This is a genomic window from Streptomyces sp. NRRL S-1813 (assembly GCF_000719605.1).
Taxonomy (GTDB): domain Bacteria; phylum Actinomycetota; class Actinomycetes; order Streptomycetales; family Streptomycetaceae; genus Streptomyces; species Streptomyces decoyicus.
Window position 1 is genome coordinate 1 of record NZ_JOHB01000009.1, and the last position, 226,954, is coordinate 226,954.

At 69.8% G+C, this 226,954-nt stretch carries 218 protein-coding genes, 4 tRNA genes and 3 pseudogenes (1 of these 225 cut by a window edge); 158 read left to right on the forward strand and 67 right to left on the reverse strand.

Going from position 1 to position 226,954, the window contains the following annotated elements:
* Positions 1-120 precede the first annotated feature (120 nt).
* The 8 genes from IF67_RS0115020 to IF67_RS0115055 all read left to right on the forward strand — a co-directional run bounded on the left by IF67_RS0115020 (position 121) and on the right by IF67_RS0115055 (position 7,152).
* Complete coding sequence (locus tag IF67_RS0115020; RefSeq protein WP_030985873.1) at positions 121-795, forward strand: HAD family hydrolase; 675 nt, start codon at positions 121-123, stop codon at positions 793-795.
* Positions 796-879: 84 nt separating this feature from the next.
* Positions 880-2,118 (forward strand): MFS transporter, encoded by a 1,239-nt coding sequence (locus IF67_RS0115025; protein ID WP_030985875.1) that lies wholly within the window; start codon positions 880-882, stop codon positions 2,116-2,118.
* A complete protein-coding gene (locus IF67_RS0115030) occupies positions 2,087-3,262 on the forward strand; it encodes an acetoin utilization protein AcuC (RefSeq protein ID WP_030985877.1) in 1,176 nt (391 codons plus the stop codon). Before IF67_RS0115025 ends, IF67_RS0115030 begins: the two co-directional genes overlap by 32 nt.
* A 264-nt stretch (positions 3,263-3,526) precedes the next feature.
* On the forward strand, positions 3,527-4,342 hold the full coding sequence (locus IF67_RS0115035; protein WP_030985879.1) for a phosphatase: 816 nt from the start codon (positions 3,527-3,529) through the stop codon (positions 4,340-4,342).
* A gap of 128 nt (positions 4,343-4,470) precedes the next feature.
* The gene (locus IF67_RS0115040) at positions 4,471-4,680 is read left to right on the forward strand and encodes a helix-turn-helix domain-containing protein (protein WP_030985880.1); all 210 of its coding nucleotides are present in this window, start codon (positions 4,471-4,473) and stop codon (positions 4,678-4,680) included.
* A gap of 119 nt (positions 4,681-4,799) precedes the next feature.
* Positions 4,800-4,898 carry a 30S ribosomal protein bS22 gene (locus tag IF67_RS41520; RefSeq protein ID WP_003948845.1) on the forward strand — a complete coding sequence of 33 codons (99 nt, stop codon included), beginning with the start codon at positions 4,800-4,802 and terminating at the stop codon, positions 4,896-4,898.
* 197 nt (positions 4,899-5,095) lie between these two features.
* Complete coding sequence (locus IF67_RS0115050) at positions 5,096-6,145, forward strand: NAD-dependent epimerase/dehydratase family protein (RefSeq protein WP_030985881.1); 1,050 nt, start codon at positions 5,096-5,098, stop codon at positions 6,143-6,145.
* A 14-nt stretch (positions 6,146-6,159) separates the two neighbouring features.
* On the forward strand, positions 6,160-7,152 hold the full coding sequence (locus IF67_RS0115055; RefSeq protein ID WP_030985882.1) for a lysophospholipid acyltransferase family protein: 993 nt from the start codon (positions 6,160-6,162) through the stop codon (positions 7,150-7,152).
* Positions 7,153-7,195: 43 nt separating this feature from the next.
* Here IF67_RS0115055 and IF67_RS0115060 read toward each other — a convergent pair whose 3' ends face one another.
* From IF67_RS0115060 to IF67_RS0115075, 4 genes are all read right to left on the reverse strand, one after another.
* Positions 7,196-8,407: a DUF5667 domain-containing protein gene (locus IF67_RS0115060; protein ID WP_030985884.1), complete on the reverse strand. Its 1,212-nt coding sequence runs from the start codon at positions 8,405-8,407 to the stop codon at positions 7,196-7,198.
* A gap of 276 nt (positions 8,408-8,683) precedes the next feature.
* Complete coding sequence (locus IF67_RS0115065) at positions 8,684-9,469, reverse strand: ECF subfamily RNA polymerase sigma factor, BldN family (RefSeq protein WP_006604745.1); 786 nt, start codon at positions 9,467-9,469, stop codon at positions 8,684-8,686.
* Between the two features lie 330 nt (positions 9,470-9,799).
* Positions 9,800-10,783 (reverse strand): HAD family hydrolase, encoded by a 984-nt coding sequence (locus IF67_RS0115070; protein ID WP_051818082.1) that lies wholly within the window; start codon positions 10,781-10,783, stop codon positions 9,800-9,802.
* Between the two features lie 155 nt (positions 10,784-10,938).
* Positions 10,939-11,217 (reverse strand): glutaredoxin family protein, encoded by a 279-nt coding sequence (locus tag IF67_RS0115075; RefSeq protein WP_030985889.1) that lies wholly within the window; start codon positions 11,215-11,217, stop codon positions 10,939-10,941.
* A gap of 430 nt (positions 11,218-11,647) precedes the next feature.
* Here IF67_RS0115075 and IF67_RS0115080 point away from each other — a divergent pair, with 430 nt between their 5' ends.
* The 4 genes from IF67_RS0115080 to IF67_RS0115095 are packed head-to-tail and all read left to right on the forward strand — an operon-like array spanning position 11,648 to position 16,456.
* Complete coding sequence (locus tag IF67_RS0115080) at positions 11,648-12,421, forward strand: redox-sensing transcriptional repressor Rex (protein ID WP_030985891.1); 774 nt, start codon at positions 11,648-11,650, stop codon at positions 12,419-12,421.
* Positions 12,418-13,785: a glutamyl-tRNA reductase gene (locus IF67_RS0115085; protein WP_030985893.1), complete on the forward strand. Its 1,368-nt coding sequence runs from the start codon at positions 12,418-12,420 to the stop codon at positions 13,783-13,785. Before IF67_RS0115080 ends, IF67_RS0115085 begins: the two co-directional genes overlap by 4 nt.
* Positions 13,782-14,810, forward strand: a complete 1,029-nt coding sequence (gene hemC, locus IF67_RS0115090; protein WP_030985895.1) for a hydroxymethylbilane synthase — start codon at positions 13,782-13,784, stop codon at positions 14,808-14,810. The genes IF67_RS0115085 and hemC overlap by 4 nt, the downstream gene beginning before the upstream one ends.
* Positions 14,807-16,456: a uroporphyrinogen-III synthase gene (locus IF67_RS0115095; RefSeq protein ID WP_030985897.1), complete on the forward strand. Its 1,650-nt coding sequence runs from the start codon at positions 14,807-14,809 to the stop codon at positions 16,454-16,456. The genes hemC and IF67_RS0115095 overlap by 4 nt, the downstream gene beginning before the upstream one ends.
* Positions 16,457-16,507: 51 nt before the next feature.
* Here the strand turns inward: IF67_RS0115095 and IF67_RS0115100 are convergent, their stop codons facing one another.
* Complete coding sequence (locus IF67_RS0115100) at positions 16,508-16,717, reverse strand: DUF397 domain-containing protein (protein ID WP_030985898.1); 210 nt, start codon at positions 16,715-16,717, stop codon at positions 16,508-16,510.
* The gene (locus tag IF67_RS0115105) at positions 16,714-17,547 is read right to left on the reverse strand and encodes a helix-turn-helix domain-containing protein (protein WP_030985901.1); all 834 of its coding nucleotides are present in this window, start codon (positions 17,545-17,547) and stop codon (positions 16,714-16,716) included. The genes IF67_RS0115100 and IF67_RS0115105 overlap by 4 nt, the downstream gene beginning before the upstream one ends.
* Positions 17,548-17,705: 158 nt before the next feature.
* Between IF67_RS0115105 and IF67_RS0115110 the strand changes: the two genes are divergently transcribed.
* The 4 genes from IF67_RS0115110 (at position 17,706) to IF67_RS0115125 (ending at position 20,771) form a co-directional block, all read left to right on the forward strand.
* Positions 17,706-18,167 (forward strand): ATP-binding protein, encoded by a 462-nt coding sequence (locus tag IF67_RS0115110; protein WP_078889454.1) that lies wholly within the window; start codon positions 17,706-17,708, stop codon positions 18,165-18,167.
* 342 nt (positions 18,168-18,509) lie between these two features.
* Positions 18,510-19,367, forward strand: a complete 858-nt coding sequence (locus tag IF67_RS0115115; protein ID WP_324608880.1) for a helix-turn-helix domain-containing protein — start codon at positions 18,510-18,512, stop codon at positions 19,365-19,367.
* A gap of 77 nt (positions 19,368-19,444) precedes the next feature.
* Positions 19,445-20,434 (forward strand): porphobilinogen synthase, encoded by a 990-nt coding sequence (gene hemB / locus IF67_RS0115120; protein WP_030985907.1) that lies wholly within the window; start codon positions 19,445-19,447, stop codon positions 20,432-20,434.
* A gap of 151 nt (positions 20,435-20,585) precedes the next feature.
* Positions 20,586-20,771 carry a CsbD family protein gene (locus IF67_RS0115125; protein ID WP_030985908.1) on the forward strand — a complete coding sequence of 62 codons (186 nt, stop codon included), beginning with the start codon at positions 20,586-20,588 and terminating at the stop codon, positions 20,769-20,771.
* A gap of 106 nt (positions 20,772-20,877) precedes the next feature.
* Here IF67_RS0115125 and bla read toward each other — a convergent pair whose 3' ends face one another.
* Together bla and argS are read right to left on the reverse strand one after the other, a co-directional pair.
* Positions 20,878-21,816 carry a class A beta-lactamase gene (gene bla, locus IF67_RS0115130; RefSeq protein ID WP_030985910.1) on the reverse strand — a complete coding sequence of 313 codons (939 nt, stop codon included), beginning with the start codon at positions 21,814-21,816 and terminating at the stop codon, positions 20,878-20,880.
* Positions 21,817-21,934: 118 nt separating this feature from the next.
* A complete protein-coding gene (argS, locus tag IF67_RS0115135; RefSeq protein WP_030985912.1) occupies positions 21,935-23,710 on the reverse strand; it encodes an arginine--tRNA ligase in 1,776 nt (591 codons plus the stop codon).
* A 160-nt stretch (positions 23,711-23,870) separates the two neighbouring features.
* Between argS and lysS the strand changes: the two genes are divergently transcribed.
* Complete coding sequence (gene lysS / locus IF67_RS0115140; protein WP_030985913.1) at positions 23,871-25,592, forward strand: lysine--tRNA ligase; 1,722 nt, start codon at positions 23,871-23,873, stop codon at positions 25,590-25,592.
* A 138-nt stretch (positions 25,593-25,730) separates the two neighbouring features.
* Positions 25,731-25,955 carry a hypothetical protein gene (locus IF67_RS0115145; RefSeq protein ID WP_030985915.1) on the forward strand — a complete coding sequence of 75 codons (225 nt, stop codon included), beginning with the start codon at positions 25,731-25,733 and terminating at the stop codon, positions 25,953-25,955.
* Between the two features lie 31 nt (positions 25,956-25,986).
* Here the strand turns inward: IF67_RS0115145 and IF67_RS0115150 are convergent, their stop codons facing one another.
* From IF67_RS0115150 to IF67_RS0115160, 3 genes are all read right to left on the reverse strand, one after another.
* A complete protein-coding gene (locus IF67_RS0115150) occupies positions 25,987-27,330 on the reverse strand; it encodes a DUF2637 domain-containing protein (RefSeq protein WP_030985916.1) in 1,344 nt (447 codons plus the stop codon).
* A 148-nt stretch (positions 27,331-27,478) separates the two neighbouring features.
* Positions 27,479-28,186: a DUF3558 family protein gene (locus tag IF67_RS0115155; protein WP_030985919.1), complete on the reverse strand. Its 708-nt coding sequence runs from the start codon at positions 28,184-28,186 to the stop codon at positions 27,479-27,481.
* A gap of 203 nt (positions 28,187-28,389) precedes the next feature.
* Positions 28,390-29,322 carry a hypothetical protein gene (locus IF67_RS0115160; protein WP_030985921.1) on the reverse strand — a complete coding sequence of 311 codons (933 nt, stop codon included), beginning with the start codon at positions 29,320-29,322 and terminating at the stop codon, positions 28,390-28,392.
* A 162-nt stretch (positions 29,323-29,484) separates the two neighbouring features.
* On the opposite strand from IF67_RS0115160, the gene IF67_RS0115165 reads away from it, so the two are divergent.
* The gene (locus IF67_RS0115165) at positions 29,485-30,678 is read left to right on the forward strand and encodes an RtcB family protein (RefSeq protein ID WP_030985922.1); all 1,194 of its coding nucleotides are present in this window, start codon (positions 29,485-29,487) and stop codon (positions 30,676-30,678) included.
* Positions 30,679-30,879: 201 nt separating this feature from the next.
* Here IF67_RS0115165 and IF67_RS40315 read toward each other — a convergent pair whose 3' ends face one another.
* Complete coding sequence (locus IF67_RS40315; RefSeq protein WP_158713098.1) at positions 30,880-31,860, reverse strand: hypothetical protein; 981 nt, start codon at positions 31,858-31,860, stop codon at positions 30,880-30,882.
* 202 nt (positions 31,861-32,062) lie between these two features.
* Between IF67_RS40315 and IF67_RS40320 the strand changes: the two genes are divergently transcribed.
* The gene (locus tag IF67_RS40320; RefSeq protein WP_158713099.1) at positions 32,063-34,480 is read left to right on the forward strand and encodes a hypothetical protein; all 2,418 of its coding nucleotides are present in this window, start codon (positions 32,063-32,065) and stop codon (positions 34,478-34,480) included.
* 201 nt (positions 34,481-34,681) lie between these two features.
* On the opposite strand, the gene IF67_RS0115180 is transcribed toward IF67_RS40320, so the two are convergent.
* Positions 34,682-35,440, reverse strand: a complete 759-nt coding sequence (locus IF67_RS0115180; RefSeq protein ID WP_030985927.1) for an SDR family oxidoreductase — start codon at positions 35,438-35,440, stop codon at positions 34,682-34,684.
* 83 nt (positions 35,441-35,523) lie between these two features.
* The gene (locus IF67_RS0115185) at positions 35,524-35,859 is read right to left on the reverse strand and encodes a YnfA family protein (protein WP_030074549.1); all 336 of its coding nucleotides are present in this window, start codon (positions 35,857-35,859) and stop codon (positions 35,524-35,526) included.
* A 178-nt stretch (positions 35,860-36,037) separates the two neighbouring features.
* On the opposite strand from IF67_RS0115185, the gene IF67_RS0115190 reads away from it, so the two are divergent.
* Positions 36,038-36,778, forward strand: coding sequence for an AAA family ATPase (locus tag IF67_RS0115190; protein ID WP_030985930.1), 741 nt, complete (start codon positions 36,038-36,040; stop codon positions 36,776-36,778).
* Here the strand turns inward: IF67_RS0115190 and IF67_RS0115195 are convergent.
* Positions 36,735-38,363, reverse strand: coding sequence for an FAD-dependent monooxygenase (locus tag IF67_RS0115195; RefSeq protein ID WP_030985932.1), 1,629 nt, complete (start codon positions 38,361-38,363; stop codon positions 36,735-36,737). The genes IF67_RS0115190 and IF67_RS0115195 overlap by 44 nt on opposite strands.
* 151 nt (positions 38,364-38,514) lie before the next feature.
* On the opposite strand from IF67_RS0115195, the gene IF67_RS0115200 reads away from it, so the two are divergent.
* Entirely contained in the window at positions 38,515-39,165 is a 651-nt protein-coding gene (locus tag IF67_RS0115200; RefSeq protein ID WP_030985933.1) for a TetR family transcriptional regulator, read from the forward strand.
* An 18-nt stretch (positions 39,166-39,183) separates the two neighbouring features.
* Here IF67_RS0115200 and IF67_RS0115205 read toward each other — a convergent pair whose 3' ends face one another.
* Positions 39,184-39,990: a helix-turn-helix domain-containing protein gene (locus IF67_RS0115205; protein WP_030985935.1), complete on the reverse strand. Its 807-nt coding sequence runs from the start codon at positions 39,988-39,990 to the stop codon at positions 39,184-39,186.
* A 123-nt stretch (positions 39,991-40,113) separates the two neighbouring features.
* On the opposite strand from IF67_RS0115205, the gene IF67_RS0115210 reads away from it, so the two are divergent.
* The 3 genes from IF67_RS0115210 to IF67_RS0115220 all read left to right on the forward strand — a co-directional run bounded on the left by IF67_RS0115210 (position 40,114) and on the right by IF67_RS0115220 (position 42,228).
* Positions 40,114-40,773, forward strand: coding sequence for a TIGR03086 family metal-binding protein (locus IF67_RS0115210; RefSeq protein WP_078889455.1), 660 nt, complete (start codon positions 40,114-40,116; stop codon positions 40,771-40,773).
* Positions 40,774-40,891: 118 nt separating this feature from the next.
* Positions 40,892-41,434, forward strand: coding sequence for a cupin domain-containing protein (locus IF67_RS0115215; RefSeq protein ID WP_030985939.1), 543 nt, complete (start codon positions 40,892-40,894; stop codon positions 41,432-41,434).
* A complete protein-coding gene (locus IF67_RS0115220) occupies positions 41,431-42,228 on the forward strand; it encodes an SDR family NAD(P)-dependent oxidoreductase (RefSeq protein ID WP_030985941.1) in 798 nt (265 codons plus the stop codon). Before IF67_RS0115215 ends, IF67_RS0115220 begins: the two co-directional genes overlap by 4 nt.
* A gap of 95 nt (positions 42,229-42,323) precedes the next feature.
* Here IF67_RS0115220 and IF67_RS0115225 read toward each other — a convergent pair whose 3' ends face one another.
* Positions 42,324-42,911, reverse strand: coding sequence for a hypothetical protein (locus IF67_RS0115225; protein WP_078889456.1), 588 nt, complete (start codon positions 42,909-42,911; stop codon positions 42,324-42,326).
* Positions 42,912-43,216: 305 nt separating this feature from the next.
* On the opposite strand from IF67_RS0115225, the gene hemL reads away from it, so the two are divergent.
* From hemL to ccsB, 7 genes are all read left to right on the forward strand, one after another.
* Positions 43,217-44,542, forward strand: a complete 1,326-nt coding sequence (gene hemL, locus IF67_RS0115230; protein ID WP_078889457.1) for a glutamate-1-semialdehyde 2,1-aminomutase — start codon at positions 43,217-43,219, stop codon at positions 44,540-44,542.
* Positions 44,543-44,611: 69 nt separating this feature from the next.
* Complete coding sequence (locus tag IF67_RS0115235; RefSeq protein ID WP_037839410.1) at positions 44,612-45,292, forward strand: histidine phosphatase family protein; 681 nt, start codon at positions 44,612-44,614, stop codon at positions 45,290-45,292.
* Positions 45,293-45,438: 146 nt separating this feature from the next.
* On the forward strand, positions 45,439-46,662 hold the full coding sequence (locus tag IF67_RS0115240) for a hypothetical protein (RefSeq protein WP_030985948.1): 1,224 nt from the start codon (positions 45,439-45,441) through the stop codon (positions 46,660-46,662).
* A 77-nt stretch (positions 46,663-46,739) separates the two neighbouring features.
* Positions 46,740-47,354 (forward strand): TlpA family protein disulfide reductase, encoded by a 615-nt coding sequence (locus tag IF67_RS0115245; protein ID WP_030985950.1) that lies wholly within the window; start codon positions 46,740-46,742, stop codon positions 47,352-47,354.
* A 4-nt stretch (positions 47,355-47,358) separates the two neighbouring features.
* Positions 47,359-48,120, forward strand: a complete 762-nt coding sequence (locus IF67_RS0115250) for a cytochrome c biogenesis CcdA family protein (RefSeq protein WP_030985952.1) — start codon at positions 47,359-47,361, stop codon at positions 48,118-48,120.
* A 3-nt stretch (positions 48,121-48,123) separates the two neighbouring features.
* Positions 48,124-49,986: a cytochrome c biogenesis protein ResB gene (gene resB / locus IF67_RS0115255; RefSeq protein WP_030985954.1), complete on the forward strand. Its 1,863-nt coding sequence runs from the start codon at positions 48,124-48,126 to the stop codon at positions 49,984-49,986.
* Positions 49,983-51,071: a c-type cytochrome biogenesis protein CcsB gene (gene ccsB, locus IF67_RS0115260; protein WP_030985956.1), complete on the forward strand. Its 1,089-nt coding sequence runs from the start codon at positions 49,983-49,985 to the stop codon at positions 51,069-51,071. The genes resB and ccsB overlap by 4 nt, the downstream gene beginning before the upstream one ends.
* Positions 51,072-51,206: 135 nt before the next feature.
* Here the strand turns inward: ccsB and IF67_RS0115265 are convergent, their stop codons facing one another.
* From IF67_RS0115265 to IF67_RS0115280, 4 genes are all read right to left on the reverse strand, one after another.
* On the reverse strand, positions 51,207-52,634 hold the full coding sequence (locus IF67_RS0115265) for an alkaline phosphatase family protein (RefSeq protein ID WP_030985957.1): 1,428 nt from the start codon (positions 52,632-52,634) through the stop codon (positions 51,207-51,209).
* A gap of 214 nt (positions 52,635-52,848) precedes the next feature.
* Positions 52,849-53,499, reverse strand: a complete 651-nt coding sequence (locus IF67_RS0115270) for a DUF4291 domain-containing protein (RefSeq protein WP_030985959.1) — start codon at positions 53,497-53,499, stop codon at positions 52,849-52,851.
* Between the two features lie 128 nt (positions 53,500-53,627).
* Complete coding sequence (locus IF67_RS0115275; protein ID WP_324608881.1) at positions 53,628-54,173, reverse strand: nucleoside deaminase; 546 nt, start codon at positions 54,171-54,173, stop codon at positions 53,628-53,630.
* Between the two features lie 134 nt (positions 54,174-54,307).
* Positions 54,308-54,745, reverse strand: coding sequence for a PLD nuclease N-terminal domain-containing protein (locus tag IF67_RS0115280; RefSeq protein WP_030985963.1), 438 nt, complete (start codon positions 54,743-54,745; stop codon positions 54,308-54,310).
* 88 nt (positions 54,746-54,833) lie between these two features.
* Here IF67_RS0115280 and IF67_RS0115285 point away from each other — a divergent pair, with 88 nt between their 5' ends.
* Both IF67_RS0115285 and mqnP read left to right on the forward strand, forming a co-directional pair.
* Entirely contained in the window at positions 54,834-56,288 is a 1,455-nt protein-coding gene (locus IF67_RS0115285; RefSeq protein WP_030985964.1) for a menaquinone biosynthesis decarboxylase, read from the forward strand.
* On the forward strand, positions 56,285-57,187 hold the full coding sequence (gene mqnP / locus IF67_RS0115290; protein ID WP_030985966.1) for a menaquinone biosynthesis prenyltransferase MqnP: 903 nt from the start codon (positions 56,285-56,287) through the stop codon (positions 57,185-57,187). Before IF67_RS0115285 ends, mqnP begins: the two co-directional genes overlap by 4 nt.
* Before the next feature lie 447 nt (positions 57,188-57,634).
* Here the strand turns inward: mqnP and IF67_RS0115295 are convergent, their stop codons facing one another.
* Together IF67_RS0115295 and IF67_RS0115300 are read right to left on the reverse strand one after the other, a co-directional pair.
* Positions 57,635-58,252: a DUF4870 domain-containing protein gene (locus IF67_RS0115295; protein WP_030985968.1), complete on the reverse strand. Its 618-nt coding sequence runs from the start codon at positions 58,250-58,252 to the stop codon at positions 57,635-57,637.
* A 109-nt stretch (positions 58,253-58,361) separates the two neighbouring features.
* Positions 58,362-58,955 carry a rhomboid family intramembrane serine protease gene (locus IF67_RS0115300; RefSeq protein ID WP_030985970.1) on the reverse strand — a complete coding sequence of 198 codons (594 nt, stop codon included), beginning with the start codon at positions 58,953-58,955 and terminating at the stop codon, positions 58,362-58,364.
* Positions 58,956-59,072: 117 nt separating this feature from the next.
* On the opposite strand from IF67_RS0115300, the gene IF67_RS0115305 reads away from it, so the two are divergent.
* Positions 59,073-59,807 (forward strand): UbiX family flavin prenyltransferase, encoded by a 735-nt coding sequence (locus IF67_RS0115305; RefSeq protein ID WP_030985972.1) that lies wholly within the window; start codon positions 59,073-59,075, stop codon positions 59,805-59,807.
* On the opposite strand, the gene IF67_RS45740 is transcribed toward IF67_RS0115305, so the two are convergent.
* Positions 59,804-59,938: a hypothetical protein gene (locus IF67_RS45740; protein WP_260639410.1), complete on the reverse strand. Its 135-nt coding sequence runs from the start codon at positions 59,936-59,938 to the stop codon at positions 59,804-59,806. The genes IF67_RS0115305 and IF67_RS45740 overlap by 4 nt on opposite strands.
* A 119-nt stretch (positions 59,939-60,057) precedes the next feature.
* Here IF67_RS45740 and IF67_RS0115315 point away from each other — a divergent pair, with 119 nt between their 5' ends.
* From IF67_RS0115315 to IF67_RS0115335, 5 genes are all read left to right on the forward strand, one after another.
* A complete protein-coding gene (locus tag IF67_RS0115315; protein WP_030074599.1) occupies positions 60,058-60,516 on the forward strand; it encodes an Lrp/AsnC family transcriptional regulator in 459 nt (152 codons plus the stop codon).
* A 157-nt stretch (positions 60,517-60,673) separates the two neighbouring features.
* Entirely contained in the window at positions 60,674-61,837 is a 1,164-nt protein-coding gene (gene mqnE / locus IF67_RS0115320; protein ID WP_030985973.1) for an aminofutalosine synthase MqnE, read from the forward strand.
* Positions 61,838-61,891: 54 nt separating this feature from the next.
* The gene (locus tag IF67_RS0115325; protein ID WP_030985975.1) at positions 61,892-62,416 is read left to right on the forward strand and encodes a GNAT family N-acetyltransferase; all 525 of its coding nucleotides are present in this window, start codon (positions 61,892-61,894) and stop codon (positions 62,414-62,416) included.
* A gap of 196 nt (positions 62,417-62,612) precedes the next feature.
* Complete coding sequence (locus IF67_RS0115330) at positions 62,613-62,903, forward strand: DUF4229 domain-containing protein (RefSeq protein ID WP_030985976.1); 291 nt, start codon at positions 62,613-62,615, stop codon at positions 62,901-62,903.
* 474 nt (positions 62,904-63,377) lie between these two features.
* A complete protein-coding gene (locus tag IF67_RS0115335; protein ID WP_030985978.1) occupies positions 63,378-64,733 on the forward strand; it encodes a dicarboxylate/amino acid:cation symporter in 1,356 nt (451 codons plus the stop codon).
* A gap of 217 nt (positions 64,734-64,950) precedes the next feature.
* On the opposite strand, the gene IF67_RS39190 is transcribed toward IF67_RS0115335, so the two are convergent.
* The 3 genes from IF67_RS39190 to IF67_RS0115350 form a co-directional block, all read right to left on the reverse strand.
* The gene (locus tag IF67_RS39190; protein WP_051818090.1) at positions 64,951-67,146 is read right to left on the reverse strand and encodes an IPT/TIG domain-containing protein; all 2,196 of its coding nucleotides are present in this window, start codon (positions 67,144-67,146) and stop codon (positions 64,951-64,953) included.
* A 273-nt stretch (positions 67,147-67,419) separates the two neighbouring features.
* Entirely contained in the window at positions 67,420-67,602 is a 183-nt protein-coding gene (locus IF67_RS0115345) for a hypothetical protein (protein WP_030985981.1), read from the reverse strand.
* Positions 67,603-67,632: 30 nt separating this feature from the next.
* Positions 67,633-68,511: an alpha/beta fold hydrolase gene (locus tag IF67_RS0115350; protein ID WP_030985983.1), complete on the reverse strand. Its 879-nt coding sequence runs from the start codon at positions 68,509-68,511 to the stop codon at positions 67,633-67,635.
* A gap of 194 nt (positions 68,512-68,705) precedes the next feature.
* Between IF67_RS0115350 and IF67_RS0115355 the strand changes: the two genes are divergently transcribed.
* Together IF67_RS0115355 and IF67_RS0115360 are read left to right on the forward strand one after the other, a co-directional pair.
* Positions 68,706-69,413 (forward strand): TetR/AcrR family transcriptional regulator, encoded by a 708-nt coding sequence (locus IF67_RS0115355; protein ID WP_030985985.1) that lies wholly within the window; start codon positions 68,706-68,708, stop codon positions 69,411-69,413.
* Positions 69,414-70,464: 1,051 nt separating this feature from the next.
* Positions 70,465-72,420 carry an AMP-dependent synthetase/ligase gene (locus tag IF67_RS0115360; protein WP_030985987.1) on the forward strand — a complete coding sequence of 652 codons (1,956 nt, stop codon included), beginning with the start codon at positions 70,465-70,467 and terminating at the stop codon, positions 72,418-72,420.
* A 125-nt stretch (positions 72,421-72,545) separates the two neighbouring features.
* On the opposite strand, the gene IF67_RS0115365 is transcribed toward IF67_RS0115360, so the two are convergent.
* On the reverse strand, positions 72,546-72,926 hold the full coding sequence (locus IF67_RS0115365; RefSeq protein ID WP_030985989.1) for an ATP-binding protein: 381 nt from the start codon (positions 72,924-72,926) through the stop codon (positions 72,546-72,548).
* Positions 72,923-73,135, reverse strand: a complete 213-nt coding sequence (locus IF67_RS0115370; protein WP_030985990.1) for a hypothetical protein — start codon at positions 73,133-73,135, stop codon at positions 72,923-72,925. Before IF67_RS0115370 ends, IF67_RS0115365 begins: the two co-directional genes overlap by 4 nt.
* A gap of 112 nt (positions 73,136-73,247) precedes the next feature.
* On the opposite strand from IF67_RS0115370, the gene IF67_RS0115375 reads away from it, so the two are divergent.
* The gene (locus tag IF67_RS0115375; protein WP_030985992.1) at positions 73,248-74,105 is read left to right on the forward strand and encodes a helix-turn-helix domain-containing protein; all 858 of its coding nucleotides are present in this window, start codon (positions 73,248-73,250) and stop codon (positions 74,103-74,105) included.
* Positions 74,086-74,301 (forward strand): DUF397 domain-containing protein, encoded by a 216-nt coding sequence (locus IF67_RS0115380; RefSeq protein WP_030985994.1) that lies wholly within the window; start codon positions 74,086-74,088, stop codon positions 74,299-74,301. Before IF67_RS0115375 ends, IF67_RS0115380 begins: the two co-directional genes overlap by 20 nt.
* A 377-nt stretch (positions 74,302-74,678) precedes the next feature.
* Here IF67_RS0115380 and IF67_RS43740 read toward each other — a convergent pair whose 3' ends face one another.
* From IF67_RS43740 to eccD (IF67_RS0115435), 12 genes are all read right to left on the reverse strand, one after another.
* Positions 74,679-74,816, reverse strand: a complete 138-nt coding sequence (locus tag IF67_RS43740) for a hypothetical protein (RefSeq protein ID WP_158713100.1) — start codon at positions 74,814-74,816, stop codon at positions 74,679-74,681.
* A 248-nt stretch (positions 74,817-75,064) separates the two neighbouring features.
* Positions 75,065-75,235, reverse strand: coding sequence for a hypothetical protein (locus tag IF67_RS43745; RefSeq protein WP_158713101.1), 171 nt, complete (start codon positions 75,233-75,235; stop codon positions 75,065-75,067).
* A 110-nt stretch (positions 75,236-75,345) separates the two neighbouring features.
* Entirely contained in the window at positions 75,346-75,870 is a 525-nt protein-coding gene (locus IF67_RS39195) for a hypothetical protein (RefSeq protein ID WP_158713102.1), read from the reverse strand.
* Positions 75,867-77,768 carry an alpha/beta hydrolase gene (locus tag IF67_RS0115400; RefSeq protein WP_030985997.1) on the reverse strand — a complete coding sequence of 634 codons (1,902 nt, stop codon included), beginning with the start codon at positions 77,766-77,768 and terminating at the stop codon, positions 75,867-75,869. The genes IF67_RS39195 and IF67_RS0115400 overlap by 4 nt, the downstream gene beginning before the upstream one ends.
* A gap of 708 nt (positions 77,769-78,476) precedes the next feature.
* Positions 78,477-78,773, reverse strand: coding sequence for a WXG100 family type VII secretion target (locus tag IF67_RS0115405; protein WP_030986000.1), 297 nt, complete (start codon positions 78,771-78,773; stop codon positions 78,477-78,479).
* Positions 78,774-78,844: 71 nt separating this feature from the next.
* Complete coding sequence (locus tag IF67_RS0115410; RefSeq protein WP_037839414.1) at positions 78,845-79,207, reverse strand: WXG100 family type VII secretion target; 363 nt, start codon at positions 79,205-79,207, stop codon at positions 78,845-78,847.
* 166 nt (positions 79,208-79,373) lie between these two features.
* A complete protein-coding gene (locus IF67_RS40785) occupies positions 79,374-80,561 on the reverse strand; it encodes a S8 family serine peptidase (RefSeq protein WP_234341110.1) in 1,188 nt (395 codons plus the stop codon).
* Positions 80,562-80,602: 41 nt separating this feature from the next.
* Positions 80,603-82,279: a hypothetical protein gene (locus IF67_RS43750; protein WP_158713103.1), complete on the reverse strand. Its 1,677-nt coding sequence runs from the start codon at positions 82,277-82,279 to the stop codon at positions 80,603-80,605.
* Between the two features lie 17 nt (positions 82,280-82,296).
* Complete coding sequence (locus IF67_RS40330) at positions 82,297-82,779, reverse strand: hypothetical protein (RefSeq protein ID WP_158713104.1); 483 nt, start codon at positions 82,777-82,779, stop codon at positions 82,297-82,299.
* Between the two features lie 190 nt (positions 82,780-82,969).
* Positions 82,970-84,124, reverse strand: a complete 1,155-nt coding sequence (gene mycP / locus IF67_RS0115425; protein ID WP_107050237.1) for a type VII secretion-associated serine protease mycosin — start codon at positions 84,122-84,124, stop codon at positions 82,970-82,972.
* A 148-nt stretch (positions 84,125-84,272) separates the two neighbouring features.
* Positions 84,273-85,835: a type VII secretion protein EccB gene (eccB, locus tag IF67_RS0115430; RefSeq protein ID WP_030986010.1), complete on the reverse strand. Its 1,563-nt coding sequence runs from the start codon at positions 85,833-85,835 to the stop codon at positions 84,273-84,275.
* An 84-nt stretch (positions 85,836-85,919) separates the two neighbouring features.
* A complete protein-coding gene (gene eccD / locus IF67_RS0115435) occupies positions 85,920-87,455 on the reverse strand; it encodes a type VII secretion integral membrane protein EccD (protein ID WP_420708668.1) in 1,536 nt (511 codons plus the stop codon).
* A 117-nt stretch (positions 87,456-87,572) separates the two neighbouring features.
* On the opposite strand from eccD (IF67_RS0115435), the gene IF67_RS0115440 reads away from it, so the two are divergent.
* The gene (locus IF67_RS0115440) at positions 87,573-91,529 is read left to right on the forward strand and encodes a type VII secretion protein EccC (RefSeq protein ID WP_030986013.1); all 3,957 of its coding nucleotides are present in this window, start codon (positions 87,573-87,575) and stop codon (positions 91,527-91,529) included.
* A gap of 283 nt (positions 91,530-91,812) precedes the next feature.
* Here IF67_RS0115440 and IF67_RS0115445 read toward each other — a convergent pair whose 3' ends face one another.
* On the reverse strand, positions 91,813-92,016 hold the full coding sequence (locus tag IF67_RS0115445; RefSeq protein ID WP_003984261.1) for a cold-shock protein: 204 nt from the start codon (positions 92,014-92,016) through the stop codon (positions 91,813-91,815).
* A 249-nt stretch (positions 92,017-92,265) separates the two neighbouring features.
* On the opposite strand from IF67_RS0115445, the gene IF67_RS0115450 reads away from it, so the two are divergent.
* The 5 genes from IF67_RS0115450 (at position 92,266) to IF67_RS0115470 (ending at position 98,117) form a co-directional block, all read left to right on the forward strand.
* Positions 92,266-93,165: a menaquinone biosynthetic enzyme MqnA/MqnD family protein gene (locus IF67_RS0115450; protein WP_051818100.1), complete on the forward strand. Its 900-nt coding sequence runs from the start codon at positions 92,266-92,268 to the stop codon at positions 93,163-93,165.
* Positions 93,166-93,364: 199 nt separating this feature from the next.
* Positions 93,365-95,335, forward strand: coding sequence for a serine/threonine-protein kinase (locus tag IF67_RS0115455; RefSeq protein WP_030986017.1), 1,971 nt, complete (start codon positions 93,365-93,367; stop codon positions 95,333-95,335).
* A gap of 238 nt (positions 95,336-95,573) precedes the next feature.
* Positions 95,574-96,773, forward strand: a complete 1,200-nt coding sequence (mqnC, locus tag IF67_RS0115460) for a cyclic dehypoxanthinyl futalosine synthase (protein ID WP_030986018.1) — start codon at positions 95,574-95,576, stop codon at positions 96,771-96,773.
* 7 nt (positions 96,774-96,780) lie between these two features.
* Positions 96,781-97,347, forward strand: a complete 567-nt coding sequence (locus IF67_RS0115465; RefSeq protein WP_030986021.1) for a hypothetical protein — start codon at positions 96,781-96,783, stop codon at positions 97,345-97,347.
* A gap of 68 nt (positions 97,348-97,415) precedes the next feature.
* Complete coding sequence (locus IF67_RS0115470; RefSeq protein WP_030986022.1) at positions 97,416-98,117, forward strand: demethylmenaquinone methyltransferase; 702 nt, start codon at positions 97,416-97,418, stop codon at positions 98,115-98,117.
* 51 nt (positions 98,118-98,168) lie between these two features.
* Here IF67_RS0115470 and IF67_RS0115475 read toward each other — a convergent pair whose 3' ends face one another.
* Positions 98,169-98,702, reverse strand: coding sequence for a GNAT family N-acetyltransferase (locus IF67_RS0115475; protein ID WP_030986024.1), 534 nt, complete (start codon positions 98,700-98,702; stop codon positions 98,169-98,171).
* Positions 98,703-98,742: 40 nt separating this feature from the next.
* Here IF67_RS0115475 and IF67_RS0115480 point away from each other — a divergent pair.
* Positions 98,743-100,119: pseudogene (locus tag IF67_RS0115480) on the forward strand (geranylgeranyl reductase family protein); the annotation flags it as partial.
* 318 nt (positions 100,120-100,437) lie between these two features.
* Here IF67_RS0115480 and IF67_RS0115485 read toward each other — a convergent pair.
* Together IF67_RS0115485 and IF67_RS0115490 are read right to left on the reverse strand one after the other, a co-directional pair.
* Entirely contained in the window at positions 100,438-101,274 is an 837-nt protein-coding gene (locus IF67_RS0115485) for an ATP nucleotide 3'-pyrophosphokinase (protein WP_030986027.1), read from the reverse strand.
* Positions 101,275-101,543: 269 nt separating this feature from the next.
* Positions 101,544-102,344, reverse strand: a complete 801-nt coding sequence (locus IF67_RS0115490; RefSeq protein WP_030986028.1) for a C40 family peptidase — start codon at positions 102,342-102,344, stop codon at positions 101,544-101,546.
* A gap of 725 nt (positions 102,345-103,069) precedes the next feature.
* On the opposite strand from IF67_RS0115490, the gene IF67_RS0115495 reads away from it, so the two are divergent.
* The 14 genes from IF67_RS0115495 to nuoN are packed head-to-tail and all read left to right on the forward strand — an operon-like array spanning position 103,070 to position 119,268.
* A complete protein-coding gene (locus IF67_RS0115495) occupies positions 103,070-103,429 on the forward strand; it encodes an NADH-quinone oxidoreductase subunit A (protein WP_006604811.1) in 360 nt (119 codons plus the stop codon).
* Between the two features lie 9 nt (positions 103,430-103,438).
* Positions 103,439-103,993 (forward strand): NuoB/complex I 20 kDa subunit family protein, encoded by a 555-nt coding sequence (locus IF67_RS0115500; RefSeq protein WP_030986030.1) that lies wholly within the window; start codon positions 103,439-103,441, stop codon positions 103,991-103,993.
* Positions 103,990-104,766 (forward strand): NADH-quinone oxidoreductase subunit C, encoded by a 777-nt coding sequence (locus IF67_RS0115505; RefSeq protein ID WP_030986032.1) that lies wholly within the window; start codon positions 103,990-103,992, stop codon positions 104,764-104,766. The genes IF67_RS0115500 and IF67_RS0115505 overlap by 4 nt, the downstream gene beginning before the upstream one ends.
* A complete protein-coding gene (locus IF67_RS0115510) occupies positions 104,766-106,142 on the forward strand; it encodes an NADH-quinone oxidoreductase subunit D (protein ID WP_051818102.1) in 1,377 nt (458 codons plus the stop codon). The genes IF67_RS0115505 and IF67_RS0115510 overlap by 1 nt, the downstream gene beginning before the upstream one ends.
* Before the next feature lie 35 nt (positions 106,143-106,177).
* The gene (nuoE, locus tag IF67_RS0115515; RefSeq protein ID WP_030986036.1) at positions 106,178-107,041 is read left to right on the forward strand and encodes an NADH-quinone oxidoreductase subunit NuoE; all 864 of its coding nucleotides are present in this window, start codon (positions 106,178-106,180) and stop codon (positions 107,039-107,041) included.
* Positions 107,041-108,423, forward strand: a complete 1,383-nt coding sequence (nuoF, locus tag IF67_RS0115520; RefSeq protein WP_030986038.1) for an NADH-quinone oxidoreductase subunit NuoF — start codon at positions 107,041-107,043, stop codon at positions 108,421-108,423. The genes nuoE and nuoF overlap by 1 nt, the downstream gene beginning before the upstream one ends.
* Positions 108,420-110,927, forward strand: coding sequence for an NADH-quinone oxidoreductase subunit G (locus IF67_RS0115525; protein WP_030986040.1), 2,508 nt, complete (start codon positions 108,420-108,422; stop codon positions 110,925-110,927). The genes nuoF and IF67_RS0115525 overlap by 4 nt, the downstream gene beginning before the upstream one ends.
* Positions 110,927-112,315, forward strand: a complete 1,389-nt coding sequence (gene nuoH / locus IF67_RS0115530; protein WP_030986042.1) for an NADH-quinone oxidoreductase subunit NuoH — start codon at positions 110,927-110,929, stop codon at positions 112,313-112,315. The genes IF67_RS0115525 and nuoH overlap by 1 nt, the downstream gene beginning before the upstream one ends.
* Positions 112,308-112,898 carry an NADH-quinone oxidoreductase subunit NuoI gene (gene nuoI, locus IF67_RS0115535; RefSeq protein WP_037839419.1) on the forward strand — a complete coding sequence of 197 codons (591 nt, stop codon included), beginning with the start codon at positions 112,308-112,310 and terminating at the stop codon, positions 112,896-112,898. Before nuoH ends, nuoI begins: the two co-directional genes overlap by 8 nt.
* Positions 112,895-113,764 carry an NADH-quinone oxidoreductase subunit J gene (locus IF67_RS0115540; protein ID WP_030986047.1) on the forward strand — a complete coding sequence of 290 codons (870 nt, stop codon included), beginning with the start codon at positions 112,895-112,897 and terminating at the stop codon, positions 113,762-113,764. The genes nuoI and IF67_RS0115540 overlap by 4 nt, the downstream gene beginning before the upstream one ends.
* On the forward strand, positions 113,761-114,060 hold the full coding sequence (gene nuoK / locus IF67_RS0115545) for an NADH-quinone oxidoreductase subunit NuoK (protein WP_018090964.1): 300 nt from the start codon (positions 113,761-113,763) through the stop codon (positions 114,058-114,060). The genes IF67_RS0115540 and nuoK (IF67_RS0115545) overlap by 4 nt, the downstream gene beginning before the upstream one ends.
* A gap of 13 nt (positions 114,061-114,073) precedes the next feature.
* Entirely contained in the window at positions 114,074-115,957 is a 1,884-nt protein-coding gene (gene nuoL / locus IF67_RS0115550; RefSeq protein WP_030986049.1) for an NADH-quinone oxidoreductase subunit L, read from the forward strand.
* Positions 115,958-115,960: 3 nt separating this feature from the next.
* Positions 115,961-117,619: an NADH-quinone oxidoreductase subunit M gene (locus IF67_RS0115555; protein WP_030986051.1), complete on the forward strand. Its 1,659-nt coding sequence runs from the start codon at positions 115,961-115,963 to the stop codon at positions 117,617-117,619.
* Positions 117,616-119,268 (forward strand): NADH-quinone oxidoreductase subunit NuoN, encoded by a 1,653-nt coding sequence (gene nuoN, locus IF67_RS0115560; protein ID WP_030986053.1) that lies wholly within the window; start codon positions 117,616-117,618, stop codon positions 119,266-119,268. The genes IF67_RS0115555 and nuoN overlap by 4 nt, the downstream gene beginning before the upstream one ends.
* A gap of 92 nt (positions 119,269-119,360) precedes the next feature.
* On the opposite strand, the gene IF67_RS0115565 is transcribed toward nuoN, so the two are convergent.
* The 3 genes and pseudogenes from IF67_RS0115565 to fahA all read right to left on the reverse strand — a co-directional run bounded on the left by IF67_RS0115565 (position 119,361) and on the right by fahA (position 121,669).
* Entirely contained in the window at positions 119,361-119,846 is a 486-nt protein-coding gene (locus IF67_RS0115565; RefSeq protein WP_030986056.1) for a hypothetical protein, read from the reverse strand.
* Positions 119,847-120,018: 172 nt separating this feature from the next.
* Positions 120,019-120,414, reverse strand: a pseudogene (locus IF67_RS0115570) (GOLPH3/VPS74 family protein); the annotation flags it as partial.
* Between the two features lie 52 nt (positions 120,415-120,466).
* Positions 120,467-121,669, reverse strand: coding sequence for a fumarylacetoacetase (gene fahA, locus IF67_RS0115575; RefSeq protein ID WP_030986060.1), 1,203 nt, complete (start codon positions 121,667-121,669; stop codon positions 120,467-120,469).
* 283 nt (positions 121,670-121,952) lie between these two features.
* Here fahA and IF67_RS0115580 point away from each other — a divergent pair, with 283 nt between their 5' ends.
* The 6 genes from IF67_RS0115580 (at position 121,953) to IF67_RS0115605 (ending at position 129,524) form a co-directional block, all read left to right on the forward strand.
* Positions 121,953-123,233, forward strand: a complete 1,281-nt coding sequence (locus tag IF67_RS0115580) for a D-aspartate ligase (RefSeq protein WP_037839421.1) — start codon at positions 121,953-121,955, stop codon at positions 123,231-123,233.
* A complete protein-coding gene (locus IF67_RS0115585) occupies positions 123,230-124,432 on the forward strand; it encodes an FAD-dependent oxidoreductase (RefSeq protein ID WP_030986063.1) in 1,203 nt (400 codons plus the stop codon). Before IF67_RS0115580 ends, IF67_RS0115585 begins: the two co-directional genes overlap by 4 nt.
* A 501-nt stretch (positions 124,433-124,933) precedes the next feature.
* Complete coding sequence (locus tag IF67_RS0115590; RefSeq protein WP_030986065.1) at positions 124,934-125,947, forward strand: polyprenyl synthetase family protein; 1,014 nt, start codon at positions 124,934-124,936, stop codon at positions 125,945-125,947.
* Between the two features lie 296 nt (positions 125,948-126,243).
* The gene (locus tag IF67_RS0115595) at positions 126,244-127,509 is read left to right on the forward strand and encodes a LolA family protein (RefSeq protein WP_030986066.1); all 1,266 of its coding nucleotides are present in this window, start codon (positions 126,244-126,246) and stop codon (positions 127,507-127,509) included.
* A 94-nt stretch (positions 127,510-127,603) separates the two neighbouring features.
* Positions 127,604-128,662, forward strand: a complete 1,059-nt coding sequence (locus tag IF67_RS0115600; protein ID WP_030986067.1) for an ABC transporter ATP-binding protein — start codon at positions 127,604-127,606, stop codon at positions 128,660-128,662.
* Entirely contained in the window at positions 128,649-129,524 is an 876-nt protein-coding gene (locus IF67_RS0115605; RefSeq protein ID WP_030986068.1) for an ABC transporter permease, read from the forward strand. The genes IF67_RS0115600 and IF67_RS0115605 overlap by 14 nt, the downstream gene beginning before the upstream one ends.
* Here the strand turns inward: IF67_RS0115605 and rarD are convergent.
* The 7 genes from rarD to IF67_RS0115640 form a co-directional block, all read right to left on the reverse strand.
* Positions 129,514-130,533 carry an EamA family transporter RarD gene (gene rarD / locus IF67_RS0115610; RefSeq protein ID WP_030986069.1) on the reverse strand — a complete coding sequence of 340 codons (1,020 nt, stop codon included), beginning with the start codon at positions 130,531-130,533 and terminating at the stop codon, positions 129,514-129,516. The two genes, IF67_RS0115605 and rarD, sit on opposite strands and share 11 nt — an antisense overlap.
* Before the next feature lie 187 nt (positions 130,534-130,720).
* Positions 130,721-131,587 carry an SDR family oxidoreductase gene (locus tag IF67_RS0115615; protein ID WP_030986070.1) on the reverse strand — a complete coding sequence of 289 codons (867 nt, stop codon included), beginning with the start codon at positions 131,585-131,587 and terminating at the stop codon, positions 130,721-130,723.
* A gap of 250 nt (positions 131,588-131,837) precedes the next feature.
* Entirely contained in the window at positions 131,838-132,932 is a 1,095-nt protein-coding gene (locus tag IF67_RS0115620; RefSeq protein ID WP_030074686.1) for a 2-oxoacid:ferredoxin oxidoreductase subunit beta, read from the reverse strand.
* On the reverse strand, positions 132,925-134,868 hold the full coding sequence (locus IF67_RS0115625; protein WP_030986071.1) for a 2-oxoacid:acceptor oxidoreductase subunit alpha: 1,944 nt from the start codon (positions 134,866-134,868) through the stop codon (positions 132,925-132,927). The genes IF67_RS0115620 and IF67_RS0115625 overlap by 8 nt, the downstream gene beginning before the upstream one ends.
* A 295-nt stretch (positions 134,869-135,163) precedes the next feature.
* Entirely contained in the window at positions 135,164-135,823 is a 660-nt protein-coding gene (locus IF67_RS0115630) for a response regulator transcription factor (protein WP_030986072.1), read from the reverse strand.
* 160 nt (positions 135,824-135,983) lie between these two features.
* On the reverse strand, positions 135,984-137,297 hold the full coding sequence (locus tag IF67_RS0115635; protein WP_030986073.1) for a sensor histidine kinase: 1,314 nt from the start codon (positions 137,295-137,297) through the stop codon (positions 135,984-135,986).
* Positions 137,298-137,609: 312 nt separating this feature from the next.
* The gene (locus tag IF67_RS0115640; RefSeq protein ID WP_030986075.1) at positions 137,610-138,923 is read right to left on the reverse strand and encodes a sensor histidine kinase; all 1,314 of its coding nucleotides are present in this window, start codon (positions 138,921-138,923) and stop codon (positions 137,610-137,612) included.
* Between the two features lie 290 nt (positions 138,924-139,213).
* On the opposite strand from IF67_RS0115640, the gene eccD (IF67_RS0115645) reads away from it, so the two are divergent.
* The 14 genes from eccD (IF67_RS0115645) (at position 139,214) to IF67_RS0115710 (ending at position 154,454) form a co-directional block, all read left to right on the forward strand.
* A complete protein-coding gene (eccD, locus tag IF67_RS0115645; RefSeq protein WP_234341111.1) occupies positions 139,214-140,563 on the forward strand; it encodes a type VII secretion integral membrane protein EccD in 1,350 nt (449 codons plus the stop codon).
* Positions 140,564-141,345: 782 nt separating this feature from the next.
* The gene (locus IF67_RS0115650; protein WP_234341112.1) at positions 141,346-142,335 is read left to right on the forward strand and encodes a hypothetical protein; all 990 of its coding nucleotides are present in this window, start codon (positions 141,346-141,348) and stop codon (positions 142,333-142,335) included.
* A 253-nt stretch (positions 142,336-142,588) separates the two neighbouring features.
* A complete protein-coding gene (locus IF67_RS0115655; protein ID WP_030074701.1) occupies positions 142,589-142,990 on the forward strand; it encodes an NADH-quinone oxidoreductase subunit A in 402 nt (133 codons plus the stop codon).
* Positions 142,981-143,661 carry an NADH-quinone oxidoreductase subunit B gene (locus IF67_RS0115660; protein ID WP_030986082.1) on the forward strand — a complete coding sequence of 227 codons (681 nt, stop codon included), beginning with the start codon at positions 142,981-142,983 and terminating at the stop codon, positions 143,659-143,661. Before IF67_RS0115655 ends, IF67_RS0115660 begins: the two co-directional genes overlap by 10 nt.
* Positions 143,658-144,983, forward strand: a complete 1,326-nt coding sequence (locus IF67_RS0115665; RefSeq protein ID WP_030986085.1) for an NADH-quinone oxidoreductase subunit C — start codon at positions 143,658-143,660, stop codon at positions 144,981-144,983. The genes IF67_RS0115660 and IF67_RS0115665 overlap by 4 nt, the downstream gene beginning before the upstream one ends.
* Positions 144,980-145,948: a complex I subunit 1/NuoH family protein gene (locus IF67_RS0115670; RefSeq protein ID WP_030986087.1), complete on the forward strand. Its 969-nt coding sequence runs from the start codon at positions 144,980-144,982 to the stop codon at positions 145,946-145,948. The genes IF67_RS0115665 and IF67_RS0115670 overlap by 4 nt, the downstream gene beginning before the upstream one ends.
* Positions 145,945-146,550, forward strand: coding sequence for a NuoI/complex I 23 kDa subunit family protein (locus tag IF67_RS0115675; RefSeq protein ID WP_030986088.1), 606 nt, complete (start codon positions 145,945-145,947; stop codon positions 146,548-146,550). The genes IF67_RS0115670 and IF67_RS0115675 overlap by 4 nt, the downstream gene beginning before the upstream one ends.
* Complete coding sequence (locus IF67_RS0115680; RefSeq protein ID WP_037839422.1) at positions 146,547-147,170, forward strand: NADH-quinone oxidoreductase subunit J; 624 nt, start codon at positions 146,547-146,549, stop codon at positions 147,168-147,170. Before IF67_RS0115675 ends, IF67_RS0115680 begins: the two co-directional genes overlap by 4 nt.
* The gene (gene nuoK, locus IF67_RS0115685; protein ID WP_030986092.1) at positions 147,170-147,532 is read left to right on the forward strand and encodes an NADH-quinone oxidoreductase subunit NuoK; all 363 of its coding nucleotides are present in this window, start codon (positions 147,170-147,172) and stop codon (positions 147,530-147,532) included. The genes IF67_RS0115680 and nuoK (IF67_RS0115685) overlap by 1 nt, the downstream gene beginning before the upstream one ends.
* Positions 147,529-149,526: an NADH-quinone oxidoreductase subunit L gene (locus tag IF67_RS0115690; protein WP_030986095.1), complete on the forward strand. Its 1,998-nt coding sequence runs from the start codon at positions 147,529-147,531 to the stop codon at positions 149,524-149,526. Before nuoK (IF67_RS0115685) ends, IF67_RS0115690 begins: the two co-directional genes overlap by 4 nt.
* 99 nt (positions 149,527-149,625) lie before the next feature.
* On the forward strand, positions 149,626-151,269 hold the full coding sequence (locus IF67_RS0115695) for a complex I subunit 4 family protein (RefSeq protein ID WP_030986097.1): 1,644 nt from the start codon (positions 149,626-149,628) through the stop codon (positions 151,267-151,269).
* Positions 151,269-152,825, forward strand: coding sequence for an NADH-quinone oxidoreductase subunit N (locus tag IF67_RS0115700; protein ID WP_030986099.1), 1,557 nt, complete (start codon positions 151,269-151,271; stop codon positions 152,823-152,825). Before IF67_RS0115695 ends, IF67_RS0115700 begins: the two co-directional genes overlap by 1 nt.
* Before the next feature lie 240 nt (positions 152,826-153,065).
* On the forward strand, positions 153,066-153,929 hold the full coding sequence (htpX, locus tag IF67_RS0115705; protein ID WP_030986100.1) for a zinc metalloprotease HtpX: 864 nt from the start codon (positions 153,066-153,068) through the stop codon (positions 153,927-153,929).
* Positions 153,930-154,061: 132 nt separating this feature from the next.
* Entirely contained in the window at positions 154,062-154,454 is a 393-nt protein-coding gene (locus IF67_RS0115710; RefSeq protein ID WP_030986101.1) for a YccF domain-containing protein, read from the forward strand.
* A 59-nt stretch (positions 154,455-154,513) separates the two neighbouring features.
* On the opposite strand, the gene IF67_RS39205 is transcribed toward IF67_RS0115710, so the two are convergent.
* Together IF67_RS39205 and IF67_RS0115720 are read right to left on the reverse strand one after the other, a co-directional pair.
* Positions 154,514-155,251, reverse strand: coding sequence for an antibiotic biosynthesis monooxygenase (locus tag IF67_RS39205; RefSeq protein ID WP_107050239.1), 738 nt, complete (start codon positions 155,249-155,251; stop codon positions 154,514-154,516).
* Positions 155,252-155,416: 165 nt separating this feature from the next.
* A complete protein-coding gene (locus IF67_RS0115720; protein WP_030986105.1) occupies positions 155,417-155,905 on the reverse strand; it encodes a YajQ family cyclic di-GMP-binding protein in 489 nt (162 codons plus the stop codon).
* A gap of 188 nt (positions 155,906-156,093) precedes the next feature.
* On the opposite strand from IF67_RS0115720, the gene IF67_RS0115725 reads away from it, so the two are divergent.
* Positions 156,094-156,175, forward strand: a tRNA-Tyr gene (locus tag IF67_RS0115725).
* 907 nt (positions 156,176-157,082) lie between these two features.
* On the opposite strand, the gene IF67_RS0115735 is transcribed toward IF67_RS0115725, so the two are convergent.
* Complete coding sequence (locus IF67_RS0115735) at positions 157,083-157,745, reverse strand: SDR family oxidoreductase (RefSeq protein ID WP_030986106.1); 663 nt, start codon at positions 157,743-157,745, stop codon at positions 157,083-157,085.
* A 76-nt stretch (positions 157,746-157,821) separates the two neighbouring features.
* On the reverse strand, positions 157,822-159,084 hold the full coding sequence (locus IF67_RS0115740; protein ID WP_030986109.1) for an amidohydrolase family protein: 1,263 nt from the start codon (positions 159,082-159,084) through the stop codon (positions 157,822-157,824).
* A gap of 182 nt (positions 159,085-159,266) precedes the next feature.
* On the opposite strand from IF67_RS0115740, the gene IF67_RS0115745 reads away from it, so the two are divergent.
* From IF67_RS0115745 to IF67_RS0115770, 6 genes are all read left to right on the forward strand, one after another.
* Positions 159,267-159,339: transfer RNA gene (locus IF67_RS0115745), tRNA-Thr, on the forward strand.
* Positions 159,340-159,386: 47 nt separating this feature from the next.
* Positions 159,387-159,459 (forward strand) — tRNA-Met (locus IF67_RS0115750).
* An 89-nt stretch (positions 159,460-159,548) separates the two neighbouring features.
* Positions 159,549-159,713 carry a 50S ribosomal protein L33 gene (gene rpmG, locus IF67_RS0115755; RefSeq protein ID WP_030986111.1) on the forward strand — a complete coding sequence of 55 codons (165 nt, stop codon included), beginning with the start codon at positions 159,549-159,551 and terminating at the stop codon, positions 159,711-159,713.
* Between the two features lie 83 nt (positions 159,714-159,796).
* Positions 159,797-160,249, forward strand: a complete 453-nt coding sequence (locus tag IF67_RS0115760; protein WP_030986112.1) for a MaoC family dehydratase N-terminal domain-containing protein — start codon at positions 159,797-159,799, stop codon at positions 160,247-160,249.
* A 1-nt stretch (position 160,250) separates the two neighbouring features.
* Entirely contained in the window at positions 160,251-160,685 is a 435-nt protein-coding gene (locus tag IF67_RS0115765) for a MaoC family dehydratase (RefSeq protein WP_030986114.1), read from the forward strand.
* A 61-nt stretch (positions 160,686-160,746) separates the two neighbouring features.
* Positions 160,747-161,802, forward strand: coding sequence for a UDP-N-acetylmuramate dehydrogenase (locus IF67_RS0115770; RefSeq protein ID WP_030986115.1), 1,056 nt, complete (start codon positions 160,747-160,749; stop codon positions 161,800-161,802).
* Between the two features lie 40 nt (positions 161,803-161,842).
* Here IF67_RS0115770 and IF67_RS0115775 read toward each other — a convergent pair whose 3' ends face one another.
* The gene (locus IF67_RS0115775; protein ID WP_030986117.1) at positions 161,843-162,886 is read right to left on the reverse strand and encodes an adenosine deaminase; all 1,044 of its coding nucleotides are present in this window, start codon (positions 162,884-162,886) and stop codon (positions 161,843-161,845) included.
* A gap of 139 nt (positions 162,887-163,025) precedes the next feature.
* The gene (locus IF67_RS0115780) at positions 163,026-164,261 is read right to left on the reverse strand and encodes a pyridoxal phosphate-dependent aminotransferase (RefSeq protein ID WP_030986118.1); all 1,236 of its coding nucleotides are present in this window, start codon (positions 164,259-164,261) and stop codon (positions 163,026-163,028) included.
* Between the two features lie 183 nt (positions 164,262-164,444).
* Here IF67_RS0115780 and IF67_RS0115785 point away from each other — a divergent pair.
* The 47 genes and pseudogenes from IF67_RS0115785 (at position 164,445) to truA (ending at position 201,423) form a co-directional block, all read left to right on the forward strand.
* A tRNA-Trp gene (locus IF67_RS0115785) sits at positions 164,445-164,517 on the forward strand.
* Between the two features lie 107 nt (positions 164,518-164,624).
* On the forward strand, positions 164,625-164,921 hold the full coding sequence (gene secE, locus IF67_RS0115790; protein WP_030986119.1) for a preprotein translocase subunit SecE: 297 nt from the start codon (positions 164,625-164,627) through the stop codon (positions 164,919-164,921).
* 73 nt (positions 164,922-164,994) lie between these two features.
* The gene (gene nusG / locus IF67_RS0115795; RefSeq protein WP_030986121.1) at positions 164,995-165,861 is read left to right on the forward strand and encodes a transcription termination/antitermination protein NusG; all 867 of its coding nucleotides are present in this window, start codon (positions 164,995-164,997) and stop codon (positions 165,859-165,861) included.
* 168 nt (positions 165,862-166,029) lie between these two features.
* Positions 166,030-166,464 carry a 50S ribosomal protein L11 gene (rplK, locus tag IF67_RS0115800; protein WP_030074757.1) on the forward strand — a complete coding sequence of 145 codons (435 nt, stop codon included), beginning with the start codon at positions 166,030-166,032 and terminating at the stop codon, positions 166,462-166,464.
* Between the two features lie 82 nt (positions 166,465-166,546).
* Positions 166,547-167,263 (forward strand): 50S ribosomal protein L1, encoded by a 717-nt coding sequence (gene rplA, locus IF67_RS0115805; protein ID WP_030074759.1) that lies wholly within the window; start codon positions 166,547-166,549, stop codon positions 167,261-167,263.
* Between the two features lie 149 nt (positions 167,264-167,412).
* On the forward strand, positions 167,413-168,258 hold the full coding sequence (locus tag IF67_RS0115810; RefSeq protein ID WP_063754354.1) for a hypothetical protein: 846 nt from the start codon (positions 167,413-167,415) through the stop codon (positions 168,256-168,258).
* A gap of 312 nt (positions 168,259-168,570) precedes the next feature.
* Positions 168,571-169,122: a 50S ribosomal protein L10 gene (gene rplJ / locus IF67_RS0115815; RefSeq protein ID WP_030986126.1), complete on the forward strand. Its 552-nt coding sequence runs from the start codon at positions 168,571-168,573 to the stop codon at positions 169,120-169,122.
* A gap of 84 nt (positions 169,123-169,206) precedes the next feature.
* Positions 169,207-169,590 (forward strand): 50S ribosomal protein L7/L12, encoded by a 384-nt coding sequence (gene rplL / locus IF67_RS0115820; RefSeq protein ID WP_030986128.1) that lies wholly within the window; start codon positions 169,207-169,209, stop codon positions 169,588-169,590.
* Between the two features lie 619 nt (positions 169,591-170,209).
* Positions 170,210-173,695, forward strand: coding sequence for a DNA-directed RNA polymerase subunit beta (gene rpoB, locus IF67_RS0115825; RefSeq protein WP_030074767.1), 3,486 nt, complete (start codon positions 170,210-170,212; stop codon positions 173,693-173,695).
* A 96-nt stretch (positions 173,696-173,791) separates the two neighbouring features.
* Positions 173,792-177,691 (forward strand): DNA-directed RNA polymerase subunit beta', encoded by a 3,900-nt coding sequence (locus tag IF67_RS0115830; protein ID WP_030986131.1) that lies wholly within the window; start codon positions 173,792-173,794, stop codon positions 177,689-177,691.
* Positions 177,692-177,924: 233 nt separating this feature from the next.
* Positions 177,925-178,404 carry a DUF1707 and DUF4190 domain-containing protein gene (locus IF67_RS0115835; protein ID WP_030986133.1) on the forward strand — a complete coding sequence of 160 codons (480 nt, stop codon included), beginning with the start codon at positions 177,925-177,927 and terminating at the stop codon, positions 178,402-178,404.
* A 380-nt stretch (positions 178,405-178,784) separates the two neighbouring features.
* The gene (rpsL, locus tag IF67_RS0115840) at positions 178,785-179,156 is read left to right on the forward strand and encodes a 30S ribosomal protein S12 (protein WP_003948652.1); all 372 of its coding nucleotides are present in this window, start codon (positions 178,785-178,787) and stop codon (positions 179,154-179,156) included.
* 2 nt (positions 179,157-179,158) lie between these two features.
* Positions 179,159-179,629, forward strand: coding sequence for a 30S ribosomal protein S7 (gene rpsG / locus IF67_RS0115845; protein ID WP_030986135.1), 471 nt, complete (start codon positions 179,159-179,161; stop codon positions 179,627-179,629).
* 39 nt (positions 179,630-179,668) lie between these two features.
* Entirely contained in the window at positions 179,669-181,789 is a 2,121-nt protein-coding gene (fusA, locus tag IF67_RS0115850; RefSeq protein WP_030986137.1) for an elongation factor G, read from the forward strand.
* Between the two features lie 154 nt (positions 181,790-181,943).
* On the forward strand, positions 181,944-183,137 hold the full coding sequence (tuf, locus tag IF67_RS0115855; RefSeq protein WP_006604872.1) for an elongation factor Tu: 1,194 nt from the start codon (positions 181,944-181,946) through the stop codon (positions 183,135-183,137).
* 479 nt (positions 183,138-183,616) lie between these two features.
* Positions 183,617-183,925, forward strand: a complete 309-nt coding sequence (rpsJ, locus tag IF67_RS0115860) for a 30S ribosomal protein S10 (protein WP_014054162.1) — start codon at positions 183,617-183,619, stop codon at positions 183,923-183,925.
* Between the two features lie 14 nt (positions 183,926-183,939).
* Complete coding sequence (gene rplC, locus IF67_RS0115865; protein WP_030986140.1) at positions 183,940-184,584, forward strand: 50S ribosomal protein L3; 645 nt, start codon at positions 183,940-183,942, stop codon at positions 184,582-184,584.
* 8 nt (positions 184,585-184,592) lie between these two features.
* A complete protein-coding gene (rplD, locus tag IF67_RS0115870; protein WP_030986142.1) occupies positions 184,593-185,246 on the forward strand; it encodes a 50S ribosomal protein L4 in 654 nt (217 codons plus the stop codon).
* On the forward strand, positions 185,246-185,569 hold the full coding sequence (gene rplW, locus IF67_RS0115875; protein ID WP_030986144.1) for a 50S ribosomal protein L23: 324 nt from the start codon (positions 185,246-185,248) through the stop codon (positions 185,567-185,569). Before rplD ends, rplW begins: the two co-directional genes overlap by 1 nt.
* 39 nt (positions 185,570-185,608) lie before the next feature.
* Entirely contained in the window at positions 185,609-186,445 is an 837-nt protein-coding gene (gene rplB / locus IF67_RS0115880; protein WP_030074780.1) for a 50S ribosomal protein L2, read from the forward strand.
* 12 nt (positions 186,446-186,457) lie between these two features.
* Entirely contained in the window at positions 186,458-186,739 is a 282-nt protein-coding gene (gene rpsS, locus IF67_RS0115885) for a 30S ribosomal protein S19 (RefSeq protein ID WP_030986146.1), read from the forward strand.
* Between the two features lie 43 nt (positions 186,740-186,782).
* A complete protein-coding gene (gene rplV, locus IF67_RS0115890) occupies positions 186,783-187,130 on the forward strand; it encodes a 50S ribosomal protein L22 (protein WP_037839423.1) in 348 nt (115 codons plus the stop codon).
* A complete protein-coding gene (gene rpsC, locus IF67_RS0115895; RefSeq protein WP_030986147.1) occupies positions 187,130-187,957 on the forward strand; it encodes a 30S ribosomal protein S3 in 828 nt (275 codons plus the stop codon). The genes rplV and rpsC overlap by 1 nt, the downstream gene beginning before the upstream one ends.
* A gap of 5 nt (positions 187,958-187,962) precedes the next feature.
* On the forward strand, positions 187,963-188,382 hold the full coding sequence (gene rplP / locus IF67_RS0115900; protein ID WP_006604880.1) for a 50S ribosomal protein L16: 420 nt from the start codon (positions 187,963-187,965) through the stop codon (positions 188,380-188,382).
* Complete coding sequence (gene rpmC / locus IF67_RS0115905; protein WP_030074787.1) at positions 188,382-188,606, forward strand: 50S ribosomal protein L29; 225 nt, start codon at positions 188,382-188,384, stop codon at positions 188,604-188,606. The genes rplP and rpmC overlap by 1 nt, the downstream gene beginning before the upstream one ends.
* Positions 188,606-188,887, forward strand: a complete 282-nt coding sequence (rpsQ, locus tag IF67_RS0115910; protein WP_006604882.1) for a 30S ribosomal protein S17 — start codon at positions 188,606-188,608, stop codon at positions 188,885-188,887. Before rpmC ends, rpsQ begins: the two co-directional genes overlap by 1 nt.
* 107 nt (positions 188,888-188,994) lie before the next feature.
* The gene (gene rplN / locus IF67_RS0115915) at positions 188,995-189,363 is read left to right on the forward strand and encodes a 50S ribosomal protein L14 (RefSeq protein WP_003992364.1); all 369 of its coding nucleotides are present in this window, start codon (positions 188,995-188,997) and stop codon (positions 189,361-189,363) included.
* 3 nt (positions 189,364-189,366) lie between these two features.
* Positions 189,367-189,690 (forward strand): 50S ribosomal protein L24, encoded by a 324-nt coding sequence (gene rplX / locus IF67_RS0115920; RefSeq protein WP_006604883.1) that lies wholly within the window; start codon positions 189,367-189,369, stop codon positions 189,688-189,690.
* On the forward strand, positions 189,690-190,250 hold the full coding sequence (gene rplE / locus IF67_RS0115925; protein ID WP_030074789.1) for a 50S ribosomal protein L5: 561 nt from the start codon (positions 189,690-189,692) through the stop codon (positions 190,248-190,250). The genes rplX and rplE overlap by 1 nt, the downstream gene beginning before the upstream one ends.
* Positions 190,251-190,252: 2 nt before the next feature.
* Positions 190,253-190,438, forward strand: a complete 186-nt coding sequence (locus IF67_RS0115930; protein WP_004571834.1) for a type Z 30S ribosomal protein S14 — start codon at positions 190,253-190,255, stop codon at positions 190,436-190,438.
* Positions 190,439-190,677: 239 nt separating this feature from the next.
* Entirely contained in the window at positions 190,678-191,076 is a 399-nt protein-coding gene (gene rpsH, locus IF67_RS0115935) for a 30S ribosomal protein S8 (protein WP_030986149.1), read from the forward strand.
* A gap of 22 nt (positions 191,077-191,098) precedes the next feature.
* A complete protein-coding gene (rplF, locus tag IF67_RS0115940; protein WP_030986151.1) occupies positions 191,099-191,638 on the forward strand; it encodes a 50S ribosomal protein L6 in 540 nt (179 codons plus the stop codon).
* 3 nt (positions 191,639-191,641) lie between these two features.
* Complete coding sequence (gene rplR, locus IF67_RS0115945) at positions 191,642-192,025, forward strand: 50S ribosomal protein L18 (protein WP_030074793.1); 384 nt, start codon at positions 191,642-191,644, stop codon at positions 192,023-192,025.
* Positions 192,026-192,071: 46 nt separating this feature from the next.
* Positions 192,072-192,674 (forward strand): 30S ribosomal protein S5, encoded by a 603-nt coding sequence (gene rpsE / locus IF67_RS0115950; protein WP_030986153.1) that lies wholly within the window; start codon positions 192,072-192,074, stop codon positions 192,672-192,674.
* Positions 192,674-192,856, forward strand: a complete 183-nt coding sequence (gene rpmD / locus IF67_RS0115955; protein WP_030074796.1) for a 50S ribosomal protein L30 — start codon at positions 192,674-192,676, stop codon at positions 192,854-192,856. The genes rpsE and rpmD overlap by 1 nt, the downstream gene beginning before the upstream one ends.
* Position 192,857: 1 nt before the next feature.
* Positions 192,858-193,313, forward strand: a complete 456-nt coding sequence (gene rplO / locus IF67_RS0115960; protein WP_030986154.1) for a 50S ribosomal protein L15 — start codon at positions 192,858-192,860, stop codon at positions 193,311-193,313.
* Between the two features lie 227 nt (positions 193,314-193,540).
* Positions 193,541-194,780, forward strand: a pseudogene (gene secY, locus IF67_RS39210) (preprotein translocase subunit SecY).
* Entirely contained in the window at positions 194,780-195,361 is a 582-nt protein-coding gene (locus IF67_RS0115970; protein ID WP_420708671.1) for an adenylate kinase, read from the forward strand. Before secY ends, IF67_RS0115970 begins: the two are co-directional and overlap by 1 nt.
* 123 nt (positions 195,362-195,484) lie before the next feature.
* Positions 195,485-196,327: a type I methionyl aminopeptidase gene (map, locus tag IF67_RS0115975; RefSeq protein ID WP_030986158.1), complete on the forward strand. Its 843-nt coding sequence runs from the start codon at positions 195,485-195,487 to the stop codon at positions 196,325-196,327.
* A gap of 211 nt (positions 196,328-196,538) precedes the next feature.
* Positions 196,539-196,760 (forward strand): translation initiation factor IF-1, encoded by a 222-nt coding sequence (infA, locus tag IF67_RS0115980; protein WP_003956442.1) that lies wholly within the window; start codon positions 196,539-196,541, stop codon positions 196,758-196,760.
* A gap of 59 nt (positions 196,761-196,819) precedes the next feature.
* Complete coding sequence (rpmJ, locus tag IF67_RS0115985) at positions 196,820-196,933, forward strand: 50S ribosomal protein L36 (RefSeq protein WP_003956441.1); 114 nt, start codon at positions 196,820-196,822, stop codon at positions 196,931-196,933.
* Positions 196,934-197,130: 197 nt separating this feature from the next.
* Positions 197,131-197,511, forward strand: coding sequence for a 30S ribosomal protein S13 (rpsM, locus tag IF67_RS0115990; RefSeq protein ID WP_030986160.1), 381 nt, complete (start codon positions 197,131-197,133; stop codon positions 197,509-197,511).
* A 96-nt stretch (positions 197,512-197,607) separates the two neighbouring features.
* The gene (gene rpsK, locus IF67_RS0115995; RefSeq protein ID WP_004571845.1) at positions 197,608-198,012 is read left to right on the forward strand and encodes a 30S ribosomal protein S11; all 405 of its coding nucleotides are present in this window, start codon (positions 197,608-197,610) and stop codon (positions 198,010-198,012) included.
* Between the two features lie 26 nt (positions 198,013-198,038).
* Positions 198,039-198,665, forward strand: coding sequence for a 30S ribosomal protein S4 (gene rpsD / locus IF67_RS0116000; RefSeq protein WP_030074811.1), 627 nt, complete (start codon positions 198,039-198,041; stop codon positions 198,663-198,665).
* 109 nt (positions 198,666-198,774) lie between these two features.
* Positions 198,775-199,797, forward strand: coding sequence for a DNA-directed RNA polymerase subunit alpha (locus tag IF67_RS0116005; RefSeq protein ID WP_003956430.1), 1,023 nt, complete (start codon positions 198,775-198,777; stop codon positions 199,795-199,797).
* Positions 199,798-199,933: 136 nt separating this feature from the next.
* Positions 199,934-200,401 carry a 50S ribosomal protein L17 gene (rplQ, locus tag IF67_RS0116010; RefSeq protein WP_030074813.1) on the forward strand — a complete coding sequence of 156 codons (468 nt, stop codon included), beginning with the start codon at positions 199,934-199,936 and terminating at the stop codon, positions 200,399-200,401.
* 161 nt (positions 200,402-200,562) lie between these two features.
* Complete coding sequence (truA, locus tag IF67_RS0116015; RefSeq protein ID WP_030986161.1) at positions 200,563-201,423, forward strand: tRNA pseudouridine(38-40) synthase TruA; 861 nt, start codon at positions 200,563-200,565, stop codon at positions 201,421-201,423.
* Between the two features lie 61 nt (positions 201,424-201,484).
* On the opposite strand, the gene IF67_RS0116020 is transcribed toward truA, so the two are convergent.
* Complete coding sequence (locus IF67_RS0116020; RefSeq protein ID WP_030986164.1) at positions 201,485-202,357, reverse strand: hypothetical protein; 873 nt, start codon at positions 202,355-202,357, stop codon at positions 201,485-201,487.
* A 56-nt stretch (positions 202,358-202,413) separates the two neighbouring features.
* On the opposite strand from IF67_RS0116020, the gene IF67_RS0116025 reads away from it, so the two are divergent.
* From IF67_RS0116025 to glmM, 4 genes are all read left to right on the forward strand, one after another.
* Positions 202,414-204,048, forward strand: coding sequence for an ABC-F family ATP-binding cassette domain-containing protein (locus IF67_RS0116025; RefSeq protein WP_030986167.1), 1,635 nt, complete (start codon positions 202,414-202,416; stop codon positions 204,046-204,048).
* A 344-nt stretch (positions 204,049-204,392) separates the two neighbouring features.
* Positions 204,393-204,836, forward strand: coding sequence for a 50S ribosomal protein L13 (gene rplM / locus IF67_RS0116030; protein WP_006604900.1), 444 nt, complete (start codon positions 204,393-204,395; stop codon positions 204,834-204,836).
* Between the two features lie 43 nt (positions 204,837-204,879).
* On the forward strand, positions 204,880-205,392 hold the full coding sequence (gene rpsI / locus IF67_RS39215; protein ID WP_018090882.1) for a 30S ribosomal protein S9: 513 nt from the start codon (positions 204,880-204,882) through the stop codon (positions 205,390-205,392).
* A gap of 143 nt (positions 205,393-205,535) precedes the next feature.
* Positions 205,536-206,894, forward strand: coding sequence for a phosphoglucosamine mutase (gene glmM / locus IF67_RS0116040; protein WP_030986176.1), 1,359 nt, complete (start codon positions 205,536-205,538; stop codon positions 206,892-206,894).
* Positions 206,895-206,939: 45 nt separating this feature from the next.
* Here the strand turns inward: glmM and IF67_RS0116045 are convergent, their stop codons facing one another.
* Positions 206,940-207,878 carry a DUF389 domain-containing protein gene (locus IF67_RS0116045; RefSeq protein WP_030986178.1) on the reverse strand — a complete coding sequence of 313 codons (939 nt, stop codon included), beginning with the start codon at positions 207,876-207,878 and terminating at the stop codon, positions 206,940-206,942.
* Positions 207,879-207,892: 14 nt separating this feature from the next.
* Positions 207,893-208,876: a type I pantothenate kinase gene (gene coaA, locus IF67_RS0116050; protein ID WP_037839425.1), complete on the reverse strand. Its 984-nt coding sequence runs from the start codon at positions 208,874-208,876 to the stop codon at positions 207,893-207,895.
* 251 nt (positions 208,877-209,127) lie between these two features.
* Between coaA and IF67_RS0116055 the strand changes: the two genes are divergently transcribed.
* The 9 genes from IF67_RS0116055 to IF67_RS44950 all read left to right on the forward strand — a co-directional run bounded on the left by IF67_RS0116055 (position 209,128) and on the right by IF67_RS44950 (position 217,914).
* A complete protein-coding gene (locus tag IF67_RS0116055) occupies positions 209,128-209,346 on the forward strand; it encodes a hypothetical protein (RefSeq protein WP_234341113.1) in 219 nt (72 codons plus the stop codon).
* Positions 209,347-209,371: 25 nt separating this feature from the next.
* On the forward strand, positions 209,372-211,219 hold the full coding sequence (gene glmS, locus IF67_RS0116060; protein WP_030986180.1) for a glutamine--fructose-6-phosphate transaminase (isomerizing): 1,848 nt from the start codon (positions 209,372-209,374) through the stop codon (positions 211,217-211,219).
* Positions 211,216-211,584, forward strand: coding sequence for a holo-ACP synthase (locus tag IF67_RS0116065; RefSeq protein ID WP_030986181.1), 369 nt, complete (start codon positions 211,216-211,218; stop codon positions 211,582-211,584). Before glmS ends, IF67_RS0116065 begins: the two co-directional genes overlap by 4 nt.
* A 115-nt stretch (positions 211,585-211,699) precedes the next feature.
* The gene (locus IF67_RS0116070; RefSeq protein ID WP_030986182.1) at positions 211,700-213,124 is read left to right on the forward strand and encodes a bifunctional ADP-dependent NAD(P)H-hydrate dehydratase/NAD(P)H-hydrate epimerase; all 1,425 of its coding nucleotides are present in this window, start codon (positions 211,700-211,702) and stop codon (positions 213,122-213,124) included.
* Positions 213,125-213,232: 108 nt separating this feature from the next.
* On the forward strand, positions 213,233-214,087 hold the full coding sequence (locus IF67_RS0116075; protein WP_037839427.1) for a L,D-transpeptidase family protein: 855 nt from the start codon (positions 213,233-213,235) through the stop codon (positions 214,085-214,087).
* A gap of 59 nt (positions 214,088-214,146) precedes the next feature.
* Complete coding sequence (alr, locus tag IF67_RS0116080; protein ID WP_030986184.1) at positions 214,147-215,334, forward strand: alanine racemase; 1,188 nt, start codon at positions 214,147-214,149, stop codon at positions 215,332-215,334.
* Positions 215,331-216,689 carry an alpha/beta fold hydrolase gene (locus IF67_RS0116085; RefSeq protein ID WP_030986185.1) on the forward strand — a complete coding sequence of 453 codons (1,359 nt, stop codon included), beginning with the start codon at positions 215,331-215,333 and terminating at the stop codon, positions 216,687-216,689. The genes alr and IF67_RS0116085 overlap by 4 nt, the downstream gene beginning before the upstream one ends.
* Before the next feature lie 179 nt (positions 216,690-216,868).
* Positions 216,869-217,405: a tRNA (adenosine(37)-N6)-threonylcarbamoyltransferase complex ATPase subunit type 1 TsaE gene (gene tsaE / locus IF67_RS0116090; RefSeq protein ID WP_030986187.1), complete on the forward strand. Its 537-nt coding sequence runs from the start codon at positions 216,869-216,871 to the stop codon at positions 217,403-217,405.
* Between the two features lie 341 nt (positions 217,406-217,746).
* Positions 217,747-217,914: a hypothetical protein gene (locus IF67_RS44950; protein ID WP_234341114.1), complete on the forward strand. Its 168-nt coding sequence runs from the start codon at positions 217,747-217,749 to the stop codon at positions 217,912-217,914.
* 40 nt (positions 217,915-217,954) lie between these two features.
* On the opposite strand, the gene IF67_RS0116100 is transcribed toward IF67_RS44950, so the two are convergent.
* Positions 217,955-218,524 (reverse strand): L,D-transpeptidase, encoded by a 570-nt coding sequence (locus IF67_RS0116100; RefSeq protein WP_030986191.1) that lies wholly within the window; start codon positions 218,522-218,524, stop codon positions 217,955-217,957.
* A 139-nt stretch (positions 218,525-218,663) separates the two neighbouring features.
* Here IF67_RS0116100 and tsaB point away from each other — a divergent pair, with 139 nt between their 5' ends.
* The 4 genes from tsaB (at position 218,664) to IF67_RS0116120 (ending at position 221,662) form a co-directional block, all read left to right on the forward strand.
* Positions 218,664-219,353 carry a tRNA (adenosine(37)-N6)-threonylcarbamoyltransferase complex dimerization subunit type 1 TsaB gene (gene tsaB / locus IF67_RS0116105; RefSeq protein WP_030986194.1) on the forward strand — a complete coding sequence of 230 codons (690 nt, stop codon included), beginning with the start codon at positions 218,664-218,666 and terminating at the stop codon, positions 219,351-219,353.
* Positions 219,350-220,021 carry a GNAT family N-acetyltransferase gene (locus tag IF67_RS0116110; protein WP_030986196.1) on the forward strand — a complete coding sequence of 224 codons (672 nt, stop codon included), beginning with the start codon at positions 219,350-219,352 and terminating at the stop codon, positions 220,019-220,021. The genes tsaB and IF67_RS0116110 overlap by 4 nt, the downstream gene beginning before the upstream one ends.
* A 5-nt stretch (positions 220,022-220,026) precedes the next feature.
* Complete coding sequence (tsaD, locus tag IF67_RS0116115) at positions 220,027-221,178, forward strand: tRNA (adenosine(37)-N6)-threonylcarbamoyltransferase complex transferase subunit TsaD (protein WP_030986198.1); 1,152 nt, start codon at positions 220,027-220,029, stop codon at positions 221,176-221,178.
* A 118-nt stretch (positions 221,179-221,296) separates the two neighbouring features.
* Positions 221,297-221,662: a hypothetical protein gene (locus IF67_RS0116120; RefSeq protein ID WP_030986200.1), complete on the forward strand. Its 366-nt coding sequence runs from the start codon at positions 221,297-221,299 to the stop codon at positions 221,660-221,662.
* Between the two features lie 7 nt (positions 221,663-221,669).
* Here the strand turns inward: IF67_RS0116120 and IF67_RS0116125 are convergent, their stop codons facing one another.
* Entirely contained in the window at positions 221,670-222,881 is a 1,212-nt protein-coding gene (locus IF67_RS0116125) for a THUMP-like domain-containing protein (RefSeq protein ID WP_030986202.1), read from the reverse strand.
* A 530-nt stretch (positions 222,882-223,411) separates the two neighbouring features.
* Complete coding sequence (locus tag IF67_RS0116130; RefSeq protein ID WP_030986204.1) at positions 223,412-224,770, reverse strand: FtsW/RodA/SpoVE family cell cycle protein; 1,359 nt, start codon at positions 224,768-224,770, stop codon at positions 223,412-223,414.
* A gap of 525 nt (positions 224,771-225,295) precedes the next feature.
* Between IF67_RS0116130 and groES the strand changes: the two genes are divergently transcribed.
* Both groES and groL read left to right on the forward strand, forming a co-directional pair.
* Complete coding sequence (gene groES, locus IF67_RS0116135; RefSeq protein ID WP_030089482.1) at positions 225,296-225,604, forward strand: co-chaperone GroES; 309 nt, start codon at positions 225,296-225,298, stop codon at positions 225,602-225,604.
* A 135-nt stretch (positions 225,605-225,739) separates the two neighbouring features.
* On the forward strand, positions 225,740-226,954 hold the 5' portion of the coding sequence (gene groL / locus IF67_RS0116140; protein WP_030986207.1) for a chaperonin GroEL. 411 nt of this gene lie beyond the right edge of the window; 1,215 of the gene's 1,626 nt are visible here — the first part of the coding sequence; it begins with the start codon at positions 225,740-225,742; its stop codon lies off the right edge, out of view.

The following is a 226,954-nucleotide window of genomic DNA, read 5'->3' on the forward strand; positions in this document are numbered from 1 at the left end:
GGTACTGCAGGGGGGACCCTGTGGGAGAGTAGGACGCCGCCGAACAATCTTTGTGGGAAGCCCCGCACCTTATGGTGCGGGGCTTTTCTGCGTTCCGGGCCGGTAGCTACGCTCGTGGGCATGCGCTATGACCTGGTTATTTTCGATAACGACGGCGTTCTGGTGGACAGCGAACCGATCTCCAATCGGCTCCTTGCCGCCCACCTCACCGAATTGGGGCATCCGACCACCTATGAGGAGTCGCTGCGCGACTACATGGGCGGCGCGATGCACCGTATTCATGAAGTGGTGCTGGAGCGGTCGGGAAAGCGGCTGCCGGCAACGTTCGACGAGGACTTTCATGCGCGGGTCTTCGAGGAATTCCGCAGGCGGCTGGAGCCCGTGGCGGGTGTGGTCGAGGTGCTGGAGAAGCTGGCCGCGGACGGGGTGCCGTACTGCGTCGGGTCGTCGGGGAGCCATGAGCGCATTCGGGTGGCGTTGACGAAGACGGGGCTGTTCGAGCGGTTCGCCGAGGGGCGGGCCGGGGAGGGTGCCGCGGAGCGGATCTTCTCCTCGCAGGATGTGGGGCGGGGGAAGCCGGCGCCGGATCTCTTTCTGCATGCGGCACGGGAGATGGGTGTCGCGCCCGAGCGGTGTGCGGTGGTCGAGGACAGCCCGCTGGGGGTGCGGGCCGCGGTGGCCGCGGGGATGGACGTCTACGGCTTCACGGCGATGACGCCGGCGGCGAAGCTGACGGAGGCCGGGTCCACCGCGCTGTTCGCCCATATGGCGGAGCTGCCGGCGCTGTTGCAGTAGCGGCCTCGCCGGTCGGACGTGCGTCGGAATTGGCGAAGTGATCCATCTACCCAGTAGTAGTGCGGAGTCCTAGGCTGAGCGGCCATGACGGTCCCTCGGGTACCAGGAGCGCGGTTGCGGCACGGCCGGGTCTCGCTCGCTCTCAGCTTCTTCGTCCAGGGTGCGGTCTTCGCCCTCCTCGTGACCCGAATACCCGCGATCCAGGACCGCTACGGGATATCTGATGCCCTGTTGCCGGCCTTCCTCGCCGCGGTACCCGTCCTTGCGGGGGTGGGCAGCGTCGGCACCGAGCAGCTGGTGAAGCGGGTGCGGCCCAGCTGGGTCCTGCGGTGTGCGCAGCCGGTGGTGTGTCTGGCGCTGCTGGCGGTCGGGGCGGTCGGGTCGATGGCGCAGGTCGCGGTGGCGCTGGCGGTGTTCGGGCTGTCGGTGGGGGCCCTGGATGCCTCGATGAACATGCTCGGGGTGAGCCTCCAGCGGACGTACGGGCGGAGCATCATGCTCGGGTTCCACGCCGCGTACAGCCTGGGCGGGATCGTGGGCGCCTCGCTGGCCTGGGCGGGGGCGCACTGGCAGCTGTCGCTTGCGCTGCTGTACGGGCCGGTGGTGGCGGTTCTGGTGCCGCTGGCGCTGATCGTGGGCCGCTGGTTCGTGGACCGGGACCGGCCGGATGCGGCGGGGGGCCAGGAGGGTGCCGTGGCGGCCGTTGCGCCGCTCGCGATGCGGCTGTTGTTGCCGCTGTGTCTGGTGATGGCGTTCGCGTATATCGGGGACTCGACCGTCTCCAACTGGAGCGCCAAGTATTTGCAGGACGTCCTGGGGAGTTCGGAGCAGCTCGCCACCGTCCCGTACAACGTCTATATGGTCACCACGCTGCTCGGGCGGGCGGTCGGGGATCTGGGGGTGCGGCGTTTCGGGGCGGTCGCGGTGGTGCGGACCGGGACGGTGGTCGCGGCGGGCGGCTTCGCGGTGGTGGCGGCCGCTCCGGGGGCCTGGGCCGGAATGGCGGGGTTCACGCTGCTGGGGCTCGGGCTGTGTGTGATCGTTCCCCAGACGTTCGCGGCGGCGGGGCGGTACGCCTTCGAGCGCCATGGCCCCGGGGCCTCCGACATGGCCGTCGCGCGCCTGAACATTTTCAACTATGTGGGCTTTTTGATCGGCTCTCCGCTGGTCGGCGCGCTCGGTGACGCCTGGAGTTATCGGGGGGCGATGCTGCTGCCGATGGTCCTGGTGCTGGTGACGCTCGTGTATGCCCGCTCGTTCGGGGCGCCGGACGCCCGATACGGTGACGGATATGAGCGGCCGCGCACAGCTGATGTGGGATGAGGCAGTAACGGGCTACGACTTCGGGTCCGGGCATCCGATGGACCCGGTCCGGCTCGCGCTGACCATGCGTTTGGTGGAGGCGTTCGAGCTGGATCGCGGGCCGCTGGAGGTGGTCGCGGCCAAGCCTGCCGGAGATTCCACCCTTCGGCTGGTGCATCGCGAAGACTTCATCAGCGCGGTCCGCAGGGCCTCGGCGGACCCTGCCGCCGCGGACCTCTCGTACGGGCTGGGGACGGCGGACGACCCGGCATTCGTGGGGATGCACGAGGCGTCCGCGCTGATCGCCGGTCAGTCCGTGGGTGCCGCGGAGGCCGTCTGGCGCGGCGATGCGGTGCATGCGGTGAACTTCGCCGGCGGGCTGCACCATGCGATGCCGGGCGGGGCGGCCGGTTTCTGTATCTACAACGACGCGTCGCTGGCGGTCGCCCGGCTGCTGGAGCTGGGTGCCGAGCGGGTCGCGTACGTCGATGTGGATGTGCACCACGGGGACGGGGTGCAGGCGGCGTTCTGGGAGGACCCGCGGGTACTGACCATCTCGCTCCACGAGCATCCGCGGACGCTCTTCCCGCAGACCGGCTGGCCGGAGGAGACCGGTGGCGAGGGCGCGGAGGGCACCGCGGCGAATGTGGCGCTGCCGGCCGGGACCGGGGACGAGGGCTGGCTGCGGGCCTTTCATGCGGTGGTGCCGGAGCTGCTGGGGGCCTTCCGGCCGCAGGTGATCGTGACGCAGCACGGTGCGGACACCCACTTCGAGGATCCGCTGGCGCATCTCGCGGTGAGCCTGGACGCCCAGCGTGCGGTGGCGGAGGCCTGCCACGACCTGGCGCACGAGCACGCGGACGGCCGCTGGGTCGCGCTCGGCGGGGGCGGCTATGCGGTGGTGGACGTGGTGCCGCGCAGCTGGACGCATCTGACCGCGATCGCGGCGGGCCGGCCGATCGACCCGGCTTCCATGGTGCCGGAGGCCTGGCGGCACGAAGTGTTCCGCAGGACGCGGCAGTTGGCGCCGCTGCGGATGACGGACGGGCGGACGCCGCACTGGCGGGACTTCGTCGCCGACGGCTATGACCCGGCCGACCGGCTGGACCAGGCGGTGCTGGCCACCCGCCGGGCAGTGTTCCCGGCGCATGGGCTGCTGCCGTAGCTCCCGTGGGGCAGGAGCCCGCGGCGCCGGCCGGCATGCAGTTGCGGCGCTCCAGGGTGGGCGGCCCCTGGGCGAGGCGCGCCGATCCGCTGCCATACCCGTGTAGTGCCGTCCGCTGTGCCCGTACGGCCGTATCTGCCGCCGTGCCCGTGTAGTACCGTCCGCCGATCCCGTATGGCCGTATCCGTCGCCGCGCTCCCCGAAGGTGTGACTACCCGTCGGTCAGGGCACCCGTAGGCCGACCAACCGGACAGTATGGGCCGCGTGTTGGGTACCGGTGCGCTGCGGGCGCATCTGATCGAGGCGCGGCTCGCGGGGACGATCGCGACCACGCGGGAGAAGAGTCTGGCGCGCTACCGGCTCTTCGCGGCGCGTGATCCCCGTGCGCTGCTGGGGCTGGATCCCGAGCGGGACTGGCCGGTCGGTGAACTACTGCGACTGATGGGGCAGAAGTGTGGGGTTTCGGCCGATCCCACACATACTTCCGGCCTGGATGTCATCGATCCCGACCGCACCATCGCGGCACTGGACCGGTTCGCCGAACGGCTCGGAGAGGCGGCCGGCCGCCGGGCGCCGGTGCTCATCGGCACCGGCCATCCGCACCGGCTGCTGGAGTTCTACGCCGCCCTCGCAGACGCTCTCTCGTCGGCGGGATGCCCCGTTCTCACCCCGGCGTATGGCGCGCGTGTCGACATAGCGACCCGGTTCGGGGTACGTCCCTGCACCCTCGACTACGTACGGGGAGTCGCGCTGATGCGAGAAACCGGCGTGCGGGGCGCGCCCGGGGCGGGGGGCGTGCACACCCATTCGCCGCTCCCGGTACGCACCGCTCTCGCGGCCGTGGGGGACGTAGCCGGGCCCCTGCCGGGGCTGGCGATCGGGGACCACGGCTGGGTCTGCGGGGCAGGTCAGCTGGGCATCGAGGCGATCGGGCTGGCGGACACGGACGACCCGGCGCTGTTCGTCGGCCAGGCGGAGGGGCGGGTGTCCGTGGCGGTGCCGCTCGACGATGCCGTGCCGAGTGCGTGCTACCGGCCGCTGGCGCGCTATGTACTCAATCGCGCGTGTCTGTCCCGATAGGAGGCTGTTCGCTGCTCCTCTTCCCCACTCGCATCACCCGCCCCTAATCTGGGGAGTGAGCGCATAGCGACGAAGAGTCACCGGAGGGGAAGCCGGTGTCCGTCTTATGCGGAAGGTGCAGGTGTGGCATGGCTGGAGACCAGAGGCCTCTGAACGAGGTCGTGTTCCTGACAGTGGCGGAGGTCGCCACGGTGATGCGGGTGTCGAAGATGACCGTGTACCGCTTGGTGCACAGTGGTCATCTGCCCGCGATTCGGGTGGGGAGGTCTTTCCGGGTTCCGGAGCAAGCGGTTCACGACTATCTCCGTGAGTCCTTTGTGGGGGTGGAATCAGCCTGACGGCGCTTCGCCGAACCTCGGATTACGCCGTTCGCCCGTCGCCGGGTAGGCTGGCCCGATGTAGGTAGTGTGGGCTCGGACGCCCCGCACCGAGTGATTCGAAGTGAGCGAGGGTAGTCGTGGGCTCTGTTATCAAGAAGCGGCGCAAGCGGATGGCGAAGAAGAAGCACCGCAAGCTGCTCAAGCGCACCCGTGTTCAGCGTCGTAACAAGAAGTAAGCGACGCTGATCGCGAATTCGCAGCCCTCCATCGCCTTGTGCGATGGGGGGCTGCGGTGCGTTGTGGGCCGTATGGACGGTGGTCGGACGGAAATGTGGCCACGGGCATCCTGCGGTCATCACAGCGCAACACCTACCCGATAGCGTGGCCCGGACAGCTCGGCCACGGCGGTCGCGGCGGGAAGGAAGGGCTGATCTTGGGCAAGGTCGTGCTCGTCACGGGAGTCGCACGGCAGCTGGGCGGCCGGTTCGTCCGCCGCATCCAGCGCGATCCCGACGTCGACCGGGTGATCGGGGTCGACGCCGTGGCACCGGAACACCATCTGGGCGGCGCCGAATTCCTCAAGGCCGATATCCGGCATCCGGCCATTGCCAGGGTCCTGGCCGAGACGGGCGTCGACACCGTCATCCATATGGACATCAACGGCACGCCGTTGGGCAAGCGCGGCGGCCGCGCCTCGGTGAAGGAAACCAATGTCATCGGGACGATGCAGCTGCTCGGCGCCTGCCAGAAGGCCCCGAACGTGCAGCGCCTGGTCATCAAGTCCAGCACCAGCGTCTATGGCTCCGCGCCCCGGGACCCCGCGGTCTTCACCGAGACCACCACGCCGAAGTCGCTGCCCAGTGGCGGCTTCGCCAAGGACGTCGTCGAGGTCGAGGGGTATGTACGCGGCTTCGCCCGGCGCCGGCCCGACGTGGCGGTGTGCGTGCTGCGCTTCGCCAACATCCTCGGGCCGTGTGCGGATTCCCCGCTCGCCGAGTACTTCTCGCTGCCCGTGCTGCCGACCGTCCTCGGCTACGACCCGCGGCTCCAGTTCGTCCACGAGGGCGACGCCATCGAGGTACTGCGGATCGCCGCCGCCGCGCCGCGCCGCGGCACGCTCAACAGCGGCACGTTCAATATCGCCGGCGACGGTGTACTGCTGCTGTCGCAGACCTCCCGGAGGCTGGGGCGGCCCACCGTGCCGCTCCTGCTGCCGACCGTGACCTGGGCCGGTACGGCGCTGCGGTCCATCGGCATCACGGACTTCTCGCCGGAACAGATCCGGCTGCTCACGCACGGCAGGGTCGTGGAAACGACACAGATGCGCGAGACACTGGGGTTCCATCCGAAGTACACGACGGCGGAGACCTTCGCGGAATTCGCCCGAAGCCGCGGACCCGGGCTGCTGCCGCCCGAGTCCGTCGCCCGCACCGTCGACCGGCTCGCCGGCGTGCTGCCCGCACGCAGCGGCCCGACCCAGTGAGGAGTTCACCCACGATGGCGGACGCCAAGGTCATCCCCTTCGGCGAGGAGCCCCGGGCGCGCAGGAAGGCCCGGCGGACCGGGCGCTCGGGGCGCGGTACGGCGCTGGCGCCGGTACCCGAGGCACGGACCGAGCACCCGCCGGCGGCACCCCCGCCGCCGAGCCCTCGCTCCCTGGACGAACGCATCGCGGGCGGGCTGGCCTTTCTGCGCCGGCGGATCACCGGGGACTACGAGGTCGACGACTTCGGGTACGACGAGGAGCTGACCGACCAGGTCCTGATGTCGATGCTGCGGCCCCTCTACGAGAAGTACTTCCGGGTCGAGGTGAAGGGTGTCGAGAACATCCCCTCGGACGGCGGGGCGCTGATCGTCGCCAACCACTCCGGGACGCTTCCGCTGGACGGCCTGATGCTCCAGGTCGGGGTGCACGACAACCATCCGGCGCAGCGTCACCTGCGGCTGCTGGCGGCCGATCTGGTGTTCGTCCTGCCAGTGATAAACGAGCTGGCGCGCAAGGCGGGCCACACCCTCGCCTGTGCGGAGGACGCCCAGCGGCTGCTGGAGCGCGGCGAGATCGTCGGGGTGATGCCGGAGGGCTTCAAGGGCATCGGCAAGCCCTTCGCGGACCGTTACAAGCTCCAGCGGTTCGGACGGGGCGGTTTTGTCTCGACGGCGCTGAAGGCCGGGGCGCCGATCGTGCCGTGCTCGATCGTGGGCGCGGAGGAGATCTACCCGATGATCGGGAACGCCAAGACGCTGGCGCGGGTGCTGGGACTGCCGTATTTCCCGGTCACGCCGACCTTCCCGTGGCTGGGGCCGCTCGGGGCGGTGCCGCTGCCGACGAAGTGGACGATCCAGTTCGGCGAGCCGATCCAGACGGCCGGCTATCCGCCGGAGGCGGCGGACGATCCGATGCTGATGTTCAACCTGACCGATCAGGTACGGGAAACGATTCAGCACACCCTCTACAAGCTGCTCGTGCAGCGGCGCTCGGTGTTCTTCTGAGGGAAGAACCAGAAGAACACCGAGCGCCGGAGGGACCGCTTCGCTACTTCGGGAGATCCTCGCCGTCGATGCCCAGACCGGGAAGCAGCCCCGGGATCAGCGGCGGGAGGGTGACGTCGGGCTGACCACCGGTGTCCCGGCCACCGTGGTGGTGGCCCCGGTCGTGCGGGGACGGGCTGCCCTTGGACGGCGGGTCCAGCAGGCCGCCCGTATTGCCGCCGAGCAGGCCGTCCTCCTGGGACGGTGAGGCCGACGGGCGGGGGGCGTGCGAGCCGCCGGCGTGTTTGCCGGAGGAGGACTTGCTGCCGGACGGCGCCGGGCGCCCGTCGGAGCCGGAGCCGGTGCCCGCGGAGCCGGGCGTGTTGCGGTGGTGGCTACGGCCGTCCCGGGTGGGCGGCAGCAGCGGGCGGAGCGGACCGACCTCTTTGTCTATGGCGTCGAAGACCGAACTGACCTGGTCACGGACGTCCGTGAGCTGCGCGGGGAGCCGGTCGCGCAACTGCGACCAGGTGCTGCGGTGGGACTTGGTGAAGGAGTTCAGCGCCTGGATGGGGCCGAGCGAACCATCACGTTCGTACGCCTGGTGCAGCAGGCGGTGGCCCTCGCCCGCGTCGTGGGTGACGCCGGCGAGCGCCTTGCGGACCTCGCTGAGCGCTTCGTGGTCGAGGTCGGCGACACGGGCGCGCTCCATCAGCCGACGGGCCTCCATCATGCGGATGGCGGCTTGGTCCAGATAGACCAGGCCGCGGTCGGAGTCGTCGTCGGCCATGTTGAGCTTGAGATCCTCCATGCCGCGCTTGAGGCCGTAGAGGGAGTCGCCGGGGAGGGCGTCGGAGCTGGCCGCGGCGACGCCGGTGAAGGCGCCGGCGGCGACGCCGACCGTTAGCCCGCCCGCCGCCAGTCCCTTGGAGAGGCGGGAGCGCGGACGCAGCCTGCCCATCGATTTCGTGGCGCGGTGCGCGCCCCTGTGTTCGCGCTGCTCGGGCACCCTGGCACCGTCGGACGGAGCGCCTTCGGCGAAGGCGGACTCCATCGCGGCGATGAGCTGGGCACGCTGGACAGTCTTGACCTCGGCTGCCATCTCCGGCCTCGGGAGTTTCCCGAGGCCGTCGGCGACCGCCAACATCCGTGCTTCGCCCGGCGCTTGCGCCGGATTGTCGACCTGGTCCTCGGCCGCCGTGCCCTCGAGGACCTGCTCCTCAAAGGCCTGGGCGAAGGCGTTGGCCCGCCGGTGCACCGAGACATTCGCGATCACGGGCGGCACCTCCTCTCGTCATCCCGCTCGACTCCCCGGACTGGCTTTGACTGTCCAGACGGACCGGACGGTTGCAAGCCTTGTCCGCGACCACTCGATCGAGTGAGAGGCGGCGGGCAAGGCATGACCGCATGGAGCCTGCATCCCGCACAACGAGCGGCGCGGCACTCGGGTTACGCACTCACGATGATCTGACCGACCGGGTATGGAAGGTCACGAAGAGTGAGCAGTCGGGGCATGGGGCTGGTGGTCGGCATTTGTGGATAGGGGGTGGGATCAGCGGGCGTCTTCGGGGAGCAGCCGGGCCAGGGTGCGGACGGCGCGGTACTGGAGGGTCTTGATCGCGCCCTCGTTCTTGCCCATGACGCGGGCGGTCTCGGCGACCGAGAGGCCCTGGAGGAAGCGCAGCGTGACGCACTCCTGCTGCTGCGGGTTGAGCTTGCGGACCGCCTCCAGCAGGGCGGCGTTGGAGAGGGATTCGAGGACCGAGTCCTCGGGGCTGCGCTCGACCTCGTTGGCGTCGAGCATCTCTCCGGTGGTGACTTCCAGGCGGAAGCGTGAGGACTTGAAGTGGTCGGCGACGAGGTTGCGGGCGATGGTCACCAGCCAGGCGCCGAAGTCACGGCCCTGCCAGGTGAAGGTGCCGATGCGGCGCAGGGCGCGCAGAAAGGTCTCGCTGGTGAGGTCCTCGGCCGTGGCGCGGCCGCCGACGCGGTAGTAGATGTAGCGGTAGACCGTGTCGGCGTACTGGTCGTAGAGGCGGCCGAAGGCTTCGGCCTCGCCCGCCTGGGCTCGTTCGACGAGGTCCATCATGCGACGACTGTCGCTGTCGGCGGGACGACGGGCGGTGGTCGTGCCGGTGCCGGAGCGGCGGGTTCTGCCGGCGGCCTTTCCGACCGCAGCACTCCCGTCGGCCAGGGCATAGCAGGGTCCGGCGGCGGGGACGGCTGAGGCGAATGCGGGGACGGCGTACGCGGTGGGGACAAAACTGCGCAGGTGGTCGACGAGTGTCGTACGCAGCGTAGCCAGGCCCGAGGCGTCAACCCCGACGTGTGGGTACACGGGACTCCCAGAGGCAGAGCTTCCATCACGTGCAGTGCGGGACCGTTCACTCGTCGTAGGGACGCGTGGGTTCCGGATTGCGTCTGAGGAGAATAACGCTTCGTACAGGCAGCGCTACACCCAGTTGCTCAAATCATCGATTACTTACGGTCCGTGCCGGGTTGGTGGCAGATCAAGTATCGAATACTGAGCAACTTTTGATCGGAAGGGAACGCAATCTGCCTGGTTGGAAGGCGTGTTGTGCTTAACCGGCAGCAACGGGACTGGGGGAGCGGCGGAGGGGGTAGGCAGAGGGGATGGCCCGCCGTGTCGTGAGGCGATCAGGCCTGGTCAGCGGCGTCGGCGCTGGAGCGCGACCGCGGCCGCGGCGCCGCCTGCGAGGGCGCCCACCCCGGCTGCCGCGGGGATGCCGATCTTGGCGGCTTTGCGGCCGGTCCGGTAGTCGCGCAGCCGCCACCCCTGCTCCCGGGCGTGCTTGCGCAGCCGGCTGTCAGGATTGATCGCATAGGGGTGCCCGACGAGCGAGAGCATCGGGATGTCGTTGGCGGAGTCGCTGTAGGCGGCGCAGTGCGAGAGGTCCAGGCCCTCGGCGGACGCCAGGGCGCGGACCGCCTCGGCCTTGGCGGGGCCGTGCAGCGGCTCGCCGACCAGCTTGCCCGTGTAGACGCCGCCGACGGACTCGGCGACGGTGCCCAGCGCGCCGGTCAGGCCGAGCCTGCGGGCGATGATCGTTGCGGTCTCGACGGGGGCCGCGGTCACCAGCCAGACCTTCTGGCCTGCGTCGAGGTGGGCCTGGGCCAGGGCGCGGGTGCCGGGCCAGACCCGCTCGGCCATGTACTCGTCGTAGATCTCCTCGCCGATGGACATCAGCTCGGCGACGCGGTGGCCCTGGACGATGGACAGCGCGCTGTTGCGGACGTCCGCCATGTGCTCGGGGTTCTCCGAGCCGGCCAGCCGGAAATAGATCTGCTGCCAGGCGAAGCGGGCCAGATCGCGCTTGTGGAAGAAGCGCCGCTTGTACAGGCCGCGGCCGAAGTGGAACAGCGCGGCGCCCTGCATGACGGTGTTGTCCAGGTCGAAGAAGGCGGCGGCCGCCGTGTCCCCGACGACCGGGAAATCGGGTTCCGCCGCGGTCTCGGTCTCCTCGGCGGGCGGCGCTTCCTGGGAGGACTTGCGGGCGGCTTCCGCCGCGGCCTCGCCGGCCAGCACACTGCGGGCCGTGGCGGGTCGTCTGCGGCGGGTGAACCAGCCCAGGGAGAAGAGTGCCGCGGGGGCACTCCAGCGGGGGCGGTGAGCGGGCGACGGGCGGGCCATGGCGCTAGCGTAGCCAGTTTGTTCGGTGCAACTGGTTACGGGCGCGTGTCAGGAAGGCCTGCGGCGGCGGACAGTTGCGTTACGGCCATCCGCGGCGCGGTCCGCAGCGCCGTCCGCGAGGGCGTCCCCCGCGGGCCCCGCGGGAGGGGTGCGGCTCAGGCGCCCAGGGCCGTACGCAGGCGTTTCGGGTCGACTCGCCAGAAGTCGTGCTGGGCGCCGTCGACGAGGATGACCGGAATCTGCTCCCAGTACTTGCGGTGCAGCTCGGCGTCCTCGGTGATGTCTTTCTTCTCCCAGGACGCGCCGGTCTCCGCGCAGATTTTCTCGATCACGGCCTGGGCGTCGTCGCAGAGGTGGCAGCCCGGCTTGCCGACGAGGGTGACCATCCGGTCGGCGGGGTTCTTGCGGGGGCTGCGGCTGAACAAAGGGGCCATGGGGCCATTGTGCCGGGCCGGGGCGGCGGGAGGGCATGCCGTGGCGGCCGGGACGGGCCGTGACGCCGGGAGGGTGTGCCGTACGGCCGGGCCGGGCCGCACTGCCGGGCCGGTCGTCGCGGCGCGCCCGCGGCTGTCCGGGTCGATTACCATCGGTGGGCGATTTGTAGGTTTCCGGGGGTATAGCGGTGAGGAGTGAGGGCCCGTGCTCCCGTGGGTGCTGCCGTGTTTCGCGGGCGGCGCGAGTGAACGGTGTGATGTGGGAGTTGGTTCCGCGGCGGCTTGTAATCGCCGCGTGACCCCGGTCACTTTGGGCGGACAAACCGGACACCATCTTTGTGCACGCGTTCACAAAGACATAGCCTGCACAAGACAGGGCGGTCGGGTTTCATGCGGTCGCCCGAAGCCCCGCTCTACCCGCAGGAGCACCGTGGCAACTGGCCGAACTCACCGACCGGCGACCCGCAGCCGAGGCATTCCCGAGGCCACGGTCGCCCGGCTTCCGCTGTATCTGCGTGCACTGACCGCGCTCTCCGAGCGTTCGGTCCCCACGGTCTCCTCCGAGGAACTCGCAGCCGCGGCCGGGGTCAACTCCGCCAAGCTGCGCAAGGACTTCTCCTACCTCGGCTCCTACGGGACCCGCGGGGTCGGCTACGACGTGGAGTACCTCGTCTACCAGATCTCGCGTGAGCTGGGGCTGACGCAGGACTGGCCGGTTGTCATCGTCGGTATCGGTAATCTCGGCGCCGCGCTCGCCAACTACGGCGGCTTCGCCTCCCGTGGCTTCCGCGTCGCCGCGCTGATCGACGCGGACCCGGCCATGGCCGGCAAGCCCGTCGCGGGCATCGGCGTCCAGCACACCGACGAGCTGGAGCACATCATCGAGAGCGACGGCGTCTCGATCGGCGTCATCGCCACGCCGGCCGGGGCCGCCCAGCAGGTCTGCGACCGGCTGGTCGCCGCCGGTGTCACCTCGATCCTCAACTTTGCGCCGACCGTGCTGACCGTCCCCGACGGGGTGGACGTCCGCAAGGTCGACCTGTCGATAGAACTCCAGATCCTCGCCTTCCACGAGCAGCGCAAGGCGGGCGAGGAGGGCGGGCCCGACAGCGGCGCACCGGCCCCGGCCGCCCGTGCTGCCGCCGCCGCGGCGGGCGACCGTAAGGGACCTGACGGGGACATGCCCGCCGTGATGCCGGCATGACCCTCCTGGTCGTCGGACTGAGCCATCGCAGCGCGCCGGTGAGCGTGCTGGAGCGGGCCGCGCTCGCCCCCGAGGCGCGCGGCAAGCTGCTTCAGGACGCGGTGTCGGCCGAACCGGTCACCGAGTCCGCGGTGCTCTCCACCTGCAACCGCATCGAGCTCTACGCCGACGTGGACAAGTTCCACGCCGGTGTCGCCGAGCTCTCCACCCTCCTGGCCCGCCACAGCGGCGCCGGCCTGGAGGAGCTCACCCCTTATCTCTACGTCCACTACGAGGACCGCGCGGTCCACCACCTCTTCTCGGTGGCCTGCGGCCTGGACTCGATGGTCGTCGGCGAGGGCCAGATCCTCGGGCAGATCAAGGACGCGCTGGCCGTCGCCCAGGAACTGCACACCGCGGGACGGCTGCTGAACGACCTGTTCCAGCAGGCCCTGCGGGTCGGCAAGCGCGCCCACAGCGAGACCGGCATCGACAAGGCCGGCCAGTCGCTGGTCACCTTCGGGCTGGAGCAGCTCGCGGACGGCCGGGACGTCGAGACCTGGGCACACGGCAAGCGGGCGCTGGTCATCGGCGCCGGATCGATGTCGTCGCTGGCCGCCACCACCCTCGTACGGGCCGGTATCGGTGAACTGATCGTCGCCAACCGCACCGTCGAGCGTGCCGACCGGCTCGTCCAGATCCTCACCGAGGCGGGCAGCCCCGGAGCCGCGAAAGCGCTGACCGCCCGTGCGGCCGCCATGACCTCCGTCCCGGACGAGCTGGCGCTCGCCGACATCGTGGTCTCCTGTACCGGCGCCACCGGCCTGGTCCTGGCCGGTGAGATGGTCGCCGCCGCACGCGAGGGGAACACGGCGCCGCTGGCGCTGCTGGACCTCGCGATGCCGCGGGACATAGATGCCGCGGTGCACCGGGTCGAGGGCGCGCATCTCGTCGACATCGAGTCGCTGGCCGACGCGTCCGCGGACGCGCCGATGGCGGCCGACGTGGACAAGGTGCGCGGCATCGTCTCCGATGAGGTCGCCGCGTTCGGCGCGGCCCAGCGGGCCGCGCACATCACCCCCACCGTGGTCGCCCTGCGCACCATGGCAGCGGATGTCGTCGCCGGTGAGATCACCCGGCTCGACGGCCGCCTTCCCGACCTGGACGACAAGCAGCGCGCGGAGATCACCCAGACCGTGCGCCGCGTCGTCGACAAGCTCCTGCACGCGCCCACCGTCCGGGTCAAGCAGCTCGCCAGCGAGCCCGGCGGAGCCGGGTATGCGGACGCCCTGCGGGAACTCTTCGATCTCGACCCCCAGACGGTCGCCGCCGTCAGCCGGGCCGACACGCGCGCCGACAGGCACGATGTACGGGAGCGGGCATGACCGACAGCACTACGAGAGCACTGCGGCTGGGCACGCGGCGCAGCAAGCTCGCCATGGCCCAGTCCGGACAGGTCGCCGAGGCGGTACGCGAGCTGACGGGCCGTCCCGTCGAGCTGGTGGAGATCACCACCTACGGCGACACCTCCCGGGAGCACCTCGCGCAGATCGGCGGCAGCGGCGTCTTCGTCTCCGCGCTGCGCGACGCGTTGCTCGCCGGGGAGATCGACTTCGCCGTCCACTCCCTCAAGGACCTGCCCACCGCGCAGCCCGAGACCCTCACCCTGGCCGCGATTCCCGTACGGGAAGACCCCCGTGACGCGCTGATCGCCAGGGACGGGCTGACGTTCGAGCAGCTGACCGCCGACGAGGACCGGGTGGCCCGTATCGGCACCGGCTCGCCCCGGCGGATGGCGCAGCTCAACGCCTGGGCCAGGTCGCTGGGCCGGCGTGTGGAGACCGTGCCGATACGCGGGAACATCGACACCCGCATCGGTTTCGTCGAGAAGGGTGAACTGGACGCGGTCGTACTGGCCGCCGCCGGGCTCACCCGTATCGGCCGGATCGACGAGGCGACACAGCTGCTGTCGCCCGACGTGATTTTGCCCGCCCCCGGCCAGGGGGCACTGGCGATCGAGTGCGCTGCGGTCAACGTGGATCTCATCGCCCGGCTCGCCGAGCTCGACGACCCGGACACCCGGGCCGCCGTGACCGCCGAGCGTTCCCTGCTCGCCGCCCTGGAGGCCGGCTGTTCCGCACCCGTCGGAGCACTGGCCGACCTTTCCCCAACCTCTCGACTTCGCTCGAGCAGGGGAGGCCCCAAGGCTGATGAGCAGGCTGTCACCGAATTGCATCTGCGTGGTGTCGTCGGCACGACCGACGGCAGCACGCTGGTGCAACTGTCCACCACCGGGCACGTACCCGCCTCTCCCGACGACGTGTCGACCCCGCTGAACATGGGTCATGAACTCGCCGCCGAGATGCTCGCCAAGGGTGCGGCCGGTCTTATGGGGGAGCGAGCACTTTGAACCCCACCGCCCCAAACCACTCCGCCTCCGGTCAGGTCACCTTCCTGGGTGCCGGGCCGGGAGACCCGGGTCTGCTGACGCTGCGTGCCGTGGAGGCGCTGGCCTCCGCGGACGTACTCATCGCCGACCCGCAGGTGCTGGACGTCGTGCGCGTGCATGCCCGCGCACAAGTGGACACACCACTCCAGGCATCAGCTGACGAGGCGTCAATCCCCGCCGACATCCCTACCCTTAGGGACACAGCCAATCTTGTCATGGCGGCCGCCCGTGCGGGCAAGCGGGTCGTACGTGCCGTCACCGGAGACCCCGGACTCGACGGTTATGTCGCCGAGGAGATGCTGGCGTGCGCCGCCGAGGGCATCGTCTTCGAGGTGGTGCCCGGCATCGCCGCGGCCGTCGGCGTGCCCGCGTACGCCGGTGTCCCGCTACGCGACGCCCAGGGCACCGACGTGCGCTTCATCGACGCCCGCAGCGCCGACGCGCGCTGTTGGTCCGAGGTGGGTGCCAGTGACGCCACCGCCGTCGTCTCCACCACTCTCGACTCGGTGGCCGCGGCCGCCGGTGAGCTGGTGTCCGGGGGCCGCAAGCCCGACACCCCGCTGACCGTCACCGTCGCCGGCACCACCACCCGCCAGCGCACCTGGACCGCCACCCTCGGGTCGGTCGCCCAGGTGCTCAAGGCCGCCAAGGTGCTGCCCTCGGCGGACGGCGGCCAGCCGGTCATAGCCGTGGTCGGTGAGCGCAGTGCGGCGGCCCAGCGCGACCGCCTGTCGTGGTTCGAGTCCAAGCCGCTCTTCGGCTGGCGGGTGCTCGTGCCGCGGACGAAGGAGCAGGCCGCTTCGCTCTCCGACCAGCTCGTTTCGTACGGCGCGGTGCCGCACGAGGTCCCGACGATCGCCGTCGAGCCGCCGCGCACCCCGCAGCAGATGGAGCGCGCGGTCAAGGGTCTGGTCACCGGCCGCTACGAGTGGATCGCCTTCACCTCGGTCAACGCCGTCAAGGCGGTCCGGGAGAAGTTCGAGGAGTACGGCCTGGACGCCCGCGCCTTCGCCGGGATCAAGGTCGCCGCGGTCGGCGAACAGACCGCCAAGGCGCTGGTCGCCTTCGGTGTGAAGCCCGACCTGGTGCCGAGCGGCGAGCAGTCGGCCGCCGGTCTCCTGGAGGACTGGCCGCCCTACGACGCGGTCTTCGACCCGATCGACCGCGTCTTCCTGCCGCGCGCCGACATCGCCACCGAGACCCTGGTCGCCGGGCTGATCGAGCTGGGCTGGGAGGTCGACGACGTCACCGCCTACCGGACGGTGCGCGCCTCGCCGCCGCCGGCCGAGACCCGGGAAGCGATCAAGGGCGGCGGTTTTGACGCCGTGCTCTTCACGTCCTCGTCGACCGTGCGGAACCTGGTCGGTATCGCGGGCAAGCCGCACAACGTGACGGTCATTGCCTGTATCGGCCCGGCCACCGCCAAGACGGCCGAGGAGCACGGGCTGCGGGTGGACGTCATGTCGCCCGAGCCGTCGGTGCACAAGCTGGCCGAGGCGCTCGCGGACTTCGGCGCGGCGCGGCGCGATGCCGCGATCGAGGCCGGGGACCCGGTCACCCGGCCCAGCGAGCGGCGGCCCGGGTCGCGCAGACGCGCTCGTAGCTGAGCGGTAGCAGGATTGCTTTGAAGGGCGCCTCTTTTGGGGCGCCCTTCTGCGTTACTGCCGTTCGGTGGCGTACGGCAGGAAGTCGGCCCAGGTGGTGGGGGTGAAGGTGAGGCGGGGGCCGTCGGGGTTCTTGGAGTCGCGGATGAGGATGGTGCCGGGGGTGGTGGCGACCTCAACGCACTGGGCTCCCTCGTCGGTGCTGTAGCTGCTCTTCGCCCAGTTCGGTTCGCGCTCGGTTCCGGAGGAAGGCTTGAGGGTCATGTCTCTTCCCGCGCTTTCTCGATAAAGGCCAGTGACTCACGTGGTGTGAGAGCTTGCGCCCGGATGTTGCCATAACGCATGTCGAGCATCTGTACCTGTGGGGGGTCGGAGATCACCCGGCTGAGGTGCTGGACCTCGGCGAGTGCCACCGTATCGCCGTTCTTCAGCCGGAGCAGGCTGAATGAACCGCTGAGGCCTGGGTTCACTTCCTGTCCCAGCGGGAGCACTTGGAGGTCCACGTTCCGGAACTGGCCTACTTCCAGCAACCGTTCGAGCTGCCTGCGCAGCACCACTCTGCCCCCGATGGGGCGGCGCAGCGTCGACTCGCACTGAACAAAGCTGAAGATGGGCGGAGTCGCTGAGCTGTCCAGGATCTCCTGGCGGGCCATGCGGGCCGCCACCCGCTTCTCGATTTCGCGTGGCGGGAAGAGCGGGCGGCGGTTGCCGATGAGTGCCTGTGCGTACTCCTCAGTCTGTAGCAGGCCGTTGAGGACGGAATTTTCGTAGTGGCACAGCTCAACCGCCGCTGCCTCCAGCTTCTTCAGGTCCCGTACCTTCTTCGGGTAGCGGACGAGTGCCACGTCCTCCTTCAACGCAGCGAGCCGGCCACCGGCTCCCAGCACGTCGTCCGCTTGGTCCAGGTACTCCGGCCGGGGAACCCGGCGTCCGCGCTCCACAGAGGACACCGACTCCTCGCCGTACCCGATCGCCGTCCCGAACTCGGCCTGGGTGAGCCCGGCCGACTCGCGCCACAGCTTGAGCTGCCGCCCGACGATTTTCATCACGGCCCCGGCTTCCTCGTCCTCCGGACCCGTGTCCCATTCGCTCATGTCCGCCGTCCCTCCGCCACGGTGACCCTGTTCAACGCCCATCGTCCGGGACCGCTACGCCGCACGGCCCGGACAAGAGCCGTACCGCCCCGGACAGTTGCCGCCTGCCCGGTCTCCGGCCCTTCTCAGGCTAGATACGCGCGACCACGCTGTGTGACGTGAATCAGCGAATCGCCCGAATCAGCAGTTCCGTTACCGGTCTCGCGGCGGACCCCGCCCCGGTGCTCCGGTTCTCCGTACCGCTCTCCGCCACCTGCCGTGGAGCCCGGCTGGCGCGGCTACTGGCCACCGAGCAACTGCGCTCGTGGGGGCTGCCGTTCGACCCGGCGAGGTTGATCGTTGCCGAGCTGGCGGCGAACGCCGTGCTGCACGGGCGGGTCCCCGGGCGGAGCTTCCGCCTGGTCCTCGCCGTCACGCGGCCCGGCACGCTCCGTATCGAAGTGACCGACACTCGCGGTGACCGGCTGCCCGTCCGTACGCCGGGCGTCGGTGGTCCCCTGGCCGAGTCCGGGCACGGCCTGCTGCTCGTCGCTGAGTCGGCGGACCGCTGGGGTGTCGAGGAGGGGCCGATGCTGTGCAAGACCGTATGGGCGGAGATCGACCTCGATGGCGGTTGCTGAACACCGGCCGGCGCCCGGAAACGCGGGACCCGGTGGGCCGGGCGGCGGTGTGGCGGGCGGTCAAGAGCAAAGAACCCCTGGAGAGAACCCTCCAAACCCACCAAACCCCGCGTACGTCACTCGTGGGGGTGAATCGGCTCAACTCGGCTGGCGTGCGGGCGACTTGGTGGGCAGGCTCGGGCCTGACCACCGCAGACATGTGACGGCCCCCGCCGGGACGGCAATCCCAGTGCGAGGGCCTGACCACCAGAGGAAGAGCAGACCTTCCCGATGGCTGAGCTGAAGCCTAGCGGCGCCGTGCGCCCGTATACCCGTGTTCGTCGAAGTGCCACCCATAGCGGGGTGATCCATATCCGGCAGTACCAGCCGGACCGGTACACGATCATCGGCAATCACCTCGCCCAGCACCGCGAACTCTCGCTGACCGCGATCGGGGTGGGCACCCACATCCTGTCGCTGCCCGAGGGTGCCTCCGTCGATATCCGCACCCTCACCGCCCGCTTTCCCGAGGGGCGCGACCGGATCGCCTTCGCGCTGCGGGAACTGGAGGCCCACGGGTATGTCGAGCGGGTGCGGGAGCGCACGTCCGACGGCCGAGTGATCACCCGTACTTACGCCCACAATGCTCCGGGTGCCCATGCGGAGGCCCCCGCCGCCGAGGCCCCGGAGACGGGGGGCGAGGCTCCGCCACCGTCCGTCCCGGCCGCGCCATCAGTCCCGGCCGGGCCACCCGCCCCAGCCGCGCCGCAGGCACCGGACCCCGCCGCGGAAGCGCCCGCCAGTGAGCACCACGCCGCTGCCGTCGCCCTGCTCGCGGCGCTGCGCCGTACCGACGACCGGCTCACGCTCTCCCAGCGGGACGTACGCCGCCTCGCCGCCGCCGTCGCCGCGTGGTTCGAGAACGGTGCGACCGTCGCGGCCGTGCACCGGACCCTGACCGCGGACCTCCCGTGCGACCTGAAGAACCCGGCCGGGCTGCTCGCCCACCGTCTGCGGGAGCTGTTGCCGCCGCAGCTTCCGGCGGGCCGCGAAGGCCCGCCGGGACTCGGTGCGGACGACCGTCACCGGCCCCCGCCGGATCCGTTCCAGACCTGCGACGGCTGCGAGCGCGCGTTCCGTGCCCGGCGGCCGGGGCGCTGCCGGGACTGCCGCGGCGAGCCGGCGCCGGGTGTTCTCGCTGGTCCCGCTTTCGCGGCCTGAGCGGGCGGCAATTGCGGCCGCGACTGCCGACGACACGTCGGCAAAGGCAGGGGCAAAGCGGGCGTAGCGTGGGCGGTATGACGAAGTACGGAAGCTTCCCCGGTGCGCGGCCCCGGCGGCTGCGTACCACCCCCGCCATGCGGCGGATGGTGGCCGAACACCGGCTGCACCCCGCTGACCTGATTCTTCCCGCGTTCGTACGGGAGGGTATCGGCGAGCCGGTGCCGATCTCCGCGATGCCGGGCGTCGTCCAGCACACCCGCGACACGCTGCGGAAGGCCGCCGTCGAGGCGGTCGACGCAGGGGTCGCCGGGATCATGCTGTTCGGGGTGCCCGAGGACGCGAAGAAGGACGGCGCCGGTACGGCGGGCACCGACCCCGACGGGATCTTGCAGGTCGCCATCCGGGACGTCCGGGCCGAGGTCGGCGACGACCTCGTCATCATGTCGGACCTGTGCCTGGACGAGTACACCGATCACGGCCACTGCGGCGTCCTGGACGCCGAGGGGCGGGTCGACAACGACGCGACGCTGGAGCGCTACGCCGAGATGGCGCAGGTGCAGGCCGACGCGGGCGTCCATGTCGTGGCCCCCAGCGGCATGATGGACGGCCAGGTCGGCGTCACCCGTGACGCGCTCGACCAGACCGGCCACGAGGACGTCTCGATCCTCGCCTACACGGCGAAGTACTCCTCGGCCTTCTACGGGCCCTTCCGGGAGGCCGTCGGCTCGTCGCTCAAGGGCGACCGCAAGACCTACCAGCAGGACCCGGCCAACCTCCGTGAGTCGATGCGCGAGCTGGCGCTCGACCTGGAGGAGGGCGCCGACATGGTGATGGTCAAGCCGGCGCTGCCGTACCTCGACGTGCTGGCGAAGGTCGCGGACGCGGTGGACGTACCCGTCGCCGCGTACCAGATCTCCGGTGAGTACGCGATGATCGAGGCGGCCGCCGAGAAGGGCTGGATCGACCGGGACAAGGCGATCCTGGAGGCGCTGACCGGCATCAAGCGGGCCGGTGCCGACATGATCCTCACGTACTGGGCGACGGAGGCCGCGCGGGGGCTGTGACCGCCCGCCCGGCCGACTGTGTCGTGCCGAAGCTCCCGTCCCCGGGTTCCGGGGACGGGAGCTTCGTTGTGGGCGCGATGTTTTGTCCGGCGCCTGCCGGGCACGCGCCGAGTGTCAAGGAAGGCCCCGACCGACCGAGGAGCGGGTAACCATGACTGCCAAGCGCAAGATGCAGGCCAAGGGCGCGCAGGCCATCGGCGCCATGAAGGAAGTCGTCGGCCGGGCCACGCACAACCGCAAGCTGGAGGCCGAGGGCAAGGCCGAGAAGACCGCGGGGCACGGGCTGGACGCGAGCGAGAAGGTCAAGGACGCGGTACGCAAGCCCTGGCAGCACTGACGGCGACGCACAGGGCCGGGTGCTCCCCGTGGGCTGAAGTCCCGCCTCCTGAACCCCGCGGCTGAACCCCGCGGCCTGAACTCCGCCGCCCGCACCCCGCGGCCGTTCAGCCCGCCACGGCCCGGGCGAGCACCTTCGTCACGTCCACGATCAGCGGATTGTCGTAGGCCGCGGCCTGCTCCGGCTTGCCCGTCAGCACGGCCAGCACGATCGGGATGCCGTCCGGGGTCCAGGCCACGCCCACGTCGTTGCCGGTGCCGTACGAGCCGGAGCCCGTCTTGTCGGCGATGGCCCAGTCCTTGCCCAGGGCGGCGCGGAAGCGTTCCGTGTTGGTTTCGTTGGTCTTCATCCATGCGGTCAGCAGGCCCCGGTCGGACGGCGAGAGCGCGTCGCCCACCAGCAGCCGGGCATAGGTGCGGCCGATGGCGGCGGGGCTGGTGGTGTCCGTCCTGCGCCAGGGCTCGGCCGAGTTCAGTTCCGGCTCCCAGCGGTCGAGGCGGGTGGTGCGGTCGCCGAGGGAGCGGGCGAAGGCGGTGACGGCGGTCGGGCCGCCGAGTTCGCGCAGCAGGAGGTTGCCGGCCGTGTTGTCGCTGCGCCGGACGGCGGCGGCGCACAGTTCGGCGATCGTCATGCCGGTGGCGACGTGCTTCTCGGTGGCGGGCGAGTTCTCGACGAGGTCGGCGTCGGTGTAGTGGACGCGGCGGGCCAGCGTCTCCCCGTTGCGGTCGAGGTCGCGCAGCACCGCCGCGACGGCGAGGGGCTTGAAGACCGAGCAGAGCGGGACGGGGGTGTGGGCGCGGTAGGCGACCGTCGCGCCGGTGGCGGTGTTGTGGGCGAAGGCGCCGACCCGCGCCCGGTGGGTGTGCTCCAGCCGGCGCAGGGCCTCGTACGGATCACCGGTAGGGGCCTGTGCGGCCGCGGATGTGGTGGCGGACGCCAGGAAACCTGCCGCCAGCAGCCCGGCTCCGGTGCCCAGCGCGGCGCGCCGGGTCGGACCGGCGGTGTGCGTGGTGTGCTCGCTGCTCCGGTGTGGTGCTGGGTGCATCGCTGCCCCTCCCCTTGAGACCTGAGCGGCCCCGTACAACACCTGTGTTGTACGGGGCCGTTGTGGCAGGAGAGTAAGCGACGACAGGCCCCGCGGGGGGCCGGACGACGCGCCGGGCTCAGAGCCGCTCGGGCGTACGGATGCCGAGCAGGGCCATGCCCTGGTGGAGGGTGCGGGCGGTCAGACCGCAGAGGAACAGCCGGTTGGCAAGCTGGTCCGGGCCGCCCTCGGCCTTCAGGACCGGGCACTGGTCGTAGAAGGTCGTGAACAGCGAGGCGAGGCCGTAGAGGTACGCGGCGACCTTGTGCGGCTCGTACGACGCGGCGGCCTCGGCGAGCACCTCGCCGAACTGGTCGAGATGCAGGCCCAGCGCCCGCTCCGCCGGGGCCAGCGACAGCTCCGGGTGCGCCGCGGGGGCCGCGTCACCGGCCTTGCGGAAGATCGACTGGATACGGGCGTAGGCGTACTGGAGGTACACCGACGTGTCGCCGTTCAGCGACACCATCTGGTCCAGGTCGAACTTGTAGTCGCGGCCGGCCGACGTCGACAGGTCTGCGTACTTCACGGCGCCGATGCCGACCTGCGCGCCGTTGCCCGTGATCTCCTCCTCGGTCAGGCCGATCGGCTCGCCCTTCTCCCGGACCACCGCGGTCGCCCGGTCGATCGCCTCGTCGAGCAGGTCGACCAGCCGCACCGTCTCGCCCTCACGGGTCTTGAACGGCTTGCCGTCCTTGCCCAGGACCGTGCCGAAGGCCAGCTGGACGGCGTGCGTCTTGTCGTTCAGCCAGCCGGCCCGGCGGGCGGTCTCGAAGACCATCTTGAAGTGCAGGGACTGCCGGGCGTCGACGACGTACAGCAGGGTGTCGGCGGAGAGGTTCTGGACCCGGTCGCGGATGGCGGAGAGGTCGGTGGCGGCATAGCCGTAGCCGCCGTTGGTCTTCTTGACGATCAGCGGGACGGGGTTGCCGTCGGGGCCCTTGACGTCGTCGAAGAACACGCAGAGGGCGCCCTCGGAGCGCACCGCGACGCCGGACTCCTCCAGCAGCCGGCAGGTCTCCTCCAGCATGTCGTTGTAGCCGGACTCGCCGACGACATCGGGGTCCTGGATGTCCATGTCCAGCTTGTTGAAGACCGAGTAGAAGTAGATCTTCGACTCGTCGACGAACCGCCGCCACAGGGCGAGCGTCTCCTCGTCGCCGGCCTGGAGGTCGACGACCCGGCGCCGGGCCCGCTCCTTGAACTCCTCGTCGGAGTCGAAGAACGCGCGCGAGGCCTTGTACAGCCGGTTGAGGTTCGACATGGCCTCCTCGCCGGAGACCTCGCCGCTCTTGTGGTCCAGCTCGTGCGGGTGCTCGATGAGGTACTGGATGAGCATGCCGAACTGGGTGCCCCAGTCGCCGATGTGGTGCCTGCGGATCACCTTCTCGCCGGTGAACTCCAGGATCTCGACCATCGCCGCGCCGATCACCGCGGACCGCAGATGGCCGACGTGCATCTCCTTCGCCACGTTCGGCTGGGCGTAGTCGATGACGGTCGTACCGGCACCGTCGGCGTACGGCACGCCCAGGCGGTCGTCGGCGGCGCGCTCGGCGAGGGTCTTGATGATCGCCTCGTCGGCGACGGTGATGTTGAGGAAGCCGGGTCCTGAGACCTCGATCTCCTTGATCACCGTGCCGCTGTCACCCGTGGGGATACCCGCGACGACCTGTGCGGCCAGCTCCCGCGGATTGCCCTTGAGCTTCTTGGCCAGCGCCAGCATGCCGTTGGCCTGGAAGTCCGCCCGGTCGCTTCGGCGCAGCAGCGGGTCGGCGGCGCCGGCCTCCGGCAGGGCTGCCGAGAGGGCGTCCGCGACGCGCTGGTTGACCGAAGCTGCGAGGGAAGTGACCGAGGCCATGGAAAGAGCCGTTCCGTCGGAGTGGAAAGGGTTTGCCAATGAGTATCCCACGGCACTACCACTGATTTTTCGTCTGGGACAATGGGCACCGTCAGGCATTTGTGCGTCGCACGCGCAAGACGGCGCAATCAGGAAGCACCAGGAAGAGGAAGGGCCGATCGTGGCTCAGCAGAGCACCGAGACCGACTGGGTCTCCAGGTTCGCGGACGAGGTCATTGCCGAGGCGGAGCGTCGCGCCCCCGGCAAACCGATCGTCTGCGCCTCGGGCCTGAGTCCGTCCGGCCCGATCCACCTCGGCAACCTCCGCGAGGTCATGACCCCGCACCTCGTCGCCGACGAGATCCGCCGCCGCGGCTATGAGGTCCGGCACCTCATCTCCTGGGACGACTACGACCGCTACCGCAAGGTGCCGGAAGTGCCGGGCGTCGACAAGTCCTGGGCCGAGCACATCGGCAAGCCGCTGACCTCGGTGCCGGCCCCGGCCGGCTCGGCGTACCCGAACTGGGCGGAGCACTTCAAGGCCGCCATGTGCGAGGCGCTCGCCGAGATGGGCGTCGAGTACGACGGCATCAGCCAGACCGAGCAGTACACCGCCGGTGTCTACCGCGACCAGGTGCTGCACGCGATGAAGCACCGCGCGGACATCGACGCGATCCTCGGCCAGTACCGCACGAAGAAGGCCCCGGCCAAGAAGTCGCAGAAGCCCGTCGACGAGGCCGAGCTGGAGGCCGCCGAGGGCTCGGGCGCGGCCGCCGAGGACGACGGCAGCGGCGGCTCGGCCGGCTACTTCCCGTACAAGCCCTACTGCGGGCAGTGCGAGAAGGACCTCACCACGGTCACCTCGTACGACGACGAGACCACGGAGCTGGCCTACACCTGCACGGAGTGCGGTTTCGGCGAGACGGTCCGGCTGAACGAGTTCAACCGCGGCAAGCTGGTCTGGAAGGTCGACTGGCCGATGCGCTGGGCCTACGAGGGCGTGATCTTCGAGCCGTCCGGTGTCGACCACTCCTCGCCGGGCTCGTCCTTCGTCGTCGGCGGCCAGATCGTCCGCCAGATCTTCGACGGTGCGCAGCCCATCGGCCCCATGTACGCCTTCGTGGGCATCAGCGGCATGGCCAAGATGTCGTCGTCGCGCGGCGGGGTGCCCACCCCGGGCGACGCGCTGAAGATCATGGAGGCGCCGCTGCTGCGCTGGCTGTACGCGCGCCGCAAGCCCAACCAGTCCTTCAAGATCGCCTTCGACCAGGAGATCCAGCGGCTCTACGACGAGTGGGACAAGCTGGAGTCCAAGGTGGCGGACGGCAGCGCGCTGCCGGCGGACGCCGCCGCGTACTCCCGCGCGGCCCGCACCGCCGCCGGCGAGCTGCCGCGTACGCCGCGCCCGCTGCCGTACCGCACGCTCGCCTCGGTCGCGGACATCACCGCCGGCCATGACGAGCAGACGCTCCGGATCCTGAGCGAACTGGACCCGGACCGCCCCGTCACCTCGCTGGACGAGACCCGGCCGCGGCTGGACAAGGCCGAGTACTGGATCAACACCCAGGTCCCGGCCGAGCAGCGCACCATCGTCCGCGACCAGCCCGACGAGGAGCTGCTCGGCACCCTCGACGAGCAGTCCCGCGGCTCGCTGCGGCTGCTGCTCGAAGGTCTCGACGAGCACTGGTCGCTGGACGGCCTGACCACCCTGGTCTACGGCGTCCCGAAGATCCAGGCGGGCCTGGAGCCGGACGCCAAGCCGACCCCGGAGCTGAAGGTCGCCCAGCGGGCCTTCTTCGCCCTGCTCTACCAGCTGCTGGTCGGCCGGGACACCGGGCCGCGGCTGCCCACCCTGCTGCTGGCCGTGGGCGCCGACCGGGTGCGCAAGCTGCTCGGCGGCTGACGGGCCGTCGGAGAGCTGTTGCCGTTGAGCCGCTGCCGTTGAGTCGTAGACGCGCCTGCGTGGTCTCCGACTGGGGGATGAGAAGGGTTCGGCCCCGGGGACGAGGATCCCCGGGGCCGGACCCTTCACGCTGGAGCCATGAGAGGTTTAATCGGCTTCATCGTCATGATTCAGGGCGTCATGGGATTCATCGGGCAGGTCTTCTTCGATCATGCCTGGGGGCTGCTGCCCCACTGGTTCGATCTGCCGTCCGCCGCCTACGTCGGCCTCTTCGCGGCCGGTGCGGCGCTGGCCGTCTGGGGGGACGCGGCAAAGAAGCGCAAGGAGAAGCAGGCGCGGCAGACGGGCGCCGGGGCGGTGTAGGGGACCTACGGGACGACACCCGGCGGGTGCGTTACGCGATGTGCTCGTCCATCAGCTCCGCGTTGAGGCGGTCGCTGAACTGGTCCATGTAGCGGTTCAGGTCCCGCGACCGCAGGCGGATGCCGTACTGCGCCTCCAGGTTCGCCGCGAACGCGCCCGGGGTCGGCATGCCTTCGCCCTCTATCGAGTGCCGGAACACCTGGTACAGGTCCTCGTCGGTGGGGGCCGCGGCCGGTGCCTGAGCAGGCTGGGGGCCCGCCTCCGGGGTGCCCTGGCCGAGTGGACGCGTCCCACCCGCACCGTTCGGCACCGGGACCTGTGGCTGGGGCTCCGGCGCGCGCGGCGCAGGTACGGGGACCTGCTCGTACGTCGGCGCCTGTTCGCGGGTCGGCACCTGCTGGTGCGTCGGCGGCTGCTCGTACGTCGGCGCCTGCTGGTGCGTTGGCCCCTGCTGGTGGGTCGGCGGCTGCTCGTATGTCGGCGCCTGCGGGTGCTCGTCGTACGAGGGCTGTCGCTCCTGCCCAGGGACGAACGCCGGGTTGTAGTCACCCTGATACGTCACCTGCTGCGGCGCCGCGAACCACTGGCTCGGCATCTCCTCGGCCGCGGCCGGCTCCTGGGCCGGTTCCTGGGCCTTCGGCTCCCGAGCGGGCGTCAGGGACTGCTGTGGCGCCGGCAGCAGCTGCGGTTCGATGCCCGCGGCGGCGAGCCCCGCGGGAGCGGTCTGGGACAGCGGCACCCCGAACCGGGCGAGCCGCAGGGGCATCAGGGACTCCACGGGAGCCTTACGGCGCCAGCTCCGCCCGAAGCGCGAACGCAGGCGTGCCTGGTACACGAGCCGTTCCTGCTCCAGCTTGATCACCGCGTCGTACGACCGCAGCTCCCACAGCTTCATCCGCCGCCACAACAGGAACGTCGGGACGGGCGCCAGCAGCCAGCGCGTGATGCGCACACCCTCCATGTGCTTGTCCGCCGTGATGTCGGCGATCCGCCCGACGGCGTGCCGGGCGGCCTCGACGGTGACGACGAACAGCACCGGGATGACGGCATGCATGCCCATGCCCAGAGGATCGGACGACGCCGCGGCATTGAATGCCACCGTCGCGACCGTCAGCAGCCACGCCGTCTGCCGCAACAGCGGGAAGGGCATGCGGATCCAGGTCAGCAGCAGATCCAGCGCCAGCAGGACGCAGATGCCCGCGTCGATGCCGATGGGGAAGAAGTAGGCGAAGCTGCCGAAGCCCTTCTTGAGGGCCAGTTCACGCACGGCCGCGTAGGAGCCGGCGAAGCCGATACCGGCGATGACCACCGCGCCGGCGATGACCACCCCGATGAGTATCCGGTGCGTGCGTGTCAGCTTCAGTGGCGCGGCCACCCGAGGACCCCTCCCAGTCGGTCTGTTGCGAGCGACAGCCTGGCACATGGCTACGGGAGGGCGTGTGCCGGTACGGGCGGAGCCGGGTGAAGGTCTGCGAGGTGACCCGGCGCCCGGGCCGGAGAGGGCCCGGGCGGTGGCGGTGCGGTCAGCTGTTGGCCTTGGCGGCGGCGGCGACCGCCTCCTTGGCGGCGGCCTGGTTGTGCTTGAGCAGGTCGGCAACCTTGGGGGCGTCCGCGCCCGCCAGGCCCGCGCCGTTGTAGTTGATCGTCACGACGATGTTGGAGGTGCGGGCGACGATGGTGGTGTTCTTGAAGTTGGTGCCGTCCCGCTTCACGTCGTAGGTGATCGCGGTCGCCTCGTCACCGGTACCGGAGGTCTTCACGGTCTCCAGCTTCTTGGCGCCCTTGGTGGCCTTCGCCTCGGAGACCTGCTTGGCGTAGAAGTCCGTGGCGCGCTTCTCGCCGCTGCCGACGCCCGGGTCGGATTCGTAGCGCTGGAAGCCGATGTCCAGCCAGCGCCACTGGGTGCCGTCGACGCCCTTCTCGTCCGAGCTGGTCCACGAGCAGGTGCCGTGGGCGGCGTTGTCCGTGGACTTGCCCTGCTCCCCGGAGGCGTCCTTCGCCTTGGGCAGCATCTTCTTGATGGTGTCCTTGGAGAACGCCGAGCACGGGTTCGGCAGCTTCTTGAACTTGGCGGGCGCGACGGTCGGCGAGGGCTTGGCCGCGCTGCTGGAGGCGGAGGAGGAGGCGTCACCGGAGCTGTCGCTGTCCGAGCCGGAGCAGCCGGCGACGAGCAGCACCGGTACTGCTGCGCAGGTGAGAAGGCTGGCGAGTCGCTTGGCTGAACGGTGCATGGTTCCTTCGCTGTTCGTCGTCGTCGGGTCGGCACGGCCGTGGCGGTGGCCGTGGGGCCTGCCCGGCCGCGTACGGGGCAGGGCTAGACGGCACGGTACGCGGCGTGGCGAGGTGGGTGACCGATTCATGTCGATGAGCGCAACGCTCAAATCGGGCTATTCGGGTTCTTGTCCGTCGACTCGGTCAATGCACCTGATCCGAACTATTCGCTGAGGCTGTCGGACAGCTCGGTGGCCAGCGAACGGGCCTTGTCCTGCAATTCCTGGCTGTCCGGCAGCATCGTCTTGTCCGTGGACCACTGGTCGTAGGTGATCTTCACGATGACGTTCGACGTGCGAAAGACCACAGTGACATCGCGGTGTACGCCGGAGTCCGCTGTGACCAATTTGTCATTGAGGAAGGCCGCGTCCCCGAGGTCGTCCAGGACGCGGGGGGCGGTGGAGCCGCTCGGGTCCGCGCTCGGGTCCGTGCTCGGGTCCGTGCTCTGGCCGGACTTCTGCGAGGGGCTCCCGGACGGGGTCTTCCCCTTCGCGTCCGCCGAGCTCTTGCCCGCTGCGCTCTTGTCCGTCGCGCTCTTGTCCGTCGCGTCGTTCGTGACGACTCCTTCGCCCTTGTCCTTGTCCTTCGAGGCGGAGGGGGACGGGGCGGCGGGCGAGGGGGAGCCGGCGCCGCCGGGCGGTATCTCTGCGGCCAGCTCCTTCTTGCCGTAGATCGCCTGCGCCTTGTCGTCATCGCTGACGGCGGAGTCGTACGAGACCACGCGCTGGATGTCCAGGCCCAGATGGCGGGTGCCCGCGGTGGTCTCACGGGTCCAGCGGCAGCCGACGCGGCGGTCGGTGTCGTAGGTGATGTCGGCCTGGCCGCCGTAGACCTTCTGTGCCTCGGTGCCCGACAGGGGCTGGTCGTCGCCGGGCAGCATGCGGCGGATGACGCCGCGCGAGGGCAGCCCGCAGGCTTCCGGGAGGGTCTGGTAGCGGCCCGGCTCGGCGGCCGGGCTCGATGTGGCGGCGCCGCCGCTCTTGGCGTCGGCGGCGTCGCCGTCGGGGCTGGAGCTGCCGGTGCAGCCGGTGAGACCGGCGGCCAGCGCCGCGGCCACCACCACTGCGGCACCGGGTACGAACGGCTTCCGTGGCATCGTTCGCGGCTCCTTCCCCTACGAAATGCGGTTGCCGCCGGTCGGCGGCCGATGGACACAATGTCTATCGCACGTCTTGCCGCAAACGCTGGTCCGCCGTCCAAGATCGGATAAATTGTCCGGCTTTTGCGTTATTCATAAATTCGGGGGAATGGGGAAGTTATGTCGTACGTCGAGGTGCCCGGCGCCCAGGTACCGATCCGGATGTGGACGGACCCGGCCGCGGTCGAGGACGTCGCGATGCAGCAGCTGCGCAATGTCGCCACCCTGCCGTGGATCAAGGGCCTGGCCGTGATGCCGGATGTGCACTACGGCAAGGGAGCGACGGTCGGCTCGGTGATCGCCATGCGCGGCGCGGTCTGTCCGGCGGCGGTCGGTGTCGACATCGGCTGCGGGATGAGCGCGGTGAAGACCTCGCTCACCGCCAATGACCTGCCCGGCGATCTCTCCCGGCTCCGCTCGAAGATCGAGCAGGCGATTCCGGTGGGGCGCGGGATGCACGACGCTCCGGTCGACCCCGGGCGGCTGCACGGCTACCCGACGGCGGGCTGGGGGGACTTCTGGTCGCGGTTCGACGGGGTGGCCGAAGCGGTCAAGTTCCGTCAGGAGCGCGCGACGAAGCAGATGGGCTCGCTGGGAAGCGGCAACCACTTCATCGAGTTCTGCCTCGATGACACCGGCGCGGTGTGGCTGATGCTGCACTCCGGCTCCCGGAACATCGGCAAGGAACTGGCCGAGTTCCATATGGGGCAGGCGCAGAAGCTGCCGCACAACCAGGGGCTGGTCGACCGCGATCTCGCCGTCTTCATCGCGGACACTCCGCAGATGGCGGCGTACCGCAACGATCTGTTCTGGGCGCAGGAGTACGCCAAGCACAACCGGGCCGTGATGATGGCGCTCTTCCAGGACGTCGTCCGCAAGGAGTTCAAGAAGGCCAAGCCGACGTTCGAGCCGGTGATCTCCTGCCACCACAACTATGTGGCGGAGGAGCAGTACGACGGCATGGACCTGCTGGTGACCCGTAAGGGCGCGATCCGGGCGGGCAGCGGCGAGTACGGCATCATCCCGGGCTCGATGGGCACGGGGTCGTACATCGTCAAGGGACTGGGCAATGCCGCGTCCTTCAACTCCGCCTCCCACGGCGCCGGCCGCAAGATGAGCCGGAACGCCGCGAAGAAGCGGTTCTCCACCCGGGACCTGGAGGAGCAGACGCGGGGTGTGGAGTGCCGTAAGGACTCCGGCGTCGTGGACGAGATCCCGGGCGCGTACAAGCCGATCGAGAAGGTGATGGAGCAGCAGCGGGACCTGGTGCAGGTGGTCGCGAAGCTCAAGCAGGTCATCTGCGTGAAGGGCTGAGGAACAGGACACCACCTCATCGACGGGTCCCGGGCTGAAGACGGCCCGGGACCTGTTGCTGTCAGCGGTCACTCCGCGCGCGGTCCCCTCGGACGAGGCTGGCCTTCATGGCCCCACCGGATGACCGATCCGGCGGGGCCCTCTGTGCCACGGGGAGGAGCTGACTGCAACAAGCTGGATCGCGGCCTTCAGCGTGATCCGCTATCCGGCCCGGTAGATGACCGGGCCGTCTGGTGCCGGGTCCTTCAGGCGGGCAAGGTACAGGGCCAGTAGCGTTTCGTCGTCCTCCCGTACGGAGTGTTTGAGCTGGTATATGGGGACGCCGTTGCCGCCTTTGCGGATGGAGGGCTGGTTGATGAAGGGGTGCTCCAAGTACATGTTCTTCTCGACCTCTTCCCGCGGGACTCCGTCGGGAGCGTCGCGGTAGTGCCAGGAGCCATTCTTGTGGCGCACGGCGACCTCGCCGATATACCAGATCGCTCCCTGGATGAAGGAAGTTCCCTCATCAGCGCTGACGTTGTCCTCGGTCTTGTAACGGTCGAGGACCAGGCGTCCCAGGATGTCCAGTGAGGCGGGGGAGAAGTCCCACACGCCCGCACCCTGCCCGGTCTTTTCCACCCACGCCGCAAAGTCGTCCTGACGCAGGGTGAGCCACTGGGCAAGCCAAGGGTGCTTCTCGCTGGGCGTCCACGGGTCCAGTCCCGGGGTGGGCTCCTTGACCGGCTTCCAGCCCGCATGCTGCCCCTGGTAGGCATCGACGGTCGCACGCAGACGCTGCGCGGCCTGTGCGAACTGGGCGAAGTCGCCCACCTCTTGCGCGGCAGTGATCAACTTGAGGGGGTCCAGCGGCTCCAGCCGCAGATGTGGGTCAGGACAGACGACGGGGTGACCGAAAAGGCTCCAGCCCCACCGGCCGCCACCGATGTGCATCAGGGCTTCACCGAGGTAGGCCATGGCGCCCTGGAGGAAGTCTTGGGAGTCGTCAGTGCCTTCCGGCTCGTAGGTGAGCACGATGGCCTCCTCCAGCACGTCGAGCGATTCCACCGTCATGTCGGGGCGGAAATGCTCGGGGGTGTGCCAGGTCTCCAGACGCATCACCAGCGGTTGGACATCGCCCACCCATGCGGCCAACTCTCCGCCGGCCGATTCGCCGCCTATCGGGCCCGTTTCGCGATCAGACATGCCGCCCACCCTAGGCCGCCTACTCGCGGGCGGGGCGAAACCGCCTATGGGGATGGCGAGTTGCGCTCCGGCGACACTGGCCTAATTGTTCGTGTCCTGTCACTGGCTCCTTCTAAGGTTGATCGCGGGAGGTCACTTCACGGGGGCGTGACCTTGCCGAAGCTGTCATGGCCCGTGCCCCCTGACCACGGGACACAACATCTTGAAAATCGCGATACCACGGAGCTCATCCAAGCTCGGCCGTCTGGCGGCCCTGGCGATGAGCGTGGGCATCCTCACCGGTGGACTGCCGGTCCTGGACTACGTTCAGGAAGCCGAAGCCGCCACCAAGCGATGCATGGACGAGTACCCCGGGGTGCCCAAGCGGGCCCCCCGCATCCAAGGGAACCTCCCTGGCTACAAGGCGCCGGGCCCCTACCAGTGGCGCACCAAGGGCGACACCAAGCGCACCTACACCTACGACAACCCGCGCAAGGCACTGTCCGACCTGAAACTGCCCAGTCAGCAAGTTCTCGACGACCTCAAAGCCCACCCGGAAAAGCATCCGAACATCAAAATCAACGCGACGCCCGAGCACGCATGGGCGAAGTGGCTGGAGAACCAGGGCAGCGACAACCCCTTCCCGGGGGGGTTCAACCGCTACGTCAACACCCTCTACGTCAACGGCGAGGCCAACCAGGCCCGCGGCTACGCCTACGAGCGGGAGAACGCCGAGTACTTCAAGCTCGGCGGCCGGGGCTGGTACTGCCAGTACTCCTTGAAGGAGCAGATGCCCGAGACGTACAAGCAGATCCGCCAGGAGCTGATCAAGGATCTCGGCAAGACGGAAGCCGAGAAGGTCCTCAAGGAGGACCGCCGCTTCGACGCGATCAAGCCGAAAGGCCGCGACAGGATCATCTACGAGTTCAAGTCCGGCCGCGATGTCTCCCGCGCCCAGATCCTCATTGACCAGAAGCTCGCCGCCAAGGGCTTCAAGGTCGTGTACGTCTTCGGCGCCCCGCCCACCCCGGGAACGCAGAAGGCGTTGAAGAATGCCGGGTTGAACTGGTATCAGCACCGCGCCACAGAGAAGGGCGCGTTCACCCCGGGCCCCCACACCCGGCAGGATCCGGCCTTCTCCACCGGCTGCGCCCCCACCACCAGTGGGACGACCACGATGAATCTGGCCGCCGCCGCAGGACGGGGCCGCTGTTCCAGCGGGCCGGCCAACGACCAGGCCCGCAACTCCGGGAAGAACAAGGCCGAGGCCCGGCGCATCGCCGACGCCTACCGCCGCGCGCCCGGCGCGATCAACCGGGTCCGCGGCCCCGGCGGCATCGACTTCTCCTCGATGCAGTTGCGCTACGTCACTGAGCCCGTCAAGGGCAAGGGTATGGACTACGGCTTCAAGGCCAAGCTGAACCCGGATGAGGACACCAACCCCTCCTACGGCGGGGGCGCGAAGCTCGACCTGTCCTCGGATGCAATGTTCACCTGGCTCGCGCTGGACCCGCGCCGGTTCTGGGTGAACCTCAACCCAGACCAGCCAGACCAGGTCGTTGACGACAAGCTCGCCGAGACCGACGCCGGGCGGGTGCTGCTGACCGCCGACCTCCAGATGAAGCATGACCTGGCCAAGGTCATGGTCCCCGAGAACCCCACCGGCAAGCGCCTGTGGGACTCATTCCAGCACGCCAACGGCGCCCCCTGCTGGAAGACCTACCGGTACTTCATCGAGCCGGCCCCCGCCAAGGTGCGCGAGGAGAACGGCCGCCTCTACATCCTCGATGCCCCCATGGACGTCAAGGCCGCGAAGATTGACTTCAAGGAGGGCTACAAGTGCAAGCAGCCCGAAGCGGTCCAGGAGTACAACTTCCGGCAGATCCAGCGGATTGCGATCCCCGAGCTGGAGAAGATCGTCAACAGCTCCCCGGCGTATGCGGACCTGCGCAGCGTCTACACCTCCCGCATCGCCGCCGAGTGGATCAAGCAGCGTGACGCCGTCAAGCCGGGCGACTTCCACCAGATCATCGGCTCCGACTCCGCCGCCAAGTGGCCCTCACGGGTCAAGTGGTCGCGGGAGAAGGTCTACGCCGACTACCTGAAGTCGTTCCGTAATGGAGACTTCCACTTCAAGCGCAAGTACCCGCAGGACGGATCGGTCCTGGAGTTCTCCTTCTACCTCGGCGGCGTCGACTTCTCCAAGCAGCCCAAGCGCAACATCTCCCGGGCCCGCTTCCAGGCCGAGAACCCGGAGATGCCCGACACCGTCCAGGCCGCGCAGAACTCCACCGTCCAGTACGGCGACACCGACACCGGCTACCTCGGTGGCAACACCACCGGCAAGGGTGCGGGCGGCGGCCAGAACCCCACGCCGACCCCGAAGCCGACCGACAAGCCGACCCCGCCACATGACCCGTCCACGCCTCCGGCCACCCACACCCCGGAGCCTGGCACGAGCACCCCGGCCGGCGGTGGCGGGGCGAGCCACCCGCCCACCAACGATGACCAGGGCGGCGACCTCGCCCACACTGGATCCGACACCCCCATCGGCCTCATCACCGGTGTAGCCGCGGCCCTGGCCACCGCAGGCGTGGCCCTGGTGTGGTGGATGCGCCGCCGCAAGACGGCCGCCGAGTAGCACCACCCCTCACAGCACAGCGGCCCCGCCCGGATCTCCCGGGCGGGGCCGCTTTCGCTGTTCGCACGGTCAGGAGTCCTCGCGATGAACGCGCCTGCGGTGCGACGGAGGCGGGGGCGGGCCGGCGCGGTGTGCGCCGGGCCGCCCCCTCTTTCGTCCGTCGGCTGGCCGCTTTCCCGGCCGGGGGCCGCGGCAGGCGGCTCAAGTGGTGCGGTGGACCTTGGAGTTGGAGGCCTGGGCGCGGGGGCGGACCACCAGGAGATCGACATTGACGTGGGCGGGCCGGGTGATCGCCCAGGTGATGGTGTCGGCGACATCCTCCGCGCTCAGCGGCTGGTCGACGCCCTCGTAGACCTTGGCGGCCTTGTCGGAGTCGCCACGGAAGCGGGTGGTGGCGAACTCGTCGGTCTTGACCATGCCCGGGGCGACCTCGATGACGCGCACCGGCTCACCGCACAGCTCCAGGCGGAGCGTCTCGGCGATGACATGCGCGCCGTGCTTGGCGGCGACGTACCCGCCGCCGCCCTCGTAGGTGCCATGGCCCGCGGTGGAGGAGAGCACGACGACGGTGCCCTCGCCGGAGGCGGTGAGCGTGGGCAGCAGCGCCTGGGTCATGTGGAGCACGCCCAGCACATTGACCTCGTACATGGCGCGCCAGTCGGCGGGGTCACCGGTGGCGACCGGTTCCGCGCCGTAGGCGCCGCCGGCGTTGTTGACCAGGACGTCGACGGAGGGATAGCGGTCGAGAGCGGCCGCGAAGGCGTCGACGGCGGCGCGGTCGGTGACGTCGAGTGCGTAGGCCTCGGCGTTCGGCAGTTCGGCGGCGAGCGCCTCGATGCGGTCCTTGCGGCGGGCGGTGAGCACCACGTGGTAGCCGGCCGCGGCCAGCGCTCGCGCGGTGGCGGCGCCGATTCCGCTGCTCGCTCCGGTGACGACGGCGGTACGGGCCTCGGCGGTCATGGCACTCTCCTCGCGGCGATGGGGTCCCCCTGCTTCGCGAAGCCTGGGGGAGGGTGGTCCGCGGCCAGGATATGCAGGCGAGGTCAGCGGCTCCTCGGGGCGTACATGATCACGGCCATTCCGGCCAGACAGATCAGTGCGCCGGTCACGTCCCAGCGGTCGGGGCGGTAGCCGTCGGCGATCGCGCCCCACGCCAGCGATCCGGCGACGAAGACACCGCCGTACGCGGCGAGGATCCGGCCGAATTCGGCATCCGGCTGGAGGGTGGCGACCCAGCCGTACACCCCGAGCGCGATCACTCCGGCACCGATCCAGACCCAGCCCTTGTGTTCGCGGACGCCCTGCCAGACAAGCCAGGCGCCGCCGATCTCGAAGAGGCCGGCGAGGACGAAGAGGGCGGCGGAGCGGGCGAACAGCATGCGTCCAGCGTACGGACCACGGGCCCGGTCCTGCCGTGAGTGGGGATCGTCGGGCGACGCATGACTGAGGCATGGCTGGGAACGTCGGGCGACGCACGAGCGTCAGCGGGGGACTGGTGAACGTCGGCTGGGGTCTGTCGGCGGGGGGCTGTCAGTGGGGTGTGAGAGCTTCGGGGGCATGCTGATCGAACGGGCTTACGTGGACGTTCCGGAGGGGGAGGGGACGGCTGAGAACGGCTGGCCCTGGACGGTGCCGTGTGTGCGCCAGCTGGCCGAGGAAGGGCTGGCCTTCCGCGCTCCGGTGACCTTTCTAGTGGGGGAGAACGGTTCGGGCAAGTCGACGCTGGCCGAGGCGCTGGCGGAGGGCTTCGGGCTGGATTCGTACGGCGGCTCGGCGGGATACAAGTACGCGAGTTCGCGGGAGGCATCGCTGCTCGGCAGCCGGATGCGGTTCGATCCGACGCGGGAGGGGCGGCAGATGGTGCGCGGGCCGCGGGTCCGCCGGCGGGGGTTCTTCCTGCGGGCCGAGACGGCGCTGGAGGCGTTGAACGGGGAGCGGAGGTCGAACCGGCTGTCCCGCTCCCCGGACGAGATGAGCCACGGGGAAGGCTTTCTGATGGCCTTCCGGGAGCGGTTCGCACAGCGGGGCCTGTATGTCATGGACGAGCCCGAGGCGGCCCTGTCGTTCTCCTCCTGTCTTGAACTGATCGGGCTGATGGGTGAGTTGGGGAGCGGTGGTGCCCAGATCATCTGCGCCACCCACTCCCCGCTGCTGACGGCGCTGCCCGGCGCCGCGATCGTCGAGGTCGGCGAGCACGGGATGCGGAGCGTGGAGTGGGCGGAGCTGGGGCTCGTCGACCACTGGCGGCGCTATCTCAACGACCCCCGGGCCTATCTGCGGCATGTGCTGGAGGGGTGAGGGCGGCGGGCCGGGCGGTGCCTATGGATCCGCCGTCCTCGGGCGCGGCGCCGGTCCAGTGCAGCAGGGCGGACCGTAGCGCGCGGGCGCGCTCGGCGGGGGCCGTGGCATCGGTGGCCCAGGCGATATAGCCGTCAGGGCGCACCAGAAGCGCCGTACGGCGGCCGCTTTGCCAGGAGGCGGTCAGGAAGCGGTCCTCGGCGGGGTGAGGGCGGTCCTCCTTGCTCGTCAGGGCTCGGGGGACGCCGGGCTCGTCGGCGGGGGTGAGAAGCACGAACCGGCCCTGGCGGAGGAGTTCGTAGAGGCGGCTGCCGTCGGCCAGGCGGATGTCGGGGGCGCGACGGCCGGTGAGGGGGTGGGCGCCGGGCCCGGCACCGTAGGCGATGCCGATGCCGGAGATGGTGCGGACCGCGCGGCCGGACAGCGGCCGCAGACGGTTGAAGACCCGGGCGGCGAGGGTGCGCACGGCGCGGCCGGGGGCGCCGTGCAGCAGGGCGAGCCGGATGAGGGCACCGCTGCTGCGCAGCACCTGCTTGCCCACCGGGTGGCGCTCGGTCTGATAGCTGTCCAGGAGGCTGTCGGGGGAGTGGCCCCGGAGCACCGCGGCCAGTTTCCAGCTGAGGTTGGCGGCGTCCTGGAGGCCGGTGTTCATGCCCTGGCCGCCGGCGGGGGAGTGCACATGGGCGGCGTCGCCCGCCAGGAAGACGCGGCCGACGCGGTACTCGGGGACCTGGCGCTCGTCGCTGTGGAAACGGGAGACCCACCGGGCGTCATGCATGCCGTAATCACTGCCGAGGGCGAGCCGGGTGATCTCGCGGACCTCGTCGAGATCGGTGGGCGCGTCGTCGTCGGCCTGGTAGCGGCGGCTCCAGCAGATGACGCGGTACCAGCCGTCGCCGAACGAGCCGATCAGGGCGAAGGCCTCGTCGTTGGCGTTGACGGTGAAGGGGGAATCGGGCTTCTGGGCCAGCTGGACATCGGCGAGCACCAGGGAGCGGATCACGGACTTGCCGGGGAACGGCTGGCCGATGGCCTCGCGGATGGAGCTGCGGACGCCGTCGGCGCCGACAACGTAGGCGGCGCGGAGGCTGCCGATGCCCTCGGCGTTACGGAAGCGCACCGTCACACCGTCGGCGTCCTGATCGAGGCCGAGTACCTCGGAGTCGTGACGGAAATCGACACCGGCGCGGCGGGCGCGCCGCTCCAGCAGCCGCTCGACCTCGAACTGCGGAGTGATCAGCACCATGGGGAAGCGGGAGCGGAGCCGGGTCGCGTCGATGGTGGCCTCTCCGAAGAGGCGGAGGGTGGAGAGCCGATGTCCGCCGGCGATCAGCTCGTCGGCGAGGCCGCGGGCGTCCAGCTGCTCCAGGGTGCGGGCATGGACGGCCAGGGCGCGGGTGAGGTTGCTGAGGGTGGCGGGGCGGCGCTCCAGGAGGGTGACGCCCAGGCCTGCCTCGGCGAGGTCTCCGGCGAGCAGCAGGCCGGTCGGTCCTGCGCCCACGACGATGACGTCCGTATCGCGGGCCGCACGCACCTCGTCGGTCTCAGGGCCGCTGCCGGCGGGCTTGTGGTTCATGGCATCCATGGCTTCCGCCTCCTGTGGCTGTGCCTACGACTGTGTCTATGCCTGTGCCTGTGCCTGCAATGCATGCCAACGCATGTTGGTCAACGCTTGTTGGCAAGCGTAGGGCGGCCGGGCCTGGCGTGTCAACAGGTGTTGGCCTACAGTTGTTGGCATGGCCGAACATGCACCCTCCGCCGCTGATCCCGCGCCTGCTGCGTCAGATGCCGCGCCCGCCGACGCCGCGTCCGGCGGGGCGGCGGACCCCGCCCGCCCCCGGCGCTCCGCCGCCACGCGTGCCGCGATCCTGGCCGCCGCCCGGGACCGCTTCGCCGCGGACGGCTACGAGCGCGCCACCATCCGCGCCATCGCCAGGGACGCGGACATCGACCCGTCGATGGTGATGCGCTACTACGGCAACAAGGCCGGTCTCTTCGCCGCCGCCTCCGAGATCGAGGTGCACGCCCCGGACCTCACCCACGTACCGCGCGACGAGGCCGGCGCCCGGCTCGTACGGCACTTCCTGGAGCGCTGGGAGTGCGACGAGACACTGACCGGCATGATGCGCGTCGGCGTCACCAACGAGGCGGGCGCACAGCGGATGCGCGGCGTGTTCGCCGAACAGATCAAGCCCGTCCTGGCCGCGGTCTGTCCGGTGCCCGAGGAGGCGCCGACCCGCGCCGCGCTGATCGCCTCCCAGATACTCGGCATGGCGCTGTGCCGCTATGTCCTGCACATCCCCCCGGCTGTGGACCTCGGTCACGACGAGGTCATCGCCTGGCTGGCCCCCACCGTCCAGCGCTATCTGACGGCCGAACACCCCTGAGGCCCGGCGCGGGCGGACTCAGCGCACGTACGCGGTCGGCGGGACCCCGACGGTGGCGGTGACATCGCGGACCAGATGCGCCTGGTCGCTGTAGCCCAGCTCGGCGGCGAGCGCGGCCCAGTCGACCTCCGCCGCGGACGCGGCGCGCTCCAGTGCCTCGTGCACCCGGTAGCGCAGCAGCACCCACTTGGGACTGACCCCGACATAGCCGGCGAACAGCCGCTGGAGGGCCCTCACGGACAGGCCCTCGGCCCGCGCGAAATCCGCGACCCGGCGGATCGTACGGTCCGTGCGAATCCGGCCGGCCAGCCCCACGGCGAGGTCGGCCTGGGCGAGGATCCGCGGCCCGGCCCGCAGGCGAGGGGTCAGAAAGGCGTCGAGCGCGGCCACCCGGGCGTCCTCGTCGTCCGGGTCCAGTACGGGCCCCGCGGCGTCCGTGGCCCCGAAGGCCGTCGCCAGCGGCAGCCGGCGGCCCGTCCAGTCCGTCGCGGGCCGCTCCGGGGCGAACGGCCGGAACCCGCCCGGCCGGAACTGCACCCCGCACACCCGCCCGCGCCCTGCCAGCTTCTGCGCGAACAGCTCCAGCCCGACGCCCGCGACCTCCCCGAAGCCGGGGCGGTCGGCGTACCGCTGGAAGACGAGGTTCACGCACGGGTGCGGAACGACATGCGTGGCATACGGCTCGGACAGATCCCAGTCGATCAGCCAGTAGTGCTCGACATACGGGCGCAGCGGTGCGGCGGGGGTGCGGCGGCGGAACTGCACCCGCGTGAAGAGACCGGGGGCGTCGACGATGCCCCGGGTGTCGCGCCGTGGAGCGGCCATGCCGGGATTTTAGGCGGTGCCCGTACGGTCCCGCCCGGCCCGCAAGGACGGGCCGCGCCGGTCGCGCGGCGCCTGTCGCGTTTTTTCAAGCCGCCCCCGGCGGCGGTCCGTAGCGTCATCACTATGACCGACATGCAAGACATTCCGGATGAAACGCCCGTGAGCCGGCAAGCCGACCCGACCGCACCTGCCCCCACGGCCCCCACACCCCCACCGATCAGCGCGCTGCTCGACGCGGCGGCCCAGGCGGCGCTCCCCGTACTGCGCGGGGTGCGCGACGACCAGCTGGGACTGCCGACGCCCTGCGCCGAGTACGACGTACGGGCGCTGCTCAACCACCTCTTCCAGGTGGTCCTCGCTTTCCAGACCCTGGCCGCGAAGAAGGACGTGGACTTCAGCACCACCCCCGACCGGCTCGGTGAATACCGGGCGCAGTGGCCCGACCGGTTCGCCGAGGAGGCGGCGCGCCTGGTCGAGGCGTGGGCGGTGCCGGGCGCGGAGGACGGTCTGACCGGCGGGATGAAGCTGCCGGCGCGGACCGTCGGCGCGATGGTGCTGCTGGATCTGACGGTGCACGCCTGGGACGTGGCACGGGCGGCCGGCCTGCCGTACACGCCCGCCCCCGGGTGCGTGGCCGAGCTGCGCACACTGGTCGCACAGATGGCCCCGACGGCCCGGAAGATGAACGTCTTCGCCGCGCCGCTCCCCGTCCCGCCCGGCGCCTCCGCCCTCGATGCGCTGCTGGCCGAGACGGGCCGCGACCCGCACTGGACGACCGGCTGACGGATGTGGACGGCCGTCCAGCGCCGGGACGCGGTATGCCGGGCGGGACACCGGGCACACTCCCTAGGCTGGATCATCACCACCGGCAGTCGGCGGACGAGTGGGAGGCGGCCCGCGGATGGACGAGCAGCGCAGGTCCCACGAGCGGCTCCCCGAGGCGCTGATCGACTTCTACGGGCTGGCGCCGCTGCCCCGTGAGGGCGGACGGTTCCGGCGTACGTGGGCGGGGCCCGAGCGCCCCGACGGGCGGCCCGAGGGCTCGGCGATCGTGATGCTGCTGACCGACGAGCCGGGCGACTTCTCCGCCCTGCACCGGCTGCCCACCGACGAGACCTGGCACTTCTACCGGGGCGATCCGCTCACCCTCTTCCTCCTCCCGGAAGGCGGCGCCGCGGAGGGCGGCGGCCTCCCGGAGGGCGGTGGCACGGCCCGTACGGTCGTGCTCGGTCCTGACGTCCTGGCCGGGCAGCACGTCCAGTTCACGGTGCCGGCCGGTACGTGGATGGCCGCCGAGGTCGCCGACGGCGGTTCCTGGTCGCTCTTCGGCTGCACGATGGCGCCCGGTTTCACCTTCGAGGACTACGAGCACGGGGACGCCGCCGAACTGGCCGCGCGCTTCCCCCAGGAGGCGGCGCGGATCACCGCGTTGAGCAGGCCATGACCGAGACCGGACCGGACGCCACCAACCGCCCCCAACTGCCCGATCTGCGCGGCCAGGTCGCCCTCGTCACCGGTGCCGCCGGGGGCATCGGCCGCGGTATCGCGCTGCGGTTCGCCGCGGCGGGCGCGGCCGTCGTGGCGCATTACCGTACGGGCGCCGAGGCGGCCCGGGCCCTGGTCGGGCGGATCGAGGCGGACGGCGGAAGCGCGCTGGCGCTGCGCGCCGACCTGGCCGTCGAGGAGGAGTGCCACCGTCTGGTGAACGAGGCGGCCGGCTGGCGCGGCCGGCTGACCGCGCTGGTGAACAACGCGGGGGTGCAGCCGACGCAGGAGCTGGCGGCGATGTCGCTCGCCGACTGGCGGGCGGTGGCGGATCCGAACGTGCACAGCGTCTTCGCCTGCACCCAGGCCGCGGCGGCCGTGATGCGGGCGTCCGGCGGTGGTTCGGTGACCCATATCGCCTCGATCGAGGCGGACCGTCCGGCGCCGCAGCATGCCCACTACTGCGCGTCCAAGGCGGCGGTGGTGATGCATGCGCGCGCGGCGGCGCTGGAGTACGGGGCGTGCGGCATCCGCGTCAACAGCGTCTCGCCCGGCCTGATCGACCGTCCCGGCCTGGCGGAGGACTGGCCCGAGGGGGTGCGCCGCTGGCAAGCCGCGGCGCCCGCCGGACGGTTGGGCACGCCGGAGGACGTGGGCGATGCCTGTGTGTTCCTCGCCTCACCGATGGCGTCCTGGATCACCGGGCACGATCTGGTCGTGGACGGCGGGGTGTCGGCCCGCCCCACGTGGTGACCGGCGCGGCCCCCGTGCGGAGAGCGCCCCGGCCGGGCGCGGCGCGCCGCGCCCGGGGCCGTCGCGCCCGTGGCCGCCGCGCCCGCGCTGAACCGTTACGGCCAGACCAGGCAGTACGCCTGGTGCCCCGCCTCATGCAGCCGGTGGCTGAAGTCCTGCCACTCGTGCAGCAGCTGGTAGACGGTGAAGGCGTCGCGCGGGCCCCCGCGGTCGGGGACGGTGGACCAGATGAAGGCGGCCGCGCCGACCGTCTCCTCACCGACGCCGCGCAGCGGGTCGACCACGGTCATGGGGAGCTTGACGACGGCGTAGTCGGGGTGGAGGACGACAAGTTCGAGCGGCGGAACCTTATGGAGGGGTATGCCCTCTATACCGGTGAGGACCATGGCGGCCATCGTCTCCGGCTTGATCTTGCTGAACATGCCGCCCATGCCGAGCTCGTCACCGCCGAGCTCCTCGGGACGCATGGAGACCGGGACGCGGGCCGCGGTCGCACCATTGGGCGCGCCGAAGTACCTGTAGGTCACCCCCATGCGGCCGCCTCTGATCTCCCCGCCCGTGGTCTCGCCCGTGGTGTCCTCACGGGTCTCGCCCGTGGTGTCCTCGCGCCGGTGACGGCCGCGCTGGGCGCGCTCGGGACCCCGGTCATTGGTTCCCTCGCCCAGTTCGCCACCGCGATGCATATCTCCACCCGACCACTCGCAGCCCCAGCCGCGCAACCCGATCATCGTCTCAGAGACCTCCCCCGTCACCGGCGCGTGAAACGCCCGGCCGCACGCCCCCGTGCGCCTCTGAGACCATTGCTTGCGTGACTTACTCGTACGTCGGCCCAGTTTCGCAGACGAGTGGGGGCTGACGCCCGGTCGAGCGAGAGGAATCAAAAAAGGAGCGAGAGTGAACCCAGCGGCGCCCGCAGGCGTATCGCGAGGGAGATTCCCGCACCCGTTGTCAGCCGGGCCGCGTCCGTGCGCCGCCCCTCCCGCCGTTTATGCAGGTCAGGATCACAGTGTCTTTTCCGTATGAAGCCCCTGTTTCGCAGTCGCTGTTCGACCGTGCGTCCGCTGTGACGCCGGGCGGCGTCAATTCTCCGGTGCGGGCCTTCCGGGCCGTGGGCGGTACGCCCCGGTTCATGGTGTCCGGCACCGGTCCGTACCTCACGGACGCCGACGGCCGTGAGTATGTCGACCTCGTGTGCTCATGGGGGCCGATGATCCTCGGCCACTCGCACCCCGAGGTGATCGCCGCGGTCCAGGACGCGGTCGCCCGAGGTACGTCCTTCGGCACGCCCGGCGCGGGCGAGGTCGAGCTGGCCGAGGAGATCGTGGCCCGGATCGAGCCGGTCGAGCAGGTGCGCCTGGTCTCCAGCGGCACCGAGGCGACGATGTCGGCGATCCGGCTGGCGCGCGGCTTCACCGGCCGGCCGAAGGTGATCAAGTTCGCGGGCTGCTACCACGGGCATGTGGACGCGCTGCTGGCCGCGGCCGGTTCGGGCGTGGCGACCTTCGGGCTGCCCGACACGCCGGGTGTGACGGGTGCGCAGGCCGGCGACACGATCGTGCTGCCGTACAACGACATCGAGGCGGTACGGGCCGCGTTCGCCGCGCACCCGGGCGAGATCGCCTGTGTGATCACGGAGGCGTCGCCGGGCAACATGGGCGTGGTGCCGCCGCTGCCGGGCTTCAACCAGGGCCTGAAGGATCTGTGCGCGGGCAACGGGGCGCTCTACATCTCCGACGAGGTGATGACCGGCTTCCGCGTCAGCAAGGCCGGTTGGTACGGAATTGATGGCGTACGTCCGGATTTGATGACCTTCGGGAAGGTCATGGGCGGCGGCTTCCCGGCTGCGGCCTTCGGCGGCCGCGCGGACGTCATGGCGCATCTCGCCCCGGCCGGCCCGGTCTACCAGGCGGGCACCCTGTCCGGGAACCCGATCGCCACCGCCGCGGGCGTCGCGCAGCTGCGGCTGCTGGACGATGCCGCCTACGGGAAGGTCGACGCGGTCTCGGCGGAGGTGCGGGGTCTGGTCACCGCCGCGCTGGCGAAGGAGGGCGTGGCGCACCAACTCCAGGTCGCGGGGAACATGTTCTCGGTCTTCTTCACCGATGCCGAGGTGACCGACTACGACGCCGCCAAGGCGCAGGAGTCGTTCCGCTTCACCGCCTTCTTCCACTCGATGCTGTCGCAGGGCGTCTACCTCCCGCCGTCCGCCTTCGAGTCGTGGTTCCTCTCGACCGCGCACGACACGGCGGCCGTCGAGCGGATCGCCGCCGCACTGCCGGCCGCTGCGCGGGCCGCGGCCGGGGCGACGGCCTGACGACGGCCTGACGACGGTTGCGGCGCACGGGCCGGCGACTGCTTGCTGACGACTGAATGAATGGGTGACATGAGCAGCGAAGACATCACCGTCGTGCATCTGATGCGGCACGGCGAGGTGCACAACCCCGATGGCGTGCTCTACGGGCGCCGGCCCGGCTACCACCTCTCCGAGCTGGGGCGGAAGATGGCCGACCGGGTGGCGGAGCACCTCGCGGAGCGGGACATCACACATGTCGTCGCCTCGCCGCTGGAGCGTGCGCAGGAGACCGCGGTGCCGGTCGCCGGTGCGCATGGTCTGGATCTGGCCACCGACGAGCGGCTGATCGAGGCGGCCAACGTCTTCGAGGGGAAGACCTTCGGGGTCGGCGACGGTGCGCTGAAGAAGCCGGGGAACTGGAAGTACCTGACGAACCCGTTCCGGCCGTCCTGGGGCGAGCCGTACCTCGAGCAGGTCGTCCGCATGATGGCGGCGCTGGGTGCGGCGCGGGACGCGGCGCGCGGGCACGAGGCGGTGGCGGTCAGTCATCAGCTGCCGATCTGGATCGTGCGCAGCTTCGCGGAGCGGCGGCGGCTGTGGCACGACCCGCGCAAGCGGCAGTGCACGCTGGCCTCGCTGACGTCGTTCACCTTCCACGGCGACAAGATCATTTCGGTGGGGTACAGCGAGCCTGCGCGCGACCTGGTTCCCTCCCATCTTCTGGCGGGCGCCAAACCCGTGAAGGGAAAGGCCAAGGCTTTCGGGGCCTGACGGTGCATCACTTGGTGGAACGTCAAGTCCAGGCAAAATGAGATATCTGCGCGAATAACCCGGAACCCCGACGCTCGACATGCCCTCTTCTCCATTGTCCGTTTATATGGATATTGAGTTCGGCGAGCACGGATGGGGACGAGGGTATGCGCGCGATCAGTCGGCGAAACCTGCTGGGTATGGGAGTTGGTGCAGCCGCGGCGCTGGGCGTCGCCGGCTGCTCTTCGCCGGACTCGGGCGCAGGGGCCGACAAAGCGCGTGTGAAGAACTCGGTACAGGCTCGCCCCAAGCTCATCGGCGACGGCTCGACAGCGAATTACGGCTCGCAGCCCCATCAGCCGAAAGCACCCGAACGGCTGGAGCCCGGACAGACCCCGCCGCAGTTCGTCATCTTCTCCTGGGACGGCGCGGGAGAGGTCGGCAACGGCCTCTTCCCCCGCTTTCTCAAGCTCGCCAGGGACCATGGCGCCGCCATGACCTTCTTCCTGTCCGGGCTCTACCTCCTGCCCGAATCCCAAAAGCACCTCTACGAGCCGCCGAACAACCGGCGGGGCGCCTCCGACATCGGCTACCTCAGCGACGAGCACATCAGGGAGACGCTGAAGTACGTGCGGGAGGCCTGGCTGGACGGCCACGAGATCGGCACCCACTTCAACGGGCACTTCTGCACCGGCGCCGGCACCGTCAAACGCTGGACGCCGCAACAGTGGCAGTCCGAGATCGACCAGGCGATGGATTTCGTCACCAAGTGGCGTACCAACACCGGCTTCACGGATCTGGATCCGCTGCCCTTCGACTACCGAAAGGAATTGGTCGGAAGCCGTACGCCATGCCTGCTGGGGCAGGAAAATCTGCTGCCCACCGCCAAGGAACTCGGCTGGCGCTATGACGCCAGCTCGCCCGGCGGTCTCCAGATGTGGCCGAAGAAAAAGATGGACCTCTGGGACTTCCCGCTCCAGCAGGTTCCCTTTCCGGGGCACTCTTTCGAGGTGCTCTCGATGGACTACAACATCCTCGCCAATCAGTCCAAGAACTCGACGAAGGCCCCGCCGGTCAACTACCCGGGCTGGCGGCGCCAGGCCACCGACGCATATATCTCCGGATTCCGCCGGGCCTACGAGACCAACCGGGCTCCCTTCTTCATCGGCAACCACTTCGAGGAGTGGAACGGCGGTATCTATATGGACGCCGTCGAGGACGCGCTCAAACACATTGCCAATGAGCAGAGCCGGGATGTCCATCTGGTGTCGTTCCGGCAGTTCACCGACTGGATGGACGCCCAGGACCCGGAGGTGCTGCGCAAGCTCCAGGAGCTCCCCGTCGGGCAGCAGCCCTCCGGTGGCTGGAAGTCGTATCTCTCGGCGGCCTGACATGCCCCTTTGATCGGGGACCGGTCCGGCGAGGGGGGCGCGGAAGATCCGCAAATGGCCCATGCGAAACTTTTCACATGAGTGCTTGCCGCGCCCCACGCCGCCTCACGAGCCGCCGCCGCATCACCCTGCTCGCCGCAGGGGCGGCGGCCGCGTCGCTGACGCTCAGCGCCTGCGGCGACGGCGCCTCCGGCGGCTCGTCCCAGACCCGGTTCGTCCAGGGCAAGAACGGCATCGACACCGTCAAGGAGAACGAGCGGCAGCCGGCGCCCGATCTTGCCGGTGAGACCACCACCGGCAAGAAGCTGGACGTGGCCGACTACAAGGGCAAGGTCGTCGTCCTCAATGTCTGGGGATCATGGTGCGGCCCCTGTATCGCCGAGGCGCCGAACTTCGCCAAGGTCGCGAACGAGACCAAGAGCAAGGGCGTCCAGTTCATCGGGATCAACACCCGCGACTCCGAGAAGTCGCAGGCCACCAGCTTCGAGGAAGAGCACAAGGTGCCCTACCCGAGCCTGTTCGACCCGACCGGCCGGCTGATGCTGCGCTTCCCCAAGGGCAGCCTCAACCCGCAGTCCATCCCCTCCACGATCGCCATCGACAAGCAGGGCAAGATCGCCGCCCGCTCGATCGGCCCGCTCGCCGAGGACGAACTGCGCAAGATGATCGCCCCGCTGATCGCCGAGAAGTGATCACGTGATCGCGCTCGCCGCCGCCGCGGAAAACCAGACCGTCCTCAGCGGCACCCTCCTCGCCGCCGTCCCCATCGCGCTCTTCGCCGGCCTCGTCTCGTTCTTCTCGCCCTGCGTCCTGCCGCTGGTGCCGGGCTATATGTCGTACGTCACCGGCGTCACGGGCACCGACCTCGGCGAGGCCCGGCGCGGCCGGATGCTGGCCGGCGCCACGCTCTTCGTCCTCGGCTTCACCGCCGTCTTCGTCTCCGGCGGCGCGCTCTTCGGGTTCTTCGGCCAGAGCCTCCAGGAGTACAAGGACGTCATCTCGCGGGTCCTCGGCGTGCTGATGATCCTGCTCGGGCTGGCGTTCGCCGGTGTCCTCAAGCGTTTCGGACAGCGCGAACTGCGCTTCCACATGAAGCCCGCCATGGGGCTGGCCGGCGCACCGGTGCTCGGGGTGCTCTTCGGCGTCGGCTGGACGCCGTGCCTCGGCCCCACCTTCGCCGCCGTCAGCACCCTCGCGTACTCCGGCGCCAGCGCAGGCCGCGGCGCCCTGCTCACCGTCGCGTACTGCCTGGGCCTCGGCCTGCCGTTCATCGGCGTCGCGCTGGCCTTCCGCCGGGCGCTCGGCGCGTTCGGCTGGGTCAAACGGCACTATCTGTGGGTGATGCGGATCGGCGGCGGCATGATGGTCGCGCTCGGCATCCTCCTCGTCACCGGCATCTGGGACAGCCTGATGTCCGAGCTCCAGAGCTGGACGCAAAGCTCCACCGTTGGGATCTGATTGATGTCCACCAAGACCGACACCCCCCGCGAACCGGGCCCCGAGGCCGACGCGGGCAGCGATCTCGGCACGGCCGGATCCCAGCTCTCGACCGCGCCGACGGAAGACGTCGGCTTCCCCTCGCTGGGCCCCCTCGGCTGGGTGCGCTGGTTCTGGCGGCAGCTGACCTCGATGCGGGTGGCGCTGCTGCTGCTCTTCCTGCTGTCGATCGGTGCGATCCCGGGCTCGCTGATCCCGCAGACCAGCGTCGACCCGACCAAGGTCGACCAGTTCAAGGCCGATCACAGCACGCTTGCGGGCATCTACGACAAGCTCGGGATGTTCCACGTCTACAGCTCGGTGTGGTTCTCGGCGATCTATCTGCTGCTGTTCATCTCGCTGATCGGCTGCATCGTGCCGCGCAGCTGGCAGTTCGTCGGACAGCTCCGCCGCCGCCCGCCGGCCGCCCCGCGCCGGCTGACCCGGCTGCCCGCGTACACCACCTGGCGCACGGACGCGGCGCCCGACGAGATCCTCGGTGCGGCCCAGCGGCTGCTGAAGAAGCGGCGCTTCCGCGCCCACCGGGCCGGCTCCGCCGTCGCCGCCGAGAAGGGCTATCTGCGCGAGGTCGGCAACCTCGTCTTCCATGTCGCGCTGATCGTGATGCTGGTGGCGTTCGCCGTCGGCGGCCTGTGGAAGTCCGAGGGCAACAAGCTGGTCACCGAGGGCGACGGCTTCTCCAACAGCCTCACCCAGTACGACGAGTTCAAGTCGGGACCGTTCTACGACACCGACGACATGGAGCCGTTCGGCTTCAAGCTCCACCGCTTCGACGCGACGTACGAGCGGACCGGGCCCCAGCGGGGCACCCCGCGCACCTACCGGGCGCAGATCTCCTACTTCCTGGGCGCGGACGGCAAGCAGCACCACAGCGCCATCGAGGTCAACACACCCCTCGACATCGCCGGCAACAAGGTCTTCCTGCTCTCGCACGGCTACTCGCCCGTCGTCACCGTCAAGGACGGCCGCGGCAAGACCGTCTTCCACGGCGCGACGGCCTTCCTGCCCGCGGACCCCAAGAACCTCACCTCGACCGGTGTGGTGAAGGTGCCCGGCGCGCAGACCAAGGACGGCAAGCGCAACCAGCTCGGCTTCCAGGCCATGTTCGTCCCGACGTTCGGCGGCCGCGGCACCGGCTCGATGTTCTCGCAGTTCCCCGCGCTGGACTTCCCCGTGCTGTCGGTGAACGCGTACCACGGCGACCTGGGCCTGGACTCCGGTCTGCCGCAGAGCGTCTACAAGCTCGACACCAAGCGCCTCAAGAAGTACCAGGACGGCAAGGGCGGCATCCTGAAGAAGATGCTGCTGCCCAAGGACCGCGTGGAGCGGCACGCCGGCTCCAAGAACAAGGCGGCCGTACGCGCTGCCGAAGAACAGACCACGATGAAGCTGCCCAACGGCGAGGGCTCCATCACCTTCGAGGGCGTCAAGAGCTGGGCCAGCTTCAAGGTCTCCCACCAGCCCGGCAACGGCCTGGCGCTGACCGGCGCGGTCGCCGCTCTGCTGGGCCTGGCCGGATCGCTGTTCATCCAGCGCCGCCGGGTGTGGGTCCGGGCGGAGAAGGGCGCCGACGGCGTCACCGTCGTCGAGATGGCCGGTCTCGGCCGCAGCGAGTCGGCCCGGCTGCCGGAGGAACTCGCCGGTCTCGCCGGAGCACTGTTCCCCGATGCCCCGCCCGCTCCGGACGCCGAACCCGGCACGGGACCCGGCACGGAGGCCGGCGCCCCGCCCGCTCCGGACGCCGGGCCCGCCCCCGACACCGAAGACCCCGCGGAGCCCACTGACTCTGACGGACCTGCTGACCCCTCTGAAGGAGCGCGCGCGTGAACATCGCGGCCGCAGCCAACGAGACACTGGCGCACAACAGCAACCTGCTGGTCTATTCGGCGATGGCGGTCTATACGCTCGCCTTCCTCGCGCACATGGCCGAGTGGGTGTTCGGCAGCCGCAGCAAGGTCGGCCGCACCGCCGCAGCCCTGACCGCACAGGCCAAGGCGACCGCGACGGTCTCCGTGCACACAGCCCGGCAGCAGGGGGGGACGGCCGTCCTGGAACGGCCCGAGGTCATCACCAAGCCCGTTGCCGGCAGCCGTGACGTCCCCGACGGGCCGGGCGCCGCGGGCGACACCGAGAAGGGCGACCTCTACGGGCGGATCGCCATCTCGCTGACCGTCCTGGCCTGGGCGCTGCACGTGGCCGGCGTCGTCACCCGCGCCCTGTCCGTGGAACGTGCCCCCTGGGGCAACATGTACGAGTTCTCCACGACCTTCGCCTCGGTCGCGGTCGGCCTCTACCTGCTGCTGCTCGCGCTCAAGAAGAACGTCCGCTGGATCGGGCTGCCCCTGGTCACCACCGTCCTGCTCGACCTCGGGCTGGCCGTCACGGTGCTCTACACCGCCAGCGACCAGCTGGTGCCCGCGCTGCACTCGTACTGGCTGTGGATCCACGTCAGCTGCGCGATCATCTCCGGCGCGGCGCTCTACCTCGGTGCGGTCTCCGCGCTGCTCTTCCTCTTCCGCGACTCCTACGAGGCCAAGCTCGCCGAGCCGAAGGGCAAGCAGCCCGGCGCCTTCGCCTCGTCCGTGCTGGAGCGGCTGCCCTCGGCCGCCTCGCTGGACAAGTTCTCCTACCGCGTCAACGCCACCATCTTCCCGCTGTGGACGTTCACCATCATCGCGGGCTCCATCTGGGCCGAGGCCGCCTGGGGCCGCTACTGGGGCTGGGACCCCAAGGAGGTCTGGGCCTTCATCACCTGGGTCGCCTACGCCACCTATCTGCACGCCCGCGCCACGGCCGGCTGGAAGGGCCGCAGGGCCGCCTGGCTGGGCCTGATCGGGTTCGTCTGCTACCTGATCAACTACTACGGCGTGAACATCTTCGTGACGGGGCTGCACTCCTACGCCGGAGTCTGATCGCCGGAGTCCGGTCCGCACACCCCGCGGTGCCGTACGGGACGCCTCCTCGCGAGGCCGGCCCGTACGGCACCGTCGTTTTACGGGAGAGGGAGAGATGCCCGTGCCCGCCCTGGGGCCCTGGGGGACTGCCGCCTAGCGCCGCCTGCGCCGGCCGCGCTCCTGGCGTGGCGGCCGCTGTCCCGCGCCCGGCAGCGTCGGCTTCGGCAGATGCGCCACCTCCCACTGCGCCTCGACCAGCTGCTCGGCGGTGTCGCGGGGCAGCCGCGGCGGGCGGCGCGCACCGTGGCGGAAGCCGAACGCGGACGTCAGATCGCCGAAGGCCGCCCGCCGCCAGTCGCTGATGTTCGGTTCCTCCACGCCCGTCCAGCGCTCCAGGAACTGGAGCACCGAGGTGTGGTCGAAGGGGTCGCCGGCGGCCCAGCCGCCCACCGTCCACGGCGAGATGATCAGACACGGCACGCGGAAGCCGCCGCCGATCGGCAGGCCCCGGACGAACTCGTCCTTCGTCCCCGGGGGCGGCACCGGCGGCGGCACATGGTCGAAGAGGCCGTCGTTCTCGTCGTAATTGAGGATGAAGACGGTCTTGGCCCACACCCTCGGGTTGGACGCGATCGCCTCGATCTTCTTTGCGACGTAGTCGGCGCCGGCGGCCGGCAGATAGTCCGGGTGCTCGGACTGGTGGCTGGTGGGGATCAGCCAGGAGACGGCCGGCAGCCGGTCATGGCGGGCGTCGTCCTCGAAGGTGCCGGCCGGCTGCGGCACCATCCCGCGCTCATGGAGCGGATCGCCCGGCTTGGCGTCCCGGAACGTCTGGAACTGCTCCAGGAGGTTGCAGCCGTAGTCGTCCTCCTCCTGGTACACCCGCCAGCTGATGCCGGCCGCCTCCAGCCGCTCGGCGTAGGTCGTCCAGCGGTACGGCTTGGGCGCGGTGTTGTTCAGCACCGGGCCGCCCCGTGTGCCGCCCGGGTCGAGGGTGCCGGTCATCCAGTACAGCCGGTTCGGCCAGGTCGGCCCGAAGACCGAGCAGAAGTAGTTGTCGCACAGCGTGAACGCCTCGGCGAGGGCGAACTGGAACGGGATGTCGTCCCGCGTGTGATAGCCCATCACATACGGACCATTGACGCCGTCGGCCTTGCGGTGCGCGGGCAGCCAGCGGTCCATCCTCCCGCCGTTCCACGCCTCGTGCTGCACGGACCAGGCATGGCTGGTGGAGGGGATGGCCTGGGCGCTGGTGGTGTGCGTGTCGAGGCGGAACGGCAGCAGATAACCGTCCGGGTTCTGCGCGTCCGGCTGGTGGAAGACCGACCGGCCGTCCGGCAGCGTCAGCGCGTCCGGGTCGGCGAAGCCGCGGACGCCGCGCAGGGTGCCGAAGTAGTGGTCGAACGAGCGGTTCTCCTGCATCAGCATCACCACGTGCTCGATGTCGTGCAGCGAGCCGTGACGTGCGGGTCCGGCGGCGACGGCCTTTTGCACGCTGGGCGGCAGCAGCGACAGCGCGGCGGCGCCGCCGACCACGCCGGCCGTGGAGCCGAGGAGTCTTCGTCGGGTCATGTCGGGCATATGTGCCACTCTCCCTGAGTCGCGTGAGCCCTCAGTGGGCCGACATGACTGTGGCGGTGCCCGAGTTTCCCGGGCAGGGGGAGGTGGCTGAACGGTGCATCAATTGGCTGTGAACGGCCCTCAGTTGGCCGGACACCCCTACGTCCCGTACGTCACGCGAAGCAGTGCGCCGCGGACCCCGCGGTGGCCGGATTTACGTGTTTGCGGCGGTGCGTCAGGACACGCGGCCGAGGCCCGGAGTTCCCTCGGGTGCCGGGTAGGGACGCTCCTCGGGCAGCAGCGCCGCGGCCGCCGCGGTGTCCCCGGAACGCACCAGCGCATGGATCTCGCGGGCGAGCGGGGTGACGTCCGTGATGGCCACCGTCCACTCGTCTGCGTACCGGCGCGACGCCTCCCCCGCCAGCCCCAGCTGGAGCGACCGGTACGGCAGCGCCTGAAGCCGCAGATCGCGCTCCGGGTCCCACTGCACCCGCGCCGGCGCCCCCTTCAACTGCCGCTGCCAGGCCCCGCGGTCGGGGTGCTCAGCCGAGTCGTAGTGCGACAGACAGGCGTTCCGCAGCGCCCAGTCGAAGCCGCCCCGGTCGATCTCGACGGCGAGCACGGTCTCCTGGTCGGCCTTGGCGCCCCAGCCGCAGCGGTACATCATCCACAGGAACGACGGCTTGATCCACGTCATCCGCTCCCGCTTCCAGGCCACCGGGAACCGCCCGTCCCGCGCGGCCGGGAGGCCCAGCGCGGGGGAGTACGCCTGATAGACGGTGACGGTCTCGTCGGTGTGCAGGGCGCGGATACGGCGGTGCGGTTCGGCGGGGTGTACGGGGGTGTCCGCGGCCTGTACGGGGAGGACGTCCGGGCGGGTGCTCATGGCTGGCCATCCTGGTGGATGGCGGGGGTGGGGGCCAGCGAATTGTGCGGCGGGCGGGAGGCGGTGGGCCGGGCGGAAGGAGGCGGGCCGGCGCGGGCGGGGCCCCGCTGGACCGGTCGGCCTGTTACCTACCCGCCCCCGATGTCCTCCTGCCACAGCTCCGGCCGCGCCCCGATGAAGTCCCGCATCAGCGCTGCGCACTCGGGGTCGTCCAGCAGCACGATCCGTACGCCGTGCCGGGCCAGCCAGTCGTGACCGCCGTGGAAGGTCCGCGCCTCGCCGATCACGACCCGCGAGATGCCGAACTGGCGGACCAGGCCGCTGCAATACCAGCAGGGGGAGAGGGTGGTGACCATGGTGGTGCCGCGGTAGCTGCGCTGGCGGCCGGCAGCGCGGAAGGCCGCGGTCTCGGCGTGCATGGTGGGGTCGTCGTCCTGGACGCGGCGGTTGTGGCCGCGGCCGAGGAGGGCGCCGTCGGGGCCGTAGAGGGCCGCGCCGATCGGGATGCCGCCCTCGGCGAGTCCGGTGCGCGCCTCGGCGATCGCTGTCGCCAGCATGGCGCGGGCCTGTTCCTGCACATGGTCGGGGTGGCCGACCGGGTCGCTGTGGCCGTCGACGTGGCCGTGCAGCCGGAGCTCGTCGCGGTCCTGCCCCCAGTCCTGCGTACGGTCCATGCGCTCACCGTACGCCGGGGCGGCCGCCGCCGCGGGTTCCGACGGACCGACGTCGTCGGGACCGGTCGCCGTCGTGACGGCCGCCGTCGTGACGGTCGGCGTCGCGGCCGTCTACGACGCGACGGGAGGAACTTCTAGCCCTTGGCGGGCGGCTGGGGGTCGTCCGGGCCGTTCGTCTCGTCCTTCGTGCCCTCGGTGCGCCGCAGCTCCTCCTCGCGGCGGCGCAGGTCCGCCTCCCAGTCCTTGAGCAGCGCCTCGTCCTTGTTGTTCCCGCTGTTCTCGCTCTTGAGGGACGCGAGGAACTCGGGATTGTCGTCGGGCGCGACGAACTTCGTACGGTGGTTGCGGTGCCATTGCGAGGGCGTGGAGCCGTCTCCCGTCACCGGCCGGCGCTGCTTGCCCGCGACCAGCCAGGCGACCGGGCCGACCAGCACCTCGCCGAAGAGCAGGATGATGATCACCCAGATCACCTTGGGCAGTCCCCGCACCTGTGATTCGGGGGTGTTCAGGCAGTCGATGAACGCATAGATCCACAGTGCCAGCACCAAGAGGAACGGCAGATACCTGAGCATTGCGGAACGAGCCCCCTGCACACGGCGGCGGGCCCTCGCCGGGGCCCGGTGACCCGTCCAGGGTAGTGCGTACCCGATACTGGAAGGCATGGCTTACGACGATCTTCGCTCGTTCCTGCGTGCACTGGAGCGGGAAGGCGACCTCAAGCGCATCAAGGCCGAGGTCGATCCGTATCTGGAAGTCGGCGAGATCGTGGACCGGGTGCAGAAGTCCGGTGGCCCGGCGCTGCTCTTCGAGAACGTCAAGGGCTCGGCGATGCCGCTCGCCATGAACGTCTACGGCACCGACCGCCGGCTGCTGAAGGCGCTGGGCCTCAAGGCGTACGAGGACATCAGCGGGAAGATCGGCGGACTGCTCAAGCCGGAGCTGCCGCAGGGCTTCGTCGGCGTACGCGAGGCGTTCGGGAAGCTCGCGGGCATGGCGCACGTCCCGCCCAAGAAGGTCAAGGAAGCCCCCGTCCAGGAGGTCGTGCTCCAGGGCGACGACGTCGATCTCGACCAGCTCCCCGCGCTGTTCACCTGGCCCGAGGACGGCGGCTCCTTCTTCAACCTGGGCCTGACGCACACCAAGCACCCCGAATCCGGCGTGCGCAACCTGGGCCTCTACCGCCTCCAGCGCCACGACAAGCGCACCATCGGCATGCACTGGCAGATCCACAAGGACAGCCGCAACCACTACCAGGTCGCCGCCAAGCGCGGGGAGCGGCTGCCGGTCGCCATCGCCTTCGGCTGCCCGCCGGCCGTGACGTACGCGTCGACCGCGCCGCTGCCCGGTGACATCGACGAGTACCTCTTCGCGGGCTTCCTCCAGGGCAAGCGGATCGAGATGGTCGACTGCAAGACCGTCCCGCTCCAGGTCCCGGCGCACACCGAGGTCGTCATCGAGGGCTGGCTGGAGCCCGGCGAGATGCTGCCCGAGGGCCCGTTCGGCGACCACACCGGCTTCTACACGCCGCAGGAGCCGTTCCCGGCGCTGACCATCGACTGTGTGACGATGCGTAAGCGGCCGCTGCTCCAGTCGATCGTCGTCGGTCGCCCGCCGACCGAGGACGGCCCGCTGGGCCGCGCGACGGAGCGGTTCTTCCTCCCGCTGCTCAAGATCATCGTTCCGGACATCGTGGACTACCACCTCCCCGAGTCCGGCGGCTTCCACAACTGCGCGATCGTCTCGATCGACAAGAAGTACCCCAAACACGCACAAAAGGTTATGCACGCCATCTGGGGCGCACACATGATGTCGCTGACCAAGCTGATCGTGGTCGTGGACGCGGACTGCGATGTGCACAACCTCCACGAGGTCTCCTGGCGGGCGCTGGGCAACACCGACTACGCCCGTGACCTCACCGTCGTCGAAGGCCCCGTCGACCATCTCGACCACGCCTCCTACCAGCAGTTCTGGGGCGGCAAGGCGGGCATCGACGCGACGGAGAAGTGGCCCGAGGAGGGCTATACGCGCGACGGTGGCTGGCCCCACATGGTCGAGTCCGACCCGCGGACGGCGGCGATGGTCGACCGTCGCTGGAAGGAGTACGGACTCTCGTGAGCAGCGCATCCGCAGCGGTCCCGCAGCCGGGCCGCACCAAGGCCTTTCTGCGCCTCGTGATGATCGAGCACTCGGTCTTCGCGCTGCCCTTCGCCTACATCGCCTCCCTGACCGCGATGTACCAGTGGGACCGGCACATTCACTGGGGCCGGCTGCTCCTCGTCACCATCGCCATGGTCGGCCTGCGCACCTTCGCGATGGCCGCGAACCGGATCATCGACCGTGAGATCGATGCCCGTAACCCGCGCACCGCGCACCGGGAGCTGGTCACCGGCGCGGTCTCGGTGAAGTCGGCGTGGACGGGCGCGCTGATCGCGCTCGTCGTCTTCCTGGGCGCGGCAGCGCTGCTGAACCCCCTGTGCCTGGCGCTCGCGCCCCTCGCGGTGGTGCCGATGGTGGTCTATCCGTACGGCAAGCGGTTCACGAACTTCCCGCAGGCGATCCTCGGCCTCGCCCAGGCGATGGGCCCGGTCGGCGCCTGGCTCGCGATCACCGGCTCCTGGTCCTGGGAGGCGGCGATCCTCGGCCTCGCGGTCGGCATCTGGATCGGCGGCTTCGACCTGATCTACGCCTGCCAGGACGTGGAGACGGACCGTGAGGTCGGCGTGAAGTCGGTGCCGGCCCGGTTCGGCATCCCGGCCGCGATCTGGGGCGCCCGCGGCTGTCACCTCGTCACGACGGCGCTCTTCGTCTGGTACGCGCTCGCGACCGGCGCGGGCGTGTTCTTCTGGCTGGGCCTGGCGATCGTGGCGGTGGCTTTCCTGTACGAGCACACGATCGTGAAGCCGCACGACCTGACCCGGCTGAACCGGGCGTTCTTCCAGGTCAACGGGTTCATCGGGATCGCGCTCTTCGTCTGCGCGCTACTGGATCTGCTGGTGCGCGGGCTGACGGTCTGACGGCTTACGGGGCTTACGGGGCTGACGGTCTGCCGGGTCTGCTGGGTCTTAGGGGTCTGGCGGTTCCGGTGCGCGGGCTGACGGGCTGACGGGCTGACGGGCTGACGGGCTGATCGGCTGCGCGGGCCGGCGGTTGCGGTGTGGCCCTGTCGGCCGTTGCGGCGGGTCGTGCGGCGGGGGCTTGCGGGCTGGTGGCCGGGCGGGCCTTGCGATCCGTCGGCCGTGCGGCTGCGCGGCCGGGCGGGTCTGCGGGCGAGCGCCCTGGGGTCCTACGGCCCCTACGGCCCTACGGCACTACGGGTCTCGCGGGCTATCGGTCGTACGGCTGCGGAGGCTTTGGGGCGGAGGCTTTGGGCTGTCGGTTGTACGGGTGTGTGAGGCCTTGTGTGCTGCCTCCTTCTTTTACGATTACGGAGAGTAATCAGTTCCTGGCGGGCTGTGGTGATGTCAGCCCTTGCTGAGGGGCCAGGCGATCAGTCGCGGGTAGGTCCACAGCTCGCCGCGGGTCGCCTTGACCGTGCCGATGACCGCGCAGATCACGCCGGACAGGGCGTAGCTGCCGAAGATGCCGATCACGGTCAGCAGTGGGACCGCCAGGCCGGAGCTGTTGCGCTGGGCGTCCGTCGTGGCGGCCGCGGCGAAGGTGAAGGCGCTGGCGACGTACAGCACCACCCCGAGGGCCGCCATGATCGCCTGGGTGATGCCGAAGTTCACGGCCTGGGTGGCGTGGTGGCGGATGTACGGGTCGTGTCTGTGGCGGTCGTTGCCGCGGAGGGACAGCGGGAAGATCCAGCCGAGGAAGGCGCCGAGGCCGCAGCACATCATCGTGCCCGCGGTCATGGTCAGCAGGGCGCCGAGGTGGGCCCACATCGCGGGGCCTGTCGGGGGCGCGGGCGGCTGGGCGCCGTAACCGGGGCCGGGCGGCTGCACGCCGGGGTAGCCGTAGCCGCCGCCGGGCGTGCCGCCGGCCCAGCCCTGCTGCGGAGTCCCGTGCTGCGGCGCCCCGTACGGCTGCTGTGGTCCGCCGGCCGGAGGGCCGTAACCGGGCTGGTGGTAGTCGGACATGCTCTGCTCACCCCGTATGTACTGCGCACCATGTACTGCGCACTGTGCCCGTCGCCGCGCGCGCTGCGAGGCAGTGCGCGCGATCCCGCGGCTCCCGTTCGCCCTGAGGTTACGTGACGGGTCCGACACCGGCGCCGGTCAGGGCGCTGCGCGGGCGCTCCCGGAAGGCGAAGGCCGCCAGCACCCCGCCTGTCAGCCCGAACAGATGCCCCTGCCAGCTGATCCCGCTGTCGGTCGGCAGCGCGCCCCACAGGATCGAGCCGTAGAGCACGCCGACGACCAGGCCGATGCCGATGTCGAGGAGCTTGCGTTCGATGAAGCCGCGCACCAGCAGATAGCCGAAGAGGCCGAAGACGACACCGGAGGCGCCCGCGGTGTTGCTGTCCGGCGCGGCCGTGAACCATACGCCCAGCCCGCTGGTGAGGATGATCAGCAGGGCGACGGCGAGCAGCCGGTGCACCCCGCTGCGCAGCGCGGCCACGAAGCCGAGCAGCAGCAACGGGAGGGTGTTCGCGACGAGATGGCCGAAGCCGAAGTGCAGGAAGGCGGCGGGCACCACGTCGAGCAGCTCGGCGGGCTCGCGCGGCTGGATGCCGAAGGTGTCCAGCGAGCCGCCGGTGGCGACGTCGACGCCCTCCAGCAGCCAGAGCAGTGCGACCCAGCCCAGCATCAGGCAGATCGCGGGCTTCGCGCGTGATGTCATCTGCGGCTGTCCCTTTCTCGTCCCCCGGTGGGGCGGCCCTCGGCGGTGCTCCGCGAGGGGCGCACAGGTAAGAACGGCCGTGATGGGGTCCGTGGTTCCGCCGGATAGGCTCGATGCGTGGAGCCGCCGCACAACGACACCAGTAAGCAGGGCCCCGGCCGACGCCGTCCGTGGGTCGTGGGGATCTCCGGCGCGTCCGGGACGCCGTACGCCGCGTCCGTATTGCGCGGGCTGCTCGCCGCCGGGGAGGCGGTGGATCTGATCGTCAGCCGGGCGTCGCGGCTGACCCTGCTGGACGAGACCGGCATTGCGTTCCGGGATGCCCATTGGCGCGCTGACCTGCGGGAATGGCTGGCGCGCGGAGCCGATGGCAAGCCGTCGACGTTTCCGGTGACGGAGGCGGACCTGGCGGATGTGCGGCACTGGCCGGCGGGGGATCTGGCGGCCGGGCCCTCGTCGGGCTCGTATCCGGTGAAGGGGATGCTGATCGTCCCGGCGAGCACGGCGTGTGTGGCCGGGGTGGCGCTCGGGCTCTCGAAGGACCTGCTCCAGCGGGTGGCGAGCGTGACGCTCAAGGAGCGGCGGCGGCTGGTGGTCACGGTCCGCGAGACCCCGTTGAACGGGCCGACGCTGAAGCATCTGGTGACGCTGGACGAGGCGGGCGCCGTGGTGCTGCCCGCCTCACCGGCGTTCTATGCGGGGGCGACGCACATCCAGGATCTGGTGGACTTCGTCGCCGGCCGGGTGCTCGATGCGGCCGAGGTGCCGCACGGGCTGTACCGGCGCTGGGAGGGGGAGCTGCGGGGCGGCTCCAGGGAAAAGGAAGCGGAGGAGGCCCCGGACGCTCGCTAGCGCTTCTTCGCTGCGGCGGCGCGGCCGAAGAGACGGCGGGTCCGCGGTGCCGCAGCCCGGTGGGCACGTGAACGATTGGCCTGGTCCTGAAGCTCGCGCATGCGGGCGTAGGCCATCTCGATCGAGTACACGGTGACAACTCCTGAGATCGTCTTTGATCGTCTGAAAGATTCGCAGGGAACAGACCCTGCGTGCCTTAGATTCTACATGCAGAACCCGAAAATGCGTAAAGATTGGAAGGCTTGAGGGCATGGACGCGGTGGATAGGCAGCTCATCCAGGCACTTCGCGAGAACGGCCGGGCCTCGTACGCGGAGCTCGGGCGGCTCGTCGGCCTCTCCGGGCCCAGCGTCACGGACCGGATCAACCGCCTCGAAGCGGCCGGTGTGATCACCGGGTACCGCGCGACGGTCGACGCCGCCTCGCTCGGTCTCGGCGTCACCGCACTGGTCGGCATCTCCCTGTCGGACGCGGCCGACCACGAGGACGTCGCGCGCCGGCTGCGCGACCTCGCCGAGATCGAGGACGCCTGGTTCATCGCCGGCGACGACTCGTACATGCTCAAGGTGCGGGTGGGTGACGTGGACGGGCTGGAGCGCACCATCCGGCGGCTGTCCGGCACCAAGGGCGTCTCCCGTACACGCACCACGATCGTGCTCTCCACCAAGTGGGAGAACCGCGTCGGCGAGCTGCCCGAGGAGGCCGAGTAGGCCCTCGGCAGCGGCGGGACACACCGGAGCGGACGGGCGCACCAAGGGGCCCCCGTCCGCCCCTTTTACGGGGGAGTACGCTCGACGAAGCCCGTTTCCCGCACCAGAAACGGCACCGATAAGGCAGAGACTGGGAGGCGACCGGATGGCTGCGTCGATGGATGTGGGCCTCAAGCGTGAGCTGGAGGCGAAGGTCCACGCCGGGGAGCGGCTGACCCGCGAGGACGGTATCGCCCTCTACGAGTCCGACGACCTGGCATGGCTGGGCGGTCTCGCCCATGAGGTGCGCACGCGCAAGAACGGCGACGTCGTCCACTTCAACGTCAACCGTCACCTCAACATGACGAATGTGTGCACCGCGTCGTGCGCCTACTGCTCGTTCCAGCGCAAGCCGGGCGAGAAGGACGCGTACACGATGCGCATCGAGGAGGCCGTCCGCCTCGCCAAGGCGATGGAGAACGACAACCTCACCGAGCTGCACATCGTCAACGGCCTGCACCCGACCCTGCCGTGGCGCTACTACCCGCGCTCCCTCAAGGCCCTCAAGGAAGCCCTCCCGGAGGTCTCCCTCAAGGCCTTCACCGCCACCGAGATCCACCACTTCGAGACCATCTCGGGCCTGTCCGCCTCCGAGATCCTCGACGAGCTGATCGACGCCGGCCTGGAGTCGCTGACCGGCGGCGGCGCCGAGATCTTCGACTGGGAGGTCCGGCAGCACATCGTCGACCACGCCACCCACTGGGAGGACTGGTCGCGGATCCACCGCCTCGCCCACGAGAAGGGCCTCAAGACCCCCTCGACGATGCTCTACGGGCACATCGAGGAGCCCCGCCACCGCGTCGACCACGTCCTGCGGCTGCGTGAGCTCCAGGACGAGACCGGGGGCTTCCAGGTCTTCATCCCGCTGCGCTACCAGCACGACTTCGTGGACATGCAGGACGGCAAGGTCCGCAACAAGCTCCAGGCGCGCACGACGATGGCGACCGGCGCCGAGGCCCTGAAGACCTTCGCGGTCTCCCGCCTCCTCTTCGACAACGTCCCGCATGTCAAGTGCTTCTGGGTCATGCACGGTCTCCAGACCACCCAGCTCGCCCTCCAGCACGGCGCGGACGACATGGACGGCTCGGTCGTCGAGTACAAGATCACGCACGATGCGGACAACTACGGCACGCCCAACAAGCTGACCCGTGAGGACCTGCTCGACCTGATCCGCGACGCCGGCTTCCGCCCCGTCGAGCGCAACACCCGCTACGAGGCCATCCGCGAGTACCCGGGCCCCGACCCGGAGCGCCGCGAATCGCCCCAGCCGATGCGCGTCTGACCTGGTCAGCGGCGCTTTCGGCGGGGAGAGACGGGGAGAGTTAGGGTCCGGGTCATGGACGTGCATTTCGACCCGGCCCCTTCTGTCACTCCTGAACTCCGCGATGGGATATGCGCGTTGTGGGCCGATGTGTCCAATGCCGGCGGCGCGGTCGGCTTCCTCCCGCCGGTGGCGCCCGAGCAGGTCCGCCCCGACCTGCTGAGGCATCTGACCGCCATGGCCGAGGGCCGCGCGCGCCTGGTGGTCGGCCGTGACGGGGACGGCCGGGTCGTGGCGACGGCGTTCCTCACCCTCAACGGCCACCGCCTGATGACGCACTGGCTGTGGGTCTACACCGTCATGGTCCACCCCTCCTTCCAGGGCCGGGGCGCCGGCCGGCGGCTGATGGCCGCGGTCGCCGGGGCCGCCCGCACCGTCGAGGGGATCACCGCCCTCCGCCTCACCTGCCGCGGCGGCTCCGGTGCCCGCCCCTTCTACGAGGCCTGCGGCTACAAGGAGGTCGGCCGCGTGCCCGGCGCGATACGGCTGGCCGAGGACGATTACCGCGACGACATCACCATGTGGCTGGAGCTGAGCTGAGCTGAGCGGGCTGAGCTGGGCTGACGGGCGCGGCCCGCGGGCAGGGGGCGCGGGGCAGGGGCCGTCGCGGTGGGGCGATGCGGTGGGCCGATGTGCCATGGGCGGGGCCGCGGCGGGGGCCGCGAAGATCGCCCGAAGCGCTGTGCTTGACTGGATGCAGACCCTTTAGGTTGCCGTTGAGGAGAAGGTCCCATCCGTGAGTAGCCACAACTTCGCCACGCTCCGCTACACCGCCCTTCGCATCGGCCTCTTCGTCGCCTCGTTCGCCGTGGTGTGGGTGCTGGCGTACTTCCACGTCATCCCGCTGGCCATCGGCGCCTCCAACACCGTCTGGATGCTGCTGCTCGCCATCGTGATCTCCGCGCCGCTCAGCTTTGTGCTGCTGCGCAAGCAGCGGGACGCGATGTCCGAGCAGATCGTCACCAAGGTCGACCGCCAGCGCGAGCGCCTCATGGCCAACGCCGGCCAGGAGGACGGGCTGAAGTAAGCCCTGGACTGAAGGCCTGGACGCCACAGAAGTCCTGGGCCTGAAGGCCTGGACCTTTATGTAAGACGCCTCACAGCCTCTTCTCCACCACAGGCGCCCGCCGCCATGGATTCCGCTCCATGGCCGGGCGCCTGTCGCGTTGTTGACGGGTGGTCCGCCGCACAGGCCTCCCCGGAACTCAAAGATTTTCTTTGGGTTCCTCAAAGTTCAAGTGTTAACGTTCTTGTCATGAAGACAGCAGCCGCGCCTCCGTCCCCCAGGAGCACTCCGCTCGTGGCGCGCCTGCACGTCGATCTCTGCCGCTGTATGTCCGCGGCCTGTTGCCGCCGCTGACCTCTCTCCTCAGCGGCCGGAGATCTTCTCCCTCACCCTCCGGGCGGGAGAGGCCCCCTTCGCGTCTGCCCCGCAGTCGCTCACCTTCCTGGCGCTTCTTTTCGCCGTCCCGACGCCTTACCTGTCCCCGGAGTGTGTCCGTTGTCCACGTCTGCCGAGACCACCGAGTCTTCACAGGCCCCCCGGTCCCCCAAGTCCTCCCGCATAGCCAAGATCCCGTTCTGGGTGCAGATCCTGGCCGGCCTCGCCCTGGGCGTGCTGCTCGGCGGGATCGCCAAGAGCGGTGACATCGGCTGGCTCACCACCACGCTCCAGCACATCGGCGACCTCTTCGTCCAGCTGCTGAAGCTCGCCGTGGCCCCGCTGGTCTTCTTCGCGATCCTGGTCTCGATCACCAATCTGCGGCAGGTCAACAACGCCGCCCGGCTCGCCACCCGCACCCTGCTGTGGTTCATGGTCACCTCGCTGATCGCGGTCGCGATCGGCCTGGCGATCGGCCTGCTCACCCACCCGGGCGCGGGCACCGGCCTGACCCCCAAGGACGGCAAGCTCCCCGACCACGCGGGCTCCTGGATCGACTTCCTGACCGGCATCGTCCCCACCGACATCATCACGCCGTTCACCGAGCTCAACGTCCTCCAGATCGTCTTCATGGCGGCCGTCGCGGGCATCGCGGCCCTCCAGCTCGGCGAGAAGGCCGAGCCCGTCCTCACGATCAGCCGCTCGGTCCTCGAACTGCTCCAGAAGGCCCTGTGGTGGGTCATCCGTCTCGCCCCGCTCGGCACCGTAGGCCTCATCGGCAACGCCATCGCGACGTACGGCTGGAACCTGATCGGCAAGTACGCGACCTTCACCGTCGACATCTACGTCGGCTGCGCCCTGGTGCTGTTCGGCGTCTACCCGCTGCTGTTGGCGACCGTCGCCAAGGTCAACCCGCTCCAGTTCTTCCGCGGCGCCTGGCCCGCCATCCAGCTGGCCTTCGTCTCCCGCTCCTCGGTCGGCACCATGCCGGTCACCCAGAAGGTCACCGAGCGTCTCGGGGTGCCGCGCGAGTACGCCTCCTTCGCGGTGCCGTTCGGCTCGACGACCAAGATGGACGGCTGCGCCTCGATCTACCCGGCGATCGCCGCGATCTTCATCGCCCAGATCTTCGACGTCCACCTCGGCATCGGCGACTACCTCCTGATCGCCTTCGTCTCCGTCATCGGCTCCGCCGCCACCGCCGGCCTGACCGGCGCGACGGTCATGCTGACGCTGACCCTCTCCACGCTGGGCCTGCCCCTGGAGGGCGTCGGCCTGCTGATGGCCATCGACCCGATCCTGGACATGATGCGTACGGCCACCAACGTCGCGGGCCAGTCGGTCATCCCGATCCTGGTCTCCGCCAGGGAGAAGATCCTGGACCGCGACGCGTACAACAGCGCCGAGAGCATCAGCCTGAACACGGCCGCTGCGGATGACGCGGAGGCGAAGATCTCCGTGCCGGCCGCCGCATGACCTGAGCTCTCCTCTGGCTGCGCCCTCGGGGAGGGTGCGCGAACGCGATCCGTGTCCACGGTCGCCCGATGTGGGCGGCCGGGGACACGGATCGCGTTCTTCGTGCACGGTGAGGCCTGGTGTGTCGTGCCGGCCGGTCCTTCTCACCGCGGGCCCATGGCCGTTGACCCCGGCTGTGGGGGGTGGGCTCTGCGCAGACGGGTCGTCGGGAGCAGTGTCAGAGGGCGAGGAAGGGGGCGTGGGCGGTGGACGGCTGGAGGGTGGGGGTGCCGGCGAAGGTGGCGTCGTAACCGCCGTTGAGGATGATCAGCGGGAGGCTGAGGATCTCGACGAGGCTTGCGGTGCCGTTGGCGTCGGTGATGGCGGTGCCCAGGAAGTGTCCGCCGGAGCTGAAGGTGATGATCTGGCCGGGGACGGGCAGTCCGGTGACCGTGTCGGTCAGCGTGGCGGTCAGGAACGGGAAGTGGAGTTGGAGGGGGAAGAGCTGGATGAGGGCGGGGGTGGCGGTGAGGCTGGTGGCGTGCGGGGTGACCACGGCTTGGTAGGTGAAGCAGCAGGCCAGGGTGGCGATGCCGCCGGGGGTGGTGACGGTGACGGCGGCGGTGCCGGGGCTGCCGGGCGGGGTGGTGGCAGTGATCTGGGTGCCGGCGGGGTTGACGGAGACCGCGGTGGCGGGGACGCCGTTGAAGGTGACGGTCGCACCGGTCAGCCCGGTGCCGGTGATGGTGACCACGGTGCCGCCGGCCGCGGGGCCCTGTCCGGGGGTGATGCAGGTCAGCACCGGGACGGCGAGGTAGGTGAAGCCGCCTGGCACGGTGCTGGTGCCGCTCGGGGTGGTGACGACCACGGGGCAGGTGCCGGGGGTTCCGGGCGGGGTGATGGCGGTGATCTGGGTGCCGGCGGGGTTGACGATGACGTTGGAGGCCGGGCGGCCGCAGAGGGTGACGGTGGCGCCGATCAGGTCGGTGCCGGTGATGGTGATGAACGTGCCGCCGGCGACCGGCCCTTGGGCGGGGGTGATGCCGGATGTGGTGGGGGCGGCGACGTAGGTGAATGCGCCGGGCAGGGTGACGGTGCCGACAGTGGTGGTCACCACCACGGTCGCCGGGCCGGGAACGCCGGCCGGGGTGGTCGCGATGATCTGCGTACCCGCGGCGTTGTAGAACAGGTTGGTTGCCGCATTGCCGTTGAACGTCACCGTGGCACCGGACAGATTCGTGCCGGTGATCGTCACCACTGTGCCACCCGTGACCGGCCCCTGCGCCGGGCTGATCGAGGTCACCGTGGGGGCAAGCAGGATGACGCTGACAGTGTTCGAACCGGTGTTGGTGACGTAGACGTTGCCGCTGGGCGCGACCGTCAGCGCTTCCGGGTCGGTGCCGACAGGGACCGTGTCGGTGACGGTGTTGGTGGCGCTGTTGATCACCGACACAGTGGCCGAACCCGCGTTGGCGACGAAGACGTTGCCGCTGGGCGCGACCGCCACCGCGCCGGGGAAGTTGCCGGTGGGCACGGTGGCGATGACGGTGTTGGTGGCGCTGTTGATGACCGTTACGTTGGCCGAACCCGCGTTGCCGACGTAGACGTTGCCGTTGGGGGCCACCGCCACCTTGAACGGGTTGGCGCCGGTGGGGAGGGTGGTGGTGACGGTGTTGGTGGCGCTGTTGATGACCGTCACGCTGTTCGAATTGGTGTTGCCGACGTAGACGTTGCCGTTGGGGGCCGCTGCCACCGACTGCGGGCTGGTGCCGACAGGGACCGTGGCGATGACGGTGTTGGTGGCGCTGTTGATCACCGTCACGCTGTTCGAACCCTGGTTGGCGACGTAGACGTTGCCGTTGGGGGCCACCGCCACCGCGTCCGGACCGGCGCCGGTGGGCACGGTGGCGATGACGGTGTTGGTGGCGCTGTTGATGACCGTCACGTTGGCCGAAATGACGTTGGTGACGTAGACGTTGCCGTTGGGGGCCACCGCCACCGCGAACGGGTTGGTGCCGGTGGGCACGGTGGCGATGACGGTGTTGGTGGCGCTGTTGATCACCGTCACGCTGTTCGAACCCTGGTTGGCGACGTAGACGTTGCCGTTGGGGGCCACCGCCACAGAGGACGGGCTGTTGCCGGTGGGCACGGTGGCGATGACGGTGTTGGTGGCACTGTTGATCACCGACACATTGGCCGAACTGAAGTTGATGACGTAGAGGTTGCCGTTGGACGCCGCCGCCACCCCGACCGGGGTCGTGCCGACGGGGATGGTGAGGGTCGCCAGGAGAAGAGTGAGCGACGCCTGGAGCGCCGAGACCCCCTCGGCACGGTGTGCCACGGTCGCGGCTGTGGGAAGCCCGTCCGGCGGGGCGCCCTGGGCGAGTGCGGCAGGAATCCGCGGCGTCAGCCACGGCTGAATGGTCGTGCTCATGAGGAGCCCTCTCTTCGCGATGAAGGGGGCTGCCCTTGATCTTCGCCTGGGCCCTGTGCGGCACCGGGCATCGCGGCCCTCACGCCGAAGGTGCACCCTCCTGGCATGTGGTCACACAGGCATGGACTGCTCATCCCCCGGGGAGGGATGGGCAGCCCACCGGTTTGCCCCAAGTAACCCATCGGAGTGACGGCTTGGCAATGTCCTTGACGGGAGCTCACCCGGATGGCCGTGCCTGCCAGGCGGCCGGGCCGTGCTCCGCCATCAGCTCCGTCACCAGACGTCCGTGATCTTCGCGGCCGAAAGGCTCAAGTGCAGGCTGTGCGCATGGTCCTCCAGCTCATCCGTCATGCCGGCGTGCTCGCTGCCGTGCCGCGGAGGTGTGCGTGCGGCAGATGCGGCGGACGCCGAGACCGTCAGAAGCGGGGACACGGCTGCGGCGCCGGTGCCGGCCATCCACAGCCTCCCCGGCCGCAGGCTTCGGCCTCAGTCCGCCGCCGCTCCCGTATGGGCCAGGATCGCCGTGGCGAGCGGCCCCAGTACGGCGGGCGGCAGCGCATGCCCCATCCCCGGGATCTCGACGACGGACGCGCCACGGACGCACTGCGCGAGGTGCTGGGGGTGCGGCGGCGGGAAGACCGGTTCGGCGGGCGCGCAGACCACGAGCGTCGGCACCTCGTTCGCGGCGAGCCGGTCCGTGCGGAGCATGCCCTCGTGCTCCGCACGGCCGTGCGCGGTGCTGGTCCGGTGATGCCCCGTGTGCTCGATGACGCGGTGCTCAAGGGCGCGGAAATACCCGGCGTCGAAAGGAAGTTGGTCACCGGCGAGTACCCGCCAGTGTTCGATCCGGCGCTCCGCCTCGGCCGCCGGACCATGATCCTCGACCGGACGGGCCCATAGCTCCAGGACCTCGGGTGCGATGCCCGGCAGCTCGTCGACCGGCACCGTGCTGCCGTCGGGGCGGGTGTACGGGGTGCTGCTGAGGGCGCTGGTGCCGATGAGAGTGGCGCTGAGCAGTCGGTCGGGGTGGTCGGCGAGCACCATCTGGGCCAGCATGCCGCCCAATGACATGCCGACGACATGCGCCCGGCCGACTCCCAGTCCGTCCAGTACCGCGATCACGTCCTCGGCGAGGTCGGCGATCCGGTACGGCCGTTCCTCGAAGGGCCAGGTGGAACGTCCGGTGTCGCGGTGGTCGTACCGGATGACCCGGTGGTGCTCGGCAAGCGCGTCGACCAGTGGCTCCGGCCAGCCGACGCCGGTCGCCTGGGCACCCATGATCAGCAGCAAGGGGGCCGTATCGGCGGCGCCGCGCTGTTCGGTCCACAGGCGGACGCCGGGGGCGGCGTCGATGAACTGCTGCATGGGGCTGTCCTCCAGGGGGAGTGGGTGCGCGGGCATCGCGTCCGTGTGCGGCGCCGCATAGCGCAGCACACACCCCGTCGCGTAACGAGACGTATCGTCTCGCTGTGCGGGGAACGTGTCAAGGGAGAGAGGCCTGGAGGCGAAGATCGTAAACTTACTTTGCAGTAAAGGGGCGGGATGGAGGGACATTCAGGGTGGGAGCTGTGAAGAGCAAGCGGGTGCCGCGCGCGGTCCGGGAGCGGCAGATGCTGGACGCCGCGGTGCTGACGTTCGCACGGCGTGGTTATCGGGCGGCCTCGATGGATGAGATCGCCGAGGTGGCCGGGGTCTCGAAACCGCTGGTCTATCTCTACCTGAATTCGAAGGAAGACCTGTTCAGTACGGTGATCCGGCGGGAGTCGGAGGCGCTGGTGGCGGCCGTGACGGCGGCCGTCGAGCCAGGGGGGACGGCCGACCGGCAGCTGTGGAGCGGCCTGAAGGGCTTCTTCGCGCACACCGCCGAGCATCCGGATGGCTGGGCCGTGCTCCATCAGCAGGCGCGGACCCACGGTGAGCCGTTCGCGCACCAAGTGGCCGCGATGCGGACGGAAATCGTCGCCTTCGTCACGGAGTTGCTCGGTGCGGCCGCAAAGGAAGCGGGCTGCGTCGGTGAATTGGCCGAACGGGAGGTCGCCGGGCTCGCCCATGCCCTGGTCGGCGCGGCCGAGTCACTCGCCGAGTGGGCCAATGTCCGTACGGACGAAGGGGCTTCGGGCGGGCACGAGCATCCGTCGGCGAAGGACACGGCGGCCACGATGATGAACTTCGCCTGGACGGGCCTCGGCCGGCTCACGGGGGGCGAGCGCTGGGCGCCCGGCGGACTCGTCGTCGACCAGGAGGGGCGGTCTGCCGCCAGGGGGTGACGGGGCGGGCGGCTTTTGGGCGACGCCTTGAGGGAATGGGGCGTCGGGCCGTCCGGGCGTGGGCTTCGAGGGCTTCGGCGGGCTTCGGGGGGCGGTGGGCTTCGGGGGGCGGTGGGCGCCCGGCGGGCTCGGGGTTCGGCTCGCTCGGGCTTGGGTGGGGTCGGGGTCGCTCCGTGCTGCGGCCCGCGCCGGGGCTCCGTGTTCGCGCTCGGGATCAGCATCCGGCGGGGGTGGGCTCCCCGTACTCGGCCGGTCGCGTGGGCAGCGGCAGAACGGGACGGTGGGGGAGGAGACGGACGAAGGGGCGGCGAAGAGGCTGACGGCGGGGCGGCCGGGCCCGGAATTGCCGAGACGAAGGGAGTGACGGGCATTGGCCAACTCCCGCTCCTCGCGTAGCTTTACCTCGAAGTAAGGTTACTGTCGGGTCAGAAACTGGGTCGAGGATGTGTGCCACGGATTCCCCCGCCGGGGGCGAGCCCTCCGCCAACGGTCGTTATCGCCGCCCCCGCGCTGCGGTAACTCGCCTGGCGCCAACGGTTGTTCGCAACTGGCGCGCCCGCGCCCGCGGCCGCGTACGTGGCCGCGGCTGAGTCCCATTCCGACTGCGACTGCGACTGTGACTGCGACTGTGACTCCGAGTCCGACGCCGAGTCCGACGCCGACGTCACGATGACGGCTGTCGGCAGTCCGACGCCAGGGAGAGGCCGGCACGGGCTTCGTCCGCCGCTGCCCGGTGGGGCGGCCCCCGCGCCCTCCCTTGCCCGCCGACCCCATGCGCGGTACGGGCGGCCCTCAGCCACGGAGGCCCCCGCCTTCAACTCCGGCCCTGCGGACGGCCCCCGTACGTCCCCACCGGCCTGCACGAGCACCGTCAACAGCCCGTAAACAGCCGTCAGCAGCCGTCATAGCCGCCAGTAGCCGTCAGCGGCCCGCCGGCGACACCGCATCCGGCACCACCGCATCCGGCCCCCACATCCGCAACCCCGTCCCGCCCCCTCTCCGCCCGCTCCCTCCCCTCCCCGCACTCCACAGGAGAAACGAGGACCCGCTCGTGTTCAACCAGGAAAGTGCAGCCACCGGATCACCCACAGGCCCAGCCGACGCCCCCGCCACCTCCCCCTCGCACCCCGCCCCCGTCCTCGTAGAGCCGGAAAAGACTCTGGTCGGCGGCACGGTCCGCGAGGTCTACGTCCCCCCGCTGGCCCCGCCCGTACACAGCGGCTCGCTCGGCGACATCCCCTTCACCAACGCCATCGAGGCCCCCGCCGAGATCGTCCTGTCCCGCAAGCAGCCCAGCGGGAACTGGCACGACCTCACCGCGGCGGAATTCGCCGTCCAGGTGCGCGCGGTGGCGAAGGGCCTGATCGCGTACGGCCTGCACCCCGGCGAGCGGGTCGCGATCATGGCCCGTACGACCTACGAGTGGACCCTCATCGACTTCGCCGCCTGGGCGGCCGGCCTGGTCACCGTCCCGATCTACCCCACGTCCTCGGCCCGCCAGGTGCAGTGGATCCTGGACGACTCCGGTGCCCGCGCCTGCGTCGTGGAGAACGTCGACGAGACCCGCCTGATCAGCGGTCTGCGCACCCAGCTCTCCGGCCTCGACCACCTCTGGCAGTTCAACACCGGCGCCGTCACGCAACTCGTCGCCGCGGGACGTGAGGTGCCGGACACCGCAGTGGATGAGCGCCGCGCCGCCACCGGCCCGTACGACCTCGCCACCCTCATCTACACCTCCGGCACCACCGGCCGCCCCAAGGGCTGCGCCCTCACCCACGCCAACTTCTTCGCCGAGGTCGACAACGCCGTCGAACTCCTCCATCCCGTCTTCAAGTCGGTCAGCGAGGAGCCCGCCTCCACCCTCCTCTTCCTGCCCCTCTCGCACGTCTTCGGCCGGATGGTCGCGGTCGGCTGTCTGCGCGCCCGGGTCCGCCTCGGACACGCCCCCAGCATCCAGACCGACGACCTGCTGGCCGACCTGGCAGGCTTCCGGCCGACCTTCCTCCTCGCCATCCCGTACGTCCTGGAGAAGGTCTACAACACCGGCCGTGCCACCGCGGAGAAGATGGGCCGTGCCTCCTCCTTCGACCGCGCGGCCCGTATCGCCCGCTCCTACGGCGAGGCCATCGAGGCCAAGGAACACGGGACGGGGGCCGGTCCCGGCGTCGCCCTCAAAGCCGCCCGCAAGTTCTACGACCCGCTCGTCTACCGCCGTATCCGCGCCGCCCTCGGCGGCAAGGTCCGCCACGTACTCTCCGGCGGCTCCCCCCTCGGCCACCGCCTCGCCGCCTTCTACACGGGCGCCGGCATCGAGATCTTCGAGGGCTACGGCCTGACGGAATCCACCGCGGCCGCCACGGTCACCCCACCCCTCCGCCCCCGTATCGGCACGGTCGGCTGGCCCCTCCCCGGCAGCGCCGTACGCATCGCCGACGACGGCGAGATCCTGCTCTACGGCGGCCACATCTTCTCCGGCTACTGGGACGCGGCCCTCGGCGCGGCCCGCCCCGTCACCGACCAGGGCTGGCTCGCCACCGGTGACCTCGGATCCCTCGACGCCGACGGCTACCTCACGATCACCGGCCGCAAGAAAGAGATCATCGTGACCACGGGCGGCAAGAACGTCGCCCCCGCTCCCCTGGAGGACCGCCTCCGCTCCCACCCCCTCGTCGGCCAGTGCATGGTGATCGGCGACAACCGCCCGTACATCACCGCACTGATCACCCTGGAGCCGGACGGCCTCGCCCACTGGCGCCAGATGCACAAGAAGCAGGACCTCCTGCCCCAGCAACTGGTCCACGACGAACTCCTGCTCGCCGACCTCCAGCGCGCCGTCGACGACGCCAACGAACTGGTCTCCCGCGCCGAATCCATCCGTCGTTTCGCCATCCTCCCGGCGGACTTCAGCGTGGAAACCGGGCATCTCACCCCGTCCCTGAAACTCCGCCGCGCCGCCGTCGCCCGGGACTTCTCCGAAGACATAGCGGGCCTTTACGAAAGCAGGTGACCCCGGCTCTGGAGCCACGGCCCTCGGCGCGTCAAACTGGAACCCCGTGTCACCTCTGTGGGGGAGGTGGCACGGGGTCTGACGTGCCCTGTCGCGGTGCCGTGCCGCCACGCTGTAACGCATTGCTACGTTGTGCCGAGCTCGCACCAGACGGTCTTGCGGTCGATCTCTTGGCGCACTCCCCACCGCAGCGAGACGGCCTCCAGCAGCGCCAGGCCGCGTCCGCGCTCGTCGTCGCCGGTTGCCCGCAGCAGTACGGGGAGGGCCCGCGGGTCGGGGTCGCTGACCTCTACCCGGGTACGACCACCGGCCATGCCGCTGATGTGGACGACGACCGGGGTGCCCTCCCCGACATGCCGGATCACATTGCCGAGTATTTCGCTGACACAGAGCTGGACCTCGGCGCACGGGCCGCCCAGGTGCTCGCGCACGGTGCGCCGGAGCACGGGCACTTCCTTGGGTAAGGCAAACAGCTCCAGCGTGAGCGGCTCGGAAGACGTGCTCACCGCGCGGCCGCCTTACGGAGCGCTTCGGCAAGCTTGCGGGCAGTGGCCGTATTGCAGTTACCGAGCGCAACGAGCGGAACCGCATAACTGCCGGCAAACCCCGGCAGGTCGACCCCGAGGGACGGCAGCGTGATCCCGTTGTCCTTGAGCGCGGTACGCAGCAGCTCGGTGCACTCGTGCACCTCGTGGTGGTGGATGGGGCTGGGCATGGGGCGTACGCCTTCCTGTGCGCATGGTGACGAAGTGCTCACAGCGTGGCGTCACTCGGCGTAGCGTGGAAGGGGTTTGGACCCCACTGCGCGAACCGTGGAACGGTGAACCATGCCTGCACGCAAAGATGTTGACGGATCGGCGAGCGTCCCCGCCTTTTACGGCGCCGAGCTGCGCTGGAAGCGGGAGGCAGCGGGCCGCACCCTTCAGGAAACCGCCAACGGCAGCTTCTTCGGGCCGAGTTATCTGAGCGAGATCGAGCGCGCTACGCGGCGGATGCCGCAGGATCTGGCCCGGCATGTGGACCGGGTGCTGGAGACCGATGGGTTCTTCGAGCGGAGATGTGAGGACGTACGGAAGGCGAGGCAGGGTGCGCACGCCGCGTACTTCGCTCCGATCGCGGAGGCGGAGACGCGGGCTCGGGCCATTGCACGGTGGAGCAATGCGCTCATCCCCGGCCTGCTGCAGACCGGGGCGTACGCGCGGGCGGTCATCCACTCCACGCACCCCCTCGACCTGCCGGAGGAGGTCGAAGTGAAGGTCCGAGCTCGGTTGCAGCGGGCCAAACTCTTCGAGGCTCCGAAGAAGCTGGAGTATTGGGTCATCCTGCACGAGTCTCTGGTGCGAGGCCCGGACCCGCTTCTGCCGCCTTGGGAGATGGCCGCACAGCTCGATCAGATCGCCGGCTTGGTGCGGCGTCGGCGTGTCTTTCCACAGATCCTGCCGTGTAATGCCCCGACTCGTCCTTTCATGGAACTGTCGCTCATGTTCATGGAGTTCGATGATGAGCCGCCGCTGATGTACACGGAGGGGCCCTACCACGGCCAGACCATCGACGATCCGGCCCTCGTGCAGCTGTACCGCAAGGCATACGATCGGCTCAGGGCCGCCGCACTGCCACCGGAGGCGTCCCTCGCCATCATCGAAGAAGCGGCTGAGGATTATCGAAATGGCCAGCAGAGCCCTTGACTTGAGTACCGCATATTGGCGGAAGAGCAGCCACAGCAATGGAGACGGCGGCGAATGCCTGGAGGTCGCCGACGACTTCCCCGGCTTCGTCCCCGTCCGGGACTCCAAGGTGTCCGAAGGCCCGGCCCTCGTCATCCCCGCCGCCGTCTGGAGCCGCTTCGTCACGGCCGTCAAAGCCGATTCGCTCGGCATCTGAGGGCGCGCCCGGCAAAATCGCCTTGCCCTCACCCGCACGGGCCCCGCTCTTATGTCGGGGGCAGAGCAACAGCCGTCTGCATCTCACACGAGTTGCACCAGAACGCCCAGCCGTTGGCGTCCACGGACCGGGACCCGCACGCGAGGCAGGGGTCGCCCACAAAGCTGGCCGCCACCCATGCGCCGGCCGTCGCCGCGCGACGCCCCGCGGTCGTGCATTCATCGGCGTAGCAAGGGATGCACAACCCGCCCTGCTGGCCGGGCAGTTTCATCGACCGTATCCCGCAGGTCGCGCACGGAAGTCTGCCGACGTACTGCGCGTCCAGGCCGACTGGCTTCCCGTTCCTGCTGAAGGCTGTCATGCCGCCTCCGCCTCCTCTACGCCAGGACGGTTCCGGTGCCACCGCAACCGGAACACTGCGTGGTGACGCGGTCGCCGGTCGGCGTCTCCCAGTCCACGGTGCCTCGGCCGGCGCAGTCGGGGCAGGGCTTCTGTGGGGGCATGTCCTCGCTCATCTTGCCCAAGATAGGCCGCTCCATGTTGTCATGTGAGCACTTTCGGTGATCACTTCGCCCATGGGCGCCGCCCGGGGCGGCCGATCTCGCGTCGACGCTCGACCGCTGGCCGGCACTTTCACGGGGCATCGCCGATGCGCGGCCGCCCAGGGGGAGAAGCCGTACCCAGGCAGGGGTGCTCAGGACGGCACCCGCAGCACCTCCTGTCCCGCTACCTCGGCGGCAGCGTCCCAGTGCCCAGAGGCTAATCAGGCTTCTTGGTCTTCGGCTTCGTGCGCAACCTGTTGGCTGTCGCGTTTCTCGGGCTCGTACTCAAGGCCGCTGGCATCGCTTTTCATCGTGGAACACCCAACCGTCAGTATCTGAGAGGCAAGGCAAACGGAGATCCCTCTGAATGCCTTGCCTTTCATGTCAGCCATTAATGCGCCTTAGCGTGTCGTAGCTGCGACTGGAATGAGCTAGGACCTGGTGCTCGGAACGTCATTGTGGGCGAGTTGCAGCGCGATGGAGTCGCGTGGGACATTCGGGATCACTCGGGCAAGAAGCATGGTGAAGTTACCGTGATGGCAGCCAGTCCTTCGCCCTTCTGGCGGTCCATGACACCGGTGACGGCGCCCATCCAGAAGTCGTCCGGCTCGGTACGCATGTCGACGGAAGGGAAAGGATCGGACCAGTCCCCATCGGCGTCCGCCGACTGGAATTTGTAACCGTGCTTAGCCCAGGCGTCCCGTGCCTGCCGTACAAGCTTCTTCGCGTCGGCACCCGGCACACCCGTTAGCTGGTAAGAGCGGGTGACCTGCACGCGGTCGTCGGGCCCGTGGTCCTCGCGCGCCAAGCATGAATGCGTCCAATTTCTCACAGGCTTGAGGGTCGGCTGGGGGGACATCCGATCCACTGCCTGGTGGATGATTTGCTCGGCACGCTCGATTGCCTGTTTCTCATTCATCTTTGATGGCTCCGCTGCCGTCTCGCCGTCCTTCTGCACGCCACAGGAAGTCGCCGCCATTGCCGCAGCGATCAGCGCGCCGGATGATATCAATCTGCGCAGATTCATGGGTGTCCTCTAGTGACAACGCTCGTCATGTGTCTCAGGGACTTGCCCTCCCAGTACTGCGAGTGGGCAGGCATATCGCCGTTCCATTTGGGGGGATCGCCATCAGCGACCGCGAAAGTTTTCCCGCCGAAGTCTTCTGTAGTGGGATCGCACCCGTAGAGGATCGAATGGTCGTCAAAGAGTTTCGTGTTATCCAGGATCGGCAACTCTCCCACCAGTGGTGGGGCAAGATTGATAGGATCGTTCTTCGCCGTCGCCGACCATACGTGGTCGGCTGGGATGTTCAGATCCTTCGCGTGGTCCACCCCTACGCCGGGGCTTCCCACAAAAATGGCGTTGTCCACGGGAAGGTCCGGGTGGGTCCGCATTGTTTTCCCTGCGACGAGGGTTCCATAGCTATGCCCCAGCAACGTCGAGTTCACGTTTCCGCCGTGGGCCGTATCGATTCCCGTCAAAAAATCCCTCAAGGGCACCCCGGCCGCATCGGCATACTTCGCATGCCTGGCATCGGTGAAGACGTCTTGAGGGGCGTCGTAACCGAGCCAGAGGACCGATGCCGTCTTGCGATGCGAATCGGCAGTCTTTGCCGTGTCGTACAGCATATCGGCCCTGTCGAGATCGGCTTTGATCGAACTCAGCTTAGCTCCCGTACCCGGTACGTAAGTCGCCACATTGTCAGCAGTGTCGGGGTTGCCGATGGACACAATGGCGTGGCCAAGATTCTGGTTGTCAAAGCCGAGCAGATACGCCGGCGGGCTGCCATTTATCGCTGAATCGTTGCAGCGCGACTGGATTTTACTCATGCCATCGAGGCGACCTTCCAACTCCTCCTTATTTTCGTTCCATTTCCGCCATTCTGGATTTTCTACTCGCGCTCCTTCTATCTCGCGTCCAGTAAATTGGCTGATGTAGGGAAGGTAGCGATCGGGCTCCTTATTCAACCAGTCCTTCAACTGCAACTGAGCTGTTCCATGTGTCTCAGCGAGTACGACGCGGTTTGCGTCGTCGCGGGTCGTGGTGGGCAGACCGTCCAAGGCTCCGATGCGTGCAGGGTAGAGAGCGGCGTACTCGTCTTGTTGCTCCTGGGTAAGGCTCTCCCACCACTTCTTGTTGTCGACAGGTGACTTGCCCTTGGGGATGTCACCCTCTTTGATAAATTCCCCTGCTGCCTTACGAACGAATTTGAGGTCCTGTGCTGCATCCGCCCACGTCGCGTCGTCAACCTTAAGGCTTCGACTAGTCTTGAGCTTTCCCAGAACCGACCGATAGCGCGCGTCCACCTCGGCCGCGTCGCGCACTGCGGAGGCTATGCGGCTGGCTATGTCCTCGGCTTTGACCTTGTTGGGGTTGGCGGTCCCCGGAGTTTTATCCGGGAGGAAGAGGGCTGGGGGGCCAGAGTTGGCGGTTCCCTGAGTGTTGTTCGGCAGGAGAAGGGCCGGGGGGCCAGCGTGGGCGGTTTCCTGAGTGTTGTTCGGGAGGAGGAGGGCAGGGGAATCGGGGGTAGGGGTGGCGGTTCCCTGTTCGAGGCCAAGAGATACCGAGGCCGGGTACTGGACCGAGCCGTCCGGCTTCACTGTGAAACCGAGTTGATGTGCCTCCTCCAAGGCATGCTTGAGCTTTCGCTGAGGGGCGGCGATTCCCGAGGCGAAGCTGTTCAGCGCTGCGCGGATCAGACCGCACTCCGCGTGAACGTACTGGAAGTTGCGACTGAGCTGGTTCAAAGCCGCAAGGGCCTCTTTGGCCGTGGTGCCGGTCTGGGTGTCGCGCAGCTTCGCGAGCATCTCTTGCTCGACCCTGTCCTTGGCAGCCCTGGCACGGTTGCTGACCTCGCCCCAGCCGTCGGCCGCGCCCTGGTATGGCTCAGCCTTGAAGTTCTGCAGATCCCGCCAGGTGATCACTGGGCCGTCACCTCCCTGGCCGGGAGTTGCCGTGCCCGCGGTGCTGGAAGGACTGAGCGACCCTGGAGTCGACCTCCCCGAAGGCACTGCCTGCCTTCTTGAGCGCACTCTCGAGGCGGAGGCACTCAGCTTTGATGGCCCCGAGGCGCTCATCCCAGGAAGCGCGTACCCCTTCGAGGGCTGCTGGTGTCATAAACCCTTCAAGCCCCCAGGTGACACCTTCGTGAGCGGCTTTGAGCCTCGATGCCGCTGAGCCCGTGCTTGCCTGCAAGGCGCCGGCGACCGCGGAGGCGGATGTCCACGGCCTCTGGGTGACTTTGAGGTTTGGAGATCCGCCGCCACTTTCGTTGGCCTTGGCTGAGGCGAGCTTCATTGTTGTGGCTTCAGCCGAGCCCTGAGCTGCGCCGTCCGGCTTGGACTGCGCCTTGCTGACCAACTGGTCCCACTCTTCTTGGAATTCCATACATCCCCCGTACTTCATACTTGCCCGTGCTCGTCCGTGTGAACGTCAGCGAGGCGATTGCTCTGCATCGATGTGGACGTACAACCGGGACATGACGACGACGCCCCAGGAACACTGCTGCTGGCGCACGCGTTCCCACCGCCGGTGGTCATGCCTGAGGACTTTGGCCTGTTCGGTCATCAGAACGGTGCGATGGGGTGGACGCAAAGTAGTGGCGTCCACCCCAAAGCTAGGCATCCAGAGTGCTACTGGAAGAACCCAGCAGCCCGACGGTCCGTTGCCCGGTAGTCCGCGCTGCCCGAACGGATCTTGGTTGCGACCTCGTGCAGGGTGCTCTGGATGTGGCTCGCGCGGCTGTTCCACTGCCGTTCCGCGGCCTGGAAAGCCTGGTGGGCCTCGCCTTCCCAGGAGTTGGAGACGCGCTTGACCGCGCCCCAGATCTTGTCGAGCTCGGCTTGCAGCTCCTTGGCGGAGCGCTCGATGTCGGCGGCGGTCTGCTCTACCGCGCCGTATGTCACCCGAAGGTTCTCGTCGCCGGCCATTTCTCCCCCACTACTGGTGGCTGATTGGTGGATGTCGCTCTATCTGGAAGCCTGCTCCCAGGCGGAGGTGCTCAGTAGTTGCTGATGCCGCTGGCCGAGCCCGTGTTGAGCTGGCCGCCGGACGCACCGCCGTTGACGTCGATGCCGCGGAAGCTGGAGAGCACCTCGGAGTCGTTGGACTGGCTGGTGGTGCCGGTCTGGGCGATGGCGTCGTTGATGCCGTCGAGCATGCGGCGCAGGGCGGCGTGGTCCTCGTTGAGGGCGTTCTGGGCCTGCTTGAAGGCGCTGGCGCCCTGGCCGGTCCACGCCGACTCGACTGCGGAGATGGCGTTGATCAGCGTCCGCAGCTGGGACGACATCGCCTGACTTCCGCTCTGGATCTCGTTCTTGAGCTTTTCGATCTCCGCATAGGTAAGTGCGGTATTCCCTGCCATGATCCACCTTCCCCCTGAGTGGGTTACAGAGCTGAGTGAGCTGAGTGGTAGGTCTTGGTGCTCAGCTCGGATTGTTGGCCGTATCTCGAGAGATGCGGTTTTCAGCGCTGGCTGCTCGTGGCGTGAGCAGCCAGAGTTCTGGTCGGTCTGTTGTCGTCGCCTGCTGTTATGTCCGCCGTCGCCGGACGATGATCAGGCCGCCGGCTGCCAGGGCCGCGACCGTTGCGGCCAGGCCGGCAGTGAGGGGCCAGTTCGGCGAGTCGTCCGGGTGGTCGACTGGCTTCTGTGCTGAACCGGCCGCTGAGTTGTCTGCCCCTGACTGTGGGGTCTTGGGCGGCGCGGTGGACTTGTGGTCCGCGAGCAGCGGATTGACACCGGCAGGGCCGGGATCACCCTCCTTGTCCACCAGTACCTTCCGGGGGCGGACGATCCCGTAGCCGAGGTACTCGCTCGGGACCTTGCCGTCCTCCGGCTTGCCGGCGGTTTCCATCATGACGCGCAGGACCTGGTTGTTCGTCCAGGTGGGATGAGCGGACCAGATCAGGGCGGCGGAGGCCGAGGCGATGGCGGTGGCGTCGCTGGTGCCCCATGTTGTGCAGTCCAGCAGCCTTTTTGTGCAGCGCGTAGGGACATCGACTCCGGGGGCTGTCAGTGCCACCTGTGGCCCATGCACCGAGAACTTTGCTGCCTTCAACGACCTCGTCACAGCTCCGACACCGACTACCCCAGGGAGGCTTGAGGGGTAGTCGGCGATGTTGTCTTCGTCGCCGTGATTTCCCGTCGCTGCGAAGATCAGGGAGCCTTTTTCGCCGGCATAGTCAATCGCCGGCTGGAGGTCAGCCTTGGCTGCCTCGCCGGCTGGCGCGCCCAGTGAGATGTTGATGACCTTCGCGCCGTGATCCGCCGCGTATCGAATGGACTTCGCCATGCCGACGCTGCCGTTGGTCCCGACGCTTCGCAGTGGAAGAACCTTCGATTCCGGTGCCAAGCCCCAGGTTCCGTCCCCACTCCGTCTGCCAGCGATGAGCATCGCCATACTCGTGCCATGGCCTTCCCCGTCATGGTTGGCACCACGCTGAGTTGCTGAGAAGTCCTTCCCCGGCAGCAGCTGGCCGCGCAGTTCGGGTACGGAGCTGTCCACGCCGCTGTCGATCACTGCAACGGTGACGCCTTCTCCCGAACTCGTCTGCCACATGCGTTCGGCTTGCATCGCATCCAGATACCACTGGCGCGATCTCTTGTCCGCCGCAGAGGCATTCGGTGCGAATAACCCGAGGAACAGTGTGCTGAGGCAGAGAACCAGAGCTAAGGACTGTTGGTTCTTCGATCGCGCGCGAATTCCCGCACAAGTCACGGTGCGGTGCCTCCTGCTCTGTTGCTCGACGACTGCCAGGACTATTCGATCACTGGGGGTACGACTGAAGGGTGTTGTGCAGTCCAGGTTTCGCCGTCTTCCTGGAGGTAGCCTGGCCTTTCACCCGAAGCACCCTTCCTACGCCGGGACGATGGGGACCCTGACGCGGGCAGCATGCCGCTGGACGGGGTGGCGGTGCCCCGTGCCAGACCAGATCCGCCCGACGTGAAGTCGCGCGCCCTGCCGGTCGACGTCGGTGTGGTTCCGCCTGCCCGCCCTGACTCGGACGTCGAGCTGCGTGCTGCGGCCGGTCCCTGGGCAACACCCCCAGAGCTGCCCCTGCCGTTGGTGGAGCCGTATGTCCCCGAGCGGTGGTCTTCACCTGCCACCAGTCCACCTGGGCCGGTGCCCATGGTGCCGCCGGGCTCGTAGGCCATGCGGCGGCCCGGAGCGTTCGGTACGCGCTGCCCCGTGTTGCGGCCCGCGTTTCCTGAGTAGCCGCCCCCTGCGAGCCCGCGCGCCGGGGAACCGCGTTCCTCGCCCATGACCGATCCGCGAGGCTTGCCCATGGGATCTCCATGCGGAGGGACAAGGCGCTGACCTGGGTTGACCGTGCCTTCCTGCGTCATCCCATTACCCGTCCGTCCGGGGCCGACCGGCCGGGGGGTGGTCACACCACGTTCTTCACCCATGACGGTCCCTGTCGGCAGCTGTGGCCGTCCGACGGTGGTGCCGCCACGCCGTGCGGTCCCACCGTTGATGCCTTCGCCCGTCGCACGGCCGGACGGGCCGGACTTTGCGCCTCGGGGGTCGGCCATTGGCCCCGAACCGCGTGCGGCCCTTCCGGGCCTTTCTGGAACCGTGCCTGTGCCGGGGCGGCGGCGCGATACAGGGCCGGACGGGACAGGGCCAGGAAGGGGGCTAACTGTGCCACCGGGGGGCTGGGCCGGAGCGCCGCCCTCACGATGCGGTGCTGCTTGGTGCGAGATGACGGGCGCGGTGGAATCGACGGATGTACCCACCTGTCGCTCTTGCTGTGCGCCATCGGCGGTCGGCCGCGACGTTCCCGTGTGCTGCCCTCCGCTGTCATGGCCGGATGCGGGGGCGGCGCTGCTGGTGCCCGTTACCGCTGCCGGCCTCTGGTCTGTCGTCGGGTCCAACGTCTGGCCCGCGTCCCGCGGCTCCGGCACAAACCCCGAAGCCGCCCTGAAGTTAGGCGCCTCCTGCCCCGCGATCTTCTGCTGGGCCGTTCGGTAGTAAGACGCCAGCCGGTTCATTTCGGCTAGGGCGTCTTCTCTGGCCGGGTCTTTGGTGAGGGCGGTGACGCCGTTCGCCTTTCGGGGATCTGTCTCTACGAAATTCCTCAGCGCGGGCGGCTTGGGCATCAGCTTGGCCTGGCCCAGTGCGGTTGCGGCTTCGACCATTGCTTCGCCTGTGCTTCTGGCGTAGTGGCCCAGCTTGTGGCTTTCTGCGGCGGTTGATTTGGTCCAGTCGCCGAAAGCCTGGGCGCCGTCGCCCTGCCAGTGGACCTGTTTGGCGTATGCCTCGAGGTCCTTGGTGATTCTGGAGATCTCTTTGCCGGCGTCGACCAGTGCCGTTCCCATCAGACCGATCTGCATGTGGTCGCCGTCGGCCACCATGGCGTAGAGGTCGTGGTGGGACATGTTCTCGAAGTTGGTGCAGCCCGAAATACCTAAGGCGCCGGTGTTCTCTGCCATTTCCGTTCCCCCTTGCCTCAGATGCCGTCGGAGCCGGCGGACTTGCCGTCGCCCAGCTCCGGGCCGGTGGACTCGGCAGGCCGGTGCTTCGGCTGTGGTGCCTTGTAGAAGCCTTGGGTACGACGTTGGATCGCGGCCAGGCGGTTCCGTACGTCGGCATCCACCGCTTCGTAGTCCCGGCCGATGAACTCGGTTCCGAGGCTCAGCGTCTCGATCTGATCGCCGAACACTTGGGAGAATGTCTCGAGTTGGGACAACACCTTTTCGTAGGTGTCAGCGAGGCCCTGCGCCTCGATGAATCCCTGGCCGAAGGAAGACGAAGCGATCTTGCGGTGGCTGAGCGCACGGTGATCCGCATTCGAGCCCTTGAGCCGGTCCAGCAGCTCATCCACGCGCCGTTTCAACTTCGCCAGCTCCTCGGGGTCGACTTCGAACGACCCGCCTGCGCCGCCGCCCCCCGCCCCGTTCACCTGCACGCCTGTGCTCTCGTCAGCCCCCACTGTGACTCCCCCCGTAAGTCAGTAACTTCATGAGTCACTCTAGTCACCACCACTGACAACGGCCGATGGTGTGGAGTCGGTACCGTTCATAATTCGCCAATGATGGGCAGGCTCGTGGAAAGCCCGAGGCAAAGGGAGCGGGCGCGGTTTCGGGGCCGGAGAGCTCCATTCCGCTGGAATCTGAGTACGGCTACTCATTGACTTGTGGGGGCGCCGTCGCGGTTTCCGCCGCAGAAGCCGCTGTCCGCCTGCGGATGTCCCGTCGGATGACCGCCACTCCCGCGATGACCGCCACCGCAACGCCTCCTGAGCCCAGACCGTATGTCGCATATCGCTCCATCCGTTTCTGCGGAGTCTCACCGTCCACCGGGGTGACCGGGTCCGGGGGAGCGGCCCGGGGCGGGCCGTCGTCCGCCCTTGCGTGGTCGAGGGGGCGGTCGTCCTCGGTCAGCGCGCGCACCGGGTCGACGACGCCCCAGCCCACGAAGCTGTCCCGGCCGTTGACGGAGCGTTCGGCGGTCTGCTCGATCTGGGCGACGATCTGGGATTCCTTCCAGTCGCGGTGCTCGGCCCGGAGGAGGGCCGCGATGCCGGCGACGTAAGGGGCCGAGAAGCTGGTGCCGTTGTCGACGCACTGGCCGCCCTTGGGGACGGTGGAGACCATGTCCACACCCGGAGCGGCCACGCCGATGAAGTCGCCGCTCTGGGAGAAGGCGGCGCGTTCGTTGTTGCGGTCGGAGGCGGCGACGGCCAAGACGCCCTCGTACGCGGCCGGATAGGTCTTCTTGAGCCGGCCGTCGAAGCCGTCGTTGCCGGCGGAGGCCACCACGACGATGTTCTTGCGCCGTGCCTCGCGTACCGCCTGGGCGAGCCGGGAGTCCTCCGGGACGGGGCGTGCCGTGTCCTGGGAGATGTTGATGATGTCGGCGCCTGCGGCCACGGCCTTGTCGATGGCGGTGGTCAGCGTGCCGACGTTGCCGGTGCCTTTCTCGTCGTTCTGGCGGATGGGGATGATGAGCGCCTCCGGGGCCAGGCCGACGAATCCGGTGCCGGGGCGCGGGCGGGCCGCGATGATGCCCGCGACCTTGGTGCCATGGCCCACCGGATCGTAGGTGCCGTCCGTCGGGGCCTTGGGATCCGCGTCCTTGCCCTTGCCGAGGAGGTCCGCGCCGTGCTTGGCCTCGACGGCCTCGGCGAGCTGCGGATTGGTGTGGTCGACGCCCGTGTCGATCACCGCGACGCGGACCGGACGGCCCTGTGCGTCACGGCCCTTGGTGTGCTGCCACAGGCGGTCGAAGACGATCCGTTGCAGGGCCCAGGGCCGCTCCTTGATCTGCTGCTTCATGGGGAAGGTGCAGGCACCGTTCCCTTCCGGTACGGGCGTGGTGCCCTCCGCTCCTGCCACCGTCGCAGGTGGGGCCGCCACCGCCACGAACAGCGCGGCCGTTGCCCACGCCGCGGATCCCTTCCTCCTCACCCTGCCGACTCCGTTCCTACGAGCCCTGCGGCTGCCGTGCGGCCTTGATGTCCAGCCGGGGGCCCATCGGCAGGAACTGCGACCAGTTCGCCGGGACGCGCACGGGCTTGATGTCCTTGTAGCCGAGCAGCATTTGCGCCCGGTGGGTCTCCTGCTGCTGTTGCTTCGCTGCCTGGCTCTGCCTGTCGTCCTGGGCGCCCTTGTCGTCCTGGGCGTCCGCACCGATGCCGGAGGGCTTTGCGCTGCTGTCGTTGTTGGTCTGTACGCCGTACCGCAGGCCGGTGTCCGTCACCAGGAAGGTCAATCCCGTTGCCTCGTCACCGGCTTGGATCTGCTGGTAGAGCAGGCCGGTTCCGGGCGTCACGTATGCGCTGGTCCCGCCGTTGACGACCTGCTGGGGGTAGTCCCCGCCGGCCCAGGTGCTGAGGTCCGTGCCGCCGGTCGGGGACACCTTGCGCAGCACGCTGCACACGGTGCTGCGCCTGCCCGGCGCCGCGGCGGTGTTGGCCTGCTCGGCGGCCTGCTGCGGCCACTTCTTCTCCGCGAAGAGGTTCCCGCTCTCCGGGGTGAAGGACTGTGCGCCCACCGCTGTGGGCTCGTTGTGCTGCTGTAGCCGGCCGGTCTGCGGGGAGAACAGGAGCAGCCGTGCGACGAAGTCCGAGACCGGTACGACCTTGCCCGGCAGCACGACGTACTGCTGGGCTCCGGCGCCGGTCGTGGCGCGCAGCACCATGCCCACGCGGTTCTCGTCCGTGCCGAGGCCCTTGACGCGGGCCGGCCGGCCGGCCGTCCCCGGAAGTTCGGGGAAGGCGACCGGTGTGCCGTCGTGGAACGTGGCCAGCCATTCCTTGGTGACCTGCTGGGGCTGCCGGCTCCCCACCAGCGCGCGCAGCAGCAGTTCGGAGTATGTGCCGCCGCCGATGGGGTACTTGGTGCCCCGGGGGTCGATCAGATAGCGGGCGCCGTGGTCTCCGGTCGCCTGGACGTAGAGCACCCGGCCGCCGCGCAGCCGGCCAGGCCCCTCCACCTTGTGCTCGTCGCGGCCGGCGAAGAGGAACGTGGCCTTCTGTACGGCCTTGCCGTTGCTGCCCGGCTGTTCGCACACCGCCCAGCGCTTGCTCTTCTGCGCTTCCGGGGCCTCCGGAATACGGTCGGGGGCGTACGGGATGCCCAGGGTCGGACCGTGCGGGATCTTCCCGTTGTCGAGTTCGTGCTCATCGACCTTGAGGACGTTGAACTGTTCGGTCTTCAGCAGCAGCCGGGCGGAGGCCATGTTGAGGACGGGGTGCAGCTGTGGCTTGCCGCCGGTGGTGAGGACGACGTAGAGCGTGGCCGACTTGCTGCCGAGGAGGACGTGCTCACCCGGTTTGTCCCAGCCCTTGGGGGCCTGGGGGCGGAACATGCCCCAGGCGCCGAAGCCCGCCAGGAGAAGTGCGGCGATGACCAGGCCGGGGAGGACGGAGCGTAAGGGGGTCGGGGCCCCTTCGTCCGTACGGTCGGGGGAGGGCTGGAGGAAGGCGGCCACGAGTCGCTTCTTGGCGAAGGTGTAGCCGTTGAGCTCGTCCCGCCGTGATGCCATGGTGCTGAGTTCCCCCTGAGACCGTTACCCGAGTGCGCGGTCGTGTTTCTTCCGGGCCCGACCGCTTGTGCCGACGTCCGTGCGTCACCCACTGGTCATGCTGCGCGCCCGGCCGTACAGGTCCAGGACCGCCAGGCACAGCGGCAGCAGGGTCAGCAGCAGCAGTCCGTCGGCGAGATCGAGGGCGCGCCCCCAGAACGGGGTGAGTCCCCGCTTCGGTACGGTCAGCGCGATCAGGGTCAGCAGCGCCACGCCCCCGGCGAGCGCGAGGGTCAGCCAGATGGTACGGATGTCGAGCTGCGCCCGGTCGCCCGCGAGGAATTCCGTGAGTGCGCCGGCCGGTGGGCGCACGGCCATGCCCAGGACGAGCAGCGCCAGCGCGCCGAACCCCGCAACGATCGCGCAGGCCACCTGCGTGGTGTAGCGGAAGAGCCGGGCCCGCAGCAGTGCGGCCAGGCCGGCCGTGAGCGCGAGCAGCCGTCCCCACACCGATTCCGACAGGCCCAGGACGCCGGCGGCAGCGATGACGACCGCGCAGCAGCCCCCCAGCAGTCCGAGCAGCAGCTCATGGCCGCGACGGGCCTGGGCGGCGATGTCCGCCATCTCCGTGGGACCGAGGGCGCCGGCGTCGGCGGGGTGCGCGCCACCGGCATCGGCGCCGCCCTCCCCTTCGGCCAGGCTGCGGGGCGTGACATAGCCGACGGGCAGTCTGGCCAGCCGGGTGGAGAGGCCGGGCAGAAAGGCCATCAGTCCGATCGCCACCGGTGCGCAGACGGCGGCGGCACGGTCGGCCGAGGCCTCGGTGACGATGGCGAGGAAGGCGGCAAGGGTGCCGACGGCAGCCACGAACGTGGCCGCGATGAACGGGGCGTCGCCCTGCGGCGACAGCGCGACGAGCGCGACGGAGACGACGAGCGCGGCGATGCAGCCCAGCAGGAACTGGAGCCGCCCGGCCCCCTGGCCGCTGTCCGGGCCGACGATCCCCGAGCCCGCGGCCCACACGATCGGTAACGCCCCCAGGCCCAGCGCGATGGCGGACGGCTGGTCGCGGTAGACGCGTGCCCGTACGCCCGCGAACGCGGCCACCAGGAGTCCGGCGGTGGCGGCGATGACGCCGGGCAGGCTGTGCATGTCATGGCGTACCGGATCGGCGCACCACAGGACGGCTCCCAGGAGGGCGAGCAGCACGCCCACTCCTACCAGGCCGACGCCCCGCAGCATGCCGTCGTTCCACAGGCGTCTGTCCCGGGCGACCGCGGAGGCCACGGCATCGCAGACATCGTCGTAGACGGCCGGCGGCAGGGACTGCGCGAAGGGCCGCAGATGCAGCATCTCGCCGTCGACGACCCGCTGGTCGGCGAGTGAGCGGGAGCTGTCCAGCGCGCTGCCGTCGGTCCGGAAGAGGTAGTAGCCGGTCGGCGTGTCCGCGGGCTGGGTCTGCCGGGTCAGCCGCAGGATCTCCGGATAGATGTCGGAGACCGCGATGGTCTCGGGCAGTGCCACATCGACACGGCTGTCGGGCGCGACCACGGTCACCCTGCGGAAACCGGTCCCCACGCTCGTTCGCACTTCTTCCCCCTGTTCGCCGCCCGGATCCGCGCCCGGCCGGCCGTGGCGCATGATCCTTCCCCATTGGCCACATTAGTCGGCAGTAGGATCGTCCGATGCGGAAGGCGCCGTCGCCAGGGGGGTGAGCGGTACGGAGATTTCCCTTCCGCAGCGAGGGATTGGTGCGCGGTGAGCCAGATCGTCGTCAAGCGTCCGCCGCGGGCGCTTCCGCCCGTTGTCCCCACGGACGAGTTATGCCTCGAATCGCCGCCGGAACTCCCGCGTGGCCAGCAGGAGGGCGTGCTGATGCAGCTCCTGCCGATGATCGGCATGGGCTCGTCGGTGGTGTTCTTCTTCATGCCGGGCCTGCCCGGCTTCATGCGCATCATGGGTGCGCTGATGCTCGCCTCGACGCTCGGCATGGTGATCGCGCAGATCGTCCGGTACCGCCGGGGCACCCAGGGAGAGATGGCGCAAAGTCGCCGTGACTACCTGAAGTATCTGGCGCAGACCCGGCGCCGGATCCGCCGTACCGCAGCCTCGCAGCGCAACGCCCAGCACTACCTCCATCCCGCTCCCGACCAGCTGTGGGCGGTGGTCGCCGAAGGCAGCCGGGTCTGGGAGCGGCGGATCGGCGACGCCGACTTCGGCCAGGCCCGTATCGGCCTGGGCACCCAGCAGCTCGCCACCCCGCTCGTCGCTCCCGACACCGCGCCCGTCGACGAGCTCGAACCGCTCACCGCGGGAGTCATGCAGCGCTTCCTCACGGCCCACGGCTCGCTACAGCACATGCCGGTCGCGGTCTCGATGCGCGCCTTCTACCACCTGACCGTCTCCGGTGACCCGGAGGCCGCCCATGGCGCCGCACGGGCCCTGATCGGCCAACTCATCACGCTGCACTCGCCGCAGGACCTCATGGTCGCCGTGGTCGCGGCCCCCGGTGCCGTCGCCCGGTGGGAATGGACCAAGTGGCTGCCGCACGCCCAACTGCCCGGCTCCCTGGACGGCGCCGGCACCAAGCGCCTGTTCGGCGACGACCTCGCCGAACTCGAAACCCTCCTGGGCGACCAGCTGGCCGACCGCCCGCGCTTCAGCCGGGAGGCCCCGCCGCTGCTGGACCGGCCGCACCTCGTGATCGTCCTGGACGGCGGCATGGTCCCCCCGGACTCCGCCTTCGCCGCCCCCGAAGGGCTCCAGGGCGTCACCGTCGTCGAGGTCGTCCCGGGGGAACTCGACGAACCGCGCGGCGGCCTGTCCGTACGGGTGCACCCCGCCCGCCTCCGTCTGGAATCCGCCGTCTCCGTCTATGACGGCACGCCCGACACGCTCTCCCTCGAACGCGCCGACACCCTCGCCCGCCGGCTCGCCCCGCTGCGGATCGAGGGCACCGACGACGACGAACCGCTGCTCGCCAACCTCGACTTCACCGATCTGCTCGACCTCGGCGACCCCGCCTCGGTCGACACCGCCCGCACCTGGCGCCCCCGTTCCCAGGCCGAACGCCTCCGCGTCCCCATCGGTGTCGACGAGGCCGGCCGGCCGATCATGCTCGACCTCAAGGAGGCCGCGCAGAACGGCATGGGCCCGCACGGCCTCTGTGTCGGCGCCACCGGCTCCGGCAAGTCCGAACTCCTGCGCACCCTCGTCCTGGGGCTGTCCGTCACCCACTCCTCGGAGACCCTGAACTTCGTCCTGGCGGACTTCAAGGGCGGCGCCACCTTCGCCGGGATGTCCGCCCTCCCGCACGTCGCCGCCGTCATCACCAACCTGGCCGACGATCTCTCCCTGGTCGACCGTATGGGCGACTCCATCCGCGGTGAACTCCAGCGCCGTCAGGAACTCCTGCGCCAGGCGGGCAACTTCGCCAATGTCCACGACTACGAGAAGGCCCGCGCCGCCGGACACGCCCTGGACCCGCTCTCCTCGCTCGTCATCGTCATCGACGAGTTCAGCGAACTGCTCACCGCAAAGCCCGACTTCATCGAGATGTTCATCCAGATCGGCCGCATCGGCCGCTCCCTGGGCGTCCACCTCCTGCTGGCTTCCCAGCGTCTGGAGGAAGGCCGCCTGCGCGGTCTGGACACCTACCTCTCGTACCGCATCGGCCTGCGCACCTTCTCCGGCGCCGAATCCCGTGTCGCCCTCGGCGTCCCCGACGCCTATCACCTGCCGTCCGTCCCGGGCTCCGGCTATCTCAAGTTCGGCACGGACGAGATGACCCGCTTCAAGGCTGCCTATGTGTCGGGGACGTACCGCTCGGGTGCCGAGGGCACGGACGAGGGCCTGCACCCCGTCCAGCGGTGCGCCGCGCTCTTCCAGGCGCCGCCCGTCCCGCCGGCCGACATCGCGCCGGATCCGGACACCGGCCCGAGCACGGGCACCCGTCCCGCGCCCGAGGACGCCCTCGCCGACACCGTTCTGGACGTGATCGTCGGCCGGCTGGAAGGCCAGGGCCCGGCCGCCCACCAGGTCTGGCTACCGCCCCTGGACAAGGCCCCCGCCCTCGACCAGCTCCTGCCCGCCCTGGCGACCACGCCCGAACGCGGCCTGCACGCCCCGTCCTACCGCGCCACCGGCGGGCTGACCGTCCCCCTCGGCCTGGTCGACAAGCCCTTCGAACAGCGCCGCGAAATCCTCGCCCACGACTTCTCCGGAGCCACCGGCCATCTCCTGGTCGTCGGCGGCCCCCGGTCCGGCAAGTCCACGCTGCTGCGCACCCTGATCGGCGCGTTCGCGCTCACCCACACCGCGCAGGAAGTCCAGTTCTACGGGCTCGACTTCGGCGGCGGCGCCCTGAGCTCGACGGTGGACCTCCCGCACGTCGGCTCCGTCGCCTCCCGCCTCGACCCCGAACGCATTCGCCGTACCGTCGCGGAGGTCGCGGGCATCCTGGCGCAGCGGGAGGAGTTCTTCCGGGCCCACTCCATCGACACCATCGCCACCTACCGCCGCCGGCGGGCCGAAGGCCGCTTCCCGGACCAGCCCTGGGGCGATGTCTTTCTCCTCGTCGACGGCTGGGGCCCCTTCAAGGACGCGTACGAAATGCTCGAACCGGTCGTCACCGACATCGCCTCGCGCGGCCTCGGCTTCGGTATCCACGTCGTCCTGACGGCCTCCCGGCACATGGAGGTGCGCGCCGCGCTCAAGGACCAGCTTCTCGGCCGCCTCGAACTCCGTCTCGCCGACCCCTTCGACTCCGAGTTCGACCGCAAGGCCGCCGCCAATGTCCCCGCTGGTGTCCCCGGACGCGGCCAGACCCCCGACAAGCTCCACTTCATGGCGGCCCTCCCGCGCACCGACTCGGGGAGCGCCGGCACAGAACTCGCCGACGCCACCGCCGCCTTCGTCCGGCAGGCCGCGGAAGCCTGGCAGGGCCCCTCGGCCCCCGCGGTCCGCCTCCTCCCGCGGAAGGTCCCCGCCGGTCACCTTCCCAAGGGCTCCGACCACCCTGACCGCGGCATTCCCATCGGCATCGGCGAGACCAGCCTCGAACCGGTCCATGTGGACTTCGAAACCGACCCTTTCCTGCTCGTCTTCGGCGAAAGCGAATCCGGCAAGACCGCGGCCCTGCGCCACCTCGCCCACAAGATCTCCGAGCGGTACACCGCCGACGAGGCCAAGATCGTCGTCGGCGACTACCGGCGCACCCTGCTCGGCGCCGTCTCCCCCGACCATCTCCTCGAATACGCCGCCACCGACACGGCGCTCACCGGCCACATGGAGGCCCTGGCCGGTCTCATGGAACGCCGCCGTCCGGGCCCCGACGTCACCCCGCAGCAGCTCCGTGACCGCAGCTGGTGGAGCGGTCCCCGTTTCTTCGTCGTCATCGACGACTACGACCTGGTGACCTCGTCCGCCGGCAACCCCCTCGCCGTGCTCACCGACCACCTCCCCTTCGCCCGCGATGCCGGCATCCACTTCCTCATCGCGCGCACCACCGCCGGAGTCTCCCGCGCCCTCTTCGAGCCCTTCCTCCAGCGCATCAAGGAGCTCGGCGCCCAGGGGCTGGTCCTCTCCGGCGATCCGCACGAAGGGGACATCCTCGGCACCACCCGCCCCCACCCCATGCCCCCGGGGCGTGCCCATTTCGTTTCGCGGAAGCGGGGCACTCCCTTGGTGCAGCTCGGGTGGCTGCCTGATCAGTAGCGGGAGCGAACGGGCGCGCCGGACCGCTATTCCGTTGTCCCATCGCCGGAAACCGACCGGGGCGTCAAGGCGCCACGCGGACCGGTGCGCTCAATGCCGCGGCAATTCCGTATTGCGGGTGCCATTCGGTGCACCATGCGCCGGACGCCAGGAATTCAGGTAGCTGCCGGCCGAGCCGGTGCGGCGGATAAAAGGCAGGAGCCCCGCTCGCCACCGAAGTGGCGGAGCGGGGCTCCTTGGGTACTGCTAGGGGCGACCTGGAAAAAATTCCGGGCCGGGCAACTTAGACCGGCGTAACGTTCTCCGCCTGCGGACCCTTCGGGCCCTGCGTGACGTCGAAGTTCACCTGCTGGTTCTCCTCCAGGGAGCGGAAACCAGAGGCGTTGATCGCCGAGTAGTGGACGAAGACATCCGGGCCGCCGCCGTCCTGGGCGATGAAGCCGAAGCCCTTTTCAGCGTTGAACCACTTGACGGTTCCGGTAGCCATAAGCCCTCCTTGGGCCAAAGGGTTGCCCTGCTCCAGAACCTGCAAAGAAGTCTGAAACTACAAGAGCCTGCGGGGTCACATGCTCCGCAGGCTCTGTACTGCAAGGGAAACCAAACTGCAACTTGCGCTGAGCGTAGCATGTGCTGCTCCTGAGGCGGAAGAGCCAAAGATCACGTTTAACCGACCGCACTAACGTCCATACGCCGCCCCGCCGCGCCGCCCCTCGGGAGACAGGTCTAGCCTCCGCATGTGGACAATTCAACCTTCGGAGACGCACCCGCGGGAGCCGACGCCGGCCGCCGTCGCAGCCGGCCGCGAGTGGGCCACATCCAGTTCCTGAACTGCATGCCCCTTTACTGGGGCCTCGCCCGTACGGGCACCCTGCTCGATCTGGACCTCACCAAGGACACGCCGGAGAAGCTCAGCGAGCAGCTGGTCCGCGGGGAGCTCGACATCGCGCCGATCACCCTCGTCGAATTCCTGCGCGCCGCCGACGACCTCGTCGCCTTCCCCGACCTCGCCGTCGGCTGCGACGGCCCGGTGATGTCCTGCGTGATCGTGTCGCAGAAGCCGCTGGACCAGCTCGACGGCGCCCGGGTCGCCCTCGGCTCGACGTCGCGTACGTCCGTACGGCTGGCCCAGCTGCTGCTGGCCGAGAAGATCGGTGTGCAGCCCGACTACTACACGTGCCCCCCGGACCTCGGCGTGATGATGCAGGAGGCGGACGCGGCGGTGCTGATCGGCGACGCCGCGCTGCGCGCCAATCTGCACGACGGGCCGCGGCTGGGCCTGGAGGTGCACGACCTCGGCCAGATGTGGAAGGACTGGACGGGCCTGCCGTTCGTCTTCGCCGTCTGGGCGACCCGGCGCGAGTACCTGGAGCGCGAGCCCCTCGTGGTGCAGAAGGTGCACGAGGCGTTTCTCGCCTCGCGTGATCTGTCGCTGGAGGAGGTTGCCAAGGTCGCCGAGCAGGCGGCCCGTTGGGAGACCTTCGACGAGCCGGTCCTGGAGCGATACTTCACCACGCTCGACTTCCGCTTCGGGCCCGCGCAGCTGGGCGGTGTCAGGGAGTTCGCCCGGCGGGTCGGGCCGACGACCGGATTCCCGGCCGATGTGAAGGTGTCCCTGCTGGAGCAGCCGGCCGGGTAGCCGGCCGGCTGCCGCAAGGCCCACCGGTGGGGCGCGGCGCGAGGCCTGGTGGTGCGAGCGGGCCGGGGCCGGGGGCGTCGTCCGGGGGCCGGGGCCGTCGTCCCGGTGTCCGTGCCGGGGCCGTCCCGGGTACGGAGTTCCGGGGGCGCGGCAGGGGCTGCGTCATAAGCTGGGTGCGCCGTATCGAGGGGGAGGCGCCATGGAGCCGTTGGCAGCGGACGATCCACGGGTCCTGGGCGGGTACCGGCTGCTGGGCCGGCTCGGCGCGGGCGGGATGGGCCGGGTCTATCTCGGACGCAGCGCGGGCGGCCGTACCGTCGCCGTGAAGGCCGTCCATGCGCATTTCGCCGTGGACGACCAGTTCCGTGCGCGGTTCCGGCGCGAGATCGAGTCGGCGCGGCGGGTGGGCGGCGCCTGGACCGCGCCGGTGCTGGACGCCGACCCGGACGCGGCGGTCCCGTGGGTCGCCACCGGCTATGCCGCGGGCCCCTCGCTGACGCAGGCCGTTGCCGACCTCGGGCCACTGGCCGAGCACTCCGTACGGGCGCTGGGCGCCGGGCTGGCCGAGGCGCTGGCCGCGGTGCATGCGCTCGGGCTGGTGCACCGGGACGTCAAGCCGTCCAATGTGCTGCTGACGCTCGACGGGCCGCTGCTGATCGACTTCGGGATCGCGCGGGCCACGGAGGGCACCGCGTCGCTGACCTCCACGGGGGTCTCGGTGGGGTCGCCCGGCTATATGGCGCCCGAGCAGATCCTCGGCAAGGGTGCCGTGGGCGCCGCCGATGTCTTCTCGCTCGGCGCCGTACTGGCTTTCGCGGCGACCGGGGTCAGCCCGTTCTCGGGTGATTCATCCGCCGCGCTGCTCTACAAGGTCGTGCACGAGGAGCCCGAGTTGGGCTCCCCGCTCGTCGGCGATCTGCGGGAGCTGGTGGCCGGCTGCCTGGCCAAGAACCCCGCGGACCGTCCCGCCCCGGAGGCGTTGGCGGCCCGTCTCGCGGGGGAGGGGAGCGGTGGCGCCGCGGGGCTGGTGCGGGCCGGGTGGCTGCCCGGTCCGCTGGTCGAGCGGGTCAGCCGGCAGGCGGTGGAGCTGCTGAATCTTGATGCGGGGGAGGGGGCGGAGGCCGGAGCTCCGGCCGGGGCGGGCGCCGGTCCGGCGGGCGTGTCGCCCGGCGGGGCGGGCATGTCGCCCGGTGGGACGTTCGGGCCGCCGGATCCCTCGTACGGGGCGGCCGGCGGGCCGTTGGACCCGTCGTACGGGGCGGTGTCCGGGCTGGTGCCGTTCGAGAGTGCGCTTCCGGGCGGGCCGCCCGGTCAGGCGCCGGGCGCGGCGGGCCTCCCCGGCGTCCCTGGCCGGCCACCCGGTCCTCCTCCCGGTCCTCCGCCACAGCCGGCGTCCTGGCCGGTGGCCGGCGGGGCGCCGTCGTCCGCGGCAAGTGGCTACGGCCACCCTGCGACGGCCGGCAGCGGTCATCCCGGGACGGCCGGTGGCCGCCACCCCGCAGCCACCGGCACGGACCGTCAGCCGGCCGGCCCCGGCATCGCCGACCTGCCCACCGGGGCGTCGCCCGCCGCCTCCAAGGAGCGGCGGATCGCGCTGTCCGGTGCGGTCGGCGGCGAGGGCCGGCCGCGGCGGATGAGCTGCACGCTGGTCCTGTCGGTGGCCGGTGCGCTCGCCGTCGCGACGACCGCCGGGTTCGTCTTCCGCCTGCTGCCGGGCATGGGCGGTGACACGGACAGCGGGGCGCAGACGGGCGCCAAGCCGCCGGCCGACGGCGCGCCGACCGCACGGCCCACCGAACCGGGGGACGCGGGCAGCGGCCGGGCCACCGTGGCCAAGTCCTTCCTCGGCACCTGGACGGGCAGCGTCACGACGGCGCACGGCATCCCCAACGGCACGATCACCAGCGTCATCAAGCCGGGCGGCAAGGGCGACTACGTCATCCACACCACCTATGACGCGGTGCTGGTGAAGTGCCGGGCGAAGGCGAAGCTGGAATCGGCCACGGGGCAGCGGCTGGTGCTCATGGAGCGGCCGGACGGCAAGCAGGGGCCCGGCTGCACGGGCAACAAGTCCCGTGTGACGTACACGCTCGGCAAGGGCGGCACGCTCGGCTTCGCCTCGCAGGACGACGCGGGCGGCACGCCGAAGGCGACGTTGACGAAGCACTGAGACAAAGCACTGAGACAAAGCGCTGAGACGAAGCACTGAGACAAAGCGCTGAGATGAAGCGCTGAGGATGCGCGGGGCGAGGCGCCGGGACGAGGCGGCGGGGCAAGGCGCCGGGCAGAGCGGGCCCGGCGCCGGCCGGGCGTCCGGCGGAAGCGCCGGCTGACCGGCGGCGAGGCTGTCGGACCCCTGACGTACGCTGGTTCAGTTCGTGATGCCCGCCTGCGAAAGGGACGCCCCGGTGACCGAGAACGCCGACCTCCAGTCCGTACTCGACCGCGCCGCGCAGGGCGGCCGCATCACGCCGGAGGAAGCGCTCGACCTGTACCGCTCCGCTCCGCTGCATGCGCTGGGCCAGGCCGCCGACGCCGTGCGCCGCCGTCGCTACGCGGGTACCGAGCACATCGCGACGTACATCATCGAGCGCAACATCAACTACACCAACGTCTGCGTGACGGCGTGCAGGTTCTGCGCCTTCTACGCCGCACCCAAGGACACCGCCAAGGGCTGGACCCGCGACCTCGACGACATCCTGCGCCGCTGCGCGGAGACCGTCGAACTGGGCGGTACCCAGATCATGTTCCAGGGCGGCCACCACCCGGACTTCGGCGTCGAGTACTACGAAGAGCACTTCTCCGCCATCAAGAAGGCCTTCCCGCAGCTGGTCATCCACTCCCTCGGCGCGTCCGAGGTCGAGCACATGGCCCGGATTTCCAAGGTGTCCGTCGAGGAGGCGATCTCGCGCATCCATGCCGCCGGGCTCGACTCCTTCGCGGGTGCCGGTGCCGAACTCCTCCCGGCCCGCCCCCGTAAGGCGATCGCCCCGCTGAAGGAGTCCGGCGAGCGCTGGCTGGAGATCATGGAGGTGGCGCACGGTCTGGGTGTGGAGTCGACCTCCACGATGCTGATGGGCACCGGCGAGACCAACGCCGAGCGGATCGAGCATCTGCGGATGATCCGCGACGTCCAGGACCGTACGGGCGGCTTCCGCGCCTTCATCCCGTACACCTACCAGCCGGAGAACAACCACCTGAAGGGCCAGACGCAGGCCACCCTCTTCGAGTACCTGCGCATCATCGCCCTCGCCCGGATCTTCTTCGACAACGTCGCGCACATCCAGGGCTCCTGGCTGACCACCGGCAAGGAGATCGGCCAGCTGTCGCTGCACTACGGCGCGGACGACCTCGGCTCGATCATGCTGGAGGAGAACGTGGTCTCCTCGGCCGGTGCCAAGCACCGCTCCAACCGCATGGAGATCATCGACCTGATCCGCAAGGCGGACCGGGTCCCGGCGCAGCGCGCCACCACCTACGAGCACCTGCTCGTGCACGACGACCCCGCCAACGACCCCGTCGACGACAAGGTCGTCTCGCATCTCTCGTCGACGGCGATCGAGGGTGGCACGGCGCATCCGGAGCTGAAGCTCGTCGAGGCCAACTGAGCCTGCCGTGCTGACGATTCACCGGGTGCGCGCGGTCCGCCCGGTCGTGGACGGTCCGGATCACGGCCAGGCGGACGAGGCCGGATACGCGGTCGTCGTCAGGGGCGACCGCCTGGCCGCCGTCGGGCCGTTCGACGAGCTGTTCGCGGAGTACGGCGCACAGGCCCGCGTCCGGGAGTGGGACGGTGTGCTGACGCCCGGCCGCTACGAACCGGACGGCGCCGCCCTGCTGGAGGCGGCCTACCACCCCGACCCGCGCGAGGCGGACGCCCTCGGCAGCGAGCCGGTCACCGGCGAGGCGCTCACCGCCCTCGGCATGACCGACGCCCGCTGGGGCGCGAGCGCCCGGCGCGGACTGCAACGCCTGATGGCCACCGGGACCACGGCGCTGACTGGGCCCTTCCACCGCCCCGCGGTCCGCACGGCCGTGGAGCGCTCCGGCCTGCGGGAGCTGGCGGGGCGTGTCCCGCGCTCCCTGGTGGCCGGCGGCTGTGCCGACTTCGCCGTCTTCGCCGAGGACGGCGGCTGCGTGGTCACCGCACTCCACGGCCGCCTCGTCTTCCGCCGCCGCTGAAACCGCCGCCCGGCAATCAGGCCGTGCCCGGTGCGGGCGCCGGCCCCGGCACGGTGGACAATGGCCGGGTGACCCGAGCATCCCTGGACAAGCAGCCGCACGAAGTCGCCGCGATGTTCGACGACGTGGCGGCGCGCTACGACCTCACCAACGACGTGCTGTCCCTGGGGCAGGCGCGGCTCTGGCGCAAGGAGGTGGACCGCGCGGTGGCCGCCCGGCCCGCCGAGCGGGTGCTCGACCTCGCGGCCGGCACCGGCACCTCCTCGCTGCCGTTCGCCCGGACCGGTGCCTACGTCGTGCCGTGCGACTTCTCCGTCGGCATGCTGCGGGAGGGCAAGAAGCGCCAGCCGTGGCTGCCGTTCACCGCCGGCGACGGCACCCGGCTGCCGTTCGCGGACGGGGTGTTCGACGCCGTCACCATCTCCTTCGGGCTGCGCAACATCCAGGACACCGACGCCGCGCTGGCGGAGCTCTACCGGGTCACCAAGCCCGGCGGCCGGGTCGTGATCTGCGAGTTCAGCGAGCCGACCTGGGCGCCGTTCCGGACCGTCTACACCGAGTATCTGATGCGCGCGCTGCCGCCGGTCGCCCGTGCGGTCAGCAGCAACCCGGACGCCTATGTCTATCTCGCCGAGTCCATCCGTACGTGGCCGAACCAGCCCGAACTCGCCGCCCGCATGCAGGGCGTGGGCTGGACCGGGGTGGCCTGGCGCAATCTGACCGGCGGCATCGTGGCGCTGCACCGGGCGAGCAGGCCGGCCGAGGGCTGAACGGACGGCAAGAGGGGCCGGCGCGCGCCGGCCCCTCTTGCCGCGTACGGCTCACACATCCAGCCGATGGCAGTACGCCGTCCGCTTTCCCCGCGGCGTGAGCACCGTCTCCGCCTGCCGCATCCCCAGCCGCCGGGTCACCGCGATCGACCGCTCATTGCGCGCATCCACCATGGCGACCACATGGCGGACCCCGGCCGTGCGCACGGCATCCAGCGCCTCCTGCGCCGCGGCTGTGGCATAGCCCTTGCCCCAGTACGCGCGGCCGAGCCGCCAGCCGATCTCGATCTCGCCCGCCGGGCCCCAGTCCCACGGCCACGGCTGGGCGCCGGTGAAGCCGATGACCGCGCCGTCCGCCGGATCCAGCAGCGTGAACAGGCAGAATCCCCGCTCCGCGTGGTGTCTGCGCTGGCGCGCGGTGAGCTCCTCGTATACGGAGAGTTCGGCGGGTGCGCCACCGTGGAACTCCATCACCTCCGGGTCGTCGAAGACCCGGTGCCAGTTCATCGCGTCCTCCTCGGTGGGCACGCGCAGCTCGACGGCGGGGAGCGGCCGGTTCGCGGGCGGGGTGTTCACAGACTTCACGGCACAACCCTTCAGGTTCTGATCACCACGGCCCCCATAGACTGCACGTGCCCAGTGCCGGTCGGCACCCAGATATCCAGATCGACTTCCGGGAGACAGCGCCGTGACCGAGTCCGCGTCCGTGACCGATTCCGTGACCACAGCCCGCTCGGAGCACAGCGCGGACGTGATCGTCGTCGGTGCCGGGCCCGCCGGCTCGGCGACCGCCTATCACCTCGCCAAGTCCGGTCTGGACGTGCTCCTTCTGGAGAAGACCGCCTTCCCGCGCGAGAAGGTCTGCGGCGACGGGCTGACCCCCCGCGCCACCAAGCAGCTGGTCGCGATGGGGATCGACATCTCCGAGGAAGCGGGCTGGCTGCGCAACAAGGGCCTGCGGATCATCGGCGGCGGCTCCCGCCTCCAGCTCGACTGGCCGGAGCTGGCCTCCTACCCCGACTACGGACTGGTCCGTAAGCGCGACGACTTCGACGAGCAGCTCGCCCGGCAGGCGCAGAAGGCCGGCGCGCGGCTCTACGAGCGCTGCAATGTGGGTGCGCCGATCGTCCACGAGCTGACCGGCCACATCACCGGCGTGCACGCCAAGCTCGGCGAGGAGAAGACCCCGGTCACCTTCCACGCCCCGCTGGTCGTCGCCGCCGACGGCAACTCCACCCGGCTCTCGCTGGCCATGGGCCTGCACCGCCGCGAGGACCGCCCCATGGGCGTGGCCGTCCGTACGTACTTCACCTCGCCCCGCCACGACGACGACTACCTGGAGTCCTGGCTCGAACTGTGGGACCGCCGCGGCGCCGAGGACCGGCTGCTGCCCGGCTACGGCTGGATCTTCGGCATGGGCGACGGCACGAGCAACGTCGGCCTCGGCATCCTCAACTCCAGCTCCGCTTTCAAGGAGCTGGACTGGCGGGAGATCCTCAAGGCGTGGTGCGCCTCGATGCCCGCCGACTGGGGCTACACCCCGGAGAACATGACCGGCCCGATCCGCGGCGCCGCGCTCCCCATGGCCTTCAACCGCCAGCCGCACTACACCAAGGGCCTGCTGCTGGTCGGTGACGCGGGCGGGCTGGTCAACCCGTTCAACGGCGAGGGCATCGCCTACGCCATGGAGTCCGGCGCGATCGCCGCCGAGGTCATCGTGCAGGCACACGCCCGCGCCACCTACACGCAGCGCGAACTGGCCCTACAGCGCTACCCCAAGATCCTCAAGGACACCTACGGCGGTTACTACTCCCTCGGCCGCGCCTTTGTGAAGCTCATCGGCAACCCCAAGGTCATGAAGATCGCCACCCAGCGTGGTCTGACCCACCCGCTGCTGATGCGTTTCACCCTCAAGATGCTCGCCAACCTCACCGACCCCACGGGCGGCGACGCGATGGACCGCATCATCAACGGCCTGAGCAAGGTCGCGCCGAAGTCGTGACGCAGGGACGGGGCGGGCGCAGGGCGCCCGCCTGACGACCGGTGTCACCGACCTCTTCAACCGGCTCCATGCGACCACCGGGCAGCCGGCGGGTGCGGGCCGGTAGCGCGTCCGGTCACCGACGCCCTGATGCGTCCTGATGCCCTTGGAGCGGTCTGGAGGGCTCTGGAGCGGCCTGGTGGGCCCCGTTGGGGGTGGGTAAGCCCGTTGGCGGCCCGTTGGGGCGTGTTGCGGCCGTATGCCCGTGACGGCCCGGGAAGAGGCCTCTGCGGCCCGTCGGTGCATCCGGCGGGCCGCTTGCCGTGGGCGAGGGCCCCCTCAGGCGGCCGGGGCGTGAGCCGGGACGGGGAGCCGGCGTGCCGGGTCCGGGGCCGGCACCCGGCGGGCCGGGGCGGTCAGCCGCTCGGCGCCCGGAGGCACCGGTACCGCCGCGAAGATCGCGTTCTGCTGGTCCTGAAGTTCCCGCACCCGCTCCCGGGGAGTGCCGGGCAGCCGCTGCTCCTCGTACAGCTTGTGGGTCTCCAGCTGGGCCGCCTTGCTCTCGGGGGTGTGGAACTGGACCTCGAAGAGCTGGTGGGAGCGGGGCGCGCGCCAGGCGGAGTTGATCGCCTTGTAGCCGGCGGTCCGGTTCCAGGTGTTGGCCCAGCGGGTGGAGTCGTTGCCCCACGCGGACAGCAGCCCGGCCGCGGTGTGGACGCCCTGGCTGTAGTGGTCTGCGGGCCACTGGAGGGTGAAGCGGACCGCGTCATTGATCATGCCGAGCGAGGTGTCCACCGACCGCCCCGGTGACTCCTGCATCGAGGTGGCGACCTTGCGCTTGAGCGAGTCCGGCGACTTCAGCCGCTGGTCGAACCCGATCAGCTCGGCATGGCTGATCCTGGCGGCCGCGCGTACCTCGGGGCTGATGGCACGCTCGGCCCGCCGGGCGTGGAGGACGAAGGCGTCCACCTTCTTGTTGTCGGCGGCCTTCAGACGCAGCCCGTCCCGGTGCCAGCTGCCGTCGGGGTCGGTGCCCGCGGGGCGGACGGAGGGCGCCGCGGCGGACGGGCCGGTGGCGGTCGCGACGGGGACGGCGCCCAGGCCGAGCGCGGTGGCCAGTGCGGCGGCCGTCGCGGCCCGGGTGACGAGGCGGCGGGCGGTGCGGTGGGTGTTCATCGGAGCGCGGTGACCCTCTCTCTGCGGAGGCCGCACGGAGCCGAAGTGGCATATGTGCGGCATATGGCGAGAGGTGCAACGGCGCGCGCCGTGACGGGGTAGCTCTACGGGCGGCCACCGGCCCGGTACCTGGCTTGAAACCGGCGCTGCACGGCGCGATTCGGCCGTCTCACGGCCCGAAGGCGGCCCGCGGGCCCGCATGCCGAAGGACCGTCCCTCCCGAGCGGCGGAAGAGACGGTCCTGGTGAGGAACCAAGAGTGCGGCGGTCCTAGAGGACGCGCACCGCGCCGGTCGGCATGTCGTAGTTGAGCGGGCGCTCGACGATGCCGGTGCTGGAGTTCTGGGCGCCGATGAAGTTGCCGTCACCGACGTAGACACCGACGTGGTAGGCGCTGCCCGCGCTGCCCCAGTACAGGATGTCGCCGACCTGGAGGTTGTCCAGGCCGACCTGGGTGCCGGCGGTGGACTGGTCCTGCGACACCCGCGGCAGGTCGATACCGACCTGCTTGAACGCGGCCTGGGTCAGGCCGGAGCAGTCGTACGCAGAGGAGCCGGTGGCGCCGAGCACGTACGCCTTGCCCAGCTGCGCCTTGAGGAAGGAGACGAGCGTGGCGGTGCTGCCGGTGGCGGTGGACGACGAGGGCGCGGACAGGGTCGAACGCTCGGAGGAGCGCGAGGCACGGGCCTGCGCGGCCTCCTTGGCCTTGCGGGCTTCCTCGGCCTTCTTCTTGGCCTCGGCCTTGGCCTTCTTCACGGCCTCGGCCTTGTGCTTCTCGGCGGCCTTGGCGGCCTTGGAGAAGGCGCTGTCCTGGAGGGCCTGGCGCTCGTAGTTGAACGCGACCTGCTCGGCAGTGTCGGCGCTCTTGGCGGCGCTGGTGGCGAGCGCCGTCGTGATCGTCGGCATCTCCTGGGTTTCGGCGACGGGCTTCTCCGCGGCGTTGGCCGGGACGGTGGCGCCGGTCACCGCGAGGGTGAGGAAGCCACCGGTCACGCCCGCGCGCAACGCCCGGGAGGACGCGGAAGGACGGCGGGGCTTCCGGTGGCTGGGTATGAGTGCGTTCGGGGACATGGCAACAACGGCTATCAGGAGCCACAGGTTGCTGCCAAGAAAGGTGCAGTGCGCCACACTTGACGTGTACGCGGCGAATAAAACGGACTTTTGGCTGCCCACCGAGCCCGCGGCGGGATGTCCGAATTTCGCGATCATGTTCCTACGCATGGCATTTGCTGCTCGATGCGGGGACGGTGGGCGCCTATCACTTCCCCATCCGCCACGCCAAGGCTTCCCGTGCGTCAAGGGCTTAGTGCTGGAAATAGCGTGGGATAGGTCACTCTTGAGTGTCCGTTATGTTCCTGTGATCTCGCGCGGCCCGCTCGCTCGTGAATCGAAGCACGCGCCGACGATCACGGTCCGGTCACGAGCGGACCATGCCTACGGGCCCTCCGCATATAGCAGTTGGCTGCGTCCAGCACCAATTTGCCTGTAGCGGCTACCACTTGATAGTGGCAACCCCGCCCTGACCAGCGGTAACCCAGGTGAATGTCACCTCTCGTGATCACTCGCGCGCTTCACGTATGAAGATCACCGCTCATCCGACTTCATGATCCTTCGCCGGGTGGTGGAGATCACAAAGGCGTTGTCCACTCCCGTGTCGCAGATCACAGACCAGCGGGCATAAGATGCTGGCGGTTCGGGCTTGTGAACTGCCTCACATATGCACGATCTCCATGGGGCAGCCGGAAGGCCCGAGCGGACCGCCATCCAGTCATCGTCGACTGAAGGGAGCGAGGACGGTGAACGCTTACGCGCCCATCCTCGTACTGGGAGCCCTCGGGGCAGGCTTTGCGATCTTCTCCGTCGTGATGGCCACCCTCGTCGGGCCCAGGCGCTACAACCGGGCCAAGCTCGAGGCGTACGAGTGCGGAATCGAGCCGACGCCACATCCGTCCGGTGGCGGTCGCTTCCCGATCAAGTACTACCTGACGGCGATGCTCTTCATCGTCTTCGACATCGAGATCGTCTTCCTCTATCCCTGGGCCGTCACCTTCGACGCCCTGGGGCTGTTCGGGCTCGTCGAGATGCTCCTCTTCGCGCTCACCGTCTTCGTCGCCTACGCCTATGTCTGGCGTCGTGGCGGCCTGGAATGGGACTAGGGGTCACACATGGGACTTGAAGAGAAGCTGCCGAGCGGCTTTTTGCTGACCACTGTCGAGCAGGCCGCGGGCTGGGTGCGCAAATCATCGGTCTTCCCCGCGACCTTCGGGCTGGCCTGCTGCGCCATCGAGATGATGACGACCGGCGCCGGGCGCTACGACCTGGCCCGCTTCGGCATGGAGGTCTTCCGCGGCTCACCGCGGCAGGCGGATCTGATGATCGTGGCCGGCCGGGTGAGCCAGAAGATGGCGCCCGTTCTGCGGCAGGTCTACGACCAGATGCCGGACCCGAAGTGGGTGATTTCCATGGGGGTTTGCGCCTCATCGGGCGGAATGTTCAATAACTACGCGATTGTGCAGGGCGTCGACCACATCGTTCCCGTCGACATCTACTTGCCGGGCTGCCCGCCGCGTCCCGAGATGCTCATGGACGCCATTCTCAAGCTGCATCAGAAGATCCAGAACACCAAGCTCGGGGTCAATCAGCAGCAGGCCGCCCGTGAGGCGGAGGACGCGGCGCTCAAGGCGCTCCCGCTGATCGAGATGAAGGGGCTGCTGCGGTGAGTGAGCAGAAGAACCCTGAGGGTCCCGGCGAGCCGGACGGCCAGAACGGCCAGGAGGACGCCGTTCCCGCGCAGCGCGACGACACCGGCGAGGTGATCGGCACCCGCCGCGGGATGTTCGGCGCCGACAACGGCGGCGACACCAGCGGCTACGGCGGCCTCGTCCGGACCGTCCGGCTGCCCGGCGCGACCCAGCGGCCGTACGGCGGACCGCGTGGTGGCGGGGGAGGCTACGGAGAGTTCGACGAGATCGCCGATGAGCTGGAGGGCGCCCTCGACGAACAGGGCCTGATCCCCGAGAACGTCATCGAGAAGACGGTCGTGGACCGCGCCGAGCTGACCTTCCACATCGAGCGCGCCTATCTGCCGACGGTCGCCAGGACCCTGCGCGACGACCCCGCGCTGCGTTTCGAGCTGTGTACGGGCGTGAGCGGGGTGCACTTCCCCGGCGACAAGGGCCGCGAGCTGCACGCCGTCTACCACCTGCGCTCGATCACCCACAACCGGCTGATCCGGCTGGAGGTCTCCGCCCCGGACGCCGACCCGCACGTGCCCTCGCTCGTGGAGGTCTATCCGACCAACGACTGGCACGAGCGCGAGACCTACGACTTCTTCGGAATCGTTTTCGACGGCCACCCGGCGCTGACCCGGATCATGATGCCCGACGACTGGCAGGGCTTCCCGCAGCGCAAGGACTACCCGCTCGGCGGCATCCCCGTCGAGTACAAGGGCGCCCAGATTCCGGCTCCCGACCAGCGGAGGTCGTACAGCTGATGACTACTGCACCGCACTCCCACTCCTCGTCCGGCCACCACACGTCGAGCGACTTCGACACGACGGAGTCGCTGGCCAGGGAGACCACCGAGGGCACCGTCTACAACGTCTCCGGTGGCGACTGGGACGAGATCGCGGCCGCCGCCGTGAAGTCCGACGACGAGCGGATCATCGTCAACATGGGGCCGCAGCACCCCTCCACCCACGGCGTGCTCCGGCTGATCCTGGAGATCGACGGCGAGACCGTCACCGAGGCCCGCTGCGGCATCGGCTATCTGCACACCGGCATCGAGAAGAACCTCGAATACCGGACCTGGACGCAGGGCACCACCTTCGTCACGAGGATGGATTACCTCACCCCCTTCTTCAACGAGACGGCCTACTGCCTCGCCGTGGAGAAGCTGCTCGGGATCACCGACCAGATCCCCGACCGGGCCACCGTCATCCGCGTGCTGCTGATGGAGCTCAACCGGATGTCCTCCCACCTGGTGGCGATCGCCACCGGCGGGATGGAGCTGGGCGCCACCACGATCATGATCTACGGCTTCCGCGACCGGGAACTCATCCTCGACCTCTACGAGCTGATCACCGGCCTGCGGATGAACCACGCCTACATCCGGCCCGGCGGCCTCGCGCAGGACCTGCCCCCGGGCGCGGTCGACCAGGTGCGTGAGTTCGTGAAGAAGATGCGCAAGAACATCGGCGAGTACGACAAGCTCGCCACCGGCAACCCGGTGTTCAAGGGCCGTATGGAAGGCATCGGCTATCTCGACCTGGCCGGCTGCATGGCCACCGGTGCCACCGGGCCCATCGTGCGCTCCGCCGGACTGCCGCACGACCTGCGCAAGACCCAGCCGTACTGCGGTTACGAGACCTACGACTTCGAGGTGCCGACCGCCGACACCTGCGACTCCTACGGCCGGTTCCTGATCCGGCTGGAGGAGATGCGCCAGTCGCTGCGGATCGTCGAGCAGTGCCTGGACCGGCTGGAGCCCGGCCCGGTGATGGTCGCGGACAAGAAGATCGCCTGGCCCGCGCAGCTGGCCCTGGGCCCGGACGGCCTGGGCAACTCCCTCGACCACATCAAGAAGATCATGGGCACCTCGATGGAGGCCCTGATCCACCACTTCAAGCTGGTGACCGAGGGCTTCCGGGTCCCGCCGGGACAGGCCTACGCCGCCGTCGAGTCGCCCAAGGGCGAGCTGGGCGTGCACGTGGTCAGCGACGGCGGCACCCGTCCCTACCGGGTGCACTTCCGCGACCCGTCCTTCACCAACCTCCAGGCCATGGCGGCGATGTGCGAAGGCGGCCAGGTCGCCGACGTCATCGTCGCCGTCGCGTCCATCGACCCCGTGATGGGAGGCGTCGACCGGTGAACGCCACTCCGGCAAACCATGACGTGCAGCTGGGGATGCCCGCGCTCCCCGCCCCCGACTATCCGGTGGACGTACGGGCCCGGCTGGAAGCGGACGCCAAGGAGGTGATCGCCCGCTACCCCGGCGCGCGCTCGGCGCTGCTGCCGCTGCTGCACCTCGTCCAGGCCGAGGAGGGGCACGTCACCCGCACCGGCATCCGCTTCTGCGCCGAGCTGCTCGACCTGACCACCGCCGAGGTCACCGCGGTCTCGACCTTCTACTCCATGTACCGCCGCAAGGCGAGCGGTGACTACCAGGTCGGGGTCTGCACCAACACGCTCTGCGCGGTGATGGGCGGCGACGCCATCTTCGAGGACCTCAAGGAGTACCTCGGCGTCGGCAACGGCGAGACCACCGAGGACGGCGCCGTCACCCTCGAACACATCGAGTGCAATGCGGCCTGCGACTTCGCCCCGGTCGTGATGGTCAACTGGGAGTTCTTCGACAACCAGACCCCGCGGTCCGCCCGGCAGCTGGTCGACGACCTGCGGGCCGGCCGGAGCGTCGAGCCCACCCGCGGGGCACCGCTGTGCACCTTCAAGGACACGGCCCGGATGCTCGCCGGATTCCCGGACGAGCGGCCGGGCGCCGTCGAGGCCACCGGCGGAGCGGGCGCCGCCTCGCTGATCGGGCTGCGGCTCGCCAAGGGCGAAGCCGTCCCCGGCCGCGGCGCCGACCACGTCATCGCGCCGCGTGCCACCACCGACGGCCCCACCGACGGGACCGGCGGCGAACCCCCGTCCGGCCACCCCGCCGACGAGCCGCCCGCCGGGCACCCCAGCTCCCACGACGCACCGCAGCAGACCTCGGCCTCGGACGACCAGCACCCGGCCGGCCCCACAGCAGAGGAGGGGGAGTGATGACAGTGGCAGCCGAACACGGGGGCGCCTCCCGGCCGGAGGCCGGCGGGGAGATCAGCCCCGAGAAGCTTCTGACGCCCGTGCTGTCCGCCTTCTGGGACCAGCCCGAACCCTGGAGGCTGGAGACCTACCGCCGGCACGAGGGCTACGAAGGCCTGCGCAAGGCGCTCGCGATGCCCCCGGACGACGTCATCGCCTACGTCAAGGACTCCGGGCTGCGCGGCCGCGGCGGCGCCGGCTTCCCGACCGGGATGAAGTGGCAGTTCATCCCGCAGGGCGACGGCAAACCGCACTACCTGGTCGTCAACGCCGACGAGTCGGAGCCCGGGACCTGCAAGGACATCCCGCTCCTCTTCGCCAACCCGCACTCCCTCATCGAGGGGATCGTGATCGCCTGCCATGCGATCCGCTCGCACCACGCCTTCATCTATCTGCGCGGCGAGGTCGTACCCGTCCTGCGCCGGCTGCACGAGGCCGTGCGCGAGGCCTATGCGGCGGGCTACCTCGGGAAGAACATCCTGGGCTCGGGCCTCGACCTCGACGTGATCGTGCACGCGGGCGCCGGTGCGTACATCTGCGGTGAGGAAACCGCGCTGCTCGACTCCCTGGAGGGCCGTCGCGGACAGCCCCGGCTGCGTCCCCCCTTCCCGGCGGTGGCGGGCCTCTACGCCTGCCCCACCGTCGTGAACAACGTCGAGTCCATCGCCTCGGTTCCCGCGATCATGAACAGGGGCAAGGACTGGTTCCGGTCGATGGGCAGCGAGAAGTCCCCGGGCTTCACGCTCTACTCGCTCAGCGGCCATGTCACCAACCCGGGCCAGTACGAAGCCCCGTTGGGCGTCACGCTGCGCCAGCTGCTGGACATGAGCGGCGGTATGCGCCGCGGCCACCGGCTGAAGTTCTGGACGCCGGGCGGCTCCTCGACGCCGATGTTCACCGACGAGCACCTCGACGTCCCCCTCGACTACGAGGGCGTCGGCGCGGCCGGCTCGATGCTCGGCACCAAGGCGCTCCAGTGCTTCGACGAGACCACCTGCGTCGTCCGCGCGGTCACCCGCTGGACCGAGTTCTATGCGCACGAGTCCTGCGGCAAGTGCACGCCCTGCCGTGAAGGGACCTACTGGCTGGTGCAGTTGCTGCGCGACATCGAGGCCGGCAAGGGCGTGATGGACGACCTCGACAAGATCGACGACATCGCCGACAACATCAACGGCAAGTCCTTCTGCGCCCTCGGCGACGGCGCCGCCTCGCCGATCTTCTCCTCGCTGAAGTACTTCCGCGAGGAGTACGAGCAGCACATCACCGGCAAGGGCTGCCCCTTCGACCCGGCCAAGTCGACCCTGTGGGGCGACAACGACGCTCACCAGGGGGTGAACGCATGACCGTCACGACCAATGCCCCCACCGGGGGCGGCGAGGCGGCGATCCCGCCGGAGGACCTCGTCACCCTGACGATCGACGGCATCGAGATCTCCGTCCCCAAGGGGACGCTGGTCATCCGTGCCGCCGAGCTCCTCGGCATCGAGATCCCGCGCTTCTGCGACCACCCGCTGCTGGACCCGGCGGGCGCCTGCCGGCAGTGCATCGTCGAGGTCGAGGGCCAGCGCAAGCCGATGGCCTCGTGCACCATCACCTGCACCGACGGCATGGTCGTCAAGTCGCAGCTCACCTCGCCGGTGGCCGAGAAGGCCCAGCGCGGGGTGATGGAGCTGCTGCTGATCAACCACCCGCTGGACTGCCCGGTCTGCGACAAGGGCGGTGAGTGCCCGCTTCAGAACCAGGCGATGCAGGTCGGCGACCCGGAGTCGCGCTTCGACGGCAAGAAGCGCACCTTCGCCAAGCCGGTGCCGATCTCCACGCAGGTGCTGCTGGACCGCGAACGGTGCGTGCTGTGTGCGCGCTGCACCCGCTTCAGCAACCAGATCGCCGGCGACCCGATGATCGAGCTCGTCGAGCGCGGTGCCCTCCAGCAGGTCGGCACCGGCGAGGGCGACCCCTTCCAGTCGTACTTCTCCGGCAACACCATCCAGATCTGCCCGGTCGGCGCGCTCACCTCCGCCGCGTACCGCTTCCGCTCCCGCCCCTTCGACCTGGTCTCCTCGCCGTCGGTGTGCGAGCACTGCGCGGGCGGCTGTGCGACCCGTACGGACCACCGGCGCGGCAAGGTCATGCGGCGGCTGGCGGCGAACGACCCCGAGGTCAACGAGGAGTGGATCTGCGACAAGGGGCGGTTCGCCTTCCGGTACGCGCAGCAGCGTGACCGGCTGGAGCACCCGCTCGTGCGCAACCCGGAGTCCGGCGAACTGGAGCCGGCGAGCTGGCCCATGGCCGTGGAGACGGCGGCCCGCGGACTGGCCGCGGCCAAGGGGCGCACGGGCGTGCTGACCGGCGGCCGGCTGACCGTCGAGGACGCCTACGCCTACGCCAAGTTCGCCCGGATCGCGCTGAACACCAACGACATCGACTTCCGGGCGCGGCTGCACAGCGCCGAGGAGGCCGACTTCCTGGCGTCCCGGGTCGCCGGCCGCGGCCGGGATCTGGACGGCGAGGGCGTCACGTACACCGCGCTGGAGAACGCGCCGGCCGTTCTGCTGGCCGGTATCGAGGCCGAGGAGGAGGCCCCGGGCGTCTTCCTGCGGCTGCGCAAGGCGCACCGCAGGAGCGGACAGCGCACCTACGGGCTGGCCGGTCACGCCTCGCGCGGGCTGATCAAGGCCGGTGGCACGCTGCTGCCGTCCGCGCCCGGCACCGAGACCGAATGGCTGGACGCGCTCGCGGGCGGCGTCGGCCTGGACGGTGCGGGGCAGGCCGCGGCCGAGGCGCTGCGGGCCGACGGCGCGGTGATCATCGTCGGCGAGCGGCTGGCGGCGGTGCCCGGCGCACTGACCGCCGCCGTCCGCGCCGCCCGTGCCACCGGCGCCCGCCTGGTGTGGATCCCCCGGCGGGCCGGCGAACGCGGCGCCGTCGAGGCGGGCGCGCTGCCCGGTCTGCTGCCCGGTGGCCGGCCGGCCACCGACCCGCGGGCCCGCGACGAGGTCGCGGCCGCCTGGGGCGTGGCCGCGCTGCCGCACCGGCACGGCCGGGACACCGGCCAGATCATCGAGGCCGCGGCGACCGGCGAGATCGGCGCGCTCCTCGTGGCGGGCGTCGAGGTCGCGGACCTGCCGGACCCGGTCCGGGCGCTGGCCGCCCTGGACGAGGTCGGCTTCCTGGTCAGCCTGGAGCTGCGGCCCTCGCAGGTCACCGACCGGGCGGACGTGGTCCTGCCGGTGGCGGCCGTGGTCGAGAAGGCCGGCACGTTCCTCAACTGGGAGGGCCGGGCGCGGCTGTTCGAGGCCGCCCTCAAGCCGGACCAGATGACCCGGCGGCATCTGCTGCCGGACTCCCGGGTGCTGCACATGCTCGCCGATGCGATGGACGTCCACCTCGCGCTGCCGGACATCCGCTCCGTACGCCGCGAGCTGGACCGGCTCGGTGGCTGGGACGGCCCGCACGCGGGCGAGCCCATGGAGAGCGGCCGCCCGCTGCCCCGCCCCGACAGCGGTGAGGCGGTCCTCGCCGGACACCGGCTCCTCCTGGACCAGGGGCTGCTCCAGGAGGGCGACGAGGCGCTGGCCGGCACGCGGCACGCCGCCGTCGCCCGGCTGTCGCAGATCACCGCGCAGGAGACCGGGGTCAAGGACGGTGACCTGCTGGCGGTCACCGGACCGGCCGGCGCGGTCCACCTGCCGCTCCAGGTCACGCCGATGCCCGACCGGGTGGTGTGGCTGCCGCTCAACTCCATGGGCGGTGGCGTCGCCGCCGACACCGGGGCGCAACCCGGTGACCTGGTGAAGATCTCCGCCGTCCCGGGCACCCCGGCGCCGGCCGAGGAGGTGGACGCATGATGCAGCAGCTCGATCAACTCGCCGCCGCCGGCAGCGCGCTGGCGCAGGAAGACCTGTCGATGTTCGGCCGCGACCCGTGGTGGCTCGTCGTCATCAAGGCGGTCTTCTGCTTCGCGTTCCTGATGCTGACGGTGCTGTTCTCGATCGTCTGGGAACGCAAGGTCGTCGCCTGGATGCAGCTGCGCATCGGCCCCAACCGGCACGGCCCCTGGGGGATGCTCCAGTCCCTCGCCGACGGCATCAAGCTGATGCTGAAGGAGGACCTGGTCGTCAAGCGGGCCGACAAGGTGGTCTACATTCTCGCGCCGGTCGTGGCGGCCATCCCGGCCTTCATGGCGATCGCGGTGATCCCCTTCGGTCCGGCCGGCAACGAGATCTCGATCTTCGGGGTCCGTACCCCGATGCAGCTGACCGACCTGCCGATCGGCATCCTCTACATCCTGGCCACGGCCTCGGTCGGCATCTACGGCATCGTGCTGGCGGGCTGGTCGTCCGGTTCGACGTATCCGCTGCTCGGCGGGCTGCGCTCGTGTGCGCAGATGATCTCGTACGAGATCGCGATGGGCATGTCGTTCGCGGCGGTGTTCCTCTACTCCGGGTCGATGTCGACGTCGACCATCGTGGAGTCGCAGCAGAGCAGGTGGTACGTCCTGCTGCTGCCGGTGTCCTTCATCATCTACATCGTCGCGATGGTGGGCGAGACCAACCGCGCGCCGTTCGACATGCCGGAGTCCGAGGGCGACCTCGTCGGCGGCTTCAACACCGAGTACTCGTCCATCAAGTTCGCGATGTTCATGCTCGCCGAGTACGTCAACATGGTCACCGTCTCGGCGGTCGCGATCACCCTCTTCCTGGGCGGGTGGAAGGCACCCTGGCCGATCTCCACGTTCTGGGAAGGGGCCAACCACGGCTGGTGGCCGCTGCTCTGGTTCACGATCAAGGTGCAGCTGCTGCTGTTCTTCTTCATCTGGCTGCGCGGCACCCTTCCCCGGGTGCGCTACGACCAGTTCATGAAGCTGGGCTGGAAGGTCCTCATCCCGGTCTCGCTGGTCTGGCTGATGCTGGTCGCCACCGTCCGGGCGCTGAAGAACGAGGGCTACAACTTCTCCCAGATCGTGCTCTATGTCGCCGGCGGAGCCGTCGCGCTGCTGCTGATCTCCCTCCTCGTGGACTTCTTCCGGCGTGCCGAGACGGAGGAGGAGACGGACGGTGACGGGGCCTTCGACCCGATGGCCGGCGGTTTCCCCGTGCCGCCGCTGCCCGGACAGAGCCTGCCGCCCGTGCCGCGGCGCAGGCCGCGCCGTGACCGCGAGCTGATTGTCAGTGGCGGGACGGGCACTGTCAGTGACGAAATCGGAAACGACGGAAAGGGGGGCGACGGTGCCTGAGTTCCAGAACCCCGTGGCCGGCTTCGGCGTGACCTTCAAGGCCATGTTCAAGAAGCGGCTGACCGAGCAGTACCCGGAGGAGAAGAAGCCGACGGCGCCGCGTTTCCACGGCCGGCATCAGCTCAACCGGCATCCGGACGGGCTGGAGAAGTGCATCGGCTGCGAGCTGTGCGCATGGGCCTGCCCGGCGGACGCGATCTATGTCGAGGGCGCGGACAACACCCCCGAGGAGCGCTACTCCCCGGGTGAGCGCTACGGCCGCGTCTACCAGATCAATTACCTGCGCTGCATTCTGTGCGGCCTGTGCGTGGAGGCCTGTCCGACCCGCGCGCTGACGATGACCAACGAGTACGAACTCGCCGACCGGTCCCGCGAATCGCTCATCTACACCAAGGAGGAGCTGCTCGCGGGCCTGGCGGAGACGATGGTCGACTCGCCGCATGCGATCTACCCCGGCATGACGGAGAAGGACTACTACCAGGGCCTGGTGACCGAGGCCGCCCCGGGGACCGTCCGTCAGGTCGCGGCCTCCAAGGGCGAGAAGACCGACGGGAACGCCCAGGACAAGGAGGCGAACGCATGACCGGCCTCGCCGCCGCGGCCTCCATGACCTCCACCGGTGAGGCCGTGCAGTTCTGGATCCTGGGCATCGTCGCGGTCAGCGGCGCGCTGTGCACGATCCTGGTGAAGCGCGCCGTGCACAGCGCCCTCTCGCTCGCCGGGACCATGATCGTCCTGGCGGTCTTCTACCTCGCCAACGGCGCGTACTTCCTCGGCGTCGTCCAGATCGTCGTCTACACGGGCGCGATCATGATGCTGTTCCTGTTCGTCGTCATGTTGGTGGGTGTCACCGCCGCGGACTCCCTCAAGGAGACCCTCAAGGGCCAGCGCTGGCTCGCGGCCGGACTGGGCCTCGGCTTCGGCATCCTGCTGATCGCCGGGATCGGCAACGCCTCGCTCAAGGAGTTCAACGGCCTGGGCGAGGCCAACGCCGGCGGCAATGTGCAGGGCCTGGCCGCGCTCATCTTCACCAAGTACGTCTTCGCCTTCGAAGTCACCGGCGCGCTGCTGATCACGGCGGCCGTCGGCGCGATGGTGCTCACCCACCGGGAGCGTACGGAGCGCGCCAAGTCCCAGCGCGAGCAGTCGGAGGCGCGCATCCGCGAGGGCAAGCAGGTACCGCCGCTGCCCGCCCCGGGTGTCTATGCCCGGCACAACGCCGTCGACATCCCGGGCCTGCTGCCCGACGGCACCACGTCCGAGCTGAGCGTCAGCCCGACGCTGCGGGAGCGCGGCCAGGTCCGCGATGTCTCCGGCGAGTCGCTCGCCGAGCTGAAGGCGCTGGAGGAGCGCTCCGAGGACTGGCTGGGCCGGGGTTCCGAGGAGCCCCGGTCCTCGTCGTCCGGTGGCGTGGCGCCGAAGGAGCACAAGGAGGGGGCCAAGAAATGAACCCGGTCTACTACCTCTATCTCGCCGCCCTGTTGTTCACCATCGGCGCGGCCGGGGTGCTGATCAGGCGGAACGCCATCGTGGTGTTCATGTGCATCGAGCTGATGCTCAACGCCTGCAATCTCGCCTTCGTCACCTTCTCGCGGATGCACGGGAATCTGGACGGCCAGATCATCGCCTTCTTCACGATGGTCGTCGCCGCGGCCGAGGTCGTCGTCGGCCTGGCGATCATCGTGTCGATCTTCCGCACCCGTCATACGGCCTCGGTCGACGACGCCAGCCTGATGAAGCTGTAAGGGGTCGCACAAAGTGGAGAACTTGATCGCGCTGCTTGTCGCGGCACCGCTGGTCGGTGCGGCCCTGCTGTTGTGCGGCGGCAAACGATTCGACCGCACCGGCCACTTGATCGGCACGCTGTTCTCGGTGGCGTCGTTCGCCATCGGGGTGGTGCTCTTCATCGGCATGCTCGGCAGGGGCGCCGAGGACCGTGCCCTGCATCAGCACCTGTTCAGCTGGATCCCGGTGGGCGGCTTCCAGGCCGACATCGCCTTTCAGCTCGACCAGCTGTCGATGACCTTCGTCCTGCTGATCACCGGTGTCGGATCGCTGATCCACATCTACTCGATCGGCTATATGGAGCACGACGAGCGGCGCCGCCGCTTCTTCGGCTACCTCAACCTCTTCCTCGCGGCGATGCTGCTGCTCGTCCTCGCCGACAACTACCTTCTGCTGTACGTCGGCTGGGAGGGCGTCGGCCTCGCCTCGTACCTCCTCATCGGCTTCTGGCAGCACAAGCCGAGCGCGGCCACGGCCGCCAAGAAGGCGTTCCTGGTCAACCGGGTCGGCGACATGGGCCTGTCCATCGCGATCATGCTGATGTTCACGACGTTCGGGACCTTCGCCTTCGGCCCGGTCCTCGCCGCCACCGGCGACACTTCCGAGGGCAAGCTGACCGCCATCGGGCTGATGCTGCTGCTGGCCGCCTGCGGCAAGTCGGCGCAGGTGCCGCTCCAGTCCTGGCTCGGTGATGCGATGGAGGGCCCGACCCCGGTCTCGGCCCTGATCCACGCCGCCACGATGGTCACCGCCGGGGTGTATCTGATCACCCGCTCCGGGGCGGTCTTCAACGCCGCGCCGACCGCCCAGCTCGCGGTCGTCGTGGTGGGTGCGGTCACCCTCCTCTTCGGTGCGATCGTCGGTTGCGCCAAGGACGACATCAAGAAGGCGCTGGCCGGCTCGACGATGTCGCAGATCGGCTACATGATCCTGGCGGCCGGCCTCGGTCCGGTCGGCTATGCCTTCGCGATCATGCATCTGGTCACTCACGGCTTCTTCAAGGCGGGTCTCTTCCTCGGCGCCGGCTCCGTGATGCACGGCATGAACGACGAGGTGGACATGCGCCGTTACGGCGGCCTGCGGAAGTACATGCCGGTCACCTTCGTCACCTTCGGCCTCGGCTATCTGGCGATCATCGGCTTCCCCGGTCTGTCCGGCTTCTTCTCCAAGGACAAGATCATCGAGGCGGCCTTCGCCAAGGGCGGCACCGAGGGCTGGATCCTCGGCGGCGCGGCCCTGCTGGGCGCCGCGATCACCGCGTTCTACATGACGCGGGTGATGCTGATGACGTTCTTCGGCGAGAAGCGCTGGAATCCCGACGAGGTGCATCCGCACGAGTCGCCGAAGGTCATGACGATCCCGATGATCGTGCTGGCCTTCGGATCGGTCTTCGCCGGCGGGCTGTTCAGCGTCAACGAGGCCTTTGTGAAGTGGCTGGAGCCGGTCACCTCGTTCGCGCACGGTCACTCCCCGGTCAGCGCGACCACCGTCACCGCCTCGACGATCGTGGTGCTGCTCGTCGGCGTCGGCATCGCCTGGCTGATGTACGGCCGCAAGCCCGTTCCGGCGCTCGCCCCGCGCGGCTCGCTGCTCACCCGGGCCGCCCGCCGCGATCTGCTCCAGGACGACTTCAACCACGTGGTCTTCGTGCGCGGCGGCGAGGAGCTCACCGGCACACTCGTCCAGCTCGACCGCTCCCTGGTGGACGGCGCGGTCAACGGCACGGCGGCCTCGATGGGCGGACTCTCCGGCCTGCTGCGCCGGTTGCAGACCGGATACGTCCGTTCGTACGCGGTCCAGATGCTGGGCGGGGCCGCCGTTCTCGTCGCCGCGACCCTGCTGATGAGGGGTGTCTGAGCCATGTCGTTTCCCCTGCTGACGGCGGTAGCCGCGGTGCCGGCGATCGGTGCGATCGCCACCGCCGCGCTGCCCGCCGCCAAGCGCACCGCGGCCAAATGGCTCGCGCTGCTGTTCTCGCTGGTCACCTTCGCGCTGGCGCTGGTGGTCGGGTTCCGCTTCGACCCCGGCGCCAAGGGCCCCTTCCAGCTCACCGAATCGCACGCCTGGATCAGCGACTTCGGTGTCCGTTACGAACTCGGCGTGGACGGCATCGCGGTCGCCCTGATCGCGCTGACCACCCTGCTGATCCCGTTCGTCATCCTGGCCGGCTGGCATGACGCCGACCCGCTGGAGGAGGCCACGCCCAACCGGCGCTGGCGGCCCACCCAGGGCTTCTTCGCGCTGATCCTGGCCGTCGAGGCGATGGTGGTGCTCTCCTTCGAGGCCACCGACGTCTTCCTCTTCTACATCTTCTTCGAAGCCATGCTGATCCCGATGTACTTCCTCATCGGCGGCTTCGGGGACCGGGCGGACGGGGACGGCGAGGAGCAGTCCGCGAGCCGGCGGTCGTCCGCGGCGGTGAAGTTCCTGCTCTACAACCTCGCCGGCGGGCTGATCATGCTGGCCGCGGTGATCGGCCTGTATGCGGTCACCGCCGACCAGCTCGGCACGGGCACGTTCTCGTTGCAGCAGATCGTCGAGGCGCGCGCGGCCGGCAAGCTGGAGATCGGCACCGGCACCGAACGGCTGCTCTTCCTCGGCTTCTTCTTCGCCTTCGCGGTGAAGGCGCCGCTGTGGCCGCTGCACACCTGGCTGCCCGGCGCCATGGGCGAGTCGACGTCGCCGGTCGCGGTGCTGATCACCGCCGTGGTCGACAAGGTCGGCACGTTCGCGATGCTGCGCTTCTGCCTCCAGCTCTTCCCCGAGGCGAGCAGCTGGGCCACGCCGGTCATCCTCGTCCTCGCGCTGATCAGCGTGCTGTACGGCGCACTGCTGGCGGTCGCCCAGCGGGACATCAAGCGTCTGATCGCCTACGCCTCGATCTCCCACTTCGGCTTCATCATCCTGGGCATCTTCGCGATGACGTCCCAGGGCCAGAGCGGCGCGACGCTCTACATGGTCAACCACGGCATCTCGACCGCCGCGCTGATGCTGGTGGCCGGCTTCCTGATCAGCCGCCGCGGCTCGCGTCTGATCGCGGACTACGGCGGTGTCCAGAAGGTCGCCCCGGTCCTGGCCGGCACGTTCCTCATCGGCGGCCTCGCCACCCTGTCGCTGCCCGGTCTGGCGCCGTTCGTCAGCGAATTCCTGGTCCTGGTCGGCACGTTCAGCCGCTATCCGGTGATCGGCATCATCGCCACCCTCGGCATCGTTCTCGCCGCGCTGTACGTCCTCGTCCTCTACCAGCGGACGATGACCGGGCCGGTGAAGGCCGAGGTGAAGAGCATGCCGGACCTGCGGGTGCGGGAGCTGGTGGTGGTCGCGCCGCTGATCGCGCTGCTGCTCTTCCTCGGGGTGTATCCCAAGCCGCTCACCGACATCGTCAACCCGGCGGTCGGCCACACCCTGTCCGTCGTGGACAAGAAGGATCCCCAGCCCGCTGTGCAGGTGGACGCCGTGCCCGGTGGCAGCCGGCCCGGCCACGCCGTGCATGATCAAGACGTGGAGGCCGCGAAGTGAGTTCCGTGGCAAGTGTCCACAGCCTGTGGACAGTGGCGGCCGGTGCACCGGGCAAGATCCCGGCACCGCACATCGAGTACGCCCAGCTGGCGCCGACGCTGATCGTCCTCGGCGCGGCGGTGCTCGGCATCCTCGTCGAGGCGTTCGTGCCGCGCCGCAACCGCTATTACTCCCAGCTGCTGCTGACCCTGGTGGCGCTGGCCGCCGCGTTCGCCGCGGTGATCGGCCTGGCGGCCGGCGGCTTCGGCTCGTCCAAGGCGCATATCGCCGCCATGGGGGCCATCGCCGTCGACGGCCCGGCGCTGTTCCTCCAGGGCACGATCCTGCTGGTGTCCGTGATCGCCGTCTTCACCTTCGCCGAGCGCCGGCTAGATCCGGCGGCGCATGGCAAGCGGGTGGACTCCTTCGCCGCGCAGGCTGCGGCCGTGCCCGGCGGCGCCGCCGAACAGGCCGCCGTCAAGGCCGGGTTCACCACCACCGAGGTCTTCCCGATCGTGCTCTTCGCGGTCGGCGGCATGCTGGTCTTCCCGGCGGCCAACGATCTGCTGACGCTCTTCATCGCACTGGAGGTCTTCTCCCTCCCGCTGTACATCCTGTGTGCGCTGGCCCGCCGCCAGCGGCTGCTGTCGCAGGAGGCCGCGGTGAAGTACTTCCTCCTCGGCGCCTTCTCGTCGGCGTTCCTGCTGTTCGGCGTGGCCCTGCTGTACGGCTACGCGGGCACCGTGACGTACGCCGGGATCGCCGAGGTGATCTCGGACGGCGCCAAGCAGATCGATCCGGCGCTGGCGGGCACGATGGGCAATGACGCCCTGCTGCTGATCGGTGCGGCGCTGGTCCTGATGGGGCTGCTGTTCAAGGTCGGCGCGGTCCCGTTCCACATGTGGACCCCGGACGTCTACCAAGGCGCCCCGACCCCGGTCACCGGCTTCATGGCGGCCGCCACCAAGGTCGCGGCCTTTGGGGCGCTGCTGCGGCTGCTGTATGTCGTGCTGCCGGGCATGCGCTGGGACTGGCAGCCGGTGATGTGGGGCGTCGCGATCATCACGATGCTGGGCGGGGCGATCGTCGCCATCACCCAGACCGACATCAAGCGGCTGCTGGCCTACTCCTCCATCGCACACGCCGGTTTCATCCTCGCCGGTGTCATCGCCACCAGCAAGGACGGCATCTCCTCGGTGCTCTTCTACCTCGGCGCCTACTCCTTCGTGACGCTCGGCGCCTTCGCCGTCGTCACCCTGGTGCGGGACGCGGGCGGTGAGGCCACCGCGCTGTCCAAGTGGGCCGGGCTCGGCCGGCGTTCGCCGCTGGTGGCCGCGGTCTTCGCGGTCTTCCTGCTGGCCTTCGCGGGCATCCCGCTGACCTCCGGGTTCGCCGGGAAGTTCGCGGTCTTCAAGGCGGCCGCGCAGAGCGGCGCGGGCTGGCTGGTGGTCGTCGGTGTGCTCTCCTCGGCCATCGCCGCGTTCTTCTACATCCGCGTCATCGTGCTGATGTTCTTCAACGAGCCCAAGGCGGACGGTCCGACCGTCGCGGTGCCCAGCCCGCTGACGACCACGGCCATCGCCGTCGGCGTCGCGGCGACCCTGGTGCTCGGCCTGGCGCCGCAGTACTTCCTCGACCTGGCCGGCCAGGCCGGGGTCTTCGTGCGCTGACGACCGGCGGCGCGGTACGGCAACGGCCGCCGCCCGGAGCCCTCGGGGGGTTCCGGGCGGCGGCCGTTCGCCGTGCGGCGTGCGGCGTGCGGTCAGCTCTTGGGCATACCGCTCGGCAGCTGCGGCATGTCGGGGATCTTCACGCTGCCGTCGGTGGACTTCGTGTACTTCTCCGTGGGCCCGTTCTTCCAGTCGACGGTCAGGGTCTTGCCGTCGGCGCCGGGCTTGAGGGTGCCCATGGTGCGGGTGGTGTCCCCGTCGGTGCACTTGAGCGCGGCCATGGTCATCCCGGCCATCTCCTGGACCTTGCCCAGACACGCGGCCTTGTGCCCGTTGCTGAAGGCGACGGTGCCCTTGCTGATCACGAGGACCTGCGGGCTGCCGGCCGAGCCGGCCTTCCAGGCGCCCTCGACCGCGCCGGGGCTCGCGGGCTTGTCGGCGCCTCCCGGAGTCGACGGCGCGGCGTCCGGCGACTTGCTCGGCTTGCTGTCGTTGCCGTTGTCGCCGCTGCTTCCGCAACCGCTGAGCAGCATCGCGGCGATGGCTGCCGCCCCGGCGATCTGCGCTGCCTTGCGCACGTACGTCTCCTCCGTTGTGGGACAGGGAGACGTGAGGCTAGCAGCGGCCCCGCACCGCGGTCCGGGCCGCGGCCCGTATTGCGGCACCGTCGGTACGGACTTGGTGTGGTGCTGTGACGGAGAAGCGGACATGACGGGGTAGACCGTCGCATTCGTGGCACCCCGGTCCAGGTCAGCCGGAGGCATTCGACGCCGCCTCCTTGTCCTGGCGTACCGCGCGCTCCACGGCATGCGCCGTCCAGATCTCCCGCGCCCACCGCTTCACCTCGCGCCGTACGGGGCGGTGCTCGCGGCTCCGCAGAAGTACGCGGTCCAGATCGGTCGCCGAGGCCAGCGCGACGAGCAACCGGCTGCGGCGGTCCGGGAAGCCGGCGCCGAGTGCCCCGGCGAAACGGTCCCGGGCCGGGCCGGCGAGATCCACCGCCCCGGCCGGGAAGCAGGTGGACGGGAAGAGACCCAGGACGCGCCGGGTCTCCCTGCGCAGCGCGCTGCGCTCCTCCAGACGGCGCAGACACAGCTCCTGGACCGGCCGGCCGGCGCTGCGCACCCAGCGCTGTGCCTTGACGCCCCGGCGCTGCGTGTCCGCAGCAGCTCCTCGGGGAGGGTGAGCGGCGCGCCGGTCATACCGCGGGCAGGATGCGGCCGGTGACCTCGCCCAGGCCGATCCGGGCGCCCTCGGGGCCGGGCGCCCAGGCGGTGAGGGTGACCTCGTCGCCGTCCTGGAGGTAGGGGCCCTTGCCCTGGGTGAGTTCGAGCAGGCACCCGAGCTGGTCGGGGCCGGGCCCGGAGACCGTGCCGGAGGCGAACAGGTCGCCGGTGCGCAGCGAGGCGCCGTTGACGGTCATATGGGCGAGCTGCTGGGCGGCCGTCCAGTACATGGCGGAGAACGGCGGCCGGGAGACGGTCTCGCCGTTGATGCGCACCTCGATACGGATGTCGATGCCGCCCGGCTCCGCGTCCGCGTCGTCGAGGTAGGGCAGCAGCGGGACGTCCCGGGCGGGCGGCGGCGTACGGGCCTCGTCGAGGGCGTCGAGCGGGGTGATCCAGGCGGAGACGGAGGTGGCGAAGGACTTGCCGAGGAAGGGGCCGAGCGGCACGTACTCCCAGGCCTGGATGTCGCGTGCGGACCAGTCGTTGAGGAGGCAGACGCCGAAGACATGGTCGCGGAAGGCGTCCAGGGCGACGGGCCGGTGCAGCGTGGACGGCGTACCGACGACGAAGCCGACCTCGGACTCGATGTCGAGGCGGAGGGAGGGGCCGAACGTCGGCGCCTCGTCCGCGGGGGCCTTGCGCTGTCCCCGGGGCCGGACGACCGGCGTGTCACTGACGACGACGGTGCCCGCCCGGCCGTGGTAACCGATCGGCAGATGCTTCCAGTTGGGGGTCAGCGCCGCGTCGTTCGGGCGGAAGATCCGGCCGACGTTGGTGGCGTGGTGCTCGCTGGCGTAGAAGTCGACATAGTCGGCGACCTCGAAGGGGAGGTGCAGCGTGACCTCGGCCAGCAGATGGAGCAGCGGCGCCACTTCGTCGCGGTGCGCGAGGTCGGTCACCGCGCTGTGGACGGCCGCCCGGATCTGCTGCCAGACGAGGCGTCCCGCGGCCAGCAGGGGGTTGAGGGTCGGGGCCGCGAGCAGCTCGGCGTGCGGATGGATGGCGGCGGGCAGGGCGCTCGGCAGGGCGCTCAGATCGAGGACGTGGGTGCCGTAGCGGACGCCGAGGCGGCGCTGTTCGGGCGCGTCGACGGTGCTGAAGACGCCGTAGGGCAGGTTGTGCGGGCCGAAGGGGTCGCCTTCTGCCAGGTCGAACGGGCTCTGCTCGGGCATGGACAGCTCCTCGCGTTCGTCGTCGCCGGTGGGCGGCCGGGCCGTCCGGGCTGGTGGCCGCGGGCCGGCGGGGCCGTCGATCAGCGTACGGCCGGGCGGTGACCGGCGGGGCGGTCATGGGGCGCGAGGGCTTGGATGCGTACGAAGTAGGACGGCGGACGCGCCGTGCGTTGCGCCCCCACGCCTCGGCAATGTCCGGAAAAGCCTTGCTGCACTACGCAATTCGGGCCTAGCTTCCTTTCCTGGCACGGGCCGGGGGTGGGACGTTCCGTTGGGGGGACACGTGGCTCGCAGTGGCGCACGGCTCGCGGTCGACCGGAGCGTTCCGGGGCTGATCGTGAAGATCGGGGCTTACCCCCTGCACCACGGCGGCGTGGGGGCGATCCGCAGTCTGGGGCGGCTCGGGGTGCCCATGTACGCCGTGACGGAGGACCGCTTCACACCGGCGGCGGCCTCCCGCTACCTCCGCGGCCGCTTCGTCTGGCCGACCACCGGACGGGAGGAGCCGGACCGGCTGGTGACGGGGCTGCTGCGGATCGGCCGGCGGATCGGCCGGCCGGCGCTGCTGATCCCCACCGACGAAGAGGCGGCCGTGCTGATAGCCGAGCACGCCGACGCGCTCGCCGGGTCGTTTCTCTTCCCCCGGGCCGCCCCCGGTCTGCCGCGGCAGCTGGCCAGCAAACAGGTCCTGCACGAACTGTGCGTCGCGCACGGGGTGCCCTCGCCGGCCGCCGTCTTTCCCGGCTCGTACGCGGAGATAGCGGCGTATGCCGGGCGGGCGCGCTTCCCGGTGGTGGCCAAGAACCGCGAGGCGTTCGTCCGGCGCAAAAGGCCCGCTGTCTCCGGCACGACCCGGATAGGAGGGCCGGACCAGCTGCTGGACCTGGCCCGTGACTGGGGCCCGCGGCCGGGCGTGATCCTTCAGGAGTATCTGCCGCGGGAGCAGGCCGAGGACTGGATCGTGCACGCCTGCTTCGGCGCGGACCGGGCGCCGCTGGCGCTGTTCACCGGCGTCAAAGTGCGCTCCTGGCCGCCGCACGCCGGCATGACGGCCTGCGCCTATGTCGTCGACAACCCGGAACTCGCCAAAATCTCGGCGGAGTTCGTCCACCGCACCGGCTTCACCGGGATCGCCGATCTGGACCGGCGGTTCGACCGCCGCGACGGCCGGTACAAGCTGCTGGACTTCAATCCGCGGATGGGCGCCCAGTTCCGGCTCTTCGAGAACGCGGCCGGGGTGGATGTCGTCCGCGCCCAGCATCTGGACCTCACCGGGCGCGTCGTCCCCGGGGGCGCGCAGCGGGCCGGGCGCCGCTTCGTCGTCGAGAACGTCGATCTGCCCGCACGGCTCGCGTACCGGCGCAGCGGCTCCCGCGCGCCGCACGCTCCGGCGCGGGCGTCCGGCACCGAGCCGGCGTGGTTCGCGGGCGATGACCCGCTGCCGTTCTTCACGATGCTCGCGCGGTCCGTCGGGCCGGGCGCCCGCCATCTGAGGCAGCTGCGACGGGCGGGCCGCCGGGCGGGAACCGAGGCACCACTCAGGCAAGGGGAGGGACCGAAGTGAGCACTCCGGTAGCGGTCATCGGGGCCGGCCCGTACGGCCTGTCGACGGCCGCGCATCTGCGGGCGTGCGGCCTGCCGGTGCGGGTCTTCGGGCAGCCGATGGCGAGCTGGCGCACGCAGATGCCCGCGGGCATGCTGCTCAAGTCGACGCCGGCCGCCTCCAGCATCGACGCCCCGCGGACCGGCCACACCCTCGCCGACTTCTGCGCGGCGACGGGGGAGGGCCCCTACACGTCGGACTGGGACATCCTCCCCGTCGAGGTGTTCGTCCGGTACGGGCAGTGGGTGCAGCAGCGGCTGGTCCCCGATCTGGAGCAGGTCAAGGTGGTCTCGGTCGACCGGCGGGACGACGGTTTCGAGCTGAAGCTGGACAGCGGCGAGCAGGTCGGCGCGCGGGCGGTGATCGTGGCCACCGGCCTGAGCGGGCTGGCGCACCTGCCGCCGGAACTTGCCGCCGCGATCCCGGACGGGCCGTCCGCCACGGGGCCGGTCTCGCACAGTGCGCAGCACCACGACCTGTCCGCGCTGGCCGGCCGGCAGGTGGTCGTGATCGGCGCCGGACAGTCGGCGCTGGAGAGCGCGGTGCTGCTGGCCGAGGCGGGCGCGGCGTCCGTACGGGTGGTGGCGCGCGGGCCCGCCGCCGTGGGCTTCGGCACGCCGCCGGACAGCCGGCCCCGTCTGCGGCCGCCGTCGCCGTTCGGCAACGCCTGGTCGCTGTACGCCCTGACGTACCACGCCGGTGCCTTCCGCCGGCTGCCGGTGCCCGCCCGGCGGTATCTGGTGCGGCGGGTGCTCGGCCCGTTGGGCGCGTGGTGGCTGCGGGACCGTTTCGCCGGCCGGGTGCAGGTGACGCAGGGGCGGCGGATCGTACGGGCCACGGTCCGGGACGGCCGCCCCGTGCTGGCGCTGCGCGGCGCCGACGGGCAGGGCGGGGAACTCGTTGCCGACCATGTGCTGGCCGCGACGGGGTACCGGATGGATCTGGCGGCGCTGGACTTCCTGGGCCAGGGGCTGCGCACCGGCATCGTGACGCGGGCCGGCGGGCCGCTGCTGGACGCCGGCTTCGGCTCGTCCGTACCGGGGTTGTACTTCACGGGGCTGCCGGCGGCCGCCTCGTTCGGGCCGGTGATGCGCTTCGTGTGCGGTACGGAGTTCGCCTCGCCGCGGCTGGCGCGGGCGGTGGCGCGGGCGTACGGGTGAGGCCGGGGGGCTTCCTCCGGCGGGCCCGTGGCCCCCTCTTGCGTGCGGGAAGTCATCCTGTGCTGCGGTGATTTCGCGGGGAGGGCCGATCCCGACGGGCCGTAGGGTCCCGCCGATGGCGGGTGGGCGTGTGCCGGGGCGGCCGTGGTCTGGGGTCCGGGGCCGTGGTCCGGGGCCGCGGTGCTCCGTGCCGTGTCCGGGTACGGCTGGTGGGCGGCCGTGTCCGTGAAGAAGTGGGCGGCCGTGCCCGTGAATGAAGTGGCCGGCCTTGCCCGGGAAGAAGAAGGCCAGAAATACTCTTGTCGTTGCCGGCCTCACGCTCTCGCGCCACACCGCGTCAACAGGTGATCCAGAACCTGCCGGCCGGGTCGCTGTGCTTCCCGGGTGGGTCGGGGGGCGGGCGCTCACGGTGATCGAACTGAGACCGGATACGCTGGCCAATGGTGGAGACAGCGACAGATCGACATTCAGTTTGATCGTCAGCAGACAGGAGTACCCCTCGTGACCGTCGTCGGGCCCTTCGGGCTGAGCGTGCGGGACCAGGCTCTTGAGGCCGATGTCCAGGCCGGGTTGGCGGCTGTCGAGGAGGGCCTGCTGGAGGCCACCAAGAGCGACGTGCCGTTCATCACCGAAGCCGCGCAGCACCTCGTGCGCGCGGGCGGTAAGCGGTTCCGTCCGCTGCTGGTGACGCTGGCCGCCCAATTCGGTGACCCCTACAGCCCGGGTGTGGTGCCCTCCGCGGTCGTCGTGGAGCTGACTCATCTGGCGACGCTGTATCACGACGACGTGATGGACGAGGCCGATGTGCGCCGCGGTGTGGCCAGCGCCAACGCCCGCTGGGGCAACTCCGTCGCGGTGCTGACCGGGGACTTCCTGTTCGCCCGCGCCTCGCACATCCTCGCCGACCTCGGGCCGGAGGCGGTCCGGATCCAGGCCCAGGCGTTCGAACGCCTGGTGACCGGCCAGATCCTGGAGACCGCCGGCCCGCGCGACGGCCGCGACCCCATCGACCACTACCTGGACGTCCTCGCCGGCAAGACCGGTTCGCTGGTCGCCGTCGCATGCCGCTTCGGCGCGATGATGTCGGGCGCCGAGGAGTCGGCGGTCAACATCCTCACCCAGTACGGCGAGCGGCTGGGCACCGCCTTCCAGCTCGCCGACGACGTACTGGACATCGCCAGCGATTCGCATGAATCGGGCAAGACGCCCGGCACGGACCTGCGGGAGGGCATCCCGACGCTGCCCGTGCTGCACCTGCGGGCGCGCGCCGAGAGCGACGCCGGTACGCCCGAGGACCGCGCCCTGTGCGAGCTGCTGGCCGGCGATCTCACCGACGACGCCCGGCACGCCGAGGCGCTGGCCGGCCTGCGCGCCCATCCGGCGCTCGAAGAGGCCCGCCGCGACACCGTGCGCTATGCCCAGGAGGCCCGCGCGATGCTGGCGCCGCTGCGCTCCTGCACCGCCAAGTCGGCCCTCGAAGGACTCTGCGACGCCGTGGTGCACCGGGCCGGCTGAGGTCTCCTCCCTCCCGAGCCTGCCCCCCTCATCGCCCGGGGCCTGTCCTGTGTCCCTGAGAGCCTGTCCCCGGATCCCCTAGGGAAAGATCCGACTCCTGGTGTACGGACTCCGCCCCGAGGTGACCGTGCGTCATACCTCAGCAGTAGGACAAGTTGCTCCCGCGGGGTGACGTTATCCGCGACGCATGTTGGTGAGATGGAAAGCACCAAAGCGCGGCGGCCGGGTCACAGTCAGCCCCAGGGGTGGACGAGTGGACAGCGCAGCAACCGCCGCATACGACGGAGGTAGGGCAGATGCCACGGAACGAACCGACAGAGGTCACCGACGGATGGGACGGGGAGCGCTCCCCGGGGCGCCGTAAGGCGGTGCGCTATGGCGTGCCGGCCGCGGTGGCAGGGGTGGCGGCGGCCACGATCGGGCTGGTCCCGGCGTTCGCCGGTTCCGGCTCTCCGGACCTGCCGAAGATCTCGGCCCAGGACCTGATAGCCAAGGTCGCCAAGTCGGACGTCCAGCAGCTCTCCGGGACGGTCCGGGTCTCCACGGACCTCGGTCTGCCGTCCCTGCCGGGTGCCGGTGGCGGCGCCGGAGGGTTCGGCGGTGCCCAGGGCGGCGGGAAGGGCGGGGACGGCGCCTCCGCAGCGCCCCAGAACAAGCTGATGGAGCTGGCGTCCGGTGCGCACACGCTGCGCGTCGCGGCCGACGGCCCCGAAAAGCAGCGGGTGTCGATCGTCGACAAGGCCGCCGAGTACAGCCTGGTCCACAACGGCAACGAGATCTGGGCCTACGACAGCGGCAGCAACACCGCCGTGCACAGCACCGCACCCGACGCCGGCCGGCACGGCAAGCAGCACCGGGCGCCCAAGGACCTCCCCGGGGGCCTGAAGGACGCCACCCCGCAGGAGCTCGCGAAGCAGGCCCTGAAGGCGGCCGGCGACACGACCTCGGTCACCGTCGACGGCACCGCCAAGGTCGCCGGGCGGGACGCCTACCAGCTGCTGATCAAGCCCAAGCAGGCCGCCTCGACGGTCGGCTCGATCCGGGTCGCGGTGGATGCCGCCAACGGTGTGCCGCTGAAGTTCACCCTGACCCCCAAGAGCGGTGGCGCGGCCGCCATCGACGTCGGCTACACCAACGTCGACTTCGCCGAGCCCGCCGCGAGCACGTTCTCCTTCACACCGCCCAAGGGCGCCAAGGTCGTCGACGGCGACAAGGCGCGGGCGAAGGCGCCGCGCGAACACGGCAAGGACACCCCGTCCCACAAGGACGTGAAGGCCTTCAAGAAGGACATGGGCGGGCTGAACGTCCTCGGCAAGGGCTGGACGTCCATCGCCACGATCAAGGGCGGCGGCTCCGGCCTGCCCTCCGGTAAGGACCAGGGCGCCGGCGGCGACGCGGGCAAGTTCCTGGACAGCATCGGCGAGAAGGTGCACGGCACCTTCGGCTCCGGCCGGGTCTTCAGCACCCGCCTGGTCAACGCCCTGATCACGGACAACGGCACGGTCTATGCCGGCGCCGTCGACAAGCAGGCTCTGATCGACGCGGCCAACGCCGCCAAGTAACGGGCCACCGCAGTATCGCGGGACGCCGCGCCATCCCTCCATGGGTGGCGCGGCGCAGCCCGTGGGCCACATCCGTACGACGTCGGGGGAGCCGATGCCACAGCCGCCCGCCGCAGGGCATGACGGCGCCCGCCCGCCCGCGGACGGGCCCGGCCCCCGGCCGTCCGGAGACCTGGCGGTCGAGACGCGGGGGCTGACCAAGGCGTACCGCGGCGGCCAGCTCGCCGTCGACGGCCTCGATCTGGCCGTACCGCGCGGCAGCGTCTTCGGCTTCCTCGGCCCCAACGGCTCCGGCAAGACCACCACCATCCGCATGCTGATGGGCCTGATCGAAGCCACCGCAGGCAGCGCCCGCGTGCTCGGGCAGCCGATGCCCGCCGCGGGCCGCCGGGTGCTCCCCAAGGTCGGCGCCCTCATCGAGGGCCCGGCGCTCTACGGCTTCCTCAGCGGGCGGGACAACCTGCGGCGGTTCGACGCCGCCGACCCGGTCGCCGATCCGCGCAGCCGGGCCGAGCGGGTCGGCCATGCGCTGGAGCGGGTGGGCCTGGCCGCCGCGGCCGGCAAGAAGGCGCGCGCCTACTCCCTCGGCATGAAGCAACGCCTCGGCCTGGCGGCCGCCCTGCTCCAGCCGCGTGAGCTGCTGGTGCTCGACGAGCCGACCAACGGCCTGGACCCCCAGGGCATGCGGGAGATCCGCGCCCTGGTCCGCGAGCTGGCGGCGGACGGCACCACCGTCTTTCTCTCCTCCCATCTCCTCGACGAGATCGAGCAGGTCTGCACCCATGCCGCCGTGATGGCCCGCGGACGGCTGATCACCCAGGGCACGGTCGCCGACCTCTCCGCCACGGTCCTCGACTCGCGCGGCCACGGCCGGCTGACGGTGACCACCCCCGACACGGCCGACACGGTCCGCGTCCTGAAGGAACACGGCCTGACCGGTCTGGAGGCCGCCGACGACCGGGTGACGGGCGAACTCCCCGACGCGGACGCGCCCCTGGGCGCGCCGGACGGCGGGGTGCCGCTGGACCTGGCGGATCTCAACGCCGCGCTGGTGCACGCCGGGGTGCGGGTCCGCGGCTTCGGTACGGAGCGCGCCTCGCTGGAGGATGTCTTTGTGCAGCTGACCGGGGAGGGCTTCGATGTCGCAGGCTGAGGCGGTGCCGCGGACACCCCGGCCGTTGTGGTCGCTGGGTCTGCTGCGCAGCGAGATCGGTGTGACGTTCCGGCGATGGCGCACCCTCGCGCTGCTGGCGGTGCTCGCGGGCGTGCCGGTCCTGGTCGGCATCGCCGTCAGGATCGAGACCGGCGACGGCGGGCCGGGCGGCGGTGGTGGCGGTCCGGGCGGCCCGGCGTTCCTCTCCCAGATCACCCACAACGGCCTCTTCCTGGTCTTCACCTCGCTCGCGGTGACGCTGCCGTTCTTTCTGCCGATGTCCGTCGGCGTGATCGCGGGCGACTCCCTCGCCGGGGAGGCGCACGGCGGGACGCTGCGCTATCTCCTGGTCGCCCCCGCGGGCCGCACCCGCCTGCTGCTGGTCAAATACGCCACGGCCCTGACGTTCTGCCTGGTGGGCACCCTGGTCGTGGCGGTCTCCGCATTGGTGACCGGCGCGCTGCTCTTCCCCCTGGGCGAGGTCACCCTGCTCTCCGGCACATCCGTGTCCTTCGGCGAGGGGCTGCTGCGGGCGCTGGCCATCGCGGTGGCGGTGGCGCTGTCCCTCGTCGGGGTGGCCGCCGTCGGCCTGTTCGTCTCGGCGCTCACCACCAGCGGTATCGCGGCCATGGCGACCACGGTCGGCCTGCTGATCACCGTGCAGATCCTGGACACCCTCCCGCAGCTGCACGCCCTCCAGCCCTATCTCTTCCCGCACTACTGGCTGTCCTTCGCGGACCTGCTCCGCGACCCCGTCTACTGGGACCAGTTGCAGAAGAACCTCGGCCTCCAGGCGCTGTACGCCCTGGTGTTCGGCTCGGCGGCCTGGGCGCGCTTCACCACCCGGGACATCACTGCGTGAGGCCGGGAGGCCGCGGCGGCGCGGTCTGCGCGGCGGCCGCTTCCTGCGCCGCGTCCGGCGCCTGTACGGCGCCGCCCGCTGCGGCCTCGCCCGCGCGGGCCGCGGCGTCGGCCAGTGCCGTCCGCGCCCGCCGTGCGATCCGCAGCGCGTCCCAGGTCAGCACCGCCAGGGCCAGCCACACCAGCGCGAACCCGGCCCAGCGCTCCGGCGGCATCTTCTCGTGGAAGACGGTGAGCCCCAGCACGAACTGAAAGGTCGGCGCCAGATACTGGAGCATCCCGACCGTCGTCAGCGGAAGCCGCACGGCCGAGGCACCGAAGCAGATCAGCGGCACCGCCGTTGCGATACCGCAGGCCGAGAGCAGCAGCGCCTGGCCCACCCCGCCGGTGGTGAAGCTGGACTCGCCGCGCAGGCCGAGGAAGACCAGGAAGCCCAGCGCCGGCAGCGCCTGGAGGGCGGTCTCGGCGCTGAAGCCCTCGATCCCGTCGAGTTTGATGCCCTTCTTCGCCAGACCGTAGGTCGCGAACGAGAAGGCAAGAATCAGCGCGATCCAGGGCACCTTGCCGTAGGCGGCGGTCATCACGAGGACGGCGAGGAGACCGACTCCCACCGCCGTCCACTGCAACGGGCGCAGCCGCTCACGCAGTACCAGTACACCGAAAGCGATGCTGACCAGCGGATTGATGAAGTAGCCGAGCGAGGCCTCCAGGACATGCCCGGCATTGACCGCCCAGATGTAGAGAAACCAGTTCGCCGAGATGACCACGGCGCAGACCACTATCAGCGCGAGCCTTCTGGGCTGCCGCAGCAGCGGGCCGATCCAGGACCAGCGGCGCAGCACGGCCAGGATGACGACCGCGACGGGCAGCGACCACAGCATGCGATGGGCCAGGATCTCGGACGGCGAGGCGGCGCCCAGCAGATGCCAGTAGAGCGGCAGCAGGCCCCACATGGTGTAGGCGGTGACACCGTAGGCGAGTCCGGCACGCTGATCGCTTCGAGGCTGCAAGGGGGACCTCCTGTGGGTGCTTCGCCGCCCCGGTGAACGTAGCGCCGCCCGGCCCGGCTGTCATGCCTGTCTTGGCATACGGTCATGACGGCCGGTGGGGGTCCGGTGCGGCCCGGCCCACCGGGGAGTACGCGTCCGCAGGCCCGCCTCAGCCGGGGGACCGGGCGCTTCGGGCCGGGGAACCGCTTCAGCCGGGGAGCTCCTTCAGCGCCTCCGTGATCGCCTCGGCGAGCGGTGTGGTCGGGCGGCCGAGCAGCCCGGACAGCTCGCCGGGGGTCGTGGCCAGCTCGCCGCGGGCGATCCCGGCATCCGCATCGGCGACCATCTGCGCGCCCAGCGCCGGCACGCCCGCCTCGACCATCAGCGCCACATACCGCTCCTGCGGCAGGTCGCGGTACGGGATCTTCCGGCCGGTCTGCCGGGACACCTCGGCCGCGTACTCGGCCATCGTCCAGGCGGTGTCGCCGCTCAGCTCGTACACCGTGTTCTCGTGGCCGCTGCCGGTGAGGACGACAGCGGCCGCCTCGGCGTAGTCCCGGCGCGCGGCGGTGGCCACCCGGCCCTGGCCGGCGCTGCCGACGACGGCGCCGGTCCTCAGGGTGGAGGCGAGCGCACCGGTGTAGTTCTCGTGGTACCAGCCGTTGCGCAGCAGGCAGTACGGCACTCCGGACGCAAGCAGCGCCTGCTCGGTGGCGACGTGCTCCTCGGCGATGGAGAAGGTGGCGCTCGGCCCGCCCAGCACGCTGGTGTACGCCAGCAGCGCGACGCCCGCCTCCCGCGCGGCGTCGATGACGGCGCGGTGCTGCGTGAGGCGCTGTCCCGCCTCGTTCCCCGAGATGAACAGCACCCGGTCGCCGGACGCGAACACTCCCTGGAGCGTCTCGGGCCGGCTGTAGTCCGCGACCTCGACCCCGATACCGCGGGCCGCGAGGCCGGCGGCCCTGGCACGGTCGCGGGCGACCGCGACGATCTCGTCCGGCGCGGTGCGCTTCAGCAGTTCCTCGATGACGAGCCGGCCGAGTGCCCCGGTGGCGCCGGTGACGACGATGCGCATGAGTGACCCCCTGTGGGCGTTCGCCGGCTGATGCGGCCCGACTGGACGCCTGGCATAAACAGGCGTCCATGTCGGTCGATAGAAATCGTGGCCCTGCGGACCCGCCCAGGGCCACCCCCTCAGCATCGCCCGGGGGCGCGGCGCCGTCACGGGCGCGCAACGGGAACCTGCCGTGCTCGTGGCATAAAGCAACGGGTGCCTCCGGAAGCGCCATAAGACGTTCTCGGAGGCACCCGCGGAGCCGGATCGGTCAGCCGACGACCGTCCAGGTGTCGCTGCCGGTCAGCAGGGCGGCGAGGTCGCCCTTGCCCTTCTGCTCGATGGCGTCGTCGAGCTGCTCGGACATCAGGGTGTCGTAGACCGGCCGGTTGACGCTGCGGAGGACCCCGATCGGGGTGTGGTGCAGGGTGTCGGCGTCGGCGAGCCGGGAGAGGGCGAAGGCCGTGGTGGGCGAGGGGTTGTGCGCGTCGTGCACCAGCACACCGCCCGTGCCCTCCTCCCGTACGTCGATGACCTTGAGGTCGCCGGTGGCCGGGTCGCGGACCACGCCCTTGGAGCCGAAGCCGTCCGGGGCCAGGGCGCCGAAGCGGATCGGCTGCCCGTGCTCCAGGCGGATGACGGCCTCCTCGGCCTGGTCCTTGTCCTTGAGGACCTCGAAGGCGCCGTCGTTGAAGATGTTGCAGTTCTGGTAGATCTCCACCAGCGCCGTACCGGGATGGGCGGCGGCCTCGCGCAGCACCGAGGTGAGGTGCTTGCGGTCGGAGTCGACGGTGCGGGCGACGAAGGACGCCTCGGCGCCGAGGGCCAGCGAGACCGGGTTGAACGGGGCGTCCAGCGAACCCATCGGCGTCGACTTGGTGATCTTGCCGACCTCGGAGGTGGGGCTGTACTGGCCCTTCGTCAGACCGTAGATCCGGTTGTTGAAGAGCAGGATCTTGAGGTTGACGTTGCGCCGCAGGGCGTGGATGAGGTGGTTGCCGCCGATGGAGAGCGCGTCGCCGTCGCCGGTGACGACCCAGACGGACAGATCACGCCGGGAGGACGCCAGGCCGGTGGCGATGGCGGGCGCGCGGCCGTGGATGGAGTGCATCCCGTAGGTGTTCATGTAGTACGGGAAGCGGGAGGAGCAGCCGATGCCGGAGACGAAGACGATGTTCTCCTTGGCCAGGCCGAGCTCGGGCATGAAGCCCTGTACGGCGGCAAGGACGGCGTAGTCACCGCAGCCGGGGCACCAGCGCACTTCCTGGTCGGACTTGAAGTCCTTCATGGACTGCTTGGCGTCGGCCTTGGGCACCAGGGAGAGCGCCTCGATCTGCGAGGACCCCTCCGTGATCGTCTCAGTCATTGATGGCCTCCTTAAAGACCTCCGCAAGCTGCTCGGCCTTGAACGGCATTCCGCTGACCTGGGTGTGCGAGTGCGCGTCGACGAGGTACTTGGCGCGCAGCAGAGTGGCGAGCTGTCCGAGGTTCATCTCCGGCACGATCACCTTGTCGTAACGCGCCAGGACCTCGCCGAGATTCCGCGGGAAGGGGTTGAGGTGCCGCAGATGCGCCTGGGCGATGCGCTCCCCGGCGCCCCGCACACGCCGTACCGCCGCGGTGATCGGCCCGTAGGTCGACCCCCAGCCCAGTACGAGGGTGCCGGCGCCCTGGCCGCTGTCGTCGGCGGGGTCGTCGACCTCGAGGTCGGGGACGTCGACGCCGTCGACCTTCGCCTGACGGGTGCGCACCATGAAGTCGTGGTTGGCCGGGTCGTAGGAGATGTTGCCCGTGCCGTCCTGCTTCTCGATGCCGCCGATACGGTGCTCCAGGCCCGGCGTGCCCGGCACCGCCCAGGGCCGGGCCAGCGTCTGCTCATCACGCTTGTACGGCCAGAACACCTCGGTGCCGTCCGCCTGCTGATGATTGGGGCCTGAGGCGAACTGGACCCGCAGATCCGGCAGTTCGTTGACATCGGGGATCCGCCACGGCTCCGAACCGTTGGCCAGATAGCCGTCGGAGAGCAGGAAGACCGGTGTGCGGTAGGCCAGTGCGATCCGGGCCGCCTCCAGCGCCGCGTCGAAGCAGTCCGCGGGCGTCTTCGGCGCCACGATCGGCACCGGCGCCTCACCGTTGCGCCCGTACATCGCCTGGAGCAGATCCGCCTGCTCGGTCTTCGTCGGCAGCCCCGTCGACGGCCCGCCGCGCTGGATGTCCACGATCAGCAGCGGCAGTTCCAGACTGACCGCCAGACCGATCGTCTCCGACTTCAGCGCCACACCGGGCCCCGAGGTGGTCGTCACCGCCAGCGCACCGCCGAACGCGGCGCCCAGCGCCGCACCGATCCCGGCGATCTCGTCCTCCGCCTGGAACGTGCGCACACCGAAGTTCTTGTGCTTGGACAGTTCGTGCAGGATGTCGGAGGCCGGGGTGATCGGGTAGGAGCCCAGGTACAGCGGCAGATCCGCCTGCCGGCCCGCCGCGATCAAGCCGTAGGACAGCGCAAGGTTCCCGGAGATATTGCGGTAGGTGCCGGTCGGGAAGGCCTTCGTCGCCGGTGCGACCTCGTAGGAGACGGCGAAATCCTCCGTCGTCTCACCGAAGTTCCACCCCGCCCGGAAGGCCGTGACATTCGCCTCCGCGATCTCCGGCTTCTTCGCGAACTTCGCCCGCAGGAACTTCTCGGTGCCCTCGGTCGGCCGGTGGTACATCCACGACAGCAGACCCAGCGCGAACATGTTCTTGCTGCGCTCGGCCTCCTTGCGGGACAGCCCGAACTCCTTGAGCGCCTCGACCGTCAGCGTGGTCAGCGGCACCGGATGGACGTTGTAGGCCTCCAGCGACCCGTCCTCCAGCGGACTGGTCGCATAGCCCACCTTCGCCATCGGACGCTTGGTGAACTCATCCGTGTTCACGATGATGTCCGCGCCCCGCGGCACATCCGCGATATTCGCCTTCAGCGCGGCCGGGTTCATCGCCACCAGTACATTCGGCGCGTCGCCGGGCGTGAGGATGTCATGGTCGGCGAAGTGCAGCTGGAAGCTGGAGACACCCGGCAGGGTTCCGGCAGGGGCGCGGATCTCGGCGGGGAAATTCGGCAGCGTCGACAGGTCGTTGCCGAACGACGCGGTCTCGGACGTGAACCGGTCGCCGGTGAGCTGCATACCGTCACCGGAGTCGCCGGCGAACCGGATGATCACACGGTCAAGGCGGCGGACTTCCTTGCCTTCACCGGAAGCGCGCTGTTCCCCGACAAGCGCTGCGTCGGTCTGCTCGGCTGGGCTACTGACCTGGCTGGTCACTGCTTCGGACCTCCCTCGAGGGGTGCGGCGTCCCCGCCCGGAGGCAGGGCTCGGGACGTGTCATACCGACCGGTTGTCCCATAACCATCGTACGTGGGTAAGGGTGACCTTCCCTGGACAGTTCGCATGCTGGACGTCAACCCGAGACACCGATCTGGTGTGTTTTGTCATGAAATCATCGCCCCCGTGACCCCCTCTTCATGACGCTCCGGACTCGTCCATTGGTTCTACGACCAAAGTCCTGGACCTCGGTGGAAAACACCTCGGGCCACCTGCCTGGCAGAGTGTCAGGTGGTCAGGAGTTCAGATAGGTGAGGACCGCCAGCACCCTGCGGTGATCCCCGTCACTCTGCGACAGGCCCAGTTTCAGGAAGATATTGCTGACGTGCTTCTCGACCGCACCGTCGCTGACCACCAGCTGCCGGGCGACCGCGGAGTTCGTCCGGCCCTCGGCCATCAGGCCCAGCACCTCCCGCTCCCGCGGCGTCAGATTCGCCAGCACATCCTGCTTACGGCTGCGGCCCAGCAGCTGCGCCACCACCTCCGGGTCCAGCGCGGTGCCGCCCCCGGCGACCCGGACCACCGCGTCGACGAACTCCCGCACCTCGGCCACCCGGTCCTTGAGCAGATAGCCGATGCCCCGGCTCGACCCGGCCAGCAGCTCCGTCGCGTACTGCTCCTCGACGTACTGCGACAGCACCAGCACCCCGAGGCCGGGGTGGTCCCGGCGCAGCCGGATCGCGGCCCGCACGCCTTCGTCGGTGTGCGTCGGCGGCATCCGTACGTCCGCCACCACCACATCCGGCAGCGCGCCCTCGTCCGCCAGCTCCCCGATCGTCTTGATCAGCGCCTCGGCGTCCCCCACGCCTGCCACGACCTCGTGCCCCCGGTCGGTGAGCAGCCGGGTCAGGCCCTCCCGGAGCAGCACCGAGTCCTCGGCGATGACCACCCGCACCTTGTCCTCCACGGCTCAGATTCCCCCATGCCTCATCGCATCCCACCCCTACCGGCCTCCAGCATCCCAGCATCCGGACGGCGGCGAGGCGGATGAGGGGGATCGGGGGACGAGGAAGGCGGGGGAGGGAGAGAGGGAGAGGAGCCCGGCGGCTTCGCGGTCACCCGCGCCACGGCAGCTCGGCGGTGATGCAGGTCGGGCCGCCGACCGGGGAGTCCACCAGCAGCAGGCCGTCGACGGCATCGAGCCGTTCGGCGAGACCGGCCAGGCCGGTGCCCGCTTCGGTGTGCGCGCCGCCCCGGCCGTTGTCGGAGACCAGCACCATGACCCGGTCCGCGGTGCGCCAGACGTCCAGGGTCGCGCTGGTGGCCCGGGCGTGCCGGGAGACGTTCTGGAGCAGCTCGGAGGCGGTGAAGTACGCGATGCCCTCGATGGCCGCGGCCGGCCGGTGGTCCAGGTCCACCGTCACGGTCACCGGAACCGTGCACCGCGCGGACAGTGCGGACAGCGCCGGACCGAGACCCCGGTCGGTGAGGATCGCCGGGTGGATGCCGCGGGCCAGATCCCGCAGCTCCTGGAGCGCGATCTTCACCTCGCCGTGTGCCTCGTCCACCATCTTCGCGGCGGCCTCCGGATCCTCCGCCAGCTTCTCCCTGGCCAGCCCCAGGTCCATGGCGAGCGAGACCAGCCGGGCCTGAGCGCCGTCGTGCAGATCGCGCTCGATGCGGCGAAGATCGGCCGCCGCGGTGTCCACCACCACCCCGCGGTCCGACTCCAGCTGCGAGACCCGGGTGGCGAGGAGGGAGGGCCCCAGCAGCCCGTGGACCATGACCCGGTCCATCTGGGTCAGACCGTGGATCACCCACGGCCCGGCCAGCACCAGCAGCAGCCCGGCCCCGCTGGTGACCACGATGTCCGCCGGGGCGTCGAGACAGAGGCCGCTGCCGTTGCCGTCACCCCACATCTGGATGCCCGGCTGGTCGAGGTACGCGGGGAACGTCCACCGCCACAGGGGGTAGGTCAGCAGTCCCCAGCCGAGGGTCCAGAACGTCACCGAGAAGATGAAGGAGAAGAGCGCCCACGGGAAGTGCAGCAGGGAGTAGAGAAGGTGCCGCCAGGACGCCCCGCTCTTCAGCACGGCCCCGACCCACCCCATCAGGCTCGGCTTGGAGGGACGGACGGGCTCCGGATCGGCGACGTCCAGCCCCAGCAGCGCGCGGGCCCGTATGCGCTCCAGACCGCCCAGCGCACGACTGCCGGCCAGACCGCCCGCCAGCACCGGGATGCCCAGGAACGTGACCAGCAGGCCGGCGCCCAGCGCGATCACCACGATCGCGCAGGTGAACATCACGATGGACATCGGGAGGCTGAGGAGGAGGTACAGGAACTCCCGCCAGGTGCGCCCGGAGAACGGGGCGCGTAGCCCCACGGGCACACGGGAGCCGCGGGGAGGGGGTGCGTATGCGGTTTCCATCGTCTCGTCGTCCGTTTCTGCCGGGTGCGGCCCATGGATACGGCCCATGGATACGGCCATGGGCGCGGCCCGGGTCTCTGTCGGATCCGCTGCCTGAACTGCCAGGCCGTGCGGCTTCTTCCGCTCCGGCCAGGGTCCGCGCCCGGCGCTCTCCGCACCATGAGGGTCTTCGCAGTCTTCGCCTGGGGTTTTCCCCACCCCCGGGCCTGTGGCCGGCACCACCCGCCGCCAGCCGAGGCCCCCAGCCCAGGCCGCCGGCTCCCGACGCCCGGTCAGACGGTCGGCCGGACACCCAGCCGGGCGGACGACCCGTCAGCGGCCCTTGGCCCCCGCCCTTGCCCCCGTCCCCGCCCTCGATCCCGTCCCCGTCTCCGTCCCCGTCCGCGCCCGCCACGGCACCTCCGCCGTCACCCGCGTGGGTCCGCCCACCGGAGAATCCAGCACGAACAGGCCGTCCACCGACCCCAGTCGCTCGGCGAGCCCGGCCATCCCGCTGCCGCCGTCCAGCCGCGCCCCGCCCCGCCCGTCGTCCGTCACCTGGATCAGCAGCCTGCCGCCCACCCGTCGCCCACCACCGCCCTTGTCCGAGGGCCCTGCGGGCCCGTCCCCCTTGTCTCGCCACACCTCGACGGACGCCTGTCGCGCCGCGCTGTGCTTGGAGATGTTCTGAAGCAGCTCGGACACCGTGAAATAGACGATGCCCTCGATGGCGGGCGCCGGCCGCTCGTCCAGGTCCACGGCAGTGGTGGCGGGCACCGTGCAGCGCCCGGCCAGCGAAGCCAGGGCAGGCCCCAGCCCGCGGTCGGTGAGGATCGCCGGATGGATGCCCCGGGCCAGATCCCGCAGCTCCTGTAGCGCCAGCTTCACCTCGCCGTGCGCCTCGTCCACCATGGCCGCCACGCTTTCGTCGGTCCGGCCCTCCAGCAGCTTCTCCTTCGCCAGGCCGAGCCCCATGGCGAGCGCCACGAGCCGGGCCTGTGCGCCGTCGTGCAGATCCCGTTCGATGCGCCGCAGATCGGCCGCCGCCGTGTCGGTGACCGTCACCCGGTCCGACTCCAGCTCGGCGATCCGCCGCTCCAGTTCGTCGGACGGCGAGAGCAGGCCGCGCACCATCGCCCGGTCCACGTTGGACAGCCAGCGCGCCACCCACGGCAGCGCCGGCCACGCCACGAACAGCGAGGCGACGACGACCGTGAACGTGAGGACGACCCACGGCAGCCGGATGGACGCGAACAACGCATGCCGCCAGGCGACCGGATCCTTCAGACAGGCCCACACCCGGGACAGGAAGCCTTCCTCCCGGGCCCGCAGCGGACTCGGTTCCGGTATCCGCACCCCGAGCAGCGTCCGCGCCCGCGCCCGTTCCAGCCGCCCGTAGATCCGGCACGCCCCCAGGCCGCTCGCCAGCAGCGGCAGCCCGATCACGGTGACGGCCAGCCCGGCCCCGAGCGCCAGCCAGATCACCAGCACCAGGAACCCGGTGATGCCCAACGGGAGATTGGACAGCAGGTACGCGATCTCCCGCCACGTCCTGCCGCTGAGCGGCCCTCGGGGAGGCGGCAATGAGACGCCGTCAGGGGCGTCGTCAGCGGCATCGGCAGCACGGGGTCGGGAACTTTCCGTCATGGCGCCCAGCCTGCCCGGCCGCCGCTCCGTGTGCCATGGGGTGGCTGGGGTGGCGGGGGTGGGGTTTTCCCCACCATCCGCTGTCGTTTGCCCCACCATCCGCCGTCGGCCGTGCTGGACACCGCGTCGGAGGCGGGCCGTATCGTGTCGCGAGAGGCAACGGGAAGGGGGGAGCGGGCCGTGGAGTGTGCCGGTTGCGTGGGGTGGCCGTTCATCGCCGGCAAGACGGCCGACGGTCCGCGGGCCCCCGGAGCACGTCCAACTGGCAGCAACGCAGGGGCCGCGTCGGCATGGTGAGTGTGAGTTCGGGGATGGATCCGGGGGCCGCGTCGCGCACCGCCCTCGGCCGGGTGACCCTCGTGGGCGAGCGGCGGCGGGTCGAGCTCGTGCTCCCCGCGCAGGAACCCCTCGGTGTGCTGCTGCCCGGCATTCTGCGGCTGTTCGGCGCCCGGCCCGGTGAAGGGCCGTCGCCGCGGCGGCTGGTGACCGCGGACGGGTCGGTGCTGTCGCCGGACGACTCGCTGGCTTCGGCGCAGGTGCCCGACGGCTCGGTGCTGCGGCTCGTACGGGAGCACGAGGCGTCGGCGGCGCCGGTCGCGCACGACCCCATGGATGAGGTCGTCGACGGTCTGGATCTGCGCACCCGGCGCTGGGACGAGCGGAGCCGGACGTGGACGGCCGGTGCGGCGAGCGTGCTGTTGGCGCTGGTCGCCGGGGCCGCGGCGGCGAGTTGGTACGGGGCAGGCCCGGCCGCGCTCCGGCTCGGTGTCGCCGGTGTGCTCGCCGCGGCCGTCGGAGCTGCCGGCGGCCGGCTCGGACGGCGTTCGCTGGGTACCACCTTGCTCGTTGCGGGTGGCGCGCTCGGCGCGTTCGCCTCCTGGCAGGCCGCCTCGACGGACACGGTGCGGCTGGCAGCCGTGGGACTGACCGTCGCGGCCGCGCTCGCTCTGCTCGGGGTCTGCACGGAGCTGGGGCGCGGTGGACTCGTCGGCGCGGCGACGGTCGCGCTCGCGGTCGGAGCCTGGGAGGCCGGGCTGGCGCTGACCGACGCGGCCGGTACGGGAGTCGCGCTCGGTGTGCTGTCGGTGCTGGTGCTGGGCCGGCTGCCCCGACTGGCGTTGACGGCGGCCGGCTTGACCCGGCTCGACGACCAGCGGTCGGGCGGTACTCCGGTGAGCCGTCACCAGGTGGTGACGGCCCTCGGCGCCACTCATCGCGGCCTCGCGCCGGCCACCGTCGCCATGGCGGTGTCCGCGGGCGCGGCGGGAGTGCTTGCCGCCGGCCACGGTGACGGCTGGTCGGTCGCTGCCGCGGCCCTGCTGTGCGTGGTGACGCTTTCGCGCGCCCGCGCCTATCCCCTGACGGCCGAGGTCGTCGCCCTGTTGGCGGCCGGTACGGCCGTGGGGGTGTGTCTGGTGCTGCGGTGGGCGGCCGACGCAGGGGACCCCTCGGGCGCGCTCGCCGCGCTGTGCGTGCTGGCGGTGCTTCCGCTGGTGGTGCTCGCGGTGCGGGTGCCCGAGCACGTTCAGGTCCGGCTGCGCCGGCTGATGAACCTCGTCGAGTCGGTCAGCGTGGTGGCGCTGATCCCGGTCGCCCTCGGGGCGTTCGGGGTCTACAGCCGGCTGCTGCACACGCTCTGAACCGGAAAGGCGGCCGCGGGACCATGTCGGCAGAGGGATCAGCAGATGGATCAAAAGGACCGAGCGGGCCAGGTGGACCGGTACGACCAGGTGGACCGGCACAAGGGGACTGGCAGCACGATCTGCTGCGCGAGCTCGGCGGCGCGGCGATGACGCCGGGAACGTCCGTGGGATCGGACGGCCCGGCGGGCGGCGTGGCGGGCGGCCCGGCCACGCCCGGCTCCGCGGACGCGCCTGTGGGAGCAGCGGGCGCGCCCGTGGAAGCGTCCGTGTGGGACACGCCGGTGACGACGAGGGTGCAGCCGGCTGTGCCGGATGCGGCGGCCGCGCCCGTGGGAACCGCCCCGGCTTCCGCGTACTCCGGGCACTCCGCCACGTTGGGCCACAGCGGTGTGGCGTACCCGTCGGGCCACAGCGGTGCGGCGTATCCACCGGGCAACAGTGGTGTGGTGTACCAGCCAGGACCCGGCGGTGCGGTGTACCCGCCGGTGCCCTCCGCTCCGCCGCAGACACCGGACGCCGCTGCCCTACGGGCCGGCGCTCCGGCCGCCCCTGCCGCCCCCGGACCCATGCCTGCTTCCGGGCCCATGCCCGCCGCCGGCCCGCTGCCCGCTTCCGGCCCCATGCCCGCCGCCGCTCCGACGCCACAGCCCGTACCGGAACCGGCCCCTACGCCGGCTTCGTATGCCACACCGGCCACCCACATCGCGTCGGCGCCCCACGCCCCACAGGCGCCCCACCCCACGCCGCCCCCGTCCACCGCTGCGGTCCCTTCCGCTCCGGTGCACACGCCCACCCCCGTACGCCGGTCCGGCCCCACCCCCGTCTCGGTACCGCTGATGCCGCCCGAGCTGGACGCGCTGCGGTCCAAGCCGCGGCACGGGGAGTCCGTCGCCCAGCGCGCGGGGCGGGCCGTCCGGCGGGCGATCGCGTCCTCGCCCGCGGCGGAGACCGCCTCCGTCACGCAGACCGCGTACGCCATCCAGCAGCCGGTGACCACAGGCCGGCAGATCGCCGTGTCGAGCATCCGGGGCGGCGCGGGCAAGTCCACCGTCGCCGCGCTGCTGGCCCTCACCTACGCGCACTACCGCGCCGATCCGGTGCTGGCGATCGAGGCCGATCCGGCGCTCGGCACGCTGCCGCACCGGCTGGGTGCGCGGGAGGTGCGCTGGTCGGGCACGGACCTGGCGCAGATCGTGGATCCGTCGATGCTGATCACGGACCTCACGGGCTATCTGATTCCGTTCCCCGGTGGCGGCTGGCTGCTGCCCGGCAGCCAGGGTTCCATCGGGACGCGGCTGGACATCGACACCTACCGGGTGGTGATGACCTCGCTGCGCCGTTACTTCGCGACCACCGTCGTGGACTGCGAGACGCTGCCCGCCGAGGTGGCGCGTACCGCGCTGGTGACGACACAGGCGCGGGTGCTGGTCTCCCCGGCCACCCCGGAGGGAGTGGCGGCCACCCGCTCGGTACTGGACTGGGTCGGTGGGCTCCACCCCGGAATGCTGCCGACGACGGTGGTGGTCCTCAGCCATGTGTCACCCGATTCCGGGCTGGAGCTGCGCAAGGCCACCGAGCATCTGGGCATCGGCGGCGCGACGGTCCTCCCGCTTCCGTACGACCGCCATCTCGCGGCCGGCGGCGCGATCCGTACGGAGCTGCTCGGCGAGCGGACGTTGCAGGCGGCGGCGCGGATCGCGGCCGAGGCGATGAACCGGGCGGTCTCGCGCGGGCCGGGCCGGCAGCGTACGGGCGGTGCGCCCCTGTGACCGTCCGCAGGGTGCGCACCCACCTGTGCCACCGCCCGTGCCACCCTCCCCGTGCGTCCGGTCCGTGAGACACCTGCTGAGACAAACGGCTCCGCCGTCCACGCTCCCCGCCGCCCAGGTAGGTCTAAGTAGGGACAAGCTCACCATCGGCGACGATGCGGCTTCTCGGGGTGGTCGGGCCAGGGCCTAGACTCCCATCCGTACAGATCGTCGAAGTCGTTGAACAAGCGCAGTCAGGGAGCGAGGGGCGGACGTGCCGGACGCGACCGTACGCACCACCGTCGCCGCGGACTATTTCCAGGGCTACTCGGTCGTCGGGATCATCGCCGTGATCGGCGTGCTCTTCGTCGCGGTGGCCTTCGGGGCCGGGCGGCTGCTGCGGCCTGTCGTGCCGACGCCCGAGAAGCTGCTGACGTATGAGTGCGGCGTGGACCCGGTCGGCGAGGGCTGGGCGCACACCCAGGTCCGCTATTACGTGTACGCCTTCCTCTACGTCATCTTCGCCGTCGACTCGATCTTCCTTTTCCCTTGGGCGACGATCTTCGCCGCACCCGGTTTCGGCGGTGTGACGCTCGTGGAGATGTTCATCTTCCTGGGCTTCCTCACCGTCGGCCTGCTCTACGCATGGAAGAAGGGCGTCCTGGAATGGACGTGACCCCCGCCCGGCACACCTCCGCAGCCACGCCCGAGGACGCCGCCCCGCAGTACCTGCCGGAACCGCGGCGCCTGGGGACCCTGGCCCGGCTCGCGCCCGAACCGATGAAGGTGGTCCTCAACTGGGGCCGCCGCTACAGCCTGTGGGTCTTCAACTTCGGCCTCGCCTGCTGCGCCATCGAGTTCATCGCCGCGTCCATGGCGCGGCACGACTTCATCCGGCTCGGCGTGATCCCCTTCGCGCCCGGCCCCCGCCAGGCCGACCTGATGGTCGTCTCCGGCACGGTCACCGACAAGATGGCGCCCGCGGTCAAGCGGCTCTACGAGCAGATGCCCGAGCCGAAGTACGTCATCTCCTTCGGGGCCTGCTCCAACTGCGGCGGCCCCTACTGGGATTCGTACTCGGTCACCAAGGGCGTCGACCAGATCATCCCGGTGGACGTGTACGTACCGGGCTGCCCGCCGCGGCCGGAGGCGCTGCTCCAGGGCATCCTCAAGCTCCAGGAGAAGATCGCGCGCGAGTCGCTGGGGGAGCGGTACGCGAAGAGCGGCGCGCCCCGGCCGTCCGCGGCCGCGCTGCGCAGCGGGCTGGTCCCGCCGCCCGTGCCCGAGGCGGCGGATGCGCCCAAGGCGGCGGGCGCCTCGAAGGCGCCGGGGGAGGAGCCCCGATGAGCGAGCAGCCGGAGCAGCAGGCGGAGACCCCCGCACCGCAGCCGGAGCAGCCCGAGCAGCCCGTCGCCGAGCCCGTTGTCGGCTGGCTGCCGCGGCCCGCGAGCGAGATCTTCGGTACGGGGGCCACGGCGGAGCTGGCGTACGACGCGCTGACCGTCGACGTCCCCGTGGACGGCTGGCTCACCGCGCTGACGGCCGCCCGCGACGACCTGGGCTGCACCTACTTCGACTGGCTGAGCGCCGTCGACGAGCCCGGCACCGGCTTCCTGGTCTGTGCCCACCTCGCCGACGTGGCACGGCCCGGCACCGTCCACCGGCTGATCGTGCGGACGACCGTGCCGCACGAGGCGGCCGTGCTGCCCACCGCCGTGGGCGTCTACGCGGGTGCGGGCTGGCACGAGCGGGAGACCCACGAGATGTTCGGCGTGGACTTCACCGGCCATCCGCACCTCGTACCGCTGCTGCTCCCGGACGGCTTCGAAGGGCATCCGCTGCGCAAGGACTTCGTGCTGGCGGCGCGGGTCGCCAAGGCATGGCCGGGGGCCAAGGAACCAGGGGAGTCCGAGCACGGCGGGCCCAAGCGCCGCCAGATGCTGCCCCCCGGCGTCCCGGACCCGAACGAATGGGGCCCGCTGAAGGGCCAGCTGCCGCCGGCGCCCGCACGCCCGGCGCGGGGTGCGCGTGCGGCAGGTGGTGCACGCGCGGCCGGTGGTGCCGGTGCGGCCGCCGGTGAGCGTCCGGCGCGGCGTACGCGGACCGCGGGCGCGGGCTCGGCCGGCCAGCATCAGGCGGCGGGGGAGACGACCGAGACCCCCGCGGCAGAGACTCCCGCGGCCGAGGCACGTCCCGAGCGGGCGGAGCGCCCGGCCCGGCGTACGCGGTCGGCGAGCGAGGGTTCGGCCGCGCAGCGGCGCGCGGCGGAGGCGGCCGCGACCGAGGAGACTCCTGAGGCGGCCTCGCCCGAGGGGACCTCCGAGTCGCCCTCGCCCAAGGAGGCCCCGGCGACGGAAGCCCCGGCAGCCCCCGCGAAGGAGGCGGCCCCGCGCTCCTCGGACGCGCCCTGGCACCACGCCCGTCCCGCCTTCGACGAGCCGGAGCAGCCGGAGCAGCCGGACACCAAAGCAGCGCCGGACGAGACCAAGGCAGCGCCGGAGGACAGCAAGGCAGCACCGGACGAGACCAAGGCAGCGCCCGGGAAGAAGGCCGAGCAGGAGCCCACGGCCGCACCGGAACCCGCCCCCGAGCCGAAACCGGACTCCGGCTCCGCCCCCGAGCCTGAGCAGGACACCCCCCAAGACCCGGCAGGAGGCGACACCCCATGAGCGACGCTTTCGACATTGCGCTGCGCCTCATCGCCGTCTTCGTCGTCTTCCTGGTCTTCCCCCTGGTCATCGGGCAGACCGAGCACAAGGTCATGGCCCATATGCAGGGCCGGCTGGGCCCCATGTACGCGGGTGGGTTCCACGGCTGGGCACAGCTCGTCGCCGACGGTGTGAAGTTCGCGCAGAAGGAGGACATCGTTCCGGCCGGCGCCGACCGGCGGATCTTCCAGCTCGCGCCCGCCGTCGCGCTGCTGCCCTACCTCCTGGTCCTGGTCGCCATCCCGATAGGCCCGCACAACGCCGTGGGACAGGCCCTGGACGCGGGGATCTTCTTCGTGCTCGCCGTCATGGGCGTCGGTGTGCTCGGCTCGCTGATGGCGGGCTGGGCCTCGGCGAACAAGTTCTCGCTGCTCGGCGGTCTGCGGACGGCCGCGCAGCTGCTCGCGTACGAGCTGCCGATGCTGCTCGCGGCGGCCTCCGTCGCGATGGCGGCCGGCACGCTCTCGCTGCCGGGCATCATCGAGGCCTTCCACTGGTGGTGGGTGCCGTGGCAGATCGTCGGCGGCGTGGTCTTCTTCACCGCGGGGCTCGCCGAGCTGCAACGGCCGCCGTTCGACATGCCGGTCGCCGACTCGGAGATCATCTTCGGTGCGTACACCGAGTACACCGGACTGCGCTTCGCGCTCTTCCTGCTCGCCGAGTACGCCGGCATCGTCGTCCTCTGCGCCCTGACCTCCGTCCTCTTCCTCGGCGGCTGGCACGGCCCGTTCGGCGGCGACGGCCTGGGCTGGCTGTGGACGCTGGTGAAGACCGTGATCCTCGCCTTCGTCGTCATCTGGCTGCGGGTGACCTACCCGCGGCTGCGCGAGGACCAGCTGCAAAAGCTCGCCTGGACGGTCCTCATCCCGCTCGCCCTCGCCCAGATCGCCCTCACCGGCGTCGTCAAGGTGGTGATCTCGTCATGAGCTTCCCCGGTTCCGGTCTCGCCAAGGGGCTGGCCGTCACCCTCCGGACGATGACGAAACGATCGGTCACCGCGCAGTACCCGGACGTCCAGCCCGACCTCCCACCGCGCACCCGTGGCGTCATCGGGCTGTTCGAGGAGAACTGCACGGTCTGCATGCTGTGCGCCCGTGAGTGCCCCGACTGGTGCATCTACATCGACTCCCACAAGGAGACGGTGCCGCCGGCCGTCCCCGGAGGCCGGGAGCGCAGCCGCAATGTGCTGGACCGCTTCGCGATCGACTTCGCGCTGTGCATGTACTGCGGTATCTGCATCGAGGTCTGCCCCTTCGACGCGCTCTTCTGGTCACCGGAGTTCGAGTACGCCGAGACGGACATCCACGAGCTGACGCACGAGCGCGACAAGCTCCGCGAGTGGATGTGGACGGTGCCCGAACCGCCGGCGCTCGACCCGGCGGCCGAGGAGCCCAAGGAACTCGCCGCGGCCCGCAAGGCAGCGGACAAGCTCGCCGCCCAGCAGCAGGCCGAAGCCGAAGCGGCCCAGGCGTCGGAGCAGGAAACAGCGGACCAGGACCGACCGGACACCCCAGGGGAGGGAACGTGACGCTCGCCGCCACCGCAGCCGGCCATGGCTTCCTGTCGACCTCTGGTGTCGAGATCGCCTTCGTCCTCGTCGGTATCGCCACCCTCGGCGCGGCCGTCATCACCGTCACCACCCGTCAGATGGTGCACGCCGCCCTCTGGCTGGTCGTCGCCCTCGGCGGGATCGCCGTCGAATATCTCCTGCTCACGGCGGAGTTCATCGCCTGGGTGCAGGTGCTGATCTACGTCGGTTCCGTCGTCGTCCTGCTGCTCTTCGGGCTGATGCTCACCAAGGCGCCCATCGGCCGCTCCCCGGATGCCGATTCGGGCAACCGCTGGGCCGCGCTCGCCGTGGCCCTTGCCTCGGCCGCCACCCTGGCCTGGGTCGTCGTGGACGCTTTCCGCGCCACCTGGATCAACCTCGACGGCCCCGCCCAGGGCTCCACCGAGGTCTCCGGGCGCAGCCTCTTCCAGTACTGGGTGCTGCCCTTCGAGGCGCTGTCCGTACTGCTGCTGGCCGCGCTCGTCGGCGCGATCGTGCTGTCCCGCAGGTCGGGGGAGGGCAGGGCCGCGGCGGCGGACCTCAAGAACGGTGCCTTCCGCGCTTCCGTCGCCCCCGCCCCGCGAGAGGAGCAGCGCTGATGCATCTCGCCTACCCGGCCGTCCTCGCCGTCCTCCTCTTCTGCACCGGGCTGTACGGCGTGCTCGCCCGCCGCAACGCGATCCTGGTGCTGATGTCCGTCGAGCTGATGCTCAACGCCGTCAACCTCAACCTCGTCGCCTTCGACGTCTGGCTGCGCGACACCCTGCACACCGGCCAGGCGCTCACCCTCTTCACCATCGCGATCGCCGCCGCCGAGATCGGCATCGGCCTGGCGATCGTGCTGCTCGTCTACCGCAACCGCGGCAGCTCCGACATCGACCGGCTCCGCGATCTCGCCGAGACGACGGGCGCCGCGGACGGGGACCCGCAGCCGGACACCACGGCGGAGGCCGCCGCGTGACGCTCACGACCACCGCTGTTCTCGTTCCCCTCCTGCCCTTCCTCGGGGCCGTCGCCGGCCTCCTTCTGGGGCGCCGTGCGCCCGGCTTCGTCCGGCCGCTGGCCGTGCTGCCGACGCTGGCCGCGGCCGCGCTCACCGTGACCGTCGCCGTCGGACAGGGGACCGGCCCGGCCACCGACGTCGCCACCCGGCTCACCCCGACCGGCTCGGTCCCCATCGACCTGGCCCTGCACCTCGACGGCTTCGCCGTGCTGATGGCCGTCCTGGTCGGGGTCGTGGCGACCTGTGTGCAGATCTACTCCACCGGCTATCTGCGCGACGATCCGCGCTACCCCTCCTACGCCGCGCTGGTCTCGCTCTTCACCTCCGCGATGCTGCTGGTCGTCTACACCGGCGACCTGATGCTGCTGCTGGTCGGCTGGGAAGTCATGGGCATCTGCTCCTACTTCCTCGTCGGCCACTACTGGGAGACCGAGGCCGCCCGCGCCGCCTCCCTCAAGGCCTTCCTCGTCACCAAGCTCGGTGACGTCCCCTTCCTGTTCGGCATCTTCGCGCTGGCCGCCGACGCCGGGACCTTCCGGATCACCGGCATCCTCGGCTCCGTCGCCGGCGGCGGCCTGGACCACCCGACGCTGATCGCGCTGCTGCTGCTGGCCGGTGTCGCGGGCAAGTCGGCGCAGTTCCCGCTGCACACCTGGCTGCCGGACGCGATGGCCGGTCCGACGCCCGTCTCGGCGCTGATCCACGCCGCGACGATGGTGGCGGCCGGTGTCTATCTCGTGGCCCGTCTCCTCCCCGTCTTCGCCGCCTCCGCCGCCGCGCTGGTCGTGCTCGCCGTCATGGCCGCGATCACCATGGTCGGCTCGGGCCTGGCCGCGCTGGCCCAGGACGACATCAAGCGCGTCCTGGCCTATTCGACGGTCGGCCAGCTCGGCTACATGCTCGGCGCCCTGGCCGTCGGCGACCGCGGCGCCGCCGTCTTCCACCTCATCTCGCACGGCGCGTTCAAGGCCCTCCTCTTCCTCGGCGCAGGCGTGATCATCCACGCCGCGGGCACCAACTCGCTGGCCGCCATGTCCCGGATGAGCGGCCTGGCCCGGCGCATCCCGGACGCCTACTGGACGGTCACCATCGCGCTGCTCGCGCTCGCCGCGATCCCGCCGTTCGCCGGTTTCTTCTCCAAGGAAGCCGTCCTGGGCGCCGCCGAACACGCCGCCACCGGTGACGCGCACGGCATCCCCGGCGCGGCCGGCTGGACCGTACTGGTCTCCGGACTGCTCACCGCCCTCCTCACCGCGGCCTACGCCACCCGCCTGTGGCTGCTGGCCTTCAAGGGCAAGGGCGTCGAAGCCGCCGACCACGGCCCGCAGCCGATCGCCATGAACGCCGTCCTGTGGGTGCTCTTCCTCCCGACCGTCGCGCTCGGCCTTGCCGCCCCCCTCCTGCCCGACTGGTTCGACGGGCGCTCGCTCGCGCCGACCCTGACCACCTCCGTCCTGGGCACCGGAATCGCCCTCGTCGGCGGCCTGGTCACCTATGCGGCCTGGCGCCACACCACCGCCCTTGCCGCCCGCACCCCGCTCGGCGCGGTCGTCGCCGCCCCGGACGCCACCCCCGCGGTCGCCGAGGAGGTGGCCATCGACACCCACGCCCCGGCCTACGGCGACAACGCCGGCGCCCCGGACCCGGCCGACCCCGGCCGCCTCCTCCTGGGCCCGCTGCACCGCCACGCGGCCGTCGGCTTCCACCTCGACGCGGTCTACTCCGCCCTCTTCGTCCGGCCCGTACGCGCCGCCGCCACGCTCGTCCGCTTCCTCGACCGCGAGGTCGTCGACACCTACGTCCGCGGTGCGGGCACCGCACCCCGCCTGCTGGGCGCCGCGGTCCGCCGCGCCCAGACCGGCAACGTGCAGACCTATCTCGGCGCGCTGCTCGCAGGCTCGCTCGTCCTGGCCATCGCGGCCGTCCTCGTCGCTACGGGCACGGGAGCCTGACCGATGCCGCACACCGCTGGTGCACGCACCCCGCACCCCCGGCCGACCCCCCTCGCGGCCGGGCTCGCCGGAGCCGAAACCCTGAGGAGGGCCTGACCCGTGACCCCCACCGCTCTCCAGTACCTCCTCGCGGCGGTCGTCGTCCTCCCCCTGCTGGGCGCGGCCTGTGCCCTGCTCCCGGCGCCCCCCGGCCTCAAGGGCCGCAACCCCGACCAGGCCGTACTGCGCCACGGCGTGACCGCCACCGGTGTCGTGCTCGCCGCGGCCGTTGCGCTGGCCGTCGGCTTCGACCACGACCATCCGGCCCGTATGCAGGCCACCACCGACATCAGCTGGATCCCGGCGCTGGACATCCGCATCCACCTCGGCGTCGACGGCATCTCGCTCCCCCTTGTCGTGCTGACCGCGCTGCTGACCTTCCTCTGCGCGCTCTACAGCTACTTCCACATGCCAACGGGCCCGTCCCCCAAGGCATTTGTGGCCCTGCTGCTCACCCTTGAGGCCGGCACCCTCGCCACTTTCGCCGTCCTCGACCTGATGCTGTTCTTCCTCGCCTTCGAGATGGTCCTCATCCCGATGTACTTCCTCATCGCCCGCTGGGGCGGTGCGGAAAAGCAGGCGGCGGCGTGGAAGTTCATCCTCTACACGCTGCTCGGCTCCGTCGTGATGCTGCTCGGCCTCCTCCTCATCGGCGTGAAATCCGGCACGTTCGACATGGTGGCACTCGCCACTGACAACGGACCGAAAGACCGGCTCAGCCACACCGTTCAGCTTCTGGCTGTGCTCGCGATCGGCATCGGACTGGCCGTCAAGTCCCCGCTGTGGCCGCTGCACAGCTGGCTGCCCGACGCGCACACCGCCGCCCCCACCGTCGGCTCGGTGCTGCTGGCCGGCGTCCTGCTCAAGATGGGTACGTACGGGTTCGTGCGGATCGCGCTGCCCATCACGCCCGACGGCATGCACACCTTCGCGCCGTACCTCGCCGCGCTGGCCGCCATCGGCATCATCTACGGCTCGCTCGCCTGCCTCGCCCTGGTGCGCAAGGGCGCCAAGGGCGACCTCAAGCGCCTGATCGCCTACAGCTCCGTCGGCCACATGGGCTTCGTTCTGCTCGGCATCGCCAGCATGACCCCCACGGGCGTCAACGGCGCGCTGTTCGCCAACATCGCCCACGGCCTGATCACCGGCCTGCTCTTCTTCCTCGTCGGCGCGCTCAAGGACCGCTACGGCAGCACCGACCTCGACACCCTTGCGGGCAGCACCGGCGCCGCCCTCTACGGCAAGGCCCCCCGCTTCGGCGGTCTGCTCGCCTTCGGGGCGGTCGCCTCGCTGGGCATCCCCGGACTGGCCGGATTCTGGGGCGAGATGCTGGCGATGTTCGGCGCCTTCCGTCCCGCCGCCGGCCTCAGCCGCCCCGCCTTCCTGACGTTCATGGTGCTGGCCGGCCTCGGCACCCTGCTGACCGCCGCCTACCTGCTGCTCGTCGTCCGCCGCGTCTGCATGGGCGGCACCCCGGCGGTCGCCGAAGCCGTCCCGGCCGTCGAGGAGGGCACCGCCACGGCGGCCGAAGCGGTCACCGAGGCCCCGGCCGCACCGTCCCCCGTCATCCCCGACCTCGCGCGCTACGAGTACGCGGCCTGGACCCCCCTCGCCGTCCTCACCGTCCTCGCCGGACTGTGGCCCGCGGCCCTCCTCGGCCTCACCGACCCGGCCGTCCAGCAGCTCCTCGGAGGCGGTAAGTGATGAGCACGGTCACCTCTCTGGTCCAGTCCGTCGACTGGCTCGCCCTCGCGCCGCCCACCGTTGCCGCGGCCGTCGCCCTGGTGGTGCTCGTCGCCGACCTCTTCCTCCCGGCGGCCCGCAAGCCGCTGCTGGGGTGGATCGCGACGGCGGGCCTCGCGCTCGCCGCGCTGTCCCTGCTGCCCCTCCTGGGCGAGGACCGCCGCACCTTCTGCCTCCCCGCCCACCCGGACGTGTGCAGTTATGTGGCCGACCCGTTCACCCTGGTCATCCAGTTCCTGGTGCTCGGCGGGGCGCTGCTGACCGCCCTGCTGTCGATCGACACCCTCAAGGACCACGACCTGCCCAGCGGCGAGTACTGGTTCCTGCTGCTCTCCTCGGCCTCCGGCGCGGCCCTGCTGCCCGCCTCCAGGGACCTCGCCACCCTCGTCATCGCCCTCGAAGTCGCCTCGCTGCCCGCCTTCGCGCTGGTCGGACTGCGGCGCGGGGACCGGCTCTCCTCCGAGGCCGCGCTCAAGTTCTTCCTGTCCTCGGTGGCCGCCACCGCCGTGATGCTGCTCGGCGTGAGCTTCCTGTACGCGGCCACCGGCAGCCTGCACCTCTCCCAGGTGGCGCACGCCCTCACCGCCCTCCCCGACCCGCGGCTGGCCACCCTGGCGAGCGCCGGTGTCGCGCTCACCCTCGTCGGGTTCGCCTTCAAGACCGCCGCCGCCCCGTTCCACTTCTGGGTGCCGGACACCTACGTCGGCGCGCCGCTCCCCATCGCCGGCTACCTCTCCGTGGTCGGCAAGGCCGTCGGCTTCTCCGGCCTGATCCTCGTCACGGTCCAGGGCTTCCCCACCTACGCGAACGTCTGGGGCCCGGCACTGGCCGTCCTCGCCGCGCTGACCATGACCGTCGGCAATGTCGCGGCCCTGCGCCAGGACCCCCGCCGTGCGCACAGCGCCGTACGCCTGCTCGCCTGGTCCTCGGTCGGCCAGGCCGGCTACCTCCTGGTCCCGATCGCGGCGGCGGGCTACACCCACGACCCGGCGCACGCCATCGGCTCCACCGTCGCCTACGCCCTGATGTACGCGGCCGTGAACCTCGGTGCCTTCGCCGTCGCCGCCCTGGTGGCCCGTACGCGCCCCGCCAACCGCATCACCGACTACCGGGGCCTGTACCAGCAGCGGCCCGTTGTGGCGCTCGCCCTCGGCTTCTTCCTGCTCTGCCTCGCCGGTCTGCCGCCCGGCATCATCGGCCTGTTCGCCAAGGTCACGGTCTTCTCCGTGGCCGTCGAAGCGGGCCTGGCCTGGCTCGCGGTGATCATGGCGTTCAATGTCGTGATCGCGCTCTACTACTACCTCCAGTGGACGACGGTCCTCTTCCGGGGAGCCGAGGAAGGGGCCGGGGAAGCGGAGGGCGCAAAGGCCCCCGAGGCCGCGCAGACGGGGCAGCCGTCCCGCGCCAGGATCCCGGCGCCGCTCGCCACCGCCATCGCGCTCGCCACCGTGCTCGGCATCGCCCTCTCCGGCGCCCCGCAGCTCGTCCTGCGCTTCGCCTCCGGGGCGCTGCTCTAACGGCCGGGTGCCGGCGCGCGGACCCGCCCCCGGCAGCCCCTGCTGGCCGGCACCGGCCGCCGGCCCCACCCGTACGGCATCACGCCCCACCGGGCGCGGCGGTGTGCCCCGCCCGGCCCACCGCGCGTGCACAAGGGAACCAGGCTCGTTCATCTCGCGTTGACCAGTGAGTAAGGGTCCACTGGTCAGTGGAGAAACGCAGCACAGGGTTCCCCTGCCGCACCGCTTGGAGGGCGTACCGTGCACCGTCGGCACAACGGGCTCAGGACCGCCGTACTCCTCGGGGGACTGTCCGCCCTCATCATCGTCATCGGCAGCCTGTTCGGCCGTACGGGCCTGATCATCGCCGTCGTCGTCGCCCTGGGCACCAACGCCTACGCGTACTGGAACAGCGACAAGCTGGCCCTGCGGGCGATGCGCGCCCGCCCGGTCAGCGAGTTCGAGGCGCCCCAGCTCTACCGCATGGTCCGTGAGCTCTCCACGATGGCCCGCCAGCCCATGCCACGCCTGTACCTCTCCCCGACCCAGGCGCCCAACGCCTTCGCCACCGGCCGCAACCCCCGCCATGCCGCGGTCTGCTGCACCGACGGCATCCTCCAGCTGCTCGACGAACGCGAGCTGCGCGGCGTCATCGGCCATGAGCTCAGCCATGTCTACAACCGCGACATCCTCATCTCCTCCGTCTCGGGCGCGCTGGCCTCCGTCGTGATGTTCCTCGTCAACTTCGCCTGGCTGATTCCCATAGGCCGTTCCGACGACGACGAGGGCCCCGGCCTCCTGGGCATGCTGCTGATCATGATCCTCGGGCCGGTCGCGGCCGCGCTCATCCAGCTCGCCGTCAGCCGCTCCCGCGAGTACGAGGCGGATGCCTCGGGCGCCCAGCTCACCGGCGACCCGCTGGCCCTGGCCTCCGCCCTGCGCAAGCTGGAAATCGGTACCCAGCAGCTTCCGCTCCCGCCCGAGCCGCGGCTGGAGACCGCCGGCCACATGATGATCGCGAACCCGTTCCGGGCGGGCGGGGGCATGTCCCGGCTGTTCTCCACCCACCCCCCGATGCAGGAACGCATCGCCCGCCTCGAACAGATGGCGGGCCACCGCCCCTGACGCCTCCCGGGAGCGCCCGACCGGTGGCCGTCAGCGCAGGCCCGTCGCATCATGAACGCAACGATTCACCGGTCCCAGCGCGTCTAGCACGGCAGATGCATTCACCGCCGTGCCCGTGGAAGGCTGTTGATCATGAAGTTCATCCTTAACGTCCTCTGGCTGATCCTCAGCGGCTTGTGGCTGGCGCTCGGCTATGTCGTCGCGGGCATCATCTGCTGCATCCTGATCATCACCATCCCGTTCGGCATCGCGTCCTTCCGGATCGCGGGCTACGCCCTGTGGCCCTTCGGCCGTACGACCGTCGTGCGCCACGACGCCGGCGCCGGATCGGCGATCGGCAATGTCATCTGGATCATCTTCGCGGGCTGGTGGCTGGCCCTGGGGCACATCGTCACCGGTATCGCCCTGTGCGTGACGATCATCGGGATCCCCTTCGGCATCGCCAACTTCAAGATGATCCCGATCTCCCTCATGCCCCTGGGCCGCGACATCGTCCCCACGGACGAGCCGTTCGCCGCCCGCTGACGCCCGGCCCCTCAGCCGCCCCCTGACGCCCGGCCCCGCAGGACACCGGCCCCTCGCCCTCAGACCCGTACGAGCCCCCGAGGGGCCGCATACCGCCGGAACCCGACCGGCTCGACCCCCGGCAGACCGTCGATGAAGCTCCGCACCTCCCCGCGCCGCCGGAGCCTGGTGCCGAGCTGCCGCTCATGCGACTCCGGGTCCGTCCACTCGCTGTAGTTGACGACCTGTCCGCCGTCCTCGCTGATGTGGAAGTGCGAGGCGATCCCGCCGCCCCCCTGCTGTAGCTCGCCGACCCTCTCCAGCAGGCCGTCGACGAGCCCACGGGCCGCCTCGTGCCCCGTCGTGCGGAAGGCGACGCGCACGACGCAGCCCGGCGTCTCCGGCTCCCCCTGGGGCAGCATGCTGCGGTACAGCCGGAACCGGCCGGGACCGGAATTCCCGACGTCCCCCACGCCGTCCAGCACCGCCGCGATCCGCTCGCTCAGCCCGGTGTCCTCGGTCCGTACGAACTCCCGGTGCGCCGCCTCGCTCGTCCACTGCGCGTAGTTGAGCACGCTGCGCCCGTCCGTCCCGGCGAACAGCACCCGGGACAGAAAGCCCGCGGGCAGCGGGGTCTGTGCCCAGGCGCGGGCGACCCCGTCCAGGACGGCCCGCTGCCCCTCGGGGCCGCCCGCGTCCCACTCGCTGATCAGGACGGCACCGGCATCCGCCCGCCGGATCTCCGGGAACACATCGACGAGGAACCCGTCCCCGGGCCCGGCGACAGGACGGCTCCGCGCCTCACGAGAAGTAGTCATGCCACGACCCTGCAACCCCAACCGCGCTTGAGGTCAAACGCCGCAAGGCCGCTCCGACAGGGTCGCGCCCACGCAGCGCCGCTCCCGCGTCCCCGCCCCGACACACCGGTGGGGCGGCACGCCGAAGCGCGCCGCCCCATCCCGTGGCACCGGAAAGCCGGTCCTCTACCGGTAGTTCACGAACTGAAGCGCGAAGTCCAGGTCCTTGCCCTTCAGCAGCTGCTGCACCGTCTGGAGGTCGTCCCGGCTCTTCGAGCTGACACGCAGCTCGTCGCCCTGCACCTGTGCCTTGACGCCCTTGGGACCCTCGTCACGGATGATCTTGGCGACCTTCTTGGCGTTGTCCTGCGAGATCCCCTCCTCGATCGAGGCGAAGATCTTGTACTCCTTGCCCGAGGCCTGCGGCTCGCCGGCGTCCAGCGCCTTCAGTGAGATCCCGCGCTTGACCAGCTTGGACTGGAAGATGTCGAGCACGGCCTTCACCCGCTCCTCGGCGTTGGCCCGCATCTCGATCTTCTCGCCCGACCACTCGATCGACGCGCCCACGCCCTTGAAGTCGTAGCGCTGCGAGATCTCCTTGGCGGCCTGGTTGAGGGCGTTGTCGACCTCCTGCCGCTCTACCTTCGAGACGATGTCGAAACTGGAGTCGGCCATGTTGAGTTGGCTCCTCGTACGTAGATCCGTCAGGGGCGCGGCCCTTCCCGGGCCGCCTGCCAAGCCTAGCCACCCGTCCAAGATCCAGCGCTCCCGAATCGAGTGGCGAACCACCCCCAGCCATCGGGTATGGTTTACGTCGTTGCCACGGAGCGCCGCCCACAGCGGGTCTCCCGGCAGCAAACCTTGGCGGTGTGCCCGAGCGGCCAAAGGGAGCAGACTGTAAATCTGCCGGCTCAGCCTTCCCAGGTTCGAATCCTGGCGCCGCCACAGGAGTACAAGGGGCCCTTGATCTGCGGAGAACGCAGATCAAGGGCCCCTTGTTGTGTGCTCTCGCATCGATCGGGCGGTCCCTGCCCGGCCGGGGGCCGCGGCGATCCTCCATCTCATCCACGCACTCAAGATCGTCAAGGTGGCCGCCGCCGGTCGGCTGACGCGTATGCGTCAACTTCGCGGGCCGCGGCTTCTGCCCCCACTCTTGAAGGAGCAGACTGTGCGATCGCGGGCACGTACCCGGATCCTGGCCCTGGCCGGCGCAGTCGTCCTCGCCGACCTCACCGCCGCACCGGCGGCACACGCCGCCGCCCCGGGGTGCACCCACAACTGGAGTGGCCCGCAGAGCTGCATCGCGACCACCGCCGAGAGCGGCCACACGTACCCCGGCACCATCACCGCCACCTGGACCAACCCGCCCAAGAGCCGCAGCAAGGCGACGGTCTACCTCGCCAACTGGTCCGCGGGCACCCACACCATGACCGCCAAGCGCCACGGCGACGAGATCAAGGGCAGCTGGCCCCCGCAGGGCAACCCCTTCAAAGCCGGAGAGTCTGCGCCCGCTTCAAGGGCTCAGCGCCGAGGCGTGCGTCGACCTGATCAACAGGTAACGCCCCGCCTCCGCACGGCTCCCCGCACAGCGGAAGCGGGGAGCCGTAGTGGTCCGCCAGTTCTTCACGCGCCACGCCGAGTGGCCATCCGTGCGGCAGCCCGGCCTCCATTCCACCCGTGCGACGCTCCAACTGCTTTGCACCGTACGCACATTGGAGGTCGACCGGCGGCAACCGGCAACCGGCAACCGGCAACCGGGCCGCCCACCGCGAAGCCGAAGCGGATGTTCAGCCGTTGACCAGCGTTCGCCCGCGGCAGCCGGCTCCCTCGGCACCCGGCGGACGCCGCACCCTCAGTGCCCCGCCACCGCCCGCACCGCTTCCTTCACCGGCACGTCCCCGCCGATCAGCTCCAGTGTCCGGCCGATGGTGCCCGGCTCGTCGAGCAGCGCCGCCAGGACGGCCGCCACATCGTCCCGGGTCACCTCGCTGCGGCCGGTCGCGTCGGCCAGCGTCACCAGGTCCGTTCCGGGGTCGTCGGTCAGTCGGCCCGGCCGCAGGATCGTCCAGTCCAGCCCGGCGCGGGCCCGTACGTCCGCGTCCGCGGCACCCTTCGCCCGCAGGTACGCGGCGAAGACCGGGTCGGTGCCCTCGGGGATCTCACGGTCCGCGCCCATGGACGAGACGACGAGGAAACGCCGTACCCCGGCGGCCTCGGCCGCGTCCGCGAAGAGTGCCGTCGCCCCGCGGTCCACCGAGTCCTTGCGTTCGATGCCACTGCCCGGTCCCGCACCTGCCGCGAAGACGGCCGCGTCGACGCCCTCCATGTGCCGGGCGACGTCCTGCACCGACGCCGACTCCAGGTCGCAGACCACCGGCTCGGCTCCCGCGGCCAGCAGATCGCCGGCCTGTTCCGGCCGCCGGATGATGCCCGCGACCTCGTCCCCGCGCCCGGCGAGCAACCGCTCCAGCCGCAGCGCGATCCGACCATGTCCACCTGCGATGACAATGCGCATGATCCCGACGGTACGCCGAAGGGCCGCCGCGGAGCGCGGGACCGGCCGGGGTCCGGTGGGTTCTCGCCGCCGTGGCTCAGCGCTGCGACTGCCGCGGCAGTTCCAGCGCCACCTCCGCCGCCGAGTCGCAGTACTCCCGCACCGCGCTGGTACGGGCGACCACCCGCCCGCGGTGGATCACGATCCGGCTGTAGGCCAGCGAGAGCACTCCGGCGATCCGCTCGCCGCGCACCGCCAGCAGCTCCGCGGGGAAGCCCGCCTCGACACGTACCTCCGGCAGCCCCAGGGTCGCCCGCGCCGCCGAACTCACGGTCTCGTACGCCGCCTCCGGCGTCGCCTCGCCCAGGGAGGCCAGGAGGTAGGCGGCCTCCAGCGGGTCGCCGCGCCCCACCGGGTTCGCCACGTCCCGCAGCGCCCCGCTGCCCGCCGCCACCTGCACCCCGGCCGCCCGCAACAGCCGTACGGGCGCCGGACGCGACACCCGCGAGCCGTACCGCTCCAGTCCCGTGCAGTCGCCCTGCGGCAGACAGATGACGGCGACCCCGGCGGCCGCCAGCTGCTCGGCGACCCGCGCCGCCACGCTCCGCGGCATCCGCGCCATCCCGGCGCACGGCCCGAGGGCGACGCCGGGCCGCAGCCCCCCGGACATCGCCGCGAACCGCGCCAGCCGCGCCGGATCGTCGCCGTCGGTGTGCAGATCCACCGGGCAGCCGTGCTCCCCGGCCAACTCCAGGACGGTCTCGACATACCCGGCCGGGTCGGGGTCGAGATCCGGGCAGCCGCCGATGACCGAGGCGCCCATCTTCATGGCGTCCCGCAGCATCGCCAGCCCGTCCGCACCGGCCACCCCGGTCAGCACCCGCGGCACCGCGACCGCCGCCAGATCGGCCAGCCCGCGCAGCGACCTGCGGGCCTGCAACACCGCCTCCAGCGACCGCAGCCCCTGTACGTCGCCGATCCTGACGTGGCTGCGCGAGGCGGTGGCGCCGTGCCCCAGCTGGAGCAGCGCGGCCTCCGTGGTCCGGCGCTGGACGTCCTCGGGGGAGCCGGAGGCGGGGCCGTCGGAATCGGCCGTCAGGGCGGTGTCGCAGTGCGCATGCGGTTCGGCGGGGGCGGCGAGCAGGAGGTATCCGGCGAGGTCGACGCGGGCGCCCTGCGGGGCGAGGCTGCCGGCCGTCCCGACGGCCTCGATGCGTCCGCCGCCGAGCCGTACGTCCACCGTCCGGCCGTCGGCGAGCCGGGCGCCGCACAGAACCAGCGCACCGTTGTCCGACCTGGCGTAGCGGCCGGCGCCGCCGGGCTTTCCCGGCTGGGGCTGCGGCGAACTGCTGTCGGACATCGCGCTCCTCGAAGCCACCGGCGTGCAAGATCACGCAGCGTTCTTCCGAGCCTAGGCCGCTGCCGGGAGAGCATCGCGCAGGCGCGAAATAGTCGTACCGGTGTGGTGCGCGAGGCCGTTGGGGCACGGCCCGGATACGGATTTCACGTTTGGCGGCGGGCCGTGTAATGTCTTCATCGCTCGCCCCAATAGCTCAGTCGGCAGAGCGTCTCCATGGTAAGGAGAAGGTCTACGGTTCGATTCCGTATTGGGGCTCTGATGTGTGAGGTACCTCGTCTTCGGGCGAGGGACTCTTGCATCACAGCGGTGTAGCTCAGTCGGTAGAGCAAGCGGCTCATAATCGCTGTGTCACCGGTTCAAGTCCGGTCACCGCTACTGACAGTAGCCGATTGTGGGGTCGGTCCTCCGATCGGCTACTCTTTTATGCGTTAATCCGACCACCCGTCCGTCCAAGGAGCACTCACGTGGCTGCCACCGACGTCCGCCCGAAGATCACGCTGGCCTGCGTGGAGTGCAAGGAGCGGAACTACATCACCAAGAAGAACCGGCGTAATGACCCGGACCGTCTTGAGATGAAGAAGCACTGCCCCCGTTGCAAGTCGCACACCGCGCACCGCGAGACGCGATAACACAGGCTAGTCCGTGAGGCCGTCCCCATTCGTGGGGGCGGCCTCACGGCGTTATCACCATCAGTACAGGGAGGTTGCGAGCCATGGCGCTCGACCAGTCTTTTGTCGGACGCACGTACCCGCCCACCGACCCGTACGAGGTCGGCCGGGAAAAGATCCGCGAATTCGCCGAGGCGATCGGTGACACCAACCCCGCCTACACGGATGCCGAAGCGGCCAAGGCACTCGGGCACTCCGACGTGATCGCGCCGCCGACTTTTGTGTTTGCGATCACTTTCAAGGCCGCGGGGCAGGTCGTCGAGGATCCGCAACTGGGTCTGGACTACAGCCGGGTGGTGCACGGCGACCAGAAGTTCGCCTACACCCGGCCGGTGCGCAGCGGGGACCGACTGAGCGTCACCTCCACCATCGAGGCCATCAAGACCATGGCGGGCAACGACATCATCGATATCCGCGGCGAGGTGCACGACGAGGCGGGCGAGCACGTCGTGACCGCCTTCACCAAGCTGGTGGCCCGCGCCGCGCAGGAGGCCTGAGATGACCGCCAAGATTTCCTACGACGAGGTCGAGGTCGGCACGGAACTCCCGGCGCAGACCTTCCCCGTGAGCCGCGCCAGGCTCGTCCAGTACGCGGGCGCCTCCGGTGACTTCAACCCGATCCACTGGAACGAGAAGTTCGCCAAGGAGGTCGGACTGCCGGACGTCATCGCCCACGGCATGTTCACCATGGCCGAGGCGATCCGCGTGGTCACCGACTGGGCCGGCGACCCCGGCGCGGTCGCCGAGTACGGCGTGCGCTTCACCAAGCCCGTCATCGTCCCCAACGACGAGACCGGTGCGCTGATCGAGGTCAGCGCCAAGGTCGCCGCCAAGCTGGACGACGACGACCGTACGGTCCGCGTCGACCTCACCGCGATCAGCGCAGGCCAGAAGGTGCTGGGCATGTCCCGCGCCGTGGTCCGCCTCGCCTGAGCCGCTCCTTTCGGGGGCGGCCGGCCGAGCGTTGCCGGACCGTCCCCGTACCCTTGGGCGCGTGCAGGAACTCCACGACGCGCCCCTCGCCCCGCTGACCACCTTCCGCCTCGGCGGCCCGGCAACCCGCCTCGTCACGGCCACCACCGACGACGAGGTCATCGCGGCGGTCCGCGCGGCCGAAGAGGCCGGGACCCCGCTGCTGATCATCGGCGGCGGCAGCAATCTCGTCATCGGCGACAAGGGCTTCGACGGCACGGCCCTGCGCATCGCCACCCGCGGCTTCGCGCTCGACGGCACGGACCTCACGCTCGCCGCGGGCGAGAACTGGTCCGACGCGGTCGCCCGTACGGTCGAGGCCGGACTGGCCGGTGTGGAGTGCCTGGCCGGCATCCCCGGCTCGGCGGGTGCCACCCCGATCCAGAACGTGGGCGCGTACGGCCAGGAGGTCTCCGCCACGATCACCGAGGTCGTCGCCTACGACCGCCGCGCGGGTGAGACCGTCACGCTCCCCAACGAGGAGTGCGGCTTCTCCTACCGCCACAGCCGCTTCAAGCAGCATCCCGACCGGTTCGTGGTGCTGCGGGTGCGCTTCGCCCTGGAGGACGCCGGTGGCCTCTCCGCGCCCCTGAAGTACCCCGAGACCGCCCGCGCCCTCGGCGTCGAGGCAGGAGACCGGGTCCCGGCCGCCATCGCCAGGGAGACCGTTCTGGCGCTGCGCGCCGGCAAGGGCATGGTGCTCGACCCCGCGGACCACGACACCTGGTCGGCCGGCTCCTTCTTCACCAACCCGATCCTCACCGAGGCCGAGCACGACGCCTTCCTCCGACGCGTCCAGGACCGCCTCGGCCCCGACGTCGCCCCGCCCGCCTTCCCGGCCGGCGAGGGCCTGGTGAAGACCTCGGCGGCCTGGCTCATCGACCGGGCAGGCTTCACCAAGGGCTACGGCAGCGGCCCGGCCCGCATCTCCACCAAGCACACCCTCGCGCTCACCAACCGCGGCAAGGCCACTACCGAGGACCTGCTCGCACTGGCCCGTGAGGTCCGCGACGGCGTCCACGCGGCCTTCGGCGTCACGCTCGTCAACGAACCCGTCACGGTCGGCGTCAGCCTCTAGGCGGTCCGGACGACACGCCCCGGACGGCCCCTGGGCGGCCCTACGAGGCCAGCCAGGCGTCGATCTCCGTCATCAGCCGCTGCTGCTCGTCCTGCGGGGCGCGCGAGCCGCGGACCGACTGCCGGGCCAGCTCGGCCAGTTCGGCGTCCGTGAAGCCGTGCGCGGTGCGGGCGATCTCGTACTGCGCGGCCAGCCGCGAGCCGAACAGCAGCGGATCGTCCGCACCCAGCGCCATCGGCACGCCCGCGTCGAAGAGCGTCCGCAGCGGTACGTCCTCCGGCTTCTCGTAGACCCCCAGCGCCACATTCGACGCCGGGCACACCTCGCAGGTCACCCCGCGCGAGGCCAGCCGGCTCAGCAGCACCGGGTCCTCCGCGGCCCGTACGCCGTGCCCCACCCGGCCGGCGTGCAGATCGTCCAGGCAGTCCCGGACGCTCGCCGGGCCCGACAGCTCACCGCCGTGCGGCGCCGCCAGCAGGCCGCCCTCCCGGGCGATGGCGAAGGCACGGTCGAAGTCCCGCGCGAAACCCCGGCGTTCGTCGTTGGAGAGCCCGAAACCGACCACGCCCCGGTCGGCGTAGCGCACCGCCAGACGCGCCAGCGTGCGGGCGTCCAACGGGTGCTTCATACGGTTCGCGGCGACCACGACGCGGATGCCGAGCCCGGTGTCACGGGAGGCGCTGTGCACCGCGTCCAGGATGATCTCCAGGGCCGGGATCAGCCCGCCCAGCCTCGGTGCGTACGAGGTCGGGTCGACCTGGATCTCCAGCCAGCGCGATCCGTCGCGGACGTCCTCCTCGGCGGCCTCGTGCACCAGCCGCCGGATGTCTTCGGGTTCCCGCAGGCACGACCGTGCGATGTCGTAGAGCCGCTGGAAGCGGAACCAGCCGCGCTCGTCCGTGGCTCTCAGCTGGGGCGGCTCCCCGCTCCGCAGCGCCTCCGGCAGATGGACGCCGTACTTGTCGGCGAGCTCCAGCAGGGTCGTGGACCGCATCGACCCGGTGAAGTGCAGGTGCAGATGGGCCTTCGGCAATCGGCGCAGGTCTCGAAGTGCGGCTCCGCCGCGGGCACGAACGCTCTCCATCCCAAGATCTTGCCGTATCCGGCGGTACGCCGGTAGGGCCTTTCCCGAAGGGGTGTCCGGGAGAACGCACGAGCGGGCGCCCGGAAGGCTCCGGACGCCCGCTGCGTGGCCACTTCCGAATTTTCGGAAGTGACCTTGATCACTTGGCCTCGGCCAGCAGCTTCTGGAGGCGCGACACGCCCTCGACCAGGTCCTCGTCGCCCAGCGCGTAGGAAAGCCGCAGGTAGCCGGGGGTGCCGAAGGCCTCGCCCGGGACGACGGCGACCTCCGCCTCCTCCAGGATCAGCTCGGCCAGCTCGACGCTGCTCTGCGGGCGCTTGCCGCGGATCTCCTTGCCAAGGAGCTCCTTGACCGACGGGTACGCATAGAACGCGCCCTCCGGCTCCGGGCACAGCACGCCGTCGATCTCGTTGAGCATCCGCACGATCGTGCGACGGCGGCGGTCGAAGGCGACCTTCATCTCCTCGACGGCCGTCAGATCGCCGGAGACCGCCGCGATGGCCGCGACCTGCGCGACGTTGGAGACATTGGACGTGGCGTGCGACTGGAGGTTCGCGGCGGCCTTGATGACGTCCTTGGGGCCGATCGCCCAGCCCACCCGCCAGCCGGTCATCGCGTACGTCTTCGCCACTCCGTTGACGATGATGCACTTGTCGCGCAGCTCGGGCACGACCACCGGCAGCGACGAGAACTCGGCGTCGCCGTAGACCAGGTGCTCGTAGATCTCGTCGGTGAGCACCCACAGGCCGTGCTCGGCGGCCCAGCGGCCCACCGCCTCGACCTGCTCACGGGTGTAGACCGCACCGGTCGGGTTCGACGGCGACACGAAGAGCAGCACCTTGGTGCGGTCCGTACGGGCCGCCTCCAGCTGCTCGACGCTCACGCGGTAGCCGGTGGTCTCGTCGGCGACCACATCGACCGGCACACCGCCCGCGAGCCGGATCGACTCGGGGTAGGTGGTCCAGTACGGCGCCGGGACGATGACCTCGTCGCCCGGGTCGAGGATCGCCGCGAACGCCTCGTAGATGGCCTGCTTGCCCCCATTCGTCACCAGGACGTTCGCCGCCTCGATCTCGTAGCCGGAGTCGCGCAGCGTCTTCGCGGCGATCGCGGTCTTGAGCTCGGGGAGACCGCCGGCCGGGGTGTAGCGGTGGTACTTCGGGTTGCGGCAGGCCTCGATCGCCGCCTCGACGATGTAGTCGGGCGTGGGGAAGTCGGGCTCACCGGCGCCGAAGCCGATCACCGGGCGTCCGGCGGCCTTGAGTGCCTTCGCCTTGGCGTCGACGGCAAGAGTCGCGGACTCGGAGATCGAACCGACGCGGGCCGAAACCCGGCGGTCGGTGGGGGACGATGCGGAAGGGGTTGCAGCGCTCATATATGCATCGTTGCAGACCTCCGAGGAGCCCGGTACACGGGTTTGCGGGCACCACCCGGGAGGATCCTGTTCGACGCCCGGCCCCGAAGCACGTACACTCGCTGACCGTTGGCTCCTAACAGGTCGCCGCGGCGCACGCACTTAGTGCAGTCGACCGCATGCGGTAGGTTGGGGGAACCACAAAGGGTCGTAGCTCAATTGGTAGAGCACTGGTCTCCAAAACCAGCGGTTGGGGGTTCAAGTCCCTCCGGCCCTGCTACACGCACTCTCCACCGCAGTGCGTGCACGCGTACGTATGAAATGCACCGCCGTGCGGCTCAACCGGGCGCGGCACGGCCACGACCCGGATTCAGGTGAGGACGAGTGACGGACGCCCTGGGCTCCATCGACATGCCTGAGCGCGGTCGCTCCGAGGACGAAGCGGCGGAATCCCAGAAGAAGCCCCGCCGCGGCGGTAAGCGCGGCAAGAAGGGCCCCTTCGCGCGGCTCGCGCTCTTCTACCGCCAGGTCGTGGCGGAACTCCGCAAGGTCGTCTGGCCCACGCGTAACCAGCTGTCGACGTACACCAGCGTGGTGATCGTCTTCGTTGTCATCATCATCGGTCTCGTAACCGTGATTGACTTGGGAATCAACCGAGTCGTCGGGTACGTCTTCGGCTGATCCCGCGGAGGGCGCCTCAGCGGGCGCCCCTTTCGCATGTTCAACCCCTTGAAGCCAGGAAGAAGCAGCCACCGTGTCTGACCCGAACCTGAACGACGCCGCCGACTCCGCCGAGACGGCAGCGGCCGACGTTGACGCGGCGGCCTCGGCCGAGGTCGAGGGCGACGACACCGCGCTTGAGATCGTCGAGGCCGTCGACGAGGTCGATGAGCTCGACGCCGAGGACGCTGCCGCCGGCGAGCCCGCCGAAGAGGCCGCGGTACACGTCGACGAGGATGCCGAGGCCGCCGCAGAGGTCGCCGAGGACGAGGAGCAGGAGCCGGTCGACCCGGTGGCCGCCCTCCGTGACGAGCTCCGTGGCCTGCCCGGCGAGTGGTACGTCATCCACACCTACGCCGGCTACGAGAACCGCGTGAAGACCAACCTCGAGCAGCGTGCCGTCTCGCTGAACGTCGAGGACTTCATCTTCCAGGCCGAGGTGCCGCAGGAAGAGGTCGCCCAGATCAAGAACGGCGAGCGCAAGACCATCCGCCAGAACAAGCTCCCGGGCTACGTGCTCGTGCGCATGGATCTGACGAACGAGTCCTGGGGCGTCGTCCGCAACACCCCGGGCGTCACCGGCTTCGTCGGCAACGCCTACGACCCCTACCCGCTGACGCTGGACGAGATCGTCAAGATGCTCGCCCCGGAGGCCGAGGAGAGGGCCGCCAAGGAGGCCGCCGCGGCCGAGGGCAAGCCGGCGCCGTCCCGCAAGGTCGAGGTCCAGGTGCTGGACTTCGAGGTGGGCGACTCCGTCACCGTCACCGACGGCCCGTTCGCGACGCTGCAGGCGACGATCAACGAGATCAACGCCGACTCGAAGAAGGTCAAGGGCCTCGTCGAGATCTTCGGCCGCGAGACCCCGGTCGAGCTCAGCTTCGACCAGATCCAGAAGAACTAGGTTCTTCCGGACCACCAGCCAAATCGACCAGGTCAGACGGGCTCACAGCCGGTCTGACCTGCTCGGTTTTTGGCCGCGCGACTATACCCGTTATCGTTGTGCGGTATGCCTCCATCCGGATGACCGGATGGTTCGGCGAAACACCTCTCACTAGGACCCGGAGAGAGCATGCCTCCCAAGAAGAAGAAGGTCACGGGGCTTATCAAGCTCCAGATCAGCGCCGGCGCCGCAAACCCGGCTCCGCCGGTCGGCCCCGCGCTGGGCCAGCACGGCGTCAACATCATGGAGTTCTGCAAGGCCTACAACGCCGCGACCGAGTCGCAGCGTGGCATGGTCGTGCCGGTGGAGATCACGGTCTACGAGGACCGCTCCTTCACCTTCATCACCAAGACCCCGCCGGCCGCCAAGCTCATCCTGAAGGCCGCGGGCGTGGAGAAGGGCTCCGGCGAGCCGCACAAGACCAAGGTCGCCAAGATCACGCGCGACCAGGTCCGTGACATCGCCACCACCAAGATGCCCGACCTGAACGCCAACGACCTGGACGCCGCCGAGAAGATCATCGCCGGCACCGCCCGTTCCATGGGCATCACGGTCGAGGGCTGATCCCCAGCCCCACTGGCACCACCGTGGCAGGACCAGGCGCTGGTCCGCACCACGACTCCACCCCACTGCATCAGGAGCAGAAGTGAAGCGCAGCAAGACTCTTCGCACCGCGGACGCGAAGATCGACCGGGAGCGTGTGTACGCCCCCCTCGAGGCCGTCCGTCTCGCCAAGGACACCACCTCCGTGAAGTTCGACGCGACCGTCGAGGTTGCCATGCGTCTGGGCGTCGACCCGCGCAAGGCCGACCAGATGGTCCGTGGCACCGTGAACCTCCCGCACGGCACCGGTAAGACCGCCCGGGTCCTGGTCTTCGCGACCGGTGACCGTGCTGCGGCCGCGGAAGCCGCCGGCGCCGACATCGTCGGCTCGGACGAACTGATCGACGAGGTCTCCAAGGGCCGTCTGGACTTCGACGCCGTCGTCGCCACCCCGGACCTCATGGGCAAGGTCGGCCGCCTCGGCCGCGTGCTCGGTCCGCGTGGTCTGATGCCGAACCCGAAGACCGGCACCGTCACCCCGGATGTCGCCAAGGCTGTCACCGACATCAAGGGCGGCAAGATCGAGTTCCGCGTGGACAAGCACGCGAACCTCCACTTCATCATCGGCAAGGTCTCCTTCGACGAGACCAAGCTGGTGGAGAACTACGCCGCGGCGCTCGAGGAGATCAACCGCCTCAAGCCGTCCGCCGCCAAGGGCCGCTACATCAAGAAGGCCACCATCACCACCACGATGGGCCCTGGCATCCCGCTGGACGCCAACCGCACCCGCAACCTCCTCGTCGAGGACGAGGCCGTCTGATCTCCCTGATCGACGCCTCGTAGCGCGTGATTCATGCGTCAGGCCCCGTTTCTCCCTGTGGAGAGACGGGGCCTGACGCATGTGCGGTCAGTGGCCTGCACTACAGTCGCCCCCGAGGTCCATAAAGAAGATTTAAGGGGGAGCCTCAAGTGCGTAGCACGCGTATAGCCGCCGCCGTGGCGGGAGCCGTGATTCTGGTGGGCGGCCTGAGCGCCTGTAACGACGGCGGCAAGTCGTCCGGTGGCGGGAGCAGCAGCAGCGGCGGGAGCAGGGACGCGGCGGGCGGGAGCGCGGCGGACGCGCTGAAGGCGGCCCAGTCGGCGACCGAGGGCAAGAAGTCCGCGAAGATCGACGGCACCACGACCACGACCACCCCCAACGGCCAGGTGAAGCAGGCCAGCAAGGGCGGGCTGGACTGGTCGCAGGGCATGCGGATGAACGTGGAGAACACGATGTCCGGCGGGGGGAGCCCCGGTAAGCCGATCAAGGCGATCTACACCCAGGACGCCGTGTACATGAACATGGGTGCGTCCATGCCGGGTGCGGGCGGCAAGCCCTGGATGAAGTACACGTACGCCACCCTGTCGAAGCAGCTGGGCGGCTCCGGCACCCTGTTCCAGGACGTGCTCCAGAACGCCAACCCGAGCCAGCCGATCGAGCTGCTGCTCGCCTCGGGCACGGCCAAGGCCGTCGGCAAGGAGGACGTCAACGGCGCCCAGGCGACGCACTACAGCGGCACCGTCACGATGGACCAGCTGAGCGGCAAGCTCAGCAAGGACCTCCGCGACATGCTCCGCAAGCAGCTCGAGAAGGGCGGCGCGAAGAGCGAGCAGCTCGACGTCTGGATCGACTCCAACAACCTGCTGGTCAAGAAGGTGGAGAAGATCGGCGGCAAGCAGCCCAGCGACTCCACCGCGCTCTTCACGGACTACGGCACCAAGGTCGACGTGGCCCCGCCGCCGGCGAGCCAGACGGCGACCGCGCCCGGCGCCTGACCGGCGCCGCTGAGCCTGTGACGGCGTGAGCGGGGGCGCTCCGATGCCCCCGCTCACGCCGATTTGCGTAAGCGCATCCCGCTCCCGTATCTTTTCCCGGAAGCCAAAGACCGCTGGTTGTCTCTGCGCGTCCGGTCCCGGACGTGTGGTGGCCGAAGGATCCGCTAGCTGCGGACGGCCTGCGCAGGTGTGTATGGATGAACTCCCGGAACTCCGTTCCGGTCGAGTACGCCCCGTGCGCCTGCGCCGGGGCGTTTGTTTTGCCCAGCCCCTTCTGCGCGGTCCTCATCACCCGGAAGGAGGCCGAGGCTCATGGCGACGTCTGACAAGAACGCAGCCGTTGCGGAGATCACTGAGAAGCTCCGTGACTCCAACGCAGCTGTTGTGACTTCTTACACCGGACTGACTGTGGCGCAGCTCAAGGAGCTGCGTCGTTCTCTCGGCGAGAACGCTCAGTACCGTGTGGTGAAGAACACGCTGACCAAGATCGCGGCCAAGGAGGCCGGGATTCAGCTGGACGAGCACCTCAAGGGCTCGACCGCTGTTGCCTTCGTGACCGGTGACCCGGTCACGGCGGCGAAGGGTCTTCGTGACTTCGCCAAGGAGAACCCCGCTCTCGTCATCAAGGGCGGTGTCCTTGAAGGCAAGGCGCTGTCCGCCGACGAGATCAAGAAGCTTGCGGACCTCGAGTCCCGTGAGGTTCTGCTCGCCAAGCTGGCGGGTGGCATGAAGGCGTCCACGGCCAAGGCCGCGGCGACCTTCCAGGCCCCGCTCACGAAGTTCGCCCGCACCGCGGACGCGCTTCGCAGCAAGGTCGAGCAGGGCGGTGCCGGTACGCCGGCTCCCGCCGAGGCTGCCGAGTAACCACTCGGACGCCCAGCGGGCCCGTAGTACGCCCGCCAGACATGTACATCCGGCACCAGCCGAATTAGTGGAAGGACCGCCACCATGGCGAAGCTCAGCCAGGAAGACCTGCTCGCGCAGTTCGAGGGCATGACCCTCATCGAGCTCTCCGAGTTCGTGAAGGCGTTCGAGGACAAGTTCGACGTCGAGGCTGCTGCCCCGGTCGCCGTTGCCGCCGCCGGCGTCCCCGGCGCCCCGGCCGCCGAGGTCGAGGAGCAGGACGAGTTCGACGTCATCCTCACCGGTGCGGGCGACAAGAAGATCCAGGTCATCAAGGTCGTGCGTGAGCTGACCTCCCTGGGCCTGAAGGAGGCCAAGGACCTCGTCGACGGCACCCCGAAGCCCGTCCTCGAGAAGGTCGCCAAGGACGCCGCGGAGAAGGCTGCCGAGTCCCTCAAGGGCGCCGGCGCCTCCGTCGAGGTCAAGTGACCCACTGAGTCTCTGACTCACGTCCACGGCGCCTGAGGCGCTTCGGACACCAGCCAAGGGCGATCACCCATGCGGGTGGTCGCCCTTCGGCGTGCTCGTCACAGCTGCATTGTCTCGCGCCTGCGTGCGAGTATGGTGATCTTCGTTGCCCGGACGTGCCCCCATGTGACGATCTCCCAGAGGTGGGGGGCCTTGACGAACCGGACGCGGCGCGCAATTCTCGGGACGCGACGCAGAAGCGATCCAGGGTTCGAGGCATGGATCGCGGACGAAGAGGGAAGCATCGGTGTGCGCCACTGGCGCAGGGCTTTCGGCAGGCGCAGGGCATTGAGACGAACAACGAGGGCTTCCTCCGGTGCGGAGGGCATGACCTCCCGGAGGGAGAAGATCGGTATCACGGTGCTGAACCGGTCTCCGGAACCTCGCTCTGGACATCAGTGTGCCAAGTGGCTACACTGACCCTTTGCGCTGCCTGTTAGCTGCTCCCTGCCCGTCACCAGGGGCATACCCGAGCCCGAGCAAAGCTGAATGATCTGCCCTGACCTGGGCTTTCCCTCAGTCTGCTCGATTCGGGACCGGTACGCGCGTAGTGAGTCCGAGCCCTCGGAAGGACCCCCTCTTGGCCGCCTCGCGCAACGCCTCGACTGCCAATACGAACAACGGCGACAGCACCGCCCCGCTGCGCATCTCTTTTGCGAAGATCAAGGAGCCCCTCGGGGTTCCGAACCTCCTTGCGCTGCAGACCGAAAGCTTCGACTGGCTGCTCGGCAATGCCGCATGGAAGGGTCGCGTCGAGGCTGCGCTGGAGAGTGGGCAGGAAGTCCCCACCAAGTCCGGTCTTGAAGAGATCTTCGAAGAGATCTCCCCGATCGAAGACTTCTCCGGGTCGATGTCGCTGACGTTCCGCGACCACCGCTTCGAGCCCCCGAAGAACTCCATCGACGAGTGCAAGGAGCGCGACTTCACGTACGCCGCTCCGCTCTTCGTCACCGCCGAGTTCACCAACAACGAGACCGGCGAGATCAAGTCCCAGACGGTCTTCATGGGCGACTTCCCGCTCATGACGAACAAGGGCACCTTCTGCATCAACGGCACCGAGCGTGTCGTCGTTTCGCAGCTGGTCCGCTCGCCGGGCGTGTACTTCGACAGCTCCATCGACAAGACGTCCGACAAGGACATCTTCTCCGCCAAGATCATCCCGTCCCGGGGTGCCTGGCTGGAGATGGAGATCGACAAGCGCGACATGGTCGGTGTGCGCATCGACCGTAAGCGCAAGCAGTCCGTGACCGTTCTGCTCAAGGCTCTCGGTTGGACGACCGAGCAGATCCTCGAGGAGTTCGGCGAGTACGAGTCCATGCGCGCCACCCTGGAGAAGGACCACACCCAGGGCCAGGACGACGCGCTGCTCGACATCTACCGCAAGCTGCGTCCGGGCGAGCCGCCGACCCGTGAGGCCGCGCAGACGCTGCTCGAGAACCTCTACTTCAACCCCAAGCGCTACGACCTCGCCAAGGTCGGCCGCTACAAGGTCAACAAGAAGCTCGGCGGCGACGAGCCGCTCGACGCGGGTGTGCTGACCACCGATGACGTCATCGCGACGATCAAGTACCTGGTCAAGCTGCACGCCGGCGAGACCGAGACGATGGGTGAGTCCGGCCGTTCGATCGTCGTCGAGACCGACGACATCGACCACTTCGGCAACCGTCGTCTGCGCAACGTCGGCGAGCTCATCCAGAACCAGGTCCGTACGGGTCTGGCTCGTATGGAGCGCGTCGTGCGTGAGCGCATGACCACCCAGGACGTCGAGGCGATCACGCCGCAGACCCTGATCAACATCCGGCCGGTCGTCGCCTCCATCAAGGAGTTCTTCGGCACCAGCCAGCTGTCGCAGTTCATGGACCAGACCAACCCGCTGTCGGGTCTGACCCACAAGCGCCGCCTGTCGGCGCTGGGCCCGGGTGGTCTCTCCCGTGAGCGGGCCGGCCTGGACGTCCGTGACGTGCACCCCTCGCACTACGGCCGCATGTGCCCGATTGAGACCCCTGAAGGTCCCAACATCGGTCTGATCGGTTCGCTCGCGTCGTACGGCCGGGTCAACGTCTTCGGCTTCATCGAGACGCCGTACCGCAAGGTCGTCGACGGCCAGGTCACGGAGGAGGTGGACTACCTCACCGCTGATGAGGAGGACCGCTTCCTGATCGCCCAGGCCAACGCGAAGCTCTCCGAGGACATGCGGTTCTCCGAGCAGCGTGTCCTGGTCCGCCGTCGTGGCGGCGAGGTCGACCTCGTCCCCGCCGACGAGGTGGACTTCATGGACGTCTCGCCGCGCCAGATGGTGTCGGCTGCGACCGCCATGATCCCGTTCCTCGAGCACGACGACGCCAACCGCGCGCTCATGGGATCGAACATGATGCGCCAGGCCGTTCCGCTGATCAAGGCGGAGTCGCCGCTGGTCGGCACCGGCATGGAGTACCGCTGTGCGGTCGACGCCGGTGACGTCATCAAGGCGGAGAAGGACGGTGTGGTCCAGGAGGTCTCCGCGGACTACATCACCGTCGCCAACGACGACGGCACGTACACCACGTACCGCGTCGCCAAGTTCACCCGCTCCAACCAGGGCACCTCCTTCAACCAGAAGGTCGTCGTGGACGAGGGCGCGCGGGTCATCGAGGGCCAGGTCCTCGCCGACGGTCCGTCCACGGACGAAGGCGAGATGGCGCTCGGCAAGAACCTGCTCGTGGCGTTCATGCCGTGGGAGGGCCACAACTACGAGGACGCGATCATCCTGTCGCAGCGCCTCGTGCAGGACGACGTCCTCTCCTCGATCCACATCGAGGAGCACGAGGTCGACGCCCGTGACACCAAGCTGGGCCCCGAGGAGATCACCCGGGACATCCCGAACGTCTCCGAGGAGGTCCTCTCCGACCTCGACGAGCGCGGCATCATCCGTATCGGTGCCGAGGTCGTCGCCGGCGACATCCTCGTCGGCAAGGTCACGCCCAAGGGTGAGACCGAGCTGACCCCCGAGGAGCGCCTGCTCCGCGCGATCTTCGGTGAGAAGGCGCGCGAGGTGCGCGACACCTCGCTGAAGGTGCCGCACGGTGAGATCGGCAAGGTCATCGGCGTCCGCGTCTTCGACCGCGAAGAGGGCGACGAGCTTCCCCCGGGCGTGAACCAGCTGGTCCGCGTCTATGTCGCCCAGAAGCGCAAGATCACCGACGGTGACAAGCTCGCCGGCCGTCACGGCAACAAGGGCGTCATCTCGAAGATCCTGCCGGTCGAGGACATGCCGTTCCTCGAGGACGGCACCCCGGTCGACATCATCCTCAACCCGCTGGGTGTCCCGTCCCGAATGAACCCGGGACAGGTCCTGGAGATCCACCTCGGCTGGCTCGCCAGCCAGGGCTGGAAGGTCGAGGGTGTCGAGGAGGAGTGGAAGAAGCGTCTCCACTCGATCTCCGCCGACGAGGTCGCCCCCGGCTCCAACGTCGCCACCCCGGTGTTCGACGGTGCGCGCGAGGACGAGATCTCCGGTCTCTTCGAGTCGACGATCCCCAACCGCGACGGCGAGCGGATGGTCAAGGGCTCCGGCAAGGCGCGGCTGTTCGACGGCCGCTCCGGTGAGCCGTTCCCGGACCCGATCTCGATCGGGTACATGTACATCCTCAAGCTGCACCACCTGGTCGACGACAAGCTGCACGCACGGTCGACCGGTCCGTACTCGATGATCACCCAGCAGCCGCTGGGTGGTAAGGCTCAGTTCGGTGGCCAGCGCTTCGGTGAGATGGAGGTGTGGGCGCTGGAGGCATACGGCGCCGCATACGCCCTCCAGGAGCTGCTGACGATCAAGTCCGACGACGTGACCGGCCGCGTGAAGGTCTACGAGGCCATCGTCAAGGGCGAGAACATCCCCGAGCCCGGCATTCCCGAGTCCTTCAAGGTGCTCATCAAGGAAATGCAGTCCCTGTGCCTCAACGTGGAGGTGCTGTCCTCGGACGGCATGTCCATCGAGATGCGCGACACCGACGAGGACGTCTTCCGCGCGGCGGAGGAGCTCGGCATCGACCTGTCCCGGCGCGAGCCGAGCAGCGTCGAAGAGGTCTGACGGGAGTCTGACGGAGCCCAGCCCGCTGGGCTCCGTCGGCCCCAAGACCCCCGTTTCAGACCACAGACTTACAACCCTGAGAGGGATTGACGCATAGTGCTCGACGTCAACTTCTTCGATGAGCTCCGGATCGGTCTGGCTACCGCTGACGACATCCGTCAGTGGAGCCACGGCGAGGTCAAGAAGCCCGAGACCATCAACTACCGCACCCTCAAGCCCGAAAAGGACGGACTCTTCTGCGAGAAGATCTTCGGTCCTACCCGGGACTGGGAGTGCTACTGCGGTAAGTACAAGCGCGTCCGCTTCAAGGGCATCATCTGCGAGCGCTGCGGCGTCGAGGTCACTCGCGCCAAGGTGCGTCGTGAGCGGATGGGCCACATCGAGCTCGCCGCTCCCGTCACGCACATCTGGTACTTCAAGGGTGTGCCGAGCCGGCTGGGCTACCTGCTGGACCTCGCGCCCAAGGACCTCGAAAAGGTCATCTACTTCGCCGCCTACATGATCACGTGGGTGGACGAGGAGCGTCGTACGCGTGACCTGCCCTCGCTGGAGGCGCACGTCTCCGTCGAGCGTCAGCAGATCGAGCAGCGTCGTGACTCCGACCTGGAGGCCCGCGCCAAGAAGCTCGAGACCGACCTGGCCGAGCTCGAGGCCGAGGGCGCCAAGGCCGACGTGCGCCGCAAGGTGCGCGAGGGCGCCGAGCGTGAGATGAAGCAGCTGCGCGACCGTGCGCAGCGCGAGATCGACCGTCTCGACGAGGTCTGGAACCGCTTCAAGAACCTCAAGGTCCAGGACCTGGAGGGCGACGAGCTGCTCTACCGCGAGCTGCGTGACCGCTTCGGCACGTACTTCGACGGCTCCATGGGTGCCGCTGCTCTTCAGAAGCGCCTGGAGACCTTCGACCTCGACGAAGAGGCCGAGCGCCTCCGCGAGATCATCCGTACCGGCAAGGGCCAGAAGAAGACCCGTGCGCTCAAGCGCCTCAAGGTCGTCTCCGCCTTCCTCCAGACCCGCAACAGCCCCAAGGGCATGGTGCTGGACTGCATCCCGGTGATCCCGCCGGACCTGCGTCCGATGGTGCAGCTGGACGGTGGCCGCTTCGCGACCTCCGACCTGAACGACCTGTACCGCCGTGTGATCAACCGCAACAACCGCCTGAAGCGGCTTCTCGACCTCGGCGCGCCCGAGATCATCGTGAACAACGAGAAGCGCATGCTCCAGGAGGCCGTGGACGCCCTCTTCGACAACGGTCGTCGCGGTCGCCCGGTCACCGGTCCCGGTAACCGCCCGCTGAAGTCCCTCAGCGACATGCTGAAGGGCAAGCAGGGCCGGTTCCGTCAGAACCTGCTCGGTAAGCGAGTCGACTACTCGGCGCGTTCCGTCATCGTCGTCGGCCCGCAGCTCAAGCTGCACCAGTGCGGTCTGCCCAAGGCCATGGCGCTGGAGCTCTTCAAGCCGTTCGTGATGAAGCGCCTGGTGGACCTGAACCACGCGCAGAACATCAAGAGCGCGAAGCGCATGGTCGAGCGCGGCCGCACGGTCGTCTACGACGTGCTCGAAGAGGTCATCGCCGAGCACCCGGTGCTGCTGAACCGTGCGCCGACCCTGCACCGTCTGGGCATCCAGGCCTTCGAGCCGCAGCTGGTCGAGGGCAAGGCCATTCAGATTCACCCGCTCGTCTGCACCGCGTTCAACGCGGACTTCGACGGTGACCAGATGGCCGTCCACCTCCCGCTGTCCGCGGAGGCCCAGGCCGAGGCCCGCATCCTGATGCTGTCCTCGAACAACATCCTCAAGCCGGCCGACGGCCGTCCGGTCACCATGCCGACCCAGGACATGGTGCTCGGCCTCTTCTTCCTCACCACGGATGAAGAGGAGCGCAAGGTCATCGGCGAGGGCCGGGCGTTCGGCTCGACCGCCGAGGCGATCATGGCGTTCGACGCCAAGGAGCTCTCGCTCCAGGCGAAGGTCGACATCCGCTTCCCGATCGGCACCGTCCCGCCCCGTGGCTGGACCCCGCCGCTTCCGGAAGAGGGCGAGCCCGAGTGGCAGCAGGGTGACAGCTTCCGGCTGCGGACGACCCTGGGCCGTGCGCTCTTCAACGAGCTGCTGCCCGAGGACTACCCGTTCGTCGACTACTCGGTGGGCAAGAAGCAGCTCTCCGCGATCGTCAACGACCTGGCCGAGCGTTACCCGAAGGTCATCGTGGCGGCGACGCTCGACAACCTGAAGGCGGCCGGCTTCCACTGGGCGACCCGTTCCGGCGTCACCGTCGCCGTCTCGGACATCGTCGTGCCGGAGGCCAAGAAGGCCATCGTCGCGGGCTACGAGGCCCAGGACGAGAAGGTCCAGAAGCAGTACGAGCGCGGTCTGATCACCAAGGACGAGCGCACGCAGGAACTCATCAACATCTGGACCAAGGCGACCAACGAGGTCTCCGAGGCGATGAATGAGAACTTCCCCAAGACGAACCCCATCTTCATGATGGTTGACTCGGGTGCCCGAGGAAACATGATGCAGATGCGGCAGATCGCCGGTATGCGTGGTCTGGTGTCGAACGCGAAGAACGAGACCATCCCGCGTCCGATCAAGGCATCGTTCCGCGAGGGTCTGTCCGTGCTGGAGTACTTCATCTCCACCCACGGTGCCCGTAAGGGTCTGGCGGACACCGCCCTTCGTACCGCCGACTCCGGTTACCTCACCCGTCGTCTGGTCGACGTCTCTCAGGACGTCATCATTCGCGAGGAGGACTGCGGCACGGAGCGTGGCCTCAAGCTGCGGATCGCCTCGAAGGACGCCGCCGGTGTCCTGCGCAAGGCGGACGACGTCGAGTCCAGCGTCTACGCCCGCATGCTGGCCGAGGACGTTGTCGTCGACGGCAAGGTCGTCGCCCCGGCGAACGTCGACCTCGGTGACGTGCTCATCGACGCCCTGGTCAACGCGGGTGTCGAGGAGGTCAAGACCCGCTCGGTCCTGACCTGTGAGTCCGCGGTCGGCACCTGTGCCTTCTGCTACGGCCGCTCGCTGGCCACCGGCAAGCTGGTCGACATCGGTGAGGCGGTCGGCATCATCGCCGCCCAGTCCATCGGTGAGCCCGGCACCCAGCTGACGATGCGTACCTTCCACACCGGTGGTGTGGCCGGTGACGACATCACCCTGGGTCTGCCGCGTGTCGTCGAGCTCTTCGAGGCCCGTACGCCCAAGGGTGTCGCCCCGATCTCGGAGGCGGCCGGCCGCGTCCGTATCGAGGAGACCGAGAAGACCAAGAAGGTCATCGTCACCCCGGACGACGGCAGCGACGAGATGCCCTACGGCGTCTCCAAGCGTGCTCGTCTCCTGGTGGGCGAGGGCGACCACGTCACGGTCGGCCAGCCGCTGACCGTGGGTGCTGTCAACCCGCACGACGTGCTGCGGATCCTCGGCCAGCGTGCCGTCCAGGTCCACCTGGTCGGCGAGGTCCAGAAGGTCTACAACAGCCAGGGCGTGGCGATCCACGACAAGCACATCGAGATCATCATCCGGCAGATGCTGCGCCGTGTGACGATCATCGAGTCCGGCGACGCGGAGCTGCTGCCGGGCGAGCTGGTGGAGCGCACGAAGTTCGAGGGCGAGAACCGTCGCGTCGTGGCGGAAGGCGGCCACCCGGCCTCCGGCCGTCCGCAGCTGATGGGTATCACCAAGGCTTCGCTGGCCACCGAGTCCTGGCTGTCGGCGGCGTCCTTCCAGGAGACGACCAGGGTCCTGACCGACGCGGCGATCAACGCCAAGTCGGACTCCCTGATCGGCCTCAAGGAGAACGTCATCATCGGTAAGCTCATCCCGGCCGGTACGGGTCTGTCCCGCTACCGCAACATCCGGGTCGAGCCCACCGAAGAGGCCAAGGCCGCGATGTACTCGGCTGTCGGTTACGACGACATCGACTACTCGCCCTTCGGCACCGGCTCCGGCCAGGCGGTCCCGCTGGAGGACTACGACTACGGTCCGTACAACCAGTAATCCTGGTCCGTACGACAGCAACAGGGCGGCCATCCCTTGCGGGGTGGCCGCCCTGCGGCGTTATGGACCGGCGCTCTCGCGGGTTGGGGGCCGCGCGGGGGAACTTGTTCTCCCATTGCTGCGTCTGTGATGAGAAGATGGGGACAACTGTCGAGCGGGGGGAGGTTCGCGAAGTGGCATTCCAGCCGTGGCAGGGTGGGCAGCCCGCTCAGCCGTCGAATCAGGTGCCTGCCATGCGTGCCTCGCACGCCGATCGTGAGCGAGCGGTCGATGTGCTCAAGGCGGGATTTGCCGAGGGGCGGCTGCTTCAGCCGGAGTACGAGCAGCGGATCACACGGGCCTACAAGGCGCAGACGCATGCCGAATTGCAGATGCTGGTAGCGGATCTTCCGCAGGGGCCGGTGCCGCAGGCGCAGTTCGTGCCGCAGCGTCCGGTGCCGGCGACCTTCATGCCGATGCAGATGCCCATGCCGGTGCACACCAACAGCTCGGCGACGGGCGCGCTGGTCTGCGGGATCATGACGCCGGTGACGTGGGGGCTGACGGCGATCCCGGCCGTGATTCTGGGGCACAAGGCGCGGGCCGAGATCCGCCGGACCGGAGAGCGCGGGGACGGGCAGGCCCTTACGGGGCTGGTCCTCGGCTGGCTGGGCATCGGTGGCTGGGCGCTGTTCATCCTGGTGACGGTCCTGGTGGCCGTGGCCAATATCTAGGAGTCGTGCGGCGGCGGGCGTGGCGCGTCAGCGGGGCGTGGCGCCTTCTTCCGTCCGGCCGGGGATCGCACTACCGTGGCCGCAACGCCGTGAGGAGTCCGGCGTGTCCTTCGCGTGTGCATTTGTTTTGACCGCAGCCCATGCGGTAGGTACGCTCTGACCTTGTGCCTGGGGTGTCCCTGGGCTGCCGTGCCCGCAATCTCCACAGCCTTTCGGTCAGGAGAGCCACAGCACGGAAGCCGGGTTTTGACACCGCAATCTGCCGCCTCACTCGTTCCAGCGAGGGATCGGACTGCAGTATTCGACACACCCGACCGCGTGGGTCGGGGAATGTTCCAGGTTAGCTTTACCGAGACTGGCACACAGAAACCGGAGAAACGGTGCCTACGATCCAGCAGCTGGTCCGAAAGGGCCGGCAGGACAAGGTCGAGAAGAACAAGACGCCCGCGCTCGAGGGTTCGCCCCAGCGCCGTGGCGTCTGCACGCGTGTTTTCACGACCACCCCGAAGAAGCCGAACTCGGCCCTGCGTAAGGTCGCGCGTGTGCGTCTGACCAGCGGGATCGAGGTCACCGCTTACATTCCGGGTGAGGGCCACAACCTCCAGGAGCACTCGATCGTGCTCGTGCGTGGCGGCCGTGTGAAGGACCTGCCGGGTGTTCGGTACAAGATCATCCGCGGCTCCCTCGACACGCAGGGCGTCAAGAACCGCAAGCAGGCTCGCAGCCGCTACGGCGCCAAGAAGGAGAAGTAAGAATGCCTCGTAAGGGCCCCGCCCCGAAGCGCCCGGTCATCATTGACCCGGTCTACGGTTCTCCTCTGGTGACCTCCCTCATCAACAAGGTGCTGCTGAACGGCAAGCGCTCCACCGCTGAGCGCATCGTTTACGGCGCCATGGAGGGTCTGCGCGAGAAGACCGGTAACGACCCGGTCATCACGCTCAAGCGCGCGCTCGAGAACATCAAGCCGACCCTCGAGGTCAAGTCCCGCCGTGTCGGTGGCGCGACCTACCAGGTCCCGATCGAGGTCAAGCCCGGCCGCGCCGCGACCCTCTCGCTCCGCTGGCTCGTGGGCTACTCCCGCGCCCGCCGCGAGAAGACCATGACCGAGCGCCTCATGAACGAACTGCTCGACGCCTCCAACGGCCTCGGCGCTTCGGTCAAGAAGCGTGAGGACACGCACAAGATGGCCGAGTCCAACAAGGCCTTCGCGCACTACCGCTGGTAGTCGCAACCCACATCGAGACCGAGAGAAGATTGAGCCACTATGGCCACCACTTCGCTTGACCTGGCCAAGGTCCGCAATATTGGGATCATGGCCCACATCGACGCGGGCAAGACGACCACCACCGAGCGGATCCTGTTCTACACCGGTGTTTCGTACAAGATCGGTGAGGTCCACGACGGCGCTGCCACGATGGACTGGATGGAGCAGGAGCAGGAGCGCGGCATCACCATCACGTCTGCCGCGACGACCTGCCACTGGCCGCTGGAAGACGTCGACAACACCATCAACATCATCGACACCCCGGGCCACGTCGACTTCACGGTCGAGGTGGAGCGCTCGCTGCGCGTCCTGGACGGTGCGGTGACGGTGTTCGACGGCGTTGCCGGTGTCGAGCCCCAGTCCGAGACCGTCTGGCGTCAGGCGGACCGCTACGGCGTTCCGCGTATCTGCTTCGTCAACAAGCTTGACCGAACGGGCGCCGAGTTCCACCGCTGCGTCGACATGATCGTGGACCGCCTCGGCGCGACCCCGATCGTGATGCAGCTCCCGATCGGCACCGAGGCCGACTTCAAGGGCGTCGTCGACCTCGTGACGATGAAGGCCCTGGTCTGGTCGGCCGAGGCCGCCAAGGGCGAGATGTACGACACCGTCGACATCCCGGACACCCACATCGAGGCTGCCGACGAGTGGCGCGGCAAGCTGCTCGAGGCCGTTGCCGAGAACGATGAAGAGGTCATGGAGCTGTACCTGGAGGGCCAGGAGCCCACCGTGGAGCAGCTCTACGCGGCGATCCGCCGGATCACCATCGCTTCGGGCAAGGCCGACAGCACCACCGTGACCCCGGTGTTCTGCGGTACCGCGTTCAAGAACAAGGGCGTGCAGCCCCTGCTCGACGCGGTCGTGCGCTACCTCCCCTCCCCCCTGGACGTCGAGGCCATCGAAGGCCACTCCGTCAAGGACCCGGAAGAGGTCATCAAGCGCCAGCCGTCCGCGGACGAGCCGCTGTCCGCCCTTGCCTTCAAGATTGCGAGCGACCCCCACCTGGGCAAGCTCACCTTCATCCGCATCTACTCGGGCCGCCTTGAGGCCGGCTCGCAGGTGCAGAACTCGGTGAAGGGCAAGAAGGAGCGCATCGGCAAGATCTACCGGATGCACGCGAACAAGCGTGAGGAGATCGACTCGGTGGGTGCCGGTGACATCGTCGCCGTCATGGGTCTGAAGCAGACCACCACCGGTGAGACCCTCTGTGACTCCGCCAACCAGGTCATCCTGGAGTCGATGGAGTTCCCGGCCCCGGTCATCCAGGTCGCCATTGAGCCCAAGTCCAAGGGCGACCAGGAGAAGCTGGGTGTCGCCATCCAGCGGCTCGCCGAAGAGGACCCCTCGTTCCAGGTGCACACCGACGAGGAGACCGGCCAGACCATCATCGCGGGTATGGGCGAACTGCACCTCGACGTGCTGGTCGACCGTATGAAGCGTGAGTTCCGGGTTGAGGCCAACGTCGGCAAGCCGCAGGTCGCCTACCGCGAGACCCTGCGCAAGCCGGTCGAGCGTCTCGACTACACGCACAAGAAGCAGACTGGTGGTTCCGGCCAGTTCGCGAAGGTGCAGATCGCGATCGCGCCCCTCGAGGGCGACGGGTACGAGTTCGAGAACAAGGTCACCGGTGGCCGTATCCCGCGGGAGTACATCCCGTCCGTGGACGCGGGCTGCCAGGAGGCCATGGAGTTCGGTGTTCTCGCCGGCTACCCGCTGACCGGCGTCAAGGTCACGCTCCTCGACGGTGCCTTCCACGAGGTCGACTCTTCCGAGATGGCCTTCAAGATCGCCGGTTCGATGGCCTTCAAGGAGGCCGCGCGCAAGGCCTCCCCGGCCCTGCTCGAGCCGATGATGAAGGTCGAGGTCACCACGCCCGAGGACTACATGGGCGATGTGATCGGCGACATCAACTCTCGCCGTGGACAGATCCAGTCCATGGAGGAGCGCAGCGGCGCCAAGCTCGTCACGGGCCTGGTTCCCCTGTCGGAGATGTTCGGCTACGTCGGCGACCTCCGCAGCAAGACCTCGGGTCGCGCAAGCTACTCGATGCAGTTCGACTCCTACGCCGAGGTTCCCCGGAACGTCGCCGAGGAGATCATCGCGAAGGCCAAGGGCGAATAGCTCCGTCTCCGAGAGTCGGAACACGCTTTAGGCTTGACACCGTCTGCCGGGGTAATCCCCGCAATCCGTGAGGAACGCCCCGGCAGCCGGCATCCCAGCAAAGATCACCTGGCGCCGATGAGTAAGGCGTACAGAACCACTTCAGGAGGAACCAGTGGCGAAGGCGAAGTTCGAGCGGACTAAGCCGCACGTCAACATCGGCACCATCGGTCACATTGACCACGGTAAGACGACCCTCACGGCCGCCATTACCAAGGTGCTGCACGACGCGTACCCGGACCTGAACGAGGCCTCGGCCTTCGACCAGATCGACAAGGCTCCTGAGGAGCGCCAGCGCGGTATCACGATTTCGATCGCGCACGTCGAGTACCAGACGGAGAACCGTCACTACGCCCACGTCGACTGCCCCGGTCACGCGGACTACATCAAGAACATGATCACGGGTGCGGCGCAGATGGACGGCGCCATCCTCGTGGTTGCCGCCACCGACGGCCCGATGCCGCAGACCAAGGAGCACGTGCTCCTGGCCCGCCAGGTCGGCGTTCCGTACATCGTCGTCGCCCTGAACAAGGCCGACATGGTGGACGACGAGGAGATCCTGGAGCTCGTCGAGCTCGAGGTCCGTGAGCTCCTCTCCGAGTACGAGTTCCCCGGCGACGACGTTCCGGTCGTCAAGGTCTCGGCGCTCAAGGCGCTCGAGGGCGACAAGGAGTGGGGCGACTCCGTCCTCAAGCTCATGGCCGCCGTCGACGAGTCGATCCCGCAGCCCGAGCGCGACGTCGACAAGCCGTTCCTGATGCCGATCGAGGACGTCTTCACGATCACCGGCCGTGGCACCGTTGTCACCGGTCGTATCGAGCGTGGTGTCCTCAAGGTCAACGAGACCGTCGACATCATCGGCATCAAGACCGAGAAGACCACCACCACGGTCACCGGTATCGAGATGTTCCGGAAGCTCCTCGACGAGGGCCAGGCCGGTGAGAACGTCGGTCTGCTCCTCCGTGGCATCAAGCGCGAGGACGTCGAGCGCGGCCAGGTCATCATCAAGCCGGGCTCGGTCACGCCGCACACCTCGTTCGAGGCCCAGGCGTACATCCTGTCGAAGGACGAGGGTGGCCGTCACACCCCGTTCTTCAACAACTACCGCCCGCAGTTCTACTTCCGCACCACCGACGTGACCGGCGTCGTGACCCTCCCCGAGGGCACCGAGATGGTCATGCCGGGCGACAACACTGAGATGACCGTTGAGCTCATCCAGCCCGTCGCGATGGAAGAGGGCCTGAAGTTCGCCATCCGTGAGGGTGGCCGGACCGTCGGCGCCGGCCAGGTCACCAAGATCACGAAGTAATTTCGCTGATCCGGTTGATCCGGTAGCTCCCGGCCTTCGGGCCGGGGGTCCGGGGCGCTGCCCCGGAAAAGCACGACAAGGAGCCCTGCCCGCCATCAGGTGGGCGGGGCTCCTTGACAGTTGGGCCCCGATTAGCCTTACGCGTCCCAGGTGTGGCACACTGTCCAGGTTGCTCGGTTGAGTGCCGATGCTGCGCGCCTCCCGCCGGGAGGACTGGAAGCGAGTCCCAGGTATTCGTCGTCCCTTCTCAGGGTCGGAAATACGGGAATCTTCCGGGAAGCGTCAGCGGGGTGCCTCGGCCAGGCGCCCGGTGGGTGTTCTTCCCCTGCCTACTCCTTCTGAAGGATCTCCTTTACGGAGATTTACGGGAAGGGGTGCGACACGCCCGACCGCGTGGGTCGGAGAAGAACAGTGTTCCTCACGGAGCACAGCGCATCGGGTCCCAGAGCGTTTACGAGAGACAGGACTACAAAGTAGCCATGGCGGGACAGAAGATCCGCATCCGGCTCAAGGCCTACGACCACGAGGTCATCGACTCTTCGGCGAAGAAGATCGTCGAGACGGTGACCCGTACTGGTGCGTCGGTCGCAGGCCCGGTGCCGCTGCCCACTGAAAAGAACGTGTACTGCGTCATCAAGTCGCCGCACAAGTACAAGGACGCGCGCGAGCACTTCGAGATGCGCACGCACAAGCGCCTGATCGACATCCTCGACCCGACGCCCAAGACCGTTGACTCGCTGATGCGCCTGGACCTTCCGGCCGGCGTTGACATCGAGATCAAGCTCTGAGAGGCGCGGAAGAGATGGCTAAGCAGATCAAGGGCATCCTGGGCGAGAAGCTCGGCATGACCCAGGTCTGGGACGAGAACAACCGTGTCGTCCCGGTCACTGTGGTCAAGGCCGGCCCCTGTGTCGTTACCCAGGTGCGCACCAATGACCAGGACGGTTACGACTCCGTCCAGATCGCCTTCGGCGAGATCGACCCGCGCAAGGTGAACAAGCCCCTCAAGGGCCACTTCGCGAAGGCCGACGTCACCCCCCGTCGCCACCTCGTCGAGGTCCGTACCACCGATGCCGGTGAGTACACCCTCGGCCAGGAAGTGACCGCTGAGACCTTCGAGTCCGGCGTCAAGGTGGACGTGACCGGCAAGAGCAAGGGCAAGGGCTTCGCCGGCGTCATGAAGCGTCACGGCTTCCACGGCGGCAAGGCGTCCCACGGTGCCCACCGTGTGCACCGTAAGCCTGGCTCCATCGGTGGCTGCGCCACCCCGGGCCGCGTGTTCAAGGGCATGCGGATGGCCGGCCGTATGGGCAATGAGCGGGTCACCACCCAGAACCTGACCGTCCACGCCGTTGACGCGGAGAAGGGTCTGCTGCTCATCAAGGGCGCAGTTCCTGGTCCGAACGGCGGCCTCGTCCTGGTCCGTACCGCGGCCAAGGGGGCCTGAGGTAACCGATGAGCACCATTGACATCCTTTCGCCGGCAGGCGACAAGGCCGGTACCGTCGAGCTCCCCACGGAGATCTTCGACGCGAAGGTCAGCGTTCCGCTGATCCACCAGGTCGTTGTCGCACAGCTGGCCGCTGCCCGTCAGGGCACGCACAAGACCAAGACTCGCGGCGAGGTCCGCGGCGGTGGCAAGAAGCCGTACCGCCAGAAGGGCACCGGCCGCGCGCGCCAGGGTTCGACCCGTGCGCCGCAGTTCGCCGGCGGTGGCATCGTCCACGGCCCGCAGCCGCGTGACTACTCGCAGCGGACGCCCAAGAAGATGAAGGTTGCCGCCCTGCGCGGTGCCCTCACCGACCGGGCCCGTAACAGCCGTATCCACGTCGTTGCCGGCGTGGTCGAGGGCGACATCTCCACCAAGGCCGCCAAGACTCTCCTCGGCAAGGTCAGCGAGCGGAAGCACGTGCTCCTGATCGCCGAGCGCAGCGATGAGGCCGCGTGGCTGTCCGCCCGCAACCTGCCCCAGGTGCACATCCTGGAGCCGGGCCAGCTGAACACGTACGACGTGCTCGTCTCCGACGACGTGGTCTTCACCAAGGCCGCCTTCGAGTCCTTCGTGTCTGGCCCCAAGGCCAACGCTGAGACCGAAGGGAGCGACGCCTGATGAGTGCGGCCGTCGTCACCAGCAAGACCTTCTCGGACCCGCGCGACATTCTCGTCAAGCCGGTTGTCTCGGAGAAGAGCTACGCCCTGCTGGACGAGAACAAGTACACGTTCATCGTCGCGCCGGGCTCGAACAAGACCCAGATCAAGCAGGCCGTCGAGGCGGTCTTCTCGGTCAAGGTCACCGGGGTCAACACGATCAACCGGCAGGGCAAGCGCAAGCGCACCCGCACCGGTTACGGCAAGCGCGCCGACACGAAGCGCGCCATCGTGACCCTCGCCGAGGGCGACCGTATCGACATCTTCGGCGGCCCGGTCTCCTAACGGAGTCCGAGTCGTCCGGAATCGGACGAGGACTGAGAAATGGGTATCCGCAAGTACAAGCCGACGACCCCGGGCCGTCGTGGCTCCAGCGTCGCCGACTTTGTCGAGATCACGCGGTCCACGCCGGAGAAGTCGCTGGTCCGCCCGCTGCACAGCAAGGGCGGCCGTAACAACGCCGGTCGTGTGACCGTTCGCCACCAGGGTGGTGGCCACAAGCGCGCCTACCGAGTGATCGACTTCCGTCGTCACGACAAGGACGGCGTGCCGGCCAAGGTCGCGCACATCGAGTACGACCCGAACCGCACCGCGCGCATCGCGCTGCTGCACTACGCAGACGGCGAGAAGCGCTACATCATCGCGCCCCGTGGCCTGGCCCAGGGTGCTCGGATTGAGAACGGCGCTGGCGCCGACATCAAGCCGGGCAACAACCTGCCGCTGCGCCACATCCCCGTGGGTACGACGATCCACGCGATCGAGCTGCGTCCGGGCGGCGGTGCGAAGTTCGCCCGCTCGGCCGGTGCCTCCGTGCAGCTGCTGGCGAAGGAGGGCCGCATGGCCCACCTTCGTATGCCGTCCGGTGAGATCCGCCTGGTCGACGTGCGCTGCCGCGCCACCGTCGGCGAGGTCGGCAACGCCGAGCAGTCGAACATCAACTGGGGTAAGGCCGGCCGCATGCGCTGGAAGGGCGTTCGCCCGACCGTGCGTGGTGTCGTGATGAACCCCGTCGACCACCCGCACGGTGGTGGTGAGGGCAAGACCTCCGGTGGTCGCCACCCGGTCTCGCCGTGGGGTCAGAAGGAGGGTCGTACTCGTTCGCCGAAGAAGGCGAGCAACAAGTACATCGTCCGCCGCCGCAAGACGAACAAGAAGCGCTAGGAGCGGGTTTAGATGCCGCGCAGTCTCAAGAAGGGGCCCTTCGTCGACGACCACCTTTCCAAGAAGGTGGATGTTCAGAACGATGCCGGCTCCAAGAACGTCATCAAGACCTGGTCCCGCCGCTCCATGATCGTCCCGGCCATGCTCGGCCACACGATCGCGGTGCACGACGGCCGCAAGCACGTCCCGGTGTTCGTCACCGAGTCGATGGTCGGCCACAAGCTCGGCGAGTTTGCGCCGACCCGCACCTTCCGCGGCCACGAGAAGGACGACCGCAAGTCGCGGCGTCGTTGATCGGCGGAGTGCGAAGACTATGACTGACACCGAAGGGACAACCATGGAAGCCAGGGCCCAGGCGCGGTACATCCGCGTCACGCCCATGAAGGCCCGCCGCGTGGTGGACCTTATCCGTGGCATGAATGCCACGGAGGCTCAGGCGGTCCTGCGTTTCGCCCCGCAGGCCGCGAGCGTGCCGGTGGGCAAGGTGCTGGACAGCGCCATTGCCAACGCCGCGCACAACTACGACCACACCGACGCCGGCAGCCTCGTCATTTCCGAGGCATACGTCGACGAGGGCCCGACCCTGAAGCGGTTCCGTCCGCGTGCTCAGGGCCGTGCCTACCGGATCCGCAAGCGGACCAGCCACATCACCGTGGTCGTCAGCAGCAAGGAAGGAACCCGGTAATGGGCCAGAAGGTTAACCCGCACGGGTTCCGGCTCGGCATCACCACCGACTTCAAGTCGCGCTGGTACGCCGACAAGCTGTACAAGGACTACGTCAAGGAAGACGTCGCCATTCGTCGCATGATGACGAAGGGCATGGAGCGCGCCGGTATCTCCAAGGTGGAGATCGAGCGCACCCGTGAGCGCGTCCGCGTTGACATCCACACCGCTCGTCCGGGCATCGTCATCGGCCGCCGTGGCGCCGAGGCCGACCGCATCCGTGGCGAACTGGAGAAGCTGACCGGCAAGCAGGTCCAGCTGAACATCCTCGAGGTCAAGAACCCCGAGACCGATGCTCAGCTCGTGGCCCAGGCCGTCGCCGAGCAGCTCTCCTCCCGCGTCTCCTTCCGTCGCGCCATGCGTAAGAGCATGCAGTCGACGATGAAGGCCGGCGCCAAGGGCATCAAGATCCAGTGCGGCGGCCGTCTCGGCGGCGCCGAGATGTCCCGCTCGGAGTTCTACCGCGAGGGCCGTGTGCCCCTGCACACGCTCCGTGCGAACGTCGACTACGGCTTCTTCGAGGCCAAGACCACCTTCGGCCGTATCGGCGTGAAGGTCTGGATCTACAAGGGCGACGTCAAGAACATCGCCGAGGTGCGTGCCGAGAACGCTGCCGCCCGTGCGGGTAACCGCCCGGCTCGCGGTGGCGGCAACGACCGCCCGCGCCGCGGTGGCGAGCGTGGCGGCCGCGGTGGCCGCAAGCCGCAGCAGCAGACCGCCGCTGCCGAGGCCCCCAAGGCCGAGGCCGCTGCCGCTGCTCCGGCGGAGACCCCCGGAACGGAGGCCTGACCGACATGCTGATCCCTCGCAGGGTCAAGCACCGCAAGCAGCACCACCCGAAGCGCAGCGGTATGGCCAAGGGTGGCACCGAGCTGGCCTTCGGTGAGTACGGCATTCAGGCCGTCACCCCGGCTTACGTGACGAACCGTCAGATCGAGTCCGCTCGTATCGCGATGACCCGTCACATCAAGCGTGGCGGCAAGGTCTGGATCAACATTTACCCGGACCGCCCGCTCACGAAGAAGCCGGCCGAAACCCGCATGGGTTCCGGTAAGGGTTCTCCGGAGTGGTGGGTCGCGAACGTCAAGCCCGGTCGGGTGATGTTCGAGCTGTCCTTCCCGAACGAAAAGGTTGCCAAGGAGGCGCTGACCCGCGCCGCCCACAAGCTTCCGATGAAGTGCCGCATTGTGCGGCGCGAGGCAGGTGAGTCGTGATGGCGGCCGGTATCAAGGCGACCGAGCTGCGCGAGCTGAATGACGAGGACCTCGTCGGCAAGCTTCGTGAGGCCAAGGAGGAGCTGTTCAACCTCCGCTTCCAGGCGGCGACCGGACAGCTCGAGAACCACGGTCGGCTCAAGTCCGTCCGTAAGGACATCGCCCGGATCTACACCCTGATGCGTGAGCGCGAGCTGGGCATCGAGACGGTGGAGAGCGCCTGATGAGCGAGAAGAATGTGACTGAGACGAACGAGCGCGGTTTCCGCAAGACCCGTGAGGGTCTCGTCGTCAGCGACAAGATGGACAAGACCGTCGTCGTCGCCGTCGAGGACCGCGTCAAGCACGCGCTGTACGGCAAGGTCATCCGCCGTACCAACAAGCTCAAGGCGCACGACGAGCAGAACGCTGCCGGCGTCGGCGACCGCGTCCTCCTGATGGAGACCCGGCCGCTGTCCGCCACCAAGCGCTGGCGCATCGTCGAGATCCTCGAGAAGGCCAAGTAATCCCTCCTAGGGGGACCCCCTAGGAACAGTTCCGCCAGGCTCGGCAGGGGCTCGCCTCAGCAGAGGAAAGCCCCTGCCGGGAACCGGCAGACACACAGGAGATAGACGTGATCCAGCAGGAGTCGCGACTGCGGGTCGCCGACAACACTGGTGCGAAGGAAATCCTTTGCATCCGTGTTCTCGGTGGTTCCGGTCGCCGCTACGCGGGCATCGGTGACGTCATCGTCGCCACCGTGAAGGATGCGATCCCCGGTGGCAACGTGAAGAAGGGTGACGTCATCAAGGCGGTCATCGTTCGCACCGTCAAGGAGCGCCGCCGTCCGGACGGCTCGTACATCCGCTTCGACGAGAACGCGGCCGTCATCCTCAAGAACGATGGCGACCCCCGCGGCACCCGCATCTTCGGCCCCGTGGGCCGGGAGCTGCGCGAGAAGAAGTTCATGAAGATCATCTCGCTCGCGCCGGAGGTGCTGTAACCGATGAAGATCAAGAAGGGCGACCTGGTCCAGGTCATCACCGGTAAGGACAAGGGCAAGCAGGGCAAGGTCATCCAGGCCTTCCCCCGTGAGGACCGTGTCCTGGTCGAGGGTGTCAACCGGGTCAAGAAGCACACCAAGGCCGGACAGACCGCTCGTGGTTCGAAGACCGGCGGCATCGTGACGACCGAGGCCCCTGTCCACGTCAGCAATGTTCAGCTGGTCGTGGAGAAGGACGGCAACAAGGTCGTTACCCGCGTCGGGTACCGCTTCGACGACGAGGGCAACAAGATCCGCGTTGCCAAGCGGACCGGTGAGGACATCTGATGACTGCCACCACCAACGCGCCGCGTCTGAAGACGCGCTACCGCGAAGAGATCGCCGGGAAGCTGAAGGACGAGTTCTCGTACGAGAACGTCATGCAGATCCCCGGTCTGACCAAGATCGTGGTCAACATGGGTGTGGGCGACGCCGCCCGCGACTCCAAGCTGATCGAGGGCGCCATCCGCGACCTCACCACGATCACCGGACAGAAGCCGGCCGTCACCAAGGCCCGTAAGTCCATCGCGCAGTTCAAGCTGCGTGAGGGCCAGCCGATCGGTGCCCACGTCACCCTCCGCGGTGACCGCATGTGGGAGTTCCTGGACCGCCTGCTGTCGCTGGCGCTGCCGCGCATCCGCGACTTCCGTGGTCTGTCCCCGAAGCAGTTCGACGGTCGGGGCAACTACACCTTCGGTCTCACGGAGCAGGTCATGTTCCACGAGATCGACCAGGACAAGATCGACCGGACGCGGGGCATGGACATCACCGTGGTCACCACGGCGTCCAACGACGATGAGGGCCGTGCCCTGCTTCGTCACCTCGGCTTCCCGTTCAAGGAGAACTGACCGTGGCGAAGAAGGCTCTGATCGCTAAGGCGGCTCGTAAGCCGAAGTTTGCTGTCCGCGCGTACACGCGTTGCCAGCGCTGCGGCCGTCCGCACTCCGTCTACCGCAAGTTCGGCCTGTGCCGCGTGTGCCTTCGTGAGATGGCTCACCGTGGCGAGCTGCCGGGCGTGACCAAGAGCTCCTGGTAATCCCTTCATCGGGATGACCAGGGCTCTCGGTAAGCATTGGGCCGGTGGGCGCCCCACCCCTTTCTTCCCGTAGGGTAGAAGGGTTTGGGCGCCCCGCCGCCCGAGACCGACCGCGGGCCGTGCCCGCATAAAGTCGCTTACTACGCCGTAGGTCCCCGCGCCGCACCCGTCCCGACTCTGATCGGGGAGAGGGATGGCGCACATAGGAAACCCCGGCGAGAGAGGCCGAAGGCCAATTCATGACCATGACTGATCCCATCGCAGACATGCTGACCCGTCTGCGGAACGCGAACTCGGCATACCACGACGACGTCGCGATGCCGCACAGCAAGATCAAGTCGCACATCGCGGAGATCCTCCAGCAGGAGGGCTACATCACCGGCTGGCGCGTCGAGGACGCCGAGGTTGGCAAGAACCTCGTCCTCGAGCTGAAGTTCGGCCCGAACCGCGAGCGCTCGATCGCCGGCATCAAGCGGATCTCGAAGCCGGGCCTGCGGGTCTACGCAAAGTCCACAAGTCTGCCGAAGGTCCTCGGCGGCCTGGGCGTGGCGATCATCTCCACGTCCCACGGTCTCCTGACCGGTCAGCAGGCCAGCAAGAAGGGCGTGGGTGGGGAAGTCCTCGCCTACGTCTGGTAACCAGGGAACGGAGGAATAGCTAATGTCGCGTATTGGCAAGCTGCCCATCCAGGTTCCCGCTGGTGTGGACGTCACCATCGAGGGCCGTACGGTCGCCGTGAAGGGCCCCAAGGGTTCCCTCTCGCACACCGTCGCGGCGCCCATCGAGGTCGCCAAGGGTGAGGACGGCGTGATCAACGTTGTCCGCCCGAACGACGAGCGTCAGAACAAGGCCCTGCACGGCCTGTCCCGCACGCTGGTGGCGAACATGATCACCGGCGTGACCCAGGGCTACAGCAAGGCGCTCGAGATCAGCGGTGTCGGTTACCGCGTCCAGGCGAAGGGCTCCAACCTGGAGTTCTCCCTGGGCTACAGCCACCCGATCCTGATCGAGGCCCCCGAGGGCATCTCCTTCAAGGTCGAGTCCCCGACCAAGCTCAGCGTCGAGGGCATCGACAAGCAGAAGGTCGGCGAGGTTGCGGCGAACATCCGCAAGCTGCGCAAGCCTGACCCGTACAAGGCCAAGGGCGTCAAGTACGCCGGCGAGGTCATCCGCCGCAAGGTCGGAAAGGCTGGTAAGTAAGCCATGGCATACGGTGTGAAGATCGCCAAGGGCGACGCTTACAAGCGGGCCGCTGCAAAGCGGCGCCACATCCGCATCCGTAAGCGGATTTCGGGTACCCCGGAGCGTCCGCGTCTGGTGGTGACGCGGTCCAACCGTGGCATCACCGCTCAGGTCATCGACGACATTGCGGGCCACACGCTGGCCTCGGCGTCGAGCCTGGACGCGTCGATCCGTGGTGGCGAGGGCGACAAGAGCGCTCAGGCCCAGAAGGTCGGCTCCCTGGTCGCCGAGCGTGCCAAGGCCGCCGGTGTCGAGGCCGTCGTGTTCGACCGTGGTGGCAAGCAGTACGCCGGGCGGATTGCCGCTCTGGCCGACGCCGCCCGCGAAGCCGGGCTGAAGTTCTAAGCCCCGGTTCCGGAGCTAGCGGACGTAACAGAGAGAGGTAAATCCAATGGCTGGACCCCAGCGCCGCGGGAGCGGTGCCGGTGGCGGCGAGCGGCGGGACCGGAAGGGTCGCGACGGTGGCGCTGCCACCGAGAAGACCGCATACGTTGAGCGCGTTGTCGCGATCAACCGTGTCGCCAAGGTTGTCAAGGGTGGCCGTCGCTTCAGCTTCACCGCGCTGGTCGTGGTGGGCGATGGTGACGGCACCGTAGGTGTCGGTTACGGCAAGGCCAAGGAAGTTCCGGCTGCCATCGCCAAGGGCGTGGAAGAGGCCAAGAAGAACTTCTTCAAGGTCCCCCGTATCCAGGGCACCATCCCTCACCCCATCCAGGGCGAGAAGGCTGCGGGCGTTGTCCTGCTCAAGCCGGCTTCCCCCGGTACCGGTGTGATCGCCGGTGGCCCCGTGCGTGCCGTTCTGGAGTGCGCGGGCATCCACGACGTGCTGAGCAAGTCGCTCGGTTCGTCGAACCCGATCAACATCGTGCACGCCACGGTGACCGCGCTTCAGGGCCTTCAGCGCCCCGAGGAGATCGCGGCCCGTCGTGGCCTGCCGCTGGAGGACGTTGCCCCCGCCGCTCTGCTGCGGGCGCGTGCCGGGGTGACCGCGTAATGGCGCACCTCAAGATCACGCAGACGAAGTCTTTCATCGGTAGCAAGCAGAACCACCGCGACACCCTTCGTTCGCTGGGCCTCAAGCGGCTCAACGACGTGGTTGTCAAGGAGGACCGCCCCGAGTTCCGCGGAATGGTGCACACCGTCCGCCACCTCGTGACGGTTGAGGAGGTCGACTGACATGGCGGAGAACAACCCGCTGAAGGTCCACAACCTCCGTCCTGCCCCGGGTGCCAAGACCGCCAAGACCCGTGTCGGTCGTGGTGAGGCGTCCAAGGGTAAGACCGCTGGTCGTGGTACCAAGGGCACGAAGGCCCGTTACCAGGTTCCGGAGCGCTTCGAGGGCGGGCAGATGCCCCTCCACATGCGCCTCCCGAAGCTGAAGGGCTTCAAGAACCCCGCCCACAAGCAGTTCCAGGTCGTGAACCTGACCAAGCTGGCCGAGCTCTACCCGCAGGGTGGCGAGGTCACGGTGGCCGGTCTGGTTGCCAAGGGCGCGGTGCGCAAGAACGAGCTCGTCAAGGTCCTTGGCCAGGGCGAGGTCTCCGTGGCGCTTCAGGTTTCGGTTGACGCCGTTTCCGGCTCCGCCAAGGAGAAGATCGCCGCTGCCGGTGGCAGCGTCACCGAGCTCATCTGAGTTCGTCGGTTCAACTGACCGGGGATGCCCATCGTTTGGGCATCCCCGGTTGGTCGTTCCACGGGGGTAGGGTCGCCGGTAAGGTGGCATGGACTGTTGTTTTCCGGGGCCCCGGTCCCGGGCCCCCGCCGCGCGGGCCGTGTCCGCGCGGTTTTTAGCCGCTCACTATTCGTCGATCCTCAAGACCGTCACCTCCCGCATTCAAGGCGGGGGGCGCAGGAGGCACCGTGCTCACCGCGTTCGCCCGAGCGTTCAAGACGCCCGACCTGCGCAAGAAGCTGCTGTTCACATTGGGCATCGTGGTGCTCTACCGGATCGGCGCACATGTCCCGGTCCCCGGGGTGAACTACGCGAACGTCGAGACCTGCATGAAGCAGGCCGGCGGTAACAGCGGATTGTTCGCCCTGGTGAACATGTTCAGCGGTGGTGCGCTGCTTCAGATCACGATCTTCGCGCTGGGGATCATGCCGTACATCACGGCGAGCATCATCCTCCAGCTGCTGACCGTGGTGATTCCGCGGCTGGAAGCCCTCAAGAAAGAGGGGCAGTCCGGCCAGGCGAAGATCACCCAGTACACCCGCTATCTGACCGTGGCGCTCGCCATCCTCCAGGGCACCGGCCTGGTGGCCACCGCCCGCAGCGGTGCGCTCTTCCAGAGCTGCCCGGTCGCCAGCGAGATCGTGCCCAGCGACTCCGTCTTCACCACCATCACGATGGTCATCACGATGACCGCCGGTACGGCCCTGATCATGTGGCTCGGCGAGATGGTGACCGACCGCGGTATCGGCAACGGCATGTCGATCCTGATGTTCATCTCGATCGCCGCCGGCTTCCCGGGCGCGCTGTGGCAGATCAAGCTCCAGGGCAAGCTGGCCGACGGCTGGATCGAGTTCTTCGCGGTGATCGCGGTGGGCCTGGCGATGGTCGCCCTGGTGGTCTTCGTCGAGCAGGCTCAGCGGCGCATCCCGGTGCAGTACGCGAAGCGGATGATCGGCCGCCGGTCCTACGGCGGTACGTCCACGTACATCCCGCTCAAGGTGAACCAGGCGGGTGGCATGGGCGACGTGGGTCGCCACCAACTTCACCAAGGGAAATCACCCAGTTTACATCGTTACGTACTTCCTGCTGATCGTGTTCTTCGCGTTCTTCTACGTCGCCATCAGCTTCAACCCCGAAGAAGTTGCCGACAACATGAAGAAGTATGGTGGCTTCATCCCGGGTATCCGGGCTGGTCGCCCGACGGCCGAGTACCTCAGCTACGTGCTCAACCGGATCACGTGGCCGGGCTCGCTGTACCTGGGGCTGATCGCGCTCGTACCAACAGTGGCGTTGGTGCTTTTCAACGCGAACCAGAACTTCCCGTTCGGCGGGACGAGCATCCTCATCATCGTGGGTGTGGGCCTGGAGACCGTGAAGCAGATCGAGAGCCAGCTTCAGCAGCGCAACTACGAAGGGTTCCTCCGCTGATGCGAATCGTCCTCGTCGGACCCCCGTTCCGCGCCAACATCAGCCAGGGCACGCCCCTCGGCCGCGAGGCGAAGTCGTACATGGACGCCGGCAACCTGGTGCCCGACTCGGTCACCATCGCGATGGCCGAGGACCGGATGGAGCAGGCCGACGCGGCCAAGGGCTTCCTGCTGGACGGCTTCCCGCGGAACCTGGGCCAGGCCAAGGCGCTGGACGAGTACCTCAAGGACAAGAACCTCACGCTGGACGCCGTCCTGGACCTGGAGGTCCCCGAGGACGAGGTCGTGAAGCGGATCGCCGGCCGGCGCATCTGCCGTAACGACAGCAGCCACGTCTTCCACGCCGAGTACAACAAGCCGAAGGCCGAGGGCGTCTGCGACACCTGCGGCGGCGATCTTTACCAGCGGGACGACGACCGCGAGGAGACCGTCCGCAAGCGGCTGGAGGTCTACCACACGGAGACCGAGCCGATCATCGACTACTACAAGGCCCAGGACCTGGTCGTCACCATCCCGGCCATGGGCAAGGTCGACGAGGTCACCAAGCGCTCGATGGCGGCCCTGCCGTCCCGGGACGCGTAGCAGCACACGGCTTCCGATACGGCCGCGGTGCCCGCAATGGGCACCGCGGCCGTATCGTGTACGGGGCGGTCGTGACGGCCGCCGGACAAGCGTTGTAGTCGGTTCAGGAAGGCGCCAGCCGTCATGGTGGAGATCAAGACCCCCGAGCAGATCGCGAAGATGCGCGAGGCGGGGCTGGTGGTCGCCGCCATTCACGCGGCGACCCGGAAGGCCGCGGTGCCCGGCGCCACGACCAAGGACCTGGACGACGCGGCGCGCAAGGTGCTCGCCGAGCACGGAGCGAAGTCGAACTTCCTCGGCTACGGGGGCTTCCCCGCGACGATCTGCACCTCGGTCAACGACGTCGTGGTCCACGGCATCCCCGACACCGAGACGGTGCTTCAGAACGGCGACATCATCTCCATCGACTGCGGCGCGATCATCGACGGCTGGCACGGCGACGCGGCGTACACCGCCTTCGTCGGGTCCGGTCACTCCGCGGAGCTGGTCGAGCTCAGCCGGGTCACCGAGGAGTCGATGTGGGCGGGTATCGCGGCGGTCGCCAAGGGCAACCGGCTGGTCGACATCTCCAAGGCGATCGAGGGCTACATCCGCCGCCAGCCCCGTCCGGCCGGCGGTAAGTACGGCATCGTCGAGGACTACGGCGGCCACGGCATCGGCTCGCAGATGCACATGGACCCGCATCTGCTGAACTACGTCGACCGCAAGCGCGGCCGCGGCCCGAAGCTGGTGCCCGGCTTCTGCATCGCCATCGAGCCGATGGTCAACCTCGGCACGGCCAAGACCCACGTCCTCGACGACGACTGGACGGTCAAGTCGAACGACGGCAGCTGGTCCTCTCACTGGGAGCACTCGGTCGCGCTGACCGAGGACGGCCCGCTGGTGCTGACCGCGCCGGACGGTGGCAAGGCCAAGCTGGCCGAGCTGGGGATCACTGTGGCGCCCGATCCTTCCGCACGGTCCTGAGGACCGGCGAGCACCCTCACTTCGCCTGAGCCGACCGCCCCGACGGGGCCGTCGGCGTAAGGATCTCCCCGAGTGGGCAATAATCCTGGATTCGTCTTTTCCCGGGCGCTGTCGTAGACTGACGCGTCGGCTCTCGTGCATCCGTATGCCCTCTTGGTTGAGGGCGAGGTGCGGGGGCGTCGATCAAGGTAGCCGATTCGAAGGGCGAAGCGTGGCCAAGAAGCAAGGTGCCATCGAGATCGAGGGCACCGTGATCGAGTCTCTCCCGAACGCCATGTTCAAGGTGGAGCTCCAGAACGGTCACAAGGTCCTCGCGCACATCAGCGGCAAGATGCGGATGCACTACATCCGTATCCTCCCGGATGACCGGGTCGTGGTGGAGCTTTCTCCGTACGACCTGACGCGTGGCCGGATCGTCTACCGATACAAGTAGATCTTGTCGCCGCCCCGCTCCCGTGGGGTGACGGCACTGACCCGGAGAACCTCACACCCATGAAGGTCAAGCCGAGCGTCAAGAAGATCTGCGACAAGTGCAAGGTGATCCGCCGCCACGGCCGGGTCATGGTCATTTGCGACAACCTGCGCCACAAGCAGCGCCAGGGCTGACGCACGCCGACCACCTGCATTTCGCAGTTTTCGCGCGACGCAAGCACATACGTACATACGCAGTCACCCGACCCCCGCATTTCTCGCGTGGGACGACACCCTCGGCTCGGAGGCCGGGGACCCGGCTCGTAATTCTTCAGAGTCTTACGGGAACGGTGCTGCGGAAGACCTCCGAATAGCCATCAGGAGCCACATCAATGGCACGCCTCGCAGGCGTTGATCTCCCGCGCGAAAAGCGTGTGGAGGTCGCCCTCACCTACGTCTTCGGTATCGGGCGGACGCTGTCGCAGCAGACTCTCGCCGCCACCGACGTGAACCCGAACACCCGTGTTCGCGACCTTGCCGAGGAAGACCTCATCAAGATCCGCGAGTACGTGGACAACAACCTCAAGACCGAGGGTGACCTCCGTCGCGAGATTCAGGCCGACATCCGCCGCAAGGTCGAGATCGGCTGCTACCAGGGTCTGCGTCACCGTCGCGGTCTGCCGGTGCACGGTCAGCGCACCAGCACGAACGCCCGTACCCGCAAGGGTCCGCGTCGCGCGATCGCCGGCAAGAAGAAGCCGGGCAAGAAGTAGTCCTCAGCAGGACGCACTGTGTGCTCCGGGGGACGCCCCCCGGACCCCTGCAAGCGGTCTTCGCTGTAGGACCGACCACCTCCACGGGAGTAATGAATGCCTCCGAAGGGCCGTACGGCCGGCGCCAAGAAGGTGCGCCGCAAGGAGAAGAAGAACGTTGCCCACGGGCACGCTCACATCAAGAGCACGTTCAACAACACGATCGTTTCGATCACGGACCCCACGGGCAACGTGATCTCTTGGGCCTCTGCCGGCCACGTCGGCTTCAAGGGCTCGCGCAAGTCCACCCCCTTCGCCGCACAGATGGCCGCCGAGTCGGCCGCGCGTCGCGCGCAGGAGCACGGCATGCGCAAGGTCGACGTCTTCGTCAAGGGTCCCGGCTCCGGCCGTGAGACCGCGATCCGCTCCCTCCAGGCCACCGGCCTCGAGGTGGGTTCGATCCAGGACGTCACCCCCACTCCGCACAACGGATGCCGCCCGCCCAAGCGTCGCCGCGTCTGACCAGCTGAAGTAGGAGACAACACAATATGGCGCGTTACACCGGGGCCGACTGCAAGCGTTGCCGTCGGGAGAAGCAGAAGCTCTTCCTCAAGGGGAGCAAGTGCGAGAGCGCAAAGTGCCCGATCGAGATCCGTCCTTACCCCCCGGGTGAGCACGGTCGCGGGCGCACCAAGGACAGCGAGTATCTGCTCCAGCTTCGTGAGAAGCAGAAGTGCAGCCGTATCTACGGTGTCCTTGAGAAGCAGTTCGTGAACTACTACAAGGAAGCGAACCAGAAGTCCGGCAAGACCGGTGAGAACCTTCTGCGCATCCTTGAGACCCGCCTCGACAACGTGGTCTACCGGGCCGGCTTTGCCAAGTCCCGCGACCACGCCCGTCAGCTGGTGCGTCACGGACACATCACCGTGAACGGCCGCAAGACCGACATTCCGTCGGCTCGGGTGGCTGCGAACGACATCATCGAGGTGCGCGCGAGCTCCCGGAACCTGACCCCGTTCGCGGTGGCGCAGGCCGAGGCCGGCGAGAGGACCGTTCCGGCCTGGCTGGAAGCGATTCCCTCGAACCTGCGGATTCTCGTGCACAGCATGCCCGAGCGCCAGGTGATCGACACCCAGGTGCAGGAGCAGCTGATCGTTGAGCTCTACTCCAAGTAAGAGCTGACCGGTGGGGGCGGTACGGAGCCTATGGCGCCGTGCCGCCCGTACCCTTGTCAGTACAGCGGGCGTCAAATAGCGGGCGTCCACGACTGAAGGATCGAACACCATGCTGATTGCTCAGCGTCCCTCTTTGACCGAAGAGGTCGTCGACGAATACCGCTCCCGGTTCGTGATCGAGCCGCTGGAGCCGGGCTTCGGCTACACCCTCGGCAACTCTCTGCGTCGTACGCTCCTCTCCTCGATTCCGGGTGCGGCGGTCACGTCCATCCGCATCGACGGTGTCCTGCACGAGTTCACCACCGTGCCGGGCGTCAAGGAGGACGTCACCGACCTCATCCTCAACATCAAGCAGCTGGTCGTCTCCTCGGAGCACGACGAGCCGGTCGTGATGTACCTGCGCAAGCAGGGCCCCGGCCTGGTCACCGCTGCTGACATCGCCCCGCCGGCCGGTGTCGAGGTGCACAACCCGGACCTGGTCCTCGCCACGCTCAACGGCAAGGGCAAGCTGGAGATGGAGCTGACCGTCGAGCGCGGTCGCGGCTACGTCTCCGCCGTCCAGAACAAGCAGGTGGGCCAGGAGATCGGCCGTATCCCGGTCGACTCCATCTACTCGCCGGTGCTCAAGGTCACGTACAAGGTCGAGGCGACCCGTGTCGAGCAGCGCACCGACTTCGACAAGCTGATCGTCGACGTCGAGACCAAGCAGGCCATGCGCCCGCGTGACGCCATGGCGTCCGCCGGTAAGACCCTGGTCGAGCTGTTCGGTCTGGCGCGCGAGCTCAACATCGACGCCGAGGGCATCGACATGGGCCCGTCCCCGACGGACGCCGCCCTGGCCGCCGACCTGGCGCTGCCGATCGAGGAGCTGGAGCTCACGGTCCGCTCGTACAACTGCCTCAAGCGTGAGGGCATCCACTCCGTGGGTGAGCTCGTGGCGCGCTCCGAGGCCGACCTGCTCGACATCCGCAACTTCGGTGCGAAGTCGATCGACGAGGTCAAGGCGAAGCTGGCCGGTATGGGCCTGGCCCTCAAGGACAGCCCGCCCGGATTCGACCCGACCGCCGCCGCCGACGCGTTTGGCGCCGACGACGACGCCGATGCGGGCTTCGTGGAGACCGAGCAGTACTGAGCCTGCGGGTTCGTTGCGGCTGAGGCTTTGTCCTCAATCGCCGGACGGGCTGATTTGATCTTCCGCGGGGCGCCCGCCTCGGGGGAACTGACACCGGTACCTGATACGGCCGGTGCAGCAATGAAGGAGATACACCATGCCGAAGCCCGCCAAGGGTGCCCGTCTGGGCGGCAGCGCTGCGCACGAGCGCCTCATGCTGCGCAACCTGGCCACCTCGCTGTTCGAGCACGGCCGCATCACGACGACCGAGGCCAAGGCCCGTCGTCTGCGTCCGTACGCGGAGCGCCTGGTGACCAAGGCGAAGAAGGGCGACCTTCACAACCGCCGTCAGGTCATGCAGCTGATCTCGGACAAGAGCGTCGTGCACACGCTCTTCACGGAGATCGCCCCGCGGTTCGAGAACCGCCCGGGTGGCTACACCCGTATCACCAAGATCGGTAACCGCCGTGGCGACAACGCGCCCATGGCTGTCATCGAGCTGGTGGAGGCGCTGACCGTGGCCCAGCAGGCCACCGGTGAGGCCGAGGCCGCGACGAAGCGTGCGGCCAAGGACGCGGAGGCGGCCACGGCTGCCGAGGCGACCGAGGAGTCGAAGGACGCCTGAGTCCTGACTTACGTGTGAGCGGGTCCGCCCTTCGGGGCGGGCCCGCTTTCGCGTGGGTGGGCGGGCTTCGCTTCGCCGTGGGCGGCGGGGCGGGCCCGCTGTGGCCACGGGTTCTGCCCGTGCCGCAACGACGGTCCACGGCGTGAGGGAGGATTGCTGTCGTGAGTGACGAAGTGGAGCCCGGGTTCGTCCGGGTACGGATGGACCTTTCCTACGACGGAAAGGACTTTTCCGGGTGGGCGAAGCAGGCCGGCGGGCGGCGGACCGTGCAGGGGGAGATCGAGGACGCGCTGCGGACGGTGACGCGGTCCGGGGAGACGTATGAGCTCACCGTGGCCGGGCGGACGGATGCGGGGGTCCATGCGCGGGGCCAGGTGGCGCATGTGGACCTGCCCGGAGCGGTGTGGGCCGAGCACCGGGAGAGGCTGCTGCGGCGGCTGGCCGGGCGGCTGTCGAAGGACGTGCGGGTGTGGCGGCTGGCCGAGGCGCCGTACGGGTTCAATGCGCGGTTCTCGGCGATCTGGCGGCGGTATGCGTACCGGGTGACCGATCACCACGGGGGCGTGGATCCGCTGCTGCGGAGCCATGTGCTGTGGCACGACTGGGAGCTGGACGTCGACGCGATGAACGAGGCCTCGCGGCCGCTGCTGGGGGAGCACGACTTCGCGGCGTACTGCAAGCGGCGGGAGGGCGCGACGACGATCCGTACGCTCCAGGAGCTGAGCTGGTCGCGGGGGGCGGACGGGATCATCACGGCGACCGTCCGGGCGGATGCCTTCTGCCACAACATGGTGCGGTCGCTGGTGGGGGCGATGCTGTTCGTGGGGGACGGGCACCGGCCGGTGGAGTGGCCCGGGAAGGTGCTGGCCGCCGGGGTGCGGGACTCCGCCGTGCATGTCGTACGGCCGCACGGGCTGACGCTGGAGGAGGTCGGCTACCCGGCCGATGAGCTGCTGATGGCGCGCAATCAGGAGGCGCGGAACAAGCGGACCCTGCCCGGGAGCGGGGCCGGCTGCTGCTGAGCGGTGGCCTGCAAGACCTCGCCGGTGGCCCCGCCGGGAAGGGCGGCGCCACCGAAGACGGTCAGGACTTGCCGGCCTTCTTCCGGGCTTCCCTCAGCTGCTGCTCGGCGACCTTCGCGGCCTGGTCCTTGCCGCGCTGGGTGATCTGGCTGAACGCGTAGGAGCCGCCGTCCTGGGCGATCTGCCGGGCCTTGGTCTCGGTGGCGGTGACGTCCTTGCCGTTGAGGTAGCCGGCGATCGTGAAGTAGGCGTAGCGGCCGGTGGCATTGGTCGCCATCCGGCACTTCGTGCCCTGGCAGAAGTCCGCGGGGACACCGCCGCCGGGCAGCGGCATCAGGTTGGCCTTGTTCTCGTTCATGACCTTGGCGGCCTTGGCGGGGGAGTCGAAGACCGCGATGCCGACGGTGACGGCGACGCCGCCCTTGGCGTACGTGGCGCGCAGCAGCTGCTTGCAGCCGTTGTGGGACAGCGACGAGACGAGCGGTCCCTGAGCGGCGGCGGTGCAGTCCTTGGTGGTGGCGGTGCTGGTGCGCGGGTAGCTGTGCTCGCCGACGACCATGCTCTTCTGCGCGAAGAGGGTGGCCGGGGTGAGCGGCGCCTTGTCCTTCTTCGGGTCGGAGATGAAGTCCCGCGGGTTGGGCGGGGGCGGCACGGAGACGTCGGGGAAGGACGGCTTGTCGTCCGGCACCGCGGCCTGGTCGGACGCCGTGGGCGCCGCCGTCGGGCTGCTGCCCGGAGAGCTACCGCCGCCGGCCATGACGGCGACGGTGACGATGCCGGCCACCGCGAGGGCCGCCAGCGCACCGCCGCCGATCCACAAGCGGCGTTTGCGGCGTGCCTGTGCCTCGCTCTCCGTGGCGAGTGCACCCCAGTCCGGAGTGGACGACGACGAACCCCCGGGGCCGTCGAACGGCCCCCCTTGCCCAAAACTCATGCCGCGCATCCTAATGGGGTTGGTGGAACGCTCGAAGGGCGGTCACAATCCCGCTCATGGGACATCTTGAGGCCGGACATCTGGAGTACTACCTGCCGGACGGGAGGGTCCTGCTGGGGGATGTGTCCTTCCGGGTGGGAGAGGGCGCGTCGGTCGCGCTGGTGGGGGCCAACGGCGCCGGCAAGACGACACTGCTGCGGCTGATCGCGGGGGAGCTCCAGCCGCACGGCGGGGCGGTGACCGTCAGCGGCGGACTGGGCGTGATGCCGCAGTTCGTGGGCTCCGTACGGGACGAGCGCACGGTGCGTGACCTGCTGGTCTCCGTGGCACAGCCGCGGATCAGACAGGCCGCGGCGGCGGTGGACGCCGCCGAGCTGGCGATCATGACCGCCGGGGACGACGACGAGGCCGTGCAGATGGCCTATGCCCAGGCGCTCAGCGACTGGGCCGAGGCGCGCGGCTACGAGGCCGAGACGGCCTGGGACATCTGCACCATGGCGGCGCTGGGCATGCCGTACGAGAAGGCTCAGTGGCGGCAGGTGCGCACGCTGTCCGGGGGCGAGCAGAAGCGGCTGGTGCTGGAGTCGCTGCTGCGCGGCACGGACGAGGTGCTGCTGCTGGACGAGCCGGACAACTATCTGGACGTGCCCGGCAAGCGCTGGCTGGAGGAGCAGCTCCGGCAGACCCGTAAGACGGTGCTGTTCGTCTCGCACGACCGGGAGCTGCTGGCCCGTGCCGCGGAGAAGATCGTCAGCGTCGAGCCGGGCCCGGCGGGCTCCGACGTCTGGGTGCACGGCGGCGGCTTCGACACCTACCACGAGGCGCGCAAGGAACGTTTCGCCCGCTTCGAGGAGCTGCGGCGGCGCTGGGACGAGAAGCATGCGCAGCTGAAGAAGCTGGTGGTCTCGCTGCGGCAGGCGGCCTCGGTCAGCCATGAGCTGGCCTCGCGCTATGCGGCGGCGCAGACCCGGCTGAAGAAGTTCGAGGAGGCCGGGCCGCCGCCGGAGCCGCCGCGCGAGCAGGACATCACCATGCGGCTGCGCGGCGGGCGCACCGGCGTACGGGCGATCACCTGCGAGAACCTGGAGCTGACCGGCCTGATGAAGCCGTTCGGTCTGGAGATCTTCTACGGCGAACGGGTCGCGGTCCTCGGCTCCAACGGCTCCGGCAAGTCGCACTTCCTGCGGCTGCTGGCGGGGGACGAGCAGAACCCGGTCCCGCACACCGGCGCATGGAAGCTCGGCGCCCGTGTCGTCCCGGGCCACTTCGCGCAGACACACGCCCACCCCGAGCTGCTGGGCCGCACCCTGCTCGACATCCTGTGGACCGAGCACGCCAAGGACAAGGGCCAGGCCATGTCGGCCCTGCGCCGCTACGAGCTGGAACAACAGGCCGAGCAGCGCTTCGAGCGGCTCTCCGGCGGCCAGCAGGCGCGCTTCCAGATCCTGCTGCTGGAGCTGTCCGGCACGACGGCGCTGCTGCTCGACGAGCCGACGGACAACTTGGACCTGGAGTCGGCGGAGGCGCTCCAGGAGGGCCTCGAGGCGTACGAGGGGACGGTGGTGGCGGTGACGCACGACCGCTGGTTCGCCCGGTCCTTCGACCGGTTCCTGGTGTTCGGGTCGGACGGGCTGGTGCGGGAGACGGCGGAGCCGGTGTGGGACGAGCAGCGGGTGGTCCGGGACCGGTAGGGGGTTTCCCGCCGGAGCGGGTGTGCAGCGTGTGGCGGCCGATACCCACGGTGACCGTGGAGGCGGCGGTGGGACGGGACCGCACGCCGGTTCGGGGGGCGTTTTGACCCGACCGGGGCCGGGCCGGTATTCTGCCTGTTCGTTATGCGTATTGGCTTGCTCTATCTCACGTGAGGGGGCCCTTACGCGGTCCACCGGGCCGATGACCAGCGACGGACGATCGGGTTGCGTCACCCGTAGTGCCGCTCCTGCTGGTGTGATCGATCGTGGTGACCAGTACAGGACCCGTCCCCGTGGCCCCAGGGCCAGGGGATACCCCACCTCTGAAGAAGCGAAGGCTAACCGTGCGTACGTTCAGCCCCAAGCCCGGCGATGTCCAGCGCCAGTGGCACATCATTGACGCGCAGGACGTTGTCCTGGGCCGTCTGGCCACCCAGGCCGCGTCCCTCCTGCGGGGTAAGCACAAGCCCGTTTACGCGCCGCACGTCGACATGGGTGACTTCGTCATCATCGTCAACGCCGACAAGGTGCACCTGTCGGGCAACAAGCGGACCCAGAAGATGGCCTACCGCCACTCTGGCTTCCCGGGTGGTCTGCGCTCCGTCCGCTACGACGAGCTGCTCGACAAGAACCCTGAGAAGGCCGTCGAGAAGGCCATCAAGGGCATGCTCCCCAAGAACACCCTCGGCCGTCAGATGCTCTCGAAGCTGAAGGTCTACGCGGGCGCCGAGCACCCGCACGCTGCGCAGCAGCCGGTCCCGTTCGAGATCACCCAGGTCGCGCAGTAGTTCCGGCCACCCCCTAAGACGACAGAGAATTCTGAGGAGCATCGTGGCCGAGACCACTCCCGAGACCGTCATCGAGAACGACGACGCCGTCGAGGAATACACCACTGAGACCGAGGTCGTGGAGTCGGAGTACACCTCCGAGTCCCTCGCCTCCCGCTTCGGCGACCCGCAGCCGGCTGCCGGCCTGGGCCGTCGCAAGAACGCCATCGCCCGCGTCCGGATCGTTCCGGGCACCGGCCAGTGGAAGATCAACGGTCGCACCCTTGAGGGCTACTTCCCCAACAAGGTGCACCAGCAGGAAGTCAACGAGCCCTTCAAGGTGCTCGAGCTCGACAACCGCTACGACGTCGTGGCCCGCATCTCCGGCGGCGGCATCTCCGGCCAGGCCGGTGCGCTGCGCCTGGGCGTGGCCCGTGCGCTGAACGAGGCGGACGTGGACAACAACCGCGGCGCGCTGAAGAAGGCCGGATTCCTCAAGCGTGACGACCGTGCGGTCGAGCGCAAGAAGGCCGGTCTGAAGAAGGCCCGTAAGGCGCCGCAGTACAGCAAGCGCTAATCCGCGCGCGCTGCGACATGCAGCACTTGGCGAACGCCCCGGTGGCACGGATCCGTGCAGCCGGGGCGTTCGGCTATCCACGACCAGGGGCGTATACCTGGACTTAATGCTCTGGTCCAAGCTCATCTACTCGGAGGACACCAGTGGGACGACTCTTCGGCACGGACGGTGTGCGCGGCGTCGCCAATGCGGATCTGACGGCGGAGCTGGCGCTCGGTCTGTCGGTCGCTGCGGCGCATGTGCTCGCGGAAGCGGGCACATTCGAAGGTCACCGGCCGGTGGCGGTGGTCGGACGCGATCCACGCGCGTCCGGTGAGTTCCTGGAGGCCGCGGTCGTCGCGGGTCTGGCCAGCGCCGGCGTGGACGTGCTGCGGGTGGGCGTGCTTCCGACCCCGGCGGTCGCGTATCTGACCGGCTCGCTCGGCGCGGACCTCGGCGTGATGCTCTCCGCCAGCCACAACCCGATGCCCGACAACGGCATCAAGTTCTTCGCCCGTGGCGGCCACAAGCTCGCCGACGAGCTGGAGAACCGGATCGAGCAGACCTACCGCGCACACAGCTCCGGTGAGCCGTGGGAGCGGCCGACCGGCGCCGGCGTGGGCCGGGTCACCGTCTACGACGAGGGCTTCGACAACTACGTCGCGCATCTCGTCGGCGTCCTGCCCAACCGCCTGGACGGGCTGAAGATCGTCATCGATGGCGCCCACGGTGCGGCGGCGCGGGTCTCGCCCGAGGCGTTCGCGCGGGCCGGCGCCGATGTCATCACGATCGGCACCGACCCCGACGGCCTCAACATCAACGACGGCTGTGGCTCCACCCACCTCCAGCTGCTGCGGGCGGCCGTCGTCGAGCACGGCGCCGACCTGGGGGTCGCCCACGACGGCGACGCCGACCGGTGCCTGGCCGTGGACCGCGAGGGCAACGAAATCGACGGCGACCAGATCCTGGCCGTCCTGGCGCTCGGGATGCGCGAGGCGGGGACGCTGCGCAAGAACACCGTCGTCGCCACCGTGATGTCCAACCTGGGCTTCAAGCTCGCCATGGAGCGCGAGGGCATCGGCCTCGTCCAGAGCGCGGTCGGCGACCGGTACGTCCTGGAGGAGATGAAGGCGCACGGCTTCGCGCTGGGCGGTGAGCAGTCCGGGCATGTGATCGTGCTGGACCACGCCACCACCGGCGACGGCACGCTGACCGGCCTGATGCTGGGTGCCCGGGTCGCCGCGACCGGCCGGCCGCTGGCCGAACTGGTGCGCGTCATGGAGCGGCTGCCGCAGATCCTCATCAACGTCCCCGACGTCGACAAGTCGCGGGTGACCACCTCTCCCGAGCTGACCGCGGCGGTCGCCGAGGCGGAGCGGGAGCTGGGGGCCACCGGCCGGGTGCTGCTGCGGCCGTCCGGCACGGAGCCGCTGGTGCGGGTGATGGTGGAGGCCGCGGACATCGAGCAGGCCCGGTCGGTGGCCGAGCGGCTCGCCGACGCGGTCAAGTCCGCGCTGGGCTGAGCCCTTTCGCTGATTTCCGGGCCTGTCCTCCCAGGGGTGTCTCCCCTAGCGGAGGGCGGGCCCGGTGTCGTGCCGGGCCCACAGCAGCTTCTGTGCCGCCAGGGTGAGCGTGCCGGCGATGACGATGCCTGCCAGGTTGAGCAGCAGCTGCTCCATGGAGTGCCAGGCCTGGCCGTACTCCTGGTAGCCGAGGGCCACCGCGGCGTTGGCGGCGGCCGGGACGGTGGTGACGGAGATCGCCACGCCGACCAGGGCGCCCGATTTGGCGGACGTCAGTGACAGCACGCCGGCGATGCCGGCGAGGACGGCGACGACGAACGAGAACCAGTCGGGCCGGTAGATGAAGTTGGTGTTCGGGCGCGCGGCCTCCAGCGCCTCGACGCGGAAGAGGCCGGCCGCGTCCATGAAGAGGCTGAAGCCCACGGTCACCACCATCGCCAGCGCGAAACCGACGAGCAGCGCCTGGACCGAGCGCCAGGCCAGGCGCGGTGCCCGCTGGACGAGCGCGGTGCAGATACCGGCCAGCGGGCCGAACTCCGGGCCCACGGCCATCGCGCCGACGATCAGGATCGCGTTGTCGAGGACCACACCGCATGCCGCGATCATCGTGGCGAGGGTCAGGAACGCGAGGTAGGTGGCCGAGAGCGTCGACTCCTCGTGGGTGGCGTCGGTCAGCGACTCCCACAGCACGGCGTCCGCGCCCTCGCCGGGGGCCTCGTCCTCCGCCCGGTCCGCCCGCCGGGACAGCGACAGGTCGATGTTTTCGATGGCGATCGAACCGGTCCGGTCCAGATCCATCGCCCGCAGCCGGGCCAGCAGCCCGTCACCGGCCTCCCGTGCGACATCGCACAGCACCACATCGCCCTGCGGATCACGGGCCGCCCCGCTGAGGACGACCAGATGGGTCGTTCCGACGGTCGTCTCCAGCAGCTGGAGCACCTCGTCGGTACGGTCCGCAGGGACGATCAGGCGCAGATGCAGCACGGCGTTCGCACTCCCTAGAGCTTGCGCAACGACAGTCGTTGCACCTTGTGGTCCGGTCCCTTGCGCAGCACCAGGTTGGCGCGGCCGCGGGTCGGCGCGACGTTCTGTTGCAGATTGGGCTTGTTGACGGTGCGCCAGATCATGCGGGCGTAGTCGAGGGCCTCGTCCTCGGAGACCTGGGTGTATTTGCGGAAGTACGAGAACGGGTTCTGGAAGGCCGTCTCGCGCAGCTTGCGGAAGCGGCCGAGGTACCACTTCTCGATGTCCTCGGTGCGGGCGTCGACGTAGACGGAGAAGTCGAAGAAGTCGGCGAGCCCGAGGCGGGTGCGGCCGTCCTTGCCGGGCAGCGCCGGCTGGAGGACGTTCAGGCCCTCGACGATGAGGATGTCCGGGCGCTGCACGGTCAGCCGCTCGCCGGGCACGATGTCGTAGATCAGGTGGGAGTAGACGGGCGCGGTGACCTCGGCCTTGCCGGACTTCACATCCGCGACGAAGCGGGTCAGCGCCCGCCGGTCGTAGGACTCCGGGAAGCCCTTGCGGGACATCAGGCCGCGCCGGTGCAGCTCGGCGTTGGGGAAGAGGAAACCGTCGGTGGTGACCAGCTCGACCCGCGGATGCTCGGGCCAGCGGGCCAGCAGCGCCTGGAGCAGCCGGGCGGTGGTGGACTTCCCGACGGCCACGCTGCCCGCGACCCCGATGACGAACGGGGTACCGGGCTGAGGGCCGCCGCCCACGTCGCCGAGGAAGGTGTTCAGCGCACCGCGCAGATTGCTGGTGGCGCCGACGTAGAGGTTGAGGAGCCTGGACAGCGGGAGATAGACATCGCGCACCTCGTCGAGGTCGATGACATCGCCCAGGCCCCGCAGTCGTTCGACCTCGTCGGCCGTCAGGGGCAGCGGGGTCTTCTCCCGCAGGGCACTCCACTGTGCGCGCGTCAGATCGACGTACGGGGAGCTGTCGGCGCGGCGTCGTTGCTGCGGATCGGTCGTCATGGGCACGGGCCCATTGTGCGCAGCCGCCACACGCCGTTCCTCTCGGGGTGCCCGACCGGGGCGCCGGGAGCCGGGTTGTGGGCGTCGTGGCCGGCTTGGGTATGTCTCTGCCCGGCTGTCTGTACCCGAGGGATTTTGCCCGGTACGGTCGGCTGTGGGGAGAGGCCCGGCTGCGGGCCGTGGACAATCAGGGGGTGCGTGTGCGAGCGCGTAAGACCGGTCTGCTGGGACAGCGGCCGTGGGGGAGGACCGGAGGCGTGAGGGGCCGGGGGGCGGATGCCGCATCGGACGGATTCGCCGCGCGGGTGTACGCCGAGTTAGCCGAGGAATTACCGGACGAGGATCTGGGAGAGGACCTCGCCGATTTCCTGGAGCGCTACGAGCCGGGCAGCGAGCTCGGGGCGGGCGCGGAGGCGGACGAGGAGTTCCTGGAGACCGTGCGTGAGGCGCACCACCGGATAGCGCGCGGGTATTGACAGGCGGGCGTCGTAGGCTGCTTCCATGTGCGGAATCGTGGGATATGTGGGCGGGCAGAGCGCCCTGGATGTCGTCCTGGCCGGGCTGAAGCGGCTGGAGTACCGCGGCTATGACTCGGCCGGTGTCGCCGTGCTGGCCGATGGCGGTCTGGCAGCGGCCAAGAAAGCCGGCAAACTCGCCAACCTGGAGAAGGAGCTGGCGGACCGTCCGCTGCCGGCCGGCTCGACCGGTATCGGGCACACCCGGTGGGCCACCCACGGCGGGCCCACCGACGAGAACGCCCATCCGCATCTGGACAACGCCGGCCGGGTCTCCGTCGTGCACAACGGCATCATCGAGAACTTCGCCGGGTTGCGGGCCGAACTCACCGACCGTGGACACGAGTTGGCGTCCGAGACGGACACCGAGGTCGTGGCGCATCTGCTCGCCGAGGCCTACTCGTCCTGCGGTGAGCTGGCCGAGGCGATGCGGCAGGTGTGCCGGCAGCTGGAGGGCGCGTTCACGCTGGTCGCGGTGCATGCCGATGAGCCGGATGCGGTCGTCGGGGCGCGTCGTAACTCGCCGCTCGTGGTGGGGGTCGGGGACGGTGAGGCGTTCCTCGCCTCGGACGTGGCGGCGTTCATCGCGCACACCCGTGAGGCGGTCGAGCTGGGCCAGGACCAGGTCGTGGAGCTGCGCCGGGACGGGGTGACGGTCACCGACTTCGACGGCGCGCCCGCGGAGGTCCGCGCGTACCACGTCGACTGGGACGCCTCGGCCGCCGAGAAGGGCGGCTACGACTACTTCATGCTCAAGGAGATCGCCGAGCAGCCGAAGGCCGTCGCGGACACCCTGCTGGGCCGGATCGACGCCTCCGGGGTGCTGTCCCTGGACGAGGTGCGGATTCCGCCGGCGGCGCTGCGCGAGGTCGACAAGGTCGTCATCGTGGCGTGCGGGACGGCGTACCACGCGGGGATGATTGCCAAGTACGCGATCGAGCACTGGACACGGATTCCCTGCGAGACGGAGCTGGCCAGCGAATTCCGCTACCGCGACCCGATCCTGGACCGGCACACGCTGGTCATCGCCATCAGCCAGTCCGGCGAGACCATGGACACCCTGATGGCGCTGCGCCATGCGCGTGAGCAGGGCGCGAAGGTGCTCGCCATCTGCAACACGAACGGTTCGACCATCCCGCGGGAGTCGGACGCGGTGCTGTACACGCACGCCGGGCCCGAGGTCGCGGTGGCCTCCACGAAGGCGTTCCTGACCCAGCTGGTGGCCTGCTACCTGGTGGCGCTGTACGTCGCGCAGGTACGGGGCACGAAGTGGGGCGACGAGATCCGGGCCGTGGTGCGCGAACTGGCGGCCATCGGCACCCAGGTCGAGCAGGTGCTCGGCACGATGGAGCCGGTACGCGAGCTGGCGCGCAGCCTCGCCGACAAGAACACGGTGCTGTTCCTCGGCCGTCATGTGGGCTATCCGGTGGCGCTGGAGGGCGCACTGAAGCTCAAGGAGCTCGCGTACATGCATGCGGAGGGCTTTGCCGCCGGGGAGCTCAAGCACGGGCCGATCGCGTTGATCGAGGACGATCTGCCGGTGGTGGTGGTCGTGCCGTCGCCGCGCGGGCGGTCCGTACTGCACGACAAGATCGTGTCGAACATCCAGGAGATCCGGGCCCGGGGGGCGCGGACGATCGTGATCGCGGAGGAGGGCGACGAGACGGTGGTGCCCTACGCCGACCACCTCGTACGGATTCCGCGGACGCCGGTGCTGCTTCAGCCGCTGGTGTCCACGGTCCCGCTCCAGGTCTTCGCCTGCGAGCTGGCCACCGCCCGGGGCAACGAGGTCGACCAGCCGCGCAACCTCGCCAAGTCGGTGACGGTGGAATGATCATCGGGGTCGGGATCGATGTCGCCGAGATCGAGCGGTTCGGCGCGGCGCTGGAGCGTACGCCGGAGCTGGCGCAGCGGCTCTTCATCAAGGAGGAGCTGATACTGCCGAGCGGGGAGCGCCGCGGTATCGCCTCTCTGGCGGCGCGGTTCGCCGCCAAGGAGGCGCTGGCCAAGGCGCTCGGGGCGCCGAGCGGACTGCACTGGACCGATGCCGAGGTGTACGTGGAGGACAGCGGACAGCCGCGGCTGCGGGTGCGCGGGACCGTCGAGGCGCGCGCGAAGGAGCTCGGGGTCCGCACGTGGCACGTGTCGCTGAGCCATGACGCGGGGGTCGCCTCCGCCGTGGTGATCGCCGAGGCATGAGGCCGCTGCGGCGCCCGCCCCCGCTCGCGGTGGACGGGCGCCGTCTTTGCGGGGAGGCCGCCGCCGGGAGGGGAAATCCCCCGTACCCCGTGGGTGAGGGGCGAGACTTGTCGGTATGAGGACTGCCTACAGCGTGGAGACCGTGCGGGCCGCGGAGCGAGAGCTCATGGCCCGGTTGCCCGAAGGGGCCCTGATGCAGCGGGCGGCGGCCGGACTGGCCGCGGCCTGCGCGGAGTTGCTGGGGCGGGTGTACGGCTCCCGGGTGGTGCTGCTGGTGGGCAGCGGCGACAACGGCGGGGACGCGCTGTACGCCGGTGCCCGGCTGGCGCGGCGGGGAGCCGGGGTGGCGGCGGTGCTGCTCTCGCCCGAACGGGCGCACCAGGGCGGGCTCGGCGCGCTGCGGGCGGCCGGGGGGCGCGTCTCGGACGATGCGTTGCGGGACATCGCGCGGGCCGATCTGGTCGTGGACGGGATCGTCGGCATCGGGGGACGGGGCGGACTGCGCCCGGAGGCCGCCCAACTGGCGCGTGCGGCATGGGAGTCGGCGCCGGTGGTGGCCGTCGATCTGCCCAGCGGTGTGGACGCGGACAGCGGTGAGGTGCGGGGGGAGGCCGTACGGGCCGATGCGACGGTGACGTTCGGCGCGTACAAGCCGGGGCTGCTGATCGACCCGGCACGGGAGCGGGCCGGGGCGCTGCGGCTGGTGGACATCGGGCTCACGCTGCCCGAGGACGCCGGCATGGAGGCGTTGCAGCATGCGGACGTGGCGGAGCTGCTGCCGCGTCCGGTGCCCGAGAGCGACAAGTACCGGCGCGGTGTGGTCGGAGTGGTCGCCGGGTCCGCGCGGTATCCCGGGGCGGCGGTGCTCGCGGTGGCGGGCGCGTTGCGGGGCGGTGCGGGGGCCGTGCGCTATGTCGGTCCGGCCGCCGAGGCGGTGCTGGCGCGCTTTCCGGAGACGCTGGTGCATGCCGGGCCGCCGGACAAGGCGGGCCGGGTGCAGGCATGGGTGATCGGTCCCGGCATCGGCGAGGAGTCGGACGCGCTGGAGGACGTGCTGGCGTCGGAGGTGCCGGTGCTGGTGGACGCGGACGGACTACGGTTCCTGACGCCCCGTCGGGTCGCGGAGCGCACGGCCGCGACGCTGCTGACGCCGCATGCGGGGGAGGCCGCCGCGCTGCTGGGATGCGGCCGTGAGGAGGTCGAGGCGGCACGGCTGACGTCCGTACGGGAGTTGGCGGCGCGGTACGGCGCCACGGTGCTGCTCAAGGGCTCGACGACGCTGATCGCGGAGGCGGACGGGCCGGTGCGGGCCAATCCCACGGGGACCAGCTGGCTGGCGACGGCCGGGAGCGGGGATGTGCTGTCGGGGGTGACGGGGTCGCTGCTCGCCGCGGGGCTCACGGCGCGTGACGCGGGGTCGGCCGGTGCGTATCTGCACGGGCTGGCGGCCCGCCGCGCGGCCGGGCCGGCCGGCGCGCCGATCCTGGCCTCGGAGGTCGCCGGTCATCTGGCCGACGCCTGGCGGGATGTGACGGGCTGACAGCCGGCGCGCCCGGCATTACGCCCCGCGGGGGAATGGGGCGGGCACCAGGGCGAACCTGGTGCCCGACGGGCGGTACGGGCGCGCGGCCACGGCATGCGTGAGGGCATGAAACGCACTCTTCCGGCGCTGCTGGTCTGCGCCTCGCTGCTCACTGTCGCCGGGCCTCCCGCGCAGGCCGTGGCACCGTCGCCCGTCTCGCACGCGGTCTCCGAGCCCGTCTCGTACCCGGCCGCCGACCTGGTCCCCGGCATCCCGCGCGATCCGCAGGCGCCGGCCGCGCAGGAGACCGCCGGCCGGGCGCAGACGCGCGGGCGGCAGCCGCACATCGAGTACGTGCCGCGGTCCGAGGCGGTGCGCCACGGCACCAGGGCGGCGGCGTGCAGCCGGGCGACCGGGCCGTTCCAGCGGCAGGCGGAGCGCTATCTGCGGCGGGAGGTGGACGGGCGGCAGAGTGCGGGGGACTGCCGGGCGATCCGGCGGTTCCAGCAGGCGCACCGCATCGCCCCGGCGACCGGATTCGCGGGGCCGGTCACGGGCGCGACGGTGCGGGTGATGCGGGCCAGGAAGGACCCCAACCGGGCCGGCCGCTGCCCCGACCGTCGCGAGCGGACCGCGTGCGTCGATCTGAACCGGCAGCTGATGTGGGTGCAGCAGAACGGACGGGTGATCTTCGACCCGGTGGCGATCCGTTCCGGGGCGCCGACGATGGAGACCCGTACGGGTTCGTACCGGATCTACCTGCGGCACAGAAGGCACATCTCCAACCTTTACGGCACCTCGATGCCGTTCGCCCAGTTCTTCGACCGCGGCGAGGCGCTGCACGGCGTCTACGAGGACATCTACCAGGGGCCCGGCTCGCACGGCTGCGTCAACCTCACATGGAGCGATGCGCGGAAGCTGTGGGATCTGCTGAAGAAGGGGGACGTGGTGTACGTCTGGGGGCGGAAACCCAGCGTGTGAGCACGGTTTTCCCGCCCGTCCCCCGGGGTGCCGCGGCGTGGCCTGCAACACTGAGGGGGATGAACGAGACAGCGAAGCGCGCCCGTGCCGCCATCGACGTCGCCGCCGTGCGGTCGAACGTCCGTGCACTGCGGGACCGCGCACCCCGGGCAGAGCTGATGGCCGTGGTCAAGTCCGACGGCTACGGACACGGGGCGGTGCGCTGCGCGCGCGCCGCCCGTGAGGCCGGTGCGGGCTGGCTGGGCACGGCGCTGCCCGAGGAGGCCTTCGCGCTGCGTGCGGCCGGTGACACCGGGCGGCTGATGTGCTGGCTGTGGACGCCGGGCGGCCCCTGGCAACAGGCCGTCGAGCAGGACATCGACGTCGGGGTGAGCGCGCTGTGGGCGCTGCGCGAGGTGGTCGCGGCGGCGCGGGCGTGCGGCCGCGCCGCCCGCGTCCAGCTCAAGGTCGACACCGGCCTGGGCCGCAACGGCTGCCCGCCCGCCGACTGGCCGGAACTGACCGCGGCCGCCCGCGCCGCCGAGGCCGAGGGCGCGCTGACCGTCACCGGCGTCTGGTCGCACTTCGCCTGTGCCGACGAGCCCGGCCACCCCTCGATCGCCGCCCAGCTGGATGTCTTCCACGAGGCGTTGAAGACCGCCGAGACGGCCGGACTGCGCCCCGAGGTGCGGCATATCGCCAACACCCCGGCCCTGCTGACCCTGCCCGAGGCGCACTTCGACCTGGTCCGCACCGGCATCGGCATCTACGGCATCTCGCCCAGCCCCGAGGTCGGCACCTCCCAGGACTTCGGGCTGCGGCCGGCGATGACCCTGGAGGCCTCGCTCGCGTCGGTCAAGCGCGTACCGGGCGGCCACGGCGTGTCGTACGGACATCACTACACGACGCCCGGCGCCACGGCCCTGGCACTGATCCCGCTCGGCTATGCCGACGGCGTCCCGCGGCACGCCTCCGGCACCGGCCCGGTGCTGGTCGCCGGCAAGCGGCGGACGGTCGCCGGGCGGATCGCGATGGACCAGTTCGTGGTGGACCTGGGCGGCGACAGCGCCGAGCCGGGCGATCCGGCGGTGCTGTTCGGCCCCGGGGACCGCGGTGAGCCGACCGCGGAGGACTGGGCCCGGGTGGCCGGAACCATCGGCTACGAAATCGTCACCCGGATCGGATCCCGGGTGCCACGCGTCTATGTGGACAGCGGCATACGGAGCGAAGCCGAAGGGAACAGTGCGCTTACGGGGGGCACGGCATGACCGAGGGACAGGAGGCCGCCGCGCAGGCGGTCGAGGCGGCGGCAGAGGCGGCGGCCGAGGCGGCCGTTAACTGGGCGCGGGCGGGCCGGCACGCCGGTGTCGCCGGCGCAGCGATCGGCGTGGTCGCGGCGGGTGCCGCGGCCGGTGTGGCGATAGAGCGGATGACGGTCGGCCGCGGGATGCGGCGCCGCGCCCGGCTCGCACTGGACGCCGCGGGCCCGTACGGCACGCTGCGCGGCACCCCGGGTGCCGCGATCGCCGAGGACGGCACCGAGCTGTACTACGAGGTCGACGAGCCGGGCCCGGAGCCGGGCCGCCCGGAGAAGGGCGACGGGACGGGCAAGTCCGCCGTGAACGGCAAGCACGGCAAACACGGCAAGAGCGACCGCTCCGCCAAGCCCGTCCGCGGCAAGGAGGCCCGCGCGGCACAGGAGGCCCAGGGCGGTCTGCGCAAGCGGCTGACGGCCGCACTGGGGCGGCGCGCCGAGGCCCCCACGGTCGTTTTCAGCCACGGGTACTGCCTCAGCCAGGACTCCTGGCACTTCCAGCGCTCCGCGCTGCGCGGCACGGTGCGCACCGTCCACTGGGACCAGCGCAGCCACGGCCGCTCCTCGCGCGGCCACGGCCAGATCGACGGCACGGAACCGGTCACCATCGACCTGCTGGGCCGGGATCTGAAGGCGGTGCTGGACGCCGCGGTCCCGGAGGGGCCGATCGTGCTGGTCGGGCACTCCATGGGCGGGATGACGGTGATGGCGCTGGCCGACCAGTTCCCCGAGTACGTCGCGGAGCGGGTGGTCGGGGTGGCCCTGATCGGCACCTCCGCCGGCCGGCTCAGCGAGGTCGGCTTCGGGCTGCCGTCCATGGGCGTCAAGGCCTTCCACTGGCTCGCGCCGGGCGTCCTCAAGGCGCTGGGCTGGCAGCGCGAGATCGTCGAGCGCGGGCGGCGGGCCACCGCAGACCTCTTCGCGGGAATGATCAAGCGGTATTCGTTCGGGACACCGGAGAAGGTGGACCCGGGCATCGCACGGTTCGGCGAGCGGCTGATCGAGGCGACGCCGATCGATGTGGTCGCCGAGTTCTTCCCGGCGTTCGCGGTGCACGACAAGACCGAGGCGCTGGTGGCGTACGACGCGGTGCCCGCGCTGGTGCTCGCCGGGGAGAGCGATCTGATCACTCCTGCCGACCACAGCCGGACGATCGCCGAGATGCTGCCCGACGCGGATCTGGTGTGTGTCCCCGGCGCCGGGCATCTGGTGATGCTGGAGCGGCCCGAGCTGGTCAATGACCATCTGGTGTCGCTGGTGGAGCGGGCGAGCGCGACGGCCCGCAGCTCGCGGCCCGCCCGCGCCTGACCCGCCGGGGCCCCGGGGCCTGCCGGACAGCGGTCCGGCAGGCCGTCGCACCAGGTCCGCAGGCCCGGGGCGGCGTCGTGGAGAGGCGGTGGCCGGACGACGGGGACAGGGCTGCCGTCCCGGAAGGCCTTCGATGAGGGACGGTGGCCGGGTGACGGGCGGGCCGTACCATTTGCGGCATGAGCACCACCGCAGCGATTGCGCACGTAACCGTCAAGTCACCCGAACAGATGCAGGAGTTGGGCCGCCGGCTGGCCCCGCTGCTGCGCCCCGGCGACCTGGTGCTGCTCACCGGTGAGCTGGGCGCCGGCAAGACCACGCTGACCCGCGGCCTGGGCGAGGCCCTGGGCGTGCGCGGCGCCGTGACCTCGCCCACCTTCGTCATCGCCCGGGTGCACCCCTCGCTGACCGGCGGTCCCGCGCTGGTGCATGTCGACGCCTACCGGCTCGGCGGCGGGCTGGACGAGATGGAGGACCTGGACCTCGATGTCTCGCTGCCGGAGTCGGTGGTGGTCGTGGAGTGGGGCGAGGGCAAGGTCGAGGAGCTGTCCGAGGACCGGCTGCACGTGGTGATCGGGCGCGCCGTCGGAGCGGAGGCGCCGGGCGGCGCGGACGGGGCGCCGGTGGACGCCGCGGACGATGTGCGCGAGGTGACGGTCACCGGCCTCGGCGCGCGCTGGGCGGACGCCGGCCTGCCCGAGCTGGAGATCTGCTGACGGCGGGCGGACCGGGCGCGGTGGCGGGGTGAACGGCCGTGGCGACGGCGGGCGGGCCGGGTGCGGCGACGGGCGGACCGGTCTCTGGCCCGGTCGCGTGTCCCGTAGTTTCCGACAAGCCGTCGGTAAGATGTTGCATACCTGGTGCCGGGCATGGTGACATGGGTGGAGACCCCAGTTAGGTCAGCCTAAGTAGCAAGCCTAGCTTCTGTCGCTCGTCCCAGGAGCCCCGGGAGGCGTCCATGTCGGCCCACCAGCCTTCCCCCACGCCTGAAGGGCGCGGGGGGACCCCGATCGCGGCGGTCGGGCGCGCCGGTCATGAGGCGCGCGAGACGCCGTCCATGAATGAGCTGCTGGCGGCGTGCGCCGCGGCCAGCGCCGTTTCCACGCCCCCCGACGCCGCCGAGGAAACCCGTCAGGGCAAGCCCGCAGGGTCCGCGGACGAGCCGGCGGGGGAGGACGAGACCGGGCCCGCCGGGTCGTCCACCGGGGGCCGTGACGCGGCGTAGCCCGTAAGGGCGAAAAAACGGGGAGCCGAGCGCCGGGCGGTCAGGAGACCACGACGACCTTGGTGCCGTGCAGGGCGAAGTCCCACATCGCCTTGCCGTCCTCCCGCGACTCACGGATGCCGCCGGTCTTCTTCGTCGAGCCCGCGGCGGGCATCGAGCCGTCGACGGCCGCGCTGAAGCCGATGGTGACGCTGTCCACACTCGCGAACCGCACCACATGCTCGATCGCGATGCCGTCCGAGCCCGTGACGCTCACCGAACGCGAGCTGACCGCGTACGACCCCAGCGGGGGGCTCACCGTGCTCGGCGCGACCCGGTACGTACGCAGCGCCTTGTCCTTCGGACCGACCAGCCAGACCCGCTTGGCGTCGAGCGAGTAGACGATTCGCCGGCCCTTCCCGGACGCCGCGGGGACCTCGGCCGGAGCGGGCGCCCTGCCCTTCTTGCGGCCCTGCTCCGAGTGCCCCTTGGACGCACGGTGGTGGCTGTCCTTGCGGGCCTGGGTGAGGGTGTCCGGAGCGGACGCCGCGGCCTGGTAGCCGAGCACACCGACCACGACCACGGCAGCCGTGGTCAGCGCGGTGACGATCGTGCTGCTCTTAGCGGGCACCGCTGTGCCACCTTTCCTCCCTCTCCCTGCCTCCGGCGGGGAGCCCCGGGCCTTGGAATGCCGGGCTGCTTGCTGCTGGCTACGGGGGCGACGGTAGCACCGCGACAGGTACCACCGGCCGAGCCGTAGTCTTAAGGGCGTGCTGCTGCTAGCTCTTGACACCGCCACCCCTGCCGTCACCGTCGCGCTCCATGACGGCACCCGCGTCCTCGCCGAGTCCCGCCAGGTGGATGCGCGCCGGCACGGCGAGCTGCTGCTGCCCGCCGTCGACCGGGTGCTGGCCGAGGCCGGCCTGAAGCTCGACGCGGTCAGCGACATCGTGGTCGGCGTGGGCCCGGGACCGTACACCGGGCTGCGGGTCGGCCTGGTGACCGCCGCGGCCTTCGGGTCGGCGCTCGGCGTACCCGTCCACGGCCTGTGCACCCTCGACGGCCTCGCCTACGCCTCCGGGCTGACCGAGCCCTTCGTCGTGGCCACCGACGCCCGCCGCAAGGAGGTCTACTGGGCGCGCTACGAGGCCAGTCCCCCGCCCGGCGACGCCGCGCCCCGCACGATCACGCGGCTGACCGAGCCCGCCGTCGACCGCCCCGCGGACATCGCGGACCAGGTGGCCGGCGTGCCCGCCGTGGGTGCGGGCGCCCTGCTCTACGACACGGTCTTCACCGGTGTACGGCGCGAGGGCCCCGAGCACCAGTCCGCCGGGGCGCTGGCCACGCTGGCCGCCGGGAAGCTGGCCGCGGGCGAGGAGCTGCCGCCCCCGCAGCCGATGTACCTGCGCCGCCCGGACGCCCAGGTGCCCGCCAACTACAAGGTGGTCACTCCCCAGTGACCGCCCGCCCGTCGCCCGACCACCTCTCGGCGAGCCCGCCGGGTGCTCCTCAGCCCGGCGCGGTGCTGCGCGAGATGCGCTGGTGGGACATCGCGCCGGTGCTGGAGCTCGAGCGGGAGCTCTTCCCCGAGGACGCCTGGTCGCCGGGCATGTTCTGGTCCGAGCTGGCCCATGCGCGCGGCCCGCACGCCACCCGCCGCTACCTCGTCGCCGAGCTGGAGGTGCCACCGCGCTGGGGGTCCCCCCGGACAGCGTCCGGGGGAGGCGCCGATGAGGGGCTTGGGGCCTCCCCTGCTCGAACGGAGTTGAGAGCTTGGGGAAGGTCGGGTGGCGGGCGGGAGGGCCGGCTGGTCGGCTACGGCGGGCTGGCCGCCGTCGACGGCACCGGCGACATCCAGACCATCGCCACCGCCCGCGACCAGTGGGGCACCGGCCTCGGCGCCCGGCTGCTGACCGAACTCCTCGGAGCCGCAACGGACTTCGAATGCCACGAGGTGCTGCTGGAGGTGCGCGTCGACAACCTCCGCGCCCAGCGCCTCTACGAGCGCTTCGGCTTCGAGCCGATCGGCTTCCGCCGCGGCTACTACCAGCCCGGCAACCACGACGCCCTCGTCATGCGCCGCACCACCCAGACCTCCTCCGAAGCACCCTCCGTACAAGGAACTTGACACTCATGGCTGACTCACGCGGCGGACCGCTCGTCCTCGGCATCGAGACCTCCTGCGACGAGACCGGTGTCGGCATCGTCCGCGGCCACACCCTCCTCGCCGACGCGGTCGCCTCCAGCGTCGACGAGCACGCCCGCTTCGGCGGGGTGGTGCCGGAGGTGGCCTCGCGCGCCCACCTGGAGGCGATGGTCCCCACCATCCAGCGGGCCCTGAAGGACGCCGGGGTCGCGGCCTCCGACCTGGACGGGATCGCGGTCACCGCGGGACCGGGCCTGGCCGGTGCGCTGCTGGTCGGCGTCTCGGCCGCCAAGGCCTACGCCTACGCCCTGGGCAAGCCGCTCTACGGCGTCAACCACCTCGCCTCGCACATCTGCGTCGACCAGCTGGAGCACGGCCCGCTGCCGGAGCCGACGATGGCCCTGCTGGTGAGCGGCGGCCATTCCTCCCTCCTGCTGGCCCCGGACATCACCTCCGACGTGCGGCCGCTGGGATCGACGATCGATGACGCGGCGGGGGAGGCCTTCGACAAGATCGCGCGGGTGCTGCACCTCGGCTTCCCCGGCGGCCCGGTCATCGACCGCTACGCCCGCGAGGGCAACCCGGACGCGATCCGCTTCCCGCGCGGCCTGACCGGCCCCCGCGACCCGGCCTACGACTTCTCCTTCTCCGGCCTGAAGACGGCCGTCGCCCGCTGGATCGAGGCCAAGCGGGCGGCCGGTGAACAGGTGCCGGTGGCGGACGTCTCGGCGTCCTTCCAGGAGGCCGTGGTGGATGTGCTGACCCGTAAGGCCGTCCGGGCCTGCAAGGACAGCGGCGTGGACCACCTGATGATCGGCGGCGGGGTCGCGGCCAACTCCCGGCTGCGGGCCATGGCCCAGCGCCGCTGCGAGGACGCCGGGATCACCCTGCGGGTGCCGCGGCCCAAGCTGTGCACCGACAACGGCGCGATGGTCGCCGCCCTGGGCGCGGAGATGGTGGCCCGCAACCGGCCGGCCTCCGCCTGGGACCTGTCCGCCGACTCGTCCCTGCCGGTCACCGAACCGCATGTGCCCGGTGAGGTCCCCGATGACCCGCCCGCCCCGTCCGGCCACCACCACGACCATGACCACGGCCATGACCACGTCCACGAGATGAGCAAGAACAACCTCTACTCCTGAGGCCGCGAGGGCTCGTTTTGTCGTTCTGCGAGTCCTCCCGCTTCCCCCGGCCCGACGTCCGGCCCGAGGTCTTACCCTGGCAGCAGCACCGGGCTCGCATGTGGGGAGGCGGCAGGCTGTGGACTGGTTCTGGTGGGTCTTCATCTTCTTCATGGCGGGCGGCTTCGCGAAGGTCGCCGACACCGCGCGTACGGCGCTGCGTACGCGGCACGAACGCAAGATGGAGCGGCTGGAGACCGCCCGCCAGGACCGGCAGGAGCTGGCCGCCGCACAGCAGCCGCCGCAGCCGGTGTGCGGCTGCACCCACCACCTCGCCAAGCATGACAAAAAGGGCAAGTGTCATGAGCGGGTGGAGGTGGCGGTCGCCTGGGACGCCGACCACAAGCCGGTGCAGTACGAGGCGGGCCAGTGCACCTGCCAGCAGTACATCGGCCCGCAGCCGCTCTCCCAGATCTACGCCGAGGACCTCACCGACCTGGCCTGAGGGCCCCTCATGGCGCGTCCGCCGCGGGGTGCCCCAGCAGCATCGAGGGGGCGCCGCCGACCCGGGTCAGGAAGATCGTGCAGGACTTGCGGCCCCCGCCGAGCTTCAGCTTCTTGCGCAGCTCCTCCGGCTCCACCGCGGAACCGCGCTTCTTGATCACCGCGATGCCCACCTCGCGCTCCCGCAGCAGCGCCTTGAGCCTCTTGACGTGGAACGGCAGCACATCGGTGATCGCGTAGGCGGTCGCGTACGGCGTCTCGACCAGCCGGTCCGCGGTGAGGTACGCGATCGTCGGATCGATCAGCCGGCCGCCGATCTGCCGGGCGACATCCGCGACGAGATGGGCGCGGATCACCGCCCCGTCCGGCTCGTACAGCCAGTCCCCGACGGGGCCCGGCTCCGGGTCCGGGAGTCCGGCGCCGAGCAGGGAGTCACCGGCCGGGAGCAAGGTGGCGCGGCGGCCACCGGGCGTGGGACCCGGCGCTCCGTCCACCGCCGTCCCGAACCACACCACGGCTTCCTTGACGTCGCCCCCGTCCGAGATCCACTCCGTCTCGGCGTCCTCCGGCAGCGCGTCGTGCGGCACCCCCGGCGCGATCTTCAGCGCCGCGACCGGTGCCTTACGGGCCGCCTCGACGGCCCACGACAGCGGCGGCGCATACGCCTCGGGATCGAAAATGCGCGCGCCCCTTGCTTTGCTGCGCCGCGCCGGATCCACGAACACTGCGTCATATCCGGCGGTGTCCACCTCCGTCACATCCGCGCAGCGCACCTCGATCAGCTCCGCGAGCCCCAGCGCCTCGGCATTGGCCCGGACCGCGGCGCAGGCCAGCGGGTCCCGGTCGACGGCCAGGACCCGGATCCCGGCGCGGGCCAGCGCGATCGCGTCGCCGCCGATGCCGCAGCACAGGTCGGCCAGCGTACGGACGCCCAGCGCGGCGAGCCGGGCGGCGCGGTGGGCGGCGACCGTGGCACGGGTGGACTGCTCGACGCCGTTGGGCGTGAAGTACATCAGCCGCGCGTCCGCCCCGAACTTTGCCACCGCACGCTGCCGCAGCCGGGCCTGGCCGAGCGCGGCGGAGACCAGCGGCGCGGGGTGCTCACGGCGCAGCCGGGTGGCTGCCGCCAGCTCGTCCGCCGGGTCGTGGTCCCGCAGCTCGGCCAGCAGCGATTGCCCCTCCGGGGCGAGCAGGGCGGAGAAGGTGTCTAGGTCGTTCACGGTGTCATTGTCTCCCCACGTTTTTGGCCTTCCCGCCGTGGGGGTTTTCACCGTTTGTCGCCCGCTGCGCGGTGCGCTCGCCGTTGCGCCTGCGGCGGGCGGGTCCGCTGCGCGGGGCTGTGGGTGCGGTGACGGGCCGACGGGGCCTGGTGTGTGGACTGCTCCGCTTTACGCTCCGCCTTTGCTCTTTCTTGGAAACCTTCGGAAGCAAAGCCCCCCACACCGGCCCCTCCGGCCCGTCCCCTCCCGTGAGTGGAGAAAGTGAAAGTGGATGGGGGCGGACCACCGGCGTGGCCGTTTCCATGTGATCCACGAGCAGCACCGGACCACCTACGAGCACCCCCACCAGCCTTCCCTCATCCCTCCAACGGGAGGGGCCGCGCCGCAGGACGAAGTCCGGAGGAGCGGCACCGCACCCGACAGCCCCGCGCAGCGACCCCGGCCCGCCGCAGGCGCAACGGCGAGCGCACCGCGCAGCGGGCGATAAACGGCGAACAACCACCATGGCGGGAAAGCCAAAAACGTGGGGCTCAAGCCGGCTCGCGCCGACGCTGCGCATGGTCGCTGATCCGTAGCAGCAGGGCCACCATCACCCAGTTCGCGACCAGTGACGAGCCGCCCTTGGCGAGGAACGGCAGTGCCTTGCCGGTCAGGGGGATCAGGCCGGTGACGCCGCCGGCGACCACGAAGACCTGGAGCAGCAGCGCCCCGGAGAGGCCGACCGCGAGCAGTTTGCCGAACGGGTCGCGGGCGGTCAGGGCCACCCGCAGTCCGCGCTGGGCGAGCAGCACGTACAGCATGATGACGACCATCACGCCGGCCAGCCCCATCTCCTCGCCGACGGTGGTGAGGATGAAGTCGCTGTTACCGGCGAAGCCGACCAGCTCCGGGTGGCCCTGGCCCAGGCCGCTGCCCGAGATGCCGCCGCTGCCGAAGCTGAACAGTGCCTGCGCGGCCTGCTCGGATATCAGCCCCGGCGGCCGTCGCTCCTTGGGCAGAAAGATGTCCATCGGGTGCAGCCAGGCCATGATCCGGCCCTTGACGTGCGGTTCTATGGAGCCGACGACGGTGGCGCCGACCGCGGCCATGGCCAGGCCGCAGAGCACCCAACTCGTGCGCTCGGTGGCCATGTACAGCATGATCACGAAGACGCCGAAGAAGATCAGCGAGGTGCCCAGGTCCCGTTCGAAGACCAGCACCAGCAGGCTGATCACCCAGATCGTGAAGATCGGCGCGAGCTGTCGCCCCGGAGGCAGCTGGACGCCCAGGACGCGGCGTCCGGCCAGCGCCAGCGCATCGCGGTTGACGGTGAGATAGCCCGCGAAGAACACCGAGATCATGATCTTCACGAACTCGCCGGGCTGGAGTGACAGCGGCCCGAGCAGAATCCAGCGCTTGGCGCCGTACATGTCGGCGCCGAAGAAGGCCGGCGCCATCAGCAGCACCAGCGCGACCACCATCGTCAGATAGATGTAGCGCTGGAGGATGCGGTGATCGCGCAGCACCAGCAGGATCGCTATACAGACCGCCACCCCGATCACCGTCCACACCAGCTGGCCGCTCGCCGCCTCGGCGATCTTCAGCCGGGGCGTCTGCGCATAGGTGAGGTCCAGGCGGTGCAGCAGCACCAGGCCGATCCCGGTCAGCAGCGTCGCCAGCGGCAGGATCAGCGGATCGGCGCGGGGCGCGTAGCGGCGCAGGACCAGATGCGGGACCAGCGCCACGAAGAACATGCTGACGGCGAAGCCGGCCAGCCCGCCGGGCAGCCGGCCGGTCATCGACAGGCCGGTGATGGCGTAGCCGAAGTCCGCGATCAGTACGGCGAGGGCGAGCAGCCATGCCTCGGTCCGCCGGCGGTCCGGTGCCTGGGCCAGCGCGGCGAACGTCATCGTGCGCTCGGCGTCGCTCTCCGGCCGCCGGGCAGCCCGGGGAACGCTGGTCGGTCCACGCACGGGTTTCCTCCGCCACTGATCGTCAAGGCCGCGGGCCGGCCGGGTGGTGCCCGGTTCGTCGGCCCGGCAGTCGGGGAGGTAGACGAGGCAGCCGGTGGCGTGGTTGCGAGGGAACGGGAAGGTGTGTCCGATTTGATAGGGACCTGTCCGTAACGCGGTCCGTAAGCCGGTGCTTAACCCGCCGCGGTCCCGCGGCAGATGGCCGGGACCGGCGGGGTGGGGGCCGCCGGGAGTCGCGGCTTCGTGCGCCCGGTCAACCCGTGCGGAGGGAAGCGCACCCCGCCGCGCTGGCACTCCGCTTGACCGAGTGCTAACCGCGTCATAGTCTCAGCGTTGGCACTCTCCAGTGGGGAGTGCCAGAAACACAGCGACGGGCAGGTCCGGCACCCGCGACGACGGATCCACCTGGTCGCCACCTCAGACAGTTAACCCCGTGAGATCTCCGAAGGGGGAGGTCGGATCGTGACGACCACCAGCTCCAAGGTTGCCATCAAGCCGCTTGAGGACCGCATTGTGGTCCAGCCGCTCGACGCCGAGCAGACCACGGCCTCGGGCCTGGTCATTCCGGACACCGCCAAGGAGAAGCCCCAGGAGGGCGTCGTCCTGGCCGTGGGCCCGGGCCGGGTCGAGGACGGCAAGCGCGTCGAGCTCGACGTGAACGTCGGTGACGTCGTGCTCTACAGCAAGTACGGCGGCACCGAGGTGAAGTACAACAACGAGGACTACCTCGTTCTCTCGGCTCGCGACGTTCTCGCGATCGTCGAGAAGTAAGTCACCCAGTTTTGCCGTGATCTGCGCCCCTGGTTCCCGCGTCTAACCAACCCGGGGCAGGGGCGCAGTTCGTTTGAGCGACAGCGGTCCCCACGTCGTGGCCGAGGATCGCAATGAGAGGACTTGAAGCAACCCATGGCGAAGATCCTGAAGTTCGACGAGGACGCCCGTCGCGCCCTTGAGCGCGGCGTCAACAAGCTTGCCGACACGGTCAAGGTGACGATCGGCCCCAAGGGCCGCAACGTCGTCATCGACAAGAAGTTCGGCGCGCCGACGATCACCAACGACGGCGTCACCATCGCCCGTGAGGTCGAGGTCGACGACCCGTACGAGAACCTGGGCGCCCAGCTCGTCAAGGAGGTGGCGACCAAGACCAACGACATCGCGGGTGACGGCACCACCACCGCCACCGTGCTGGCGCAGGCGCTGGTCCGCGAGGGTCTGCGCAACGTCGCCGCCGGCGCCTCCCCGGCCGCCCTGAAGAAGGGCATCGACGCCGCGGTCAAGGCCGTGTCCGAGGAGCTCCTCGCGACCGCCCGTCCGATCGACGACAAGTCCGACATCGCTGCCGTGGCCGGCCTGTCCGCGCAGGACAAGCAGGTCGGCGAGCTCATCGCCGAGGCGATGGACAAGGTCGGCAAGGACGGTGTCATCACCGTCGAGGAGTCCAACACCTTCGGTCTGGAGCTGGACTTCACCGAGGGCATGGCCTTCGACAAGGGCTACCTCTCGCCGTACATGGTCACCGACCAGGAGCGTATGGAGGCCGTCCTCGAGGACCCCTACATCCTGATCCACCAGGGCAAGATCGCCTCGATCCAGGACCTGCTGCCGCTGCTGGAGAAGGTCATCCAGGCGGGTGCCTCCAAGCCGCTGCTGATCATCGCCGAGGACGTCGAGGGCGAGGCCCTGTCGACGCTCGTCGTCAACAAGATCCGTGGCACCTTCAACGCCGTTGCCGTCAAGGCCCCCGGCTTCGGTGACCGCCGCAAGGCCATGCTCGGCGACATCGCCACCCTCACCGGTGCGACCGTCATCGCCGAGGAGGTCGGCCTCAAGCTCGACCAGGCCGGCCTGGACGTGCTGGGCACCGCCCGCCGCGTGACCGTCACCAAGGACGACACCACCATCGTCGACGGTGGCGGCAAGTCCGAGGACGTCGTCGGCCGCGTCAACCAGATCAAGGCCGAGATCGAGTCCACGGACTCGGACTGGGACCGCGAGAAGCTCCAGGAGCGCCTCGCCAAGCTCGCCGGTGGCGTCTGCGTCATCCGCGTGGGTGCGGCCACCGAGGTCGAGCTCAAGGAGAAGAAGCACCGTCTGGAGGACGCCATCTCCGCGACCCGCGCC

Excerpts from the sequence above, each read along its gene's own strand:
- IF67_RS0116130 (WP_030986204.1), bottom strand. The coding sequence starts at position 224,770 with ATGACGTTCGCCGCGCTGGCCCAGGCACCGGACCGCCGGCGGACCGAG.
- IF67_RS0115285 (WP_030985964.1), top strand. The coding sequence starts at position 54,834 with ATGGCTTACGACGATCTTCGCTCGTTCCTGCGTGCACTGGAGCGGGAA.
- IF67_RS40315 (WP_158713098.1), bottom strand. The coding sequence starts at position 31,860 with ATGTCTGATCGCGAAACGGGCCCGATAGGCGGCGAATCGGCCGGCGGA.
- IF67_RS0115660 (WP_030986082.1), top strand. The coding sequence starts at position 142,981 with ATGGACGTGACCCCCGCCCGGCACACCTCCGCAGCCACGCCCGAGGAC.
- IF67_RS0115405 (WP_030986000.1), bottom strand. The coding sequence starts at position 78,773 with ATGGCCGGCGACGAGAACCTTCGGGTGACATACGGCGCGGTAGAGCAG.
- IF67_RS0116075 (WP_037839427.1), top strand. The coding sequence starts at position 213,233 with ATGAAACGCACTCTTCCGGCGCTGCTGGTCTGCGCCTCGCTGCTCACT.
- rplJ (WP_030986126.1), top strand. The coding sequence starts at position 168,571 with ATGGCGACGTCTGACAAGAACGCAGCCGTTGCGGAGATCACTGAGAAG.
- IF67_RS0115265 (WP_030985957.1), bottom strand. The coding sequence starts at position 52,634 with ATGCCCGACATGACCCGACGAAGACTCCTCGGCTCCACGGCCGGCGTG.
- IF67_RS0115740 (WP_030986109.1), bottom strand. The coding sequence starts at position 159,084 with ATGTCCGACAGCAGTTCGCCGCAGCCCCAGCCGGGAAAGCCCGGCGGC.
- IF67_RS0115270 (WP_030985959.1), bottom strand. The coding sequence starts at position 53,499 with ATGAGCACCCGCCCGGACGTCCTCCCCGTACAGGCCGCGGACACCCCC.
- IF67_RS0115380 (WP_030985994.1), top strand. The coding sequence starts at position 74,086 with ATGGCCAGCAGAGCCCTTGACTTGAGTACCGCATATTGGCGGAAGAGC.
- glmS (WP_030986180.1), top strand. The coding sequence starts at position 209,372 with ATGTGCGGAATCGTGGGATATGTGGGCGGGCAGAGCGCCCTGGATGTC.
- rpmJ (WP_003956441.1), top strand. The coding sequence starts at position 196,820 with ATGAAGGTCAAGCCGAGCGTCAAGAAGATCTGCGACAAGTGCAAGGTG.
- IF67_RS0115640 (WP_030986075.1), bottom strand. The coding sequence starts at position 138,923 with ATGACGGAAAGTTCCCGACCCCGTGCTGCCGATGCCGCTGACGACGCC.
- IF67_RS0115375 (WP_030985992.1), top strand. The coding sequence starts at position 73,248 with ATGCCTGCACGCAAAGATGTTGACGGATCGGCGAGCGTCCCCGCCTTT.
- IF67_RS0115525 (WP_030986040.1), top strand. The coding sequence starts at position 108,420 with ATGACCGTCACGACCAATGCCCCCACCGGGGGCGGCGAGGCGGCGATC.
- IF67_RS0115025 (WP_030985875.1), top strand. The coding sequence starts at position 880 with ATGACGGTCCCTCGGGTACCAGGAGCGCGGTTGCGGCACGGCCGGGTC.
- rpsQ (WP_006604882.1), top strand. The coding sequence starts at position 188,606 with ATGAGCGAGAAGAATGTGACTGAGACGAACGAGCGCGGTTTCCGCAAG.
- IF67_RS39205 (WP_107050239.1), bottom strand. The coding sequence starts at position 155,251 with ATGACTACTTCTCGTGAGGCGCGGAGCCGTCCTGTCGCCGGGCCCGGG.
- nuoK (WP_018090964.1), top strand. The coding sequence starts at position 113,761 with ATGAACCCGGTCTACTACCTCTATCTCGCCGCCCTGTTGTTCACCATC.
- IF67_RS44950 (WP_234341114.1), top strand. The coding sequence starts at position 217,747 with ATGAATGAGCTGCTGGCGGCGTGCGCCGCGGCCAGCGCCGTTTCCACG.
- hemB (WP_030985907.1), top strand. The coding sequence starts at position 19,445 with ATGACGAAGTACGGAAGCTTCCCCGGTGCGCGGCCCCGGCGGCTGCGT.
- IF67_RS0115350 (WP_030985983.1), bottom strand. The coding sequence starts at position 68,511 with ATGCAGCAGTTCATCGACGCCGCCCCCGGCGTCCGCCTGTGGACCGAA.
- rplO (WP_030986154.1), top strand. The coding sequence starts at position 192,858 with ATGGCGGAGAACAACCCGCTGAAGGTCCACAACCTCCGTCCTGCCCCG.
- fusA (WP_030986137.1), top strand. The coding sequence starts at position 179,669 with ATGGCCACCACTTCGCTTGACCTGGCCAAGGTCCGCAATATTGGGATC.
- IF67_RS0115510 (WP_051818102.1), top strand. The coding sequence starts at position 104,766 with ATGACTACTGCACCGCACTCCCACTCCTCGTCCGGCCACCACACGTCG.
- rpmD (WP_030074796.1), top strand. The coding sequence starts at position 192,674 with ATGGCGCACCTCAAGATCACGCAGACGAAGTCTTTCATCGGTAGCAAG.
- nuoK (WP_030986092.1), top strand. The coding sequence starts at position 147,170 with ATGCATCTCGCCTACCCGGCCGTCCTCGCCGTCCTCCTCTTCTGCACC.
- tsaD (WP_030986198.1), top strand. The coding sequence starts at position 220,027 with ATGGCTGACTCACGCGGCGGACCGCTCGTCCTCGGCATCGAGACCTCC.
- IF67_RS0115665 (WP_030986085.1), top strand. The coding sequence starts at position 143,658 with ATGAGCGAGCAGCCGGAGCAGCAGGCGGAGACCCCCGCACCGCAGCCG.
- IF67_RS0115180 (WP_030985927.1), bottom strand. The coding sequence starts at position 35,440 with ATGACCGCCGAGGCCCGTACCGCCGTCGTCACCGGAGCGAGCAGCGGA.
- rpsC (WP_030986147.1), top strand. The coding sequence starts at position 187,130 with ATGGGCCAGAAGGTTAACCCGCACGGGTTCCGGCTCGGCATCACCACC.
- eccB (WP_030986010.1), bottom strand. The coding sequence starts at position 85,835 with ATGGCATCACGGCGGGACGAGCTCAACGGCTACACCTTCGCCAAGAAG.
- rpsH (WP_030986149.1), top strand. The coding sequence starts at position 190,678 with ATGACCATGACTGATCCCATCGCAGACATGCTGACCCGTCTGCGGAAC.
- eccD (WP_234341111.1), top strand. The coding sequence starts at position 139,214 with ATGGTGAGTGTGAGTTCGGGGATGGATCCGGGGGCCGCGTCGCGCACC.
- rplK (WP_030074757.1), top strand. The coding sequence starts at position 166,030 with ATGCCTCCCAAGAAGAAGAAGGTCACGGGGCTTATCAAGCTCCAGATC.
- rpsG (WP_030986135.1), top strand. The coding sequence starts at position 179,159 with ATGCCTCGTAAGGGCCCCGCCCCGAAGCGCCCGGTCATCATTGACCCG.
- IF67_RS0115075 (WP_030985889.1), bottom strand. The coding sequence starts at position 11,217 with ATGGCCCCTTTGTTCAGCCGCAGCCCCCGCAAGAACCCCGCCGACCGG.
- IF67_RS0116065 (WP_030986181.1), top strand. The coding sequence starts at position 211,216 with ATGATCATCGGGGTCGGGATCGATGTCGCCGAGATCGAGCGGTTCGGC.
- mycP (WP_107050237.1), bottom strand. The coding sequence starts at position 84,124 with ATGAAGCAGCAGATCAAGGAGCGGCCCTGGGCCCTGCAACGGATCGTC.
- IF67_RS39190 (WP_051818090.1), bottom strand. The coding sequence starts at position 67,146 with ATGAGCACGACCATTCAGCCGTGGCTGACGCCGCGGATTCCTGCCGCA.
- IF67_RS0116085 (WP_030986185.1), top strand. The coding sequence starts at position 215,331 with ATGACCGAGGGACAGGAGGCCGCCGCGCAGGCGGTCGAGGCGGCGGCA.
- IF67_RS0115125 (WP_030985908.1), top strand. The coding sequence starts at position 20,586 with ATGACTGCCAAGCGCAAGATGCAGGCCAAGGGCGCGCAGGCCATCGGC.
- IF67_RS0115280 (WP_030985963.1), bottom strand. The coding sequence starts at position 54,745 with ATGCTCAGGTATCTGCCGTTCCTCTTGGTGCTGGCACTGTGGATCTAT.
- IF67_RS0115185 (WP_030074549.1), bottom strand. The coding sequence starts at position 35,859 with ATGCTGTTCGCCCGCTCCGCCGCCCTCTTCGTCCTCGCCGGCCTCTTC.
- IF67_RS0115765 (WP_030986114.1), top strand. The coding sequence starts at position 160,251 with ATGACCGCCAAGATTTCCTACGACGAGGTCGAGGTCGGCACGGAACTC.
- IF67_RS0115040 (WP_030985880.1), top strand. The coding sequence starts at position 4,471 with ATGGCTGGAGACCAGAGGCCTCTGAACGAGGTCGTGTTCCTGACAGTG.
- IF67_RS0115235 (WP_037839410.1), top strand. The coding sequence starts at position 44,612 with ATGAGCAGCGAAGACATCACCGTCGTGCATCTGATGCGGCACGGCGAG.
- rplC (WP_030986140.1), top strand. The coding sequence starts at position 183,940 with ATGGCTAAGCAGATCAAGGGCATCCTGGGCGAGAAGCTCGGCATGACC.
- rplQ (WP_030074813.1), top strand. The coding sequence starts at position 199,934 with ATGCCGAAGCCCGCCAAGGGTGCCCGTCTGGGCGGCAGCGCTGCGCAC.
- tsaE (WP_030986187.1), top strand. The coding sequence starts at position 216,869 with ATGAGCACCACCGCAGCGATTGCGCACGTAACCGTCAAGTCACCCGAA.
- IF67_RS0115455 (WP_030986017.1), top strand. The coding sequence starts at position 93,365 with ATGGAGCCGTTGGCAGCGGACGATCCACGGGTCCTGGGCGGGTACCGG.
- IF67_RS0115540 (WP_030986047.1), top strand. The coding sequence starts at position 112,895 with ATGACCGGCCTCGCCGCCGCGGCCTCCATGACCTCCACCGGTGAGGCC.
- IF67_RS0115205 (WP_030985935.1), bottom strand. The coding sequence starts at position 39,990 with ATGGCCGCTCCACGGCGCGACACCCGGGGCATCGTCGACGCCCCCGGT.
- rpsS (WP_030986146.1), top strand. The coding sequence starts at position 186,458 with ATGCCGCGCAGTCTCAAGAAGGGGCCCTTCGTCGACGACCACCTTTCC.
- IF67_RS0115105 (WP_030985901.1), bottom strand. The coding sequence starts at position 17,547 with ATGAGCGAATGGGACACGGGTCCGGAGGACGAGGAAGCCGGGGCCGTG.
- IF67_RS0116025 (WP_030986167.1), top strand. The coding sequence starts at position 202,414 with ATGGGACATCTTGAGGCCGGACATCTGGAGTACTACCTGCCGGACGGG.
- rplV (WP_037839423.1), top strand. The coding sequence starts at position 186,783 with ATGGAAGCCAGGGCCCAGGCGCGGTACATCCGCGTCACGCCCATGAAG.
- rplR (WP_030074793.1), top strand. The coding sequence starts at position 191,642 with ATGGCATACGGTGTGAAGATCGCCAAGGGCGACGCTTACAAGCGGGCC.
- IF67_RS0115220 (WP_030985941.1), top strand. The coding sequence starts at position 41,431 with ATGACCGAGACCGGACCGGACGCCACCAACCGCCCCCAACTGCCCGAT.
- IF67_RS0115245 (WP_030985950.1), top strand. The coding sequence starts at position 46,740 with ATGAGTGCTTGCCGCGCCCCACGCCGCCTCACGAGCCGCCGCCGCATC.
- IF67_RS43745 (WP_158713101.1), bottom strand. The coding sequence starts at position 75,235 with ATGGCTGACATGAAAGGCAAGGCATTCAGAGGGATCTCCGTTTGCCTT.
- IF67_RS0115720 (WP_030986105.1), bottom strand. The coding sequence starts at position 155,905 with ATGGCCGACTCCAGTTTCGACATCGTCTCGAAGGTAGAGCGGCAGGAG.
- rpsD (WP_030074811.1), top strand. The coding sequence starts at position 198,039 with ATGGCGCGTTACACCGGGGCCGACTGCAAGCGTTGCCGTCGGGAGAAG.
- IF67_RS0115030 (WP_030985877.1), top strand. The coding sequence starts at position 2,087 with ATGAGCGGCCGCGCACAGCTGATGTGGGATGAGGCAGTAACGGGCTAC.
- IF67_RS0115240 (WP_030985948.1), top strand. The coding sequence starts at position 45,439 with ATGCGCGCGATCAGTCGGCGAAACCTGCTGGGTATGGGAGTTGGTGCA.
- rplB (WP_030074780.1), top strand. The coding sequence starts at position 185,609 with ATGGGTATCCGCAAGTACAAGCCGACGACCCCGGGCCGTCGTGGCTCC.
- IF67_RS0115100 (WP_030985898.1), bottom strand. The coding sequence starts at position 16,717 with ATGACCCTCAAGCCTTCCTCCGGAACCGAGCGCGAACCGAACTGGGCG.
- IF67_RS0115070 (WP_051818082.1), bottom strand. The coding sequence starts at position 10,783 with ATGGCCCGCCCGTCGCCCGCTCACCGCCCCCGCTGGAGTGCCCCCGCG.
- rplX (WP_006604883.1), top strand. The coding sequence starts at position 189,367 with ATGAAGATCAAGAAGGGCGACCTGGTCCAGGTCATCACCGGTAAGGAC.
- argS (WP_030985912.1), bottom strand. The coding sequence starts at position 23,710 with ATGGCCTCGGTCACTTCCCTCGCAGCTTCGGTCAACCAGCGCGTCGCG.
- fahA (WP_030986060.1), bottom strand. The coding sequence starts at position 121,669 with ATGCCCGAGCAGAGCCCGTTCGACCTGGCAGAAGGCGACCCCTTCGGC.
- rpsM (WP_030986160.1), top strand. The coding sequence starts at position 197,131 with ATGGCACGCCTCGCAGGCGTTGATCTCCCGCGCGAAAAGCGTGTGGAG.
- resB (WP_030985954.1), top strand. The coding sequence starts at position 48,124 with ATGTCCACCAAGACCGACACCCCCCGCGAACCGGGCCCCGAGGCCGAC.
- IF67_RS0115295 (WP_030985968.1), bottom strand. The coding sequence starts at position 58,252 with ATGTCCGACTACCACCAGCCCGGTTACGGCCCTCCGGCCGGCGGACCA.
- IF67_RS0115700 (WP_030986099.1), top strand. The coding sequence starts at position 151,269 with ATGAGCACGGTCACCTCTCTGGTCCAGTCCGTCGACTGGCTCGCCCTC.
- IF67_RS0115165 (WP_030985922.1), top strand. The coding sequence starts at position 29,485 with ATGTCGTACGTCGAGGTGCCCGGCGCCCAGGTACCGATCCGGATGTGG.
- IF67_RS0115215 (WP_030985939.1), top strand. The coding sequence starts at position 40,892 with ATGGACGAGCAGCGCAGGTCCCACGAGCGGCTCCCCGAGGCGCTGATC.
- IF67_RS0115490 (WP_030986028.1), bottom strand. The coding sequence starts at position 102,344 with ATGTCCCCGAACGCACTCATACCCAGCCACCGGAAGCCCCGCCGTCCT.
- rplF (WP_030986151.1), top strand. The coding sequence starts at position 191,099 with ATGTCGCGTATTGGCAAGCTGCCCATCCAGGTTCCCGCTGGTGTGGAC.
- IF67_RS0115595 (WP_030986066.1), top strand. The coding sequence starts at position 126,244 with ATGCCACGGAACGAACCGACAGAGGTCACCGACGGATGGGACGGGGAG.
- hemL (WP_078889457.1), top strand. The coding sequence starts at position 43,217 with ATGCAGGTCAGGATCACAGTGTCTTTTCCGTATGAAGCCCCTGTTTCG.
- hemC (WP_030985895.1), top strand. The coding sequence starts at position 13,782 with ATGACCGACAGCACTACGAGAGCACTGCGGCTGGGCACGCGGCGCAGC.
- IF67_RS0115485 (WP_030986027.1), bottom strand. The coding sequence starts at position 101,274 with ATGAACACCCACCGCACCGCCCGCCGCCTCGTCACCCGGGCCGCGACG.
- IF67_RS0115760 (WP_030986112.1), top strand. The coding sequence starts at position 159,797 with ATGGCGCTCGACCAGTCTTTTGTCGGACGCACGTACCCGCCCACCGAC.
- IF67_RS0115325 (WP_030985975.1), top strand. The coding sequence starts at position 61,892 with ATGGACGTGCATTTCGACCCGGCCCCTTCTGTCACTCCTGAACTCCGC.
- nuoH (WP_030986042.1), top strand. The coding sequence starts at position 110,927 with ATGCAGCAGCTCGATCAACTCGCCGCCGCCGGCAGCGCGCTGGCGCAG.
- IF67_RS39195 (WP_158713102.1), bottom strand. The coding sequence starts at position 75,870 with ATGAATCTGCGCAGATTGATATCATCCGGCGCGCTGATCGCTGCGGCA.
- IF67_RS0115780 (WP_030986118.1), bottom strand. The coding sequence starts at position 164,261 with ATGAGCGCTGCAACCCCTTCCGCATCGTCCCCCACCGACCGCCGGGTT.
- IF67_RS0115300 (WP_030985970.1), bottom strand. The coding sequence starts at position 58,955 with ATGACATCACGCGCGAAGCCCGCGATCTGCCTGATGCTGGGCTGGGTC.
- IF67_RS0115670 (WP_030986087.1), top strand. The coding sequence starts at position 144,980 with ATGAGCGACGCTTTCGACATTGCGCTGCGCCTCATCGCCGTCTTCGTC.
- IF67_RS0115315 (WP_030074599.1), top strand. The coding sequence starts at position 60,058 with ATGGACGCGGTGGATAGGCAGCTCATCCAGGCACTTCGCGAGAACGGC.
- IF67_RS0116020 (WP_030986164.1), bottom strand. The coding sequence starts at position 202,357 with ATGAGTTTTGGGCAAGGGGGGCCGTTCGACGGCCCCGGGGGTTCGTCG.
- IF67_RS0115200 (WP_030985933.1), top strand. The coding sequence starts at position 38,515 with ATGGCCGAACATGCACCCTCCGCCGCTGATCCCGCGCCTGCTGCGTCA.
- eccD (WP_420708668.1), bottom strand. The coding sequence starts at position 87,455 with ATGCGCCACGGCCGGCCGGGCGCGGATCCGGGCGGCGAACAGGGGGAA.
- IF67_RS0115615 (WP_030986070.1), bottom strand. The coding sequence starts at position 131,587 with ATGCGCATCGTCGTCACCGGCGCCACCGGGGCACTCGGCCGGCTCGTC.
- nuoF (WP_030986038.1), top strand. The coding sequence starts at position 107,041 with ATGACAGTGGCAGCCGAACACGGGGGCGCCTCCCGGCCGGAGGCCGGC.
- alr (WP_030986184.1), top strand. The coding sequence starts at position 214,147 with ATGAACGAGACAGCGAAGCGCGCCCGTGCCGCCATCGACGTCGCCGCC.
- mqnE (WP_030985973.1), top strand. The coding sequence starts at position 60,674 with ATGGATGTGGGCCTCAAGCGTGAGCTGGAGGCGAAGGTCCACGCCGGG.
- IF67_RS0115160 (WP_030985921.1), bottom strand. The coding sequence starts at position 29,322 with ATGCCACGGAAGCCGTTCGTACCCGGTGCCGCAGTGGTGGTGGCCGCG.
- IF67_RS43750 (WP_158713103.1), bottom strand. The coding sequence starts at position 82,279 with ATGGCAGAGAACACCGGCGCCTTAGGTATTTCGGGCTGCACCAACTTC.
- IF67_RS0115190 (WP_030985930.1), top strand. The coding sequence starts at position 36,038 with ATGCTGATCGAACGGGCTTACGTGGACGTTCCGGAGGGGGAGGGGACG.
- IF67_RS0116005 (WP_003956430.1), top strand. The coding sequence starts at position 198,775 with ATGCTGATTGCTCAGCGTCCCTCTTTGACCGAAGAGGTCGTCGACGAA.
- IF67_RS0115635 (WP_030986073.1), bottom strand. The coding sequence starts at position 137,297 with ATGGAAACCGCATACGCACCCCCTCCCCGCGGCTCCCGTGTGCCCGTG.
- IF67_RS0115345 (WP_030985981.1), bottom strand. The coding sequence starts at position 67,602 with ATGGCCGGCACCGGCGCCGCAGCCGTGTCCCCGCTTCTGACGGTCTCG.
- IF67_RS0115145 (WP_030985915.1), top strand. The coding sequence starts at position 25,731 with ATGAGAGGTTTAATCGGCTTCATCGTCATGATTCAGGGCGTCATGGGA.
- IF67_RS0115275 (WP_324608881.1), bottom strand. The coding sequence starts at position 54,173 with ATGGACCGTACGCAGGACTGGGGGCAGGACCGCGACGAGCTCCGGCTG.
- IF67_RS0115620 (WP_030074686.1), bottom strand. The coding sequence starts at position 132,932 with ATGACTGAGACGATCACGGAGGGGTCCTCGCAGATCGAGGCGCTCTCC.
- IF67_RS0115155 (WP_030985919.1), bottom strand. The coding sequence starts at position 28,186 with ATGCACCGTTCAGCCAAGCGACTCGCCAGCCTTCTCACCTGCGCAGCA.
- IF67_RS0116070 (WP_030986182.1), top strand. The coding sequence starts at position 211,700 with ATGAGGACTGCCTACAGCGTGGAGACCGTGCGGGCCGCGGAGCGAGAG.
- IF67_RS0115675 (WP_030986088.1), top strand. The coding sequence starts at position 145,945 with ATGAGCTTCCCCGGTTCCGGTCTCGCCAAGGGGCTGGCCGTCACCCTC.
- IF67_RS0115775 (WP_030986117.1), bottom strand. The coding sequence starts at position 162,886 with ATGGAGAGCGTTCGTGCCCGCGGCGGAGCCGCACTTCGAGACCTGCGC.
- rpmC (WP_030074787.1), top strand. The coding sequence starts at position 188,382 with ATGGCGGCCGGTATCAAGGCGACCGAGCTGCGCGAGCTGAATGACGAG.
- IF67_RS0115020 (WP_030985873.1), top strand. The coding sequence starts at position 121 with ATGCGCTATGACCTGGTTATTTTCGATAACGACGGCGTTCTGGTGGAC.
- rpsK (WP_004571845.1), top strand. The coding sequence starts at position 197,608 with ATGCCTCCGAAGGGCCGTACGGCCGGCGCCAAGAAGGTGCGCCGCAAG.
- rplE (WP_030074789.1), top strand. The coding sequence starts at position 189,690 with ATGACTGCCACCACCAACGCGCCGCGTCTGAAGACGCGCTACCGCGAA.
- rplL (WP_030986128.1), top strand. The coding sequence starts at position 169,207 with ATGGCGAAGCTCAGCCAGGAAGACCTGCTCGCGCAGTTCGAGGGCATG.
- IF67_RS0115500 (WP_030986030.1), top strand. The coding sequence starts at position 103,439 with ATGGGACTTGAAGAGAAGCTGCCGAGCGGCTTTTTGCTGACCACTGTC.
- IF67_RS0115410 (WP_037839414.1), bottom strand. The coding sequence starts at position 79,207 with ATGGCAGGGAATACCGCACTTACCTATGCGGAGATCGAAAAGCTCAAG.
- IF67_RS0115370 (WP_030985990.1), bottom strand. The coding sequence starts at position 73,135 with ATGCCCAGCCCCATCCACCACCACGAGGTGCACGAGTGCACCGAGCTG.
- bla (WP_030985910.1), bottom strand. The coding sequence starts at position 21,816 with ATGCACCCAGCACCACACCGGAGCAGCGAGCACACCACGCACACCGCC.
- IF67_RS0115085 (WP_030985893.1), top strand. The coding sequence starts at position 12,418 with ATGACCCTCCTGGTCGTCGGACTGAGCCATCGCAGCGCGCCGGTGAGC.
- IF67_RS0115210 (WP_078889455.1), top strand. The coding sequence starts at position 40,114 with ATGACCGACATGCAAGACATTCCGGATGAAACGCCCGTGAGCCGGCAA.
- IF67_RS0115735 (WP_030986106.1), bottom strand. The coding sequence starts at position 157,745 with ATGCGCATTGTCATCGCAGGTGGACATGGTCGGATCGCGCTGCGGCTG.
- rplW (WP_030986144.1), top strand. The coding sequence starts at position 185,246 with ATGAGTGCGGCCGTCGTCACCAGCAAGACCTTCTCGGACCCGCGCGAC.
- IF67_RS0115605 (WP_030986068.1), top strand. The coding sequence starts at position 128,649 with ATGTCGCAGGCTGAGGCGGTGCCGCGGACACCCCGGCCGTTGTGGTCG.
- rpsJ (WP_014054162.1), top strand. The coding sequence starts at position 183,617 with ATGGCGGGACAGAAGATCCGCATCCGGCTCAAGGCCTACGACCACGAG.
- IF67_RS0115600 (WP_030986067.1), top strand. The coding sequence starts at position 127,604 with ATGCCACAGCCGCCCGCCGCAGGGCATGACGGCGCCCGCCCGCCCGCG.
- IF67_RS0115835 (WP_030986133.1), top strand. The coding sequence starts at position 177,925 with ATGCGTGCCTCGCACGCCGATCGTGAGCGAGCGGTCGATGTGCTCAAG.
- IF67_RS0115195 (WP_030985932.1), bottom strand. The coding sequence starts at position 38,363 with ATGGATGCCATGAACCACAAGCCCGCCGGCAGCGGCCCTGAGACCGAC.
- nuoE (WP_030986036.1), top strand. The coding sequence starts at position 106,178 with ATGCCCGCGCTCCCCGCCCCCGACTATCCGGTGGACGTACGGGCCCGG.
- IF67_RS0115710 (WP_030986101.1), top strand. The coding sequence starts at position 154,062 with ATGAAGTTCATCCTTAACGTCCTCTGGCTGATCCTCAGCGGCTTGTGG.
- IF67_RS43740 (WP_158713100.1), bottom strand. The coding sequence starts at position 74,816 with ATGAGCGAGGACATGCCCCCACAGAAGCCCTGCCCCGACTGCGCCGGC.
- map (WP_030986158.1), top strand. The coding sequence starts at position 195,485 with ATGGTGGAGATCAAGACCCCCGAGCAGATCGCGAAGATGCGCGAGGCG.
- IF67_RS0115055 (WP_030985882.1), top strand. The coding sequence starts at position 6,160 with ATGGCGGACGCCAAGGTCATCCCCTTCGGCGAGGAGCCCCGGGCGCGC.
- IF67_RS0115555 (WP_030986051.1), top strand. The coding sequence starts at position 115,961 with ATGTCGTTTCCCCTGCTGACGGCGGTAGCCGCGGTGCCGGCGATCGGT.
- IF67_RS0115225 (WP_078889456.1), bottom strand. The coding sequence starts at position 42,911 with ATGCATCGCGGTGGCGAACTGGGCGAGGGAACCAATGACCGGGGTCCC.
- rpsE (WP_030986153.1), top strand. The coding sequence starts at position 192,072 with ATGGCTGGACCCCAGCGCCGCGGGAGCGGTGCCGGTGGCGGCGAGCGG.
- IF67_RS0115970 (WP_420708671.1), top strand. The coding sequence starts at position 194,780 with ATGCGAATCGTCCTCGTCGGACCCCCGTTCCGCGCCAACATCAGCCAG.
- rplD (WP_030986142.1), top strand. The coding sequence starts at position 184,593 with ATGAGCACCATTGACATCCTTTCGCCGGCAGGCGACAAGGCCGGTACC.
- IF67_RS0115445 (WP_003984261.1), bottom strand. The coding sequence starts at position 92,016 with ATGGCTACCGGAACCGTCAAGTGGTTCAACGCTGAAAAGGGCTTCGGC.
- rplP (WP_006604880.1), top strand. The coding sequence starts at position 187,963 with ATGCTGATCCCTCGCAGGGTCAAGCACCGCAAGCAGCACCACCCGAAG.